This window comes from Streptomyces sp. NPDC021020, from assembly GCF_044333285.1.
In the GTDB taxonomy this organism is placed as follows: domain Bacteria; phylum Actinomycetota; class Actinomycetes; order Streptomycetales; family Streptomycetaceae; genus Actinacidiphila.
Window position 1 is genome coordinate 70,205 of record NZ_JBIRQQ010000012.1, and the last position, 230,686, is coordinate 300,890.

The 230,686-nt window shown below is 73.7% G+C and carries 182 protein-coding genes, 1 tRNA gene, 4 pseudogenes and 4 CRISPR repeat arrays (1 of these 191 only partly in view); of the genes and pseudogenes, 110 read left to right on the top strand and 77 right to left on the bottom strand.

Going from position 1 to position 230,686, the window contains the following annotated elements; translation table 11 throughout:
• The first annotated feature begins 247 nt into the window (after positions 1-247).
• The 13 genes from ACH4SL_RS30795 (at position 248) to ACH4SL_RS30855 (ending at position 18,340) form a co-directional block, all read left to right on the top strand.
• Entirely contained in the window at positions 248-7,972 is a 7,725-nt protein-coding gene (locus ACH4SL_RS30795) for an SDR family NAD(P)-dependent oxidoreductase (protein ID WP_398451550.1), read from the top strand.
• A complete protein-coding gene (locus tag ACH4SL_RS30800; RefSeq protein WP_398451553.1) occupies positions 7,969-8,274 on the top strand; it encodes a hypothetical protein in 306 nt (101 codons plus the stop codon). The genes ACH4SL_RS30795 and ACH4SL_RS30800 overlap by 4 nt, the downstream gene beginning before the upstream one ends.
• Complete coding sequence (locus ACH4SL_RS30805; protein WP_398451555.1) at positions 8,256-10,337, top strand: beta-ketoacyl synthase N-terminal-like domain-containing protein; 2,082 nt, start codon at positions 8,256-8,258, stop codon at positions 10,335-10,337. The genes ACH4SL_RS30800 and ACH4SL_RS30805 overlap by 19 nt, the downstream gene beginning before the upstream one ends.
• Positions 10,338-10,358: 21 nt before the next feature.
• A complete protein-coding gene (locus ACH4SL_RS30810) occupies positions 10,359-11,291 on the top strand; it encodes an AfsA-related hotdog domain-containing protein (RefSeq protein ID WP_398451558.1) in 933 nt (310 codons plus the stop codon).
• Positions 11,292-11,447: 156 nt separating this feature from the next.
• Positions 11,448-12,446 carry an acyltransferase domain-containing protein gene (locus ACH4SL_RS30815; protein WP_398451562.1) on the top strand — a complete coding sequence of 333 codons (999 nt, stop codon included), beginning with the start codon at positions 11,448-11,450 and terminating at the stop codon, positions 12,444-12,446.
• A 682-nt stretch (positions 12,447-13,128) separates the two neighbouring features.
• Positions 13,129-13,485, top strand: coding sequence for a sortase-dependent protein (locus ACH4SL_RS30820; RefSeq protein WP_398451564.1), 357 nt, complete (start codon positions 13,129-13,131; stop codon positions 13,483-13,485).
• On the top strand, positions 13,482-14,099 hold the full coding sequence (locus ACH4SL_RS30825) for a class F sortase (protein ID WP_398452014.1): 618 nt from the start codon (positions 13,482-13,484) through the stop codon (positions 14,097-14,099). Before ACH4SL_RS30820 ends, ACH4SL_RS30825 begins: the two co-directional genes overlap by 4 nt.
• 31 nt (positions 14,100-14,130) lie before the next feature.
• A complete protein-coding gene (locus ACH4SL_RS30830) occupies positions 14,131-14,637 on the top strand; it encodes an RNA polymerase sigma factor (RefSeq protein ID WP_398451567.1) in 507 nt (168 codons plus the stop codon).
• On the top strand, positions 14,621-15,076 hold the full coding sequence (locus ACH4SL_RS30835) for a hypothetical protein (protein ID WP_398451570.1): 456 nt from the start codon (positions 14,621-14,623) through the stop codon (positions 15,074-15,076). The genes ACH4SL_RS30830 and ACH4SL_RS30835 overlap by 17 nt, the downstream gene beginning before the upstream one ends.
• 152 nt (positions 15,077-15,228) lie before the next feature.
• Complete coding sequence (gene crcB, locus ACH4SL_RS30840) at positions 15,229-15,720, top strand: fluoride efflux transporter CrcB (RefSeq protein WP_398451573.1); 492 nt, start codon at positions 15,229-15,231, stop codon at positions 15,718-15,720.
• Positions 15,717-16,091: a fluoride efflux transporter CrcB gene (gene crcB / locus ACH4SL_RS30845; RefSeq protein ID WP_398451575.1), complete on the top strand. Its 375-nt coding sequence runs from the start codon at positions 15,717-15,719 to the stop codon at positions 16,089-16,091. Before crcB (ACH4SL_RS30840) ends, crcB (ACH4SL_RS30845) begins: the two co-directional genes overlap by 4 nt.
• 144 nt (positions 16,092-16,235) lie before the next feature.
• Positions 16,236-17,675: an FAD-dependent oxidoreductase gene (locus ACH4SL_RS30850; RefSeq protein WP_398451578.1), complete on the top strand. Its 1,440-nt coding sequence runs from the start codon at positions 16,236-16,238 to the stop codon at positions 17,673-17,675.
• A 38-nt stretch (positions 17,676-17,713) separates the two neighbouring features.
• Entirely contained in the window at positions 17,714-18,340 is a 627-nt protein-coding gene (locus ACH4SL_RS30855) for a sugar O-acetyltransferase (RefSeq protein ID WP_398451581.1), read from the top strand.
• Here the strand turns inward: ACH4SL_RS30855 and ACH4SL_RS30860 are convergent.
• Genes ACH4SL_RS30860 through ACH4SL_RS30870 form a run of 3 tightly spaced genes read right to left on the bottom strand, consistent with a single transcriptional unit; the run spans position 18,315 to position 22,380 of the window.
• Positions 18,315-18,977, bottom strand: a complete 663-nt coding sequence (locus tag ACH4SL_RS30860; protein ID WP_398451583.1) for a response regulator — start codon at positions 18,975-18,977, stop codon at positions 18,315-18,317. The two genes, ACH4SL_RS30855 and ACH4SL_RS30860, sit on opposite strands and share 26 nt — an antisense overlap.
• Complete coding sequence (locus ACH4SL_RS30865) at positions 18,974-20,164, bottom strand: sensor histidine kinase (RefSeq protein WP_398451586.1); 1,191 nt, start codon at positions 20,162-20,164, stop codon at positions 18,974-18,976. The genes ACH4SL_RS30860 and ACH4SL_RS30865 overlap by 4 nt, the downstream gene beginning before the upstream one ends.
• Positions 20,165-20,169: 5 nt before the next feature.
• On the bottom strand, positions 20,170-22,380 hold the full coding sequence (locus ACH4SL_RS30870; RefSeq protein ID WP_398451589.1) for an MMPL family transporter: 2,211 nt from the start codon (positions 22,378-22,380) through the stop codon (positions 20,170-20,172).
• A 97-nt stretch (positions 22,381-22,477) separates the two neighbouring features.
• Between ACH4SL_RS30870 and ACH4SL_RS30875 the strand changes: the two genes are divergently transcribed.
• Together ACH4SL_RS30875 and ACH4SL_RS30880 are read left to right on the top strand one after the other, a co-directional pair.
• Positions 22,478-23,131 (top strand): class I SAM-dependent methyltransferase, encoded by a 654-nt coding sequence (locus ACH4SL_RS30875; protein WP_398451593.1) that lies wholly within the window; start codon positions 22,478-22,480, stop codon positions 23,129-23,131.
• A gap of 57 nt (positions 23,132-23,188) precedes the next feature.
• Positions 23,189-24,001: a hypothetical protein gene (locus ACH4SL_RS30880; protein WP_398451596.1), complete on the top strand. Its 813-nt coding sequence runs from the start codon at positions 23,189-23,191 to the stop codon at positions 23,999-24,001.
• Here the strand turns inward: ACH4SL_RS30880 and ACH4SL_RS30885 are convergent.
• From ACH4SL_RS30885 to ACH4SL_RS30910, 6 genes are all read right to left on the bottom strand, one after another.
• Complete coding sequence (locus ACH4SL_RS30885; protein ID WP_398451599.1) at positions 23,992-24,384, bottom strand: hypothetical protein; 393 nt, start codon at positions 24,382-24,384, stop codon at positions 23,992-23,994. The two genes, ACH4SL_RS30880 and ACH4SL_RS30885, sit on opposite strands and share 10 nt — an antisense overlap.
• Before the next feature lie 168 nt (positions 24,385-24,552).
• Positions 24,553-25,602 (bottom strand): ParA family protein, encoded by a 1,050-nt coding sequence (locus tag ACH4SL_RS30890; RefSeq protein WP_398451602.1) that lies wholly within the window; start codon positions 25,600-25,602, stop codon positions 24,553-24,555.
• Positions 25,599-26,804: an ATP-binding protein gene (locus ACH4SL_RS30895; RefSeq protein WP_398451605.1), complete on the bottom strand. Its 1,206-nt coding sequence runs from the start codon at positions 26,802-26,804 to the stop codon at positions 25,599-25,601. Before ACH4SL_RS30895 ends, ACH4SL_RS30890 begins: the two co-directional genes overlap by 4 nt.
• A gap of 106 nt (positions 26,805-26,910) precedes the next feature.
• A complete protein-coding gene (locus ACH4SL_RS30900) occupies positions 26,911-27,822 on the bottom strand; it encodes a hypothetical protein (protein ID WP_398451607.1) in 912 nt (303 codons plus the stop codon).
• Positions 27,823-27,984: 162 nt separating this feature from the next.
• Positions 27,985-28,608 carry a hypothetical protein gene (locus ACH4SL_RS30905; RefSeq protein ID WP_398451609.1) on the bottom strand — a complete coding sequence of 208 codons (624 nt, stop codon included), beginning with the start codon at positions 28,606-28,608 and terminating at the stop codon, positions 27,985-27,987.
• Positions 28,605-28,910 (bottom strand): hypothetical protein, encoded by a 306-nt coding sequence (locus tag ACH4SL_RS30910; RefSeq protein ID WP_398451611.1) that lies wholly within the window; start codon positions 28,908-28,910, stop codon positions 28,605-28,607. Before ACH4SL_RS30910 ends, ACH4SL_RS30905 begins: the two co-directional genes overlap by 4 nt.
• Before the next feature lie 104 nt (positions 28,911-29,014).
• Between ACH4SL_RS30910 and ACH4SL_RS30915 the strand changes: the two genes are divergently transcribed.
• The 3 genes from ACH4SL_RS30915 to ACH4SL_RS30925 all read left to right on the top strand — a co-directional run bounded on the left by ACH4SL_RS30915 (position 29,015) and on the right by ACH4SL_RS30925 (position 30,365).
• Positions 29,015-29,854: a helix-turn-helix domain-containing protein gene (locus tag ACH4SL_RS30915; RefSeq protein WP_398451613.1), complete on the top strand. Its 840-nt coding sequence runs from the start codon at positions 29,015-29,017 to the stop codon at positions 29,852-29,854.
• Positions 29,851-30,048, top strand: a complete 198-nt coding sequence (locus tag ACH4SL_RS30920; protein ID WP_398451616.1) for a DUF397 domain-containing protein — start codon at positions 29,851-29,853, stop codon at positions 30,046-30,048. The genes ACH4SL_RS30915 and ACH4SL_RS30920 overlap by 4 nt, the downstream gene beginning before the upstream one ends.
• Positions 30,049-30,155: 107 nt before the next feature.
• Positions 30,156-30,365, top strand: a complete 210-nt coding sequence (locus ACH4SL_RS30925) for a DUF397 domain-containing protein (protein WP_398451619.1) — start codon at positions 30,156-30,158, stop codon at positions 30,363-30,365.
• Positions 30,366-30,441: 76 nt separating this feature from the next.
• Here the strand turns inward: ACH4SL_RS30925 and ACH4SL_RS30930 are convergent, their stop codons facing one another.
• Both ACH4SL_RS30930 and ACH4SL_RS30935 read right to left on the bottom strand, forming a co-directional pair.
• Positions 30,442-31,317: a hypothetical protein gene (locus tag ACH4SL_RS30930; RefSeq protein ID WP_398451622.1), complete on the bottom strand. Its 876-nt coding sequence runs from the start codon at positions 31,315-31,317 to the stop codon at positions 30,442-30,444.
• Between the two features lie 123 nt (positions 31,318-31,440).
• Complete coding sequence (locus ACH4SL_RS30935) at positions 31,441-32,379, bottom strand: MerR family transcriptional regulator (RefSeq protein WP_398451624.1); 939 nt, start codon at positions 32,377-32,379, stop codon at positions 31,441-31,443.
• A gap of 103 nt (positions 32,380-32,482) precedes the next feature.
• On the opposite strand from ACH4SL_RS30935, the gene ACH4SL_RS30940 reads away from it, so the two are divergent.
• Positions 32,483-33,142, top strand: coding sequence for a hypothetical protein (locus ACH4SL_RS30940; RefSeq protein WP_398451626.1), 660 nt, complete (start codon positions 32,483-32,485; stop codon positions 33,140-33,142).
• Between the two features lie 6 nt (positions 33,143-33,148).
• Here the strand turns inward: ACH4SL_RS30940 and ACH4SL_RS30945 are convergent, their stop codons facing one another.
• The 6 genes from ACH4SL_RS30945 to ACH4SL_RS30970 all read right to left on the bottom strand — a co-directional run bounded on the left by ACH4SL_RS30945 (position 33,149) and on the right by ACH4SL_RS30970 (position 48,996).
• Positions 33,149-34,228 (bottom strand): Rieske 2Fe-2S domain-containing protein, encoded by a 1,080-nt coding sequence (locus ACH4SL_RS30945; protein ID WP_398451629.1) that lies wholly within the window; start codon positions 34,226-34,228, stop codon positions 33,149-33,151.
• Positions 34,225-35,217: a zinc-binding dehydrogenase gene (locus ACH4SL_RS30950; protein ID WP_398452017.1), complete on the bottom strand. Its 993-nt coding sequence runs from the start codon at positions 35,215-35,217 to the stop codon at positions 34,225-34,227. Before ACH4SL_RS30950 ends, ACH4SL_RS30945 begins: the two co-directional genes overlap by 4 nt.
• A gap of 101 nt (positions 35,218-35,318) precedes the next feature.
• Positions 35,319-36,956: a phytoene desaturase family protein gene (locus ACH4SL_RS30955; protein ID WP_398452020.1), complete on the bottom strand. Its 1,638-nt coding sequence runs from the start codon at positions 36,954-36,956 to the stop codon at positions 35,319-35,321.
• An 8-nt stretch (positions 36,957-36,964) separates the two neighbouring features.
• On the bottom strand, positions 36,965-38,608 hold the full coding sequence (locus tag ACH4SL_RS30960; protein WP_398451631.1) for a phytoene desaturase family protein: 1,644 nt from the start codon (positions 38,606-38,608) through the stop codon (positions 36,965-36,967).
• A complete protein-coding gene (locus ACH4SL_RS30965; RefSeq protein ID WP_398451634.1) occupies positions 38,601-48,062 on the bottom strand; it encodes an amino acid adenylation domain-containing protein in 9,462 nt (3,153 codons plus the stop codon). The genes ACH4SL_RS30960 and ACH4SL_RS30965 overlap by 8 nt, the downstream gene beginning before the upstream one ends.
• 73 nt (positions 48,063-48,135) lie before the next feature.
• Entirely contained in the window at positions 48,136-48,996 is an 861-nt protein-coding gene (locus ACH4SL_RS30970; RefSeq protein WP_398451636.1) for a sterol desaturase family protein, read from the bottom strand.
• Between the two features lie 348 nt (positions 48,997-49,344).
• On the opposite strand from ACH4SL_RS30970, the gene ACH4SL_RS30975 reads away from it, so the two are divergent.
• The 4 genes from ACH4SL_RS30975 (at position 49,345) to ACH4SL_RS30990 (ending at position 56,008) form a co-directional block, all read left to right on the top strand.
• Positions 49,345-49,830: a hypothetical protein gene (locus ACH4SL_RS30975; protein WP_398451639.1), complete on the top strand. Its 486-nt coding sequence runs from the start codon at positions 49,345-49,347 to the stop codon at positions 49,828-49,830.
• Between the two features lie 135 nt (positions 49,831-49,965).
• Entirely contained in the window at positions 49,966-51,540 is a 1,575-nt protein-coding gene (locus ACH4SL_RS30980) for a hypothetical protein (RefSeq protein WP_398451642.1), read from the top strand.
• Complete coding sequence (locus ACH4SL_RS30985; protein ID WP_398451644.1) at positions 51,444-51,755, top strand: zinc-binding dehydrogenase; 312 nt, start codon at positions 51,444-51,446, stop codon at positions 51,753-51,755. Before ACH4SL_RS30980 ends, ACH4SL_RS30985 begins: the two co-directional genes overlap by 97 nt.
• A gap of 245 nt (positions 51,756-52,000) precedes the next feature.
• Complete coding sequence (locus tag ACH4SL_RS30990; RefSeq protein WP_398451646.1) at positions 52,001-56,008, top strand: glycoside hydrolase family 3 C-terminal domain-containing protein; 4,008 nt, start codon at positions 52,001-52,003, stop codon at positions 56,006-56,008.
• Between the two features lie 68 nt (positions 56,009-56,076).
• Here ACH4SL_RS30990 and ACH4SL_RS30995 read toward each other — a convergent pair whose 3' ends face one another.
• Complete coding sequence (locus ACH4SL_RS30995) at positions 56,077-56,733, bottom strand: TetR/AcrR family transcriptional regulator (protein ID WP_398451649.1); 657 nt, start codon at positions 56,731-56,733, stop codon at positions 56,077-56,079.
• A 140-nt stretch (positions 56,734-56,873) separates the two neighbouring features.
• Between ACH4SL_RS30995 and ACH4SL_RS31000 the strand changes: the two genes are divergently transcribed.
• On the top strand, positions 56,874-57,839 hold the full coding sequence (locus tag ACH4SL_RS31000; RefSeq protein ID WP_398451652.1) for an alpha/beta hydrolase: 966 nt from the start codon (positions 56,874-56,876) through the stop codon (positions 57,837-57,839).
• Positions 57,840-57,848: 9 nt separating this feature from the next.
• Here the strand turns inward: ACH4SL_RS31000 and ACH4SL_RS31005 are convergent, their stop codons facing one another.
• Both ACH4SL_RS31005 and ACH4SL_RS31010 read right to left on the bottom strand, forming a co-directional pair.
• Positions 57,849-58,313: an NUDIX domain-containing protein gene (locus ACH4SL_RS31005; RefSeq protein ID WP_398451655.1), complete on the bottom strand. Its 465-nt coding sequence runs from the start codon at positions 58,311-58,313 to the stop codon at positions 57,849-57,851.
• 39 nt (positions 58,314-58,352) lie between these two features.
• Positions 58,353-59,297, bottom strand: a complete 945-nt coding sequence (locus ACH4SL_RS31010; RefSeq protein ID WP_398451657.1) for a LysR family transcriptional regulator — start codon at positions 59,295-59,297, stop codon at positions 58,353-58,355.
• 70 nt (positions 59,298-59,367) lie between these two features.
• On the opposite strand from ACH4SL_RS31010, the gene ACH4SL_RS31015 reads away from it, so the two are divergent.
• Entirely contained in the window at positions 59,368-60,267 is a 900-nt protein-coding gene (locus tag ACH4SL_RS31015; protein WP_398451660.1) for an SDR family NAD(P)-dependent oxidoreductase, read from the top strand.
• Between the two features lie 13 nt (positions 60,268-60,280).
• Here ACH4SL_RS31015 and ACH4SL_RS31020 read toward each other — a convergent pair whose 3' ends face one another.
• On the bottom strand, positions 60,281-60,700 hold the full coding sequence (locus ACH4SL_RS31020) for a winged helix-turn-helix transcriptional regulator (protein ID WP_398451663.1): 420 nt from the start codon (positions 60,698-60,700) through the stop codon (positions 60,281-60,283).
• A gap of 98 nt (positions 60,701-60,798) precedes the next feature.
• Here ACH4SL_RS31020 and ACH4SL_RS31025 point away from each other — a divergent pair, with 98 nt between their 5' ends.
• The 3 genes from ACH4SL_RS31025 (at position 60,799) to ACH4SL_RS31035 (ending at position 63,130) form a co-directional block, all read left to right on the top strand.
• Positions 60,799-61,554, top strand: coding sequence for an SDR family NAD(P)-dependent oxidoreductase (locus ACH4SL_RS31025; RefSeq protein WP_398451666.1), 756 nt, complete (start codon positions 60,799-60,801; stop codon positions 61,552-61,554).
• A 127-nt stretch (positions 61,555-61,681) separates the two neighbouring features.
• A complete protein-coding gene (locus tag ACH4SL_RS31030) occupies positions 61,682-62,515 on the top strand; it encodes an SDR family NAD(P)-dependent oxidoreductase (RefSeq protein ID WP_398451669.1) in 834 nt (277 codons plus the stop codon).
• Positions 62,516-62,554: 39 nt separating this feature from the next.
• On the top strand, positions 62,555-63,130 hold the full coding sequence (locus ACH4SL_RS31035) for an AAA family ATPase (protein ID WP_398451672.1): 576 nt from the start codon (positions 62,555-62,557) through the stop codon (positions 63,128-63,130).
• A gap of 27 nt (positions 63,131-63,157) precedes the next feature.
• On the opposite strand, the gene ACH4SL_RS31040 is transcribed toward ACH4SL_RS31035, so the two are convergent.
• Both ACH4SL_RS31040 and ACH4SL_RS31045 read right to left on the bottom strand, forming a co-directional pair.
• Positions 63,158-63,436, bottom strand: a complete 279-nt coding sequence (locus ACH4SL_RS31040) for a hypothetical protein (RefSeq protein WP_398451674.1) — start codon at positions 63,434-63,436, stop codon at positions 63,158-63,160.
• The gene (locus tag ACH4SL_RS31045; RefSeq protein ID WP_398451676.1) at positions 63,426-63,695 is read right to left on the bottom strand and encodes a type II toxin-antitoxin system Phd/YefM family antitoxin; all 270 of its coding nucleotides are present in this window, start codon (positions 63,693-63,695) and stop codon (positions 63,426-63,428) included. The genes ACH4SL_RS31040 and ACH4SL_RS31045 overlap by 11 nt, the downstream gene beginning before the upstream one ends.
• A 258-nt stretch (positions 63,696-63,953) precedes the next feature.
• Between ACH4SL_RS31045 and ACH4SL_RS31050 the strand changes: the two genes are divergently transcribed.
• Genes ACH4SL_RS31050 through ACH4SL_RS31060 form a run of 3 tightly spaced genes read left to right on the top strand, consistent with a single transcriptional unit; the run spans position 63,954 to position 66,789 of the window.
• Positions 63,954-65,129, top strand: a complete 1,176-nt coding sequence (locus tag ACH4SL_RS31050) for a mandelate racemase/muconate lactonizing enzyme family protein (protein WP_398451679.1) — start codon at positions 63,954-63,956, stop codon at positions 65,127-65,129.
• Positions 65,130-65,131: 2 nt separating this feature from the next.
• Entirely contained in the window at positions 65,132-66,046 is a 915-nt protein-coding gene (locus tag ACH4SL_RS31055) for a dihydrodipicolinate synthase family protein (protein ID WP_398451682.1), read from the top strand.
• Positions 66,043-66,789, top strand: a complete 747-nt coding sequence (locus tag ACH4SL_RS31060) for an SDR family NAD(P)-dependent oxidoreductase (protein WP_398451684.1) — start codon at positions 66,043-66,045, stop codon at positions 66,787-66,789. Before ACH4SL_RS31055 ends, ACH4SL_RS31060 begins: the two co-directional genes overlap by 4 nt.
• Here ACH4SL_RS31060 and ACH4SL_RS31065 read toward each other — a convergent pair.
• From ACH4SL_RS31065 to ACH4SL_RS31080, 4 genes are all read right to left on the bottom strand, one after another.
• Positions 66,750-68,282 (bottom strand): ATP-binding protein, encoded by a 1,533-nt coding sequence (locus ACH4SL_RS31065; protein ID WP_398451686.1) that lies wholly within the window; start codon positions 68,280-68,282, stop codon positions 66,750-66,752. The two genes, ACH4SL_RS31060 and ACH4SL_RS31065, sit on opposite strands and share 40 nt — an antisense overlap.
• 97 nt (positions 68,283-68,379) lie before the next feature.
• Positions 68,380-69,198, bottom strand: a complete 819-nt coding sequence (locus tag ACH4SL_RS31070) for an IclR family transcriptional regulator (protein ID WP_398451688.1) — start codon at positions 69,196-69,198, stop codon at positions 68,380-68,382.
• A gap of 92 nt (positions 69,199-69,290) precedes the next feature.
• On the bottom strand, positions 69,291-70,241 hold the full coding sequence (locus ACH4SL_RS31075; RefSeq protein ID WP_398451690.1) for an aldo/keto reductase: 951 nt from the start codon (positions 70,239-70,241) through the stop codon (positions 69,291-69,293).
• Positions 70,238-72,103: a hypothetical protein gene (locus tag ACH4SL_RS31080; protein ID WP_398451693.1), complete on the bottom strand. Its 1,866-nt coding sequence runs from the start codon at positions 72,101-72,103 to the stop codon at positions 70,238-70,240. Before ACH4SL_RS31080 ends, ACH4SL_RS31075 begins: the two co-directional genes overlap by 4 nt.
• 238 nt (positions 72,104-72,341) lie before the next feature.
• On the opposite strand from ACH4SL_RS31080, the gene ACH4SL_RS31085 reads away from it, so the two are divergent.
• Both ACH4SL_RS31085 and ACH4SL_RS31090 read left to right on the top strand, forming a co-directional pair.
• Positions 72,342-73,208 carry an amidohydrolase family protein gene (locus ACH4SL_RS31085; protein ID WP_398451697.1) on the top strand — a complete coding sequence of 289 codons (867 nt, stop codon included), beginning with the start codon at positions 72,342-72,344 and terminating at the stop codon, positions 73,206-73,208.
• Between the two features lie 98 nt (positions 73,209-73,306).
• Positions 73,307-74,020, top strand: coding sequence for a GntR family transcriptional regulator (locus ACH4SL_RS31090; protein WP_398451699.1), 714 nt, complete (start codon positions 73,307-73,309; stop codon positions 74,018-74,020).
• A gap of 81 nt (positions 74,021-74,101) precedes the next feature.
• Here ACH4SL_RS31090 and ACH4SL_RS31095 read toward each other — a convergent pair whose 3' ends face one another.
• The 6 genes from ACH4SL_RS31095 to ACH4SL_RS31120 form a co-directional block, all read right to left on the bottom strand.
• Positions 74,102-76,108: a right-handed parallel beta-helix repeat-containing protein gene (locus ACH4SL_RS31095; protein WP_398451702.1), complete on the bottom strand. Its 2,007-nt coding sequence runs from the start codon at positions 76,106-76,108 to the stop codon at positions 74,102-74,104.
• 61 nt (positions 76,109-76,169) lie between these two features.
• On the bottom strand, positions 76,170-77,081 hold the full coding sequence (locus tag ACH4SL_RS31100) for a carbohydrate ABC transporter permease (RefSeq protein ID WP_398451705.1): 912 nt from the start codon (positions 77,079-77,081) through the stop codon (positions 76,170-76,172).
• Positions 77,082-77,099: 18 nt separating this feature from the next.
• Positions 77,100-78,062 (bottom strand): carbohydrate ABC transporter permease, encoded by a 963-nt coding sequence (locus ACH4SL_RS31105; RefSeq protein WP_398451708.1) that lies wholly within the window; start codon positions 78,060-78,062, stop codon positions 77,100-77,102.
• Positions 78,041-79,294 carry an ABC transporter substrate-binding protein gene (locus tag ACH4SL_RS31110; protein ID WP_398452022.1) on the bottom strand — a complete coding sequence of 418 codons (1,254 nt, stop codon included), beginning with the start codon at positions 79,292-79,294 and terminating at the stop codon, positions 78,041-78,043. The genes ACH4SL_RS31105 and ACH4SL_RS31110 overlap by 22 nt, the downstream gene beginning before the upstream one ends.
• A 362-nt stretch (positions 79,295-79,656) precedes the next feature.
• Positions 79,657-81,597 (bottom strand): heparinase II/III family protein, encoded by a 1,941-nt coding sequence (locus ACH4SL_RS31115; protein WP_398451710.1) that lies wholly within the window; start codon positions 81,595-81,597, stop codon positions 79,657-79,659.
• A gap of 5 nt (positions 81,598-81,602) precedes the next feature.
• Positions 81,603-82,898, bottom strand: coding sequence for an alpha-L-fucosidase (locus ACH4SL_RS31120; protein ID WP_398451712.1), 1,296 nt, complete (start codon positions 82,896-82,898; stop codon positions 81,603-81,605).
• 155 nt (positions 82,899-83,053) lie between these two features.
• Between ACH4SL_RS31120 and ACH4SL_RS31125 the strand changes: the two genes are divergently transcribed.
• A complete protein-coding gene (locus ACH4SL_RS31125) occupies positions 83,054-83,827 on the top strand; it encodes a ribonuclease activity regulator RraA (protein ID WP_398451715.1) in 774 nt (257 codons plus the stop codon).
• Between the two features lie 224 nt (positions 83,828-84,051).
• Here ACH4SL_RS31125 and ACH4SL_RS31130 read toward each other — a convergent pair whose 3' ends face one another.
• Both ACH4SL_RS31130 and ACH4SL_RS31135 read right to left on the bottom strand, forming a co-directional pair.
• Positions 84,052-84,696, bottom strand: coding sequence for an SGNH/GDSL hydrolase family protein (locus ACH4SL_RS31130; protein ID WP_398451718.1), 645 nt, complete (start codon positions 84,694-84,696; stop codon positions 84,052-84,054).
• Between the two features lie 273 nt (positions 84,697-84,969).
• Complete coding sequence (locus ACH4SL_RS31135; RefSeq protein ID WP_398451720.1) at positions 84,970-85,899, bottom strand: MerR family transcriptional regulator; 930 nt, start codon at positions 85,897-85,899, stop codon at positions 84,970-84,972.
• A 108-nt stretch (positions 85,900-86,007) separates the two neighbouring features.
• Between ACH4SL_RS31135 and ACH4SL_RS31140 the strand changes: the two genes are divergently transcribed.
• A complete protein-coding gene (locus tag ACH4SL_RS31140; RefSeq protein WP_398451723.1) occupies positions 86,008-87,609 on the top strand; it encodes an alpha/beta fold hydrolase in 1,602 nt (533 codons plus the stop codon).
• Between the two features lie 89 nt (positions 87,610-87,698).
• Entirely contained in the window at positions 87,699-88,544 is an 846-nt protein-coding gene (locus ACH4SL_RS31145) for a hypothetical protein (protein WP_398451725.1), read from the top strand.
• A gap of 21 nt (positions 88,545-88,565) precedes the next feature.
• On the opposite strand, the gene ACH4SL_RS31150 is transcribed toward ACH4SL_RS31145, so the two are convergent.
• The 8 genes from ACH4SL_RS31150 to ACH4SL_RS31185 all read right to left on the bottom strand — a co-directional run bounded on the left by ACH4SL_RS31150 (position 88,566) and on the right by ACH4SL_RS31185 (position 97,541).
• A complete protein-coding gene (locus ACH4SL_RS31150) occupies positions 88,566-89,213 on the bottom strand; it encodes a dihydrofolate reductase family protein (RefSeq protein ID WP_398451728.1) in 648 nt (215 codons plus the stop codon).
• A 94-nt stretch (positions 89,214-89,307) separates the two neighbouring features.
• Positions 89,308-90,828 carry an NADH-quinone oxidoreductase subunit C gene (locus ACH4SL_RS31155; RefSeq protein ID WP_398451731.1) on the bottom strand — a complete coding sequence of 507 codons (1,521 nt, stop codon included), beginning with the start codon at positions 90,826-90,828 and terminating at the stop codon, positions 89,308-89,310.
• A gap of 223 nt (positions 90,829-91,051) precedes the next feature.
• Entirely contained in the window at positions 91,052-92,584 is a 1,533-nt protein-coding gene (locus ACH4SL_RS31160; protein ID WP_398451734.1) for a proton-conducting transporter membrane subunit, read from the bottom strand.
• The gene (locus ACH4SL_RS31165) at positions 92,581-93,327 is read right to left on the bottom strand and encodes a hypothetical protein (RefSeq protein ID WP_398451736.1); all 747 of its coding nucleotides are present in this window, start codon (positions 93,325-93,327) and stop codon (positions 92,581-92,583) included. The genes ACH4SL_RS31160 and ACH4SL_RS31165 overlap by 4 nt, the downstream gene beginning before the upstream one ends.
• Positions 93,324-94,286, bottom strand: a complete 963-nt coding sequence (locus ACH4SL_RS31170; protein ID WP_398451739.1) for a respiratory chain complex I subunit 1 family protein — start codon at positions 94,284-94,286, stop codon at positions 93,324-93,326. Before ACH4SL_RS31170 ends, ACH4SL_RS31165 begins: the two co-directional genes overlap by 4 nt.
• A gap of 184 nt (positions 94,287-94,470) precedes the next feature.
• Positions 94,471-96,675 carry a proton-conducting transporter membrane subunit gene (locus tag ACH4SL_RS31175; protein ID WP_398451742.1) on the bottom strand — a complete coding sequence of 735 codons (2,205 nt, stop codon included), beginning with the start codon at positions 96,673-96,675 and terminating at the stop codon, positions 94,471-94,473.
• The gene (locus ACH4SL_RS31180) at positions 96,672-97,157 is read right to left on the bottom strand and encodes an NADH-quinone oxidoreductase subunit B family protein (RefSeq protein WP_398451745.1); all 486 of its coding nucleotides are present in this window, start codon (positions 97,155-97,157) and stop codon (positions 96,672-96,674) included. The genes ACH4SL_RS31175 and ACH4SL_RS31180 overlap by 4 nt, the downstream gene beginning before the upstream one ends.
• Before the next feature lie 27 nt (positions 97,158-97,184).
• Entirely contained in the window at positions 97,185-97,541 is a 357-nt protein-coding gene (locus ACH4SL_RS31185; protein ID WP_398451749.1) for an ArsR/SmtB family transcription factor, read from the bottom strand.
• A gap of 327 nt (positions 97,542-97,868) precedes the next feature.
• Here ACH4SL_RS31185 and ACH4SL_RS31190 point away from each other — a divergent pair, with 327 nt between their 5' ends.
• Positions 97,869-98,063, top strand: coding sequence for a DUF6126 family protein (locus tag ACH4SL_RS31190; protein WP_398451753.1), 195 nt, complete (start codon positions 97,869-97,871; stop codon positions 98,061-98,063).
• A gap of 93 nt (positions 98,064-98,156) precedes the next feature.
• Here ACH4SL_RS31190 and ACH4SL_RS31195 read toward each other — a convergent pair whose 3' ends face one another.
• On the bottom strand, positions 98,157-99,062 hold the full coding sequence (locus tag ACH4SL_RS31195) for an LAETG motif-containing sortase-dependent surface protein (protein WP_398451756.1): 906 nt from the start codon (positions 99,060-99,062) through the stop codon (positions 98,157-98,159).
• A gap of 271 nt (positions 99,063-99,333) precedes the next feature.
• Positions 99,334-100,857, bottom strand: a complete 1,524-nt coding sequence (locus ACH4SL_RS31200) for a hypothetical protein (RefSeq protein ID WP_398451758.1) — start codon at positions 100,855-100,857, stop codon at positions 99,334-99,336.
• Between the two features lie 264 nt (positions 100,858-101,121).
• Here ACH4SL_RS31200 and ACH4SL_RS31205 point away from each other — a divergent pair, with 264 nt between their 5' ends.
• The gene (locus ACH4SL_RS31205) at positions 101,122-102,513 is read left to right on the top strand and encodes a GDSL-type esterase/lipase family protein (RefSeq protein WP_398451760.1); all 1,392 of its coding nucleotides are present in this window, start codon (positions 101,122-101,124) and stop codon (positions 102,511-102,513) included.
• Positions 102,514-102,517: 4 nt separating this feature from the next.
• Here ACH4SL_RS31205 and ACH4SL_RS31210 read toward each other — a convergent pair whose 3' ends face one another.
• Together ACH4SL_RS31210 and ACH4SL_RS31215 are read right to left on the bottom strand one after the other, a co-directional pair.
• A complete protein-coding gene (locus ACH4SL_RS31210; protein WP_398451763.1) occupies positions 102,518-104,038 on the bottom strand; it encodes an FMN-binding glutamate synthase family protein in 1,521 nt (506 codons plus the stop codon).
• 352 nt (positions 104,039-104,390) lie between these two features.
• Positions 104,391-106,205 (bottom strand): ABC transporter ATP-binding protein, encoded by a 1,815-nt coding sequence (locus ACH4SL_RS31215; RefSeq protein ID WP_398451766.1) that lies wholly within the window; start codon positions 106,203-106,205, stop codon positions 104,391-104,393.
• 222 nt (positions 106,206-106,427) lie between these two features.
• Between ACH4SL_RS31215 and ACH4SL_RS31220 the strand changes: the two genes are divergently transcribed.
• The 5 genes from ACH4SL_RS31220 to ACH4SL_RS31240 all read left to right on the top strand — a co-directional run bounded on the left by ACH4SL_RS31220 (position 106,428) and on the right by ACH4SL_RS31240 (position 109,675).
• On the top strand, positions 106,428-107,270 hold the full coding sequence (locus ACH4SL_RS31220) for a Gfo/Idh/MocA family oxidoreductase (RefSeq protein ID WP_398451769.1): 843 nt from the start codon (positions 106,428-106,430) through the stop codon (positions 107,268-107,270).
• Positions 107,271-107,631: 361 nt separating this feature from the next.
• Positions 107,632-108,099 (top strand): hypothetical protein, encoded by a 468-nt coding sequence (locus ACH4SL_RS31225; protein ID WP_398451772.1) that lies wholly within the window; start codon positions 107,632-107,634, stop codon positions 108,097-108,099.
• Positions 108,100-108,399: 300 nt separating this feature from the next.
• Positions 108,400-108,675 carry a hypothetical protein gene (locus ACH4SL_RS31230; RefSeq protein WP_398451774.1) on the top strand — a complete coding sequence of 92 codons (276 nt, stop codon included), beginning with the start codon at positions 108,400-108,402 and terminating at the stop codon, positions 108,673-108,675.
• A 224-nt stretch (positions 108,676-108,899) separates the two neighbouring features.
• Entirely contained in the window at positions 108,900-109,178 is a 279-nt protein-coding gene (locus ACH4SL_RS31235; protein ID WP_398451776.1) for a hypothetical protein, read from the top strand.
• A 149-nt stretch (positions 109,179-109,327) separates the two neighbouring features.
• Positions 109,328-109,675, top strand: coding sequence for a hypothetical protein (locus ACH4SL_RS31240; protein ID WP_398451780.1), 348 nt, complete (start codon positions 109,328-109,330; stop codon positions 109,673-109,675).
• Positions 109,676-109,783: 108 nt separating this feature from the next.
• Here ACH4SL_RS31240 and ACH4SL_RS31245 read toward each other — a convergent pair whose 3' ends face one another.
• Complete coding sequence (locus ACH4SL_RS31245; RefSeq protein WP_398451782.1) at positions 109,784-110,641, bottom strand: alpha/beta fold hydrolase; 858 nt, start codon at positions 110,639-110,641, stop codon at positions 109,784-109,786.
• 232 nt (positions 110,642-110,873) lie between these two features.
• Positions 110,874-111,836, bottom strand: a complete 963-nt coding sequence (locus ACH4SL_RS31250; RefSeq protein WP_398451784.1) for a zinc-binding dehydrogenase — start codon at positions 111,834-111,836, stop codon at positions 110,874-110,876.
• A gap of 141 nt (positions 111,837-111,977) precedes the next feature.
• On the opposite strand from ACH4SL_RS31250, the gene ACH4SL_RS31255 reads away from it, so the two are divergent.
• The gene (locus ACH4SL_RS31255) at positions 111,978-112,601 is read left to right on the top strand and encodes a TetR/AcrR family transcriptional regulator (protein ID WP_398451787.1); all 624 of its coding nucleotides are present in this window, start codon (positions 111,978-111,980) and stop codon (positions 112,599-112,601) included.
• Positions 112,602-112,623: 22 nt separating this feature from the next.
• On the opposite strand, the gene ACH4SL_RS31260 is transcribed toward ACH4SL_RS31255, so the two are convergent.
• Complete coding sequence (locus tag ACH4SL_RS31260) at positions 112,624-112,830, bottom strand: hypothetical protein (RefSeq protein WP_398451789.1); 207 nt, start codon at positions 112,828-112,830, stop codon at positions 112,624-112,626.
• Positions 112,831-112,997: 167 nt separating this feature from the next.
• Here ACH4SL_RS31260 and ACH4SL_RS31265 point away from each other — a divergent pair, with 167 nt between their 5' ends.
• Positions 112,998-113,786: an SDR family NAD(P)-dependent oxidoreductase gene (locus ACH4SL_RS31265; protein WP_398451792.1), complete on the top strand. Its 789-nt coding sequence runs from the start codon at positions 112,998-113,000 to the stop codon at positions 113,784-113,786.
• A 22-nt stretch (positions 113,787-113,808) separates the two neighbouring features.
• Here ACH4SL_RS31265 and ACH4SL_RS31270 read toward each other — a convergent pair whose 3' ends face one another.
• Together ACH4SL_RS31270 and ACH4SL_RS31275 are read right to left on the bottom strand one after the other, a co-directional pair.
• A complete protein-coding gene (locus tag ACH4SL_RS31270; protein WP_398451795.1) occupies positions 113,809-114,804 on the bottom strand; it encodes an MBL fold metallo-hydrolase in 996 nt (331 codons plus the stop codon).
• Between the two features lie 83 nt (positions 114,805-114,887).
• On the bottom strand, positions 114,888-115,829 hold the full coding sequence (locus ACH4SL_RS31275; protein WP_398451797.1) for a serine hydrolase: 942 nt from the start codon (positions 115,827-115,829) through the stop codon (positions 114,888-114,890).
• Between the two features lie 58 nt (positions 115,830-115,887).
• On the opposite strand from ACH4SL_RS31275, the gene ACH4SL_RS31280 reads away from it, so the two are divergent.
• Together ACH4SL_RS31280 and ACH4SL_RS31285 are read left to right on the top strand one after the other, a co-directional pair.
• On the top strand, positions 115,888-116,892 hold the full coding sequence (locus tag ACH4SL_RS31280) for a LysR substrate-binding domain-containing protein (protein ID WP_398451800.1): 1,005 nt from the start codon (positions 115,888-115,890) through the stop codon (positions 116,890-116,892).
• Positions 116,889-118,100 (top strand): TerD family protein, encoded by a 1,212-nt coding sequence (locus ACH4SL_RS31285; RefSeq protein ID WP_398451802.1) that lies wholly within the window; start codon positions 116,889-116,891, stop codon positions 118,098-118,100. Before ACH4SL_RS31280 ends, ACH4SL_RS31285 begins: the two co-directional genes overlap by 4 nt.
• A gap of 13 nt (positions 118,101-118,113) precedes the next feature.
• Here the strand turns inward: ACH4SL_RS31285 and ACH4SL_RS31290 are convergent, their stop codons facing one another.
• From ACH4SL_RS31290 to ACH4SL_RS31300, 3 genes are all read right to left on the bottom strand, one after another.
• Entirely contained in the window at positions 118,114-118,629 is a 516-nt protein-coding gene (locus ACH4SL_RS31290; protein WP_398451804.1) for a hypothetical protein, read from the bottom strand.
• 143 nt (positions 118,630-118,772) lie between these two features.
• Entirely contained in the window at positions 118,773-119,663 is an 891-nt protein-coding gene (locus tag ACH4SL_RS31295) for a hypothetical protein (RefSeq protein WP_398451806.1), read from the bottom strand.
• Between the two features lie 146 nt (positions 119,664-119,809).
• Positions 119,810-120,427, bottom strand: coding sequence for a histidine phosphatase family protein (locus tag ACH4SL_RS31300; RefSeq protein ID WP_398451808.1), 618 nt, complete (start codon positions 120,425-120,427; stop codon positions 119,810-119,812).
• Between the two features lie 94 nt (positions 120,428-120,521).
• Between ACH4SL_RS31300 and ACH4SL_RS31305 the strand changes: the two genes are divergently transcribed.
• The 5 genes and pseudogenes from ACH4SL_RS31305 to ACH4SL_RS31325 form a co-directional block, all read left to right on the top strand.
• Entirely contained in the window at positions 120,522-122,102 is a 1,581-nt protein-coding gene (locus ACH4SL_RS31305; RefSeq protein WP_398452025.1) for an FMN-binding glutamate synthase family protein, read from the top strand.
• 30 nt (positions 122,103-122,132) lie between these two features.
• Positions 122,133-123,896, top strand: coding sequence for a thiamine pyrophosphate-dependent enzyme (locus tag ACH4SL_RS31310; RefSeq protein WP_398451810.1), 1,764 nt, complete (start codon positions 122,133-122,135; stop codon positions 123,894-123,896).
• Positions 123,897-124,070: 174 nt separating this feature from the next.
• Positions 124,071-124,241 (top strand): hydrophobic protein, encoded by a 171-nt coding sequence (locus tag ACH4SL_RS31315; protein ID WP_393672337.1) that lies wholly within the window; start codon positions 124,071-124,073, stop codon positions 124,239-124,241.
• A gap of 272 nt (positions 124,242-124,513) precedes the next feature.
• The gene (locus ACH4SL_RS31320; protein WP_398451814.1) at positions 124,514-124,705 is read left to right on the top strand and encodes a CsbD family protein; all 192 of its coding nucleotides are present in this window, start codon (positions 124,514-124,516) and stop codon (positions 124,703-124,705) included.
• A 338-nt stretch (positions 124,706-125,043) separates the two neighbouring features.
• Positions 125,044-125,163: pseudogene (locus ACH4SL_RS31325) on the top strand (flavoprotein); the annotation flags it as partial.
• Positions 125,164-125,445: 282 nt separating this feature from the next.
• Positions 125,446-125,900: a CRISPR direct-repeat array (repeat unit 29 nt; unit sequence CTGCTCCCCGCGCCCGCGGGGATGAACCC).
• A 161-nt stretch (positions 125,901-126,061) separates the two neighbouring features.
• Here the strand turns inward: ACH4SL_RS31325 and ACH4SL_RS31330 are convergent.
• Together ACH4SL_RS31330 and ACH4SL_RS31335 are read right to left on the bottom strand one after the other, a co-directional pair.
• Positions 126,062-127,174, bottom strand: coding sequence for a hypothetical protein (locus tag ACH4SL_RS31330; protein ID WP_398451817.1), 1,113 nt, complete (start codon positions 127,172-127,174; stop codon positions 126,062-126,064).
• Positions 127,175-127,214: 40 nt separating this feature from the next.
• On the bottom strand, positions 127,215-128,354 hold the full coding sequence (locus tag ACH4SL_RS31335) for a hypothetical protein (protein ID WP_398451820.1): 1,140 nt from the start codon (positions 128,352-128,354) through the stop codon (positions 127,215-127,217).
• A 662-nt stretch (positions 128,355-129,016) separates the two neighbouring features.
• Positions 129,017-129,711: a CRISPR direct-repeat array (repeat unit 24 nt; unit sequence CTGCTCCCCGCACCCGCGGGGATG).
• A gap of 70 nt (positions 129,712-129,781) precedes the next feature.
• On the opposite strand from ACH4SL_RS31335, the gene ACH4SL_RS31340 reads away from it, so the two are divergent.
• The 14 genes and pseudogenes from ACH4SL_RS31340 to ACH4SL_RS31405 all read left to right on the top strand — a co-directional run bounded on the left by ACH4SL_RS31340 (position 129,782) and on the right by ACH4SL_RS31405 (position 145,572).
• Complete coding sequence (locus ACH4SL_RS31340) at positions 129,782-130,063, top strand: hypothetical protein (RefSeq protein ID WP_398451822.1); 282 nt, start codon at positions 129,782-129,784, stop codon at positions 130,061-130,063.
• A 5-nt stretch (positions 130,064-130,068) separates the two neighbouring features.
• Positions 130,069-130,410, top strand: a complete 342-nt coding sequence (locus ACH4SL_RS31345) for a PIN domain-containing protein (protein ID WP_398452028.1) — start codon at positions 130,069-130,071, stop codon at positions 130,408-130,410.
• A gap of 579 nt (positions 130,411-130,989) precedes the next feature.
• Positions 130,990-132,118: a CRISPR direct-repeat array (repeat unit 28 nt; unit sequence CTGCTCCCCGCGCCCGCGGGGATGGACC).
• A 205-nt stretch (positions 132,119-132,323) separates the two neighbouring features.
• Entirely contained in the window at positions 132,324-136,943 is a 4,620-nt protein-coding gene (casA, locus tag ACH4SL_RS31350; protein ID WP_398451825.1) for a type I-E CRISPR-associated protein Cse1/CasA, read from the top strand.
• Positions 136,940-137,629, top strand: a complete 690-nt coding sequence (gene casB / locus ACH4SL_RS31355; protein ID WP_398451827.1) for a type I-E CRISPR-associated protein Cse2/CasB — start codon at positions 136,940-136,942, stop codon at positions 137,627-137,629. The genes casA and casB overlap by 4 nt, the downstream gene beginning before the upstream one ends.
• Positions 137,626-138,888: a type I-E CRISPR-associated protein Cas7/Cse4/CasC gene (gene cas7e / locus ACH4SL_RS31360; RefSeq protein WP_398451829.1), complete on the top strand. Its 1,263-nt coding sequence runs from the start codon at positions 137,626-137,628 to the stop codon at positions 138,886-138,888. The genes casB and cas7e overlap by 4 nt, the downstream gene beginning before the upstream one ends.
• A 17-nt stretch (positions 138,889-138,905) precedes the next feature.
• Positions 138,906-139,628 carry a type I-E CRISPR-associated protein Cas5/CasD gene (gene cas5e / locus ACH4SL_RS31365; RefSeq protein ID WP_398452031.1) on the top strand — a complete coding sequence of 241 codons (723 nt, stop codon included), beginning with the start codon at positions 138,906-138,908 and terminating at the stop codon, positions 139,626-139,628.
• Between the two features lie 2 nt (positions 139,629-139,630).
• Complete coding sequence (gene cas6e / locus ACH4SL_RS31370; protein WP_398451832.1) at positions 139,631-140,335, top strand: type I-E CRISPR-associated protein Cas6/Cse3/CasE; 705 nt, start codon at positions 139,631-139,633, stop codon at positions 140,333-140,335.
• A 3-nt stretch (positions 140,336-140,338) separates the two neighbouring features.
• Complete coding sequence (gene cas1e, locus ACH4SL_RS31375; RefSeq protein WP_398451835.1) at positions 140,339-141,316, top strand: type I-E CRISPR-associated endonuclease Cas1e; 978 nt, start codon at positions 140,339-140,341, stop codon at positions 141,314-141,316.
• A pseudogene (gene cas2e, locus ACH4SL_RS31380) lies at positions 141,313-141,703 on the top strand (type I-E CRISPR-associated endoribonuclease Cas2e). The gene cas1e and the pseudogene cas2e overlap by 4 nt, the downstream one beginning before the upstream one ends.
• Before the next feature lie 1,037 nt (positions 141,704-142,740).
• Positions 142,741-143,259: a hypothetical protein gene (locus ACH4SL_RS31385; RefSeq protein WP_398451838.1), complete on the top strand. Its 519-nt coding sequence runs from the start codon at positions 142,741-142,743 to the stop codon at positions 143,257-143,259.
• Between the two features lie 165 nt (positions 143,260-143,424).
• Entirely contained in the window at positions 143,425-143,913 is a 489-nt protein-coding gene (locus ACH4SL_RS31390; RefSeq protein WP_398451841.1) for a hypothetical protein, read from the top strand.
• Positions 143,914-144,119: 206 nt separating this feature from the next.
• Positions 144,120-144,422: pseudogene (locus ACH4SL_RS31395) on the top strand (transcriptional regulator); the annotation flags it as partial.
• The gene (locus ACH4SL_RS31400; protein WP_398451844.1) at positions 144,419-144,952 is read left to right on the top strand and encodes a flavoprotein; all 534 of its coding nucleotides are present in this window, start codon (positions 144,419-144,421) and stop codon (positions 144,950-144,952) included. The pseudogene ACH4SL_RS31395 and the gene ACH4SL_RS31400, both read left to right, overlap by 4 nt.
• Before the next feature lie 29 nt (positions 144,953-144,981).
• The gene (locus ACH4SL_RS31405) at positions 144,982-145,572 is read left to right on the top strand and encodes an ATP-binding protein (protein ID WP_398451846.1); all 591 of its coding nucleotides are present in this window, start codon (positions 144,982-144,984) and stop codon (positions 145,570-145,572) included.
• Positions 145,573-145,904: 332 nt separating this feature from the next.
• Positions 145,905-146,726: a CRISPR direct-repeat array (repeat unit 29 nt; unit sequence CTGCTCCCCGCGCCCGCGGGGATGGACCC).
• 541 nt (positions 146,727-147,267) lie between these two features.
• Here ACH4SL_RS31405 and ACH4SL_RS31410 read toward each other — a convergent pair.
• On the bottom strand, positions 147,268-148,941 hold the full coding sequence (locus ACH4SL_RS31410; RefSeq protein WP_398451849.1) for a DUF4157 domain-containing protein: 1,674 nt from the start codon (positions 148,939-148,941) through the stop codon (positions 147,268-147,270).
• 408 nt (positions 148,942-149,349) lie between these two features.
• A tRNA-Gly gene (locus ACH4SL_RS31415) sits at positions 149,350-149,423 on the bottom strand.
• Positions 149,424-149,790: 367 nt separating this feature from the next.
• Between ACH4SL_RS31415 and dcd the strand changes: the two genes are divergently transcribed.
• A complete protein-coding gene (gene dcd, locus ACH4SL_RS31420; RefSeq protein WP_398451851.1) occupies positions 149,791-150,366 on the top strand; it encodes a dCTP deaminase in 576 nt (191 codons plus the stop codon).
• A gap of 4 nt (positions 150,367-150,370) precedes the next feature.
• Here dcd and ACH4SL_RS31425 read toward each other — a convergent pair whose 3' ends face one another.
• The gene (locus ACH4SL_RS31425; RefSeq protein WP_398451854.1) at positions 150,371-151,294 is read right to left on the bottom strand and encodes a Yip1 family protein; all 924 of its coding nucleotides are present in this window, start codon (positions 151,292-151,294) and stop codon (positions 150,371-150,373) included.
• Positions 151,295-151,391: 97 nt separating this feature from the next.
• Entirely contained in the window at positions 151,392-153,662 is a 2,271-nt protein-coding gene (locus tag ACH4SL_RS31430; RefSeq protein WP_398451857.1) for a (Fe-S)-binding protein, read from the bottom strand.
• Positions 153,663-153,942: 280 nt separating this feature from the next.
• Here ACH4SL_RS31430 and dnaK point away from each other — a divergent pair, with 280 nt between their 5' ends.
• The 6 genes from dnaK (at position 153,943) to ACH4SL_RS31460 (ending at position 161,905) form a co-directional block, all read left to right on the top strand.
• The gene (gene dnaK / locus ACH4SL_RS31435) at positions 153,943-155,811 is read left to right on the top strand and encodes a molecular chaperone DnaK (RefSeq protein ID WP_398451860.1); all 1,869 of its coding nucleotides are present in this window, start codon (positions 153,943-153,945) and stop codon (positions 155,809-155,811) included.
• On the top strand, positions 155,808-156,500 hold the full coding sequence (gene grpE, locus ACH4SL_RS31440) for a nucleotide exchange factor GrpE (protein ID WP_398451863.1): 693 nt from the start codon (positions 155,808-155,810) through the stop codon (positions 156,498-156,500). The genes dnaK and grpE overlap by 4 nt, the downstream gene beginning before the upstream one ends.
• A gap of 44 nt (positions 156,501-156,544) precedes the next feature.
• Entirely contained in the window at positions 156,545-157,735 is a 1,191-nt protein-coding gene (dnaJ, locus tag ACH4SL_RS31445; RefSeq protein ID WP_398451865.1) for a molecular chaperone DnaJ, read from the top strand.
• 4 nt (positions 157,736-157,739) lie between these two features.
• Entirely contained in the window at positions 157,740-158,267 is a 528-nt protein-coding gene (locus tag ACH4SL_RS31450) for a heat shock protein transcriptional repressor HspR (protein ID WP_398451868.1), read from the top strand.
• 368 nt (positions 158,268-158,635) lie between these two features.
• Positions 158,636-161,251: an ATP-dependent chaperone ClpB gene (gene clpB / locus ACH4SL_RS31455; protein ID WP_398451871.1), complete on the top strand. Its 2,616-nt coding sequence runs from the start codon at positions 158,636-158,638 to the stop codon at positions 161,249-161,251.
• 108 nt (positions 161,252-161,359) lie between these two features.
• The gene (locus ACH4SL_RS31460; RefSeq protein ID WP_398451873.1) at positions 161,360-161,905 is read left to right on the top strand and encodes a YbjN domain-containing protein; all 546 of its coding nucleotides are present in this window, start codon (positions 161,360-161,362) and stop codon (positions 161,903-161,905) included.
• 114 nt (positions 161,906-162,019) lie between these two features.
• On the opposite strand, the gene ACH4SL_RS31465 is transcribed toward ACH4SL_RS31460, so the two are convergent.
• The gene (locus ACH4SL_RS31465) at positions 162,020-162,394 is read right to left on the bottom strand and encodes a VOC family protein (RefSeq protein WP_398451876.1); all 375 of its coding nucleotides are present in this window, start codon (positions 162,392-162,394) and stop codon (positions 162,020-162,022) included.
• A gap of 148 nt (positions 162,395-162,542) precedes the next feature.
• Here ACH4SL_RS31465 and ACH4SL_RS31470 point away from each other — a divergent pair, with 148 nt between their 5' ends.
• The 3 genes from ACH4SL_RS31470 (at position 162,543) to ACH4SL_RS31480 (ending at position 165,478) form a co-directional block, all read left to right on the top strand.
• Positions 162,543-163,334, top strand: coding sequence for a vWA domain-containing protein (locus ACH4SL_RS31470; RefSeq protein ID WP_398451878.1), 792 nt, complete (start codon positions 162,543-162,545; stop codon positions 163,332-163,334).
• A gap of 68 nt (positions 163,335-163,402) precedes the next feature.
• Positions 163,403-164,857 carry an argininosuccinate synthase gene (gene argG, locus ACH4SL_RS31475; RefSeq protein ID WP_398451881.1) on the top strand — a complete coding sequence of 485 codons (1,455 nt, stop codon included), beginning with the start codon at positions 163,403-163,405 and terminating at the stop codon, positions 164,855-164,857.
• Positions 164,858-165,040: 183 nt separating this feature from the next.
• Positions 165,041-165,478: a DUF4259 domain-containing protein gene (locus tag ACH4SL_RS31480; RefSeq protein ID WP_398451884.1), complete on the top strand. Its 438-nt coding sequence runs from the start codon at positions 165,041-165,043 to the stop codon at positions 165,476-165,478.
• A 49-nt stretch (positions 165,479-165,527) separates the two neighbouring features.
• Here the strand turns inward: ACH4SL_RS31480 and ACH4SL_RS31485 are convergent, their stop codons facing one another.
• Positions 165,528-166,697, bottom strand: a complete 1,170-nt coding sequence (locus ACH4SL_RS31485) for a pyridoxal phosphate-dependent aminotransferase (RefSeq protein WP_398451886.1) — start codon at positions 166,695-166,697, stop codon at positions 165,528-165,530.
• A 469-nt stretch (positions 166,698-167,166) separates the two neighbouring features.
• On the opposite strand from ACH4SL_RS31485, the gene ACH4SL_RS31490 reads away from it, so the two are divergent.
• From ACH4SL_RS31490 to ACH4SL_RS31540, 11 genes are all read left to right on the top strand, one after another.
• Complete coding sequence (locus ACH4SL_RS31490; RefSeq protein ID WP_031520102.1) at positions 167,167-167,688, top strand: DUF2617 family protein; 522 nt, start codon at positions 167,167-167,169, stop codon at positions 167,686-167,688.
• A 91-nt stretch (positions 167,689-167,779) separates the two neighbouring features.
• Positions 167,780-169,375 carry a polyamine aminopropyltransferase gene (locus ACH4SL_RS31495; protein WP_398451890.1) on the top strand — a complete coding sequence of 532 codons (1,596 nt, stop codon included), beginning with the start codon at positions 167,780-167,782 and terminating at the stop codon, positions 169,373-169,375.
• A 190-nt stretch (positions 169,376-169,565) separates the two neighbouring features.
• Positions 169,566-170,429: an SRPBCC domain-containing protein gene (locus tag ACH4SL_RS31500; protein WP_398451893.1), complete on the top strand. Its 864-nt coding sequence runs from the start codon at positions 169,566-169,568 to the stop codon at positions 170,427-170,429.
• Between the two features lie 103 nt (positions 170,430-170,532).
• Positions 170,533-171,336 carry an aldose 1-epimerase gene (locus ACH4SL_RS31505; RefSeq protein WP_398451895.1) on the top strand — a complete coding sequence of 268 codons (804 nt, stop codon included), beginning with the start codon at positions 170,533-170,535 and terminating at the stop codon, positions 171,334-171,336.
• Positions 171,337-171,402: 66 nt separating this feature from the next.
• Positions 171,403-171,945, top strand: a complete 543-nt coding sequence (pyrE, locus tag ACH4SL_RS31510) for an orotate phosphoribosyltransferase (RefSeq protein WP_398451898.1) — start codon at positions 171,403-171,405, stop codon at positions 171,943-171,945.
• A 246-nt stretch (positions 171,946-172,191) separates the two neighbouring features.
• Positions 172,192-173,214, top strand: a complete 1,023-nt coding sequence (gene fbaA, locus ACH4SL_RS31515; protein WP_398451901.1) for a class II fructose-bisphosphate aldolase — start codon at positions 172,192-172,194, stop codon at positions 173,212-173,214.
• A gap of 97 nt (positions 173,215-173,311) precedes the next feature.
• Positions 173,312-173,725, top strand: coding sequence for a DUF3151 domain-containing protein (locus tag ACH4SL_RS31520; protein ID WP_398451904.1), 414 nt, complete (start codon positions 173,312-173,314; stop codon positions 173,723-173,725).
• A gap of 313 nt (positions 173,726-174,038) precedes the next feature.
• Entirely contained in the window at positions 174,039-174,923 is an 885-nt protein-coding gene (locus tag ACH4SL_RS31525) for a DUF3152 domain-containing protein (protein WP_398451906.1), read from the top strand.
• A gap of 140 nt (positions 174,924-175,063) precedes the next feature.
• Positions 175,064-175,900, top strand: a complete 837-nt coding sequence (locus ACH4SL_RS31530) for a tryptophan 2,3-dioxygenase family protein (RefSeq protein WP_398451909.1) — start codon at positions 175,064-175,066, stop codon at positions 175,898-175,900.
• Positions 175,893-177,137 carry a kynureninase gene (gene kynU / locus ACH4SL_RS31535; protein ID WP_398451912.1) on the top strand — a complete coding sequence of 415 codons (1,245 nt, stop codon included), beginning with the start codon at positions 175,893-175,895 and terminating at the stop codon, positions 177,135-177,137. Before ACH4SL_RS31530 ends, kynU begins: the two co-directional genes overlap by 8 nt.
• Positions 177,138-177,140: 3 nt before the next feature.
• Positions 177,141-178,067 carry an alpha/beta hydrolase family protein gene (locus ACH4SL_RS31540; protein ID WP_398451915.1) on the top strand — a complete coding sequence of 309 codons (927 nt, stop codon included), beginning with the start codon at positions 177,141-177,143 and terminating at the stop codon, positions 178,065-178,067.
• 419 nt (positions 178,068-178,486) lie between these two features.
• On the opposite strand, the gene ACH4SL_RS31545 is transcribed toward ACH4SL_RS31540, so the two are convergent.
• The gene (locus ACH4SL_RS31545) at positions 178,487-179,161 is read right to left on the bottom strand and encodes a Crp/Fnr family transcriptional regulator (RefSeq protein WP_031520125.1); all 675 of its coding nucleotides are present in this window, start codon (positions 179,159-179,161) and stop codon (positions 178,487-178,489) included.
• 261 nt (positions 179,162-179,422) lie between these two features.
• Between ACH4SL_RS31545 and nth the strand changes: the two genes are divergently transcribed.
• From nth to ACH4SL_RS31560, 3 genes are all read left to right on the top strand, one after another.
• A complete protein-coding gene (nth, locus tag ACH4SL_RS31550) occupies positions 179,423-180,259 on the top strand; it encodes an endonuclease III (protein ID WP_398451918.1) in 837 nt (278 codons plus the stop codon).
• Positions 180,256-180,945 (top strand): NUDIX hydrolase, encoded by a 690-nt coding sequence (locus ACH4SL_RS31555; RefSeq protein WP_398451921.1) that lies wholly within the window; start codon positions 180,256-180,258, stop codon positions 180,943-180,945. Before nth ends, ACH4SL_RS31555 begins: the two co-directional genes overlap by 4 nt.
• Before the next feature lie 114 nt (positions 180,946-181,059).
• The gene (locus ACH4SL_RS31560; protein WP_398452034.1) at positions 181,060-182,259 is read left to right on the top strand and encodes a MarP family serine protease; all 1,200 of its coding nucleotides are present in this window, start codon (positions 181,060-181,062) and stop codon (positions 182,257-182,259) included.
• A gap of 60 nt (positions 182,260-182,319) precedes the next feature.
• Here ACH4SL_RS31560 and ACH4SL_RS31565 read toward each other — a convergent pair whose 3' ends face one another.
• The 6 genes from ACH4SL_RS31565 to ACH4SL_RS31590 all read right to left on the bottom strand — a co-directional run bounded on the left by ACH4SL_RS31565 (position 182,320) and on the right by ACH4SL_RS31590 (position 190,554).
• On the bottom strand, positions 182,320-182,499 hold the full coding sequence (locus ACH4SL_RS31565; protein WP_078862470.1) for a hypothetical protein: 180 nt from the start codon (positions 182,497-182,499) through the stop codon (positions 182,320-182,322).
• Between the two features lie 215 nt (positions 182,500-182,714).
• Entirely contained in the window at positions 182,715-183,671 is a 957-nt protein-coding gene (locus ACH4SL_RS31570; RefSeq protein WP_398451926.1) for an alpha/beta fold hydrolase, read from the bottom strand.
• 13 nt (positions 183,672-183,684) lie between these two features.
• The gene (locus ACH4SL_RS31575; RefSeq protein ID WP_398451929.1) at positions 183,685-184,194 is read right to left on the bottom strand and encodes a phage holin family protein; all 510 of its coding nucleotides are present in this window, start codon (positions 184,192-184,194) and stop codon (positions 183,685-183,687) included.
• A gap of 84 nt (positions 184,195-184,278) precedes the next feature.
• A complete protein-coding gene (gene nhaA / locus ACH4SL_RS31580; protein WP_398451931.1) occupies positions 184,279-185,766 on the bottom strand; it encodes a Na+/H+ antiporter NhaA in 1,488 nt (495 codons plus the stop codon).
• A gap of 239 nt (positions 185,767-186,005) precedes the next feature.
• A complete protein-coding gene (acs, locus tag ACH4SL_RS31585) occupies positions 186,006-187,964 on the bottom strand; it encodes an acetate--CoA ligase (protein ID WP_398451934.1) in 1,959 nt (652 codons plus the stop codon).
• 88 nt (positions 187,965-188,052) lie between these two features.
• Entirely contained in the window at positions 188,053-190,554 is a 2,502-nt protein-coding gene (locus tag ACH4SL_RS31590) for a bifunctional SulP family inorganic anion transporter/carbonic anhydrase (protein ID WP_398451937.1), read from the bottom strand.
• Between the two features lie 216 nt (positions 190,555-190,770).
• Between ACH4SL_RS31590 and ACH4SL_RS31595 the strand changes: the two genes are divergently transcribed.
• Positions 190,771-192,351: a hypothetical protein gene (locus ACH4SL_RS31595; protein ID WP_398451940.1), complete on the top strand. Its 1,581-nt coding sequence runs from the start codon at positions 190,771-190,773 to the stop codon at positions 192,349-192,351.
• Here the strand turns inward: ACH4SL_RS31595 and ACH4SL_RS31600 are convergent.
• The gene (locus ACH4SL_RS31600) at positions 192,332-193,360 is read right to left on the bottom strand and encodes an ATP-binding protein (RefSeq protein ID WP_398451943.1); all 1,029 of its coding nucleotides are present in this window, start codon (positions 193,358-193,360) and stop codon (positions 192,332-192,334) included. The genes ACH4SL_RS31595 and ACH4SL_RS31600 overlap by 20 nt on opposite strands.
• Before the next feature lie 112 nt (positions 193,361-193,472).
• Here ACH4SL_RS31600 and ACH4SL_RS31605 point away from each other — a divergent pair, with 112 nt between their 5' ends.
• Positions 193,473-194,330 carry an oxidoreductase gene (locus ACH4SL_RS31605; RefSeq protein WP_398452037.1) on the top strand — a complete coding sequence of 286 codons (858 nt, stop codon included), beginning with the start codon at positions 193,473-193,475 and terminating at the stop codon, positions 194,328-194,330.
• Between the two features lie 414 nt (positions 194,331-194,744).
• Here ACH4SL_RS31605 and ACH4SL_RS31610 read toward each other — a convergent pair whose 3' ends face one another.
• On the bottom strand, positions 194,745-195,590 hold the full coding sequence (locus tag ACH4SL_RS31610) for an HAD family hydrolase (RefSeq protein WP_398451946.1): 846 nt from the start codon (positions 195,588-195,590) through the stop codon (positions 194,745-194,747).
• Positions 195,591-196,027: 437 nt separating this feature from the next.
• Here ACH4SL_RS31610 and ssd point away from each other — a divergent pair, with 437 nt between their 5' ends.
• The 6 genes and pseudogenes from ssd to ACH4SL_RS31640 form a co-directional block, all read left to right on the top strand.
• Complete coding sequence (gene ssd, locus ACH4SL_RS31615; RefSeq protein WP_398451949.1) at positions 196,028-197,134, top strand: septum site-determining protein Ssd; 1,107 nt, start codon at positions 196,028-196,030, stop codon at positions 197,132-197,134.
• Positions 197,131-198,282, top strand: a complete 1,152-nt coding sequence (locus ACH4SL_RS31620; protein ID WP_398451951.1) for a TadA family conjugal transfer-associated ATPase — start codon at positions 197,131-197,133, stop codon at positions 198,280-198,282. Before ssd ends, ACH4SL_RS31620 begins: the two co-directional genes overlap by 4 nt.
• Positions 198,279-200,132, top strand: a complete 1,854-nt coding sequence (locus tag ACH4SL_RS31625; protein WP_398451953.1) for a type II secretion system F family protein — start codon at positions 198,279-198,281, stop codon at positions 200,130-200,132. The genes ACH4SL_RS31620 and ACH4SL_RS31625 overlap by 4 nt, the downstream gene beginning before the upstream one ends.
• Positions 200,133-200,267: 135 nt before the next feature.
• The gene (locus tag ACH4SL_RS31630; protein WP_398451956.1) at positions 200,268-200,528 is read left to right on the top strand and encodes a DUF4244 domain-containing protein; all 261 of its coding nucleotides are present in this window, start codon (positions 200,268-200,270) and stop codon (positions 200,526-200,528) included.
• Positions 200,529-201,141: 613 nt separating this feature from the next.
• Positions 201,142-201,450, top strand: a complete 309-nt coding sequence (locus ACH4SL_RS31635) for a TadE family type IV pilus minor pilin (RefSeq protein WP_398451958.1) — start codon at positions 201,142-201,144, stop codon at positions 201,448-201,450.
• 62 nt (positions 201,451-201,512) lie between these two features.
• Positions 201,513-201,698 (top strand): annotated as a pseudogene (locus ACH4SL_RS31640) (Rv3654c family TadE-like protein); the annotation flags it as partial.
• A 567-nt stretch (positions 201,699-202,265) separates the two neighbouring features.
• On the opposite strand, the gene ACH4SL_RS31645 reads toward ACH4SL_RS31640, so the two are convergent.
• Complete coding sequence (locus tag ACH4SL_RS31645; RefSeq protein WP_398451961.1) at positions 202,266-204,827, bottom strand: DEAD/DEAH box helicase; 2,562 nt, start codon at positions 204,825-204,827, stop codon at positions 202,266-202,268.
• Between the two features lie 184 nt (positions 204,828-205,011).
• Here ACH4SL_RS31645 and bldG point away from each other — a divergent pair, with 184 nt between their 5' ends.
• From bldG to ACH4SL_RS31670, 5 genes are all read left to right on the top strand, one after another.
• Positions 205,012-205,353, top strand: a complete 342-nt coding sequence (gene bldG / locus ACH4SL_RS31650; protein WP_031520166.1) for an anti-sigma factor antagonist BldG — start codon at positions 205,012-205,014, stop codon at positions 205,351-205,353.
• A 94-nt stretch (positions 205,354-205,447) separates the two neighbouring features.
• Complete coding sequence (locus ACH4SL_RS31655) at positions 205,448-205,861, top strand: ATP-binding protein (RefSeq protein ID WP_398173750.1); 414 nt, start codon at positions 205,448-205,450, stop codon at positions 205,859-205,861.
• A 222-nt stretch (positions 205,862-206,083) separates the two neighbouring features.
• Positions 206,084-208,468, top strand: a complete 2,385-nt coding sequence (locus tag ACH4SL_RS31660) for a sodium-translocating pyrophosphatase (protein WP_398451965.1) — start codon at positions 206,084-206,086, stop codon at positions 208,466-208,468.
• Positions 208,469-208,733: 265 nt separating this feature from the next.
• Entirely contained in the window at positions 208,734-209,327 is a 594-nt protein-coding gene (locus tag ACH4SL_RS31665; protein ID WP_398451968.1) for a small secreted protein, read from the top strand.
• Between the two features lie 87 nt (positions 209,328-209,414).
• A complete protein-coding gene (locus ACH4SL_RS31670; RefSeq protein ID WP_398451971.1) occupies positions 209,415-210,947 on the top strand; it encodes a methyltransferase in 1,533 nt (510 codons plus the stop codon).
• Positions 210,948-211,001: 54 nt separating this feature from the next.
• Here ACH4SL_RS31670 and ACH4SL_RS31675 read toward each other — a convergent pair whose 3' ends face one another.
• The gene (locus ACH4SL_RS31675; RefSeq protein ID WP_398451974.1) at positions 211,002-211,430 is read right to left on the bottom strand and encodes a DUF2752 domain-containing protein; all 429 of its coding nucleotides are present in this window, start codon (positions 211,428-211,430) and stop codon (positions 211,002-211,004) included.
• Positions 211,431-211,691: 261 nt separating this feature from the next.
• Here ACH4SL_RS31675 and topA point away from each other — a divergent pair, with 261 nt between their 5' ends.
• The 4 genes from topA to ACH4SL_RS31695 all read left to right on the top strand — a co-directional run bounded on the left by topA (position 211,692) and on the right by ACH4SL_RS31695 (position 222,124).
• Complete coding sequence (gene topA, locus ACH4SL_RS31680) at positions 211,692-214,499, top strand: type I DNA topoisomerase (RefSeq protein ID WP_398451977.1); 2,808 nt, start codon at positions 211,692-211,694, stop codon at positions 214,497-214,499.
• Between the two features lie 140 nt (positions 214,500-214,639).
• Positions 214,640-217,705: a dTMP kinase gene (tmk, locus tag ACH4SL_RS31685; protein ID WP_398451980.1), complete on the top strand. Its 3,066-nt coding sequence runs from the start codon at positions 214,640-214,642 to the stop codon at positions 217,703-217,705.
• Positions 217,706-217,961: 256 nt separating this feature from the next.
• On the top strand, positions 217,962-221,330 hold the full coding sequence (locus ACH4SL_RS31690; protein ID WP_398451983.1) for a BTAD domain-containing putative transcriptional regulator: 3,369 nt from the start codon (positions 217,962-217,964) through the stop codon (positions 221,328-221,330).
• An 86-nt stretch (positions 221,331-221,416) separates the two neighbouring features.
• On the top strand, positions 221,417-222,124 hold the full coding sequence (locus tag ACH4SL_RS31695) for a DsbA family oxidoreductase (RefSeq protein ID WP_398451987.1): 708 nt from the start codon (positions 221,417-221,419) through the stop codon (positions 222,122-222,124).
• 172 nt (positions 222,125-222,296) lie between these two features.
• On the opposite strand, the gene ACH4SL_RS31700 is transcribed toward ACH4SL_RS31695, so the two are convergent.
• Both ACH4SL_RS31700 and ACH4SL_RS31705 read right to left on the bottom strand, forming a co-directional pair.
• Positions 222,297-224,228 carry a sigma-70 family RNA polymerase sigma factor gene (locus ACH4SL_RS31700; protein ID WP_398451990.1) on the bottom strand — a complete coding sequence of 644 codons (1,932 nt, stop codon included), beginning with the start codon at positions 224,226-224,228 and terminating at the stop codon, positions 222,297-222,299.
• Between the two features lie 336 nt (positions 224,229-224,564).
• Positions 224,565-225,332: a TetR/AcrR family transcriptional regulator gene (locus tag ACH4SL_RS31705; RefSeq protein WP_398451993.1), complete on the bottom strand. Its 768-nt coding sequence runs from the start codon at positions 225,330-225,332 to the stop codon at positions 224,565-224,567.
• A gap of 309 nt (positions 225,333-225,641) precedes the next feature.
• Between ACH4SL_RS31705 and ACH4SL_RS31710 the strand changes: the two genes are divergently transcribed.
• Positions 225,642-227,093 carry an NAD(P)/FAD-dependent oxidoreductase gene (locus tag ACH4SL_RS31710; protein ID WP_398451996.1) on the top strand — a complete coding sequence of 484 codons (1,452 nt, stop codon included), beginning with the start codon at positions 225,642-225,644 and terminating at the stop codon, positions 227,091-227,093.
• Positions 227,094-227,220: 127 nt separating this feature from the next.
• Positions 227,221-228,945: a SpoIIE family protein phosphatase gene (locus ACH4SL_RS31715; RefSeq protein WP_398451999.1), complete on the top strand. Its 1,725-nt coding sequence runs from the start codon at positions 227,221-227,223 to the stop codon at positions 228,943-228,945.
• A gap of 30 nt (positions 228,946-228,975) precedes the next feature.
• On the opposite strand, the gene ACH4SL_RS31720 is transcribed toward ACH4SL_RS31715, so the two are convergent.
• Entirely contained in the window at positions 228,976-230,265 is a 1,290-nt protein-coding gene (locus tag ACH4SL_RS31720; RefSeq protein WP_398452002.1) for an MFS transporter, read from the bottom strand.
• 126 nt (positions 230,266-230,391) lie between these two features.
• Between ACH4SL_RS31720 and ACH4SL_RS31725 the strand changes: the two genes are divergently transcribed.
• Positions 230,392-230,686: the 5' portion of a MarR family winged helix-turn-helix transcriptional regulator gene (locus ACH4SL_RS31725; protein ID WP_398452005.1), read on the top strand. The gene runs 266 nt beyond the window's last position; 295 of the gene's 561 nt are visible here — the first part of the coding sequence; it begins with the start codon at positions 230,392-230,394; its stop codon lies beyond the right edge, outside the window.

Genomic DNA, 230,686 nt, shown 5'->3' on the forward strand with positions numbered 1-230,686 from the left:
CGCGGAAGCCTCCGGCGGAGCCGCACGCGCGCTGCCGCCGGGTGCCACGGGCGTGGCTGCCGCCGACGTGTTCGGCTCCGGCGCGCCTGTCGGCCCCCACCGCCCCCTCGGCGGAGCCGAGCCCGCGTCGCCGCCGGGTGCTGCCGTCGCGCCCGCCGGCGATCTGCCTGCCGTTCGGCCGGCAGGTGCCGCAGCCGCGGAAGCCTCCGGCGGAGCCGCACGCGCGCTGCCGCCGGGTGCCACGGGCGTGGCTGCCGCCGACGTGTTCGGCTCCGGCGCGCCTGTCGGCCCCAGCAGTGCTCCCGGCGGAGCCGAGCCCGCGCTGCCGCCCAGCGCCACCGGCGCCCCCGCCGCCGCCCACCGGCCCCTCGGCGGAGCCGCGCCCGCGCTGCCGCCGGGTGCCCCCGACGCGCCCGCAGGCGATCTGCCTGCCGCCCGGCCGGCAGGTGCCGCAGCCGCGGAAGCCTCCGGCGGAGCCGCACGCGCGCGGCCGCCGGGTGCCACGGGCGTGGCTGCCGCCGACGTGTTCGGCTCCGGCGCGCCTGTCGGCCCCAGCAGTGCTCCCGGCGGAGCCGAGCCCGCGCTGCCGCCCAGCGCCACCAGCGCGCCCGCCACCGGCGCCGCCGCCCACCGGACCCTCGGCGGAGCCGAGCCCGCGCCGCCGCCGGATGCCCCCGACGCGCCCGCCCCCGACGCGTCCACCGCCAGAGCGCTCGGCGCCACCGCCGCCGCCCCCGCCAGCGGCCTGTCCGGCTCCGCCGCCCCCGTCAGCGGCCTGTCCGGCCCCGGCGCGCCCGCCGGCCCCGGCGCCACCGCCGCCCCCCGCCGCACCCCCGGCGGAGCCGTCCTCCTCACGGGTGGGACCGGCGGCCTCGGGGCTGCGCTCGCGCGGCATCTGGTCGGGCGGCACGGGGTGCGGCGGCTCGTGCTCGTCTCCCGGCGGGGGGCCGACGCGCCCGGCGCGGGGGAACTCAGCGCCGAACTCGCCGAGCTGGGCGCAGCCGTACGCATCGTGGCCTGCGACGTCACCGACGCCGCAGCGGTCCGCGCCATCGTGACGCCGGACGTGGCGATGGTCGTGCACACCGCGGGTGTGCTGGACGACGGCGTGCTGGACGCCATGACGCCCGCGCGGCTGGACGCCGTGCTGCGGCCCAAGGCGGATGCCGCCTGGTATCTGCACGAGGCCACCGCCGCGACCGGGGCGGGCCTCGTCCTCTTCTCCTCCGTGCTCGGCGTCACCGGCGGGCCGGGGCAGGCCAACTACTCGGCTGCCAACGCCTTTCTGGACGCCCTCGCCGCCCTGCGCGAGAGCCGGGGGCTGCCGACGCTCGCGATCGGGTGGGGGCCGTGGGACCGCGCCGCCGGGATGACGGAGCGGCTGCGGGACGCGGACCTCGCCCGGCTGCGGCGGCGCGGCCTCGCCGAACTCCCCGTTGAGGCGGGCCTGTCGCTCTTCGACGCCGCGCTCGCGCAGCCGCGCCCGTACGTCGCCGCGCTCGTCGCGGACCGCACCGCGCTCCAGGCGTCGGCCGACAGCGGCGAACTCCCTGCCGTCCTGCGGGACATCGCGCCCGCCCGCCCCCAACCCCCGGCCGCGGCGGCCGCCGCCCCCGCCGACCTGCTCGCCCTCACCCGCACCGAGGCCGCCCGGCTGCTTGGGCGGGACGGCGGCGCCGGGCAGGTCGACCCGGAGCGCAACTTCCGCGACCTCGGCTTCGATTCGCTGCTCTCGGTCGAGCTGCGCAACCGTCTCAAGGCCGCGACCGGCATCCCGCTGCCCGCGGGCGTGGTCTTCGACTACCCCACGCCGGCCGCGCTGGCGGAATACCTGCGCGACCGCACCGCCGGGCGGCCCGGCAAGGACACCACCGACCCGAGGCAAGGCCCCAGCGCGGCCACGGACGCCGACCCGATCGTGATCGTCGGCATGGGCTGCCGCTTCCCCGGCGGCATCGACTCGCCGGAGCAGCTGTGGGAGGCCGTCGCCGGCGGCCGTGACGTCATCGGCGCGCTGCCCGCCGACCGCGGCTGGGACACCGCGCAACTCCCCGCCTCCGAGGGCGGCTTCCTCGCCGACGCAGGCGCCTTCGACGCCGACTTCTTCGGCATCAACCCGCACGAGGCGGCCGCGATGGACCCGCAGCAGCGGCTGCTGCTGGAGGTGAGCTGGGAGGCGGTCGAGCGCGCGGGCATCGCCCCGGACACCCTCGCGGGCAGCCGCACCGGCGTCTTCGCCGGGATCATGGCGCAGGAGTACGGCGCGGGCGCGGACGACGCGGCCGCGGGCGTCGAGGGCTACCGGCTCATCGGCAGCCAGGGCAGCGTCGCCTCCGGCCGGGTCGCGTACGCGCTCGGCCTGGAGGGGCCCGCCGTCACCGTCGACACCGCGTGCTCGTCCTCGCTGGTCGCGCTGCACCTCGCGGCGCGGTCGCTCGCGTCGGGGGAGTGCGACCTCGCGCTCGCCGGGGCCGCGACCGTGATGGCCACCCCGCGGGTCTTCCTGGACTTCGCCAAGCAGGGCGGCCTCGGCGCGGACGGCCGCTGCAAGTCCTTCGGCGCGGGCGCGGACGGCACGGGCTGGAGCGAGGGCGCGGGCGTCCTGGTGCTCGAACGGGCCTCGCGGGCCCGCGAGTCGGGCCACCGGGTGCTCGCGGTGCTGCGCGGTTCGGCCGTCAACCAGGACGGCGCGTCCAACGGCCTGACCGCCCCCAACGGCCCCTCCCAGCAACGCGTCATCCGCGCCGCCCTGGCCGACGCCGGCCTCGCGGCGGCCGACGTGGACGCCGTCGAGGCGCACGGCACCGGCACGGTGCTCGGCGACCCGATCGAGGCGGAGGCGCTCCTCGCGACGTACGGTCAGGACCGCCCCGTCCAACGCCCGCTGCTCCTCGGCTCGGTGAAGTCCAACCTCGGCCACACGCAGGCCGCGGCGGGCATGGCGGGCGTCATCAAGACGGTCGCGGCCCTGACCCACGGCGTGGTGCCTCCGACCCTGCACGCCGACCCGCCGACCTCCGCCGTCGACTGGTCGACGGGCGCGGTGACCCTGGCGACGTCCCCCACCCCGTGGCCCGTGACCGACCGCCCCCGCCGGGCCGGCGTCTCGGCCTTCGGCATCTCCGGCACGAACGCCCACGTGATCCTGGAGCAGGCCCCTGCCGGGGTGGACGCGGGGCAGGGCGTGCCCGCGCCCGTGGCGCCCGCGCGAGGTGAACCGGTCCTCGCGGAGGCGGTGTTGGCCGGGCCGTCGTCGGTGCCGTCCGGGCCTGGCGGACCCGCGCCCGAAGCCCCCGCGTCGAGCGGACCCGCTCCGCTCCCGCACGGCACGGAGGCCGCCGCGAGCGTCCGCTCCGGGCCGGAAGGCGTAACCGGCGAGGCAGCCGGTGCCGCCGGGCGCGGGCCCGCCGCCGTACCGTCCGAGGCCGCCCCGGCGGCAGCCGCCGCTACCGGGCGGCCCGGCTGGCCCGTCGTCCCCTGGGTGCTGTCCGCCCGCAGCGAGCGCGCCCTGCGCGGGCAGGCCGCCCGCCTGCTCGGGTACGTACGCGAGCGCGACGGGCTCGAACCCGCGGCCGTCGCCGCCTCCCTCGTCGCGACCCGCGCGCAACTCCCGTACCGGGCCGTCCTCACCGGCGCCGACCGCGACGAACTCCTCATCAAGCTCGCCGCGTTCAGCGGGGGCGAGGCACCCGGGAGCCCCCGCGCCGGCGGCCCGCTCGTCTTCCTCTTCCCGGGGCACGGCAGCCAGTACGCCGGGATGGGCGCGAGCCTGCACGCCGCCTTCCCCGTCTTCGCCGCCGCTCTCGACGAGGTCGTCGCCGCCCTGGACGCGACCCTCGAACGCCCGCTTGCGGAGCTGCTGTTCGCCGCGAAGGGCACACCCGAGGCGGGCATCCTCCAGGACCGGACGGAATTCACGCAGCCCGCGCTCTTCGCCGTCGAGGTCGCGCTCTTCCGGCTCGTCGAATCCTTCGGGCTGCGGCCCGACTTCCTCCTCGGCCACTCCTTCGGCGAGCTGGCCGCCGCCCATGTCGCGGGCATCCTCACACTGCCGGACGCCGCACGGCTGATCACCGCGCGCGGGCGGTCGATGGCGGCGCTGCCGCCCGGCGTGATGGTGCAGATCCAGGCGGGCGCGGACGAGATCGCACCCACCCTGGAGCCCGGCGTGTCGATCGCGGCGCTCAACGCCCCGACCGCCACGGTCGTTTCGGGCACGCAGGAGGCCGTGGACCGGGTCGTCGCCGTCTGGCGGGAACGCGGCAGGCGCTCCATCAAGCTGCGCAACCGGCACGCCTTCCACTCCGCCGAACTCGACGGCAGGCTCGGCGAATACGCCGCCGTCGCCGCGGACATCACGTACCACCCGCCGACGATCCCGCTCATGTCGAACGTCACGGGCGCGCCCGCCGGGCCGGACGACCTGCGGTCCGCGGACTACTGGATGCGGCACGCGCGCGGCGCCGTACGCTTCCTGCCGTGCGTCACCGCCCTCGCGGAGGCGGGCGCGCGCACCTTCGTCGAGATCGGGCCCGGCCGGGCGCTCACCACGCTCACCGCCCAGAGCGTCCCGACCCCCGTGACCGGCATCTCCCTGCTGCGCCGCGACCTGCCCGAGGTCGCCACGCTGCTCCCCGCGCTCGCCGAACTCAGCGCGCACGGCCTGCCGGTGGACTGGCGCGCGGTGCTCGGCGAACCCCCCGCCGGGCCGCTGCCCGAGCTGCCCACCTACGCCTTCGACCGGCAGCGCTACTGGCTGCGCGCCGAACCGCCCGCCACCGCCGGGCCGGGCTTCACCGCGGCCGGCCACCCCGTGCTGACCGCCCGCATGGACCTGCCCGCGGACGGCACCGCCGTCCTGACCGGCACGATCTCCCGCACGGCGCCCGGCTGGCTCGGCGACCACGCGGTGGGCGGCGAAGTCCTCGTCCCCGCCGCGCTGTTCGCCGAACTCGCCCTGCACGCGGCCACCGCTGTGGGCGCCCCGGCCGCGCTGCGCGAACTGCTCGTCCAGGCGCCGCTGCCGCTCCCGGCGGAGGGGCGGGTGACGCTCCAGGCGGTCGCCCGCCCGTCCGGCGAGGTGGTGCTGTCCGCCCGTCCGGAGACGCCGGGCGCGCCCTGGACCGTCCACGCACGGGCCGCGCTGGGCGCTCCGGAGGCCGCGGGGGAGCACCTTGCCGCGTGGCCGCCCGCGGGCGCCGTGGCCATCGACGCGGCGGGCGCGTACGAGCGGCTCGCCGAGCAGGGCTACGGCTACGGCCCGGCCTTCCGCGGCGTGCGGGCGCTGTGGCGGGACGGCGACGACGTCCTCGCGGAGGTCGGCGCCGGGATCGCGGCAGGCACCGGCGCCACCACCCGGACCGGGACCGCGACCGGCACGGGGGCGGAGAGCGGCACTGGGGCCGCGACCCGCACCGGGTCCGGGTCCGGCACCGCGACCCGAACCGGGACCGCGACCGGCACTGGCGCCGCGTCCCGCACGGGGGCGGAGAGCGGCACCGGAACCTCGTCCCGCACGGGCGCGGAGAGCGGCACCGGAGCCCCGACCCACACCGGGTCCGGGTCCGCGACCGGCACCGCGAGCCGAACCCGAACCGCTGCCAGCATCGGCACCGACAGCGCAGCGGGCCTCGACACCGCGGGCTACGGCCTCCACCCCGCGCTGCTGGACGCCGCGCTGCACGCGTGGCTCGCCGGTACGGCGCGGGGTGGCACGGACGTCCCCTTCGCGTGGGAACGGGTGACCCTCCACCGTCCGGGGGCCGCCGCGCTCCGGGTCCGCCTGACCCCGTCCGGGCCCGACGCCCTGGCCCTCACGGCGTACGACTCCGAGGGCCGCCCCGTCCTGACGGCCGCCGCGGTCCGGCTGCGCCCTGCCTCAGCCGCCGCCCCCCTGCTGCGCGAACTCACCTGGGAGCCCCTGCCGTTGGAGCCGACCCTGCTCACCGGCCCCACCCCGGCCCCCGCCCTGGCGTCGGGCTTCGGCGCCGCGCTGATCCGTACGGTCCCCGCGGTACGCCCGGCCCCCGGCCGCGTCCGGACGGCGCCCCGACCCGCGGTGACCCCGGCCCCGGCGACGCTGTCCGGCTTCGGCGCCGCGCTGGTGGCCGCGGAGCCCGCCTCCGGTCGGGTGGACGTGTCGGAGCGCGCCGCCACGCGGCCGTCCGTTCCCGGTCCGGCGCCGGTGCGCCCGGCCGCCGCGCGGGCCGAACCCACCCCCGTACGCGTCAGGCCGTCCGCCCCGGAGCCGGCTCCCGCGCGGGCCTCCGGACTCGGCGCGGGGCCGGTCCGGCCGCCCGAGGCGGGGCCCGGCGCCGTACGTGTCCGGAGCGCCGCTCCGGAACCCGCACCCGCGCGAGTTTCCGGCTTCGGTGCCGCGCTCGTCGGCGTATCGGCGCGGGACGCGGGTGCCGCCCCGGCCCCCGAGCCCGTCACCCTCATCCCCCTCGGGCCCGATCTCGCCGTCCTGCGGGCGGTCTCCGTGCCCGGCGCGGACGCCGTCGCGTCGCTGCACGCCCTCACCCGCGGTGTGCTGGCCGCGCTCGCCGCCGCTGAGGCGCGGCGGATCGTGGTCGTCACGCGGGGGGCCGTCGCGGTGGACGGGGGCGGGGTCGCCGATCCCGCCGGGGCCGCGGTGTGGGGGTTGGTGCGGGCCGCGCAGGCGGAGCAGCCGGGACGGTTCGTGCTCGTCGATGCCGACGGGGACGGGGGCGGGAACGTGGACCCGCGGGCCGTACTCGGCCTCGGTGAGGCGGAGTTGGCAGTACGCGCGGGCACCGCCTTCGTACCCCGCCTCACCCCGCTCACCCCGCTCACGGCGGAAGCGGCGGAAGGCGCGGCGGCGCCCCCCTTCGGGCCCGACTCCCGCGTCCTCGTCACCGGCGGCACCGGCCGCCTCGGCTCGCTCTTCGCGCGGCACCTGGTCACCGCGTACGGCGTCCGGCGGCTGGTGCTGGCCGGGCGGCGCGGACTCGCGGCGCCGGGTGCGGCCGAACTCCGAACGCAGCTGCGCGACTTGGGCGCCGACGTCGAGATCGTGGCCTGCGACCTGGCCGACCCGGCGGCGGTGGCCGCGCTGGTCACGCCCGGCCTCACCGGCGTCGTGCACGCGGCCGGCGTGGTGGACGACGGCGTGCTCGGGTCGCTCACCCCGCGGCGGCTGGCCGCGGTGCTCGCGGCCAAGGCGGACGCCGCCTGGCATCTGCACGAGGCCACCCGTGAACTCCCCGGCCTCACCGCCTTCGTGCTCTTCTCCTCCGTCGCGGGAACGCTCGGCTCGCCTGGACAGGCCAACTACGCCGCCGCGAACGCCTTCCTGGACGCCCTCGCCGCGCGGCGCCGGGCCACCGGGCTGCCCGCCGTGTCGGTGGCGTGGGGGCTGTGGGCAGGCGAACACGGCGGCATGGCGGCCGGGTTGGGCGCCGCCGACCTCGCACGGCTGCGCGCCCGCGGCCTCGCCCCGATTCCCGAGGCCGCCGGGCTCGCGATGTTCGACGCCGCCCTGACCGCACCGCGCGCCCAGGTCACCGCGGTCGCCCTCACCGCGTCCGCCGCCCCCCGGGCGCAGGACGGGGACGACGAAGCGGCCCGGCTCCGCGTCGAGCTGGCCGCCCTCGACCGCGACGCCGGACGGCAGCGGCTGCTGGATCTGGTGGGCCGCAGGCTCGCCGCCGTGCTCGGCCACCCCGAAGGCCGGCCGCTGGACCTCGCCCGCAACTTCCGTGACCTGGGCGTCGATTCGCTCCGGGCGGTGGAACTCCGCAATGCCCTCGCCCCGCTGACCGGCACCCCGCTCGCCGCGACCGCGGTGTTCGACCACCCGACGCCCGCGGCCCTCTCCGACCACATCCACCGAATCCTCGTCCCCCTGGAAGGGGAGCCGGACGCGGAGCCGAACCGTAGGGAGTTGATCGAGAACATGGACGTCGAGGCCCTCATCGCGGACGCGCTGGGCGAGGACGGTGCGCGATGACCGGCCGCCGCGCACCGGAGCCGGACCCCCGGCCGCGGGACCCCCGCACCGCCGGGCGGGAGGCGGCCCGTAAACCGTCCGCCCCCAAATCGCCCGCCCGCCCCCGCGTCGACCCCGCCCTCTACCGCCGGGACTGGGCCTTCGCCCTGTGGCACATCCTGGTCTCGATGGGCGCCGCCTTCGTGCCGCAACTTCCCGTGCAGGACGAGTCGTTCGAGCCGCTGGACTGGCCGGAGGACTGGTTCGACGAGTGGTTCGACCCCTACCTGCCCTACGACTCCGGGTGGGGAGACCCGCGATGAGCTCCGCCACCGAGGCCCGGCTCGTCAAGGCCCTGCGCGCGTCGCTCACGGAGATCGAGCGGCTGCGCGGCCAGGTCCGCGGCGCCCATGACGACCAGGTCGCGATCGTCGGCATCGGCTGCCGCTTCCCCGGCGGCGCGGATTCGGCGGCCGGGCTGTGGGACGTCGTCGCGAACGGCCGCGACACGATCTCCGGCTTCCCCGACGACCGCGGCTGGGACCTCGACGCCCTCTACCACCCCGACCCCGACCGCCCCGGCACGACGTACGTCCGCCAGGGCGGATTCCTGCCCGGCGCCGCCGACTTCGACGCGGGCTTCTTCGGCATCAGCCGCGGCGAGGCCGTCGCGATGGACCCGCAGCAGCGGCTGCTGCTCGAAGTCGCGTGGGAGGCGCTGGAGGACGCCGGGATCGACCCGCACACGCTCGCGGGCAGCCCCACCGGCGTCGTCGTCGGCCACATGGCCCAGGAGTACGGCCAGGACCTGGTCGAAGTCGGCACCGAGGGCTACCGGTTGACGGGTACGGCGGGCAGCCTCGCGTCCGGCCGGGTCGCGTACGCGCTCGGCCTCGAAGGCCCGGCCCTCACCCTCGACACGGCCTGCTCGTCCTCGCTCGTCGCCGTCCACCTGGCGTGCCGGTCGCTGCGCGCGGGCGAGACCGACCTCGTCCTCGCGGGCGGCGCCACGGTCATGGCCACCCCGCGCGGCTTCGTCGACATGGCCCGCCAGCACGGCCTCGCCCCGGACGGCCGCTGCAAGTCCTTCGCGGCCGCGGCGGACGGCACGGCGTGGGCCGAGGGCGTCGGCGTCCTCGTCCTGGAACGGCTCGCGGACGCCCGCCGCCACGGCCACGACGTCCTCGCCCTCGTCCGCGGCAGCGCCGTCAACCAGGACGGCGCCTCCAACGGCCTGACGGCCCCCAACGGCCCCGCCCAGCAACGCGTCATCCGCGCTGCCCTTGCCGACGCGGCGCTCACCCCGGCGGACGTCGACGTCGTCGAGGCCCACGGCACCGGCACCGCCCTCGGCGACCCGATCGAGGCGCAGGCGCTGCTCGCGACGTACGGGCAGGGGCGGCCCGCCGACCGGCCGCTCGTGCTGGGCTCGCTCAAGTCCAACATCGGCCACACGCAGGCCGCCGCGGGCGTCGCGGGCGTCATCAAGATGGTCGCGGCGATGCGGTACGGCGTCGTGCCCGCCACCTTGCACGTGGACGCGCCGAGCCCGCACGTCGACTGGGCCGCCGGGGCCGTACGGCTCGCGACCGGCGCGCAGGGCTGGCCGGTCACCGGCCGACCGCGGCGCTCCGCGGTGTCGGCGTTCGGCATCTCCGGCACCAACGCGCACGTCGTCCTCGAACAGGCTCCGGTGGTGGACGAGTTGGCGCGCGCGGCGCCGCCCGCCGTGCCGTGGATACTCTCGGCGAAGACTCCGCGGGCGCTCGCCGCCCACGCCCGGCGGCTGCTCGCCGCGCTCGACGGCGCGGACGCCGACCCCGTGGACGTCGGCTTCACCCTCCTGCACCGCGCCCGGTTCGCCTGCCGGGCCGTCGTCCTCGGCTCCGACGCCGCCGAACTCCTGGCGGGCCTGCGCGCGTTGGCCGCCGCGCCGGAACCCGGCACCGTCGTGGGCGGCACGGGCCTGCGCCCCCAGGCCGAGCGCTTCGCCGCGGGCGGCACGGTCGACTGGGCCCCCGTCTTCGCCGGTACGGGCGCCCGCCGGACCACCCTGCCCCCGTACCCCTTCGACCGGCAGCGCCACTGGCCGGCTCACGGTGGCCGAACGCCGCTGCCGGAGGCGGTGGTTGCGGCGCCTTCCGCCCCCGCGGGCGACAGCGTCGAGACGGTACGCGCCGCGCTCGGCGACGTCCTCGGCGACGTCCTGGGCGGGCACGGCACCGTCGGCCTCGACGACGACATCACCGCGCACGGGCTCAACTCCCTCTCCGCGGTGGAGCTGCGCGGCCGCCTCCAGGCACTGACCGACGTGCGCATCAGCCTGGCGGACATCTTCGACCACCCCACCATCCGCTCGCTGGCGCGCTTCCTCGACGAGCGCTGACGCCCTGCCCCGGAGGTACCGATGTCCCACGACCCCGCCGCTTCCCTGAGCTTCGACACGTTCGTGCCGCCCGCGACCGTCAACCGCCGCTCCGCGGTTGAGGTGTTCGTCACCGACCACACCCGGATCGGTCCCGACGAGTACGCGATCGCCGTACGCGTCGAGCCCGGCCACCCGCTGTGGTCGGACCAGGTCGCGCCCTGGCACGACCCCGTCGCGATCATCGAGGCCTTCCGGCAGGCCTTCGTCGTCGTCCGGCACGGCTACCTCGACGTCCGGCGCGGCACCCCCTCCGCCGTCCAGCACCTCACCCTCGACGTACCGGAGTTGGCCGCTTTCCGGGTGGACGGCACCGCGCCGCTGCAAGGCGTCGTGACCGTACGCGTCACCCCGCGCGACGCCGCCTACGACATCGCGGGCACCTTCGCCGTGGCCGGAGCCCCCGCCATGACCCTCTCCTTCGACAGCGTCCTCTTCCCCCGCGAGTCCTACCGCGAGATCCGCGCCTACCAGCGCGCCCGCCGCTTCGCCGAGCCGCTCGCCCCCGCGGCGGAGGCCAAGCCCTTCCTGCCCGAGGCGGTCGGCCGCCGCGACCCGGCCAACGTCGTCATCGCCCCCGCCGCCCCCGGCCGCCCCGGCCGCTTCCCCCTCCTCGTCGACCGCACCCACCCCTCCTTCTTCGACCGCGACTACGACCACATCCCCGCGTCCCTCCTCATCGAGGGCATGCGGCAGGCGGCCCTGCACACCGCCACGGAAGCCGGCCTGCGCGGCGGCGAGGCCGTCCTCACCGGCGCGGAGCTGGACTTCGGCATCTTCGTCGAGATCGACGTCCCCGCGGAGTGCGTGGTGTCCGTGACGGGGGAGCGCGGTGCGATCACCGCGACGGTGGGCATCGACCAGGGCGGCGTCCGCGTGTCGAGCGGGACGCTCGCGCTGACGGAGGTGCGATGAGGTGGCCTGGCGGGTGGCTGCGGGCTCCGGTACGCGCCGGGTGCCGGTGGGCCGCTGCCGCGAATGGCGTGCTTGAACGCACCGGGGCGCGGTGGCCCGTGCGGGCTCCTCAAGCTCTCGTACCCGTACTGATCCCTGCCAAGGAGGCGGCTCACCGTGGAACCCATCGACACCCCGTGCGAGGCCGTCCTGGTCTTCCCTGGCCAGGGCGCGCAACAGCCGCGCATGGGGGCTGATTTGTACGGCGTCGAGCCCGTCTTCACCGCGGCCATGGACGAGTTCTTCGGGGCCTCCGGCGAGGACGGGCCGGCGCTGCGCGCCGACTGGCTCGCCGAGCGGCCCGGGCCCGACTTCGACGACTGCCGTCGCGCGCAGCCGCTGCTCTTCGCCGTCGGGGCGGCGCTGGGCACGGCCGTCCTCGCGCGGGGGCTGCGGCCGAGCGTGTTCGTCGGGCACAGCGTCGGCGAGCTGGCCGCCGCCGCGGTCGCCGGGGTCTTCAGCATCGCGGACGGCGGTCGCGTCATGGCCGCGCGCACCGCCGCGATGGCGGCGACGCCGCCGGGTGGCATGCTCGCCGTCGCCGCGGGCGTCGACCGTATCCGGGAGGTCCTCGGCGCGGACCTCGCCGCGGAGGGGGTCGCGGTCGCGGCGGTCAACAGCCCGTACCAGACGGTGCTTTCCGGTGCGACCGCGGAACTTCGCGTCGCGGAGAAGGCGTTGACCGCGGCGGTCGTCGCATGCGTTGCCGTGCGGGCCCGGCAGCCCTTTCACAGCCCGCTGTGCGAAGGTGCTGCGCGGCGGTTCGGGGTTCTGCTCGGGGCTGTGCGACTGGCTGCGCCGGGCATTCCGATCCGGTCGACGTCCACGGGGCGGTTCGTCACTCCCGGGGAGGCCGTGATCCCTTCCTTTTGGGCCGCCCAGATGGCCCGCCCGGTCCTCTTCTGGCCCGCGGTCGCTCCTCTGCTCGCTCCGGCGCCCCCGCGCGTCTTTCTTGAGGCGGGCCCTCGGGGCAGCTGTGCCGCTGCGCTCCGCCTCGACCCGTCCGTCCGGTCCGGCCCCCACGCGGTCCTCTCCCTCCTGCCCCCGACTCCGCGTCGTCCGGCGGGGCCGGTCTTCGAGGAAGCGGTGGAGGCGGCGCGGGCGCTTTGCGCGTGAGCGCTGCGGGGCGGTGGGTTGCGGTTTGTTGCGCGACCGTCCGCCGGTGGTGGGTTGCTCGCGCCGTTCCTCGCGCCCCCGGTGTACCCGGCGGGGCATCGCGCCCTTTCCCGGGTGGGTGGGGTCGGGTGCCGGCACGGGGCACCTCCTCGGAATGCGCGTCTGGCCTCATGCCGTAGGTGGCGGGTCTTGCGTGCGCATTCCTGCGGGGGCACCCCGCACCGTCCCCCTCCCGGCGTCTCGTGGGCGGCTGCCTGCCGGTGGGGGCGGGTGTGTGAGGGACTGCGGTTCGCCCCCGACTGTGGTGCACCCCCACAGGGGAACCGCGAGCCGATGCTCCACCCGCACTCCCTCCTCGGCCCACCCCATGGGTTCGCCCCCGACGGCGAATGCGCCCCACAGGAAGACCGCAACTTTGCCTACTTCCCGCACGGGTGGCTGGGGGTGGGAAACACCCCGCGCCGCCAGGCGCGGGCACCCCCGCGGCGGGTCAGCCGCGCGCCCCACCGCAAGTGGCACCCCCCGCCGGGGAAGGCCCCGCCCTGCCCAAGGGCGAAGGACTTTGCCAGCTCTTTACAGCAGAAGCCAGCGCCGCGCCGTCTCTCCGTTCGCTTCCGGCCAGGAAGCAGCAGGACCGGCCCCCCGCCCAGGGGTGACCGGCCGAACCGACAGGAGACACCTCATGCGTGCACGGTCCGTCCTCGCCGCCCTCGGTTGCGCCGCGGCGCTCGCCCTCGCCGGGATGGGAACGGCCTCCGCCGACAGCGGGGCGAAGCCCACCCCGACCCCGACGGCCGCCACGGCCACCGCCGCGCCCCGCGACGCGGCCCCCACCGCGCGGCCGAGCGCGGCACCGGCGCGGCCGGGGGACAGCGGCCAGGTGCACGCCGTGCCGCGGGGCGCCGCGGACACCGGCGTGCCGCCCGTCGCCGAAGGGTCGAACGCCACGCGGACGGGCGTGGAGGCGGCCGCGGGCGCGCTGGTCCTGGGCGGCGCGGCCGCGTTCGTCGTCCGGCGCCGCCAGCAGGTCCGGGGCTGACCTTGCGTACCCTCCGGCCGGCGGCCGCCCTGTGCCTCGCGGGCCTGCTGCTCGCGGGCTGCGCGTCCGGCGCGACCCCCGACGCGGCGGCCCGCCCGCCCGGGACCACCGCCCCCGCCGGAGCCACCGCCCCCGCGAAGGTCGCGGAGCTGAAGCCCTCCGTCCCCACCCGCCTCACGATCGCGTCCATCGGCGTGGACACGCCCCTCACCGGGCTCGGCCTCCAGGCCGACGGCAGTGTCGAGGTCCCGCCCGTCGCCGCGCACGCGCCCGCCGGGTGGTACCGGGAGTCGCCGACGCCCGGGCAGCTCGGGCCCGCGGTGATCCTCGGGCACGTGACGGTGGGCAAGTACGGCGACGGCGTGTTCGTGCGGCTCGCCGAGCTGAAGCCGGGGGCGCGCGTCACCGTACGGCGGGCGGACGGCACCGACGCCGCCTTCACCGTGTACGCCGTGCGCACCGTCGCCAAGGACCGCTTCCCCACCGGGGACGTCTACGGCGACACCACCCGCCCCGAACTGCGGCTGATAACGTGCGGCGGCCCGCGGACCGGGAGCGGATACCGCGACAACGTGGTTGTTTTCGCCTCGTTCGACGGTGCGGGAGCAGCGTGACCGCGCCGGCCGCCCCTGACCCTGGAGCACGTTGAGCCCGTCCAAGGACCGGGCAGCCGCCGAGCTGTTCGCCGATCTCTATCCCGGTCTCGCCGGGTGGTGCCGCCGTCTCGTCGACGACGACGGCACCGCCCACGAGATCGCGTCCGAGGCGTTCACCCGCCTGTGGGCGCACTGGTCGTCGGTGACGGAGCCGCGCGGCTTCGTCTACGTGACCGCGGCCAATCTCGTCCGCGACCACTGGCGCAGACTGGACCGCGAGCGCAAGGCCGTACGGCGGGCCGGGACGGAGGCCGCGCTGGACGGGCAGCGGCGGGCGCAGGCGGGGGCGGAGTCGGCCGTACCGGTGCGGATGCTCGTGCAGTCGCTGCCGGAGCGGCTGCGCACCGCCGTCCTGCTGTATTACTACGCCGACCTTCCGGTCCGGGAGATCGCCCTGCTGACGAAGCGCAAGGAAGGCACGATCCGGGCGGATCTGCACGCTGCCCGGGAGTATCTGCGCGCCGGACTGGGAGAACGCGTTGATCACACCCGTTGAGCCGTGGGACGAGCCCTACGACGACGAGCTGGCCGCGCTGCTGCGCGAGGGCCCGGCCGAACTCGCGCCGCCGCCCGGCGCCTTCCGCCGCATCCGGCGCCGTGCCGCGCGCCGCCGCTGGGCGCGGGCCGCGGCGGCGGGCGGGCTGACGGCGGCGGTCGTCGGGGCCGCCACCGTGCTCTGGCCCGCCCCGGGCCCGGCCGCCCCCACGCTGCCGCTCGCCCCGCCCGCGGCCACCTCCACCCCGGCGCCGGCCCCGACCCCGACGCGGCCGCCCGCGACCCGGACGCCCACGCCGCGGCCGGACCGTACGAGCACGAGCCCGACCGCGTCCCCGTACGACCGCGGCGGCGTCCGCGGCGCCGGTGACAGCCCCCGCGCGGAGGGGGTCCGGCCGCAGGCCCGGCAGGGATTTTCGGCGCGGGCGGCGGCCCGGTAAACTGAGCCCAGCGGCGGGCCGTCACGGCTGCCGCGCGGCGGTGGGGCTCGCCGTACCCGAACCGCGGCAACGTACGCCGCCAACAGTCCCTACTTGTGACGACGCGCGCCCGCACACCCCGGGCGCCGCACGAGTAGGAGACGCGCGCGACGATGACCACCCCCCGCGAACAGACCGTGCCTGTGCCGGCCGAGGAGCCGCGCAGCCCGGACTCCCCTGTCCCACCGCGCCCACGGGGGCACGGGGAGGGGCAGGCGCCGGTGGTCGCCGTCGTCGCGGTGGGCGGCGCGATCGGCGCCTCGGCCCGTTACGGGGCCGGGCTGCTGTGGCCCACGGCCAGTGGGGCGTTCCCGTGGACGACCCTGGTGATCAACGTCGTCGGCTGCGCCGTCATCGGCGTCTTCATGGTGCTGATCACCGAGACGTGGACGGTCCACCGCCTCGTACGCCCCTTCTTCGGCACCGGCATCCTCGGCGGCTTCACGACCTTCTCCACCTACGCCGTCGACGTCCAGCAGCTCGTCCAGCACGGCCACGCCCGCACCGCGCTGGCCTACCTGGCATCCACCCTGCTCGCCGCGCTGTTCGCGGTGTGGCTGGCGGCCGCGGCGACCCGCGTGCTCATGTCGAGGAGGACGCGGTGAACTGGCTGCTCGTGGTGGCGGGCGCGGTGGTGGGAGCCCCGCTGCGCTACCTGACCGACCGTGCCGTCCAGGCCCGGCACGACACCGTCTTCCCCTGGGGCACCTTCGCCGTGAACGTCGTCGGCTGCCTGATCCTCGGCGTGCTGACCGGCGCGGTGAGCTACGGCGCCGCCTCGCACTCCGTGCAGCTGCTCGTCGGTACGGGCCTGTGCGGGGCGCTCACCACGTATTCGACGTTCTCCTACGAGACGCTGCGGCTCACCGGCGACGGCGCGCGCTTCCTGGCCGCGGCCAACGTGGTGACGAGCGTGGCGGCGGGCCTCGGCGCGGCCTTCATGGGCGCCGCCCTGGCCCAGGCGATCTGGGCGTAGCCCCCCCGTCACGCCCCGGTCGGCCCCCCGCGTCCGCCGGAAGAGCGCCCCGCCGCGCCCCCGTGCGCCCTCCCGCTCACGCTCGGTGCGCGGGACGATACGGCGAGGCGCCGGAGCGCGCGCCGTACGAGAGGGGGCCCGCGGGTGGCGGCAGAGGGTACGGCGGACGGTACGGCGTCGGGCGGCGCGGCTGAGGGCGGTACGGCGGTGGAGGCGGCGCCTGCGCACAGCGCGCTCGCGGCATCCGACGGCGACCACGCCGTGGTCGTCGGGGCCGGGCTCTCCGGCCTGCTCACCGCCCACGCCCTCGCGCGCGGCTTCGCGCGGGTCACGCTCGTCGAGCGGGACGCGCTGGCCACCGGCGCGCCCGCCTTCCGGGCCGGTGTCCCGCAGTCGCGGCACGTCCACATCCTGTGGAATCGCGGGCTGACCGAGCTGGACGCGCTGCTCCCCGGTGTCGTCGCCGAACTGGAGGCGGCGGGCGGGGAGATGGTCCACGCGCCCGAGGAGACCCGGTGGCTGTCGTCCGCGGGCTGGTTCGCCGGTGTGCGCGGCGCCCGCTACCTGTCCGTCTCCCGCGAGGTGCTGGAGGCGGTGCTGCGGCGCCGCGTCCTGGCCTGCGGCGCGGTCACGGTCCTGGACCGGCACGAGGCGACCGGCCTCGTCGCCGGGCCGGACCTGCGGACGGCCGCGGGCGTGACGGTCCGCGAACGCGGCAGTGGCGGGCGGCAGTTCGCGCTGCGCGCCGGACTCGTCGTCGTCGCCACCGGGCGCGGCGCGCGCGTCGCGGAGTGGCTGGGGCAGCTCGGTTGCCCGCCGCCCCCGGCCGAGCGGATCGACGCGCACCTCGGCTACTCCTCCCGCTACTACCGGCGCCCGGCGTCCCCCGGAACGGCCTGGAAGTCCATGTACGTGCAGGGCAACCGGGAGGTGCCCCGCAGCGGCGTCATCGTGCCCATCGACGGCGACCGCTGGCTCGTCACCCTCATCGGCCAGGGCGCCCACCAGCCGCCCGTCGAGGAGCGCGCCTGGCTCGACTTCGCCGCCTCGCTGCGCTCCCCCGAGCTGGCGGAGGCCCTCACGCACGCCGAGCCGCTCTCGGACCCGGTGGCCTTCCGCGCGACGGCCAACGAGTGGACGCACTACGAGAGTTCGGCCGACCTCCCGGCCGGCCTCCTCGTCGTCGGCGACGCGCTGTGCCGCTTCAACCCCGTCTACGGCCACGGCATGTCGGTCGCCGCGCTCCAGGCCCGGGTGGTCGCCGAGTACGCGGCCGGCACGACCGGCGCCGCGCTCGCCGCCCGTACGCGCGAGGTGCAGCGGTCGCTGGCCCGCTGTGCGCGCGGGGCGTGGGCGATCGCGACGGGCGAGGACTGCCGCTACCCGGAGACGGACGGCCCGGCCCCGGGCCCGCTCGCGCGCTTCCAACAGGGCTACATGGCAAGGGTGCTGGCCGCCGCCAACACCGACCCGCTGGTCGCGTCCGCGTTCTTCGGGGTGCTGTCGCTGGACCGCCGCCCCGAGTCGCTGCTCGCCCCGCGCGTGGCCCTCCGCGCCCGCCGCCGCCCGGCGCCCGCCCCGTAGGCTTCCCCGGAGGGACTCGACGGAGGGAGCGGTACGCCGTGACGCGAGCGCACGAGGAGGAAGTCCTCGCCAAGATCGCCAAGGGGCTCGTCTACACCGAGTCGGAGGCGTCCTTCCAGGCCCGGCTCCGGCGCGCGGACGAGATCTTCGCCTACAACCACACCCCGCCGTCCGACGAGCCGCGCCGCCGCGAACTGCTCACCGCGATCCTCGGCTCGGTCGGCGAACGCACCGTGCTGCTCCCGCCCTTCCACGCGGCCTTCGGCAGCAACGTCCACATCGGCGACGACTTCTTCGGGAACGTGAACCTCACGTGCGTCGACGACGTCGAGATACGCATCGGCGACGACGTCATGATCGCCCCGAGCGTGACCCTGACGACGACCGGCCACCCCGCCCACCCCGCCCGCCGGGCGGACTTCGGGCGCTTCTCCGAGCCGATCGTGATCGAGGACAAGGTGTGGATCGGCAGCAACGCCGTCGTCCTGCCGGGCGTGCGGATCGGTTACGGCTCGGTGATCGGCGCAGGCAGCGTCGTCAGCCGCGACATCCCGCCCATGACCGTCGCGGTCGGCACCCCCTGCCGGGTGCTGCGTGAGATCACCGACGCCGATCTCGGCACCCGCAATGCGGAGTTCCTCAACGGTGGTCCGGCCGCCGGGTGATGAGCCCGCGCTCCATCGCGGTCACCACCGCGTGCGTGCGGTCGCTGACGTCCAGCTTCGCGAAGACGCGCAGCAGATGCGTCTTCACGGTCGCCTCCGCGATGACCAGGCGGCGGCCGATCTCCACGTTCGACAGCCCGTCCGCGACCGCGTCCAGCACCTGCTGCTCGCGCGCGGTCAGCACGACGGGCGCGGGGCGGCGCATGCGCGAGACCAGCTTCTGCGCGACGCGCGGCGCGAGGACGGTCTCGCCGCGCGCGGCGGCGTGGATCGCCTCGACGAGCTGCTCGCGCGTGGCGTCCTTGAGCAGATAGCCGATCGCGCCCGCCTCCACCGCCCGCTCGATCTCCTCGTCGGTGTCGTAGGTGGTCAGGATCAGCACCCGGGTGCCGGGGTGGCGGCGCACGATCTCGGCGGTCGCGGCGACCCCGTCCAGCACCGGCATCCGCAGGTCGAGCAGCGCCAGGTCGGGCGCCAACTCCGCGACGAGCGCGACCGCTTCGCGCCCGTCGCCTGCCTCCCCGACGACCTCGATCGTCGCGTCGCCCGACACCAGCGCGGCCACCCCGGCGCGCATCACCACATGGTCGTCGGCGAGGACGACCCGCAACGGACCCTTCTGAGGCTGCTCGTTCACTGCTCGCCCTTCCTGGCGGTGGGGATCACGGCGAGGACGCGTGTGCCGTCGCCGACCGAGCTGGTCACCTTCAACTCGCCGCCCAGCTCGGCCATCCGGCGGCGCATCCCGTCCAGGCCGAAGCCCTGCGAGGTGCCGACGGCGAAGCCCCGCCCGTCGTCGGTGATCTCCAGCTCGACCCGGTCCCCGTACGCGGTGAGGACCAGGCCGACCGCCGAAGCGGCCGCGTGCTTGCGGACGTTGGCCAGCGACTCCTGCGTGCAGCGCAGCAGCGCGATACGGGTCTGCTGGTCGCATTCCACCTCGGCCAGTTCGGCGTCCGTGGCGAGACCGGTGTCCTCCGCGAAGCGCTCCAGGACCCGGAGCAGCGTCGCCGTCACCGGCCCCTGCCCGTCCCCGCCGGTCGGCGCCGCGCGCACCAGGGCCCGCGCCTCGGCGAGGTTCTCCCGCGCGGTGCGCTCGATCGACCGCAACTGCTGCGCGGAGCGGGCGGGTTCGTCCGCGATGCCGGAACGGGCCGCCTCGGCCAGCGCGACGATCGAGGCGAAGCCCTGCGCGAGCGTGTCGTGGATCTCCCGGGCGAGCCGCTCGCGCTCCTCGGTGGCGCCCTGCTGCTGGTAGGCCTCGACCAACCGCAGCCGGGCGCCCTCCAGTTCGGCGTTGAGCTGGCGGACCCGCTCGTCGTTCTGCTCGATCAGCCGCACCGCCGCGAGCCCGGCCGCGACGCTCACCGCGAAGGCCGCGAGCGTCGCGACCGCGTTGCCGGTGAAGACGTGCGGGCTCAGCCCCTGTGGGGCGTCGCCGCCCAGCACGGTGACGGCGGCCGCGATGCCGCTGGCGGAGACGGCCGGGCCCGGCGCCCCGGCCAGGTACCAGAAGTGCGGCAGCGTCGCCACGTACACCGACGCCCCGCCCTCCCGCAGGTAGGCCATGCCGCCGAGCCCCGCGATCAGCACCCAGACCACCGTGCGCGGCCGCGACACCGCACGCCCCGGGAGCGCGAGGGTCAGCAGGTAGTACGCCCCCACCGCGACCGGCAGCCCCATCGCGGCCCAGCGGGCCGGGGCGGGGTCGTCCCGGCCGGCCAGCACCAGGGGCAGCAGCCCGAGGAGCAGCCAGCCGAGGACGTACCAGCGGTGCAGGGACCACACACGTAGCTGCCCTGCGGGCCTGAGCCAGGGAGTCATGCAGCTCAGCCTACGTTTGCGGTGCTCGCGGCGGGCTGCCGGTCCTCGGCCGCCGCGGCCGCGGCCCGTGCCCGGCGGACCGCCCGCGAGGGGTACCAGGCGCGCTCGCCGAGCAGCAGCAGCGCCGCGGGCAGCACCATGACGCGGATGACGAACGCGTCCAGCAGCACCGCGACCGCGAGGCTGAAGCCGATCTGCTTCATCTCGATCAGGTGCAGCCCGACGAAGCTCGCGAAGACCGTCACCATGACGAAGGCCGCGCTCGTCACCACGCTGGCCGAGCTGCCGATGCCGTCCAGCACCGCCTTGCGCGTGGACTCCCCGCGCAGCACCGCCTCCCGGATCCGGCTGACCACGAACACCTGGTAGTCCATCGACAGCCCGAAGAGGATCACGAAGAGGAAGAGCGGCACGCGCGAGCCGATCGACCCGGTCGAGGTGAAGCCCAACGCCCCTTCGGCCCAGCTGCCTTGGAAGACCAGGGTCAGCACACCGAGCGCCGCGCCCGCCGACAGCAGGTTGAGCAGCACCCCCAGCAGGCCGACGACCAGCGAGCCGAAGGCCCACACGGTCAGGGCGAAGGTGACCAGCAGCAGCGCCCCGATGATGAGCGGCATCTTCGTCTTCTGGTGCGCGGGGTAGTCCGCGAAGCGTGCGATGTCACCGGTGACCGCGACCTCCGGGTCCGGCAACTCCCGGAAGGCGGAAGGCAGATAGTCCTGACGCAGATGCGCGAGCGAGGTGTGCGCCCGGTCGGAGCTGACGTACGCGGGCACTCCCAGCTCCAGCATGGTGACCCGGTGGTCGGCGGAGGTGCGCAGGGTGGACGTACCGGCGAAGACGGGGTCGGCCTTCGCGCGGGCCGCGACGTCCCGCAGCGCGGCGGCGACCGCGCCCGCCTGCCCCGGATCGGCCTTCACCAGCACCTGGTTCATGGACGTCTGCTCGGGGAAGGCCTGGTTGGTGCGGTCCCACGCCTGCATCGCGGGCAGGCCGCGGCTGTACGTCTCGCGCCCGATGTCGGTCAGCTTCAGCCCGCCGAGCGGCGCGGCCAGCGCGAGGAGCGCGAGCACGCCGACCGCGAGCGTGGCCGCGGGGCGCCTGGCGGTGCCGCGCAGGACGGCGCCGACGAGCCGCCCGCCGCCCTGCCGTTGCTCCCGGGGGGTGCGCACCTTGCCCTTGCGCGCCCGGCGTTCGGCCCGACGCTCCGCCCGTACACCCAGCTTGACCAGCACGGCCGGCAGCACCGTCATCGAGCTGACGACGGCGGCGAGGGCGACGACGATCGCGCCGGTCGCCAGCGACGAGAAGATCACGTCGTCCGCGAGGTAGAGCGTCGCGCTGGACGCGGCCACCGCGAGCCCGGAGACGACCACGGCCCGCCCGGATGTGGCCGCCGCCAGCTCCACCAGCTCCTGCGACCCCAACCGGCCCCCGGCCCTGGCCCGTTCTTCGCGTTCGCGCTTCAGATAGAACAGCGTGTAGTCGACGCCGACCGCGAGCCCGATGAGCAGGATGACGTTGGTGCCGACCCCGGCGTCCGGGAAGGCGTGCGAGGCGATCATCGACAGCCCGATCGCCGCCGCGATCGAGGTCAGCGCGACCAGCAGTGGCACGGTCGCCATCGCCGCCGACCGGAAGACCAGCAGCAGCGTCAGCAACGTGACCGGCAGCGCGATGAGTTCGGTACGCGACAGGTCGTCGCCGCGCTGCCCCTGCACGTCCTTGCTGATGGACCCCCCGCCGCTCTCCTCCACCCGCAGCGCCGGGTAGGCCTTCGCGACCTGCGCGGTCTGCGCGAGCACCGGATCGACGTGGTTCTTCGCGTCCAGCTCCGCGCCCTTGAGGGTGACGTCGACCCGGACGGCCGTACGCCCGGCGTTGTACAACGGGTCCGCCACGTCGGCGACTTCGGCCAGCCCCCGCATCCTCGTGACGACGTCCCGCGCGGCGGCGTCGGCGGCCCGGCCGTCCAACTCCCCGCTCCGCGCGGTGATCAGCACCTTCTCGACGCCCTTCTGCTCCAGGCCGCCCGAGGCCGCGATCGCCTCCGCGCGCCCCGCCTCGCCCACCCGGAAGTCGTCGGCGGTGGCGGCGTGCCCGCCGAGCGCGGCACCCGCGCCCAGGCACAGGACGACGAAGACGAACCAGCCGACGATGGCCCGCCACGGGTGGCGGGCGCTCCAACGAGCCATGTGTACCGGAAGATTTCCCATGCCTCGATGCTGGCCGCGGGGCCCTCCCGGCCATCAGCATCGCCCGGTGGAACTTCCCGTCCACCGACCGGTGGACCCCGCGCCCACAATGGACGCCATGAGTACGCGATACGACGACGTGATCGGCCCGCTGCGGGAGGCGTACGACGCGCGCGCGGCCTGGCGCGACGGCCGCACCAAGGAGCCCTGGAAGACCGAGGAGCGCCAGGCCTTCCGCGCCCGGCTGGCCCCGGGCGCGCGGCTGCTGGAGATCGGTGCGGGCACGGGCCACGACAGCGCCTGCTTCGCGCACGAGGGCCTGGCCGTCACCGCGGCCGACCTCTCGCCCGCGATGGTCGAGCGCTGCCGAGCCAAGGGCGTCGACGCCCGCGTCATGGACGCCCTGCACCTGGACGTCCCGCCGGGCTCGTTCGACGCGGTGTACACGATGAACTGCCTGCTGCACGTCCCCAACCACGACCTGTCCGCAGCCCTTTCGGGAATCCGGGATGCCCTGCGCCCCGGCGGCCTGTTCTTCCTCGGCGTCTACGGCGGCACCGAGAGCGCGGAGGGCCCTCTCGACGGTGACGAGTACGTCCCGCCGCGGTTCTTCTCCTGGCGCACGGACGGCCAGCTGCTCGGCTTCGCCACCGCGTCCTTCGAGGTCGTGGACTTCCACACCCGCGAGGTCGGCACCCGCCGCTTCCAGTCGCTGACGCTGCGCCGCCCGGAGACGGACGAGCCGGACGGCGGCTCGGACGCCGACTTCTGATCCGGCGGATACCGTTCCGCTTTCCGTACGGGGCCCGAGGAGTGGTGTGATGGCGCCATGGCCGGAACGAGCATCACCGTATGTCTGCCCGCAGGGGCTGCCGACGACGTGGAGGCGGCGGTCGCGGAGGCGATGGCGCCGTTCGAGATCGACCACACGGCCGGCGACGACCGGGACATCTGGGATGCCTGGTACGTCAGCGGCGGCACCGCCCACGGGGGAGGTTTCACCGTCCTGCCCGGCCGCGAACACGACTCCCGGCTGCTCCACGAGATCCCGGGGCGATGGTGGCGGCCCGGCAGCCAGGCGACCCCCAACGAATTCGGCTGGTGCGCGGGCGGACCCCGCGGCCTCCTCGACTTCTCCGCATCCCGCGAGGAGGCGGCGGAACTGGCCGAGGCGGCGTGGCAGCGGTGGCACGAGCTGGCACGTGAGCTGCCCGAGCCCCGGGCGCGCGACGTCTTCCGGGCCCGCCGCCGTACCGATCCCGGCTACTCACGGGAGCAGGCCGCAGCCGACTACCGCGCCCAGCCCCTCCTGCGGGCTTTCGAGGACTACCTGGAGACGCTCCCCACCGAGCGCTACTGGTGGGGCTTCCTCCGCTCCATGGACCCGGTCACCGACATCGGACCCGCGTCCCTGGAGGAATTCCTCGTCCGGACGCTCCCCTCGGCACTGAACACCCGCAACGTCCTCACCCTCGACGGCTGGTGGCACGAGGACGGCGCCCCCGGCATCCACGGCGCCTGCCCCAGCCCCGCCGCCTGCCCCCACACCCCCGGCGTCCCCGCGGGCCAGGACCACGTCGACGCCTACCTGCTGGACCTGCCCGCCGACACCCTGCTGGTGAACGTGCACTGTCACGTCTGAGCGGGGCCTGCGAGCGGCAGCTCGTTGCCGCGCTCCACGGCGTCCACGGCCGCACGGACGAGGCACGCCTCCCGCGGCGAGGCGTAGTAGTCGAGGACGTCCAGCGGTACGAGCACGGACCCGCGGCCCGGTACGGCGAGAGCCCGCGTCTCCTCCGCGCTGAGCGCCGCGGCGACGCACACGACGTGGCACTCCCCGTCGGCGATCTCGCCCAGGGCGACGGTGTGCGTGAGCGTACGGGCCAGGCCCGTCGCCCGCAGCAGCTCGCGATCCGCGGTGTCGGCGATCCGCCCGCCCGGCGGACGAATGCCTGACGCTGCCCGCGGCGCGCCAGGCCGCAGCCGAAGGACGCCGCCGCCACCCCACGCCACCACCGAGCTCACCAGTTGGCAGGCGTCACCCGAGAAGATCGCCCGCCTCGTGAGGTCACCATGGTGATCGAGAACCGGCAGCGCTGGGCGCGCCGACGCCTGAGGAGACCAGGTTTTGTGCCGACCACCAGTAGCTGGCCGGTGGCCGGCAATTCGGCGGCGAGCTGGGGCAGCAGGTCGTCATCGGGGTGGGCGAATCTCGCGGTCGTCGACGCGTGCGAGGACGGCTCGGGCAAGGAAGCGGAATTCCCGGAAGCAGGTCTGGACGTACTTCTGTGTACTTCCCAAAGCTCCATCGGCCGGCCTGAGGTCGAACATGGGCTTGCGGGCGTCGTGGGCCAGTGGCATGAGGCTCCGGTAGTTCCGCAACGTCGCGATCTCGTACGTGCGGTCGCTGGACGAGGCCGTCTCCTGGCCCAGTACAGCTGTGCCGAAGACCCAGGGGATGCGTTCCAACCAGCGGGCGTAGGCCTTGACGGGGCGGTCGAGGCGCATCTCGGGCTGCATGATCACGTAACCGAGGGGCCGCATCACGGCGTTGGGCGCAGAGATGGTGTCCGGGACGCGAGGCAGGATGAGCTGCTGCCAGTCCCGGCGCCAGTTCCGGAGGGTCGGGCCGAGGTTGCGCAGACCCTTGAGCGAGAAGAGGTCGGCGGCCAGCGGCATGAGCACCGCGTCCGCGGCGAGCAGCGACGCGCGGTTGATCGCCCCGAGGTTGGGTCCGATGTCGATGAGGACGATGTCCGCGTCCACCTCCCCCGCAGCGCTCTGGATGATGCGGTGGAAGGCGGTCGTCGTACGGATGGCTGCGAGGTCGCCGGCGTAGGTCTTGAACCACTCGTTGGAGAGCTTGTCCTCGAACCGGCTGAGGTCGAGACTGCCCGGGAGCAGCCAGAGACCCGGCGCCACGGCGGCGGGGTGGACGGGCCGGATGTCTCCGGTGCCCTCCAGGATCGGGCGGACGGCGTCGGCGATGGTCTGGCCCGGGCCTACCCGTCCGGTGGCGGGCAGCGCACGGTGCTTGACCCCTTGCTCGATGAGTTCGGAGGAGTCCTCCCACAGTTCCTCGAGTTCGGTTTCGTCGAGGCACATGGCCGTGAGATTCGATTGGGGGTCGAGGTCCACCGCAAGCACGCGAAGGCCGAGCCGCTGGAACATGTGGGCGAGGTGGTATGCCAGGGTGGTCTTGCCGACGCCGCCCTTGTTGTTGAAGAGCGCGATGGATGTCATGTCGACACCCGCAAGGTGACGGACCACGAGGATGCGTCGACCTGGAATTCAGGTGGGGGGTTTCCGTTGCGTTCCAGCGCGGCCCGGACCCGGCCGATGCCCCGGCCGAACCGGTTGACGTAGCCGAGTGACTTCATTGCGGCGGCCAGGGACGGGTTCCGGTAGTCGTTGACCCGGTCGAAATTGTCGCTTCGCACCTGCCCGTACGGCCCGCCCGGGTTGGTGACCTCGATCCTGTCGTCGAACCACGCGATGCGGGCCGGCGCATAGGAGGTTTCGTAGTTGCGGTGCATGAGCGCGTTCATGCAGACCTCCCGCAGGGCCTCGAACGGATACTCGGGATGTGGTTCCTCGCGGAACCCCTTCTCCACCAGCCGGGTCCGGAGGTGTCCGCGCAGGACGGGCTCCAGACGCGCGGCGGTGTCGATGATGTTCTGCCGCAGTTCCTGGTCGTCGGCGATCGGTGCGTCCAGGTCGACGCCCTGGTAGCGAACAAACTGCACGTACGCTCCTGGGACGAAAACGCTGGGGTCGAAACCCGCGACCAGGAGCCCGAGAACGGTCGGAACCGGACGATCCACGGAACGGGTCAGGTGGAGCGAGGCCAACTGCTGTGGCAGCGGCCGCCCGTTCTCCTCGATGACGTCCCGGTCGACCACGGACGGCAGGTAGGTGCTCCGGAAGACCTCCAGATCGAGGTCGTCGAGGGTGCTCGCAGGCACCAGCCGGGTGTCGTAGGGGCCGTCTGCCGCTCGTCTGCGTTCGGTCAGCACCCGTTCGTCGTCACGCGTCGCCCGTCGCGTCGTGGGGCCGGGGCGTACCCAGACCACGCCCTCGAATCGGACAGGCGGCGTTCCCGACGCCTCCACGCGGATGTGCACCACGGGCTTGCCCTGGTAGACGGCCGCCTGGACGGTGAACGAGGGGCGGTCGAGGATCCGGCCGTCGTCCCGGAGGTCGGTCAGTGCGAGGAGCGCCTGGTCACTGACATCGACACCCTCGACAGGCTCGCCCTTGTCGTCGACCCCGACGAGGATGTCGCCGCCCCCATGCCCCGCGAGGTCGTTGGCCATGGCGCACACCGCGTTGCCGATCGCGTCACCGCGTTTGCCGGCGCGTTTCGCCGTGCTCTTGAACTCAAGCCGGGGTGTCTCGCGGGTACCCAGGGACTGGGCCAGATCGTGGGTGCTCACGGTGCTCATTCTTCATCATGGCTCGTCGTCGGTACCGGATCCGTTGTTGCGGCACCCGAGAAGTTGTTTGTGCGAGCCTCCTCGCCGGCATTGAGGCTACGTGCGGAGGGGGAGGTCAGGCTTTCGCGCCGGTCAGCGTGCCGGGGCGGATGGTGAGGGCGGCGCGGACGAGGGCTCGGCCGCGGGCGGCGGTGCGGGCGCGTTCGGTGTCGGCGTCGGGCGGTGGGGCGTCTGCTTCGGCGCAGGTGCGGCAGGTGCCCTCGTACGGGATCGGGCGCGCGCAGCCGACGCACTCGTGCGAGCGGGGCTTCGGTGGTGCGGCGAGCGGTGCCGGGGGCAGCTTGCGGGTGAGGCGGTCGCGCAGGAAGGCCGACGCGTTGTGGACCCGTTCGGGCAGGCCGCTGAGCAGGGCGGGGGAGAGGTCGCGCGGGCCGAGGCCGCGCTCCAGCCAGGGCGTCACCAGGGGTGCGAGCGTCATAGCCTCCGCCGCGCCGAGTCGCAGGCGCGGCTCCGCTGCGGTCATGCGGTGGAGCAGGGCAGCCGCCTCGGGGCTCGCCGCATTCGGAGGTGTGGACGGGGTTTCCCGCCGCCCTCCCCGACCCGTGCCGGGTGCGGCGCCGGTCGGTGTCCGCTGTGCGGGGAGGGTGGGTTCTTTCCCGCGGTCCTTTACAGGGTGGGCGCCATGGTCGGCGGTGGCCGGTCGACCGGAGCCCGGACGTACGGCACCCGGTCCCGCCTGCGGGGAGTCGTAGACGTGGGTCTCGCTGACGAAGGTGCCGTCCGGGCGGCGTACCCGCTCGACGCGGTAGTAGCCGAACTTCGTCAGCTCGCGCAGGGCTTTCGCGACGGCCAAGCGGCCCTGGGGGCTCGTGTCGGCCATGTGGCGGCCGTCCTCGCGCCAGCCATCGGGGCGGGAGAGGAGGTCGGCGAGCAGGCCGCGGGCGGTGTAGGACAGCCGCCGGTCCTGCAGCAGCGTGTTGGGCAGGACCGTGAAGCCGCGCGCATGGCGGCTACGATGGATCTGCATGGGGAGGTGCTTCTCCTTGTGCCGGGCCCCGGAGCGTTGGCGCGCTGCCGGGGTCACCCTATTGAGTTCACTGGTGACAGAACGTACCACGTGCTTTACCCATGATCGACCGCTCCTGGGCGCCTTGCCGCCCGGCGGAACGTTTCTGGTCAACGTGCACTGTCACGTCTGAGCCGGGCCTGCGAGCGGCAGCTCGTTGCCGCGCTCCACGGCGTCCACGGCCGCACGGACGAGGCACGCCTCCCGCGGCGAGGCGTAGTAGTCGAGGACGTCCAGCGGTACGAGCACGGACCCGCGGCCCGGTACGGCGAGAGCCCGCGTCTCCTCCGCGCTGAGCGCCTCGGCGACGCAGACGACGTGGCATTCCCCGTCGGCGATCTCGCCCAGCGCGACGGTGTGCGTGAGCGTACGGGTCAGGCCCGTGGCCCGCAGCAGCTCGCGATCCGCGGTGTCCCCGATCCGCCCGCCCGGCGGCACGTACCCGCCCGGCAGCCGCCACCCCTGCGCGCCGCTCACCGCCCCGGCCACGGGCACGAGGACCACGCCGGGCCCGTCGTCCCCCAGCACCAGCACCCGCGCGATGAGCCGCATCCCGCTGCCCCGCTGCGGCCGCAGCGGCTCCCCCCACTCCCCGAACTGCTCGGCGAGCCACCGCGGGCTGACCTCCCAGTCGTCCGCGAGACGGCTCATCGACCGCCCCTCGCGGTAGGCCATGAGCACCATCGCCTTCTTCCGGACCACCTCGTCCCGCCGCTCCCTGATCTCCGCGGCCGTCAGTCGTGTCATCGCGGTTCTCCTCCCGCCGTCTGGCGTACGTCCCTGCTCCTCGCGTTGGCGCGCAGCACCGCGATCCGCAGTGCCTGCCGCGCCCGGATCCCCTCGGCATCCCGCCGCTGCTCCTCACTCGCGGGGCTGACGCCCCCGGGCCGCACGCTCCACTCCCTGCCACCCAGCAGGGGCCGCAGGTACCAGAACCCGTACGTCTCGCCGCGGAATTCGCAGAGCCTGCCGTCACCGTCGACCATCAGCGTGCCGACCTGCGGAATCTCCGGCTTCTCCGCCTTGCCGGCGGGGGTGCACTCGGGCATGGCCGCTCCTCTCCGTAGTGCTGCCACTACCAAGCGGCTTCAGGCTGACGTACAGTCAGTTGTGCCCACAACGTGGGGGAAGCGACGGGAGAGTTGGTGTCGCCGTGGTCAACATCAAGGAATTGCAACCGGAGAGCAGTCCGGAGGCGGCCTTCGGGGCACGTCTGCGCACGTTGCGGGAGGCCCGCGGCTGGACGCAGGACGACCTGGCCGACAAGACGGGCTATTCCGCCAAGCACATATCGGCGGTGGAAACTGCCCGCAGGTCCTCAACTCTGCGCTTTGCGCGGTCGCTTGACATAGGGCTGGGCATCGTCGGCACGTCGAACACGTTCGAGCGGGAGTGGCGCGAGATCCGCCACGGCACGCTGCTCGAAGGCTTCCCCGAGTACGTGGGCCACGAGGCTCGGGCCGCCGAGTTGCGGCTCTACGAGGTCGGCGTCATCCCCGGCCTGCTCCAGACGCCCGAGTACGCCGCGACTCTGGCCGCCGCGGCTGTCAGGCGAGGCGCCATCACGCCCGAGCAGGCAAAGGAACGAGTTGCCCTGGTCGCCGACCGGCAGGACGCCCTCGTCCGCAAGCCGCCGCCCCTGGTCTTCGTAGTGCTGGACGAAGGCTGCATCCTGCGACCGATCGGCGGCCCGGACGTCATGGGCCCCCAGTTCGACAACCTCCTCCGGTTCGCGGAGCTGCCGAACACCGTCCTCCAGGTCGCCCCCTTCGCCATGGGCGTACGGCGACCCTTCCACCTGCCGATCACCGTCCTGACACTTCCCGACCGCTCGCTCATGTCGTACGCGGAGTCCACGCAACAGGGCCATCTGGAGCGGGAAAGCGCCTTTGTGCTGCCAATACTGACGGCCTATCATCAGTTCCAGGCCGAAGCGCTCTCGCAGGCGGAGTCCGTGGCCTTGATCGGCAAGCTGCGAAGGGGCACCCCGTGACGACCGAATCTCCCTGCTGGATCAAGTCCTCCTACAGCGACAACGGCGGCCAGTGCGTAGAGGTCGCGGCCTCCAGTGACGTCGTCGCCGTCCGCGATTCGAAGAACCCGACGGGCCCCGCCCTGAGCGTCCCGGCGGACGCGTTCACCGCTTTCGTCGAGGGTGTCAAGCGCGGTGAGTTCGGCACCGTCTGAAGCCATCCCGATCGCTGGGGCCTACGCGTACAGTCGCCCCAGGCCGAAGCGGCACCGCAGGCCCCGCCTGCGGCTGCCGCTCCCGCGAGCTGCGAAGGGGCACCCCCGTGACGACCGACACCCTCCGCTGGTTCACGTCCTCCTACAGCAGCAACGGCGGCCAGTGCGTCGAGGTCGCCACAAACACCGCAGCGTCCACCGGCACGGTCGCCGTCCGCGATTCGAAGAACCCGACGGGCCCCGCCCTGAGCGTCCCGGCGGACGCGTTCGCCGCCTTCGTCGAGGGCGTCAAGCGCGGCGAGTTCCACACCGCATAGGGGTGTGGTGACGGGGCCGGGCTCGGGGCCACCAGCACCGGAGACACGGCAGCCTCCCTGGGCTGCGCGGGGGTGGTTACGGCCCAACCGGCGTCCACACCTGAAGCTCGTCCACAAGGCGCTCCGCCGCCGCCCGGGCCGGGGCAAGGCGCGGGTCCTGCGGGTGGGCGTACGGGCCTGCGATCTTGGCGCACGCGAACAGCATCATCACCTTGCCGTCCCGGCTGCTCAGATCGCCGGCGCGCTCACGCCGGACCCGGTCCGCGAGTGCCGGGACGCCGAGGGACTGCGCCCACAAGGACGCCGAGTCCAGGCCCCGTGGTGCCATGCCCCAGTCCTCCCAGTCGAACAGGCAGAACTGCGGGGCCGTGACGTTGTGCCAGTTCAGGTCCGCGTGCGCGGGAGCCCACCGTTCGAGCGTCGTGTTCGGCGAACCGGGGAAGGCGGTCCTGATGACCTCTGCGATGTGGTCCGCCGTGATCGTCACCGTGTCAGGCGTGGCGATCCGGCTGGTGCGGTGGGCAGCGAGGGCGTCCAACGTGCCGTTCATCCCTGCCCACCACTCGTCCGGCAGCACCGGTTCCTCGGTCTGGACGCCGCCGGGCTTGACCGGGGCGGAGGGGAGCAGATCGTGCTCGTCCGCCCGCCACATCGCGGCGTCGTCCTTGCCGCGCCATGACACCGCCGACCGCCATGCCGGTTGGACGACGCCGTCGAGGAGCGCGGCGCTCTCGGCGCCGTTCCACCCCTGCTCGCGGATCCGGCTGACGGAGCGTCGCTCGATGCGTACCCACGTGGCGCGGTCCGTCCGGGCGCCGATGGTGCGGCGCTTGCGCACCACGGTCCCCCGGTCCAGGCGGACCTGAAGAGCCCGCTCGACATGGTCGAGAACGTCGTCGGCCGGTTCCCGCCGCAGGTCGACCGCGGCGGCCGAGGACACCGAAAGCGCCATGAAAACGACCGTAGCACCCCGCTTGCCGGCCGACCGCGCACTGGAAAAGGTCCGCATCTCGGCTGGATGGCCTACGACAGCGGCGGGCCCGGCCCCGTCCAGCGCCGCCCCGCAACCGCCCCGTCATCCCCCCGCGCGGACGCGCAGCGCCTGGACGGACCAGTCGAACACCGGGGCCAGGCTCTGCGGGGCGGGCCAGCCGTTGACCACCGCGAGTAGGCGCAGGTACCGCTCCCTGCGGGGGTCGTTCACGGTCTCCAGGCGGGTGGCCAGGCGGGCGCGGAGGGCGGCGTCGTCGGGGTGGTCGAGGAGGTGGGCGTGGTGCGCCGTGAAGGCCGCGACGATCGGGTCGGCCTGGGGTGAGGCCGGGTCGATGTTGGCGGCCAGGGCGGGGGCGGCCTGGTCGCGGACGGTTGCGGCGATGTCGCGGCGCGGGGGCGTCGTGCCGCTGCGGGACCGTTCGGCTGCGTCGTCCTCGACCATCCGGCGCATGGCGGCGCGGAAGTCCGGGTCCAGGGACATCTCGGCCAGCTCGACCCACGCCTGGACCTGTTCGGCATTCGGGTTGCCGGGCAACTCGGGGGTCATCGAGCGCATGGGCCCCGCGAATACGGGGGCGGCGTCGGGGCCGCCGAAGACGGCGTCGAGGAAATCGCCGATCAGACGTCGGCGTTCGTCCTCGGAGAGCTGGGCCAGCCGGTGCATGAGTTCCGCCTCCTCGGGTGTGGAGCCGCGCTCGGCCACCGCCGTCAGCACCGCGCGCCGCAGGCGCAGGACGCGGATCTGCACGGCCAGCGCTTCGGCGTGCGCCGCGGCGACCTCGGGGAGCGAGAGCTCGCGGTCCACGACCCTGCGGATCGTGGGGAGGTCCAGACCCAGCTCACGCAGGGTCCGCACGAGGTCCAGGCGTGCGACGGCGCCGATGCCGTAGCGGCGGTAGCCCGCCGGGCTCCGGTTCGTCGGCGTCACGATTCCGCGATCGGAGTAGTACCGGATGGTCTTGACCGTGAGACCGGTCCGCCGGGCGAGTTCGCCGATCGAGTAGAGCGTGTCACCGTCCATGCCCCCACCTTCGCGCCTCCCCCTACGGGAGACTCAAGCCCCTGTGCCCGCGGGCGGCCCCGTAGGGTGGCCGGACGAGCAACCGTGCTGGGGGGAGACCGACGTGGCGACCGAACAAGCGGTCAAGGGTGGCGGGACGAGCACGTCGCGGGGGGTGCCCGCCGGACTCAGCTCCGTGCTGTGGGCCGTCGCCGTGCCCGTCGTGACCGTGGTGTTCGCCGTCGGCGGGCTGTACCTCACGCTGTGGTTCGCCGTGGTCGGACTGCTGCTCACCGCGACGGTCGCGGGGGTCTGGGCGGGGATGGGGTGGAACCGCGCGGGGGCCGGGACGCTCGTGGCCGTCGCCGTCATGGCGCTGGGGCTGTTCGCGGGGCCCGTCGCGCACGACACGTACCTCAAGCAGTACGGGACGAAGGCCGACGCGCTGGTGGTCGACACCGCGCAGGAGAAGGACGGGCACGGGCGGGACGTGTGCCGGGTGGTCGAGACGTCCGGGAAGGTCCGGGACCTGGGCAACACGGAGAACTGCTACGCGCAGTTCAAGCGCGGCCAGCACGTCGTGCTGTACAAGGACCCGATCGGCAACCTCAAGCCGTGGATCGAGGCCACGGACACCCGCGACCTCGACACCACGGGCCTGGTGACGACCGGCAGCCTCTTCGTCGTCACCGGTGGTCTGATGCTCTACGCGGGGCTGCGGCGCCGCACCGACCAGCAGGTGGCCCAGAAGAAGCAGCGCCGCCGGGCCCCCGCCGCCGCCTGAGGCGGCCTACGCCGTCACCTCGCTCTCGGCGGGAACGGGCGTGGGCGCCGGGGCGGGGACGGCCGGCGCGTCCGGGGGGTAGAACTGGCGGGTCCAGCGGCGGAAGGGGCCGATCGGGCCGTCGCCCTGGGCCAGGCGCGGCGGGGAGACGTAGCGCTTGGTGTCCCAGATCGGGAAGTCCTCCGCCACGAAGGCCGCGTTCGCGCGGATCGCCGGGCCGCGCAGCAGCCGGGCTCCGGTGCGGCTGACCCAGCGGGCGAGGGGCGCGGGGAGGCGGGCGGGTTCGGCGGCGGCGATGCGGATGGTCTGGCGGAGCTGGAAGCGGCTGGGCGCGATCATCGTGGGGGCGATCATGGCGCAGGTGCGCAGGCCCATCCGGGGCATCCGGGTGCACACGTGCAGACGGCTGAGGCCGCACGCCTCGACGTCCACCTCCAGGTCGACCTCGCCGAGGAGCGGGACGCGCTCGCGGGTGCGCATGGACAGCCGGAAGGCGCCGCCGTCGAAGTCGACCGGCACTCCCTGCTGGGAGTCGTTCCAGCGGTGCAGCGCGGTGAAGTGGCCGAAGTCCACCGCGTTCTCGACGGCGTCCTGCGCGTGGCCGGGCATCTCCCAGGTGTCGCAGTGCGAGGGCAGCTCGCCGAGCATGTGCCACTCGGGCAGCTCCCAGAGGGGCGGGCGGCCGGCGTGGTGCCGCCACACGAAGACGGTGTCGTTGACCTCGCGGACGGCGTGCTGCGTGACGGTCGCCGCGGGCGGCGGGGTGCCGTACGACGTGCGGGTGCACGTACCGTCCGGGCCGAAGGCGAAGCGGTGGAAGGGGCAGACCAGGTCGTCGCCCTCGACCGTGCCGCGGCCGAGGTGCGCGCCCAGGTGCGGGCAGTGCGGGCGGACGGCCCGGATCCGGCCGTCGCGCAGCCGGTAGAGGACGACGTCCTCGCCCTGGAGGGGGCGGGTCAGGACGGTGCCGACCGGCAGCTCGGCGGTGAAGGCGACGGCGAACCAGCCGTCGGGGTAGGGCAGTTGCGGCGGCAGCGAGGACGCGGGGGAGGGGCCCTGCGTGAAGTGCCCGGAGACGCGTGTCACAGCTCCACCAAAACCTTTCCGCGGGAAGCGGCCCGGTCGGCGAAGAGACTGCGGTACGCGGCCGGGATCGCGTCGAAGCCGCGGTGCACGGTCTGCCGGTAGCTGACGTCGCCGCGGCGGATGGCCCCGCCCAACTCGGCATGCAGCGCGGCCCAGTTGTCGGCAGTGAACCACTCGGGCGCGAAGATGCCGCGGACGGTGGCGCGCGGGAACATGATCTGGTTGAGCAGCCGGGGGCCCGTCCACTCCTGGCCGACCTGGCTGGACCACTGCCAGCTCACCGCCACCTGGGCGCCGACGTTGAGCATCCCGAAGACGGTGTCGGTGAAATCCCCGCCGAGGTTGTCGAAATACTTGTCGACGCCGTCGGGGGCGGCTTGCGCGAGGGCGGCGGCGAGGGCTTCCGGGTCGTCGCCGTGCCGGTAGACGATGACCTTGTCGAAGCCGAGTTCGGTGAGATACGCGGCCTTCTCCGGGGTGCCGGTCGTGCCGACGACCCGGGCCCCGCGGCGCTTGGCCAACTGGCCGACGAGCGAGCCGACCTGGCCGGTGGCGCCGCTGACGACGACGGTGTCGCCGGGCTCGACGGTGAAGAACTTCGTCATCGTGCCCCACGCGGTCATGCCGGAGCCGCCGAGCACGCCGAGCGCGGTGGACAGCGGCAGCGTGTCGTCGTGGTCGGCCGGGTCGAGGCGGCGGTAGTCGGGGAAGACCATCGGGAAGGTCCCGCCCCACTGCCAGGCCGCGCCGTCGCTCACGACATGGCTGCGCCAGCCGCCGAAGCCCTGGACGAGCTCGCCGGGCGCGAAACGGGCGCGCGGGCCCGCCGCGACGACCTCCATGATCGAGTCGGCGCCCATGTGGTCGCCGATCGGGGTGTCCAGCGCGATGCCGTGCAGGTAGGGGTCGACGGAGACGTAGCGGGTGCGCAGCAGCATCTCGTCGGCGGCGAGGCGGACGTCCACCTCCTCCGTCATCTTGCGGTACATCCGTGACACGTCCGGCACGCCCTCGACGTGCTCGGCCACGATCCACTTGTCGACCGTCACGGTCCGGACGGCCTGCCCGGGGTCCACGGCGGGGGCGGTGCTCACAGGGTGACTCCTTCGAGGATGTGGGTCGGCCGCGGCGCGCTGCCGTCGACCTCGGCGCGGAAGGGCCTGCCGTCGTCGCGGCAGACGTACTGCATGACGTGCCGCCCGGCGGCGGCCGCGCGGATGAGGCCGCCGGTGGTGGCCCACACGCCGGAGAGGTAGAAGTCCGACAGGCCCGGCAGGCCGGGCCCGTGGGTGCGGACCAGCGCCTCCACGGCGTCGCCGCTGGGCAGGAACGGCTGCCAGCCGAGCACCGTGCCGTCGTAGTTGCCGGTGTAGCGGACCTGGGTGAGCGGCGTGGAGACGTCCTTGACGGCGACGGCCTCCCGCAGGCCGGGGTAGTGCGCCTCCAGCACCTCCAGGACCGTGTCCCGCACCCGCCGCTTGGCCTGCTGGTACGCGCGTCCGCGGCCGACCGCGAGGGTGTGCGTCTCCACCCCGCGGCGCACGCGGCTGGACTGCTCGGGGCCGGTGCTCAACTCCCGCCAGGGGGCGATGTCGCAGAAGTAGCTGGCGTAGACGACCGCGGTGCCGGGCGGCGACAGCTCGGGGTAATGGCGGCTGCGGAACTGGACGTTGATGCTCGGATGGCGGATGCCGGTCAGCCGCGCGGCCTGCTCCTCGCCGAGCAGGTACGTGGAGCAGGGGTCGCCCTCGGGGAAGGGGCGGCGCAGGCCGAGGAAGACGGTGACGTAGCCGGGGAAGATCATGCCGGGCTCGTCGATCGTGCGGGTGTACAGGCGGCGGTAACCGTCGTCCATGTAGCGGCCCTTGAGCAGGTCCAGCACAGCGGTGCGGCCGTCGCACGCGGCGACGACGATGTCCGCGTGGCGCTCGCTGCCGTCGCTGAGCCGTACGCCCACGGCCCGGTCGTCCTCCACCAGGATCTCGGTGACCTTGGCGTTGTACGCGATCTCGCCGCCGAGGCCGAGGTAGCGCCGCTCGATCGAGCGGGCCAGGCCCAGCGAGCCGCCCTCCGGGACCCCCGCGGAGCCGTTGGCGTGGCTGGCGAGCTGGAACCAGAAGGGCAGCAGCGGGAAGCTCGGGTGCTTCTCGTAGAGGATGTGCTGGAAGGCGTCGCGCAGCAGCGGCGAGTGCAGGCGCGCGGCGAAGTCCGCCATGGACGTGCCCATCGCGCGCCGCATCACGTTCACGTACGGCAGGAAGCCCGCGAGCATCCGCAGGCGTTCGGCGCGGCCCATGAGCGGGACGGGCGTGAGGAAAGGGTATTTGACCAGGGCGGTGCGGAAGGCGCGGATCCCGTCGCAGAAGCGCCTGATCGCGCGGGCGTCCTGCGGGGAGATCTCCAGCAGGTGGGCCTGGAGGCGGTCGGGGTCGGAGTAGAAGCGCACCGCGCGCCCGTCGCGCGCCCGCACGGTGTTGAAGGTCTCGAAGGTGCGCATCGACTTGCCCTGGAGCGCGCCCAGTTCGAGCCAGATGCGGTGCATCTCGTTGCCGGGCCCGGAGCCGAGCAGCCAGCTCGCGGTGGGGTCGAAGGTGAAGGCGCCGCGGTCCCAGGCGGTGCAGCAGCCGCCGGGGATCTCGTGCATCTCCAGGACGGTGCTGCGGTAGCCGTTCATCTGCGCGTAGCAGCCGGTGGACAGGCCGCCGAGGCCGCCGCCGACGACGATCATGGTCTGCCTCATGCGCGGGCCGCCCCCGAGTAGGTGGCGTCCGAGTCGAGTTGGGGCAGCTCGCCCCACTGCGCGGGGTGCCAGGGTGTGGTGTCGTCGCTGGGCCAGGCGTGGAAGGGCAGCTTCAGCTCGTCGCACAGGTAGCGGATCGCGAAGCGGCCCGCGGAGGCGGCGCGGATGAGGCCGCCGCCCGCGACCCACTGGCCGGTCATGGAGAAGCCCGCCAGACCCGGCAGCCGCATCCGGTCCCGGCCGACGAGCTTGTTCGTGAGCTTCTCGGTGTCGGTGAAGGACTTCCAGGCCAGGATGCTGCCCTCGTGGTTGCCGGTGAAGCGGCGCAGGGTGACGGGCGTGGCCACGTCGATGACCTCCGTGCGCTCGGCGGTGCCGGGGTGCTGCCGCTCCAGGAAGTCCCGCAGGAAGTCCGCCACTTCGCGCTTGCGCGCCCGGTAGAGCTTGCGGTCGGCGGCGCGCAGCTCCTGCCAGTAGCCGAAGTCGCTGAAGTAGGTGCAGTGCACGACCGAGCGGCCCGGCGGCGCGAAACCGTCGGCGTACTGCGAACGGACCTGCACCACGAGGCTGTTCTGCCGGACGGCCGGGAGCCGCGCGCTGTCCTCAGGGGACAGCAGGTAGGTGGTGCTGTGCGGGGTGCCGGGCGGGAGGTCGCCGGTGAGGCCCGTGAAGGCGGAGACGACGCCCGGGTAGAGGGTGTCGGGGCGGTGCAGGGCCTCGTCGAAGAGGGCCCGGGTGACGGGGCTGGACCAGCGGCCCTCCAGGAGCTTGCCCAGCACGGTGGGGCCGTCGCACGCCGCGATGACGTGGTCGGCGAACTCCCGCCGCCCGTTCTTGAGTTCCACACCCACCGCGCGGTCGCCCTCGACCAGCACGCGGGCCACGGCCGCGCGGTAGTCCACCCGGCCGCCCAGCCCCAGGTAGCGCTGCTCCACCGACCGGGCCAGGCCCAGCGAACCCCCTTGCGGGAAGCCGCAGTTGCCGCGGTGCGCGGCGGCCATGTTGAACAGGTACGGCAGCAGCGGGAAGACCTCGTGGTCCTGGAAGAAGACGAAGGGGAAGGCCCGCCGCAGCAGCGGGTCCTGGAAACGGGCGCAGAAGGCGTCCATCTGCGTCGCGCCCGTGCGCCAGAACAGCCGGAAGGCGGGCAGCACCTTCCGCAGCAGCTCCGCCTTCTCGCGCACGCTGCGCAGCGGCGGCGGGGTCAGGAAGGGGTAGAGGTCGATCGCGGTGAAGCGCCGCAGGTCGGCGCAGAAGCGCCGGATGTGCCGGGCGTCGGCCGGGGACAGCTCCAGCAGGTGGGCCTCAAGGCGCTCCGGGTCGTTGTAGAAGCGGACCTCGCGGCCGCTCTCGTCGACGACCCGGTTGAAGATCTCGAAGTCCGTGACCGACTTGCCGTCCAGGGCGCCCAGTTCGCGCCACACCTGGTGGGCGTCGTTGCCCGGCGCGGTGCCGATGAGCCAGTCGATGCAGTAGTCGAAGAGGTAGCCCTGCCGCGCCCAGGAGGTGCAGCAGCCGCCGGGCAGCACGTGCTTCTCGAAGATGCGGCTGTCCATGCCGCTCATCTGCGCGTAGCAGCCCGCCGCGAGCCCGGCGAGCCCCGCGCCGACGACGATGACCTTCGGGGGGCGCTCAGCCACGGCCGTCACCGCCCTGCCCGAGCGCGGCCCGCACCAGGTCGGCGTTGCGCCGCAGGTGGTCGCCGTCCAGCATCTCGGCGTGCCGCCCGGAGCCCTGGACGACGTCGGTGCGGGCGGTGGAGGCGCCGTGCCAGGAGCGGGGCATGCCGGGGGCGTGGCCGGGCAGCGCGTCCTGGCTGCCGATGACGGTCAGCGGGGCCGCGACCGTACCGGGGTTGGCGGTGCGGGCGCAGAACTCCAGGTAGTCCCGGGCCTGTTCCATCGTCTCGCGGGCCACGATCGCCGAGCCGGTGTGCCGGTGCAGGTGCTCGGCGAGTTCGGTCGCGAAGGAGGCGAGGTGCTCGGGGCCGACGGTGTAGGGCTCGGGGATGCGGTGGGAGTCGAGGATGACGACGCCGCCGACCGTCAGACCGCGCCGCTCCAGCTCCTTGGCGGTCTCGAAGGCGAGGTTGCCGCCGAGGGAGTAGCCGAGGAGGACGAGCGGGCCGCCGTCCGACTGCTGCTGGACGAGGTCGGCGTAGCGGGCGGGCTTGTCGTCGCCGGGGATGTGGTTGAAGGCGACGATCCGCCGGTCGGCCAGCTGCCCGGCGAAGTGCCGGTAGACCAGGCCGTGTCCGCCCGCGGGCGGGAGGCAGAAGAGCGTGTCGCCCGCACCGTCGTTGAAGGTCAGGTACGGCAGCGACCCGGCGATCCGGCCGGTGGCGACGTCCTCGACCGTACGCGCCATGCCGTGCAGCGTGCTGCCGCGGAAGAGCAGCCCGACCGGCACGCTCACCGCGAAGTCGGCCCGCAGGTGGTGGATCAGCTCGATGAGCTTGATCGAGCTGCCGCCCAGCTCGAAGAAGTCGTCCTCCAGGCCCACCCGTTCGACGCCCAGCACGGTCTTCCAGTGCTCGGCCGTCCGCACCTCGTACGGCGTCGCGGGCGGCTCGTGCCGGTCGGCTTCCGCGTGCGGCGCGGGCGCGGGGAGGGCGGCGGTGTCGACCTTGCCGTTCGCGGTGAGGGGCAGCGCGGGCAGCACGGTGACGTGCGCGGGCACCAGGTAGGTCGGCAGCCGCTCGGCGAGGCGGCGGCGCAGCGCCCGCGGGTCCGGCTCCGCGCCCTGGGCCGGGACGCAGTACGCGCACAGCACGTCCTCGCCCGCCGGGCCCGGCCGCACGGCCGCGCAGGCCTGGGCGACCTCGGGCACGGCCAGCAGGTGCGCCTCGATCTCGCCGGGCTCGATGCGGTGGCCGCGCAGCTTGACCTGCCCGTCGGCGCGCCCGAGCAGATGGAGGTTGCCGGCCGCGTCCCAGTGGCCGAGGTCGCCGGTGCGGTAGAGGCGCCTGGCGGTGCCGCCGACCGTGCGGGTCGTGAAGCGCTCGGCGGTACGCGCCGGGTCGCCCACGTAGCCGTCCGCGACGCCCGTGCCGCCGATCCACAGCTCGCCGGGGACACCGCAGGGGACGGGCTCGCCGTGCCGGTCCAGGACGTAGACCTCGCTGCCGGGGAAGGGCCGCCCGATCGGGAGGGTGCGGCCCGGCTCCAGGCCGTCGTCGGGGCCGTCGAAATAGGTGGTGTCGATCGTGGTCTCGGTGAGGCCGTAGGAGTTGACCAGCCGGGTGTCCGGGCCGCACAGGGCCCGCAGCCGCCGGTGCTCGCCGACCTTCCAGGTGTCCGAGCCGACGACGAGCAGCCGCATGAAGTCCAGTCGCAGGCCCTCGTGTTCGCAGTACGCGACCAGGCCGCGGGCCACCGCGGGCACGAACTCGCCGCAGTCCACGCCCTCGTCGCGCATCGTGCGGTGCAGGCGCGCGGTGTCGAGGATCAGCTCCCGCCCGGCCAGCACGAGCGTGCCGCCCGAGCACAGCGCCCGCACCAGGTCGCCGGTGAAGACGTCGAAGGGCACCCCGGCCATCTGGAGGTGGACCTCCCCGCCCCCGAGCCGGTAGGCGTCCCGCCAACCCGCGTACGCGGCGGCCAGGTTGCGGTGGCTGACCCGCACGGCCTTGGGGCGGCCGGTGGAGCCGGAGGTGTGGATGACGTATGCGGGCAGCGCCGGATCCACCGCCGCCTCCGCCCCCCGCGCCGTGCCCGCCGCGAGGTCGTCGGGCGTCACGACGCGGGCGGCGAACCGCCCCGGCTTGTCGGCGACGACCAGCGCCGCGCCGACGTCGGCGGCCAGGGCGGCGAGCCGCTCGTCCGGGTGGTCCGGGTCGAGCGGCAGATACGCGGCGCCCGCCCGCAGCACCGCCAGCAGGCTCGCGACCAGCTCGGGCGACTTCTCCAGGCACACCGCCACCACCGAGCCGGGTCCCGCGCCCAGTTCGGCCAGCCGCCCGGCCATCCGGGCGGAGAGCCGGTCCACTTCGCGGTAGGTCAGCCGCCGCGGCGGACCGTACCCGGTGGGCGCGGACACGGCGACGGCCCGCGGGTGCGCGGCGGCGGCCTTCGCGAACAGCTCGGTGACCGGCGGCGCGTCGACTGCCGGGGACCCGGCCCCGCTCCAGCGGCCGAGGATGCGGGCGCTCTCGTGGCCGCCCAGCATGGGGATGCGGCTCACCGGCCGGTCGGCCGCGGAGGCGGTGAGTCCGGCGAGCAGCGCCCGGTAGTGGCCCGCGAGGCGGCGCACCGTGCCCGCGTCGAAGAGGTCGGTGTTGTACTTGAACACGCAGTGGAAGCAGCCGTCCGTACGGTCCTCGTACGCCGACAGCGTGACGTCGAACTGCCCCTCTTCCTCCGGGAGTTCGATGTACTCCAGGCGGTAGCCGTAGCGCTCGGCGGCGACCTTGTGGGTGAGCAGGATGAACATCGCCTGGAAGACGGCGGATCTGCTCGGGTCGTGCTGGAGGCCCAGCTCCTCCACGAGCAGCACGAACGGGTATTCCTGGTTGTCCAGGCCGCCCAGCACCGTCTCGCGCACCCGGCCGAGCAGGTCGGCCACCGTCGGGTCGCCCTCCAGACTCACGTGCAGCGGCAGCGGGTTGACGAAGTAGCCGTAGACCGAGGCGTCCTCCTCGCGGGTCCGCCCCGACACCGGGCTGCCCACGATCAGGTCGTCCTGGCCCGACCAGCGGTGCAGCAGCAGGTAGTAGGCGCTCAGCAGCACCATGAAGGGCGTCGCGTTGTGCGCGCGGGCCAGCGCGTGCACCCCCGCGGTGAGGTCGGCGTCCAGCCGGAAGAACTCCGAGGCGCCGTTGTGCGTCATGACCGGCGGCCGGGGCCGGTCGGTGGGCAGCGCGAGCACCGGGATCGCGGACGGTAGGGCGGCACGCCAGTAGTCCAGCATCCCGCGGGCCGCGGGCCCGGCCAGGAAGCGGTTCTGGTGGTTGACGAAATCCAGGTACTGCCCGGTGGGGGCCGGGAGTTGGACCGGGCGCCCGTGCCGCAGCGCCTCGTAGGCGGTGAACAGCTCCTCGATGAAGGTGAAGGTGGAGATCGCGTCGGAGACGATGTGGTGCACCGCCTTCATGATCACCCAGCGGTCGGGGCCCCGGCGGAAGAGCCGGAAGCGCACCAGCGGGTCGCGCTCCAGGTCGTACGGCTTGCGGTATTCGGCGACGATCAGCTGCCGGACGTCCTCCCACTCCCGGCCCTCGACGTCGAACAGCGCGGTGTCGGCGCGCACGTCGGGCGCGATGACCTGCACCGGTGTGCCGCCGTCCAGCGTGACGTTGGCGCGCAGGCACGGATGCCGCTCCAGCAGCACCCGGAAGGCCGCGAACATCAGGTCGGGATCCAGCGCGGTGGCGACCTCGACCGCGCCGCCGATGTTGTAGGCGAAGGCGTCCGGGTTGAGGTGCTTGAGGAACCACAGCGCCTTCTGGTTGTACGTGAGCGGGTAGCGCGCGGGGTCGGTGTGCACCTCCACCGCCGCACCGGCGCCACTGCCGCCCTCCGCGGCCAGCTCCAGCAGGCCCGCGTGCAGCCGGTCGGCCAGCTCGCCCGCGGGGTCGCCGCTGAGCAGCGCCACCACCGGGAGCGCCACGCCCAACTCGGCCTGGAAGCGGGCGCGCAGCTCCATCGCGAGCAGCGAGTCCAGCCCGAGGGCGTTCAACCCCGCCGCCGGGTCGATCCGTTCGGGCTTCACCCGCAGCACACCGGCGACGATCTCGGTGAAGCGCGCGGCCACCAGGGCCCGCCGCTCGTCCGCTCCGGCCGCCCGGAAGGCCGCGGGGAAGCCGCCCTCGGGGGCGGCGGGCGCCTCCTCGGCAGCGGCGGCGGCCAGGTCCGCCACCAGCGCGGGCGGGACGTCGTACCAGGACTGGAAGACCTGCCAGTCGACGACCGTGGCCACCAGCAGCTGCGGCCGGTCCTGCCCGATGACGCGCTCCAGCACGGCCATGCCCGCGGCGGGCGGCAGTGAACTCATGCCGCGCGCGTGCCGGTAGTGGTCGACGAGGCCCAGCTCCTCGATCATGCCCGTCGCCCACGGCCCCCAGTCGATGCTGAGCGCGGGCAGCCCGCGGGCGTGCCGGTGGTGCGCCAGCGCGTCCAGGAAGGCGTTGCCCGCCGCGTAGTTGGCCTGCCCCGCGGTGGTGAGCAGCGAGGCGATGGAGGCGAAGAGGACGAAGTGGTCGAGCGGTTCGTCCCGCAGCAGCCGGTGCAGCAGATACGCGCCCGCGACCTTCGGCTCGTACGCCGCGTCGAAGACCTCCCGGTCCAGCTCGCCGACGAGCGCGTCCCGCACCTGCCCGGCGAGGTGGAAGACGCCGTGCACGGGCGGGAGTTGGCGGCGGCGGTGGTCGGCCAGCCACTGCGTGAGGGCGGCCTCGTCGGTGACGTCCAGCGGGGCGGTCGCGGCGTGCGCGCCCAGCGCCTCCAGCTCGCGCACGAAGGCCACCCGGCGCCCCGCGGAGCTGTGCGGGTCGAGCCCGGCCCACTCCTCGCGGGCGGGCAGCGGGGTGCGGCCCGCGAGGACGAGATGGCGGGCGCCGCGCCGTACCAGGGTCCGGCACAGCAGCATGCCGAGGGCGCCGAACGCGCCCGTGACCAGGTAGCTTCCGTCCGCGCGCAGCCGCAGCGGCAGCGGCCGGGTGAGCCCGGCGGGCCGGGCCAGCACGGACGTCAGACGGCGGCCGCCGCGCAGCGCGATCTCCTCGGCCTCGCCCGCCGCGATCTCGCGCAGCAGCGCGTCGGCTTCGGCGGGGTGGTCCACCGTGTGGTCGAGGTCGATCAACAGGCCGCGCTGGGCGACGAGTTCCTGCTGCCACAGCACCCGGCCGACACCCCACGCGGGGGCTCCCAGCGGCTCCACCTCCTCGCCGGGCAGGACCGCCTGGGCGCCGCGGGTCACGATGTGCAGCCGCGCCTCGGGCCGCGCCTCGGGCAGCACCTGCGCGAGGGCGACCAGCGAGTAGCCGCCGAGCGTCGCGCAGACCCCCAACTCTGCCCGGCGGAAGGTGTCGAGGGCGGGCCGGTCCAGATTCCACAGGTGCAGGACGGTGCGGTAGGAGTCGTCGAGGTCGGCGAAGAGCTGCCGCAGGTCGTCGGCGGAGTCCGGCCGCACGGTGGAGCCGCCGGTGCCGTGCCGGTAGCGCTCGCCGGGGTGGACGAGATGGCAGCGCCCGCCGTTCTCCCGTACGCGGTCGGCGACTTCGACGCCGAGTCCGGTGGCGTCGGCGAAGACGACGAGGCGGTCGGCCTCGTCCGCGGGGCTCGTCCGGGGCGCCTGGCCGGTGTGCGGGCCGGTGCTGGCGCCGGCCCCCTCCCCGGCGCTCGGCCCGTGCGCCTCGCCGGTGCGCGGCAGCGGTACGTGGGCGGTGTCCGCCGGGGCGGGCCCGTCGGCGGACGGCAGCTCGCGCCAGACGGGCTCGGCGAGCCAGCCGTCGACGGAGGCCAGGCCCACGGACGTCGCGGCCTGCTCCACGCCCGCGGCGCGGAAGCCGGTGACGTGGCCGAGCGGGGTGCCGTCGTCGGCGAAGAGGGCCAGGTCGCCGGTGAGTTCGCCGCCGTCCTCGCCGGTGACGGTCGCGTGCGCCCAGAAGGGGGCGGCGCCGAGCGCTTCGAGGCTGACCTCCCGCAGGGACAGCGGCAGCCGGATGCCGCCACCCGCGGAGCTGTCCGCCGGGGAGCCGTCGAGGAGCTGCGGGGCCAGCAGCGCGTGGAAGCAGGCGTCCAGCAGTGTCGGGTGCGCGTGGCTCGCCGCCGCGTCCGCCGGGGGCCGCTCGTCCGGGCGGATCCGGGCCAGCGCCTCGCCGGGGCCGATCCAGACCTCCTCGACCCGCTGGAAGGCGGGCCCGTAGCCGTACCCGAGGGCCGCCAGCTCCCGGTAGCACTCCTCCCGGCCGAGCCGCCGCCCGGCCCGCGCGCGGACCGCTTCCAGGTCGGCCGCGCCGGTCGTACGCGGCCGGGCCGCGCGGACGGTGCCGGTCGCGTGGACGGTACGGTCACCGGCCCCCGCGGCGGCGGCCGACGCGATCGTGAAGGCCGCCGTCTCCGGGTCGAAGTGCAGCTGCACGGCCGAGGGCCGGTCCTCGGACAGGAAGAGCGCCCGGGGAAGCTCGACGTCGGCCAGCACCGCGCGCGCCGAGCCGGTCAGCGCCCGTACCGCCTGCGCGGCCATCTCCAGATACCCGGCGGCCGGGAAGACCGCGGCCTCCTGGATACGGTGGTCGGCCAGGTAGGGAAGCTGCTCCACGTCGAGCCGCACCTCCCACGCGGGCTGCGCGCTCGCGGTGCGGCGCCCCAGCAGCGGGTGGTCCACCCGCCCGAGCCGCACCTGCTCCACCGGCGCGGGCTCCGTCCAATACCGCTCCCGCTTCCACGGGTAGCCCGGCAGCGTGACCGGCCGCCCGCCCGGGTGCAGGGCGGCCCACTCCAACGCGACGCCCACCGCGTGCAGTTCGCCCAACGACCGGGCGAGGACCTGCGGCTCGTCCTCACGCCGCCGGATCGACGGCAGCACCCGCCCCGCGCTGCCGCGGTCGCCCAGGCACTCGCGGATCGCATGGCCCAGCACGGGATGCGGGCCGACCTCCAGGAAGAGCTGGTGCCCGTCGTCCGCGAGCAGATCCACCGCGGCGCGGAAGCGCACCGGCTCGCGGACGTTCCGCCACCAGTAGTCCGCGTCCAGCTCCCGCCCCTCCGCGCGCCCCTCGGCCGCGGTCAGGTAGAGCGGCACCTGCGCCGTACGCGGCTTCAACCCGGCCAGCGCCGCCAGCAGTTCCTCGCGGATGGGGTCCATCTGCGCGCTGTGGTAGGGGACTTCGACGGGCAGGAATTTCGCGAAGACCTGTTCGCGCTCCAGTTCCGCCGCGAGCCGCCCGAGCGCGTCGCGCTCACCCGAGAAGGTCACGTCACCGGGCCCGTTGACCGCGGCCAGCGACACCAGGCCGCCGCACCGTCCCGCCCGGCGCGCCGCCTCCGCCTCCGTCAGGCCCGCCGCGAGCATCGTGCCCGTGCCCGCCAGCCGCTGCTGGAGCCGCCCGCGGTGCAGCACCACCGTCACGGCGTCCGCCAGGTCGTACACCCCGGCCTCGTGGAAGGCGGCGATCTCCCCCGTCGAATGCCCGACGATCGCGTCCGGGCGCACCCCGTAACTGCGCCAGAGCGCCGAAAGCCCCACCTGCACGGCGAAGTTGGCGGCCTGCGCCAGCCACGTCTGAGCCATCCGCGACGTGTCCTCGTCGCGCGCCATCTCCGTCAGCAGCGACCACCCCGCCTGGCGGCGGATCTCGGCGTCGCACTCCTCGACGGCCGCGCGGTAGACGGGCTCCGCGGCCAGCAGCCCGCGCCCCATGCCCCACCACTGCGGGCCCATCCCGGTGAAGACCCACGCGAGCCGCCGCTCACCGCGCCGCAGCCGCCGCCCGGCCACCACCCGCGGGTGCGGCTCGCCGTGCTCGTACGCTGCCAGCGCCTCGTCCAGCGACGCGCGCGAGGCCGGGTCGTAGACGACGGACAGCCGGTGCTCGTGGTGCTCTCGGCGCAGCGCCAGGGTGTGCCCGAGGTCCGCGAGCGCGACGGGCGCGGACCCGCCCGGCCCCGCGGCCCCGCCCAGCCCGTTGAGCTCCGCCCGGATGCCCGCGGCCAGCTCCGGCAGCACCTCCGGGGAGCGCGCGCTCAGCGGCAGCACGGTGTACGCGGGCAGGCGCGCGGGCTCGGCGGCGGGGACGGCCGCCGGGGCCTCCTCCAGCAGCACGTGCGCGTTCGTCCCGCCGAAGCCGAAGGAGTTGACGCCCGCCCGCGCCGGGCCCTCGTGCGCGGGCCAGTCCACGGCCTCGGTCGGCACCTCGAAGGGCAGGCCCGCCCAGTCGATCGCGGGCGTCGGCCGCTCCAGGTTGATGTGCGGCGGGATGCGGCGGTGCTTGAGCGCCAGCACCGTCTTGACGAGCCCGGCGACGCCCGCGGCTGCCTCCGTGTGCCCGATGTTGGTCTTGACCGAGCCGACGTACGCCCGCGTCCCCGGCGCCCGCCCGATCCCGAGGACGCTGCCGAGCGCGGCCGCCTCGATCGGGTCGCCCACCGGCGTGGACGTGCCGTGCGCCTCCACGTACTGCAGGTCGCCCGGCGCGATGCCCGCCTCCGCGCACACCCGGCGGATCAGCGCGGTCTGGGCGTCCGGGTTGGGCACGGTGATGCCGTCCGTGCGGCCGTCCTGGTTCACGCCGCTGCCGAGCACCACCGCGTGGATCGGGTCGCCGTCGCGCTGCGCGTCCGCCAGCCGCTTGAGCGCGACGACGCCGACGCCCTCGGCCCGTACGTAGCCGTCCGCCGCCGCGTCGAAGGCGCGCGAGCGGCCGCCGGGGGAGAGGAAGCCGCCCTTGGTCTCGGCGATCGTGTACTGCGGCGCCAGGTGCAGCAGCGTGCCGCCCGCGAGCGCGAGGTCGGTCTCGCCGCGCAGCAGGCTCTGCCGGGCCAGGTGCAGGGCGACCAGCGAGGAGCTGCACGCGGTGTCGATCGAGACGCTGGGGCCGCGGAAGTCGAAGCAGTGCGACACCCGGTTCGACACCATCGTCATCATCGTGCCGGTCGCAGTGTGCGCGGACAGGCTCTCGAAGCCGAGGTCCGCGAACTGCAGGATCTTGTAGTCCAGCGTGAACGCCCCGACGTACACGCCCACTTCGCGCCCCGCCAGCAGATCCGGGCGCTGCCCGCCGTCCTCCAGCGCCTCCCACGCCACCTCCAGCAGCTTGCGCTGCTGCGGGTCCATGTGCGCGGCCTCGCGCGGGCTGATGCCGAAGAACTCCGGGTCGAACTCGGCCACTCCGTCGATGTAGCCGCCGCGCCCGCCGGTCAGCCGCCCGGGCTTGGCCGGGTCGCGGCTGCCCAGGGTCGCGGTGTCGTAGCGGTCGGCGGGCGTCGGCGTGATGCAGTCCCGGCCCTCGACGAGGGCCCGCCAGAAGCCGCGGTGGTCGCGGACGCCGCCGGGGAAGCGGCAGCCGATGCCGATGATCGCGATGCGGTCGCGGTCCTTGTCGCGGTCCCGGTCGCGATCCTGCGGGAGGCTGCTGGAGTGGGGCGAGTCCGTCATTGTCCTGTCCGTGCGGTCATGGCGGCTCGGCGCGGTGCGCGGGCGGCCGGGTCGGGCGGTCGGTCGCGGTCGGTCAGGCGGTGGGCCCGGTGCCGGGGCCGGTCCTGGCGGCGGCCGGGCGCCAGGGGTGCAGCAGGCTGGCCAGTACGTCGCCGGGGGGCGGGAAGGAGGCCGGGTCGTGGAGCCCGACGCTGGTGGGGACACGGCCCGGCCGCCAGGTGAAGCTGCCGAAGGCGTGGTCCCAGATGGCGAGGTCCGCGCCGAAGTGCCCGGCCTCGTCCAGCGCGGTGCTGTGGTGCAGCCGGTGCTGCTCGGGGCTCGCGAACAGGTGGTTCAGCCGGCCGATGCGGACGTCGATGTTCGCGTGCACGAAATACCCCTGGGCGAGCACGAACAGCGTCGCGCACAGCACCGACTGCCGGGAGAACCCGACCGCGGTGAGCGCCAGTTGCACGGCGACCTGCCCGAGCAGCACGTCCAGCAGATGGTTGACGCCGTTGTTCGTGACGTTCACCTTGTCCAGCGCGTGGTGCACGCCGTGCAGCCGCCACAGCCACGGGTTGCGGTGCGACCACCGGTGGAAAAGGTATTTGGCCAGTGAACCGGTCAGCAGTGCGAGCGGGATTTCCACGCCCAGCGGAAGCACCGGGTGCGGTGTCGCCAGCCGCGCCACCAGCGCGGCGGCGAGCAGCTGGCCGAGCGCGCCGCCGGTCATCGTCAGGACGAAATAGAGCCCGTAGTATCGGATTTCCCGCCCGCCGGGCTGCCAGTCGGCGCGGTAGGGGATGAGCCGCTCCAGCGCCCACAGGTAGCCGATGGCGGCGACCTGCGCGAACGCGAGGACGTCACCGTCGTCCCAGTGCTCGGCGAGGGCCGCGGCGGCGGCCGTGACCACCGCGAGCAGGAGCAGCGGATAGGCGGCCCACCGCAGCACGGCAGACGCCGGGGGAAAGGCGGAAAATCTGCCGATCCGACCGCCGAATCCTTCGGGACGCAATGGACGCGAGGGACTCAATGCCGATCCTCCAGGTGGAACGCGGTCGAACCGAAGATAAACCGAGCATAAGCATGTGCCAGCGGAACATGCGAATTCGCCGTGGCACGTTCGGCGTAATCGGATGACTGCGGCTGAGCCGCGAATTCGACTGATCGGCGCCGGGTTTGCCAGCCGATCCGGGGAATTTGCCCCGTGGCGCGGTCGATCGCGAGTCGGCTTCTCCGCGGTGTGTTCAGCTATGGCCGCACCGGGCGAATCCGTCCGGAACATCCCAAGGAGGAACACATGCTTCGTAGTGTCCTGCTCAAGCGGGTCGTCACCGGCTCCGCGGCAGCCCTCGCCCTCGCCGCCGCCCCCTGCCTGGCGACCGCCGCTTCTGCGGTGACCCCGTCGGAGGCCGCGCAGACGGTCACCCTCGACTTCAGCCAGGACCAGCCCGCGGGCGACACGGCCGACGGGTCCTTCGCCGAGCACGGCGCCGTCCTCGACGCCAACGGCACCACCATCGGCGGCGCGGTGATGAGCTGCAACGACACGTCCGGCCAGTCCGGCGACGTCGTCTACTGCACCGGCATGGTCAGCATCACCGGCAGCGGCGCGATCGGCTTCCAGGTCGGCAGCCTGGTCGCCAACGACCAGGGCCCGGCCTCGACCGAGGGCATCGTCACCGGCGGCACCGGCGAGTACGACGGCCTCACCGGCGCGGTGCACTTCACGACCGTCCGCGACGGCGTCTACACCGCCCAGTTCGTCCCGGCCACCGCCGGCTGACGCGTCCCGCCGCGCGAAGCCGCCGCCGCCCGAGGGGCCGCGGCGGCTTCCGCATGCCCCGGAGCGGGCCGACCCGGGGACGCGGAAACCCCGCGTGTGGTGGACTTTCCCCGTACTCGGCGGCGGGGGGCGTCCATGCGGGGAGTGCGGTACGACCAGCGGGTCGCGGCGCTGGTCGAGGTCAGGGGCGGCGAGCGCGACTGGGCCGAGGCCGAACGGCGCTTCGCGGCGCGCGACTGGCCCGTCCGCGGCCACCACCCGACCGGCACCGGGCCCACGGCCGGCGTCCTGCCGCCCGATCCGCGCTCGCGGCTCTACGAGCTGGAGGTGCGGCTGCCGGGCGCGGCCCGCGGCTGCGAGCGCGGCGCCTCCTACCGCGTCGCCAAACTGCTGCGCGCCGCCGGTCTGGAGGGGTACGTCCGGCGCAGCGAGCGCATCGTCCGGGACGGCGAGACGGTGACCAACTGGCGGGTCCAGTCCACCGCGCACCGCATCCCGCCTCCCCCCACCCGCCGCGGCCGCCGGGTGCAGCGGTGGCTGGAGCTGATGCGCCGCTACGACACGGGAGCGCGCGTCGCGGGCGGGCCCGCGCAGGCGCTGCGGCTGGCCCGTACGACGATCGGGGGCGGTTACGACCCGGCGGCCCGGCTCACCGCCCGCCCGCGGGACCGGCGCTGGCGCGAACTGTCGCGCAACTGGCCGGAGGAGGAGGCCGAGCGCCGGATGGTCGCCGTGCTCGGCGCGGCCCTGGTGTTCGTCCTGGCGCTGTCGTGCGCGCAGGGCGGCAGCCTGCTCACGCGGGTGTGGTGGTACGCGGTGGCGTCCGGCGCCCTGGCCGCGACCCTGTGGTGCGGCACCCGCCTCTACCGCCCCGCGCCGCCCGCGCCCGCCGGTGCGGGCCTGCGGGCCCGGATCACCGACCGGGTACGCGGCGCGGGCATCGCGGCGCTGACCGCGGCGCTGATGGGGGTTCCCGCCGTGCGCGCGACACTGCAGGAGGGCGCGCAGTTCCGCAGGCAGGCCGCCGGCCTGCTGGTCGTGCTGGTCGTGGGGGCGGGCCTGTGGCTGCTGGTGCGGCAGTGGACGTGGGGCGAGTGGGCGGCCTGGGTGATCCCGCTGCTCATCACCCTCGCCACGTCGTCGTTTCTCACCGCGGGCTCGGTCCTGCACGCGCTGTACGCCGACGGCTTCGGCCTGTCGTCCGACGAACTCGGCGTCCCCGCGATCTGGCAGCTCGCGGCGACGGCCAAGCTGGTCGCGCTCTTCAGCGTCGTCCTGCTCGTCCCCGCCGGCTGGGGGTACGCCCGGCACTTCCACTACGGCCGCGCCACCCCCGGCGACGGCTTCAACGGGGTCGCCTACCTCTTCCTGCTGCTCCTGCTGCTGCTGGGCGGTACGAGCCTCGTCCTCGGCTCGGCCACCGCGGCCGTCGACCGCACGACGTCCGCCGCCCGTGCCCGCAGCGACGCGCTGCCCCCGTACTTCGGCGTCCAGCCCGCGTGGACGTGCGTCCGGCCCGTCGTGCCGGCCGCCGAACTGGCGGGGCAGGGGCCGCCGTTGGACACCCGCCTGCCCTACGTCCTGTTCTCCGCCGACAGCGACACCGCCGTCCTGTGGGATCCGGCCTCCGCCACCCCCCTGCGCCTGCCCGCCGCCCAGGTCCGGCTGACCCCCGCGAAGTCCGCCTCCGCCCGCTGCCCGGCACCCTGAGGCGCGGCCGGGCGCCGGGTCACCCCGCGAGCGGTGCGACGTCCTCGGCGGCGCGTGCGTCGTACGCGGCGGGGCTGGAGGAGCTGGCCGCGCTGGTGGCGGCGGGACGGCTCGCGGTGCATGTGCAGCAGGCCTTCCCGCTGGAAAGGCTCTCCGAGGCGCATGCCCTGCTGGCGGCGGGCGGGGTGCCCGGCAAGCTCGCGATCAGCGTCTGAGCGACGGGCGACTTTCGACGGAATTAGGCAAAAGGGTCCGTGATCGACGGCGCCATGCAGCACTCCGGCGGCGCCTCGCTGAGCGCTAATACCCTTGTCAGGGCACTTATCTGACACTTCAACGGATCTTCGCGGACGGTGAACGAAGCCTTGACTTCCGTTCATTGCAAGCCGAATGTGTGGGGGCGTGAGCTGCGCCCCCTGGGGCGCGTGACGTGAAGGAGACAACAGTGCGCTCCCGAAAATTGAGACGATCGGCAGGCCGGGCGGCGGCCGCCGCGCTGGCGGTGGCCGTGGTGGCCGGGCTGCCGGCCGTGGCGCAGGCGAGCCCCCAGGGGGCGGCGCGGGCGGCCGCGGCGACGCCGGTCTATCTGGACACCCACTACAGCTTCGCCCAGCGCGCGGCCGACCTGGTCTCGCGTATGACGCTGCCCGAGAAGGTCAAGCAGCTCCAGACCAACAACGCGCCCGCCATCCCGCGGCTGGGCGTCCAGCAGTACACCTACTGGAGCGAGGGCCAGCACGGCATCAACCGGCTCGGCGCCGACACCGAGGCGGGCAGCCAGGGCGAGCTGGACGTCACGGCGACCAGCTTCCCGGTGAACTTCGCGGCCACCATGTCCTGGGACCCGGAGCTGACCTACCAGGAGACGACGGCGATCTCGGACGAGGTGCGCGGCACCCTCGACAAGTCGCTGTTCGGCAAGGGCCAGAACAACATCGGGCCGGACATCGACGACTACGGCGACCTCACCTTCTGGGCGCCGACGGTCAACATGGACCGCGACCCGCGCTGGGGGCGCACCAACGAGTCCTTCGGCGAGGACACCTACCTCGCCTCCACCATGGCGGGCGCGTTCGTCAACGGCTACCAGGGCCAGACGATCGACGGCAAGAAGATGACGCCGTACCTGAAGGTCGCGGCCACCGCCAAGCACTACGCGCTCAACAACGACGAGAACAACCGGCACACCCAGAGCGCGAACACCACCGACGCCAACATCCGCGACTACTACACCAAGCAGTTCGCGAGCCTGGTGCAGGACGCACACGTCTCCGGCGTCATGACGTCGTACAACGCGATCAACGGCACGCCCGCGCCCGCGAGTACGTACACCGTCAACGAACTGCTCCAGGCCACCTACGGCTTCGGCGGCTACACCACCTCCGACTGCGGCGCGGTCGGCGACGTCTACTCCTCCGGCGCGCACAACTGGGCGCCCCCGGGGTGGACCACCAACGGCACGACGTGGACCAACACCGCGACGGGCAAGGAGATATCGGCGGCCGCGGGCGGCCAGGCGTTCGCACTGCGCGCGGGCACCCAGCTCAACTGCGCGGGCGGCGAGCTGACCACCGCCAACATCGACGCGGCCGTCGACCTGGGCCTGCTGTCGACCGGCGTGATCGACGGGGCCCTGACCCAGCTCTTCACCGTCCGTATGGAGACCGGTGAGTTCGACCCGGCGAACAAGGTCGCGTACACGAAGATCACCAAGGACCAGGTCGAATCGCCCGCCCACCACGCGCTCGCCGCGAAGGTCGCCGCGCAGGACCTGGTGCTGCTGCAGAACGACAAGGTCAAGGGCACCGCGAAGCCGCTGCTGCCGGCCGACCCGAAGAAGCTGAAGAGCGTCGTGGTCCTCGGCGGCCTCGCCGGCACGACCACGCTGGGCGGCTACTCGGGCCGCCCGTCGCACACCGTCAGCCCCGCGCAGGGCATCACGGACGCGGTCAAGGCCGCCAACCCCGGCGCGACCGTGACCTTCGACGCGTGCGGCGTCTCCACCGGCGCCACCACGCCCGCCGCGTGCTCGGCCGCCACGCAGGCCGCGGCCAAGACCGCGGACCTGGTCGTCGTGATGGTCGGCTCCGACATGGGCGTCGCCGACGAGGGCACCGACCGCGCCGCCCTCGCCCTCCCGGGCAACCAGGACAGCCTGATCGACCAGGTCGCCGCGCTCGGCAACCCGCGCACCGCGGCGGTCGTGCAGTCCGACGGCCCGTACGACATCAGCGCCGCCCAGCGGGACTTCCCGGCGATCCTCTTCAGCGGCTACAACGGCGAGAGCCAGGGCACCGCGCTCGCCCAGGTCCTCTTCGGCGCCCAGAACCCCTCGGGGCACCTGGACTTCACCTGGTTCTCCGGCGACGACCAGCTCCCGTCGATGGACACCTACGGCCTCACCCCGTCCGAGACCGGCGGACTCGGCCGTACGTACATGTACTTCACCGGCAAGCCGGCCTACCCCTTCGGATACGGCCTGTCCTACGCCGACTTCGGCTACTCCCACGTGAAGGTCGGCCCCTCCTCCGCCACCGCCGACGGCACGGTGAAGGTGAGCTTCGACGTCACCAACACCGGTACGTCCGCGGGCGCCACGGTCGCGCAGCTCTACGCGTCGCGCCAGTTCACCGTCCCCGGCGTGGAGTTGCCCGCGCAGCAGCTCGCGGGCTTCAAGAAGACCAAGGTCCTCGCGCCCGGGAAGACCGAGCACGTGACGCTCTCGGTCAAGGTCGCCGACCTCAGCCGGTGGGACCAGAGCGCCCTCAAGCAGGTGGTGGACAACGGCACTTACGCCTTCCGCGTCGGCCCCGACTCCGCCACCGTGGCGGGCTCCGGCACCGTCCGGGTGCACGGCGCCGTCACGCCGCGGGTGCAGTCGGTCACCGTCCAGCCCGGCCAGGTGGTCTTCGCGGCCGGTGACACGCTGGACCTCACCAAGGCCAACCCGTGGATCGCGCCCGACACCGACCCTGCGCTGGAGCAGGAGCACGCCCCCGCGGACCACATCGTCGAGGCGGCGAACAACGACCAGTCCTTCGCGGACCTCGGCCGCGCCCGGGTCAGCTACCGCACCACCGACCCGAAGGTCGCCACGGTCAGCCGGGACGGCGTGGTCACCATGCGCGCGCCCGGCGCCGCGTCGGTCGAGGTGACGGTGAACGGCGTGACGGGCACCGCCCCGATCGTGGTGCAGAATCCGTTCACCCTCCAGGCGGCGGACATCGTCAAGCCCGACACCGCCGTCACCGCCACCGCGTCCTACACCAACACCAGCGCGAAGGCCGTGCGCAACCTGGCCCTGAGCCTGACCTCGCCCGACGGCTGGACGGCCAAGGCGACCTCGCCGGTCACCGTCCGCGAGGTCGCCCCCGGCCAGAAGGTCACGGCCACCTGGAGCGTGACCGTCCCGGCGTCCGCGAGTCCGGGCACCAAGGCCGAACTGGCGGCGAGCGCGGCCTTCACCGGCGGCGCGGGCGCGTACAGCCAGGCCGCGGTCAGCCCGCTGACGGTGACCTCGGGCGCCACCCCGGAGCAGGTCACCCCGTTCGTGACGGGCACGGACCCGGCGGCGGGCAAGCTCCAGGTCGTGCTGCACAACCCGTCCGACACCGCCACCTCCGTGACCGGCGTGCGGTGGAAGCTCGGCAGCACGTCGGGCACCCAGGCCGTCGGCGCGACCATCGCGCCCGGGGAGTCGGCGACCGTGGAAGTGCCCGTCACGGGCATCGACTTCGGGACGACCTACCCCTTCACCGTGACCGGCGTGATCTCCGGTGACCTGTCCTCGGAATCCTTCTCCGGCCATGTCTCCTTCCTGCCGGCCGTCAACAAGAGCCTCGGCAAGTCGTGGACGCTCGCCGACGTCCAGGACGGCCCCGCCGTGGACCTCGCGAAGACCGCCGCCTGGTCCGGCCTGGACGGCTCGCAGCCGTACGGGGGCGACGCGGACCTGTCCGGCAAGGTGTGGCTGAACTGGGACGACGCCAACCTGTACGTCACGGCGAACCTCACCGACGACGTCCAGTCGCAGCCCGCCACCGGACCCGACATCTGGCAGGGCGACAGCCTCCAGCTGGCGGCCACCTCCGGCGCCCCGGGCGGCGCGGCCGTCCCGAGTACCGCGTCCGTCAACGGCCACTACGAATACGGCGCCGCCCTCACCTCGGCGGGCGAGCAGCTCTACCGCTGGATCGCCCCGACCGAGGGCAGCGGCCAGGTCACGGACGCGACCGTCCATGTGACGCGGGACGACACCGCGCACACCACCCTCTACCAGCTCGCGATCCCGTGGAGCGACCTCGCGTCCGTCACCCCGGCCGCGGACACCGTCTTCTCCTTCGTCCTGGACGTCAACGACAAGGACAACGGCGTCCGCAAGGGCTACATGCAGTGGGGCGACGGCATCGGATCGAGCAAGGACGTCGCCGGCTTCAACATGGCGCAGCTGATGCCCGCGAGCGCGTGACGGGCGGCTGAGCCGCGTACGACCCGAGGCCACCCGGTCCCGTACCGGGTGGCCTCGGCCTTGCCGCTCTACGGGATCGCGGCGGCGACGCTCGCCAGATGGGCGGCGAGGATGTCCTCGAAGGCGGCCTGCCGGTCCGCCCCCAGCGGGCTGAGATCGCGGGCGTGGCGGGCCAGCGCGGGGAAGCGCCCGGGGTCGGCGCCCAGCACCGCGACCCGGAAGAGCTCCACGCCCTGGTCGTACTCGGCCGGGGTGAGGCCGCCGATCCCGGCCTCGGACGAGACGAGGGCGGCGACGAGCACCACGAGCCGGTGGTAGTGGACCGGCACGGCCGCGTCGGGCAGGCCCGCCTCGTCCAGCGCCGACAGGACCTCCTCCATGACCAGCCGGGCGCCCTCGCCGCTCGACGCGTAGCGTCCCCAGACCGCGGCGAGCTGCACCTGGCCGCCGAACGCGGCCCGCAGCCGCAGCGCCACCGCGGTGAGGCGCGCGCGCCAGTCGCCCTCGGGCCGGTAGCCGTCCATGGCGGCCAGCAGGACCCGGTCGGCGACCGCCCGCAGCAGCTCGGTCTTGCTGCGGAAATGCCGGTAGAGGCTGGAGGAGTCCGTGCCGAGCACCGCCGCGAGCTTGCGGACGCTGAACGACTCGGCGTCGCCGGTACGGAGCAGGTCGGCTGCCGCGTCCAGGATCTCGTCGGTGGACCAGCGCCGTCTGCCTGTCGTCATGGCCGCCAGCCTAATGCATGCGTACTGGCATGCGCGCGGTGCTGCACTTGGCGTTGCACGCGGTGCGTGCATAATGAGGGCAATGCTGTTGCGCCCACCGCCGACGACGGGGCCGGGCGCTCCGGACGAGGGGAATGACCATGAGTGAGCCCGCCACCACCACCGCTGCTTCCGTGACTCCGGCGCGGCCGACCGCGCCGGACTGGACGGCGGTGACCGACGCCGAGCTGCGCGCCTACAGCGAGGCCGAGAACCGCTTCCGCGCCGCGCCCGCCGCCCGCGCCATGACCGGCGAGCCGGACCCCGGCGCGGTGATCGGCTGGCAGGACGTCGACCTGCCCGGCCGCCGCCTGCCCGTACGCGTCTACCGCCCGGCCGCCGCGCCCGACGGCCCGCTGCCGCTGGTCGTCCATGTGCACGGCGGCGGGTTCGTCGGCACAGCCGTGCAGTGCGACTGGACCAGCAGCCATCTGGCGGCCCGGCTGCCCGCGCTCGTCGTCTCCGTCGAGCACCGCCTGCTGGCCGCCGGCACCCCGCTCGCGCATGCCGTCGACGACGCCTGGGACGTGCTGCGGCACGTGACCGGCCAGGCGGCGGAATGGGGCGCCGACCCCGCGCGTACCGCCCTCTTCGGCGAGAGCTACGGCGGACTCGTCAGCGCCCTGGTCGCGCTGCGCGCCCGCGAGGCCGGGCTGCCGCTCGCCGCGCAGGTGCTGGTCAACCCGGCCCTGGACGTCAGTGCGTCGATGCTCGACCACCCCTCCGCCGCCGAGCACGCCCGCACCCCGACGCTGGACGTCGACGTCCTGCACCTCGTCCGGCGCCTGGCCACCCCGCCGGGCGCCGACCCGCGCGCCCTCTCCCCGCTGCACACCCCGGATCTCGGCGGCCTGCCCCCGGCGCTCGTGGTGATACCCACCCAGGACCCGCTCGCCGACCACGGCCGCGCCTACGCCACCCGGCTGCGCGCCGCGGGCACCCCCACCCGCCTCAACGAACACCCCGGCGCCTTCCACGCCTTCCTGACGATGCCCGGCGCCTCCCCCCAGGCCTTCGCCGCCCGCGCCGAGATCACCGGCTATCTGCGGACGGCCCTGGCCGCCTGACCGGCGCCGTCAGACCCGCTCCGCCAGCCGGTCCAGGAAGGCCGCCTGGGCCGTGACGACGAGGTCCCGGGCGGCGTCCAGCGGGAACCACGCGACCCGGTCCAGCTCGGGGAATTCGGCGGTACGGCCCGAGCCGCGCGGCCACTCCGTCGTGAAGGTGCCGAACACCGCGTCCGCCGGGTCGAGGTCGCCCTCCACCGCCCACACCGTCACGTGCTTGCCGCCCGACTGCACGACCTCGCCGAGCGGCAGCGGCTCCCCGTCCGGGGCGGGCAGCCCCAACTCCTCCCGGAATTCCCGCCGGGCGGCGTCCCAGGGCTGCTCGTCCCCGGCGTACTCGCCCTTGGGTACCGTCCACGCCCCGGCGTCCTTACGGGCCCAGAACGGCCCGCCCATGTGCCCGAGCAGCACCTCCACCCCGCCGGGGGCGCGGCGGAAGAGGAGCAGACCCGCGCTGCGTCTGATGTCGGCCATGGGGCCAGTGTGGCGGGTACGGGCGCGGGGCGCGTACCGTCACAGCGCCCCCGGCCCCGCCCCGGCCGCCTCCTCCACGGCCGCCGCCCGCAGCGCCGCCCCCACTCGGGCGGCCGCGTCGCTCGGCGCCGGGTGCGGCAGCCGGGCCAGCAGCACCCGGCGCTGCTCCTGCGGGCCGCCGCGGACGGGCAGGATGCGGACGCCCGGCGGCGCGGCGGCGGCGAGCGCGGCCGGCGCCGTGGTCAGGCCGCAGCCCGCGGCCACGAGCTGGAGCTTGGCGAGCCAGTCGCGGGCGACCAGCGCGATGTCGGGGCGCTCGTCCAGGCCCGGCCACACGCCCATCAGATGGTCCTCGCCCGCCGGGGACCCGGCGATCCAGCGCTGCCCGCGCAGGTCGGCGACATCGACGAAGTCGCCGCGGGCCAGCGGGTGCGCGGCGGGCACGGCCAGGCACAGTGCCCGCTCGGCGAGCGTCCGCAGCACCAGCGGCGGCGACTCGGCGTCCGGCGGCCGGAAGGGCGGCGCCGACGCGAGCACCGCGAGGTCCAGGCTGCCCGCCCGCAGCGCGCGCACCAGCGCCGGGGTGCTGGCGCCCTCCCGGCCGACCACCCGCAGCCCGGGGTCGGTGCGCCGCAGCGCGGCGAGCGCGCGCGGCACCAGCACGGCCCCCGCGCTCGGATACCACCCCAGCCGTACCGTCCCGGCCTGCTCGTCCAGCCCCGACAGCTCGCGGGCGGCCGCGTCGATCTCGTCCAGGACGGTCGTGGCGCGGCGCATGACGACCCGTCCGGCCGCCGTGAGCCGTACGCCGTCCCGCCGCCGTTCCAGCAGCTCGGCGCCCGCGGCCCGTTCGATCGCGGCGATCTGCCGGGAGACGGCCGACTGGGTGTAGCCGAGCGAGGCGGCGGCCGCGGTGAAGGTCCCCTGCTCGGCGACGGCCCGCAGGACGCGCAGCGCGGTGAGTGAGACATCCCTGAAGTCCATGACGATTGCGCATACTAGCCGTGCCGAAGTCTCGTTGGACGCATGGAGCGCGCGTTCCTAGCGTGGAGGCATGAGCACTCCTCGGAACACTTCGCGCATCGCCCTCGTCACGGGCGCCAACCAGGGACTCGGCCGCGCCCTCGCCGAAGGGCTCGCGGCCCGCATGCAGCCGGGCGACCTCGTCCTCCTCACCGGCCGCAACCACGACCGGGTCACGGCCGCCGCGGCCGAGGTCCGCGCGCTGCCCGGCAGCCGCGCTCGCGTCGAGGGCCGGGTCCTGGACGTCAGCGACACCGACGCCGTCGCCCGCCTCGCCGAGGAACTGCGGGCCGAGCACGGCGGCGTGGACGTCGTCCTCTCCAACGCGGTGACCCGCATGCTGCCCGAGGATTCGCAGGCCGAGCGCGCGGACGAGGTCATCGACGTCTCCAACACCGCCACGCACGCGATCCTGCGCTCCTTCGGCGCCGTGCTGCGCCCGGGCGGGCGGCTGCTCGTGGTCGCCAGCAGCCTCGGCACCCTCGGCCACCTCGACCCGTGGCTGCACCACCTCTTCGACGGCGCGAGCCTGGAGCAGGTCGAATACGCGGTGGAGTCCTGGCGCGCCGCCGTCCACAACGGCACGGCGCGGGAGGCCGGTTGGCCCGTGTGGCTGAACGTCCCCTCCAAGGTCGCCCAGGTCGCGGCCGTCCGCGCGGTCGCCGCCGAGCGCCGCGAGCGCGACCTCGCCACCGGCACCCTGGTCGCCTCGGTGTGCCCCGGCATGGTCGACACCGCCACCTCCCGCCCCTGGTTCAGCGACTACAGCCACGCCCAGACGCCCGCTGCCGCGGCCGAGGCCGTCCTCGACCTGGTCTCCGCCGAGGGCGTCGACCCCGGGCTGTACGGCGAGCTGGTGCGCTTCGGCAAGCCGCTGGACTGGCACGACGGCACCCCGCTGGTGGCGCAGGACGCGATCGTCAAGCCCTGAACGGGCGCGCTGCTCAGGAGACTTCGGACTGCCCGCGGTCGTAGTCGGCCTGGGCGGCGAGGAGTTCGTCGCCGTGCCGCCCGTACCACCCGATCAGCTCGGTGAGCGGCCCGGCCAGGCTCGCGCCCAACTCCGTGAGGCTGTACGTGACCTGGGGCGGGGTGGTCGGCGCGACCTCGCGGTGGACGAGGCCGGTGCGGGCCAGCGCCTTCAGGTTCTGGGCGAGCATCTTCTGGCTGATGCCGCCGACCCGGGCGTGCAGCTGCGCGAAGCGGTGCGGGCCCGTGATGAGGGCGGAGATGATCAGCGTCGCCCAGCGGCTGGTGGTCTGATCCATGATCGGCCGGAGCACGCACTTCGCGTCGAAGGTGTCATGGGCCAGCAGCCGGGCGGCCGTTGCCGCCGCCGCGTCGTCCTGGAGCGTTTCCGTCATGGGAGCAGCTTACAAAAAGGTACGTACTTCCTTCAGGTGAGTGGGTTTCCTACGGTGAGTCGTGCGGATCACGCACCTCGTCATTCCAGGGAGCCACGGTGAGCAGCAGCAACAACGGACGTACGGCGATCGTCACGGGCGCGTCGAAGGGCCTGGGCGCGGGGATCGCACGGGCGCTGGCCGCGAGCGGCGCGGCGGTCGTCGTCAACTACCGGGAGGACGCGAAGGGTGCCGAACGGGTCGTCGCGGACATCGCCGCCGAGGGCGGGCAGGCTCTCGCCGTCCGGGCGGACGTGGCCGCGTCCGCGGACGTACGGCGCCTGTTCGCGTCGGCGCGCGAGGCGTACGGGCGGCCGGTCGACGTCCTGGTCAACAACGCGGGGGTGGCGGCCTTCGGCCCGCTCGCGGCCGTCACGGAGGAGGAATTCCACCGCGAGCTGAACACCAACCTGCTGGGCACCGTCCTCACCACGCAGGCGCTCGCGGCCCAGGACGACCTGGACGGCGCGGCGGTCGTCAACGTCTCGACCGCCGGGACGTTCACCCTCCCTCCGTACGGCGCCCTCTACATCGCGTCCAAGGCCGCCGTGAACGCCTTCACCGTCACCACCGCCAAGGAGTTGGGCCCGCGCGGCATCCGCGTCAACGCGATAGCCCCCGGCCCGACCGACACCGAGGGCGCCCGCGCCCTCGGGTTCACCGGCTCCGACCAGGAGACTGCGGCGATCGCCGCCACCCCGCTGGGCCGCACCGGCCTCCCCGGCGACTACGGCCCGCTCGTCGCCTTCCTGGCGTCCGACGACGCCCGCTGGATCACCGGCGACGTCATCCTCGTGTCGGGCGGCATGCGCTGAGCGCCGCTCACGGTCGCCCGCCTCCTCGTCCTCCTGCTCGCCGTCGTCCGGGACCGCCCGTCCGGGCGGCAGTATCGGCAGAGCAGTAAAAGACCGGATGGTTTGTTTCGCACCGAAGGGCCGCCCCGTGAGCACTCCTGCCACCACCCCCTCCCTCGCCCCGATCCCGATCCGCACCCCGCTGCCGAGCGCGCTCGCGGGCACGACCGCGGTCCTCGTCGGCGGCACGTCGGGCATCGGGCTCGCCGCGGGCGTCCTGCTGCGGACGGTCGGCGCGCGGGTCGTCCTGGTCGGCCGCGACCCCGGGCGGCTGCGGGGCGCCGCCGCCCGGGTCCGGGAGACCGCGGTCGCCGCGCGGGGGATCCCGGGGCCGGGCCGGGAGGAGGGCGCGGTGCTGGAGGTCGCGGGGGACGGGGGCGACGAGCGGATCCTGGCCGAGGCGTTCGACCGGGCGGGCGAGGTGGACCACGTCCTCGTCACCGCGGGCGGCATCGCGGGCGCGGGCCCGCTCGCCGCGCTCACCGCCGAGGGCATCCGCACCGCCCTCGACTCCCGCCTCCAGGCCGCCTTCACCACGGCCCGCGTCGCCGCGGACCGCCTGCCCGCGGGCGGCTCCCTCACCTTCAGCTCCGGCATCCTCGTGGCCCGCCCCGCCGCCGGCATGACCGCTCCCCTCTCCGCGGCCGGCGCCGTCGAGACCCTCACGAAGGCCCTCGCCGTCGAACTCGCCCCCACCCGCCGCCGCGTCAACGCCGTCCGCTTCGGCCGCATCGACACCCCCCTGTGGCGCACCCGCCCCGGCATGTCCACCGACGAGGCGATCGCCGCCGCGGGCGCGACCCACCCCCTCGGCCGCTTCGGCACCCCCGAGGAAGCCGCGTCCGCGGTGCTCTTCCTGATGGCCAACCCCTACATGACCGGCCAGATCCTCACCCTCGACGGCGGCGAGACCCTCGCCTGACCCCGGCGTCCCTGACGCGTGGGGGCCGCTGCCCGTAGCGTGCCCGGCGTGGACACCGGGAGCGCGGGAACGCGGCTGATCGTCGTACGGGGCAATTCGGCGTCGGGCAAGTCGTCCGTGGCCGCGGGGATCCGTGAGCGGTGCGGGCGGGGAGTCGCGGTGGTGGCGCAGGACAATCTGCGCCGGGTCGTGCTGCGCGAGCGCGATCGCGCCGGAGGGGCGAACGTCGGGCTGATCGGCGTCGTGGCGCGCTACGCGCTGGACGCCGGCTACGACGTGGTCGTGGAGGGGATCCTCTACGCCGCCCACTACGGCGCGATGCTCCAGGAGCTGATCGACGACCACCGCGGGCTGACCCGCTGCTACTACCTCGACGTGCCCTTCGAGGAGACGCTCGTCCGGCACGCCTCGAAGGGCGACCCGGAGTACCTGGCCCAGGTCACCGAGGCGCATCTGCGCGAGTGGTACGTCGAGCGTGACCTGCTGCCGTCCGCCGCCGAGACCGTCATCGGCGCCGCCAGCCCCCTGACGGCGACGGTCGACCGGATCCTGCGCGAGGCCGGTCTGACGGGGGCGCCGCGCGACACCGACCCGCCGGTGCGGGATCCGGCGTGACCGCCCGTGGCGCTACCGGTCGTGGCGCTACCGGTCGTGCAGGACGGTGGGCCGGGCGACGGGCACCACGGTCAGGAGGCCGTCGAGTCCCTTGTAGTCGTCGGGATTGGTGGTGAAGAGTGGCAGCCCCTCCGCGATCGCGATGGCGGCGATCATGAGGTCGGCCACCCGACGTCGCGGCTTGCGGCCCGCTCCGATCACGGCGGCGCAGACCCTGCCGTAGATGCGGGCTGCTTCGGCGTCGATCCACCGGCGCAGGATCACGATGGTGGTGTCGAGGAGCCCCTGTGCGTACTCAGCGGGCATAGGGATCGTCCATGTCCTGGTCGGCCGTGGCGTCCTGGTCGGACCGGAAGGCCTCCAGCGAGATGCCGGATGCCGTACGGGACATGGCGGCGAATTCCGAGCGCGGGACGAATCGCCTGCGGCGGCGGAGTGGGATTAGTTCTCCGATCCGGTGCCCGTCGCGGGTGACGGTGAAGGACTGCCCGTCCTGGACCGCGTCCATGATCTCTCGTGAACGGTTGCGCAGATCGCGCTGGGTGATCTCCGGCTGCGCTGACATACGCACACGGTAGCGCTGGGTAGCGCTGGGTGCTGCGGGCCCTTCACTTCGGCCTGCGCTGCCGCCGGCACGTTCACGGGGCCTCCGCGTGCGGGGCGGCGGGATCGGGTGAAGGGGGATCCGCTATCGTGGATGAGGCTTGCAGAATACGCAAGCAGCATCCCAGGATGGGGTGGGGCTGCACGGCACCCGGGCCCGAGCCCCACCCGAGCCACCCAGCCTCCCGAGCCCCCGAGCCCCCGAGAAGAGAGAGCGCGCGTGCGGATCACCCAGGTGACGACCTACGTCGTCAAGCAGCCGGCCGAGTCGGCCTACCTCGGCAAGCTCGACGACGGCACCGCCCCCCGCCCCGAGGACGGCTACTTCGTCCGGCCGCCCTGGCGCAGCCTCTACTCCGCCCGGATGGAGACCCTGCTCGTCCGCGTCACCACCGACGACGGGGCGGAGGGCTGGGGCGAGGCCCTGGCGCCGGTCGGGCCCGAGGTGGTCGCGGCCATCGTCGACCGCATGCTCGGCCCCTGGCTGCTGGGCCGCGACCCGCGCGCCGTACGCCCGCTGTGGGACGGCATGCGCGACCTCATGCGCGAGCGCGGCCACCTGGTGGGCCACCAGGCCGACGCGCTCGCCGCCCTCGACACCGCGCTGTGGGACCTGGCCGGGCGGATCGCGGGCCTCCCCGTCGCCCAGCTCCTCGGCGGCGCCTACCGCACGCACATCCCGGCCTACGTCTCCGGCCTGCCCGAGCCCACCGACGAGGGCCGCGCGCGGCTCGCCGCCGGGTGGGCGGCGAAGGGCGCGCGGACGGTCAAGCTCGCGGCGGGCAAGGGCGTCGAGGCCGACCTCGCGACGTACGACGCGGTCGCCGCGGCCGCGCCCGGCGTGCGGATCGCGGTGGACGCGCACTGGGCGTACGGCCTGGCCGAGGCCCTGGAGCTGGGGCGCGAACTCGACCGCCGCCGGGCGCTGTTCTTCGAGGCGCCGCTCGCCCCGGAGGACACCGAGGGGCACCGCGACCTGGCCTCGCGCATCACCACACCGGTCGCGGCGGGCGAGGCCATGCGCAACCGCTACGAATTCCGCGACTGGCTCGCCCGCCGGGCCCTGGGCCTGGCGCAGCCGGACGTCGCCCGTACCGGCATCACCGAGGCCATGACGATCGCGGCGCTCGCCGAGGCCCACCATGTGCCCGTGGCCTGCCACCACTCGGTGGGGCTCGGCGTGGCGATGGCGGCGGGCCTGCACGTGTCGGCGGCGGTCCGGGACAGCCCCTTCTTCGAATTCCAGCCCACGACCGTGCCCTTCGCGCAGCGCGTGCTGCGTACGCCCCTGGACGCCGGGCCGACCGGCTTCACGCTGCCCGAGGGCCCGGGCCTGGGCATCGAGATCGACACCGAGGCCGTCGAGGCCTTCGCCGCACTCGCCAAGGAGAGCTGACCGTGCCCCGCAACGCCACGCCCACCGGCCTGATCCCCATCCTCGCCACGCCCTTCACCGACGACGGCCGCCTCGACCTCCCCTCCCTGCGCTCCCTCGTCGCCTTCCAGCTCGGCTGCGGCGTCGACGGCCTCGCCGTCTTCGGCATGGCCAGCGAGGGCTTCGCGCTCACGGCCGACGAGCGGGCGGCGATCCTGTGCGAGGTGCGGGATGTCGCGGGCCCGGAGCTGCCCGTCGTCGCGGGCGTCAACGGGACGAGCACCGTGCTTGCGGTCGAGCAGGCCCGGCAGGCGGCGGCGGGCGGCGCCGACCAGCTCATGGTGCTGCCGCCGTTCCTGGCCAAGCCCAACCGGCAGCAGACGATCGACTTCTACGCCGAGGTGGCGGCGTGCAGCGAGGCGAGCGTCATGATCCAGGACGCGCCCGGCGCCACCGGCGTGGCGATCGACCCGGCGGCGGTCGCGACGCTCGCGGCGCAGGCGCCGGGCATCACGTCGGTCAAGGTCGAGGCGCCCCCGACGCCGCTGAAGGTCGCGGCGGTCACCGCCGCCGTCCCCGACTCCTTCGCCGTGCTCGGCGGGCAGAACGCCGTGGCCCTGATCGAGGAGTACGACAACGGGGCCGTCGGCACGATGCCCGCGTGCGAATTCGCCGACCTGCTGCGGGGCGTGCTGGACGACCTCGCGGCGGGGCGCCGGGCGCAGGCCCGCGAGGCCTTCGCCCGGCTGCTGCCGCTCATCCAGATCGGCATGCGGCCGGGGCAGGCGTGGGCGGTGCACAAGGAGGTGCTGCGCAGGCGCGGTGTCATCGCGTCCGGCGCCGTACGGCTGCCCGCGCAGGAGCTGGACCCGCTGACGGCGAAGGCGCTCGACGAGATCCTCACCGAGCTGCCGCTCGGCGCGAAGGTCCCGGCGTGAGCCGCGCCGTCCTGCTGATCGGCAGCACCTCGCCGATCGGCCACGCGATCACCGAGGCCTTCACCCGGGCGGGCGACCGCGTCATGGGCGTCTCCGTCGGCGGCGCCCCCCACCCCGCCCTGACCGCCGACCTCGCCCTCGACGTCAGTACGGCGCAGGGCGCGGACGAGGCCGTGGCCCGTACGGTGGAGCGGCTCGGCGGCATCGACGTCCTGGTGCTCGCCGCCGCCGTCATGGCCCCCGCCCCGGCCCACCGGGCGAGCCCCGACGACTGGCACCGCGCCATCGGCAACACCCTGCACACCGCGTACTTCCCGGCCCGCGCCGCACTCCCGGTCCTGCCCCGCGGCGGCAGCATCGTCGCCGTCAGCTCCGTCAACGCCACCCTCGCCGCCCCCTGGCTGCCCGGCTACTCCGCGGCCAAGTCCGGCGTGGAGGGCCTGATCCGCCAGCTCGCCCTGGACTACGGCCCGCGCGGCATCCGGGCCAACGCCGTCGCCCCCGCCATGATCGGCGGCGACCACCTCCCCCACGTCACCGACGGCTACCCCCTCGGCCGCACCGGCACCCCCGCCGACGTCGCCGGAGCCGTCCTCTTCCTCTCCTCCGCCCCCTTCGTCACCGGCACCGTCCTCCCCGTCGACGGCGGCCTGTCCATCGCCTCCCCCGCCGCCTTCCTCCGCCCCGACCTCCGCGCAAAGCTCTACGACGACGAGCCGGACCCGGGGGGTCGGACCCCGTAGAGAGCGGGCAGGTCGACGAGCAGGACGTCGTCGCGGCGAGCGGCCAGCTCCCCCAGATCCGGGTGGAAGCCGTGCAGCGAGTACAGGGCCAGGGTGGTGCCCGCCGTGTCGTGGCCCTGCTCGGCGAGCAGCCCGCGGATGCGCTCCAGGCGTTCCAGGTCGCCGGTGCCCCGGCGGGCCGCGGTCGCCTTGGCCTCACCGAGCAGCGCGATCCTCGCGCGGGGGGACTGCGGCCGCTCCCCGGCCGCCAGCGCGATGACGTCGACCTCGTGCCGCGTCCGGGCCCCCGGGTCGGCCACCTCGGTGGTACCCACCGGACCGGGCAGTCCGCCGGGGAGCAGCGTGTGCGCGTAGCGGCGGGTGAAGTCCCGGGCCAGGTCCTCGAAGTGCGGGCCGAGGATCTTGGAGGCGAAGGTCGGGGCGGCCTGCTGCCACACCTGCTCGGCGAAGCCCTGTTCGACGGCTGCGACCTGCGGCAGGGTGATCAGCTGGTTGAAGCGGATCACCGGGTCGGCGAGTGTGATGACGGGGTGCCGCGAGCGCAGGATGTCCTGCTCGCGCTGGACGTAGCCGGTCGATTCCAGCACGTCCAACGGGTGGGCGACGGCGTTGCGCGGACGCTCCAGCGCCGCACCGATCTTGCTGGGCGTGGTGGCGCCGCGGGCGATCGCGGTGAGGATGTCGTAGTAGAGGGTGTGCTGGGTGATCCGCGGGTCCTCCCGCAGCAGGTACTCGGTCTCCGTGCGTGAGTAGACGGCCCGCCCCGGGTCGAGCAGGGTGCGGGCGAGCCAGGACTCGAAGCCGTCGTCCGGGTGCGGGCGCCCGGCCACCGACCGGTAACCGGGGGCCCCGCCGAGCACGGCGTGCACCTTGAGTGCGGTCAGCGGATCGTCGATCCGCCAGAAGGCCCGGCTGTTCCGGTAGTCGAACGGGCCCAGGCGCAGATCGACCACAGCTCGACCGCGCAACGGCTTGGTGCCCGACAGCAACTCGTGCATGACGCTCATCGCGGAACCGCACAGGATCAGCCGGGGTCCCGGCCCGGCGTCCGACGGCGTGGCGCGCTGCCGCTCGTCGTAGAGCTGCTGGAGCAGCCCGGGGATCTCCGGCGAGTGCTGGAGCAGGTAGGGCAGCTCGTCGATCACCAGGAGCGGGTGCGGTGAGCGCGCGGTGACGTCGAGGGCGTTGGACAGGACGTCGCGCCAGTCGGTGAGCCGCAGGCTCCCCGGGCGCAGCCCGGCGTGCGCGGCGACGGCGTCGCTGAACCGCCGGATCGCCGGAAGCCGCCCCTCCTCCCGCACCGCCGTGACGTACAGCCCGCCGACCTGCTCGGACAGCGCCTGCAGCAGATACGACTTTCCGTGCCGCCGACGCCCGGAGACGATGCCGAGCCGCATCGCGGGCTCCGGATCCGCGAGGAACTCCGCGAGCAGATTCCACTCCCGATCCCGGTCGACCACGTCCGCCGGTTTGCCGGGCAGGTATTCGTCCATCCCGTACCCCACATGTCGATCTGGTCGGATTCCGTCTAAGTCTACTTCGACAGAAGTGGGCTAGGTCCGCAAGGCGTGATCGCGCGCCGCCGCTCCGCTACCCCCGCGGTGTCAGCGGGCCGTGCGGTGGGGTTGCCAGGGGGATTGTGTAGCCGAGGGTGACGGAGAGTTCGTCGGCGGCCTCGATCACGGTCAGGGCGAGGTCCTGTTGGCGGGTGGGGAGGTCGAGGTCGGAGAGGGGGCCGCTCAGGGAGAGGGCGGCGGTCACCGCGCCGCCGCGGGTGCGGATGGGGGCCGCCACGCAGGCGCGGCCGAAGGCGAGTTCCTCGACCTCGGTGGCGTAGCCGCGGGTGCGGATCTCGGCGAGGGCGGGCTCCATGGCGGCGGGGGTGGTGAGGGTGCGCGGGGTGTAGGCGTGGGCGAGGCCCGCGGCGAAGTAGGCGTAGAGGTATTCGGCGGGCTGGGCGGCGAGGATCGCCTTGCCCATGCCGGTGGCGTGCAGCGGGGCGGCGCGGCCGGCCATGGTGAAGGACTTGGGGGAGCGGGGGCCCTCGAAATTGCAGAGGTAGAAGAGCCGGTCGTCGCGGAATTCGGCGAGGTTGACGCCGAGGCCGGTCGCGTGGGCGAGGCTCTGGGCGACGGGGCGGGCGGCGCGGAAGAGGGGGGAGCTGTTGAGGGCCACCGAGCCGAGGGTCACGGCCGCGGGGCCCAGCCGGTAGAGGCCGGTGCGGGCGTCCGGGACGACGAAGCCGAGGCGGTCGAGCGTCGACATCATCCGCGAGACGGTGGACTGCCCGAGGCCCGTCCGCGCGCACAGCTCGCTGACGCGCAGCTCGCTGTGCTCGTCGGTGAAGCACGTCAGCAGCGACATGGCCCGCTCGACCGCCTGCGTACCCGCGCCGGATTCGGCTGCCATGCTTCTCCCGTCCGGCCGCGGGGCCGCGTCCGTTCCCTATCCGTCATCCAGGATGTGCACGCCTCTTGCACATCCTGGTAGACGTTAGCGCATCAGATCAGCTCCTCCGGTACGAAGCCCTCCGCCGCGAGCCGCGCCCACAGCTCGGCGGGCACCGGGCGCCGCAGCGCCTCCGCGTTCGCCGTCACCTCGTCCGCCGACCGGCAGCCGAGCACCACGGACGTGACGGCCGGGTGCAGGAACGGGAACTGCGCCGCCGCCGCCGCGAGCGGCACCTCGTACTGCGCGCACAGCTCCTGGCAGCGCCGGGCCCGCGCCAGCTCCCCCGCCGGGACGGGGCGGTAGTTGAACATCGCGCCGTCCGACGGGTCGGCCAGCAGCCCGGTGTTGAAGACGCCGCCGACCACCACGGCGGTGCCGCGCTCCGCGCACAGCGGCAGCAGCGTCGCCATCGCGTCGTGGTCCAGCAGCGAGAAGCGGCCCGCGATCAGCACGACGTCCACCTCGTACGCCGCGACGTACGCGGCGAGCGGCGCGCTGTGGTTCATGCCGAAGCCGATCGCCTTGACCAGGCCCTCGTCGCGCAGCCGCCGCACCGCGTCGTACGCCGTGGCCCGCACCTCGGCGGCGTAGTCGTCGGCGTCGTGCAGGTAGAGGATGTCGACGGACGAACGGCCCATCCGCTCCAGGCTGGACTCCAGCGACTCACGGATGCCGCGTTCGGTCCAGTCGGTGACGACGTCGGTGCCGGAGCCGTCCGCGCGCGGGCGCAGCAGCCAGCCGGTCTTCGTCGAGATCACCGGCTCGGTGATCCCGGCGGGCCCCAGCAGCCGGCCGAGCCGCTCCTCGGCCTGGCCGTGGCCGTAGCGCGGGGCGGTGTCGAAGTAGCGGATGCCCGCGGCGGCCGCGGCCGCGAGCGTGGCGGCCGCGTCCTGCTCGCTGACCTGCTCGAAGAGCCCGCCGAGCGGCGCGGTGCCGATGCCCACCGGGGGCAGCGCGAAGGGCAGCCGGGCCGGGGTCCGGTCGTGCGTGGTGAGCGTCATCGGGCGGCCTCCCAGGGAGTGGTGCGGGCGGGTTCCGCGCCGCGCAGCGTCATCGTCAGGGTCAGCCGCACGGTCGTCCCGCCGGGCAGCGCGACCGTGCAGTAGCGGCCCTCGACCGGCAGCGGGTCGCCGTCGTCGGCGCGCACGGTGTGCAGGACGTGCTCGGCGAACGAGCCCGCCTGGACGACGACCGTGCGCGGCGCGGCGCCGAGGTTCACCAGCTCCACCACCGTGTGCTCGGGGCGGATGTCGGAGACGAGCGCCGCGACGTCCGCGGGCAGCCCGGGGCGCCGCTCGTCGGCGTCGTGGTAGCGGACGTGCAGCTGCGCGAGGCCGCCGTTGTAGAGGACCTGCGGGGAGCCGGTGGTGAGCTGGAGCAGCGCCTCGGTGACGACCGGGTTGAGGTTCTGCCAGTGGTGGATGCCGAGCGCGTCGGGGCCGGTGGCCGGGTCGGTGGTGTCGGCCTCGATCGCCGCGAGGCGTTCGGCGGACACGTCGAGCGCGCTGGTCAGCATGCGCTCGGGGAAGCCGTCGTTGCGGCCGTGCAGGAATTCGTGCCAGGGCTCCTCGTGGCCGCACTCGTCCTTGGTGCGCTGGGTGTGCACGTCCGTCCAGTCCCAGCGGGAGCCCGCGCGCAGCCGCTCGACGCGCTCGGCGTCGGCCTGCTCGCGGCTGAAGTGCCACAGGCTGAGCGGCAGTTGTGTCGGCATGACGGTGAAGTCGAACCAGCCGGAGTCGTTGTGCCGCTGCGGCACCATGAGCGTGGGCTCGCCGGGGACGGTCGCCAGGTGCGGGCGCCAGCGCCTGCCGAGGGTGCCCATCTGGTCGGCGGTGCGCTGCTCGGCGTGCGCGAGCACCGCGTCCAGCGGGTTGCGGGCCAGCTCCAGGAAGCCCTGGTCGCCGGTCACCAGGCTCGCGTTGACCGCGCCGACGATCGCGGCCGACGCGACCGACGACAGCCCGTGCGGCCAGGACCAGCCGTAGTGGCCGCCGTACCAGCGCCCGTCCAGGTATTCGCCGACCTCGCCGCCGAGCCCGGCGTTGTCGGGCAGCACCTCCCGCCCGGCGAGCCGCTCGCGCCAGGCGCCGGTGTATTCGGCGACCCAGTCGGCGTACCGCTGCTCGCCGCCCAGCAGCCACGCGTTGGTGGCCAGCGTGGTGGAGGCGAGGTTGACGAGGGTGTCGCCGCGGCCCATCCGCTGCCACATGACCTGCCCGTACGCCCGCGCCTTCGCCGGGTCGGCGGCCAGCTCGTCGAAGGAGCCGACGCCGGTGCCCCAGTCGAGCGGGAGGCCGTAGGGGCGCAGGGCCAGGCTCCACGGGAAGTACGTGTCGTGGTCGCTGAAGCCGGGGCGGGGGCCGCCCGCGCCGTTGTGGGGGGCGGTGAGGACGCGGTGGGCGGGGTCGTAGTTGGGGCCGCCGGGCAGGTAGACGTCGGCGAAGCGGGAGGCCAGCGCGCGCAGTTCGGGGTCGCCGGGGTCGGCCAGGCACAGGCCGTAGAAGAGCAGCATGCCCTCGCCCTGGTGGAACCAGTCGTAGCCGCGCTCCAGGCCGTCCACGACGAGGCCCATCTCGGTGAGCTGGGCCGTCACCCCGCGCCAGTGGCGGCGGGCGGCGGCGAGCAGGTCGGTGCTGCCGCCGAGCAGGTAGAGGGTCGGCCAGTTGAAGAACGGCTCGTAGAAGTCGTCCACGCCGTCCCGGTCGTCCAGGCCCTGGCCGAGCGAGTCGCGGAAGACGAGGCGGCCGTCGCCCTCGGTGTAGCGGTCGGCGAAGATCCGCCAGGCCGCGTCCTGGCGGGCGAACAGCTCGCGCTCCAGCGCGGCCCACCGCGGCGCCTCGCCGAAGCGGCGCCCTGCGGTCACCTCCGGCCCGCGCACGGCAGATCCGGCGGCCCCGGCAACCCCGGCGGCCGTCATCGGGCCGCCCCGCTCACCGCGGGCCTGTCGTCGATTCGTTCCACCCCGAGCATCGGGAGCCACCCGACCCTTCTTCATCGCCCATTGATAATCGATTGCTAGCCTTCAGTGCGCCGACAGCCGTGTCAAGAGCCGTCCACGCCCCGCAACCAGCGCGGGGCGGCCCGGAGAAGGGGAGTCCGCCGTGATCGACTGCCACGCCCACCTGTGGGACCCGCGCGAGGGTTTCCCCTGGATACGGCCGGACTCCCCGCACCACCGCGCCTTCACCGCCGACGACCTCGCGGCGGCGGGCGAGGGGACGGACGTGACCGGCACGGTCCTGGTCGAGGCCTCCCGCGGCGACGCGGGGGAGACCGCGGCCCTGCGCGAACTGCGCTGCCAAAGACCCGATGTCGTCGCCGGATACGTCGGCAATCTCCACGTCCACGGCGACGCCGGACCCGCCCGCTTCGCCGCCCTCCTGGACGAGTGGGGCGGCACCCGCCCGAACGGCATGCGCCTGGGCGGCGCCACCTGGGACGGCACCCCGGCCGCGGCCCGCGCCCTGATCCCGGTACTCGCGGACACCGGCACCGCGCTCGAACTCAACCTGTACGGCGGCGCCCTGCGGGCCGCGGCCGAGGCCGCCGCCCGCCACCCGGCGCTCACCGTCGTCGTCGACCACCTCGGCAACCCGCCGAACCTTCGGGAAAACCTCCGAAGTTGGCACAGGGACATGGAATCTGCCGCCAGACTGCCGAACGTGAACGTGAAAATCTCCGGTCTGCTCACCCAGCAGCACGGCGTCCCGGACGACCGGGTCGCCGCGCTGGTGCGGGAGGTGGTGGACACCTTCGGCCCGGACCGCTGCCTGATCGGCTCCGACTGGCCGATCTGCCTGCCGCGCGGCAGCCGCTCGCGCTCGCTGGCCCTCGCGGAGCGGGGGATCGCCCATCTGCCGGAGCGGCAGCGGCGCGACGTCCTGCACACGACGGCCGTCCGGGTGTACGGGCTGGGCGGCCCCGGAGGGTTGGGCGCGCCCGAAGGGTCGGGCGGCGCGGACCGCTGACCAGGCCCGGGACGTCCGGATCACCCCATCAGCTATCGATAGACGATAAAAGTGCGTACCATAGAGGGAACCCACCCCACAGAGCAGGATCGGGAGTCATGGCAACGAACCCGTCGGCCGATTTCGTCTCCACGCTGGCCACCAACAAGGACCGGTTCCGTAAGACCCTGATCTCCGACCAGGTCTACGGACTCCTCCGCCAATCGATCGTCGACGGCGAACTCGGCCCCAACGACCGGGTGGTCGAGTCGGAGATCGCCCGCCGCCTGGGGGTCAGCCAGGCGCCGGTGCGCGAGGCCGTCAAGCAGCTCGCCCGTGAGGGCCTGCTCATGCACATCCCGCGCCGCGGCCACTTCGTCGTCGAGATCTCCACCCAGGACGCGGAGTACGCCCGCCAGGTCCGCGAGCCCCTGGAGCGGCTCGCCGCCCGGCTCGCGACCGAGCACATCACCGAGCAGCAGCTGGAGATGCTGGACCACCTGGTCGAGCACATGCACGACGCCGTCGCCACCAACGACGTCAGCCGCTTCCGCGACGCCGACATCGAATTCCACACGCTCATCAGCCAGAGCGCGGGCAACCCGTTCCTGGAGCGCATGTGGGAGGTCATCGAGCCCTCCCTGCGCACCCTGCGGGCCATCTCCGACCCGCTGTTCCAGGGCGACTGGCACGCCATGGCCGACGAGCACGGCCGCCTGGTGAGCCTGCTGCGCTCCGGCGACGCCGACCAGGCCGCCGACGCCTTCGCCGACCACGCCGCCGGCCGCGGCCCGGTTCCCGACGCGCGGGCCGCGAAGAAGAAGCGCGGCTGACGCACCCACCGCACCCACCGCACGCACCGTGTGCCCGGACCGGAGTTCCGGTCCGGGCACACGCGGTTCAGCCCCCATGGATCACCGGCGGGCGCCGGCCGTCCACTTCGGCGCCCCGTACTGGTAGGCGCCCAGGCTCGGCACCGCGTCCGTCGAGCCGTCGTTGACGCCCGGCAGCGGGATCGCCGCGTTGCGGGCCGGGGAGGCGTCGGTCAGCCGGTAGTCGTGGGCGGCCGCGTTCACGAACAGCGGGTCCACGGCCGGGTCCAGGTTGTTCGACATCACCAGGCCGCCGTCGGTGGCCCCGTCGGAGCCCACGATCTGGCCGATGTTGTTGTAGATCTTCGTGCCCGTCGACTGGTCGGCGCCCTTGACGTAGAAGAGCGTCAGCCCGCCGGTGTTGTTGTACACACCGTTGTTGTGCGAGCCCGTCCCCAGGCCGTTGAGCATGACCGTGCCCTGGAGGTTGTTCCAGCCGACGTTGTTCGCGATGACCAGGTTGCTCTGCCCGTTGTCCGCGTAGACGCCCGCCACCGCGAAGGGCGTGACCCCCGGTGTCGGCGTGCCGTCGTGCAGCAGGTTGTGGTCGACGGAGGAGCCCATCATGTCCGCGCTGCAGCAGGTGTAGATGCCCGCGGTGTCCAGGCTCAGCCGCGCGTACTGCGAGATGTCGTTGTACGCGATCTTGTCCGGGCCCGCCGTCAGGCCCGCGGTGGTGCCCCACTGGAGGTTGATGCCGCTGCGGCCCACGCGGTAGATCGTGTTGTTCACGACCGTCTGGGAGTTGCCCATGACGGCGATGCCCGCCGCGTACGTGCCCAGGTAATCCACATCGTGGATGATGTTGTCGGTGGCCGTGTTGTTCTGCCCGGCCAGCGCGATGCCGTTGCCCGCGCTCAGCGACAGGTCGCTGTTCACGACGGTGTTGTACGTGCCGTTGACCACGATGCCGGTGTCGGAGACCCCGCGCGTCACGCTGGAGCCGCAGTCGGTGGCGCCCCGCGTGATGTCGCTGTAGTGCGACAGGTAGGTGCCGGTGAGCGTGTCCAGGGTGTTGTGGGTGCTGGTGGAGCCCATCGTGATCGTCGAGGCGAAGAGGTCGAGCCCGACGACCGAGGTGTACGAGGCGTTCGTCAGGTCGAACGCGAGCTGCCGCTGCTTGGCCTCGACCGTGTGCTGCGCCGGGCTGTCGGTGCTGTAGACGTACAGCTTGTGCGCGGCCGGGTCGTAGAACCACTCACCGGGGTTGGCCAGCTCGCCGATCTTGCCGGACAGCGAGTAGCGGGTGTCGGTGGGCACGACCTTGTGGACGCAAGGAGGGGCGACCGACAGCGTCACCGAGCCGGGCGCGGAGGAGGCGACGGTCGTCGTGGCCGAGACGTACCAGTAGCCGGTCAGGGCGCGGGCGCCGTCCCAGTAGCCCGCGGGCCGGGTCTGGGCCGCGTCCGCGATCACCGCGTCGGCGCTGCCCGCACCGGCGTGTTCGATCGCCGGGTTCAGCAGATCCAGGCCCGGGTAGGGCCACTGCGCCTCGATGTCCATGGACTTGTCGGTGAAGACCTGCACCGTGCCCGGGTCGCTGCCCAGGTCCACGTTCGTGCTCCACACGTGGCCCGCGGCCACCGCGTCGCTGAACAGCGAGTCCACCGCGTACGGGTCGCTCGCGCCGATCGCCGTGACGTCGGCGCCCGTCACCTGCGACCAGCCGGTGACGGGCGAGGCGCCGCTGATCGTCACCTTCGCGCCCGGGGCGGCCCGGTAGGTGATGGGCAGGCCCGAGCTGCCGGAGTGCGCCGGGACGACCGTCTCCGGATAGGTGCCCGACATGATCTCGCAGGTGTCTCCCGCGACCATCACGTCCGCGCACTTCTGGATGTGCTGGAAGGGCTTGCCGGTGCTGAGCCCGTCGAAGGTGTCGTTGCCGGTCGGCGAGACGTGGTACGTCGTCGCGCCCTCGGCCTTGTGCCCGTGCTTCTTGCCGCACGCCGCGCTCGCGGGCGCGGCGGCGACGAGCGACAGGACCGCGACCGCCGCGGTGGCCGCGGTCACCAGCCCTCGTCGTCCGCGGACCTGTGGTCTGTTCGACATGCGTGGCATTTTCACGTTCCCTCTTTCCTGACCAGGGGAAATGAGAACCGCCGGGGCGGGGTCATCCCTTGACCGCCCCGACGGTGAGACCGCTGATGATGTGGCGCTGCATGTAGATGAAGAAGATGACGACGGGCGCCACGGCCAGCAGCAGGTTCGGGAAGACCTTCGTGAGGTCGGTGCTGTACTGGCTGATGCCGGCGTAGATCGCCGTCGTCACGGTGTAGTGCCCGGAGGACGGGCTGAGCAGGATCTGCGGGCTGATGAAGTCGTTCCAGATGCCGATGGAGTTGAGGATCAGCACGGTCACGACCGCCGGGCGCATCAGCGGGAAGATGATCGTCCAGAACGTCCGGTAGCGGCCCGCGCCGTCGATGGTCGCCGCGTGGTCGATGTCGACCGGGATCGTGCGGATGAAGCCGACGAACAGGAAGATGCTCACCGGCAGGGTGGACGCCACGTCGTGCGCGACCAGGCCCGTCACGGTGTTCGCCAGCCCGAGGTCGCGCAGCACGTAGATCACCGGGATGATGACCGCCGCGCCCGGGATGAACGTCCCCGCGAGGAAGTACAGCATCACCAGCTGGTTGCGCCGCTTCATGCCGCGCGCGATCACGTACGCCGCCGGGCCCGCGAACGCGATGCACAGCACGTCCACGGCCACGACCAGGAAGAACGTGAAGCCGTAGCCGCCGATGACGTTGTACTGCGGGCTGTGGACCGCCGCCGACAGGTGCGCGAGGGTCAGCTTGCCCGGCACCAGCGAGAACGGGTTGTTCGCGATGTCCTCCTGCGACTTGAAGCTGTTGACCAGCAGCAGGTACATCGGCACGACCATGACCACGAACAGCACGCCGAGCAGCAGCCAGCGCACCGGCCCGCCCGACTCGCGCTGCTTCCCGGGCGCGGGGCCGCCGCTCCTGGCGGCCGGGGTCTTGGTCTTCTTCTGGGGCTCCGCCGCCAGTACGGCCATCACCGCCTCCTCACTCGTCTAGCTCGTCGCTGCTTGGTCTTGGCGGTTGCGCAGAGCCGTCACCCCGAGCGCCAGAACGGCGGACACGACCATCAGGAACACCGCCTGCGCGGTGGCGTAGCCGACCTTGGTGCCCTCGAAGGAGCGGGCCAGGATGAGGTACGAGAAGGTCTGCGTGGAGCCGGCGGGACCGCCGCCGGTGAGGCTCACGATGATGTCGTAGGCGCGGATCAGCCCGACGAGGTTCAGCACCGTCGCGATGGTCACCACCGGCGCGATCATCGGGATGACGACCTTGAGGTTGGTCTGCCGCCGGTTGGCGCCGTCGATCGCGGCGGCCTCCAGCAGCTCGGCGGGCACGGTCTGGAGCGCGGCCACGAACAGCACCACGTTGAAGCCGAAGCCGGCCCACACGATGACGGCGATCAGCGAGTAGAGCGCCATGTTCTCGTCGAAGAGGAAGCCGACCGGTTCGACGCCGAATTTCGCCAGCGTGTTGTTGATGGCGCCGTTGGTGCCGAGGATCGCCGCCCACAGGTAGCCGAGCACCAGCGCGCTGATGACGTGCGGGAAGTACGCCACGGCCCGGAAGAAGGAGTTGCCGCGCGAGCGCCCCTTGAGGATCAGCGCGTACACCAGGCCGAGCCCGACCTCGAAGACCGTGCCGAGGACGGCGATGAGCGCCGTTACGTACCACGAGTCGGTGGAGCTGGGGTCGTCGAAGAGGTGCCGGTAGTTGTCCAGGCCGATGAAGTTGACGGAGGAGAAGCCGTTCCAGTCCGTCAGGCTCAGGTAGATGGCGACGCCGACGGGGACGACGGTCAGCACCGTGTACAGCACCACCGCCGGGCCCATCATGGCCAGCGAGACCGCGGCCTCGCGGATCCGGATCGCCCGCCTGCTCGGCGCGGGCCGGGCGGCGGGGCCGGGGGCCGCGCCGGAGCGCGGCCCCTGCCGTGTCAGCTCTGCGAGTTCCACCACTTGTCCAATCCGGACGCCGCGCTCTTCGCGGACGTGCCCGAGAACAGCGACTGCACCGTCGTGTTGAGCTGGTCGCTGTAGCCGGCGATCGGCTGGCGCGGACCGGCCTTGACGATGACCGAGGGCGCCTTGTCGAGGATCTGCTGGACCTGGGTGCCCAGGCTCGACATCGGGTAGCTGAAGCCCTGCCGCAGGTTGCCGTCCGCCGCGAGCTGGCTCTTGACCGCCTCGGGGTCGGTGACCAGCCACTTCACGAAGTCGATCGCCGCGGCCTTGTGCTTGGAGCGGTTGACGACGACGTACGGGTCGGCGATGTTGCCGAACTGGCCGGACGGGTAGGCGCCGTCGGTCGGCATCGAGAAGACGCCGATGCCGTCGCTCTTCTTGGCCTGGTCGGCGGCGGGCACGAAGAACGAACCCATCATGTACATCGCCGACTTGCCGTTCAGGAAGTCCGTCTGGCCGTCCGCGTACGTCAGGCCCAGCGCGCTCTTCTTGAGGTAGCCCTTGTCGATCCAGTCCTTGTAGTTCTGCAGGTAGGAGGCGTAGCCGGAGTCGGCGAAGCTGACCTTGCCGTCCTTGCGCTTGACCGTCCAGTCGGGGTCGGCGGTCATGACGCCGGCGTCGGCCATCATCGAGAACTGGCCGCCGGTCACCCACTGGCCGGCCGTCTGGAGCGGGGTGTAGCCCGCGTCCTTGAGCTTGCCCATGGCGTCGGTGAACTGCGCCATCGTCTTGATGTTCGCGGCGTCCAGACCGGCCTTGGTGAAGGCGGCCTTGTCGTAGAAGACGAGCGACTGGATCTGCTCGCCGACACCGACCAGATAGCGCTTGCCGTCGATCGCGTACTGGTCGGCCAGCGGCGTCTTCGCCGTCCAGGCCTGGTCGGTGAGGTCGGCGAAGAGGTCCACCGTGTCCTCGGTCGGGGTGATCTGCTGGGCGATGTCCGGCGGGTCGCCCGCGGCCAGGTCCTGGGTGAGCTTGGCGTTCGCGGAGATGGTGCCGGTCAGCTCCAGCTTGACCGTGGTGCCGGGGTGCGCCTTCTCGTACCGGTCGAAGAGGGTGTTCCAGTACTGCTCGGTCAGGTTCGGCGTGATGTTGACGATGACGCGCAGGGTCGTGCTGCCGCCCCCGGCGGAACTCCCGGAGTCGTCGCCGCCGCATGCCGCGGCCGATGCCATTACCAGGGGGGCCGCGGCGAGAGCGCAGGTGCGGCGCCAGATCTTTCTCATTCGGGACACGCTCCGTTGCGTAGTCGTGAACACAGACGGCCGAGGTTCGACCCGACTGCGGGGGTTCGGTGGTGCGTCGAAGGCTGAGCCACTTTCAGAAACCGCTTACTGCACGGCCCCGGTGCGGCCACCGCCCCGCTCTCGTGCGGGGCGGTGGCGGTCGGTGCCGGTGGCGGCGGTGCGGTCACCGCGGCGGGGGGAGGACCGCCTGCCGTAACCGGGCCGCGGTGGGCCGCGGGGTGACGGTCCGCTGTCCCAGGGGTGTCACGTACCGTTCACCTCCAAGAATTATCGTCTATCGATTAATGATGCTAGGTGTGCTGCCGCGCATGTTCAAGAGCCGTGCGCGAAGCCCTTGGCGTTCAGTGCGCGCGGCTCCAACGCACGGCGATCCGCCCGGAGTCGGCGGGCTCCGCGACCGCCAGCGTCAGCCGGGTCAGCCGGGCGCCCCAGCTCTGCCGCAGCAGCGCGTCGTCCAGCGCACGCACCTCGACCACCGCCGCCGCGGCCCGCGGGTCCCACTCGGCCCGCAGCCCCGCGCCGTCCGGCGCCGTCACGGTCGCCCACCCCTCGCCCGCCTCGACGCGCCCGTCCAGCACGTGCCGCAGCAGCACCGGCCCGCCCCGCCGCCCCGCCCAGCGGTCCTCGACGACCACCGCGGGGCCGCCCCGCTCCAGCCGCACCTCCCGCTCCCAGCGGGCCACCAGCCCCGCCGGGTAGGCGCCGCCCAACTCGGCCCGCAGCGCGCTGACCTGGGCGTCCAGCGAGACGTCCACCTCGCGGGCGCCGTACGCGGCCCCCGGCTCCTGCTCGCCGCCGGGCTCGGGCACGTTGTGCCAGGCGCTGCGGAAGGGCCAGGCGTCGTAGCGGTCGGGGCCGAAGGTCCGGGCGGTGTACGCGGGCCGCCCGGCGTCCACGACGAGCGGCCGGCCGTCCACCGCGACCCAGTACGAGCCGACGTCCAGGTGGTTGTGGTGCTCGCCGTTGTGCCCGGCCTTCACCGCGAGCGTGAGCCCGGCCGTACTGCCCGCCGACTCCCGCGCCACCAGGATCTGCAGCCGCGGCAGCCAGCTCTCGCGGGCCAGCCACGGCGCTTCCACCGGAAACGCCGGAGACGCCGCTGGCGCGGTGACGGCCCGGCACCACGCCCGGTCCGCGAGTGCGGCCAGCGAACGGCCCAGGCCCCCGGTGTCCGCGATCCCGCCCGCCTCGCGGGCCGCGGCCACCGCGTGCGCGGCGGTCTCCGGCTGCCCGAGCAGGGCGCCCCACCGGAAGACCACCTGCCAGGGCCGCCCGCCGCCCAGCCGGGCGGGCGCGTCGCCGACGTTGACGTAGTGGTCGCCGCCCAGGTGCATACGCTGCGGGTAGCGCAGCAGCTCGGCCAGGACGGGCAGGTCGCGGGCGTCGAGCGCGGGCCCGCCCGCGTCGGCGAGCTGGTCCAGCAGCTCCAGCACCCGGCCCGCGCCCGCGAACCAGTAGGCGATGCCCTCGTCGATGCCGCCGTCGTCGGGCAGCACCGCGAGATAGTGGTCCAGGTCGTGCACCGCCCGGACCACCAGCCGGGCGCGCCGCTCGCCCTCGTCGCCGCCCCTGCTGCCGTCGCACAGCAGCAGTGCGGCGGCGACGACGGAACTGGCGATCCACGGGTTCCAGTTGTTGGCGGTGCCGTCCGCGCCGATCCAGTGCCAGTCGCGTACGCGCTCGTAGGGGCCGAGCACCCGCAGTTCCACCTCGCGCCGCAGCCGGCGGCGCAGGCCCGGCAGCCGTACGTCCAGGTGCGGGCCGAGCGCGCGGTCGGCCCACGCGAAGAGCGCGGCGACCTCGGCGGCGCCCAGGTCGAGGAAGGGGTCGTCCGGGTCGGGCAGCAGCTCGCCGCGCCCGGCGGTGTGCTCGTCGTGCGGGGCCCAGCACCAGGTGCTGGCCTCGGCGAAGGCGACCAGCCCGTCCGCGGCGGCGTCCAGGTGCGGGCACCCGGCGGGCTCGTCCGCGGCGGCCACCTCGCCGGTGAGCACCGCGGCCAGCACCAGCAGCGTCACCCGCTCGCGCAGGGCGCGCGCCCGCCCCTCGTAGGCGCCGCGCTCGCCGTCGCGGAAGGTCCTGGCCCAGTCGGAGGCGAGCAGCGGCGGCGCGGGGCGGGCCAGTTCGGCGGCGGCGCGGTCGAGCACGTCGGTGCGTATCGGCTCGGGCACCGCGTCCCACACGTCCCGCGCGGTCACGTCCGGGACGCCGCACCGCCCGCCCGGCGGCAGGGTCGTGAGCGCGTCCAGCGCGGGGGCCAGCCGTGCGGCAAGGGGTCCGGCCACGGCGGTCAGGCCTCCCCGCCGGATTCGCCGGGCTCGTTCGGCTCCTCCGGCTCGTCGAGGAAGAGCTCGATCACCGGGAGCAGCACGTCGGGGCGGCCGACCGGCACGGTGAGGGTGAGGGTGTCGGCGCTGCGGCCGGGGGGCGCGAGGTTGTTGTGCTCGTGCTGCGTGCCGTCGAGCTGCCGGAAGCGGATCTCGGAGCCGTCGTGCAGGAATTGCGCGTAGCGCACCCTGCCCGCGAGCCCGGGCAGGTGGATGTGCTTGAGCGGCCATGCGAGCAGGTGCAGGTAGAGGCGGTTTCCGGCCTGCGTGTAGAGGGAGTTGGCCGGGGCGCGGTTGGCGCTCGGCCCGGCGCCGCGCACCGAGCGGGCGTGCGGCTCCATCCACTCCCCGATCGCGGCCAGCGTGTCGCGGGCCCGCGGGTCGAGCGCGCCGCGGCCGGTCGGACCGACGTTGAGCAGCATGTTGCCGCCGCAGGCCACCGACTGGACCAGCATCCGCACCAGCAGGGCGGGGTCCTTGTAGTCGTGGTTGTCGCGGTCGTAGCCCCACGAGCCGTTGAGCGTGTGGCAGGCCTCCCACATGACCGGCACACCGTCGCGCTCCAGCGGCTCGTCGGGCTGGTACTGCTCGGGCGTCACGTAGTCGCCGGGGATGCCGAGCCGGTCGTTGACGACGATGCCCGGTTGCAGGTCGCGCACCATGCGCAGCAGTTCCTCGGCGCCCCACTCGGCCGGGCCCATGCCCGGGTAGGTGAAGTCGAAGAAGAGGTCGTCGATCCGCCCGTAGCCGGTCAGCAGCTCCCGCACCTGCGCGTGCAGGTAGTCGCGGTAGCCGGCCAGGTCGCGGGGCTCGCGCTCGGCGTCGGTGCCGCGCAGCGGGTGGTGGCGGTCGACGGGGAAGCCGGGGTGGTGCCAGTCGAGCAGCGAGTAGTAGAGCCCGACCCGCAGCCCCTCCGCGCGCATCGCCTCGGCGAATTCGGCGACCAGGTCGCGGCCCGCGGCCTTGGTGGAGGTGTAGTCGGTGAGCGCGGAGTCGAAGAGGCAGAAGCCGTCGTGGTGCTTGGCGGTCAGGACGGCGTAGCGCATCCCGGCCTCGCGCGCGGCCCGCGCGAGCTTGCCCGCGTCGAAGAGGTCCGGGTCGAACCGCTCCAGATAGCGGTCGTAGGCCTGCTGCGACATGGCCTCCCGGCTGCGCACCCACTCGTGCCGCGCCGCGAGGCTGTAGAGCCCGAAATGGACGAAGAGTCCAAAGCGCGCGGCCTTGAACCACTCGATGGGTGCTGTGGGTGCCGTGGGCACTGAAGTCTCCTGCCGTGGTTGACAGCTGTTGCCGGTCGGCTGTTATCTACCATCGATAGGCGATAATGTCACTGATGGTTGCGTGCCGAGGTGTGCGCGGAAAGGCGTGGCGGATGAGCCCGACAGGGGATCAGGGAGCGCCAGCGGCGGGGGACATGCACACGTACGAGTCGATGCGGGCGCCGGTCCACACCGCTTCCTACGTCCGGCCGACCGAGCGCATGCTGACGGCACTCCAGGGGGTGAGCGCCGCGACCGCCTGTGCCAAGCTGCACCAGTCCGGCATCACCAGGACCTTCATCGACGGCCCCGTGCCGCTGCACCGCGAGCCGGACGTCTCGGTCGTCGGCGGCGCGGTGACGCTGCAGTTCCTGCCGCAGCGCGAGGACGTCTTCTCCGGCGCCGCGCAGGAGGACGCCGAGCGCAAGACCGCGCTGTGGGGCGTGCTGGAGTCGATCCGGCCCGGTGACGTGCTGGTCGTGTCCGCGTTCGGCAGCCACTTCACCGGCTGCCTCGGCGACATGCTGGTGCGCTACTTCAAGCTGCGCGGCGGCGCGGGCATCGTCGTCGACGGCCGGGTGCGAGACGCGGCGCGCATCCGCGCGCTCGGCGTGCCCGTCTGGTGCACGGGCGTGACCCCGCACTACGCCTCGCAGACGGAGCTGTTCCCGTCGGCGTTCAACGTGCCGGTGGGCGTCGGCGGCGTCCTGGTGACGCCCGGGGATCTGATCGTCGCCGACGAGGACGGGGCGGTGGCCGTCCCCCAGGACCAGGCCGTGCCGCTGAGCGAGGACTCGCTGGAGCACCAGGACCGCGAGGCCTTCGCGCGCCGCCGGCTCGACGAGGGCGGGCGGCTGTCCGACTACTACCCGCTCACCGCGGCCGGGATGGCGGAGTACCTGGCGGCGCAGGAGCAGGCGGCGGGATGAGCCGCGCGGGACGGTTCGCGGAGGTCCGCGAGCCGCCCCCTTCAGGACGGGGTGCCTGCCGGTGGGTGCCCTCGGACGGGCCGGGGCGTCGGCTCCCCGGCCCGTCCGGACGCGTCCCGCCCCGGCGCCGCAGCACGGCGCCGGGGCGGGGTCGCGTACGGGGCGCGGGGGTGCGGGCCGCGCGGGGGTTGCGCGTCACGCGCGGCCCGCGGGGCCCGGCGGGCTCAGACCGTGGCGGTGGCGGACCGCGCGCCGACGAGCTGCAGCCAGGCCGCGGCCAGGCACGCGTGGCCCGCGGGCGTCAGGTGCACACCGTCCCGCGCGATCGCCTCCGCGCTTCCGGCCTCCCGCGCCGCCTGGTTGAGCAGCCCGTCCGCCGCGAGCAGCGCCGCGTCGAACTCGGTGGCGAGGCGGCGTACGGCGTGGATCCGCGGGTCCAGGTCCTCGCGCCACCCCCACTGCGTGTCGTCGACCGGCACGAGGAAGGGCTCGACGAGCACCAGCCGGGCGCCCGCGTCGCGGGCCTGGCCGAGGATGGCGCGGAAGTCCTGCGCGTAGTCCCCGACCGTCGTGACCGCGCCCTCGTCGTAGCGCCGCCAGGTGTCGTTGATGCCGACCATGACCGTCAGCAGGTCGGGCGCGAGGTCGAGGGTGTCCTGCTGCCAGCGGGCCCGCAGGTCGGCGACCCGGTTTCCGGCGATCCCCCGGTTGAGGACCCGGCGGGCGGGATTCGCGGCCGCCAGGCTTTCGGCGATCAGGCTGACATAGCCGTTGCCCAGGCTGGAATCGTCGTCGCGGTCCCGGCCCGCGTCCGTGATGCTGTCGCCCTGGAACAGCACGCGGACGGAATTGCCAAGCGTTACGGACATCGTCTCTCCTCGGGAGGTCTCTCGCACCGAACGGGCACGCCCGCGCCAGCATCCGAGCAGGTCAGGGGTGTGGCGGAACCTGTTCCTGCCGCGCGTCGACCGTAATTCCGCCGATCGGCGGAAAATGCGTGGGCGGCCGGAATGGATGCTACACCGGGTGCGGCCGTGCGAACAGTAATTCCCCGCTCGGGAAAGCGAGTTGGAGGCCCCTCGGAATGTGGTCCGGTATTTCCCGAGGGGTGAATTCGGCGTGCCGGCAGTCGGGCCGCCCGCTCAGGCGAGCGCCGTGGTGAGCCACGCGTGGGCGGCGCCCGGGGTGGTCGGATCGGGGCCGGTGATGCGGGCGACGAGCTCCCAGTAGCGGTCGATCCGCGGGTCCGCGGCGAGGACGGCGCCGAGCCCGCGCCGGAAGGCGGGCGTGTCCCGCACCTGCTGCGAGGTCGCGTAGGCGGCGACGAAGCAGTCCAGCGCCTCGCCCGGGTGCGGCGCGCGCCCGGCGCGCACCTGAGGGCCCGCCAGCGCGTAGGCCTCGTCGAGGCCCTGGTAGAGGAGGGCGGGCCGGTGCCCCGCGTCCGCGCGGTGCGCGGCGGGCTGGCCGCTGCCGGTGCGGCCCGTGCAGTCGGCGGACACGAAGGCGTGCAGCCGCGCGAAGGCGAGCGCCTGCTCGGGCGTCGGGTCGTCCGGCGGCTGCGGTACGGACAGGTCGAGGATGCGCGCGACCGTACGGGCCGGCATCCGCGGCGGCAGCCAGCGCCGCCAGAAGCGGGCCATCGCGGCGGTACTGGGCGGCGCCGCGCTCGCGCACACCGCGCCGAGCAGCCGCAGCCGTTCGGCCCGCTCCTCGGGCCCGCAGTCGTGCAGCAGCCGCAGCGCCGTCTCCTGCCAGCGCAGCGCGGCCAGCCGCGGGCCGAGGTCGCGCAGCCGCGCCGCGACCGCGCCCTCCAGCGCGTCCCCGGCCTCCACCGCGCCGTCGCCCTCCTCGCGCAGGACCCGGGCGACCTCGGGCACGCCCATCCCCAGCGCCCGCAGCGAGCGGATCGTGCGCAGCCGCTCCAGCGCGTCCGGCCCGTACCGCCGGTGCCCGCCCGCGCTGCGCGCCGCCTCGGGCAGCAGCCCGCCGTCCGAGTAGAACCGCACCGCCTTGACGGTCACGCCGGCCTGCCCGGCCAGCTCCCCGATGCTCCACAACCGGTCGGACGCCATGTGTACTTGAACCTCCCTCAGGGGGAGTTCCTACGGTACCGGCGGGCCCGGCGGCCGACCGCGGCCCCGGGCGTACGCGACGCGTACCCGAGGTGGGAGGAGAAGGCGATGGCGGTGGGGACGGCGTTCGTCCTGGTGCCGGGGCTGCACACGGGGGCCTGGATCTGGCAGGACGTGGCGGAGCGGCTGCGGGAGGCGGGCGCGCAGGCGCTGCCACTGACGCTGACGGGCATGGGCGGGTCGGGCGCGCAGGCGCAGGCGCCGACCGGCATGGACGGGTCGGGCGCGGGGGCCGACCTGGAGACGCATGTCGCGGACGTGCTGCGCGCGGTGGAGGGGACGGACGCGGAGCAGGTCGTGCTGGTCGGCCACTGCTACGGCGTCCACCCGGTGCTGGGCGCGGCCGACCGCCTCCCGGAGCGCGTCGCCCGCGTCGTCCTGCTCGACACCCCGATGCCCCAGGACGGCGACCCGGCGGCGGCGCTCGTCCCCGACCAGGCCCTGCGCGAGCGGCTGCTGAGCCGTATTGCAGCGGAAGACGCCGCGGCGCCCGGCGGGGCCGGACCCGGGCCGTCCGGCGCCGGCGAGCCGGGCGCGCCCCTTCCCCCGCCCCCCTCCGCGCAGGCGTGGGAGTCGCTCGGCAGCCTCGCCGGGGTTGGGCCCGAGCAGCGCGAGCAGCTCGTACGCCGGGCGGTGCCGCAGCCGTGGGGGACGCTCGCCCGGCCGCTGCGGCTGGGCGGCGGCGGGGCGACCGGCTCCGTGCCGGTGAGCGGGGTGCTGTGTGCGAGGAACGGGTCGAGCCTGGCGATGATCGAGGGGGCGCTCGCGCTCGGCGACCCCCGCTACGCCTACCTCGCCGCGCCGCACCTGAGCTACCTCGACATGACCACCGGGCACTGGCCGATGCTCGCGGACCCGGACGCGACGGCCGGTGTGCTGCTGCGCGCGGCCGCGGGCGAGGGCGCCGTCCCGAAGCCGCCGGAGCGGAACGGACCGCCGCCCCACCTGCGCCCGTTCCTGCTCGACGTGCCCGAGCGCCCGCGCGAGCGGCTGGGCCGGGTGGACTTCCACCTGCCGGACGGCGACGGGCCGCACCCCGCGGTGCTCCTCGTGCACGGCGGCCCCGTCCGGGAGGGCGCCGACCCGACCCCGCGCGACTGGCCGGGCTTCCTCGGCTACGCCCGGCTCCTCGCGGGCCGGGGCGCGGTCGCCGCCGTCGTGGACCACCGGCTGCACGGGCTCGGCGACTTCGGCACCGCCGCCGGGGACGTCGCGGACGCGGTCGAAGCCGTGCGGGCCCACCCCCGGGTGGACGCCGACCGGGTGGCGCTGTGGTTCTTCTCCGTCGGCGGCCTGCTGTCCGCGCAGTGGCTCGCCGCCCCGCCGCCGTGGCTGCGCTGCCTCGCGCTGACCTACCCGCTGCTCACCCCGCTCCCCTCGTGGGGCGTGCAGGGGCCGCGCTTCCACCCCGCCGAGGCCGTACGCACCGCAGGCCGGCTGCCCGTCGTGCTCACCCGCGTGGGCCGTGAGCGTCCCGAATTCGCCGTGACGGTCGAGGACTTCCGCGAGGCGGCCCGCGCCGCCGGGGTGGACGTGCAACTCGTCGACGTCCCCTCGGCCGAGCACGGCTTCGAGACCCCCGACCACTCCGACGAGGCCCGCGCCGCCGTCACCACCGCGACCGGCGCCGTCCTGGCCCGCCTCGCCTGACGGCCCGTCCCGGCCCGTCCCCCGGGTGTGCAACTGCCGCGCCGCCCCCGTACGTCTTCCCGCGAAAGGGGAGGCGGCGGGGGTGTGCCATGGGGGAGCAGGATCCGGGCCCGCTGGAGCGGTGGCTGCGCGGGGAGGACCGGCGGCGGCGCGGGATCAGCCCGGACGGGCCGAAGCCGTGGCTCCGGACGGGGCCGCCGGACACGTGCCCGGTGCCGGAGCGGCAGCGGGCCTGGACGGAGCGGTGGCTGGGCTGGTGCGTGCAGGAGTTCGGGCCCGCCGTGCCGCGCCGCGAGGTCGCCGTGCCGGGGTTCACGCCCGCGGGCTTCACCGGCACGCAGGAGCAGGCCGAGGAGCTGGTGCGGCTGGTCGGCGCGGTGATGGACGCGGACGTCTCCGGCATCGGCGTGGTCCTGGTCGAGTCGCCGGAGCGCGAGCAGCACCGCAGCCACCAGGTCGGGCAGTACCGCAAGGTGCTGGGCCGGGCGGTGATCGAGCTGGACACCCGGGTCGCGGAACGCCCCGACGCCTTCGCGGGGCTCGTCGCCCACGAGCTGGCGCACGCCCGGCTGACCGGCGAGGGGCGTGTCGCCGGGCTGGGGCTGACCTCCGGCGAGGGGGAGCGGCTCACCGACCTGGCGACCGTCTACCTCGGCATGGGCGTGCTGACGGCCCGCGCCGCCGAGGACTACGACCGCTCCGCGGAATTCTCCGTGACGGCGGTCGGCGACCTCACCGACCGCCTGCTGACCGCCCGCCGCTTCGAGATGCACCAGATGGGCTACCTGGGCCCCGCCGAATTCGGCTACGCCCTCGCCTGCTGGGCGCTGCTGCGCGGCGAGGGCGGTGTGCCGCCCTGGGCCCGCCACCTGCCGGGCGGCGTACGGGACGCCCTCCGGCAAGGGTTGATGTACCGGGCGGTCCGGGGCGGCTGACGAGCGGGGAGGGCGGCGGCCTCAGGCGTCCTCGCCGAGCCCGCGGTCGGGCCGGGACATGTCCCCGGTCCGCGGGGTCCCCTCGGCGAGCCCGTACTGCAGGAAGACCGTGCCCTTGGGGCTCGTGGCGGGCGCTTCCAGGAGCGTGAGGTTCGTGGGCACCGCGCCGCCCTCGAAGACCTTCTTGCCGACGCCGAGCACGATCGGGTGCACCCACAGGTCGAGGCGGTCGAAGAGCTTCTCCCGCAGCAGCGTCTGCACCAGGTCCACGCTGCCGACGACCGCGACGTGCTCGTGCCGCTCGCGGATCTCCCGCACCGCGGCGGGCAGGTCGGGGCCGAGCAGCGTGGACCCGGCCCACGGCAGGTCGGGCGTGCCGCGCGAGGCCACGTATTTCGGGATGCTGTTGAAGAGGGTGGCGAAGCCGCCGTCCGGGCCGTCCTCCTGGTGCGGCCAGTAGCCGGCGAAGATGTCGTACGTGCGCCGCCCGAGCAGCAGCGCGTCCGTCCCCTCGTACGCGGCGCCGATCTGCGCGCCCACCGCCTCGTCGATCAGCGGCGCCTGCCAGCCGCCGAACGGGAAACCGGCCGAGGGATCCTCCTCCGGCCCGCCGGGCGCCTGCGCGACGAGGTCGAGGGTGGTGAACAGTTCGATCTGGATGCGGCCCATGGCGTGCTCCCGTGCGGTCGTCCTCTGCCGGCTTTCCGGTTCATAGGGTGGACCGGCGGGCGCCGCGGAACTCATCGCCCGGCGGGCGGCCGGCTCACAGGTCGTTGCCCGCGTAGGAGAGGTTGAAGCTCTTGTTGGCCAGCGGGAAGTCCGGGACGATCGTCGACCGCAGGGCGACCGGCAGCGCGGGCCAGTTGAAGAAGGACGGGTCCACCGGCTTGACCCGGGTCAGGGTGCCGTCGGCGGCGAGCTCGACGCGGGTCGTGATCGTGCCGCGCCAGCCCTCGGTGACGCCCACTCCGGAGGCGGGGCGCGGGCGGCGGGCGAGCGGCGCGGTGTGCGTGCCGGGGGAGCCGAGGGCCGCGGCGAGGTGGTCGACCAGGGAGAGGGAGACCTCGATCTCCTCGGCGCGGACCAGGAAGCGGGCCAGGACGTCGCCGGTGGTGTGCACGGGCACGGTGAGCGGGGCCGCGGGGTCGTCCAGCAGCGGGTGGGCGACGCGGGCGTCGGCGGCCAGGCCGCTCGCCCGGGCCACGTAGCCCAGGCACCCCAGGGCGCGGGCGGCCTGCGCGGACAGCTGGGCGGTGCCGGTGAAGCGGTCGCGCACGGTGCTGTGGCCGAGCGCGAGTGCGGCGATCTCCCGGATGTCGGTGCGCAGGGCGGCCGTTTGCGCCGGGTCCGGGAGCTCCCGCAGGGCGGCGCCGCCGGGGTGGACGCCGCCGCGCAGCAGCCGGTGGCCGGTGGTCCGGGCGTTGAGCCGCAGCAGCTGCTCGCGGACGCGCTGGGCGTGGGCGTTGAGGACGGAGTGGCCCACGTCGTTGCACAGGGCGCCGAGGTCGGCGACGTGGTTGTGGACCCGCTCCAGCTCCAGCAGCAGGGCCCGCGCCCGGCGGGCGGCCTCGGGCACGGCGGTGCCGGTGGCGTCCTCGACGGCCAGGCAGTACGCCAGGGCGTGGCCCACCGCGCTGTCGCCGCTGACGCGCTCGGCGAGCCGCAGCCCGGCGGGCACGTCGCGGCCCTGGAAGAGCCCCTCCACACCCTTGTGGACGAACCACAGCCGCGCCTTGAGCTTGATGATCGTCTCGCCGACGACGGAGAAGCGGAAGTGGCCGGGCTCGATGAGCCCGGCGTGCACGGGCCCCACCGGGATCTCGTACACCCCGTCGCCCTCCACCCGCAGGAAGGGGTACGGCCCCTCCGGTTCGCCGAACGGCGGCGGCGGACCGGCGTCGGGGCGCAGCGGATACCAGCCGCGGGGCCAGTGGAAGTGGCGTACGAGGCGGCGCGGCAGCGGGTGGTCCAGCGGGCGCACGCCGTGCAGGTCGTGCATCTCGCGCTCGAACCGCCCGGCGGGGAAGGACAGCCCGGCGAGCGAGGGCACCCGCGGCCGGTCGGCGTCGAGACGTACGTGCAGCTCAGTACGGGTGTCGGGCGGTCCGGCGAGGAAGAGGTACACCACCCGCACCGCCCGCCCGCCGGGCGCGTCCGCCCCGTCGTGGTGGGCGGCGACCAGCGCGAGCCGCTGCCCGGCGCCGAGCAGTGCGCGGGCCCGGGCGGTCAGCCCGGCGGCGGAGACGTTCTCGACCCTGCGGTCGACGGCGATCGACGGCGTCATCAAAGCCCTCCGGTACGTACGCGGGCGCCCACCCGGCCCTGCCCCGGCCCACGGACCGGCGTCCGCCGGAGGGAGGCGGGGATGGGTGTCCGTGGGTGGGTGGCGGTGGGCGGTGTCTGCCGGGCGCCGACTACGGCGGCGGGCCGCGTGCGCCGGGCGGGGGCAGGAGATGGCATCTTCCGGCGGGCGGGGTGTCGCGTCGAGGCGGCAGCAGGGGGCATCGTCAGCGGCCCCCGACCACCGCGGCCGCCGCGGACAGCAGGTCCGACAGCGGGCCCAGCGCCGTACCGAGCGCGGCGCACGCCAGCAGCCCGGCGACCAGCGGTACCACCGACACCGCCGCCTCCGCCTCCGCCTGCGGCGCCTCCGCCTCCGGCGGCCCGGCGGGGGAGGGCCCGAGCACCATCCGCCCCGTGCGGTAGCCGAGCGCGGCGAAGGCGAGCAGCGCCGGCGCCAGCGCGAGCGACACCGCCCAGCCCAGCCCGTCCGCGAAGCCGCCCCGCACGATGCCGACCTCCGACGCGAACAGCGAGAACGGCGGCAGCCCCAGCAGCGCCACGACCGCCAGGCCGAAGACGGCGCCGAGCGCGGGCGACTGCGCGAGCAGCCCGCGCACCCGGCCGATCCGCGTCGTCTCGCGCAGCCGCAGGATGTGGCCGGAGGAGCAGAAGGCCACGGTCTTGGCCAGGCCGTGCCCGGCGATGTGCAGCAGGGCCGCGGGCATCGCCACCGGCCCGCCGATCGCCGCGCCCAGGGCGATCACGCTCATGTGCTCCATGCTGGAGTAGGCCAGCATGCGCTTGTAGTCGCGCTGGGCGAGCAGCAGCGCCGCCGACAGCGCCAGCGTGACCAGCGCGACGGTGGCCAGCAGCGCGCGGGTGTAGCCGGGGCCGAGGGCGGCGTCGGCGACCGCCTTGCAGCGCAGCAGCGCGGTGAAGGACACGGCCAGCAGCACCCCGGACATCAGCGCGGACACGGGTGCGGGCGCCTGGCTGTGCGCGTCGGGCAGCCACGCGTGCAGCGGCACGAGCCCGGCCTTGGCGCCGAAGCCGAGGACGACGAGCGCGGTCCCGAGCCGGGTGACGGCGGGGTCGAGGCGGCCGGCGTGGGCGGCGAGCGTGGGCCAGTCCAGCGCGGACGCCTCGGAGATCCCGGCCTGCCGCGCCGCGTAGTAGAGGAGCACCGTGCCGAGGAAGGCCAGCGCGATGCCCACCGAGCAGATCACCACGTACTTCCAGGCGGCCTCGACCGATCTGCGGGTGTCGCGGTGGCCGACGAGGAAGGCCGTGACGATGGTCGTCGCCTCGATCGCCGCCCACACCAGGCCGAGGTTCGCGGCCAGCAGGGCCAGGCACATGGTGCCGAGGAAGGCGTGGACGAGCGTGTAGTAGCGGTGCGTGCCCGCGTCGTCGGTGTGCCCGGCGGCGCGCTCGCCCGCGAGGTGGCCGGGGCTCGCGGCCAGCGCGAGGAGCGCGACGGAGCCCGTCACCAGCAGCATCCACACGCTCAGCCCGTCCGCGCGCAGCAGCCGCCCGTAGGCGTGGGCCGGTCCGTGCGCGGGTACGTGCGCGGCCAGCACGGCGCCGCACGCCACGATCGCGGCGGGCACGAGCAGCCCGGCCCACTGCGGCAGCCCGTGCCGGGCGGGCGCGGCGCCCCGGGCGGCGCGGCGCCAGGCCACGGCGTGGGCCGCGGCGGCGGCGAGCGGCACGCCCGGCGGGAGGGTGAGCAGGACGGCGGACTCGGCGGGGGTCATCGGTCGCTCAGCTCCCGCAGGTCGTCGAGGTCGGTGCCGCCGAAGGCGGTCCGCATCCGGGCGGTCAGCACGTACAGCACCAGCACGGCGAGCAGCACGTCGAAGGACACCCCCAGCTCCACGATCGGCGGCACCCCGGAAGCGGCGAGGAACGCGGTGGCGGTGATGCCGTTGTCGAGCGTCAGGAACCCGACGACCTGCGCGAGCGCGCGGCGCCTGGCCACCAGCACGAGGAAACCGACGAGCACGACCGCCAGCCCCACCGGCAGCGCCCTGGTGGCCGGAGTGGGGTGCAGCGCGACCAGCGGGCGCGCGACCGCGTAGGCGAGCAGGACGAGCACCGCGGCGGCCACGAGCGAGGCGGCGACGTTCACCACCGGCCGCGTCTCCCGGCCTTCGCCGCCGTCGAGGCGGTAGTACGAGGACGGGTTCGCGTACGGGTCCCGGCCCGCGTCACCGGGGCCCGTACCGTCGCCGGGCCCGGCGCCCGCGTCCAGTGCGCGCCGCAGCAGGTACGGCAGGACGCCCGCCCGCAGCACCCCGACCCCCGCGGCGACCGCGAGCAGCCCCCAGCGCCGTTCGTGCCAGCCCAGCACCGCGGCGATCGCGGCGAGCGCGGCCCCCTGCACTGCCAGGACCCGCACCAGCACGGCCAGTTCGCGGCGCCACAGCACGACCACCGCGCACAGCAGGAACGCCCCGCACGCCAGGTCCAGCAGCTGGACGTACACCCCGTGGCTCACCGGCCCGCCTCCCCGTTCAGGACGTACGAGGCGACCACCGCGAGCAGCGCCAGCAGGAAGGAGCCGGCGAGGAGTTCGGGCACCCGGAAGAGCCGGACCTTCGCCCAGAACACCTCGGCCGCGGCGATCGCGGTGCCCAGCACCGCGACCTTGGCCACCAGCAGCACCAGCGCGAGCGCCAGCGCCGCCGCCGAACCGCCGGTCGCGACACCCCACGGCGCGGCCAGCGAGGCGAGCAGCCCCAGCAGCACCGCGAGCCGCATCTGCGAGCCGAGCTCGACCAGGGCGAGGTCGGGCCCGGCGTATTCGAGGACCATCGCCTCGTGGACCATCGTCAGTTCCAGGTGGGTGGACGGGTTGTCCACCGGGATCCGCCCCGTCTCGGCCAGCACCGCGACCGCCAGCGCGGCGATCGCCAGCAGCCAGCCGGGAGAGGCCGGCCGGGCCGGGTGGTGGACGGCGCCCTCCACGATGGCCGACAGGTTGGTGGAGCCCGCCGGGATCGACAGGGCGAACACCGCGAGCAGCAGGGTCGGTTCGACCAGCGCGGCGATCGTCATTTCGCGCGAGGCGCCCATGCCGCCGAAGGCCGTCCCGGTGTCCAGGCCCGCGAGCGCCAGCGCCACCGTGCCGAGCGCCAGCAGCGCGACCACCAGGATCAGGTCCCCGCCGCCGCTGGCCGGCGTCCGGGTCGCGGCGAGCGGTACGAGCGCGGCGACCACCGCCGTCCCGGCGACGAGCAGCAGCGGCGCGAGCCGGAAGGGCGGCCCCGTCCCGGTGGGCGTGACCGCCTCCTTCCGCAGCAGCTTCCGCACATCCCGCCACGGCTGCCCCACCCCGGCCCCCGCCCGCCCTTCGAGCCGCGCCCGCACCTGCCGCATCCACCCGGCAAGCACCGGCGCCCCACCGCCCACCACCCCGACCTGCGCGGCCACGGCCACATACCCGACGCCACTCACCCGCCCACCCCCGGGCGCCGCCCCGCTGGCCGGGACGCGTCGCCGCCCGGCGCGGTGGGCGCTTGCGCGCCCGCGGGTCGTGCGGCTGTGGGCACATCGGCGTTCGCGTGGCGCGGGGCCGCGGGTCCCCATGGGGCGGCGCCCGGCGCGCTCGCCGGGGGTGCAGCCTCGTGTGCCAGCGCGTTCACCACCCCACCACCAGGACCGTCAGTACCGTGACCAGTCCGAACAGGCCGTAGCCCAGGTACAGGTGGACGCTGCCGCCGGCGAGGCGGCGGGCGCGCAGGCCCAGGGTGGAGAGGGCGGCCAGGACCGGGTGGTAGAGGCGGTGCTCGATACGGTCGGGGACGCGGCGCTGGAAGCGGATGCGCTCGACGAGGTAGCCGGACTCGCGCAGCGGTGTGACGTCCACGTCCTGCTCGGGCGCGAGGACGTCGTCGAAGACGCGCTGCAACGGCTCGGCGAAGGACGTCGCCGTGTACGCCATGCGCGGCGTCGGCGCGCCCCCGCCGCAGTCCCACAGCCGCGCGTCCCTGCGCCGCCGGTGACGGGCGGGCAACCGCGCCAGCCCCGCGACCGCGGCGACCCCCGCGACCAGGGCGAGCGCCACCCACAGCGGGTGGAGGGCGGCCGAGGCGCGGCCGAGCCGCACGTCCAGCCCCGACCCCGTCGCGGGCGAGGCGCCGCCGAGGCCCGCCGCCGCGGCGGCGCGGGCCAGCGCGCCGCCGAGCGTGCCGGGGACGAGCGCGAGGGCCGCGCAGCACGCCGCCGCCAGGCCCATCCCGGCGAGCATCGAGGGCGGGCTCTCCACCGCCCGGGCCGCGCTCTCGCCGCGCGGGCGCGCGAAGAAGCCCACGCCCAGCGCCTTCACGAACACCGCGGCGGCCAGCCCCGCGGACAGCGCGATCACCGCGACGGCCACCGGCAGCGCGACGGCCGCCGCCGTCCCCGGCACCGCGAGGCCCTGCACGAGCGCCTGGAGCAGCAGCCACTCGCTGATGAAGCCGTTGCCGGGCGGCAGCGCCACCGCGCCCAGCGCCGCGACCGCGAACAGCCCCGCGGTGACGGGCATGCGGGCCCGCAGCCCGCCGAGCCGGTCCAGGTCGCGCAGCCCCGTGGCCCGCAGCACCGAACCGGCCGCGCAGAACAGCAGCGCCTTGAACGCCGCGTGGTTGACCACGTGCAGCAGCGCCGCCGCCAGCGCGAGCGCGGCCAGCGGTTCGTCGCCCGCCGCGCGGAAGAGCCCGGCGGCGCCGACGCCGATCGCGACCAGGCCCATGTTCTCCGACGTCGAGTACGCCAGCTGCCGCTTGAGGTCGGAGGCCATCGCGGCCTGGAGGATCCCGTACAGCGCCGACAGCGCGCCTGTCGCCCCCAGCAGCAGCCACCACCACGCGGGGCCGCCGCCGAGCAGGTCGAAGCCGACCCGCAGCAGGCCGTAGACGCCGAGGTTGACCATCGCCGCGCTCATCAGCGCGGAGACGTGGCTGGGCGCCTCCGGGTGCGCCCGCGGCAGCCACGCGTGCAGCGGAGCGAGGCCCGCCTTGGACGTGAAGGCCGCCGCCGTCGTGACGAACACCGTGCCCCGTACGGCCGCCGGCACCCCGCCCGCGCCCGCCCGCAGCGCCGCGAACGACTCGCCCCCCGCCCGCGCGGCGAACAGCGCGAGCCCGGCCAGCAGCAGCACCAGCCCGAGATGCGTCATCACCGCGTACCAGAGCCCCGCGGACCGTACGGAGGGCCGCTCGCGGTGCTCGGCGAGCACCAGCAGCAGCGACGCGAGCGCCATCAGCTCCCACAGGAGCAGGAAGGTGGAGACGGACGCGGCGGCGGGCACGAGCAGCATCGCGCCCGCGAACAGCGGAAGCACCGCCTGGAATCCGCGCGACCGCACCCCGTGCGCGGTGCCGCCGTCGTGCGCGGTGCCGCCGCCGTGCGTGCCGTGCCGCCCGGCGTCCCCGTGCGAGGCGTCGTCGTGCGCGGCGCCGCTCCGGGGTGTGGCACCGTCCTCACGCTCGTTGCCAGCGTGCGCGCTGCCTCCGGCCGTGCCGCGCCGCCCGGCGTCCCCGTGCGCCCCGCCCGGCGACGCGTACCCCACCCCGTACACCGCGACCGCCACCGTCACCGCGCCGGTCACCGCCATGAACAGGCCCGACAGCGGGTCCACCGCGAGGCGTACGCCCGCGAGCGGCAGCAGGCCCGGCAGCCAGAGGGCGTACCGCCCGCCGCTGAGGGCGGACGCGCCCGCGACCACGCCCGCGGCGCCGAGGCCCGCCGTGCACAGGCCCACGGCGAGGGGGCGGGTCCGGGCGGAGGTGAGCGCGCCGGCCAGGGCGCCCGCGGCGGCGAGGCCGCAGGCGACCGCGAGCGCGGGACCGATCGCGTTCACCGGCCGGTCAGGCCGCGCAGGGCGGCCACGATCGCGGCCGGTTCCGGCGGGCAGCCGGGTACGCGGACGTCCACCGGTACGACGTCGGCGACCGCGCCCCGCACCCCGTACCCGCCGGCGAACTCGCCGCAGTCCAGGGCGCAGTCGCCCACGGCGACCACGAGGGCGGGCTGCGGCATCGCCGCGACCGTGCGGCGCAGCGGCTCGGCCATGTTGCGCGTCACCGGGCCGGTGACGAGTGCGGCGTCCGCGTGCCGGGGCGAGGCCACCAGCCGCGCGCCGTACCGCTCCGCGTCGTACACCGGCCCGAACGCGTTGCCGATCTCGATCTCGCAGCCGTTGCACGAGCCCGCGTCGACGCACCGCACCTGCACCGAGCCGCCCAGGTCGCGGACGGCCGGCCGCGGGTCCGGCTCAGGCCGCGGTGGCGCGTCCTCGGCCACCCGCCCCGTCCCGCGGATCTTGCGCAACAGGCCGCCCATCCCCACTCCTCACGCTCGCACCGCGGGCTACGTCACCCCGGGCCCGCCGCCCTCGGCCGAGGCCGCCCGCAGGTCCGCGAGCAGCTCGGCCTGGCCGGCCAGGACGCCGGACAGGATCGTGCGGGCGACGCGCAGCAGCTCCGCGACGTGCGGGCTGGTGAGCGAGTAGTGGACGTTCGAGCCCTCCTTGCGGGTCACGACGAGGTTGGCCCGCCGCAGCACCGCGAGCTGCTGGGAGAGGTGGGACGGCTCGATGCCGACCTCGGCCAGCATCTCCGCGACCGAGTGCTCCCGCTCGCTCAGCAGCTCCAGCACCCGGATACGCACCGGGTGCCCGAGCGTTTTGAAGAACTCCGCCTTCAGCTGGTAAAGGGGCGCGCTCATCGCCTCGCCCTCCCGCCGGCCTCGGCCGTCCGCACCGGCGGCCGGCCGCGCCGGCCCGCCCGTCGTTGTCCCGTGCACGCAGATCCAGTCACCATGACGCCATCCTCGCGCCCCATGGCGGGAGTGATGACATCACGAATTGCCATTTTCTGCAATTCCTCATGACGGCAACTCGCTGCCTCCCGGTTCACCCGCCGGGGTGACCCCGGCCGTGCCTCACTCCGCCACCGAGGCGCCCATCTGCACAGTTGCGCATTTCGTCAATTGATCAGATGATGCAAGAGCCTGCGTGCGTCCGTACGCAGTGCCCCCGGACGGAAGCCCGCCATGCCCGACGCCCCTTCCCCCGAGCCCCACGAGGCCCCCGGGGAGAGCCCGCTGCCACGGGACCCCGGCGCGGGCAGCGAGACGTACAAGGCCCGCGGTGTCGCTCTGCGCGTCTTCGTGTACGTCGTCGCCGGGCACGCCTTCGCCGCCTTCCTGTGGCTGCTCTTCTACGTGGGCGCGCACTCGCACAAGTAGCCCCGGCCCCGCCGGTCGGCGGGGACGGGCACGGCCGCCCGGTCCGGGTTTTCCGGGTCGGGCGGCCGTGTGTGGTGCGGTGTTCTGCAGTGCTTAGCTGTGGTTGCCGGTGCGGCGGCGGCGGGTGAAGTAGACGGCTGCGCCGCCGGCGACGAGGAGTGCTGCGGCTCCTGCGATCAGGGCGGTGTTCTGGTTGCTGTTGCTGCCGGTCTCGGCGAGGTTGCCGGTGCCGGTGGCGGGGCTGGTGGCCGGCGGCACGGACGGGGTGCCGGTGGGGGCGGCGGTGTCACTCACGCTGGGCGCGGGGGCGCCGGTGCTCTGCGTGGGCGAGGGGCTGTCGGTCGTCGGTGTCGCGGAGGGGCTCTCGGTCGTCGGTGTCGGGGACGGGCTGTCCTCGGACGGGGTCGGCGACGGGCTGTCCTGCGAAGGGGTCGGCGAGGGGGAGGTCTGGCACTCGTGGCCGCCGTTCCACGCGGTGATCAGGTTGGTGGGGGTGGGGGAGTCGTTGTAGTGCGGGAGGGGGCCGTGGCCGGGGCCGGTGCCGCCGTCGTACTGGGTGCCGTTGCCGTAGAGGTCGACCTGTCCGAAGCAGTCCGGGGCGTGCGCGCTGACGTCGAGCGTCGCGGACTTGTGCTTGCGGTCGAGGGTGACGCTGTCCCAGCCGAGGAAGTCCTGGTGGCCGGAGTTCTCCCACGCGGGGCCTTCGGCGCTGTAGGAGGCCAGCGACACGGTGTAGGAGCAGTTCGTGTCCGGCGTCGAGGTCAGCTTCACGGTGATCTTCGACGGCGGGGTGTCCCCGTTGATCCGCCCCTCGGTCGTCCAGCGTCCGCCGTCGACCTTGTAGGTGATGCCGAGCGGCCCGCAGTCGCTGTGACCACCACCGTTGTTGCCGCCGTTGTGGCCGCCGCCGTTGGCGGAGGCGGTGCCGATCCCGCCGACGGTCAGGGCGATCGTCGCTCCGGCGACAGCGGCAACGGCTCGTCTGGATATCGCGTGCACTGTGAGGATGCTCCCTGAATGCTGGTCGGGCAGCCAGGTGCAGGCAGACAGGGGCCCCTACTCGACACACGAGGGCGAGAGACGTACCCGATGGCCTGCGAGGCGTCTCGCCGCCGAAAGTCTTGTGATCTGTGGCCAGTTGGCCCAGGCGGCCGATTATGCCCCGCAAACCCGCTTTCTGTACAGTCGTAAAAGTCTGCTTTGCGCACCATAAGCATTAATGCGGCGGATGACCGGGGCGCCGCCTCAATCGCCCGTAATATACGGCCCGTCAACAAGCCGCGAGCAGCGCGGCCATGGCGTCCGGCGGCAGGGCCGGATTGGCCGCCGCTGTCCGGGCCACGTACGGGTCCGGGTCCGCGACCAGCTCTGCGACGACCTCCGGCGGAAGGGCGGGGTGCTCGGCAGCGAAGGGCCGGGCACGGTCGTCCGCCAGGCAGACGAGCAGCGCGCGTTCGCGCGCGGCGGGGTGCCGGGCGACCTCGCGGAGCGCCCGGCGGGCGGCGGGGACGGCCCGGCGGGCGATCTCGTCGAGCACCGCCGCGGTCGCGTCCGGGTTGGTCGCCGCCTTGGCGAGGACGCGGACGTGGTGACGGCCGATCATGTCGAGCAGCCGCGCCTCGGAGAGCCCGGGGTGCGGGGCGACGGCCTTGGCCACGCGCGCGTCGCGGTCGCCGGCCAGCCGGTCGCGCAGTTCGGGCGGCAGGTCGCGCCGGTGTGCCACGAGCATGCGGGCGGCCGGGTCCGCGGAGGTGGCCAGCGCCTCCGTCTCGGCCGCGGTGCACGCGGCGATCCGGGGCAGCAGGGTGGTGCCGACCCGGAAGCGCCCGGCCAGCCCCACGAGGACGTCGAGCGGTATCCGGGGGTTGCGCGCGGCGCTCTGCCGCACCGCCGGATCCGGGGCGCCCGCCGACGTACGGATCAGGTCCGCGCCGAGCGCGGGGTTCGCGGCGAGGTCGGAGCGGACGCCCGGCAGCGGGTCGCGGGCCAGCCGGGCGCAGGCGTCCGGCGGCAGGTCGGGGCGGCCGGCGAGGGCCTGGCGCAGCAGTCCGGAGGGGTGGCCGGCGAAGCGGGCGGCGGCTTCGGCGGGGGTGGCGGGGTTGCGCAGGGCCGCCTCGTAGGTGCGGTGGAGGGTGTACTGGTGGGAGCCGTCGCAGGCGGCGCCGCCCGGCAGGTCGCAGTCGGCGTCCTGGCAGTCCGGGTCGTGGACGAAGGGGATCTCCTCGCGGTCGCAGACCGGGCACTGCCGGGCCGCGGGCAGGCCCTCCCCGGTCAGCAGCGCGGCGAGCGCGGCCGGCGGCGTCGCCTCGTTGTACGCCGCCGCGTGGCGCACCTCGGCGTGCGGGTGCGCGGCGAGCCCACCGGCCACCTCGGGGAGGTCGGTCCACAGGGCCAGCTCGGAGACGACCTCCACGTCCGGATCCGCCGCGAGCACCGCCACCGCGTCGGAGGGCAGGCCGGGGCATGCCGCGAGCTTCTCCCGCCGCCCGCGGTCCGGGTCCCGGGCCAGTACCCGCGCCCACGCCGGATCCCCCGCGCCCTCGTCGAGCAGCGCGATCGCGGCGTCCGGCCACCGGGCGGGGTCGACGTCGGCGGCCGTGAGCCGCCCCTGGTGGGCGAGCGTCACCGCGCTCTCCTCGACCCGCCCGGCCAGCGCGACCGCCTGCGCGCGGCTGAGGTCCGCGCGGTGGGCCAGCTCCGTGGCGATGTCGTCGTCCGCGACGCGGACCAGCCGGTCGACGAACTCGCCCGGCAGCACGGGATTCCCGGCGAGTCCGGCCCAGAGGTGCTGCATCCCTCCATCCTCCCCGCGCGCCGGCCGGGAGGCCCGCGGTTTTCCACCGCCGCCGCGCGGAGCAGTGACAGGAGCATGACCGAAAAGGGGGGAGTACGCTCATGGAAGCTGCTTCGTGCGCCTTCGTCCCGTTTGCGGCCGCAGGTCCGGGCGGTGGCACGCGGCGTCCGGCGCTGGTTGGGCGGCCCGGACCCGGGCAGGAGCGCGGGAACGCAAGAGAACGGAAGTCACCCGCGTCGGTGGCGCGACGGAGGTGACTGGGGCGTGCGAGTCAGCGGCAGCGCCGGGAAGTGGCTGCGCCGGGCCCGCCGGGTGCTGGTGGCCGCCGTGGCGCTCGCGGTCCTCAGCGGGGTGTCGATCTGGCTCGCCGTCCAGCTCACCCCGATGCAGTCGGTGTCGGCGGCCGGGCAGACGGTGTCGGTCGGCGCGGTGCAGCCGGGCCGGAGCATGTCGGGGCCGGGGGAGCTGGAGCTGTTCGGCGAGGCCATCACCACCCGGCCGCATTTCGAGGGGCCCATCCGGCCGCTGCTCAAGCTCACCCACATCAGCCTCGGCTCGCAGGTCGGCGACACCGGCGCGCTGCTGCCCGACCTCAGCCGGCAGCTGACCTCGGGGTGGGTGCGGTACTGCCTGTGGGAGTCCCTGATCGCGGCCGGGTGCGCCGCCGTCATCGCGGTCGCCGTCGCGGGGGTCCGCCGGGCGACGCGGCGGGCCATGCTGGCGATGGTCGCGGCCGCGGTGGTGTCCGTGTGCGCGGTCAACGCCGTGGGCATCTACCTGCTGGCGTCCGGCACCCCCCGCGTGCTGCGGCAGATCCACTCGCTGGACGACCTCGTGGGCCGTACGCCCGCGCAGCCGGTGCCCCCCGCCAAGGGGCCCGCGCTGAAGGACGTCAACGCCGTCGTGCTCGGCGACTCCACCGCCGCGGGCATCGGCAACCCGCTGGTCGAGCACCCGACGGACGCGGACCGCACGTGCGGCCGCAGCGCCGACTCCTTCGCCGCCGACCTCGCCTCCGCCAACGGCTGGAACGTCCTCAACCTGGCCTGCCAGGGCGCCACCGTCACCGACGGCGTCCTCGGTGTGCAGACCCGCGGCGACGACGTCGTCCCGCCCCAGCTGGCCGTCGCCCAGCGGGCCACCAGCGCCTCCACCGTCATCGTCAGCATCGGCGCCAACGACATGAACTGGTCCGCGCTGACCGCGCTGTGCGCGAAGTCACCGGTCTGCGACGACAAGGCGTCCACCGCGTACTTCACCGAGCGCCTCGCCGCCTTCACCCAGAACTACCTCGACCTGCTCCAGCAGCTCGCGGCCCTCCCGCACCACCCGCAGGTCCTGATCAACGAGTACTACGACCCCTTCGGGCCCGACACGAAGTGCCTGGAGAAGGAGGGCCTCACGCCGGAGAAGGTCCAGGTCCTGGACTCCCGCCTCGCCGACATCAACGACGTCCTGGAGAGCGGCGCCCGCACCCTGCACTTCACCAGCGTGCGCCCCGACTTCTCCGGCCACACCCTGTGCACCGAGCAGCCCTTCGTCCAGGACTCGACCGGCAAGGCCCCGCTGCACCCCACGGCGGGCGGTGAGCTGGCGATCGCGCTCGCCGACCAGCAGGCCCTGACCACCCTCCAGCGCGCGACCCCGACGCCCTGAGCCGTCAGGCCTGCTCGCGCATCACCGCGGCGATCCCGGCGGCGAGGTCCGGGCCCAGCTCGCCCCAGCCGTCCTTGTAGCCGTAGACGCCCGCCAGGGTGCGGGCGTCGTAGTCGCCGTTCATGATCTCGATGTCGGTGGGGGAGATCAGGCCCGGGTGCGCGACCCCGAGGGCTCCCGAGATCTTCGTCAGCTCCTTGCGCAGGGTGCGCAGGTACGCGGCCGCGCGGTCCGCCTTCGAGACGGGGTCGACGCCGCGCGACAGCCACGGGTTCTGGGTGGCGATGCCGGTGGGGCAGCGGTCCGTGTGGCACTTCTGCGACTGGATGCAGCCGATCGACAGCATCGCCTCGCGCGCCACGTTGACCATGTCGGCGCCGAGCGCGAAGGCCACCGCGGCGTTCTCCGGCAGGCCGAGCTTGCCGGAGCCGATGAAGGTCAGCCGGTCGGTCAGGCCCTGCTCGGCGAAGGTGCCGTAGACCCGGGAGAAGCCCATCCGGAAGGGCAGCGACACCGAGTCGGTGAAGGTCAGCGGCGCCGCGCCGGTGCCGCCCTCGCCGCCGTCGACCGTCACGAAGTCGACCCCGCGGTCGCCGCGCGCCATGAGCGCGGCCAGCTCCTGCCAGAAGTCCCGCTCGCCCACCGCGCTCTTGATCCCGACCGGCAGGCCCGTCTCGGCGGCGACCAGCTCGACGAAGTCGAGCATCGAGTCGACGTCGCCGAAGGCGGTGTGCCGCGAGGGCGAGGCGCAGTCCTTGCCGACCGGGATGCCGCGGATCTCCGCGATCTCCGGCGTCACCTTGGCGCCCGGCAGCATCCCGCCGAGCCCCGGCTTGGCGCCCTGCGAGAGCTTGATCTCGATCGCCCTGACCGGGCCGGAGGCGACCACGTCCTTGAGCCGGGCGAGGTCGAAGCGGCCGTCCGCGTCACGGCAGCCGAAGTAGGCCGTACCGATCTGGAGCACCAGGTCGCCGCCGCCGCGGTGGTGCGGCGAGAGGCCGCCCTCGCCGGTGTTGTGCATCGCGCCCGCGAGCGCCGCGCCCTTGTTGAGCGCCGTGACCGCGGCGCCGGACAGCGACCCGAAGCTCATCGCCGATATGTTCACCACGCTCGCCGGGCGGAAGGCCCGCGCCCGCCCGCGCGGCCCGCCCAGCACCTTGGCCGAGGGCAGCGGCGCCTGCGGGTCCTGCGTGCCGGGCAGCCCCTCGGCGAACGTGCGCTGCTTGAGGTAGGCGTGCCCCTGCATGTGCTCGACGTCGGCGTCGGTGCCGAACCCGAAGTAGTTGTTCTCGCCCTTCGCCGACGCGTAGACCCAGGTGCGCTGGTCGCGGGTGAAGGGCCGCTCCTCCTCGTTGGAGGTCACGATGTACTGCCGCAGCTCCGGCCCGACCCGCTCCAGCAGATACCGGGCGTGCCCGACCACCGGGTAGTTCCGCAGCAGCGCGTGCTTCTTCTGCATGAGGTCGCGGGCGGCCACCACAGCCAGTGCTGCTGCGGCCGCCGCGCCGGCTGTCCGGACGCGCATGAACGTTCCTCTCCTCGCCGGCCGGCTCCGTCGCCGACCGGGTCCCTGCTCCGACCCTAGGGGACGGCCGTTCGGCCGCTCCGGCGGGCCGGTCTTTTCCCTCCCGGCCGGGAGGGGAATCGAGGAATGGGAGGGAGCGGAGGACAAGGAATTCCCCGTCGACCTGCCCCGCGTCGAAACCGGCAATTCCCTGGTGAACGGCGGGAAGGCCGTCCCGTATCCGGGAATTGGAGCCGTCGACCGGAAATTCCGGAGCGCCGGCGCCGGAAATCCGCGGGAGGTCTGTCGCGGATTATGTCCGGCGCCGGGATCACCGGTGAATCACGGCGCCGGACACGGGGAGAAGCAGACTTCAGGGCAGCGCCCCGGCGCCGTCGAGGAAGCCGCCCGACTGGTGCCGCCACAGCTTCGCGTAGGCGCCGTCGCGGTCCAGCAGCTGCTGGTGGGTGCCCTGCTCGACGATCCGGCCGCGGTCGAGGACGACGAGGCGGTCCATGCCGGCCACCGTGCTCAGCCGGTGCGCCACCACGAGCGCCGTCCGCCCCTCCATGAGCCGCCACAGCGCCTCCTGGACGAGGACCTCGCTCTCCGAGTCCAGCGCGCTGGTCGCCTCGTCCAGCAGCAGGATCGGGGCGTCCCGCAGGATCGCGCGGGCGAGGGCCACCCGCTGGCGCTGCCCGCCGGACAGCTTCACCCCGCGCTCGCCGACCATGGTGCCGAAGCCGTCCGGCAGCGCGTCGGCGAATTCCGTGACGTGCGCGGCCTCGGCGGCGCGGCGGATCTCGGCGTCGGTCGCGTCCGGCCGCGCGAAGGCGATGTTGTCGTGCAGCGTGCGGTGGAACATCGCCGGGTCCTGCGGCACGTACGAGATCAGGCCGCGCAGATCCCGCTGCCCGATCCGACTGATGTCCTGGCCGCCGACGGTGATCCGCCCGCCGTCTATGTCCGTCATCCGCAGCAGCAGCCGGGCCAGCGTCGTCTTCCCGCCGCCCGACCGCCCGACGAGCCCGACCCGTGAGCCGCCGGGCACAGCGAGGTCGAGCTCCTCGAACAGCGGCGCCGCGTTCTCGCGGGGGCCGCCGTGCGTGAAGGTCACCCGCTCGAAGCGGACCTCGGCGCCCCGGTTCGCCGGCGGCTCCGGCTCCGCCGGGTCGAGCACGGTGGGCTTGGTCAGCAGCAGCTCGGTGAACTGCGCGGCCTCCGTCATCGAGCTTTCCAGCCGCCGGTAGATCTGGTTGAACTCGAACATGATCCGGGTGGCGTTGCTGTAGTACGTGAACGCCACCACGACCGCCTCCACCCCGTGCCGCCCGCCGCCGAGCGTGACCGCGAGCAGCAGGCCGAGCGCGTTGGTGAGCACCGACAGCGGCGCGACCACCGTGTCGATGCGCAGGTTGCCGTAATCCCACGACCGCAGCGACAGCCGCCGCGAGTACGCCACGCGCGAGCGGTGCTCGGCTGCCTCGCGCTCCTCGGCGCCGAACGCCCGGACGGTGTCCATGTTCGTCAGGACGTCGGAGACGTGCCCCGACACCCGCGCGATCGCCGCCTCCCGCCGGTCGACGAGCGCCTGCCGGCGGCGGATGAGCGGCGCCACGCACACGGCGGTCAGCACGATGAGCGAGAGCAGGACGACGACGAGCAGCGGCTGGTAGCGCCACAGCACGACGGAGCCGAACAGCAGCGGCACCAGGCTGCCCACCACCGAGAAGGCCACCGTGTCCGCGAACTCCTCGAAGCGGGCGGCGAAACTCAGGACGCGCTTGGTCAGCGCACCGGCGAAGTTGTCGTGGAAGAAGACCGCGTCCTTGGCGAACAGTTCGTCCATGCCCGTGACGTACAGGTGCTCGATGCCGTGCGCGTCAAGGCGGTTGAGGCAGTGCACCCCGATGCGCCAGCACCCCTCGGAGGCCAGCAGCACCCCGGCGAACGCCAGTACGTACGGCACCGCGGGGCCGACGGCGCCGCCCGCGTCCGCGGAGATGTTCCCGACGAGCATCGCCACGACCAGCGGGGCCCCGTAGTTGATCCCGATGTTGCCCACCGCGGGCAGCAGCATCCCCGGCAGCGCCAGCCACCGCAGCCGCACCATCTCCCGTCCGTAGTACCGCAGCGCCAGCCGCACCGATCCGCGCCCCGGCCCGTCACCCGCGTCCGCCGGTTCCATCCCACCCCCGCACGTCGCCGTCCGCCCCGGCCGCGTCCACCGGCCGCCGGAGCCCGGACCGGCAGTCTGCCGACCCCCCTCCGCCGCGGTCCAAGCCTTTTCCCCCCGTCGCGCCCCCACCGAAGGAATCCGGACACGCCGCGAGCGCCGGGCACCCGGTCTGCGACGATGACGGCGGATCCCGCCCGCGCGGCGGAACGCGCTCCGGGAGGACGGAAGGCCATGCGTATCGGCATCGTCGGCACGGAGAGCAGCCATGTCGACCAGTTCGTCGACCATCTCAACGTGCGGGCCGCGGGCGGCGGCGCCCGGGTGGTGGCGTTGAGCGGCGGGGCGTCGGAGCGCAACGAACTGCTGCGCGCCAGGGGCGGGGTGGAGCGGGTCGTCGACGCGCCGGCCGAACTGCTCGGCCTGGTCGACGCGGTGATCGTCGCCGACCGGGACGGCGGCCTGCACCGCGCCCACGCCCTGCCGTTCCTCGAAGCGGGCCTGCCCGTCCTGGTGGACAAGCCGCTCGCCCGCACCGTCGCGGACGCGGAGGCGATCGTCGCGGCGGCCCGCGCGTACGACGCCCCGCTCACCTCGTACTCCGCCCTGCGCCTGCTGCCCGCCACCGACGCCCTCGCGGCCGAGGCGGCGGCCCACGGGGCGGCGCAGGTCGTCGTCGCCTCGGGCCCGGCCGATCCGGACGGCCCGTACGGCGGGGTGTTCTTCTACGGCATCCACCCGGTGGACGTGGCCCTGCGCCTGGCTCCCGGCCCGCTCGGTGACGTCCGCGTGGAGCGCTCCGCCGCGACCGTGACGGCGACGGCCCTCGCGGGCGGCACCCGGGTCGTGGTCAACCTGGTGCTCCCCACCGGGGCGGCGCAGATCCCCTTCCACGCGCTGGTCGTCGCCCGCGAGGGCATCGCCCAGCGCACCCTGACCCTCGACGCGCACTACCTCCTCCCCGCCCTCACCGCCTTCCTCGGCATGGCCCGCACGGGCCGCCCGCCCGTCCCGTACGACGACCTGCTCCGCCCGGTGCGCTTCCTCCAGGAGGTCGCCGCGGCATTGCGCGGCTGAGGGCGTTCACGTCGGCCTCCCGCGCCCCGCGCCGGAAAGGGCTCCCAACTCGCCTCGGACAGCGGGCATTTCCCTATCGGCGGCCGCGCGGGGAAATGCCCGCGGCGGCCGATGCGCGCATCGGCGCCGGGTTCTTTTCCGTCAACTCGGCGCCCCGGTGGATGCCCCAACGAGCGTGCCGCCGAGGGGAAGCGCCGGATCACCTAAACGTGTTGCGCGGCTCATCCGGCTATCCGGCGCGGTTGCACCAGGGCGCGGCTCCGGGTGTTCTGCCTGGCCAATCGCTCTGCCGACTACTGCTAGCATCTGCCCAATCACGGTTGGTAATCAAGCCCCGTGTGTCAATTGAAGGACCAGGCATATGCGTAAGCTCCAGCAGTTGGCAGTCCTCACCATGGCGGTCGGCAGCCTTGCCGCTTTCGGTGCGGGCGTCAGTTTCGCCGACACCACGGGCCAGCAGGTCCCGCAGGGGACGCAGGGGATGCCGGACCAGCAGGCCCCGCAGGACCAGCCGGCCGCGCAGACCCAGGTGAACCAGCAGGCCCCGCAAGGGACGCAGGCTCCGCAGGCCCAGCAGACCCCGCAGGGGACGCAGGTCGCTCCCCAGGTCTCCCCCCAGCTGTCGCCGAACGTCACGATCCCGGAGAACCTCCCCATCCTGCAGGCTCCCCAGGCGCAGCCGCAGGAACAGAACAACCTGTTCCGCCCGTACCAGGAATGCAGCCCGCAGACGGTGCTCCAGGCGAACATCCCGGTCGCTCTTCTGGGTGAATCCACGACCAAGGGTGACACCTGCACCCAGGTCAACAACGCGTTCAACCAGCAGTAGGGCGCAGATGCGGGGCGGGCGCGCGCCGGCCTCGGCGAGATCACCCCTCCGGGGGTTTTCCCGCCCGCGAAATGGGCCGATCAGGTTCTCTTTGAGCGGCTCTTCGCGGGGGGAATACGAGTGGCAAATCCCCTTGTCCCAGGCGGTGTTGGGCGCTCTGCGTCGGCCGAATGGTCCTTTGGGCGCCCTCCGATCGCCCTGCGCGCCACGAGATAGCTCACGCGATCTCCGCCCCTAATCTTCATCGTGCCGCGAGTTGATCATCGCGGTGAGTTCGAACACATCAGACGGAGGAAAGAAATGCGCAAGATCCAGAAGGCTGCCGTCGTGGTCGCCATGCTCGGCACCGTCGGCCTGGTCGGCTCCGGCACCGCCTTCGCCGGGGACCGTGGCGGCGACGCGTTCCAGGTGTCGCAGAGCACGTCCTGCAAGTCGCACGACCTGAACCTCGACGTCCTCGGTGAGGTCGGCGTCCTCAACGGCCTGCTGGGCAACGCCCTGAACGGCGAGGGCAACCCGGGCTCGCAGGCCACGAGCCTCGGCTCGTCCATGGGCTGCAACAACAGCGCTTTCTGAGCCCTGCCGGTCAGTAGCTGAACCAGGGGTGCGGCGGGTTCGTCATCGCGGCCCGCCGCTCTCCTGCGCCTGCCCGATCTGCCGGTGCCTTGCGGTTCAGGACATGGCCGAGCGCACCGCGCACGCGGTACCTGCGTCAGTGTGCCGCTCCGAAGGACCGACGCCCGCGCCGGGCGCCGGGACCGTCGTCAACCGTGTGTAAACGCAATCCCCTGGAGGATGACATGCGCAACATCTACAAGGCGGCCACCGTGGTCGCCATGCTGGGCAGCCTGGGCCTCGTCGGCATCGGCACCGCCTCCGCGTCCGGCATCCCGGGCGGCAGCAGCTTCGGCGTCCGCCAGAGCACCGAGTGTAAGTCGCACGACCTGAACGTCGACGTCCTCGGCGAGGTCGGCCTGCTCAACGGCGCCCTGGGCAACGCGCTCGGCGGCGAGGGCAACCCCGGCGCCCAGGCCAGCAGCCTCGGCTCGGAGATGGGCTGCAGCAACAGCGCCTTCTGAGGGAATCCAGCCAGCTAGGCACCGGACGGGTCCCGGCACCAAGGCCATACCTGGCGGCCTGGGCACCGGGGCCCGTCCTCATGCAGACCGGCCGGAACCGGACGTCGGTCCTGTCCGGATCCGGCAACGACCACGAAGGAACACCGCACATGTTCGATCACAAGAAGAGCGCCGCCCTCGTCTGGCTCGTCGGCGGCTTCTCGCTGGCCTGCGCGGGGGTCGGCCACGCCGTCGCCGCGGCGGCCCCCACCAGCTGCACGTACGACGCCGACGGGAACCAGATCTGCGTCACCAAGTCCGACAGCTCGTACACCAGCGGCGACGGCACGTACCACCTGCAGCAGCACCAGGACTGCACCACCGTGTCGCGTCCGATCATGCGGACCCCGCAGCTCTCGCTGGGGCAGCCGGGGACGACGCAGGTCGGGGCCGTCGTGGGCTGCTCCAACAACGCCCCCGCGCCGCAGGGATTCACCGCACCGGACATCTCACATTAGGCGGGGCGGGCCGAGCCCGGAACGCACGCGAGGACGCGAGGACGCAAGCGCGGATGGCCGGACCCGGATCGTGCTCGGGCCCGGCCATCCGTCGTCCGCCCGGCAGGCTCAGCCCGCGCCCAGCCGCTCGATGTCGTTGAGGTAGGAAAGGCCGGTGAGCGGCCGGCCGGTACAGAATCTGGTGATCAGGTCGCAGAACTCGGGAATCCGCTCGACCGGCGCCAGGTGGTCGGCGTGCTTGACGGTGGTGAAAACAGCCCCCGGAAGCGCGGCGGCGACACCGCGGCCCATGGCGGGTGTGCAGAGGGTGTCGTACTCGCCGGTGCACACCAGGATCGGCACCGCGGGCACCGGCTCGTCCCGATACCAGTCGTGGCGCATCAGCCGGGAATTGTGCTCCACCGACTTGCCGATGTCGTCGTCGGACTGCGCCATGAACTGGCCGTAGAGCAGACGCGAGACCGCCTGGTGCTTGTGGACCAGGCCCGTCCCGGGGGGTGACATGAAGCGCTCGACGAGTTCGGTGGCGATCCCCGCGCGGTCACCGCGCGCGAGCATGTCCTCCCACCGCGGCACCGCGGCGGAGTAGTCCTCGGGGATGACCAGTGTCATCCCGACCAGACCCAGCTTCGTCACGCGGTCCGGATACTGCTGCACGTGGCGCAGGGCGATGGCGCCGCCGAAGCAGCTGCCGATGACATTGGCCTGCTGTACGGACAACTCCTGCATCAGGTGGTGCACGCAGGCGGACAGGAAGTCCAGACCGTAGCTGGCGGGCAGCGGATCGGCGTCACCGTAACCGGGCAAATCCACCGTGATGATCGTACTGGACTCGGCCAGCAGCCGCTCGTGCCGCAGCCACGCGTAGCGGTTCTGCGACGAGCCGCCCAGCAGCACCAGCGGATCCGTCGAAGAGCCGCCCTGGCGCACGATCCGGCAGTGGTACGCAAACCCCTCGAAGACCAATGTCCTTTCCTCCACCTGCCCTTGGGCGGGAGACCTCGGATCGGGTCGGGGGACCGGCACGACCGTGGCCGGTGCTGGGCTGATGTCAGAGCGCATGAAGTCTCCGAGCGCGCGAAGAAGGGGGGAACCAAACGCCATGATCCACCCTTTACAGCGAATGGACCCCAAGACCCCTCAAGATGGGCGTGTCGGGCCCGCGTTCCTCCACGGCCGGGGTCCCGGGGCCACGCGGTCACGGCGTCAGGACGAGCCTGCCGAACACCGTGCCCGCGTCCATCGCGCGGTGCGCCGCCGCTGCCCGGTCCAGCGGGAGCACGCCGTGGACGACGGGGAGCAGCGCCCCGCGTACGGCGTCGGCGAAGTGGGCGGAGCGTACGGCCCGCCGGTCGGCGGCCGGGACGCTGTCGGAGCTGAAGGTCGCGAAGGACAGCGACTTGCGGAAGGCGCCCATCAGCCGGGTGCCGAAGTCCGCGGGCGGCGGGCCGCCGACCACGCCGACACAGACGAACCGCCCGCCCGGGTCCAGCCGGTCCAGGAAGAGGGGCAGCCCGGAACCGCCCACGACGTCGATCACCACGTCGTAGCCCGCCGGTGCGTCCGGACCGCCCTCGCCCGAGCGGTCCAGGACATGGGTGGCGCCCAACTCCCGCAGCCGGGCGCCGCGCTCCGCCGACGAGGCGGTGACCGCCACCGCCGCGGCGCCGCCCCGGGCCGCGAGCTGGACGGCCAGGACGCCGATCCCGCCCGCCGCTCCGCGTACGAGCACCCGCTCGCCGGGCGCGAAAGGCGCACGGCACAGGGCGAAGTGGGCGACCACGCCGCAACTGCCCAGCGTGACTGCGTCGGCAGCGGTCAGCCCGGCGGGCAGCGGGAGGATGTCCTCGACGGAGGCGACGGCGTGCTCGGCGTACCCGCCCGACAGGCCGGTGAACGCCCACACCCGCCGTCCCGTCCACGAGGCGTCGACGCCCTCTCCCACCGCGGTGACGCTCCCCGCGACCTCGCTGCCCAGGAGGTGGCCCGCCCGGAAGCCGTAGCCGGCGAGCGTGCCCCGGCGGATGACGGCGTCCACACCTCCCACCCCGATCGCCTCCGTGGCGATCCGCACCTGCCCCGGACCGGGCACGGGCACGGGGAGGTCGACCACCTCCATGCCCGCGGGGTCCCCGAACGTACCGACGACGACGGCTCTCACTGGTGCCTGCGCTCCTTGCTCGGACGGATGAGCTGCGGTGCCGGCCCCGAAGCGCGCGCTGACGTACCGCTGTCGTGCCGCTGCCGGACCGCTGTCGGAACGTAACGGGCGGGTGCGTCCGGCTGGCTAAAGTGAGAGGGCATGACAGCCCATGTGTCCCACATGCCGCGCTCGGACGCCCGGGACAACCGCGCCCGCATCCTGGCCGCCGCACGTACGGTGTTCGCCGAAGCGGGGCTGGGCGCGCCCGTGCGGGAGGTCGCCCGGCACGCGGAGGTCGGCCCCGCCACGCTCTACCGGCACTTCCCGACCAAGCGGGAGCTGATCCTGGAGGCCTTCGCCGACCAGCGGCGGGTCTGCCAGGCCGTCGTCCACGACGCCCTCGCCGATCCGGACCCGTGGCGCGGATTCCGCAGCGTGATCGTGCGGATCTGCGAACTCCACGCCCGCAACCGCGGATTCGCCGACGCCTTCATGGCGGCCTACCCCGAGGCCATGGACTTCGCCGCGGACCGGGAGCGAACCCTGCGCGCCGTCGGCGAGTTGACCCGCCGCGCACAGCAAACGGGCTCGCTCCGGCCCGACTTCGTCCTCGACGACCTGATCCTGATGCTCATGGCGCACCGCGGCGCCCAGGACGCACCGGCCGCCGTCCGCCTCGCGGCCTCCCGCCGCTTCGCCGCCTACGTGATCGAGGCCTTCCGCGCCCCACCCCCCGAGGCTGCGCCCGCGGCGCTCCCGCGGGCCCCGCGGCTCGGGGGGTGACGCTCCCGCCGTGGGGGGGGGGTCAGCAGCCGGAGCCGGTGCCGGGGTACGAGCCCCACATCCAGTTGCAGCTCGTGGGGTTGCAGCTGTCGGCGTTGCACTCGAAGGCCACGGTCTTCGCGTTCGCCTCGGCGTGTGACGCCCCGACGTAGGTGAAGGCGCCGAGACCGAGGGCTCCTGCCAGGGCCAGTGCGCCGAACCGGGAGGTGATGAATGTCCTTAATGTCATGAACGGCATTTTATCCAGGCGCTGTTGGGGATGAACAGGGTCGCGTCCGCCGAATCGCGCCGGGTGCGACGCGCTGCCGCCCGCGCCCGCGGGGGCGGGCGCGACCGCCGGCCGGCGCGGCGGCGTCCTGTTGCGGGGCCTCGGCGGCGCGGGAAAGCTGTCGGACTATGGACGCACCGCGTGGGACGCTGCACGGCAGGACCGCCCTCGTGACCGGGGCGAGCAAGGGCATCGGGCTGGCCGTCGCCACCGCCCTGGCGGGGGCCGGCGCACGGGTGGTCGCCGGGTCGCGCACCCGTACGCCCGAACTGGACGCGCTGGTCGACGCGGGCGGGGTGACCTGGGTGGAGGCCGACCTCGGCAGGCCGCAGGACGCCGTACGGCTCGTCGAGGCGGCGGGCGACGAGGTGTACGCGCTGGTCAACAACGTGGGGGTGGCGCCGGTCCGCACCGGGGGCTTCCTGTCCGTGACGGACGAGGAGTGGCAGCACTCGCTCGACCTCAACCTGCTGAGCGCCGTACGCGTCACCCGCGCGGTGCTGCCCGCGATGCTGCGGGCCGGGGACGGCGCCGTCGTCACCGTGGCGTCCGTCAACGCGCGGCTCCCCGACCCGCTGGTCATCGACTACAGCGCGGGCAAGGCCGCGCTCGCCGCCTTCTGCAAGGCGCTCTCCAAGGAGGTCGGCCCGCGCGGCGTCCGGGTCAACACGGTGAGCCCGGGACCGGTGGAGACCGACCTGTGGCTGGGGAAGAGCGGTGTCGCGGCCACCGTCTCGCAGGGCTCCGGCCACTCGCCCGACGACATCGTCGCCGAGGCCGCCGCGGGCATCCCCACCGGCCGCTTCACCCACCCGGCGGAGGTCGCGGCCCTCGTCCTTTATCTCCTCGGCGACCAGGCGCGCAACGTCAACGGAAGCGACCTCACGATCGACGGCGGCTTCGTCCCCACCTGGTGACCTCCGGCCGCCGCGGTAGCCGTCAGCCGAAGCTGTACGGCGTCAGGTACTCGGGCACCACCACGCCGGAGCGGGGGGCGGTCGCGTGCACCTGGCCGAGGAAGGCGCTCCAGTCGACCGCCGGATCGCGCCGCGGGGGCTCGGACAGGGGAGTCTCGAAGTTGTCCCAGTGGACGGGGACGACGACGCGCGGGCTCCCCAGCGCCGTGAGCAGCCGCGGGACGTAGTCGCGGGTCGAGGTGCTGGTCGGCGGGGCGATCATCGCCACGTCGGGGCGCAGCCCGGCCGTGTCGCGCTCGCTGAAGTCGCTGGCGCCCATGAGGAACGCGGAGGGGCCGCCGTCGAAGCCCACGTGGAAGGCGAGGGTGTCACCCTCCGGGAGGTCCGCGATCGTCGCGGGGCGCGGCGGGACCGCGGCGCCGTGCAGGGTGCCGGGGGCGAAGTAGCCGTGGGCGGCGTTCCTGCTGTGGCGGGCGGAGACGACCCGCACCGCGTAGCCGCCGAAGTCGAGCACCTCGCCGCCCTTGACGACGACGATCCGGGCCGGGTCGACGCCGTACGCCCTGAGCAGGTGGTACGTCGTCTCCGTGCCGACGATCTGCGCGGCCGTCGTGGCCGCGACGAAGGGGACGTCGTTGAAGTGGTCCCAGTGGCTGTGGGTGACCAGGACCAGCTCCGGACGCCCGATGTGCTCGGTGACCAGCGCCTCGTTCGTGGTCAGCGGTGTGGCCGCGTCGAACGGCTTGGTGAACAGCCCCGTGGGGAAGCGGGTCAGGTACGGGTCGACCAGCAGGGTGCGTGCGCCGGCGTCGATACGCCAGCCGCTCGTGCCGAACCAGCGGAAGGTGACACCGTCCGCGGTGGCGTCCGCGGTGGTGTTCGCGGTGGCTTTTCCGGGCCCGGCGGCCGACGCGGGGGCGCCCGCCGCGACCGTCCCCGCACCCGCCGCCACCGCTCCCGCGGCGGCTCCCTTGAGCAGCCGCCGCCGGGGGAATCCTGGAATTCTCGTCGCGCTCATGGGAGGAGCACAGCACCGGGCGCCGCGCCGTGTCCAAGACCGATCACCTTCCGCGGTGATATCCGGGACGGTATCGTGCCTGGTCAGGCGGCTGCCGCGGCCCTGAGACCCTCCACCGCGACCCGCGCCGCGACGCCGATCGCGCGGTCGACCGCCCCCAGGACGGGGTCGAGCCCCGCCGTCTCGGCGAAGACCGCGACGGCGTAGCGCCCGCCGTCCGGGTAGTGCACGACGCCGGCCTCGATGTGGTGCCCCGGCAGCGTCCCGGTCTTCGCCGCGACCCGTACGCCGTCCGGGAAACCGGACGCGAGGCGGTGCCGGAAGGCCTGGCGGGACATCAGCTCCCGCACCCACGCGCACGCGGCCGCGGGTCCCGCCCGGTCCTGCCAGATCAGCCGCAGCAAGGTGGTGACGTCGCGGGCCGTGCCGGAGGTCGTACGCGCCGGGTCCAGCGCCGCGAAGCCGCGGACCCGGCGCGGCTCCAGGCCCGGGTACAGCTCGGCGAACTCCGCCGCGTCCCCGGCGCCCGCGTCCTCGAACATCGACTCCAGGTGCTCGCGCGGGCCGCCCAGCACGCGGGTGCGGTCCAGGCCGAGTTCGGCGGCGAGCAGCCGTACGGTGTCCAGGCCGACGCGGCGCAGCAGCGCGTCGGCCGCGGTGTTGTCGCTCACCGACATCGCGAAGTACGCGAGGTCCCGCAGCGACATCGTGACGTCGTCCGCGCACCCGGCGACGCCCCAGCCGCCGAGCCGGTCGGCCGCGGTGAGCACGATGCGCTCCCGCGGGTCGATCTGCCCGGCGCAGGCCTGCCGGGCGAATTCGAGCACCAGCAGGATCTTGGCCACCGAGGCCAGGACGACCTGCTCGTCGGCGGCCACCGCGATCTCCCGGCCGCCGCGCACGTCGACGGCGTGCAGCCGGACGCTCGCCCCGGCCCCGGCGAGCACGCGGACGACGCGCTCCTGGACCGTCTCCCGTGCCCCGCCTGTCCCCCGGGCGTCGGCGCCCTCCCCGCCCGTGTCCATTCCCCGCACCCCCGGATCCGTTCACCATTCCCCTCGGATGATCACATAAGCTCGCAGGGTGGACCTCCTCCGCCACCTGCGCCTTTTCGTCGTCGTCGCCGAGGAACTGCACTTCAGCCGCGCCGCCGACCTCATCGGCATGGCCCAGCCGCCGCTCAGCCAGTCCATCCGCCGGCTGGAGGCGCACCTGGGCGCGGAGCTCTTCGACCGCTCACGCCGCCACGTACGCCTCACGCCCGCGGGCGAACTGCTGCTGGCGGAGTCCCGCACGCTGCTCGCGGCCGAGCAGCACCTGCGGACGGCGATGGCCGGCGCGAAGGAGCCGGACACCCTGCGCGTGGGCGTACCGCCGCAGACGTCGGCGGCCGCGCTGCACGCCCTCCTCACCGCCTGCGCCCGGGAGCTGCCCGGCGTGCTCGTCGAGCCCCAGGAGCAGGCGGGGGCGGAGCAGTTGCGGCTGCTGCGGTCCGGCGAGCTGGACGTGGGCCTGCTCCACCACCCGCTGACGGCCGCGGACGACCTGGTCGCGGGCCCGGCGGCCGAGACCGACTGGGGGGTCGTCCTGCACCGCGCCTCGGCGCCCGCCCGGCGCCCGGAGGTCGGCCTCGCCGAGCTGTCCGGCCACGACCTCGTCATCTTCCCGCGCGCGGCGGCCCCCGGCTGGTACGACGAGATCCTCGCCGCCTGCCGCGCCGCCGGATTCACCCCGGCGGCGGTCCGGCACGCGGGGACCCCCGAGTTCGTCCTCGGGATGGTCGCCTCGGGGCACGGGGTCGCCTTCGACGACGGCCGCACCGCGGCCAAGGAGCCCCGCACCGCGTGGCGGCCGCTGACCGGCCGCCCGCTGCGGCTGCGGACGTCCGCGGTCTGGCCGCGCCGCTCGGGGCACCCCGCCGCGCCCGCCTTCGCCCGCACCGCCGCGCGCGCCCTCACCGGCAGCGGGGCGGCCGGCCCGCCCCGCCGGGCGGCACCGGACGGGGCCGGGGGGCCGCGGCCCTGGTCGGTGGTCTTCGACGGCGACCGCCACACAGCCACGGACACAACGCAGGAGAAGCGCTCATGATCACCAACCTTCCCAAAGGCGGCAACACGGCCCTGCCCGCGGCGGCCTGCCGGGTCACCCTCACCTCACCCACCACGGGCATCGACGTCTCCGCCGTGCTGCTCGGCCAGGACGGCAAGGTGCGAAGCGACGACGACCTCGTCTTCTACAACCACCCCGCGCAGGACGGTGTCGTGCTCGACAAGCAGACCGTCGCCGTCGACCTGGCCGCCGTCCCCGCGTCCGTCCACACCGTCGCGATCGTCGCCAGCATCGATCCCGAGCTGCCGACGACCGGCTTCGACGCGCACAGCACCCCGCGCGCACTGGTCGAGTGCGGTCCGGCGCGGGTGGGCTTCACCCCGCCGCCGCTCGTCCGCCGGGAGACCGTCGCGGTCCTGATCGAGCTGTACCGGCGCTCGGGCGACTGGAAGGCGAGGGCGGTGGGGCAGGGCTGGGACACCGGACTTGCCGGTCTGGCCGCGGACTTCGGCATCGTCGTGGACGACCCGGGCCCGTCCACCGCCCCGGAGCCACCTCCGGCGGCCGGTGGGCGGCCGTCCGTGCCGGAGCCACCTCCGGCGGCCGGTGGGCGGCCGTCCGTGCCGCTCGGCAAGATCTCCCTCGCGAAGTCCGGCCACGCGACGATCGACCTGCGCAAGGACGACACCGACCTCGTGGTGACGGCCGCTCTGGAGTGGGACGGCGGCAGCGCGGCCCGTAGGAAGGACGGCGCCGACCTCGACCTGTACGCCCTGTACGTCCCGGCAAGCCATGTCACACCGCAGGGCAAGCGCCCGAGCAAGTCGAAGGAGGCCGTCTACTACCGCCGGCTCGGCTCGCTCACCGCCGCTCCGTACATCGCCCTGGACGGCGACTCGAAGGTTCCCGGCCGCGAGACCGTCACCATCAGCCGCCCCGACCTCCAGGGCTACGTCCTGCTGTGCGCCTACAGCGCGGTGGAGAACGGCCCCGGCTCGTTCAAGTCCTACGGAGCGCGCGCGGTCGTCACCGACGGGCGCGGCTCCACCGTGACCGTACCGCTGTTCAGCAACCGCCACCTCTCCTACTGGGTCGCCATCGCCCTGATCGACTTCACCGTCCCCGGCGGTGCCACGATCCGCCACGTCGAGAAGTACAGCGGCAACCACGTCGAGGCCCGTCCCACCCTGTATTCCGACGGGACCTTCCGCATGGGCAACGGGAAGGTCGAGTTCAAGTCCCGGTAGCCGCCGCGCCGGCTCAGTCGTCGGCGGCGACGAGGAGGGTGACGCGGGCGGCCGCGCGGTCGACGAGGACGAATTCGTGGAATTCGCCGTGGACGCCGCCCCAGTCGTGGAAGTGCTCGTTGCCGAGTGCGCGCAGGTGGTGGACGGAGTCGGCCGCGGTGAGCGGGGCGAAGACGTCGCGGTGCAGGTCGGCGCTGAGTTCGGCGGGGATTCCCGGGCCGAGCCAGGCGCGGAGGATCTGTGCGCCGCGTTCCCCGGTGAGGGGTTCGTAGGCGTCGGGGGTGACCGAGGCGAGCCGGTAGGGGCCGTGGCGGGTGCCCTCGGGGTCGACGCCGCCTCCCGCGTAGTCGTCGCGGTACTGCTCGTGGGCGACGACGGCGGCGAGCAGCTCCCGGTCCGACGCGGGGCCGGCGGGCGGGCGGAGGTACTTGGCGTCGACCCAGCGGAATCCGTGGCCCATCGGGGCCGGGAAGGCGTAGTGGCGGAAATTGAGGAAGATGCTGCCTTCGTGGGTGAGTTCCGTGCCCATGGCGGGGGAGTGTAGTAGGGGATGAGAAAGGCCACCGGCGCAATACCCGGGGCCTTTCCGAGGAGCGGACGGCGACACCGGATCCGTCGACGGGGTACGAGCCGGGCCGCGCACGGGACCTTCGGCCGCGCGGGCGCGGTGGTCTACCGGCCGCTCCCGGGCCCGGCACCAGCACCCGCGGGCCGCTCCCGCGCCGCCGGCAGCGTGCCTTCCGAGACCTGCCAGCCCGCGGGGACCGCGGCCCGCGCGGCGTCCAGGAAGGCGGCCGCCCGCTCCGCCTTGCCCGCGCCCTCGAAGAAGAAGCTCGTGAAGTCCGGCTCCCGCAGGGCCGTGTCCGCACCGCCGTGCGCCGCGGCGAGCTCCGGCAGCGTACGGTCCAGCAGCGGCCGCTGCTCCGCCGGTACGTCCGCCCCGTGGCGTACGGCGACCGCCCGCGCCCCGCGTACGTCCATGGCGACGGCGGCGGTCAGCGCCCGCGCGCTGAACAGCGGGGTACGGAACTCCCACGGACGCGGCTCGGGAGCGGGGAAGCCGTGCGCCGCCAGCTCCTGGAGGACCTGCCGGCGCCGGTGGTCGCTCCTGCGCCCGCCGTCGTCGCCCAGGGACGGCAGCGCCATCAGCAGCGGGCCACGGGCGAGATCCTGCCGCTGCACCTTCGTCAGGAACCGCCCCAGCGGCGGCTCCTGCCCGCGCAGCACCAGCCGCAGCTGGTAGACGGGGCCGGAGTTCGGCATGCCGGAGCCGCGCTCGGTGTAGACCAGGCCGGCGACCTGGGACCACGCCACCCGCCTGCGCCACGGCACCCGCAGCACGGTGATCCCCTCGCCGTCGAACCGCAGCCGCACCAGGAAGCGCATCTGGAGCCAGTGGAAGACCACCACCACCGCGATGACCCCGAACGCACCCAGCCCGCGCGGCTGCGCGCGTATGCCGAAGACCACCGCCCCGTACAGGACGACGAAAAAGGCCAGGTCCACCCCGAGCGCGCGGGAGTGCTCCTCGATCAGCGGGCTGAGCCGCACGGTTGTGGCCATACCCCCACGCTACGGACGCCCCCGCGCCGCGGCCCCGGCTGTGACGGAGCGGTGCCGCGGCCGTGACGAACCTGCCGCGCTCGCGTCCCGCCCCGGACCGTCCGATTCCCGCCTGCGGCACGCGGCTCGGCAGGGCTGATGACCGGCTACGAGGACCCGCCCGCCAGGTCGGAGGGCGTCAGCCGGTCGATCCGCCCGGACGCCCCCACCCGGTAGACCACATCGGAAGGATGGTCGAGCTTCAGCGCCTCGTCGCAGCCCAACCCGGCCAGGTTCTTCAGCAGCATCCGGCCGACCATCTCGTGCGAAACCAGCAGCGGCCTGCGGACCCCCTCCCGGGCGATCCCGGCCAGCACCCGGCCTGCTCGCGCGTCCGCGTCGGCATAGCTCTCCCCGCCAGGAAAGCGGTAGGAGTACGTGTCGCCTGCCCGGGCCGAAATCTCCCCCGGCCACCTGGCCTCGACCTCAGCGGCGGTGAGGCCGGACCATGCGCCGTGATCGACCTCGCTGAGATCGTCAAGCACCCGCACCGGCAGGCCCAGCGCAGTCGCGAACACCCGCGCCGACGCGCCGGCCCGCCCCAGCGGGCTGGCGAAAAGCGCGTCGACCGGCTCATGCCGCAGCAACTCCGCGTTGCGGCGCACCTGGCGCACCCCCTGCGCGGTCAGCGGCGAATCCAGCCGCCCCTGCCGCCGCCCCTGCAGGTTCCACTCGGTCTGTCCATGCCGAGCCAGATGGACGACCTCGAATCCGAAAGCTGTCACAGAGCCAAGGTTCTATCCGACCTCGCGGGTCCGGACCACCCGATTTCCCGCCGTGCGGATTGGAGGCGCGTTCTCCGGCTATGCGCCTGAGGTGATGAGATTCGGTGCGGTGGTCGCGACCCTTCTGCTGGCTGCCGCGGCAGTCCTCGCAGCCCTCGGCACCTCGCCCTGGTGGTGGGCGGCCGCGGTGCCTGTCGCCCTCCTCGGGCTGCTGGGCGCGTACGACCTGCTGCAGCGGCGCCACTCGGTGCTGCGCAACTACCCGGTGATCGGCCACGCCCGCTTCCTGCTGGAGAGCATCCGCCCGGAGTTGCAGCAGTACTTCGTCGAGCGCAACTTCGACGGCCGGCCGTTCGACCGCGACACCCGGAGCATCGTCTACGAGCGTGCCAAGGGCACCGACGCCGAGGAGCCCTACGGCACCGAGCGCGACGTCTACCGCCCGGGCCACGAGTTCCTCGTACCGTCGATGGCCCCGCGGCCGGTGCCGGAGGAGGCGCCACGCGTGCGGATCGGCGGCGCGGACTGCACCAAGCCGTACGAGATGGCGCTGCTCAACGTGTCCGCCATGAGCTTCGGCTCGCTGTCCGCGCAGGCGATCCTGGCCCTGAACAAGGGCGCTGCCGGTGGCGGCTTCGCGCACGACACCGGAGAGGGCGGTCTGTCGGAGTACCACCTGCGGCACGGCGGCGACCTCGTCTGGGAGATCGGTACCGGCTACTTCGGCTGCCGCACCGGCGACGGGGACTTCGACCCCGCGGAGTTCGCGGACAAGGCCGCGCACGACAGCGTCAAATGCGTCTCGCTGAAGCTGTCGCAGGGCGCCAAGCCCGGTATCGGCGGGGTCCTGCCGGGTGCGAAGGTGAACGCGGAGATCGCCCGCGTGCGGGACGTCCCGCAGGGGAGGACCGTCGTCTCGCCGCCGTACCACCGGGTGTTCGGCACGCCCCGCGAGCTGATCCGGTTCGTCGCCCGGATGCGGGAGCTGTCAGGCGGGAAGCCCGCCGGCTTCAAGCTGTGCGTCGGCTCGCGCAGCCAGTTCCTGGCGGTCTGCAAGGCGATGGTCGAGGAGGGCACCACGCCGGACTTCATCATCGTCGACGGCGCCGAGGGAGGCACCGGCGCGGCGCCGCTGGAGTTCGCCGACCACGTCGGCACCCCGCTCACCGAGGGCCTGGTCACCGTGCACAACGCCCTGGTCGGCGTGGGCCTGCGCGATCGGGTCCGGATCGGCGCGAGCGGCAAGATCGCCACCGGCAGCGACCTCGTCAAGCGCATGGTCCAGGGCGCGGACTACGGAAACGCCGCGCGCGCCATGATGTTCGCCGTCGGCTGCATCCAGGCGCAGCGTTGCCACACCAACACCTGCCCGACGGGCGTCACCACCCAGGATCCCCGGCGCGCCAGGGCGCTCGACGTCGGCGACAAGTCCGCCCGGGTGCGGCGGCTGCAGGAGGCGACCGTCGCCGGCGCGCTCCAGATCATGGCGTCCATGGGCGTCACCGACCCGGCCCAGTTGCGCCCGCACATGCTGCGGCGGCGGATCGACCCGTACACGGTCCGCTCCTACGACGAACTGTACGAGTGGCTGTCGCCCGGGCAGTTGCGGGCCGAGCCGCCCGCTTCGTGGGCGGCCGACTGGGCCGCCGCAGATCCCGACCGCTTCACCGTCTGAGATCGCTGAAACCGCTGAACTGGAGGAACCGTGGCCCGTACCGTTGCCCGCGTCATCGTGGACGCCCTGGCCGAACTCGGCGTGGGCCAGGTCTTCGGGGTGGTCGGCGATGCCCTGAACCCGTTGACCGACGCCATCCGCACCTCCGACGGCGTGGAGTGGGTGGGCTGCCGGCACGAGGAGGTGGCGGCGTTCGCCGCGAGCGCGCAGTCCCAGCTCACCGGGGGACTCGGGGTCTGCATGGGGACGGTCGGGCCGGGCTCGGTGCATCTGCTCAACGGCCTCTACGACGCGGCCAAGAGCCGCACTCCGGTGCTGGCGATAGCGGGCCAGGTGCCGCTGCCGGAGCTGGGCAGCGACTACTTCCAGGAGGTCGACAACGACGCCTTGTTCAGCGACGTCGCGGTCTTCCGCGCCACGGTGACCTCCCCGGAGCAGATGCCGCTGCTGCTGGAGACCGCGGTCCGCACCGCGATCGGGCGCAGGGGGGTCGCCGTGCTCTCCGTCCCCGGCGACATCGGGGAGAAGGAGCTCGACGCGGACCGGCAGCCCCGGTTCTCGCTCACCATGCCCACGACCCGGCCGGACGGCGACGCGGTCCGCGCCGCGGCCGCCCTGCTCGACCGGTCCGAGCGTGTCACCCTGCTCGTCGGCCGAGGCGCCCGGGAGGCCCGCGACCAGGTGCTGGCCCTCGCCGAGCGGCTGGCGGCGCCCATGGTCCTCACGCTGAAGGCCAAGGAGGGCTTCGAGGGCGACAACCCCTTCCAGGTCGGCCAGACCGGCCTGATCGGCAACCCCGCCGCCGCCTCCAGTCTCCAGGAGGCCGACACCCTGCTGCTGCTCGGCACGGACTTCCCCTACCGCGACTGGTACCCCGAGGGCGCGACCGTGGTCCAGGTCGACACGGAAGCGACCCACATCGGCCGCCGGGTTCCGGTCGAGATCGGTCTGGTCGGCGATGTCGGCGTGACCGTCAGGGACCTGCTGGCCGAGCTGTCCGGGACGTCGCCCGGCGGCGGCGACGCCCGCGACCGCGGGCACCTGGAGAAGGCGGTGGAGCACTACGAGTCCTGGCGCGCGGGGCAGGCCCGGCTGACCGCCCCCGACCACGACAAGGGCCTGATCGGCCGGGTCCGCTCGGCGCTGGACAACCGCGAGCACGCCATCCGCCCCGAGGCCCTGGCCGCCGCGGTCGACCGGCACGCCGCCGACGACGCGGTCTTCACCTCCGACACGGGCATGGCGACCGTCTGGCTCTCCCGCTTCGTCGAGATGCGCGGCACCCGCCGGCTGCTCGGCTCCTACAACCTCGGCTCCATGGCCAACGCCATGCCGCACGCGCTGGGCGCACAGCTGCTGGACCGCGACCGCCAGGTCGTGGCGTTCTGCGGCGACGGTGGCCTGAGCATGCTGCTGGGCGACCTGATGACTCTCAAGACGTACGACCTGCCGGTCACGCTGGTCGTCTTCGACAACCGCCGGCTGGGCATGGTCAAGCTGGAGCAGGAGCAGTCGGGCCTTCCGGAGTTCGGCACCGTGCTGGACAACCCCGACTTCGCCGCCGTCGCGACGTCCCTCGGCCTCACCGGTATCCGCGTCACCGACCCCGCCGACCTCGACGAAGCCGTCCGCACCGCCCTGGCCACCCCGGGCCCCGTCCTCCTCGACGTCCTCACCAACCCCGACGAGATCGCCGTCCCCGCCAAGCCCACCGTCCAGCAGGGCTGGGGGTTCGCCGTCGCCAAGCTGAAGGAGACCGTCCGCAGCCACGGCGACGACTCCTCCGCGGACTGAGCGCCGACCGGCTGCCTGGCGCGGATGCGGCGCGGCGGCCAGGGCCTGTCGGCCGCGGAGGACGGCGGGCCGGGCGGCAGGGACCGAACAGCAACCCTTTCCGCAGCCGAATTGTGCGGGGTAATGCATGGCATGTTCAAAGCGGGGAAGCCGGATTCTTGGAGGTAGATAATCATGGGACCGTTGCTCATTGTCCTTCTGCTGGCGCTTCTCCTCTTCGGTGGGGGTTTCGCTTTGCATCTTCTGTGGTGGGTCGCGGTGATCGTCCTCATCGTGTGGGCGCTCGGCTTCGTCATGCGAGGCACGCACTCCGGCGGAGGCAGGAATCGCTGGTACCGCTGGTAGGCGAAGCAGCGAATCGCACTGCGGGCTGGGCGCCGTCCGATCACGGGTGGTTCCCGCCGGGGTGTCGTTCCGAAGCTCGTCCGGCCGAGGAGGGATGACGGGGAAATTTCGGGACAGGAGTCTCCTGCCGGGAGTTTTCCGGTAAGCGAGCGGTGTCCCCGCCTCCGCCGGAAAACCTCTGGCGCAGGGATCACCAGTTCTTTCCGCGGAATCCGGTTGTCTTTCCGCACAGTCGGCCGTCGGGGAATACACAGAAACTCGAGGAGTCTTCCATGGACGCCAGCGATAAATTCGAAGCCAAGACCGACCAGGCCAAGGGCGAGGTCAAGGAGACGGTCGGCAGGGCGGTCGGCAACGAGAGCCTGGAAGCCGAGGGCCGCGGTGACCAGGCCAAGGGCGATGTACGTGAGGGCGTGGAAAAGATCAAGGACGCCGTGAAGGACGTCTTCCACCGCGAGCACTGACCGCAGGACAGCGGTGCCACGCATCGGCAAGGGCCAGGCACCACACTTTCCGCCGAGGAAACCGCGGCCGGGGCCGGCTCCCCCAGAGGGAGCCGGCCCCGGCCGCGGTGCGACGAGCGCCGCCGCCCGGCCGACTCGCACCCGCTCAGCTGCGCTGGAGTTGGTGGCCGACATGGCGGCGCGTGTCCGCCGTCGTACGCTGCCGGAACTGCATCACTTCGCCCGTCGGTTGGAGCGCCCGCGTAAGCGTCTCGCCGCAGAGCCCGTTCCTGTACGTCGTGGTGTGCGCGGCGGGCGTGGCCCCGGACGTGGGCACGCTCATCCCTGCCGCGCCGCGGTTGCGGGCGACGGACGTACGGATCAGCACTTACGAGCCGCATCCGCCGAAGTCGGCCGGCGGCGCGGACCGCCTCCGCTGGGAGGAGGCGCTCGACCTGCTGCCGCCGTTGGGTACCTGAGTTTCGTTCGCCGCTCGGCATGCATGACGTGTGGCCCGTAATACCGCCCGCCGTCTCCCTGGCTGCAGTGGAGCCGCGTACGAGGCGGCGTCAGCGGGCTCCGACGCCACCGGCCGACTTCGAGCGGTCGACATCCCCGCGCGGGCTGATTCGGCATACCTCGGGGGTGGCTACTCTGTTCGTCGGGGAGGTAACGCGCGAGGTGCTTTGTGTCTTTTGTCGCAACCTCGGAAGTTGGTTTGAAATGGGCTGCCCAAGTGGAAACCCCGCAGGCCAGTCAGACTGCTCCCCGCGCCCGCGGGGATGAACCCGCCACGTCCAGCGCGCGCTGTGTCCATCCCCCCTGCTCCCCGCGCCCGCGGGGATGAACCCGTCTTGTCGGCGGCGTCCCGGATGAGGACGAGCTGCTCCCCGCGCCCGCGGGGATGAACCCGCTCGCCCCGCTCTCAAGAGCCGGGTTTCGAACTGCTCCCCGCGCCCGCGGGGATGAACCCCAGCGCGGGGCCGGGTGGCACTGCATGAGAAGCTGCTCCCCGCGCCCGCGGGGATGAACCCTCGGCGGTGACGTGGTCGCTGATGGTCTGTGCCTGCTCCCCGCGCCCGCGGGGATGAACCCGGGTACGTCGCCCGCGGCCCGTCGAGGCCGGCTGCTCCCCGCGCCCGCGGGGATGAACCCGTGGCGGCATGAGCGCCCGGGTCCGGCGGCTGCCGCTCCCCGCGCCCGCGGGGATGACCCTTGCCGCCCTCGCCGTACGGCCTGACCTGGTGCATCCGCGCAGTGCGGCCACTCAGTCCTCGTCGTCAAGGCGCGGGCCCAGCACCGTCATGTGGTCCGCGGCCCGTACGACTCCCCTCTCCACCACCGGTGTCGTACGGCCAGGAGGCCGGCGACCCGTGATCAGCTCCCGCCCACGGCGATCTTCACGGCGTATTCACGCTCGCCCGCCAGGGTGAGGGTGCCGTTGCGGTAGCCGATCGCCGCAGGCAGCGGGCAGGGGAAACGGGTGGCGTCCACCGGGTCGGTGGCTTTGCACCCCGTCGTGCTGGAGTCCTCCTCGGTCGTGCCGGAGGCGACCAGTTCGGCCTTCCCGCCGCTCAGGTGCAGGACGTAGTCGCCGACGGGCGAGCCGGGGTCCACCCGCAGCGCGTGCACGTAGACCCCTCCCGCGCCGTCGGAAGCCATCCACGAAGGGGCCAGCGTGGCCAGCGGCCCGTCCACGCCCGGAAGCGTCGGCGGAAGGCCCAGCGCCGACGCCTTCCCCGACGGGGACACCACCTCGACGTGCGCCAGGTCGAACGCCTTGTCTCCGCGGGCCGGCAGCAGATACGCCGACCCGTCCGGCGCCACCGCCGCCCCCTCGGCCGAGATCGCCGCCCGCCCACCGTGGGCGCCGGCCGGACGCTGGAAGAGGCGGGTGAGCCGGCCCGAGGACAGCGACCACAGCGCGCGTCCGTCCGCGATCACCACCGCGCCCGAGCGCGTCACCCCGACCGGCCCCGCCTCCTGGGTCAGTCGTGCCGTCGCGGCGGTCTCGACGGCGTCGGCGGCCGCGTCGTCGGCGCGCTCGGTGCTGCTGCGTCCCGCCACGACCACTGTTCCGCGCCGGTCGTCGTAGCGTTTGATCTCGCCGTCGTGCCCCCAGTACACCGATCCGTCCGGACCCACGGTGAGGCCGGTCGGCTCGGCTCCCCCGAAATCGGTCGCGGCGGAGGCGATCTCCGAGACCTTCCCCGCCGGGGTCAGCCGCGCCAGCGTGGGGTGTTCCAGCAGATAGCCGGAACCGTCGGGTCCGGTCGCGAAGCCCGCGGGCCCGCCGACGCCCTCGCGCAGCGCCCGCTGTGCCGGGGCACCGCCGGTGAAGTCGCCGAATGCCGCTGCTTGCCCGGCCTTCGGGGGGCTCGGCGGTCCCGAGTGGCTGCCGCACGCGGCCACCGCGAGCAGCAGGCAGCAGGCGGCCCACCGGACGGACCCTCGCCCGCGTCCGTGACCCCGTCCGTGTCCTGCGGTCATGTCCGACCAGTCCCTTCGCCGGTGCGAGTGCCCCTCGACGTCATGCGGCCCGGTGTCGTTCGACGGCAACGGTGCCGGGCGGCGTTCGCCACATGGTGCCGTCGTCGTAGCCGGCACTCGCGTCGGATGTCAGGTTCCGGAGAAGCGACCGCTGCTGGTCGGTGAGGGCGCCGCTCCTGGTCCACCTGTCGAACTGCGTCCAGTCCTCGCTAGTCCTCAGCGTCACCTTGCCGCCGCGGCACCAGGTCTGCCCGGTCGGCTTTCCCTGCAGGACGGGGGCGCAGTACGAGCCGTACGGGCGCTGCGCGGGGCGGTTGCCCGCGCCCGCGTCGAGGGTGGACTGGAAGGCGGCGGTCAGCTCCGGGTCGTCCTGGTCGCGGGCGTAGTCGGCGAGGGCCTTGAGGTTGCCGTTCAGGTCGGTGTTGCCGCCGTCCTGGCCCATGGTGGCGAAGGCCTGCTGCGTGGCGGCCTCGTCCGTCGACAGCGCCTGGAGGTCGAGCGTGGTGGTGTTCTGGGGCAGCCCGAGCGTCTTGGCGACGAACGGGTCGCCTTGCAGGTGCATGCTGTGGTCGTCGGCGAACAGGTCCAGGCCGTTGGCGCGGGTGGACTTCGCCAGGAAGTCGCTGGGGAAGGTGCCGGCACCCTTGGGTACGGGCGTGGTGAAACCGGTGACGACCTTGTCGAAGCCCGGCGCGAGGTACTGCGCCCGGGGCGCGGTGCCGAGCGCGTGGCTGAAGACCGTCAGGTCGGTGTCCGCGGTCTTGCTGCGGGTCGAGGCGAGCAGCGTGGTGGCCTCGGAGGGCGTGAGGTTGGCGTCCGGGTCGTCCTGGTGGGTGAGCAACTCCTGGGCGAGGGCCTGGTATTCGTCGCCCGCCTTGCTGTCGCCGCCGTCGTTCCCGTTGAACTGCTGGGCGAGCTTCTTGCCGTCCGCCTGCGCGTACGTCTCGGTGACCGGCTCGGGGATCTGCACCATGCGCGCCCCCGGACCGGCGCCCGCGTCCACGGCGGCGGCCAGGTTCTCCCGCCGCTTCAGGTCCGGCGACTCGTCGTCCAGCCACCGGCAGATGCCCAGCATCCCGCCGAACGCCCCGGTGTCCAGCCCGTGCTGCGCGAACTGCCCCCGGCAATACGACCCCCGGCCCCGCAGATGCGTCCGGTCACCGTCGAACGCCCCGATCATCTTCTTCAGCGCAGCCGGATCAATACCCGAAAAATCCCCCACGACGTCCCCCCGGACCTCATGGACACCAGTCGGCACCCGGAGACATCCTTCCGCCCATGCCCCTTGCGCACCTGTTTCGTGGCGGAAGCTTGACGTCTTCTGTACGCAATCCCACCCCTGCGTCCAGTGCCCGCCACGACTGGACGCGGCCGTGGTCGGAGTGCCGCCACCTGACCGCCCGATCCGGTGCGCGAGTGGCGCGCGGCCACGGAATCGGACCGAACAACAATTAAGCCCCAGGCTCATGACCTGGGGCTTATCGATGGAGCGGATGACGGGGTCGAACCCGCGCTCTGAGCCTGGGAATCGCAAGGACTCTGTCGGCGTACCGGCTGGTCAGGCGCCTCGCGCGCCGTCCGGCAGCCCACGCCCACGTGCCCATGTCGGGCCGCGGCTGTCCACGGCGTACCGCTGGAGCTGGTGCGGCAATGGTGCGGGTAACGCCTGCGCGGGCGCTGCGGCCATCTGGGCGGTCGTCACCCGGCGTTCGATGTGGTCGCCGTACTGTGTTCGTTGGGGGCGTGGGTGATGATGCCACGGACAGGCTGTCCTTTTTGTCGCTTTCTTCGAAGCTGGTTCCACGCGGGTCCACCCGGTAGCAAACCCGCAGATCAGCCAGCCTGCTCCCCGCACCCGCGGGGATGAACCCCTCCTCGTCACTCTGCGCCCCGGCGGTGAGCGCTGCTCCCCGCACCCGCGGGGATGAACCCGGCAACTAGGGGCTGGGCTGGGAGGGTTTGCGCTGCTCCCCGCACCCGCGGGGATGAACCGCAATGGGTCGGCCTTGACGTTCCTGTCGTCGACTGCTCCCCGCACCCGCGGGGATGAACCCGCGGCTGTGCCGTCCATGCGTGCGCCGGGCTCCTGCTCCCCGCACCCGCGGGGATGAACCCGACGTCGAGGCCGACCACACGCTGCTCGGCTCCTGCTCCCCGCACCCGCGGGGATGAACCTCTGCCCTCGCTACCGCGGGCCTGGATCACAGCCTGCTCCCCGCACCCGCGGGGATGAACCCGCCAACGCCCGCAACACCCCCCGCCGCACCCTCTGCTCCCCGCACCCGCGGGGATGAACCCAGTCCCTCCTCGACAGCGTCGACCGGGCCATGCTGCTCCCCGCACCCGCGGGGATGAACCCACCCGGATCGAGCCCGGCGGCAGCAAGATCGTCTGCTCCCCGCACCTGCGGGGATGGACCCGGTGGTGACGCCGGCGACGACGACGATCAGCGCTGCTCCCCGCGCCCGCGGGGATGGACCCGCCGGAGTCTTCGCCGAGGGCTGGGCCTGCCTCTGCTCCCCGCGCCCGCGGGGATGGGCTCTAGAGGTGGCTGGTGCCCTTAACCTGGTAAGGGATGACAGCCCGCATGCGGCGAAGGGGAGGAACGTGACCACTGCACCTGGCGGCGTACCGCGCTCGTCCGGTTCTGCGAGCACGGCGCATCCGCTGAGGACCATCCGTGATATCCGGGAGTCCCTGCCGGAGGACCAGGCCCGGCACTTCGACGCGGAACTGGCGGACACGGAGCTTGAGGCACTGCCGGAGATGCTGAGCCGGTGGGTCCGGCTGGCCACCAACGGCTTCGAGGAGTTCTTGCTGTCCCAGCCCTTCGAGGGGTTGGACTTCGGCGCGCGCTCCTACGAGGACGAGCAGGCGGGCGATCGGTGATCTAACTGCTCGACACGAACGTCGTCGCAGAACTCACCACGCGCCTTCGGCCCGATCCCCGTGTCGTGGCCTGGCTGCGTTCGACCGCGCGGCCCAACCGCTTTCTGAGCGTCATCACTGTCGCCGAAATCGAAGCCGGCGTAGCGGCCACCCCGGACCCCGTTCGCAAAGCCCGGTACGCCGAGGTCCTCGCCGCGGCCCGGCTGGAGTACCGGGACCGTATCGCGCCGATCGGCGAGCAAGAGGCGGCGGCTTACCTCGCCGTCCACAAAGCGCTGAAGGTCGCAGGCACGAGCATCGACCCGCCGGACGCGCTCATCGCAGCCACTGCACTTGCCAACGGCTGAACCGTAGCGAGTCGCAACATCAAGCACCTGGAGCGGACCGGCGCCGTGGTGATCAACCCCTGGGACTTCAACCCGTAGCAGCCCCGTTGAAGCAGGTTCAATATCCAGAGGCGGAACAAGAGTACGCGAATTGACCGCCAAATGCGGCGCGGAAGAAGTAAGGGTTGTTGAATTGCTCCGGACAACAAGAAAAGGCCCAGGTTGAAGACCTGGGCCTTTTCTCTGGAGCGGATGACGGGAATCGAAACCGCGCTCTGAGCTTGGAAATCACGGGGTTCTGCCGAGATACCTGCCGTTCAGCGACTCGCGGCCTGTCCGGGGCCTCGCGTCCGCGTGCCCGTGTCGGGCCGTGGCTGTCCACGGCGTACCGCTGGCGCTGGTGCGGCAGTGGTGCGGGTAACGCCTGCGCGGGCGCTGCGGCCATCTGGGCGGTCGTCACCCGGCGTTCCACGTGGCCGCCGTACTGTGTTCGTTGGGGGCGTGGGTGATGATGCCACGGACAGACTGTGCTTTTTGTCGCTTTCTTTGAAGCTGGTTCCATGCGGGTCCACCCGGTAGCAAACCCGCAGGTCAGTCAGTCTGCTCCCCGCGCCCGCGGGGATGGACCCGCCCGGCGGCCTGCGGTGCCGACCGTGGTCAGCTGCTCCCCGCGCCCGCGGGGATGGACCCCCGAGAACCGGCGTGCTCTGTCCAAAGGCGACCTGCTCCCCGCGCCCGCGGGGATGGACCCAGCCGCGAAGGGCACTCGGAACTCCTGGGTTGCTGCTCCCCGCGCCCGCGGGGATGGACCCCGTCCGCCCGACTCCCAGTGGTAGACGGGCGACTGCTCCCCGCGCCCGCGGGGATGGACCCATGTAGGCGATCGCGCCGGGGGTGTCGGCGCTCCTGCTCCCCGCGCCCGCGGGGATGGACCACCGCGCCCGGCGCCGTCCAGCTCCAGCTCTACCTGCTCCCCGCGCCCGCGGGGATGGACCCTCGGACCAGCCGCCAGCCTCGCTCGGCTCCTGCTGCTCCCCGCGCCCGCGGGGATGGACCCTCGGGGTCGTGTACGAAGACCTCGGCAAGGAACTGCTCCCCGCGCCCGCGGGGATGGACCCACCTGTGGGCCACGCCGCAGGCCCTGATGTGGCTGCTCCCCGCGCCCGCGGGGATGGACCCAGCACCGCGTCCTTGCCCGGCGGCCCCTTGTGCTGCTCCCCGCGCCCGCGGGGATGGACCGTGCTGCGGGCTACCGGGGGTGTGCACACTGTGCTGCTCCCCGCGCCCGCAGGGATGGACCCGGCCCTGACTCGGACTCTCACCTCCGGATCAGGCTGCTCCCCGCGCCCGCGGGGATGGACCCGGCTTCTCGGACTCGGCGATGGCGTACCGCAACTGCTCCCCGCGCCCGCGGGGATGGACCCGAGACCGTGCGCCTCGACGGGAGCGACGGATCCTGCTCCCCGCGCCCGCGGGGATGGACCCTCCCGCCTGCCGGGGGAGTGGGTGCCCCGCGTCTGCTCCCCGCGCCCGCGGGGATGGACCCCAGTAAGCCGCATACGCCCGCCTCACCGACTACTGCTCCCCGCGCCCGCGGGGATGGACCCGGCGAGCCGCCGTGCCCGGCGACGACGTACGACTGCTCCCCGCGCCCGCGGGGATGGACCCGCGTCGCCGATGGCGCGGATCACGGACGCGGACTGCTCCCCGCGCCCGCGGGGATGGACCCGTGTCCTGCCGACCGTGCTCGGGGCGCGGCGGACCTGCTTACCACATCCGCCGGGCCTCAGGCAGGGCGATGAGAAGCTCGCCGTGCAGCAGTGTGCCCCTGCAGAGGGCATTTGATCCGACAGGATTTGTCCTCCTTGGAAAGATTTTGATCACTTCGCGCTACCGTGCCATGACAACGCCTGTATCCGGGTTAAATGGCGGCCGTGCGTGGCGATGAGGGCGGGGCGGTGCCCCTGGGGGATCGGCTGGCCGGTGCCGCCAGGACCGTGTGGGCGAAGCACGAGAGGGACACCGGCAAGTGGCTGCCGCTGTGGCGGCACATGGCGGACAGTGCCGCGGTCGCTGCGCTGCTGTGGGATCACTGGTTGCCGCGCAACATCAGGGAACTGATCGCCGAGCCGCTGCCGGCCGGCCAGGACGACGGGCGACGGCTCGCCGTCTGGCTGGCCGGCACGCACGACATCGGGAAGGCGACGCCCGCGTTCGCGTGCCAGGTCGACGAGTTGGCTGACGCGATGCGCGCCGCCGGGCTCGGGATGCGCACGCGCAAGCAGTTCGGGGACGACCGGCGGATGGCGCCGCACGGGCTGGCCGGGCAGGTGCTGCTGCAGGAGTGGCTGGAGGAGCGGCGCGGGTGGACGCGCAGGGCGTCGGCGCAGTTCGCTGTCATGGCGGGTGGGCATCACGGTGTGCCGCCGGATCACACGCAGATCCACAACCTCGACGCGCGCCCTGAGCTGCTGCGGACCCCGGGGCCGTCCGAGGCGGTGTGGCGACGGGTGCAGACGGAGTTCCTCGACGCCTGCGCCGACGCGTTCCAGGCCGAGGACCGGCTCGCCGACTGGCAGCGGGTCAAGTTGCCGCAACCCGTCCAAGTGCTGCTCACGGCCGTCGTCATCGTGTCCGACTGGATCGCCAGCAACCCCGACCTCTTCCCGTACTTCCCCGAGGAGCATCCCCGGGGTGAGGCCGAGCGGATCGCCGCGGCGTGGCGGGGGCTCCGGCTGCCGGCACCGTGGGCGCCGACCGAGCCCCGGGAGCCTGCCGCGGAGCTGTTCGCGACCCGCTTCGACCTGCCACCCGGGGCCCGGGTCCGGCCCGTCCAGGAGCAGGCTGTCGCAATGGCACGAGCGATGCCGCGACCCGGCATGCTGGTCGTCGAGGCCCCGATGGGGGAGGGGAAGACCGAAGCCGCACTCGCAGTCGCCGAGGTCTTCGCGGCGCGTTCGGGCGCGGGCGGGTGCTACGTCGCACTGCCCACGATGGCGACCAGCAACGCGATGTTCCCTCGGACGCTGGCCTGGCTCGACCGGCTTTCCGCCGCAGCCGCGGCCCCAGCAGCACGTACTTCCGACCAGCACTCCGTACTGCTCGCCCACGCGAAAGCGGCCCTCCAGAAGGACTACGCAGTCCTGCTGCGTGACAGCCACCGCACGATCGCCGCGGTCGACGCGTACGACAGCGCACACACGGGGCCCACCAACCGGAAAGCGCACGCGTCCGCCGACCTCGTCGCCCACCAGTGGCTGAGGGGACGGAAAAAGGGGCTGCTCGCTTCGTTCGCCGTCGGCACGATCGACCAGCTGCTGATGACCGGTCTCAAGAGCCGCCACCTTGCCCTGCGGCACCTCGCGATGGCCGGCAAGGTCGTCGTCATCGACGAAGTGCACGCCTACGACGCCTACATGAACACCTACCTCGATCGCGTGCTGTCGTGGCTGGGGGCCTACCGCGTACCGGTCGTGGTGTTGTCCGCGACGCTTCCCGCCGGCAGAAGGCGCGAGCTGGCGGAGGCGTACACCGGCACGGCGGCGGAGGGAGTCGCGGACGTCAGCGGATACCCCCTGCTGACCGCCGTCGCACCCGGTTCGGAGCCGGTGACGGCGACACCCGCTGCTTCCGGCCGCCGCACCGACGTGACGCTGGAGCCGCTGGACGACGACACCGCCGTACTGGCCGATCGGCTGGCCGGGGAACTGGCGGACGGCGGCTGCGCGCTGGTCGTACGCAACACGGTCGATCGCGTGATGACGACGGCGGCGGCGCTCCGGGAGAGGTTCGGCGCGGAGAACGTCACCGTCGCGCACGCGCGCTTCGTCGACAACGACAGGGCCCGTAAGGACTCCTCGCTCCTGGACCGCTTCGGACCGCCGGACCGCGACGGCAAATCCCCGCACCGGCCGCGGCAGGCGCACATCGTGGTCGCCAGCCAGGTGGCCGAGCAGTCTCTCGACGTGGACTTCGACCTCCTGGTGACCGACCTCTGCCCCGTGGACCTGCTCCTCCAGCGGATGGGCCGGCTGCACCGGCACCCGCGCGGCGAGCGGCCCGCGCGCCTGAGGCAGCCACGCTGTCTGGTGACCGGCGTCGACTGGCAGGCGCAGCCCGCTCCCGAACCCGTCCGCGGCTCGCGCACCGTCTATGGTGCGTACCCGCTGCTGCGCTCACTCGCCGTTCTCGGCCCGCACATGGGTACGGCGGGCGGCTCCGGCCGTCCGGTGCGCCTGCCCGAGGACATCAGCGCGCTCGTACAACGTGCCTACGGGGAGCACGAGCCCTGCCCCTCGCAGTGGGCGGAAGTGGTCGAACCGGCCCGCACCGCCCACGAGCACGCTCGCGCCGAGCAACAGCGCAAGGCCGAGGTCTTCCGGCTGGACGAGGTACGCCGGGCAGGCCGGCCGCTCATCGGGTGGATCGACGCGGGCGTCGGTGACGCCGACGACACCCCGGCCGGGCGAGCCCAGGTGCGCGACAGCCGGGAGAGCCTGGAGGTCCTGGTGGTGATGCGCCGGTCCGACGGCACCCTGTGCACGCTGCCGTGGCTGGACGAGGGCCGCGGCGGCCTCGACCTTCCCACCAGCGCCGTGCCGTCCGCGCGCGCCGCGAGGGCAGCCGCTGCCAGCGGCCTGCGGTTGCCGTACCACTTCTCGTTCCCTGCGACATTCGACCGGGCGCTCGCCGAGCTGGAGGAACTGTACGTCCCCGCCTGGCAGGAGAAGGAGAGCCACTGGCTCGCCGGCGAGCTGGTCCTCGCTCTCGACGAGGACTGTCAGACCCGGCTGGCAGGGTGGCAGTTGGCGTACGACCCCGAAGAGGGCCTGCTGGTGAGCCGTGAGGAACCGAGCAAGAGGAAGGAGGCGGTACGGATGACTCCTGCGGAGCCGTCCTTCGACCTGACCCACCGCCCCTGGTTACCCGTGCAGTTCACCGACGGCTCCGAACGTGGACTCTCGCTGGTGGAGGTGTTCGACCAGGCACGCGACATTGTCCGGTTGGTCGGCGACCTCCCGACGCAGGAATTCGCGCTGCTGCGCTTGCTGCTGGCCGTCCTGCACGATGCGCTGGGCGACGAGTCGGCACACGTATCGGCACCGGCCGACATCGAGGCGTGGGAGGATCTGTGGCTGGCTGAAAGGCCTTTCGAGCCGGTCGCAGGCTATCTCGACCGCCACCGCGCACGTTTCGACCTGCTGCACCCTCAGCACCCCTTCTTCCAGGTCGCAGGGTTGCGTACGGCCAAAGACGAGGTCTTCTCGCTCAACCGGCTCGTCGCCGACGTGCCCAACGGCGACCCCTTCTTCAGCATGAGAAGGCCCGGAGTCGAGCGGCTCGGCTTTGCGGAGGCAGCCCGGTGGCTCGTGCACGCCCAGGCGTTCGACCCGTCCGGCATCAAGTCCGGCGCGGTGGGTGACCCCCGCGTCAAAGCAGGCAAGGGCTATCCGCTAGGCGTCGCGTGGGCGGGCAACCTGGGTGGGGTCATGGTCGAAGGGGACACCCTCCACGAGACGCTGCTGCTGAACCTGATGGCGGCCGACACCGCCCACCAGCACTTCGGCAGCTCCGACCGACCCGCGTGGCGGGCCGATCAGTGCGGGCCTGCCGCGTCGGAGGATCTCGCGCAACGCCCGTACGGCCTGCGGGACCTCTACACCTGGCAGTCGCGGCGCGTCCGGCTCCACCACGACGCCGACGGCGTCCACGGCGTCGTCCTCGCCTACGGCGACCCGCTCGAACCCCACAACAAGCAGGGGTACGAGCCGATGACGGCCTGGCGCCGCAGTCCCGCACAGGAGAAGAAACGCGGGGAGTCCCTCGTCTACCTGCCCAAGGAGCACGACCCGGCGCAGATGGCCTGGCGCGGTCTGAAGGGCCTGCTCACCAGCCGCGACGAGGGCGCCGGGCAGCGGCAGGACGGCGCCGACCGCCTGCGGCCGCGGATCGTGGAGTGGGTCGCCCGGCTGGCCACCGAAGGCTTCCTCGAGCGCGGAACCCTGATCCGTACCCGCGTCCTCGGCGCGCGGTACGGCACGCAGCAGTCGGTGATCGACGAGGTCGTGGACGACGGTGTGCTGATGCCCGTCGTGCTCCTGCACCGGGAGGACGAGCGCTACGGGCAGGCAGCCCTGAACGCCCTGGCCGACGCGGAGGACGCGGTGCGGACCCTCGGTGACCTGGCCGCCGATCTCGCCGCCGCTTCCGGCGCCGACACCGAGCCCCGCAAGAACGCCGCCCTCGACCTCGGTTTCGGCACGCTCGACACTCCCTACCGCCGCTGGCTGCGGGGGCTGGGCGAGGCCCGCGACCCGTACGAGGAACGGGACCGCTGGAAACGGCAGTTGCACCGGACCGTGCTCGACCTCGGCGCCGGGCTGCTGGACGAAGCGGGGCTTGCCGCCTGGGAAGGACGCGTTGTGGACGGCCGGAACGGCCCGCGCTGGCTGAACGACACCGCGGCGGAGCTCCGCTTCCGCACACGACTCAGCCGCCTCCTCACCGCCGGGCCCGCCGACCCTTCGATCACCGCCGTGGAGTCGCCGGTATGACCACCACCCTTCCCGAACTCGCCGTCCGGCAGCAGCCCCTCGGGGCAGTCGGCACGGCCGTGCACCAGCACATCACCACGTTGCAGCGGGGCTACCTCGACGACCGCAGCGAGGCGGTCGGCGCACTGGCGAGGCTGCGCCGCGGCATCGGCCGCCCGGCCGGCGAGACCCCCGACCTGTGGGGCCTGATCGGCACCGAGCCGCTCTACGAGCGCTACGAGCGCGCCGACATCACCGAGGAGGCGATGCGGTGGGCCGAGGAGGCGGCGCACGCCGCCGTGACGCTGTGGTCGCTGCACCAGCAGTCCCACCACACCACGCGCATGCACCGCAGACCCGGGCCGGAATTCGGCACCGCCGTACGCCGGTTGCACCCCGGGGCCGAGATCGACGAACCGACCCGCAAGCGCTTCGTGCGCGCCGGTACGGCCGCCACGCCCGCGGTACTCGCCGGCCGGCTCCGCGACCTGGTCCTGCTGCTGCGGCGTGACGCCGTCCCACTCGACTACGGGCTGCTCGCCGACCAGCTCTACGACTTCCAGCAGACCGGTGGGCCCCAGCGCGTACGCCGTTCCTGGGGGAGGTCCTATCTCGCCGTCCGGGTGACGGCGCAGAAGGGCGGCGCGGGCGGGAACGGCGAAGCCGGCGCATCCGACACCACCATCCCGGAGGACGACACCCCGTGAGCCGCACCATCATCGACGTCCACGTGCTCCAGACCGTGCCGCCGAGCAATCTCAACCGCGACGACACCGGGACCCCGAAGACGGCGGTGTACGGCGGAGTGCGCCGCGCCCGGGTCTCCAGCCAGGCGTGGAAGCGGGCCACCCGCCGGGCGTTCCAGGACCTGCTGGACCCGTCCGAACTCGGCGTCCGTACCCGGCGGGTGGCGGAGCTGCTCGCCGAACGGATCACGGCGGAGGAACCGTCGCTGGAGGGCGCCGCCGCTCTCGCACTGGCCGCCGAAACGCTGTACACAGCCACCGGTTCGAAGATCGAGGTGCCGCGCAGGAAGGCGGAGAGCGCGAAGAAGAAGGGCGAGCCGGAGCCGCCCCCGGAGTCCTCGTACCTGATGTTCCTCAGCTCCCGCCAGCTCGACGGCCTGGCGCGGCTCGCGGTCGAGGGCGCCGACGACATCAAGGCGTACCTGAAGGTCAAGGAGAACAAGGACCGGGCCCGGACGATCGCCGACACCCGGCATTCGGTGGACATCGCACTGTTCGGCCGCATGGTCGCCGACTCCACCGACATCAACGTGGACGCGGCCGCCCAGGTCGCGCACGCGATCAGCGTCCACCAGGTAGAGAACGAATCCGACTACTACACGGCCGTGGACGACCAGAACGAGAGGGACGAGGAGTCCGGCGCCGGCATGATCGGCACGGTCGACTTCAACTCCGCCACCCTCTACCGCTACGCCGCGCTCGACGTGGACCGGCTGCGGGACAACCTCGGCGTCGGCCTGCGCGAGGACGAGCCGCTGACCGAGCCCGTACGCAGGGCGGTGCGCGCCTTCCTCCAGGGCTTCGTGGCGTCCATGCCGACCGGGAAGATCAACACGTTCGGCAACCACACGCTCCCCGAGGCCGTCCTCGTCACCCTCCGGTCCGCCCGGCCCATCAGCTTCGTCGCCGCCTTCGAGGAGCCCGTTCTCGCCCCCCAGGCTGTCGGCGGCCACCTGCGCGGGGCCTGTACGCAGCTGCTCGCGCACGTCTCCGACATCGAGAAGGCCTACGACGTCTCCGGCGACCCGAGCTGGGTGCTGCGCGTGGGCGCGGCCACCGAGCCGCTCGCGGCCCTCGGCACCGACGTCACCCTCGACGGTCTGCTGGACGCGGTGGGCAAGGCGGTGGCCGACCGGCTGGAGAAGAGCGCGTCTTCCGGCGGTGCGCGAGTCGTACCGGCACAGGCGGCGGCCCCGCAAGGAGAGGAACAGCCTGCGTGAGCGCAGCGACCTGTGTCATGACGCTGCGCCTCGCGGGCCCACTCCAGTCATGGGGCTCGTCGTCCCGCTTCGCGCGGCGTACGACGGAACGCGCACCCACCAAGAGCGGGGTGGTCGGGCTGCTCGCCGCGGCCCAGGGCCGCGACCGCAGCGCGGACGTCGCCGACCTGGCCGCGCTCCGTTTCGCCGTCCGGCTCGACCAGCCAGGAACCCGGGTCCGCGACTACCAGACCGCCCACCACGCCGACACGGACAAGTCCATGCCGGTCTCGGAGCGCTTCTACCTCTCCGACGCGGTGTTCGTCGCCGCGGTGGAAGGCGACGCGGACCTGATCGACGCGCTCCACACGGCGATCCGGTCCCCGGTGTACCTCCCTTTCCTCGGACGCCGGTCCTGCCCGCCCTCCCGCCCGCTCGATCTCCGCGTGCACCGGACCGGAGGTCTGTGGCGGGCGCTGGAGACCGAGCCCTGGCAGGCGTCCACCTGGGTTCAGCGCCGCCGCGCACGCGAGCACCGCGTCGAACTCGAAGTGATCGCGGACCTGCCCGCGGGGGAGGGTCCCGGGGACAGCGTGCGGGACAGACCCATCAGCTTCGATCCACGCCACCGCCGGTACGGCCTGCGCACCGTCCACTCGCGGGCCGTCACCGTCCCCAATCCCCTGAGCAAGTCGCCGGGCACATCCCGCCGGGCCTTCGTGCCACCGACACACGATCCGATGGGACCACTGGAAGACTGACCATGTTCCTGACCCGTTTCCGTATCAACACCGCCCGTATGGGCGCCCGTCGTCTGCTCACTTCGCCCCAGAGCCTGCACGCCGCGGTGATGGCGTCCTTCGCCGAGCGACCGGACCACCACAGCGGTGGTCCGCGCGTCCTGTGGCGCCTGGACCAGCAGTCCCGCAGCGAGGTGCACCTCTACGTCGTCAGTCCCGACCGGCCCGACCTCACCCACCTCGTGGAGCAGGCCGGGTGGCCGACGACCGGAGGCTGGCAGACGAAGCCGTATGCTCCCTTCCTCAGCCGCCTCGCGGTCGACGACACCTGGAACTTCCGGCTCACCGCCAACCCCGTGCACAGCATCAGGCGGCATGCGGCCGAGCCGACCAAACGCACCGCGCACGTCACCCCGCGGCACCAACTGGACTGGCTGCTCAAGCGGCAGACCGACGCGGGCTTCGCTGTCGTGGCCCGTCCTGAGCCCCGGCCGGACGGACTCGACGAGCCCTGGCACGAGATCGTCGTCCACAACCGCGGCGACCTCGCCTTCGGCAAGAAGAGCGAATCCGACGATCGAACGCACAAGGTGAAGCTGACGCGGGTGACCTACGACGGCCGCCTGCGCGTGCTCGACCCCGACGCGCTGCGGCGCACCCTCACCTGCGGTCTCGGCAAGGCCAAGGCGTACGGCTGCGGGCTCATGACCCTCGCTCCGGCGGAGTGACCGATGAGCACCGTCAGCAAACGCCCGGCGACCGGCCCTCGCCAGCTCACCCGGGTCGGTGACCGGCTGTCCTTCGTCTACCTCGAACGCTGCCATGTGCACCGCGACGCCAACGCCATCACCGCGGAGGACGCGGACGGGATCCGCCACATCCCCTCGGCGACGATCGGCGCCCTGCTCCTGGGGCCCGGCACCCGGGTCACCCACCAGGCCATGGCCGTTCTCGGCGAGAGCGGCGCCGTCGTGGTGTGGGTCGGCGAGCAGGGCGTACGTTTCTACGCCGGTGGGCGGGCGCTGAGCCGTTCCTCCGCCCTCGTCGAGGCCCAAGCCGTGGCCTGGGCGAACCAGCGCACCCGGCTGGACGTCGCCAGGGCCATGTACCGGCTGCGCTTCCCGGACGAGGACCCCGCCGGTTGCACGCGACGCCAACTGCTCGGCCGCGAAGGCGATCGCGTCAAGCGGTGCTACGCGCAGGAGTCGGCCCGCACCGGCGTCCCATGGCGCGGGCGGCGCTTCACCCCCGGTGACTTCAGCAGCGGCGACGCCCCCAACCAGGCCGTCACCGCCGCCGCCCAGTGCATGTACGGCATCGCCCAGACCGTGGTGGCCGCGCTGGGATGCAGTCCCGGGCTCGGCTTCGTGCACTCGGGCCACGAACTGTCCTTCGTGCTCGACGTCGCCGACTTCTACAAGACGGACATCGGTATCCCCGTCGCCTTCGAGGTCGCCGCGGAGGGCCCCGAGGACATCGGCTCCCGTACCCGGCGGGCGTTGCGCGACCGCATCAACGACATCAACCTGCTCGGTCGTTGCGTCCGCGACATCCAAGCCCTCTTCGCGCCGTACGGCCCCGCGCTGCCGGACACCGAAGACCGGGTGTCGCTGCTGTCCGACCGGGGCTCCGAGGTGGCCGCCGGCCGCAACTACGGTGACGACGCGATCAGCCAGGACGTCCTTGTGCGCGAAGGTGTCATCTGGTGACGGTCGTCGTCCTCACTCACTGCCCCGTCGGCCTCCGCGGATTCCTCACCCGCTGGCTCCTGGAGATCTCGCCCGGCGTCTTCCTCGACCCGCTGGCTCCTGGAGATCTCGCCCGGCGTCTTCCTCGGCAACCCCTCCGCCCGGATCCGGGACGCCCTTTGGGACGAAGTCCGCCAGTACGCGGGCAACGGTCGCGCTCTCCTCGCCTACTCCACCGACACCGAACAGGGCTACACCTTCCGCACCCACGACCACAAATGGCACCCCGTCGACCACGAGGGCCTCACCCTCATCCTCCGCCCGACGGACCGGCCGGCCCCGCAATCCCCCTCCGCAGGTTGGAGCAAGGCGTCCAAGCGCCGCCGCTTCGGGAACCGGGCGCCGTAGCGTCTCCGGCGAGGCCGGCTGGTGACGCGGTATGGGCCACTGCTTCCGCCGTCCGGCGGACTCGCGCCAGCACGGCCCGAAGCCGCGCAGCTGCCCCAGGGGCGTTGTTACCTCGACGGCTCACCAGCCCAGGTGCCCCCAATCGCGGATGTCGCGACGTGGGACATGCGCTGACGACCTTCGTCCGCCAGACCCCTTGCCGCCCGTAGGGCTTCTCGTGGCGCCGTCAACGCGGAACAGACGAGCCGCGTCGGCCCGGCCGGTCAGCCTGAGCGAGAGACCCTGACGGGTTCTCCGAGGAACCTTGCCGCCTCCACGTAAGCTCTTTTCCTGGGTAACTGGACTCGCTGGCGGGTCTTTTGTCGCGTATGCACTTTTCCCTCATCCTTGCTGAAACAAGCGCCGCCCCTTGATAAAACAGCAGCTCACGAAGCCCGCTCCCCGCGCCCGCGGGGATGGACCGGAGTTCCAGGGCGTCCTGGACGCCCTCAACCCCCGCTCCCCGCGCCCGCGGGGATGGACCCGTCGGCCTGTCCGCGCTGCACCACGACCGCGTCCGCTCCCCGCGCCCGCGGGGATGGACCCCCCGACCCATCCAAGGCGTACAGCGAAGCGATCCGCTCCCCGCGCCCGCGGGGATGGACCCGCCTGGCAGCCCACCGGGCCGTCGGCGTCGTCCCGCTCCCCGCGCTTGCGGGGATGGACCCCCGCTTCAGGTGTGGCTCGACCAGGCTCCGGACCGCTCCCCGCGCCTGCGGGGATGGACCCGCCGCCGAGCACGAGATCGCGATGGCCGCCGCCCGCTCCCCGCGCCTGCGGGGATGGACCCAACCGGCTCCAGGTGTCGACGTACAAGCAACTGTTTTCCATCTCGTACAAGTGAATGTGCACCGTTTCTGGTGGCGGAGCGAGGCGGGCTGCGAGTCGGCTGTCACACCTCGGCGAACAGTCCTGCTGAATCCACCTCACCGTGTGGGGAAGGATGAGCGGATCGGACCCGGTGGACGTCGAGCGGGCCGGATGGCACGCTCCGCTGCGTGATCGTGCTTCGAACCCTGGCCGAGTTCGGCTCCACCGCAGCCATCGGCCCACTGCGCTGCGGCGCGAAACTCAACGACGTCGTGGCGACGCTCGGGCCGCCGTGGGACATCGGTCGAGTGAGCAAGAGGCGGCGCTGGCCCCACCTGTTCTCCTATGGGGACGCCGAGCTTTGTGTGTGCTGCTGCCGCCGCGTGACGATGATCAGCGTGCAGACCTGGCGGGAGACCATCGAGCTCCCCGTCCCAGGGAGGAGGTCACTCGCCACGTCTGCAGGACCCCTCACCCACGCGCGGGTCACAGCCGAACTCAGCTCCATCGGCTGCCGCTTCAGCCCAGTGACACTTCACCAGCCGCCCGGACAGTTCGCCCTACAGGCGGAGTCGACGGGGACCACCTTCACCTTCCGGACCAACGACGACTCCGAGTCACTTCTGGACAGCGTCGGCCACTGGATCACCGCCCACGAGTGCACGCCCCCGGAATCCGACGCCCCAGACGACGGCTTCGGTGCGTGATCGCAATCCAGCGGCCGGCCGCAACCGACACGCAACCGACTGCTCGCTGGAGCACACGCGGCGAACGTGCTTAGCCGCGTGACTCTCGTCAGGAATCGAACATACTGGGCAGTGAGGGTAGAGACCCCCTTGTCGTCTGTGCCGGACAGACCGGATGATCCGCTCATGTACGTAGGCATGGGAACCGCCGACGAGATCCCGATGAGTGCACTCTTCCCCCAACTGTCCGCCGCGGGGGTTGAATCAGTACGGCGCGTGGCTCGCAACGTTGGCGGGACTCAGCGGGTGGCTGCGGCCAAGGGGTGGGACTGGTGGCCGGCGCACGGGGTCTTCGCTGGTTCGCAGTCCGAGACATGGGTGATCCTCATCCTGTGCGTTGTTCAGTCGTCCGGCGCAGGTGACTGGTTGGAGTACCAGCTTCAGGTGGGATGGACAGATCTGGGTCAGTATGAGGTAACCGCATCGGTCAACGTGGGCTGCTGGTGCGAGACCGACCATGGCACCCACGACGTTGACGCCCTCAGGTTCGTCGCCGGTGACGAAATCTCGCTGCCCCAGGCATTCGAAGCATGTGCCGAACGCAAGACAGGGTGGGTGACCGAATCCCGTGACGCAGACTTCTGGCGCGCCCGAGAGGATCTGCCGACGCGCTGATGTAGGCCCTTACTCGGACCGTCTCGGTTGCTCTGCTCGGCGGGGGCCCAGTGGACTCCCGATCGCTGGCTGAGCACATTCGCTTGTACTTCGTGGGGCACCTTCGTGTGTACGCCGACATATGCGGATGCTCGACTGCTCCCCGCGCCCGCGGGGATGAACCCGGCACCAGGCACGGCAGAAATGCCCGGGGACTGCTCCTCGCGAACGCGTCCGTCGTCCTCGGCGACGCAGGGCTGGCGCTTCAGGCCGCGCGACCGCTCATGCGCCGCCACATCCCGATACCGGAACGCCGGGCCGCCCTGTGGACGGACGCCGCCCGCGCGTACAGCCAGCAGGGCCGCCTTGCCGACGGTTACCAGGCGCTGCGGATCGCCGAGAGCTGCGCCGCCCAGGACGTACGACGTCCGGCTGTGTTGAAGTTGGTGGCCGACATGGCGGCGCGTGACCGTCGTCGTACGCTGCCGGAACTGCATCACTTCGCCCGTCGGTTGGGAGTGCCCGCGTGAGTGAGTCGTCGGAGAGGCCGTTCCTGTACGTCGTGGTGTGCGCGGCGGGTGTGGCCCCGGATGTGGGGACGCTCATCTCTGCGGCTCAGGAACGGGGTTGGGGTGTGGGTGTGGTGGCCACGCCGCTGGCGCTGGGCTTCATCGACGAGGCGGCGGTGGAGGCACTGACGGGGTATCCGGTGCGTTCGGCGTGGCGGCGCCCTGGTGACGTGCGGCCGCTGCCGCCCGCAGACGCGATCGCGGTGGCGCCGGCGACGTTCAACACGATCAACAAGTGGGCAGCGGGGATCTCGGACACGTTGGCGCTGGGCATCCTGTGCGAGGCGTACGGTCTCGGCATCCCGACTGCCGTGCTGCCGTACGTGAACAGCGCGATGGCCGCCCATCTGGCGTACGGCGAGAGCCTGTCGAGGTTGCGGGCGATGGGCGTGCGCATCAGCAGCTACGAGCCGCATCCGCCGAAGTCGGGAGGCGGCGCGGACCGCTTCCGCTGGGAGGAGGCGCTGGAACTGCTGGCGCCGGACACCTGAGGTCCGCTCGCCGACTATGCACGCTGCTTATGCGGAACGTGCATGAATGGACGCTCTGTGTGCATGACGCATCGCCCGCAGCAGGGCCCGAACGGTTTGGTCTTCCGGAGACACGTCGACGGAAACCAAGTAGGGAGCGGCCTGATGGTGCATGCGGAAACGACGACGAAATCCCGGTCGTGGTGAGGCGGTGGCCTCACAGCGCCCGGTGTGTGGGAGTTGCCCGGCGGGAACTCCGCCAGGAACTGGCGGCCTGGGGACTGAACCGGCTCGCGGAAACTGCCGAGTTGGTCCTCTCGGAACTCTTCAGCAACGCGGTCCGGCACGCCCGCTCTCCTCGCGGGCGCCAGATCGAGACGCGTTACGAGCGGACGCCCGGTGGTGTGCGCATCGAGGTCCACGACGCCAACGGCAACTGGCCGGAACTCTGGAAGGCGACCGCGGACGAGGAGCGCGGACGGGGCCTTCTGCTGGTGGACGCCCTCACCGGCTCGCGGTGGGGTGTGAGCGAGCGCGAGGGCGTGGGCAAGCGGGTATGGGCTGTCGTCACCCACAACGTTTCCACCGCCCCGTCGGTGTCCGAGCTGCTCGGCGGTGAGCGTTCTGGTGGTGGGTGCTGAGGATGACGCCCGAGGACAGTGGCCCTCTCTCTGACTTGGAAGATTGATAAGCCCCGGATCATCGATCCGGGGCTTATCAATTGACCGGAAGCTCGACCTTCTGATGGGCGCGGCGGAGGAGCAGCAAGAGGCGGTGGCAACGGGCTTCGACGCCGTCGGCTGATTTCGGGCGGTCGACATTCCCGCGGGCCGACCTGGCATGCCCCGGGGGTGGCTACTCTGTTCGTTGGAGAGGTGGCGGGCGGCGCACGGACGCTTTGCGTCTTTTGTCGCAGTTCTGGAAGTTGGTTGGAAGCGGGCTGCCCAGGTGCGAAACCCGCAGGTCAGTCAGACTGCTCCCCGCGCCCGCGGGGATGGACCCAACACCACCGGCACCGCGTTGGAGTACAGCCGCTGCTCCCCGCGCCCGCGGGGATGGACCCAGGAGTTCCGGGCCGCCCTGCGCCACGGCCTGCTGCTCCCCGCGCCCGCGGGGATGGACCCGGCACCGAAGGGCCGTCGGTCCTCGCGAAGAACTGCTCCCCGCGCCCGCGGGGATGGACCCCCTGCCCGCACGGGCGGCGGATCGGATGCGGGCTGCTCCCCGCGCCCGCGGGGATGGACCCGAAGCCGTGGTCGTGGCAGTGGTCCCAGACCGCTGCTCCCCGCGCCCGCGGGGATGGACCCGGGATCCTGGACATCGAGGAGGGCAGCTGGGACTGCTCCCCGCGCCCGCGGGGATGGACCCAGCGGGGCATCGTCGCCGTCGACCGACTCCGGCTGCTCCCCGCGCCCGCGGGGATGGACCCCCGCAGAACGGGCCAGCAGTCCAGCTCATCGGCTGCTCCCCGCGCCCGCGGGGATGGACCCAAAGACGGCACCGTGGAATTCAACGACGGGACCTGCTCCCCGCGCCCGCGGGGATGGACCCGTGACCTTGAAGAACGGCATGGCGACGAACCACTGCTCCCCGCGCCCGCGGGGATGGACCCAGCACCAGCAGCGGCGCCGTGTCGCTCGTCAACTGCTCCCCGCGCCCGCGGGGATGGACCCGTCACGGACGACGTGTACCTGCGGGACGGCCTCTGCTCCCCGCGCCCGCGGGGATGGACCCGCCTCCGGCGGCTCCGGCACAATCAGCGTCCTCTGCTCCCCGCGCCCGCGGGGATGGACCTGGGCCACCGCCATGCGACAGGGAGCTGTGGGGGGTCAGCCCGCTCGGGCCCGAGGCTTCGGTGTCGCTGCGGTGGGATCGGGATATGGGGGAATGAACGAGATCGTGCGTCTCGCCATTCGAGGGCATCTCGGTCTCTGGTGGCCAGCCACAGCCATTCGGCGCATTTGTGCGCCGCGATTCGCTGCCCAACAGCGCGGATATGGCAGGCGGCTTGCGAATTGGTTCGGTCAACAACAAAGCCCGAGGTCGCCGACCTGGGGCTTGTCGATGGAGCGGATGACGGGAATCGAACCCGCGCTCTGAGCTTGGGAATCACCGGGGCCTTCAAAGGTTCGCCGCAGGTCAGTGCCTGTATGCCGGCCTCGGCGCCCCGAGAGCGCCGTCCGGGAGTGTCCGTGGGTTCCTGGGGCGTACCGTCTGAACTGGTGCGGCAGTGGCGCGCGGCGGGCGCGGTCCCGGTCGGGAGCCGGCCCTGAACTGGCGGAGCGTTTCGTGACACTCCGCTTATGCAGCCGGGCGACAGGGGGTCCAGCCCCGTGTCAGGGGGTCCAGAGGAAGTCGATGGCGGCTGTGGCCTGGGCGAGGGTGACCTGGTCGGTGGTGCTCAGGAACAGCAGGTCGAACGTCTCGTTCGCCACGTCGAGTGCCTGAGGTGTCGTCGTGCGCTGGTTCGCCGCATCGGGCGCGTCGACCTCCAGGTACCTGATCACGTGCTTGGTGACATTGTCCTTCAGCTGTTCCGCGATGATCTTCCGGTCCGCCGGAGTGTCCGTCATGAGCTGCAACGCCGTGCCGATCGCCCTGACTACCGCGGCCACAGCGCTCTTGGCCTTGGGGGTCGATGCCGCGGAGTTGCCGAGCCGGTTCCACCAGGCGGTCAGCACCTCTGGTGTGGGCGTCGACACGATCTCCCGGCAGCCGTTCTGGAGGGCGATGCTCACCGTGTTGATCTCGGAGTTCTCTGCTCCGCCGCCCGCCCACAGGTTTTCGGCGGAACTGTTCATCAGGTACGCCGCTTTCATGAGCACCTGTGCGTGGTCACGAGGAATGCGGTTGTCGTTCCCCAACTGTGCGGGGGGCATCCTCTTGAGGAAACCGTCTGCCTCGTCACTCATCCCCTCGTGCACCCCGGCGCCGAGTTTTCCGGTCAGGTAGGTGATCAGGGCGTCACCTTCCGTGGCGTACGCGCGGTTGAGAAGGCCGCGGATGTTGTGCCAGGCGGTGATCTGCCGCCGGTGTTGCGTCGGCTTCAGCGGCAGGGCCTTCTGCAGGTCCCTGGCGAAGCTCGGTCTGCCTTCCAGTTCTGCGTCGTTGACGCGCAGGGTGCCGAAACCGCCGAGTCCAGGTGCTGCGGTGCCACCCTCCAGGAGGTAGTCGATGATGGCCTGGACGGGGTTCTTCCGGTCGGACACACCAGTGGTTGCCATGGTGTATGCCGTGGACAGTTCGAGGTAAGCGGTGCGTTCTTCGTCGGACGCGGCCTGGAAACCCGGCAGGACCCGCCTGATCTCGTCGAAGCTGTCGTCGTAGTCATCGATCCAGCGGCCGTACGCATCACCGTGGTTCTTCAGCTCCATGAGCAGTTCGTCCAGCATCTTGCCCTGCGGGGCGGCGGGGGCCGGTCGGTGACCGAGTTGCCTGAGACCCTCGCGCGGAGCCCGCTGGACCACGGTGTCCGCCCGGTGCTCACCGGGACGTTCCGGGTGGTTTGTGTGCCCGGAAGGCGGTGGTGTCGCCAGCGCCCGCGCCGCGTTGGCCTCCGCCGCGCGCTCGAAGCGGTCCGAGGGGTCGGACACCCGCAGCCCGGTTCCGTTGTCGGTGCCCGCGACGGGGCCCTGGCTCTGCTGGATCACGTGGGTGAGTTCGTGGGCGAGGGTGTGTGGGTCGGTGCCGCCGGTGCCGAGGACGACATGGCTGCCGGAGGTGTAGGCGCGGGCTCCGAGGTCTGCTGCGGAGGCCCGGGCTGCGGTGTCGTCGTGGATGCGGACGTCGGAGAAGTCGGCGCTGAGACGAGCTTCCATGTCGGTGCGGGTGGCGTCGTCGAGCGGGCGTCCACGGCTGCGTAGCACGTCGTGGACGGCGGAGCTCTGGGCGCGGGCGGCACTGTCCCCACCGCCCTCGTGCTGAGCAGGGCGTCCGGTCGCCTGCCGCTGGAGCATCCGTACGACGGCGGTGTTCCCCGTGGTGGTCTGCAGGGCAAGCAGGTGCTGCACGGGTGCCGGAGCAGTGGGCGGGGCCGGGCGAGCCGTGTGCCGGGCGGCGTTGCTGTCGGTTCTGCTGTCCGTCCTGCCGCTGGTTTCGCGGGACCGCATCGGCGCCTCCGGAGTGGGTTGGGCCTTGCTTCTGGTTAGCCCGGCCCGGCGAGCCCACGCCAGAGGAAAAGGGGCAGCGGTGACGGTAACGAAGGTGCCCCTTCGGGCAGTTCATGAGTGACGCACCTCACATGAAGTCCGCCTCGGGATTCGAGAAAACCCTCAAATGAATTTTCGGTCTGCCTTTTGGGGGTGGTGGTTGCTTCATGGTCCCAATTGACCGCCACGTGTGGTGCACAAGTGGTGCACGGTCCTTCAATTGGTCCAGGCAACAAATAAGCCCCAGGCGGCCGACCTGGAGCTCTTCTTTGGAGCGGATGACGGGAATCGAACCCGCGCTCTGAGCTTGGGAAGCTCATGTTCTACCATTAAACTACATCCGCTGGAAAGCGTCCTTGGAGGGAAGCTTCGCGGATACTCTACCGCATCGGGGTGGGGTGCGGGGGGAGGTGGGGGGAGGGGTAGGTTGGGGTGGGCGGTGTGGCTCTGGGGTGGGGGGCGGGGGATCCCCTAATGTGTGGGTTTGTCTGCCACGCAGAGTTGGGGAAGGGGCTACATGGAGCGCACTGTTCGTTGTGCGGAAGGGCATGTGTTCACCACCGGGTCGTTTCCGTTGCAGCAGTTGGGGGCTGAGCGGTTGGGGCCGGGGCGGTTGGTGAGGTGTCCGCGGTGTGCGCGGCTGCGGCATGCGGTGCCCGTGGGTGAGGGTGTGCGCGGGGACAAGTGAGGCGGACGGGTTAGGGTCGGTCTGTGCTTCTCTCAGACAGCGACATCCGGAAAGAGATCGACAACGGGCGCGTACGCGTCGACCCGTTCGAACCGTCGATGGTGCAGCCGTCGAGTATCGACGTGCGGCTGGACCGTTTCTTCCGGGTGTTCGAGAACCACCGGTATCCGCACATCGATCCGGCTGTCGAGCAGCCGGATCTGACGCGGCTGGTGGAGCCGGAGGGGGACGACGCCTTCATCCTGCATCCCGGGGAGTTCGTGCTGGCCTCGACGTACGAGGTCATCACGCTGCCGGACGATGTCGCCTCGCGGCTGGAGGGGAAGTCGAGCCTCGGGCGGCTGGGGCTGCTCACGCACTCCACCGCCGGGTTCATCGACCCGGGCTTCTCCGGGCACGTGACCCTGGAGCTGTCGAACGTCGCGACGCTGCCGATCAAGCTGTGGCCGGGGATGAAGATCGGGCAGCTGTGTCTGTTCCGGTTGACCTCCCCGGCCGAATTCCCCTACGGCTCGCAGCAGTACGGCTCGCGCTACCAGGGGCAGCGCGGGCCGACCGCCTCGCGCTCGTACGTGAACTTCCACCGCACGCAGGTGTGACCCGCTAGATCAGCGGGAGCTTGAACAGCATCAGCAGCGCGATCAGCTGGATCGCCGACGCGCCCAGCGCCTTCGGCCACGGCAGGTCGTGGGATTTGGCGACCATCGACGTCATGAGCGCCGCGCACGCGAGCCAGGTGAGCCAGCCCAGCAGCTGGACGAAGCCGTTGGCGCCGCCCAGGAAGAGGGCGAAGAACAGGCGCGGGGCGTCGGTCAGGCACGTGACGAGGAGGGCCAGGCCCACCGTCGGGGCCCAGGCGCCGTCGCCGCCGAGCTGGCGGGCCGTCGTCGTGGTGACCGCGCTGAGCACCAGGCCGCACAGGGTGACGGCCACGGCCGTCATCAGCACCAGCGGGATGCTCGCGGACAGCGTCGCGCCCAGTACGTCATGGCGGGCGCTGTCGAAGCCGAAGACGGCGAGCAGGCCGTAGCAGAAGGTCACGGTGAGGGCGGGGGCCCACATCGTGTGGTCGCGCATCTGCCAGAACGTCCGGCCGGGGCGCAGCACGATGCCGCGGAGCAGCTGCTTCCAGTGCAGGCGCGGGCCCACGGGCGGGGCCGCGCTCTGGCCGGCGCGGTAGGTGGCCACGTTGTCGTCGCCGTAGCCGTTCGCGAAGCCGCCATCCGCGAAGCCGCCGCCGTTCGGGTGAGACCCGTACCCATCGGCGCCGGAGCCGGACCCCGCCCCGTACGGCTCCGCGAGCTGCGCCGGCTCGCCCATCGTGAAGGCCCGCGTATGGCCGGGTGCGTCGTCGTACGCCGGTGCCTGCTCGAAATACTCCGGCTCGCCCGGCGCCGGGTACGGCCCCTGGGGCCCGCCGTACGGCGCCCCGTAGCCGCCCTGCGCAGCGCGCCCGGGGGGAGGCGGCGGGTAACCCGCCGCGTGCGGGTCCTGCCCTCGTCGGTCGCGGTTCTCGTATCCAGCCACGTTTCGAACGTACCCGCTGCCGCGAAAGGCCGGGCCCGGCGGGAAGCCGGGCCCGGCCTTTGCTGCCAACCTGTGACACGCCCCGCCGGGCGGCGGCTCAGCCCGCCGCGGAGTCCGCTCCCGCGGCCGCCGCCGAGGCGGCCGGTACGGTCCTGACGGAGTCGAGCAGCAGCTGCGCGACGTCCACCACCTGCACGGACTCCTTCGCCTGGCCGTCGTTCTTCTTGCCGTTGACGGAGTCGGTCAGCATCACCAGGCAGAACGGGCAGGCCGTCGAGATGATGTCCGGGTCGAGGGACAGCGCCTCGTCGACGCGCTCGTTGTTGATGCGCTTGCCGATCCGCTCCTCCATCCACATCCGGGCGCCGCCCGCGCCGCAGCAGAAGCCGCGGTCCTTGTGGCGGTGCATCTCCTCGCTGCGCAGGCCCGGGACCTTCGCGACGATCTCGCGCGGCGGCGTGTAGACCTTGTTGTGCCGGCCCAGGTAGCAGGGGTCGTGGTAGGTGATGAGGCCCTCGACCGGGGTGACGGGGACCAGCCGGCCCTCGTCGACCAGCGTCTGGAGCAGCTGCGTGTGGTGGATGACCTCGTACTCGCCGCCGAGCTGCGGGTATTCGTTGGCGATGGTGTTGAAGCAGTGCGGGCAGGTCGCGACGATCTTCTTCGACGAGCGCGGCTTGCGGCTCGCGGCGACGGTCTTCCCGTCGTCGTCCAGCTCCTCGCCGAAGGCCATGTTGAGCATCGCGACGTTCTCGGCGCCGAGCTGCTGGAAGAGGAACTCGTTGCCGAGGCGGCGCGGGGAGTCGCCGGTGCAGTTCTCCTCGCCGCCCATGATCGCGAAGTTGACGCCCGCCATGTGCAGCAGCTCGGCGAAGGCCTTGGTGGTCTTCTTGGCGCGGTCCTCCAGGGAGCCCGCGCAGCCGACCCAGTACAGGTAGTCGACGGACGTCAGGTCCTCGACGTCCTCGCCCACGACCGGCACGGGGAAGTCGACCTCCTTGACCCACGCGAGGCGCTGCTTCTTCGGCAGGCCCCAGGGGTTGCCCTTCTTCTCCAGGTTCTTGAGCATCGTGCCCGCCTCGGACGGGAAGGACGACTCGATCATCACCTGGTAGCGGCGCATGTCGATGATGTGGTCGATGTGCTCGATGTCGACCGGGCACTGCTCGACGCACGCGCCGCACGTGGTGCAGGACCACAGCACGTCGGGGTCGATGACGCCGTTCTCCTCGGCGGTGCCGATGAGCGGCCGCTCGGCCTCGGCGAGCGCGGCGGCGGGGACGCCGGCCAGCTGCTCGGGTGTGGCGCGCTCCTCGCCCTCCGCGTTCTTGCCGCCGCCGGCCAGCAGGTAGGGGGCCTTGGCGTTGGCGTGGTCGCGCAGCGACATGATCAGCAGCTTGGGCGACAGCGGCTTGCCGGTGTTCCAGGCCGGGCACTGCGACTGGCAGCGGCCGCACTCGGTGCAGGTGGAGAAGTCGAGGATGCCCTTCCAGGAGAATTCCTCGACCTTGGAGACGCCGAAGACGTCGTCCTCGCCCGGGTCCTCGAAGTCGATCGGCTTGCCCTCGCTGGTCATGGGCTGGAGCGCGCCCAGTGAGACCTCGCCGCGCGCGTTGCGCTTGAACCAGATGTTGAAGAAGGCCAGGAAGCGGTGCCAGGCCACCGACATGTCGGTGTTGAGGCCGACCACGATCGCCCACGTCATGGTGACGGCGAGCTTGACCATGGCCACGGCGTACACGAGGTTCTGCAGCGTGTCCGTGCCCAGGCCCCGGAAGCCCGCGACGAGGGGGTACGACGCGAAGTACCCGGCCTCGTAGCCGTCCACGCCGTGCAGCGCGCCCTCCAGGCCGCGCAGCGTGAGGATCGCCAGGCCGATGACGAGGATGACGTACTCGACGAAGTACGCCTGCCAGGCCGTGGATCCGGCGAAGCGGGATTTGCGGCCCGCCCGGGAGGGCAGGCTCAGCAGTCGGATGGCGATGAGGGTGATGATGCCGAGCGTGGTGAACAGGGCGATGAACTCGGTGTACAGCTCGTACGGCAGCCAGTCGCCGATCACCGGCAGCATCCAGTCGGCCTTGAAGAGCTGGCCGTAGGCGTTGACGATCGTCAGGCCCAGGGTCAGGAAGCCGACCGCGACGAACCAGTGGGCGACGCCGACGACGCCCCACTTGTTCATCCGGGTGTGGCCGACGAACTCCCGCAGCATCGTCGTCGTACGGGCCGCGGGGTCGTTCGTGCGGCTGCCGGCCGGTACGGGCTTGCCCAGCCGGACGAACCGGTAGATCTGCGCGACGGCGAGGCTGAAGAGCGCGACGCCGACCGCGGTGAGGACCAGCGACACGATGATCGCGGCGAGTTGCATGAGGGCTCCTCGGGCCTGCGCACGGTACGAAATTCTACTAAGCGGTAACTTACTGCGGTCCTGGCTGAGGGTACCCGGGATCGGGGGGCCCATAAAGCCGCACCACTGGTGATCTGTGTCGCGCGTCGCACGGGCGCAGGGGGGCCCGTCCGGAGCGCCCGGCTGCGCGGGGCGCGCGCCGCAAAGTTGAGTCGCCACGACTCACGTCTGTTGACACGATCGCGGCGCTCGTGCACTCTTGAGTCAGTTCCACTCAAGTAGTCAGCAGGAGGAATCCACCATGGCACGTGCGGTCGGCATCGACCTGGGCACGACAAACTCCGTCGTCAGCGTTCTCGAAGGCGGCGAGCCCACCGTCATCACCAACGCAGAGGGTGCCAGGACCACGCCGTCCGTCGTCGCCTTCGCCAAGAACGGCGAGGTGCTGGTCGGTGAGGTGGCCAAGCGCCAGGCGGTCACCAACGTCGACAGGACCGTCCGGTCGGTCAAGCGCCACATGGGCACCGACTGGAAGATCAACCTGGACGGCAAGGACTTCAACCCGCAGCAGATGAGCGCCTTCATCCTGCAGAAGCTCAAGCGGGACGCGGAGTCCTACCTCGGCGAGAAGGTCACCGACGCGGTCATCACCGTGCCGGCGTACTTCAACGACTCCGAGCGGCAGGCCACCAAGGAGGCCGGCGAGATCGCGGGCCTGAACGTGCTGCGGATCGTCAACGAGCCGACCGCGGCCGCGCTCGCGTACGGCCTGGACAAGGACGACCAGACGATCCTGGTCTTCGACCTCGGCGGCGGCACCTTCGACGTCTCGCTGCTGGAGATCGGCGACGGCGTCGTGGAGGTCAAGGCCACCAACGGCGACAACCACCTCGGTGGTGACGACTGGGACCAGCGCGTCGTCGACTACCTGGTCAAGCAATTCCAGTCCGGCCACGGCGTGGACCTGGGCAAGGACAAGATGGCCCTCCAGCGCCTGCGCGAGGCCGCGGAGAAGGCGAAGATCGAGCTGTCCAGCTCGACCGAGACGTCCATCAACCTGCCCTACATCACGGCGTCCGCCGAGGGCCCGCTGCACCTGGACGAGAAGCTCACCCGGGCGCAGTTCCAGCAGCTGACCAGCGATCTGCTGGAGCGCTGCAAGACGCCCTTCCACAACGTGATCAAGGACGCCGGCATCCAGCTGTCCGAGATCGACCACGTCGTCCTCGTCGGCGGCTCCACCCGTATGCCCGCCGTCGCCGAGCTGGTGCGCGAGCTGACCGGCGGCAAGGAGGCCAACAAGGGCGTCAACCCGGACGAGGTCGTCGCCATCGGCGCGTCCCTCCAGGCCGGTGTGCTCAAGGGCGAGGTCAAGGACGTCCTGCTGCTCGACGTCACCCCGCTGTCCCTCGGTATCGAGACCAAGGGCGGCATCATGACCAAGCTCATCGAGCGCAACACCACGATCCCGACCAAGCGCTCGGAGATCTTCACGACGGCCGAGGACAACCAGCCGTCCGTGCAGATCCAGGTCTACCAGGGCGAGCGCGAGATCGCCGCGTACAACAAGAAGCTCGGGATGTTCGAGCTGACCGGTCTGCCGCCGGCCCCGCGCGGCATGCCCCAGATCGAGGTCACCTTCGACATCGACGCCAACGGGATCATGCACGTCGGCGCGAAGGACCTGGGCACGGGCAAGGAGCAGCGGATGACCGTCACCGGCGGCTCCTCGCTGCCGAAGGACGAGGTCGACCGCATGCGGTCCGAGGCCGAGCAGTACGCGGAGGAGGACCACCGCCGCCGCGAGGCCGCCGAGACCCGCAACCAGGGCGAGCAGCTGGCCTACCAGACCGAGAAGTTCATCGCGGACAACAAGGACAAGCTCCCCGAGGACGTGAAGTCCGAGGTCGAGGCCGCCATCGCGGACCTCAAGGAGAAGCTGAAGAACGAGTCGACCGACGCCGACAACACCGCGTCGATCCGCGAGGCCACCGAGAAGGTCGCCGCCGTCAGCCAGAAGCTGGGCCAGGCGCTGTACGCCAACGCCCCCGGTGAAGGCTCCGCCCACGCGAGTGCCGGCTCGCCCGCGGGCGAGCAGGCCGGCGCCGCGGACGACGACGTCGTGGACGCCGAGATCGTCGACGACGACAAGAGGGACGGTGCCGCGTGACGGAGGAGCCGAAGGGCTTCGAGCAGGAGCCCGACGTCCCTTCCGAGGCCGGTGACGCCAAGCCCGCCAAGGGCTCGGCGGCCGGCAAGGACTCCGGGACCGCCGACGAGGCGGCCCCGGGGGCCGGCGGCGGGGACGCGCAGGAGCTGACCGCGCTGCGGGCGCAGCTGGACCAGGTACGCACCGCGCTCGGCGAGCGCACCGCGGACCTCCAGCGCCTGCAGGCCGAATACCAGAACTACCGCCGCAGGGTGGAGCGCGACCGGGTCGCCGTCAAGGAGATCGCGGTGGCCAACCTGCTCACCGAGCTGCTCCCGGTGCTCGACGACATCGGCCGGGCGCGCGAGCACGGCGAGCTGGTCGGCGGCTTCAAGTCGGTGGCGGAGTCGCTGGAGACGGTCGCGGCGAAGCTGGGGCTGCAGCAGTTCGGCAAGGAGGGTGAAGCCTTCGACCCGCTGGTGCACGAGGCCCTGATGCACAGCTATTCGCCGGATGTCACGCAGACGACATGCGTGCAGATCCTCCAGCCCGGGTACCGCCTCGGTGAGCGCAATCTGCGGCCCGCCCGGGTCGCGGTCGCCGAACCGCAGCCGGGCTCCGGAAAGGCCGCCGACGAGACGGCGGACGACCGGGACGCGGCGGCGGACACGGCGGACGGCGAGGAGAACGGTGGCCCGGAGCAGGGCTGACGGTGTAAAGAGAGCCTTCACGGCCGGAAGGAGGGACGCCGGGGATGAGCATCAGTAGGGACCTGCTGGAAAAGGACCTGTACAAGGTCCTCGGCGTCCCCAAGGACGCCACGGATGCCGAGATCAAGAAGGCGTACCGGAAGCTCGCCCGCGAGTTCCACCCGGACGCCAACAAGGGCGACACGAAGGCCGAGGAGCGCTTCAAGGAGATCTCCGAGGCCAACGACGTCCTCTCGGACGCCAAGCGGCGCAAGGAGTACGACGAGGGCCGCGCGCTGTTCGGGAACGGCGGCTTCCGCCCGGGCCCGGGCGCGGGCGGCACCGGCGGCTTCAACTTCGACCTGGGCGACCTCTTCGGCGGCGGCGCCGGCGGCCAGGCCCCCGGCGGGGGCCAGGGCGGCGGCTTCGGCGGCGGGCTCGGGGACGTCTTCGGCGGGCTCTTCAACCGCGGCGGCGGCACACGGGTGCAGCCGCGGCGCGGCCAGGACGTCGAGTCCGAGGTCACGCTGAGCTTCACCGAGGCCGTCGACGGGGCCACCGTCCCGCTGCGGATGTCCTCGCAGGCCCCCTGCAAGGCCTGCTCCGGCACCGGCGACAAGAACGGCACGCCCCGGGTGTGCCCGACCTGCGTCGGTACGGGCCAGGTCTCGCGCGGCGGCGGGGGCGGCTTCTCGCTCACCGACCCCTGCGTGGACTGCAAGGGCCGCGGCCTGATCGCGGAGAATCCCTGCGAGGTCTGCCACGGCAGCGGGCGCGCCAAGAGCTCGCGCACCATGCAGGTCCGCATCCCGGCGGGCGTCACCGACGGGCAGCGGATCCGGCTGCGCGGCAAGGGCGCCCCCGGCGAGCGCGGCGGCCCGGCGGGCGACCTCTACGTGGTCGTGCACGTCGGGCAGCACCCGGTCTTCGGCCGCAAGGACGCCAACCTGACGGTGACCGTACCGGTCAGCTTCACGGAGGCGGCCCTCGGCGGCGAGGTCAAGGTGCCCACGCTCGGCGGCCCGCCGGTCACCCTCAAGCTCCCGCCGGGCACCCCCAACGGCCGCACCCTGCGCGCCCGCGGCAAGGGCGCCGTCCGCAAGGACGGCACGCGCGGCGACCTGCTCGTCACCGTCGAGGTGGCGGTGCCGGACAAGAGCGAGGGCAAGGCGCTCGACGCGCTGGAGGCCTACCGGGAGGCGACCGCGGACTTCGACCCGCGGGCCGAGCTGTTCAAGGCGGCAAAGGGAGCGTGAACGGATGAGCATCGACGGCCGGACGGACGGTACGGCGCCGGGCCCGCGCGGCAGCGGCGGCCCCCGCGTCCCGCGGGGTACGGGCGGTGCCCCGCGCGGGCGCAACCCGTACCAGCTCACCGAGGAGACCCCGGTCTACGTCATCTCCGTGGCGGCCGAGCTGTCCGGGCTGCATCCGCAGACCCTGCGGCAGTACGACCGCCTCGGCCTGGTCTCGCCCGACCGCACGGCCGGGCGGGGCCGCCGCTACTCCGCACGGGACATCGACCAGCTGCGCGAGGTGCAGCGGCTCTCCCAGGACGACGGCATCAACCTGGCCGGCATCAAGCGCATCATCGAGCTGGAGAACCAGGTCGCCGCCCTCCAGGCGCGCGTCGCCGAGCTGACCGCGACGGTGGAGGGCGCGGCGGCCCTCATCCAGCAGCGCGAGGCCGCGGTCCACGCGTCCTACCGCCGCGATCTCGTCCCCTACCAGGACGTCCAGCACACCAGCGCGCTGGTCGTCTGGCGCCCCAAGCGCGACGGCGCGTAGGCGCCTGACGGCGCCGTTTGACGGAGGGGCTCGCCCCCCTTTCCCCGCCCGCCGGGCGCGGGCTGCGGGCTGCCCTCTGCGGAGGGCGGTGCTTTTCAGGGGCGCGTGGGGGTGCCTCCCGGGCGGAGCCTGGGGGAGAACTGCGCGAGCAACCCACCACCGGCCGGTGGTCCGGAAACGACAGCAACTGCCCCCTCGGGCCGGTGACAACCCGCGCCACCGTCGTGGCTGAGCGCGCAGTTCTCCCCCAGGCTCCGCCCGGGAGGTACCCCCACGCGCCCCTGAAAACGCCCACCCCACGGCGCCGCCGCGCCCTCACCGCGGGGGCGGGCCAGAATGAAACCAATACCCCGAGGAGGATCCGCTCCGTGGACGCCGAGCTGACGAACAAGAGCCGGGAAGCGCTCAACGCCGCCGACACCCGGGCCGTCTCCGAGGGCAACCCGGACCTCACGCCCGCCCACCTGCTGCTCGCGCTGCTGAGCGGCGCGGACAACGAGAACGTGCTGGACCTGCTCGCCGCCGTCGGGGCCGATCCGGCGGGGCTGCGCGCGGAGGCGGAGCAGCTGGTCGAGCGGCTGCCGAAGGTGCAGGGGTCGACCGTGGCCCCGCCGCAGGCCAACCGCGAGCTGCTCGCCGTCGTCGCGGACGCGGCGGAGCGGGCCAAGGAGCTCGGGGACGCGTACCTTTCGACCGAGCACCTGCTCATCGGCATCGCCGTCAAGGGCGGCGCGGCCGGCGAGCTGCTCACCCGCCAGGGGGCCGGCGGCAAGCAGCTGCTGGCCGCCTTCGAGACCGCCCGTGGGGGGCAGCGCGTGACCAGCCAGGATCCCGAAGGCACGTACAAGGCGCTGGAGAAGTACGGCACCGACTTCACCGCGGCCGCCCGCGAGGGCCGGCTGGATCCGGTGATCGGCCGCGACCAGGAGATCCGCCGGGTCGTGCAGGTGCTCTCCCGGCGCACGAAGAACAACCCGGTGCTGATCGGCGAGCCCGGCGTCGGCAAGACCGCCGTCGTCGAGGGCCTGGCGCAGCGCATCGTCAAGGGCGACGTGCCCGAGTCGCTGCGCAACAAGCGGCTGGTCTCGCTCGACCTCGGCGCGATGGTCGCGGGCGCGAAGTACCGCGGGGAGTTCGAGGAGCGGCTGAAGGCCGTGCTCGCCGAGATCAAGGACAGCGACGGGCGGATCGTCACCTTCATCGACGAGCTGCACACGGTCGTCGGCACGGGCGCCGGCGGCGACTCGGCGATGGACGCGGGCAACATGCTCAAGCCGATGCTGGCGCGCGGCGAACTGCGCATGGTCGGCGCGACGACGCTGGACGAATACCGCGAGCGGATCGAGAAGGACCCGGCGCTGGAGCGCCGCTTCCAGCAGGTGCTGGTCGCCGAGCCGACCGTGGAGGACACGGTCGCGATCCTGCGCGGCCTCAAGGGCCGCTACGAGGCGCACCACAAGGTCCAGATCGCCGACTCCGCGCTGGTCGCCGCGGCCACCCTGTCCGACCGCTACATCACCTCGCGCTTCCTGCCCGACAAGGCCATCGACCTGGTCGACGAGTCCGCGTCCCGGCTGCGGATGGAGATCGACTCCTCGCCCGTCGAGATCGACGAGCTGCAGCGCTCCGTCGACCGGCTGCGCATGGAGGAGATGGCGCTGCGCAGCGAGACCGACCCGGCGTCCGTCCAGCGGCTGGACAAGCTGCGCAAGGACCTCGCCGACCGGGAGGAGGAGCTGCGCGGGCTGACCGCCCGCTGGGAGAAGGAGAAGCAGGGCCTCAACCGGGTCGGCGAGCTCAAGGAGCGCCTCGACGACATCGACACCCGTATCGACCGCGCCCAGCGCGACGGCGACTTCGAGACCGCCTCCAAGCTGCTCTACGCCGAGAAGCCCAGGCTGGAGGCCGAGCTGGAGGCGGCGACACGGGAGGAGCAGGAGGCCGCCGCGCAGGAGACGATGGTCAAGGAGGAGGTCGGCCCGGACGACATCGCCGACGTGATCGCCGCCTGGACCGGCATCCCGGCGGGTCGGCTGCTGGAGGGCGAGACGCAGAAGCTGCTGCGGATGGAGGACGAGCTGGGCCGCCGGCTCATCGGCCAGGCCGAGGCGGTGCGCGCGGTGTCCGACGCGGTACGCCGCTCCCGCTCCGGCATCGCCGACCCCGACCGCCCGACCGGCTCCTTCCTCTTCCTCGGCCCGACCGGCGTCGGCAAGACCGAGCTGGCCAAGGCGCTCGCCGACTTCCTCTTCGACGACGAGCGGGCCATGGTCCGCATCGACATGAGCGAGTACGGCGAGAAGCACTCGGTCGCGCGGCTGGTCGGCGCCCCGCCCGGATACGTGGGCTACGAGGAGGGCGGCCAGCTCACCGAGGCGGTGCGCCGCCGCCCGTACAGCGTGGTGCTGCTCGACGAGGTCGAGAAGGCGCACCCGGAGGTCTTCGACGTCCTGCTCCAGGTGCTCGACGACGGGCGGCTCACCGACGGCCAGGGCCGTACGGTCGACTTCCGGAACGTGATCCTCATCCTGACCTCCAACCTCGGCAGCCAGTACCTGGTGGACCCGGCGCTCACCGAGGACCAGAAGCGGGAGAACGTGCTGAGCACGGTGCGGGCGTCCTTCAAGCCGGAATTCCTCAACCGGCTCGACGACACCGTGGTCTTCTCCGCGCTCGGCAAGGAGGAGCTGCGCAGGATCGCCCGGCTCCAGACCGACCGGCTCGCCGCCCGGCTGAAGGACCGCAGGCTCGGCCTGGAGGTCACCGACGCGGCGCTGGACTGGCTGGCCGAGGAGGGCAACGACCCGGCGTACGGCGCCCGGCCGCTGCGCCGCCTGGTGCAGACCGCGATCGGCGACCCGCTGGCCCGCGAGCTGCTCGCCGGGGAGATCCGGGACGGGCAGACCGTACGGGTCGACCGTGCCGCGGGCGGGCTGATCGTCGGCGCGGCCACCGGTCCGGCGGGGCCCGACCTCAGCAAGTGACGGCCGCTGCCGCCCGGTGACCAGCGCCGGGCCCGCGCGCCCCGGGGTTTCCCCCTGGGGGTGCGGATGAGGGAGGATGGCAGTCAGACGTCACGAAGGGACTTCACGGTGAGCATCGACCCGTCCTCGATTCCTAATTTCGGGGGACAGCCGGACCCCTCGTCCGCTGGCAACAGCGGTGTGGTCATCCCCGACCAGGACCTGGTCAAGCAGCTGCTCGACCAGATGGAGCTGAAGCACCTGGTCGACGAGGAGGGTGACCTCGTCGCGCCCTGGGAGGACTTCCGCACGTACTTCATGTTCCGCGGCGAGGACGAGCAGGCGGTCTTCGCCGTCCGGACCTTCTACGACCGTCCGTTCGAGGTCGACGACAAGGCGCAGCTGCACGAGGTCATCGACGACTGGAACCGCCGCACGCTGTGGCCGAAGGTCTACACCCACACCAACGACGACGGCGGCGTCCGCCTCGTCGGCGAGGCCCAGCTGATGATCGGGCTGGGCGTCGGTCTGGAGCACTTCGTGTCCAGCACGGTGAGCTGGGTGCGCGCGTCGATCGAGTTCGACAAGTGGGTCGTGGACACGCTGGGCCTGGCGAAGGACACCGACGAGGCCGCCGAGGGCGGCGAAGGCGGCGAGGACTCCGCGGAGGACTGACCCCGCGCGGAGGCCCGACCACGGCCTCCCGCCGCGTACCGACGGAGAAGCCCGGCCCCCCGTGCGGCCGGGCTTCTCCGCGCTCCCGCGGTGGCTCCGCGGTCGCACCGCGGCTCAGGCGGACTCCTCCAGCACGGAGAGCACGTTGCCCGCGGGGTCGGTGAACCAGGCGATGAGCGGGCCGCCGCCGCGGAAGATCCCCCGCTCGTCCGCCGGCAGCTGCTCGTAGCGCGCGAAGCGCACCCCGCGCCGCCCCAGCTCGTCGACCGCCGCCTCGATGTCGGGGACGGGGAAGTTGAGGACGGTGAACGTCGCGGGCCGGTGGTCCGGCTTCGGGTAGACCAGGACGTCCCGGTCGCCCGCGAGGTGCAGTGTCAGCAGCCCGTTCTGCCGCGACACCTTCAGCCCCAGCGTGTCGCCGTAGAACGCCGCCGCGGCCTCGATGTCGTCGACCGAGAAACCGCTGAACGCCTTCGTCGACTCGAACATGATCGCCTCCTGTAGGTCGTGGGTCGTGAGGTCGTGGGTCGTGAGGTCGTGCCTACGAGTGCAGACCGCCGCGGCGCCGGGAAGTCATCGGTCGGTGCGGGCGCGACCGCGTGCGCCCCGGCGCCGGGCAGGAGGAGAATCCCGGCCCATGGCCATCGATTACCGCAAGGCGCCCCGGATCGACTACCGCAAGCCGCCCCGCGCGGAACGGAGCGGTACCGGTCCCGCCGTCAGCCTGGAGAAGGTCGCCGCCAGCGCCCCCGGGCTGGTCAGCCTCTTCAAGACCGCGACCGTCTCGCTGGAGAAGCACGCGGTCGCCGGCGAGCGGGCGGCCGTCTACCTCGTCCTCGACCGCTCCGGCAGCATGCGGCCCTACTACCGGGACGGCTCCGTGCAGCACCTGGCCGAGCAGACCCTCGCGCTCGCCGCCAACCTCGACGACGACGGGGTGGTGCCGGTCGTCTTCTTCTCCACCGAGGTCGACGGCACCGCCGAGATGGGCCTGGACGACTACCGGGACCGCATCGGCCCGCTGCACGCATCCATGGGCCACATGGGGCGCACCAACTACCACCTGGCCATGCAGGCCGTGATCGACCACTACCAGGCCTGCGGTGCGACCGACCCCGCCTTCGTCGTCTTCCAGACCGACGGCTCGCCGACCTCGAAGGCCGCGGCCGAGCACGTGCTGTGCGTGTCCGCGCGGCTACCGATCTTCTGGCAGTTCGTGGGCTTCGGCGCCGACGAATTCCGCTTCCTCCGCAAGCTCGACGACCTGCCGGTGCCGGGCCGCCGGCTCGTCGACAACGCCGGTTTCTTCGCCGCGGGCGCCACCCCGAAGGCGCTCTCCGACGCGGAGCTGTACGACAGCCTGCTCGGCGAATTCCCCGACTGGCTCACCGCGGCCCGCGCCGCGGGCATCCTGCCGGAGCGGGGGTGACAGGGCGGCGGCCGGGTGCTCCGGAAAGGGGCTTTGCATGAGCATGCGTTGGTGTGCATAATATTTCCATGTCCAAGGTCCTCACCTCCCTTCCTGTCGGCGAGCGCGTCGGCATCGCCTTCTCCGGTGGCCTCGACACCTCGGTCGCGGTCGCGTGGATGCGCGACAAGGGCGCTGTCCCCTGCACCTACACCGCCGACATAGGCCAGTACGACGAGCCCGACATCGCGTCGGTGCCCGGGCGTGCCAAGGCCTACGGCGCCGAGGTCGCGCGGCTGGTCGACTGCCGTGCGGCGCTGGTCGAGGAGGGCCTGGCCGCGCTCACCTGCGGGGCCTTCCACATCCGCTCCGGCGGGCGGGCGTACTTCAACACCACGCCGCTCGGCCGCGCCGTCACCGGCACCATGCTGGTGCGGGCGATGCTGGAGGACGACGTCCAGATCTGGGGCGACGGCTCGACCTTCAAGGGCAACGACATCGAGCGGTTCTACCGCTACGGCCTGCTCGCCAACCCGCACCTGCGGATCTACAAGCCCTGGCTGGACGCGGACTTCGTGACCGAGCTGGGCGGCCGCAAGGAGATGTCGGAGTGGCTGCTCGCCCACGAGCTGCCCTACCGCGACAGCACGGAGAAGGCGTATTCCACCGACGCCAACATCTGGGGCGCCACGCACGAGGCGAAGACCCTGGAGCACCTGAACACCGGCGTCGAGACCGTCGACCCGATCATGGGCGTGCGCTTCTGGGACCCGTCGGTCGAGATCGCCACCGAGGACGTGACGATCGGCTTCGACCAGGGCCGCCCGGTCAGCGTCAACGGCAAGGACTTCGCGACCCCCGTCGACCTGGTGTCCGAGGTCAACGCGATCGGCGGGCGGCACGGCCTGGGCATGTCCGACCAGATCGAGAACCGGATCATCGAGGCCAAGAGCCGCGGCATCTACGAGGCCCCGGGCATGGCGCTGCTGCACACGGCGTACGAGCGCCTCGTCAACGCGATCCACAACGAGGACACCCTCGCGCAGTACCACACCGAGGGACGCCGCCTCGGCCGGCTGATGTACGAGGGCCGCTGGCTGGACCCGCAGGCGCTGATGATCCGCGAGTCCCTGCAGCGCTGGGTCGGCGCCGCCGTCACCGGCGAGGTGACCCTGCGGCTGCGGCGCGGCGAGGACTACTCCGTCCTCGACACGACCGGCCCGGCCTTCAGCTACCACCCGGACAAGCTGTCCATGGAGCGCACCGTGGACTCCGCGTTCGGCCCGGTGGACCGGATCGGCCAGCTCACCATGCGCAACCTGGACATCGCCGACTCCCGCGCCAAGCTGGAGCAGTACGCCCAGCTCGGCCTCGTCGGCTCCGGCAGCCTCGCCATCGGCCCGGTGCAGGAGCCCGCACCCGGCCTGATCGAGACCATGCCGGAACTCCCCGAGGGCGGCGCCGAGGTCATCGCCTCCCGCGGCGAGCCCGAGCCCGACGACGCGCTGCTCGACCGCGCGGCGATGGAGTTCGGCACCGACTGACCGACCCCGTCGGCCTCTTGCCCGCCCCGGCCCCGCCCGCACCCAGCCGCGCGCGGGGCCGGGCCCTCCCGGTGGGGACACGCCCTGGTGCCCGACCGGGACCGCGGTGCCCGCTGTGGCCGCCGTCAGGTGCGCGTGAAGAGCGGTTCGTCCCAGCCGCGGTTCGTCATCCGAGGAGATCACGTGGGCACCTGGGACATCGGCCCCTTCGACAACGACACGGCGGCCGACTTCGCCGGCGACCTGGACGAGGCCGCGGTGGAAGAGCGCGAGCCCATGATCCGCAGCGTCTTGGAACGCGCCGTCGCTGCCAAGGAGTTTCTGGAGACCCCTGACGCCGAGCGAGCCGTCGCCGCCGTGGCCCTGGTCGTCGCGCAGCTCCCCGACGGTGCGCCCGCGCATGCGAACTACGGCCCGTCGGAACCCCTGCCCGTTCTCCCCGCAGACCTCCGGACGCTCGCGGTCGAAGCCCTGGACCGGGTGGTCGCCGAGTCATCCGAAATCGCCGAATTGTGGGACGACGTTCCGGACGGGCGGAAGTGGCGCCAGGACGTCACCCGCCTCCGCGACGTCCTCGAACCCCCGATCCCTCCGCAGGAAGAAGCCCTCTTCGTGCGCTGACCGTTGGTGTCCGAGCCACGTGGCTGGAGGGCAAGCGCGCGCAGCGCGCTCAGCCGCCGAAGGCCTTGCGGAGCCTCGACGCGGCCTCGGTGAGGACGGCGTGCTGTTTGCAGAAGGCGAAGCGGACCTGGGTGCGGCCCGCCGTGGGGTGGTCGTAGAAGACGGAGTTGGGGACGGCGACGACGCCGGCGCGGGTGGGGAGGGTGCGGCAGAAGGTGAGGGCGTCGGTTTCGCCGAAGGGGGTGATGTCGGTGGTGATGAAGTACGTGCCCTGGGGTTCGTAGACCTGGAAGCCCGCGTCGCGCAGGCCGGCGTCGAGGAGGTCGCGTTTGGTCCGGAGGTCGTCGCGGAAGGCTGCGTAGTACGGGTCGGGCAGCGCCAGAGCCTCCGCGATCGCGTACTGGAAGGGGCCCGAGGCGACGTAGGTGAGGAACTGCTTCGTGGTGCGGACGGCCGCGACCAGCTCGGGGGAGCCCGTCACCCAGCCGACCTTCCAGCCCGTGAACGAGAAGGTCTTGCCCGCCGAGGAGATGGAGACCGTCCGGTCGCGCATGCCGGGCAGCGAGATCAGCGGGGTGTGCTCCCCGTCGAAGACCAGGTGCTCGTAGACCTCGTCGGTGACCACCAGCAGGTCGCGTTCGACGGCGAGTTGGGCGATGGCTGTCAACTCGTCGCGGGTGAGGACCATGCCGGTGGGGTTGTGGGGGGAGTTGAGGAGCAGCAGGCGGGTGCGCGGGGTCACGGCCGCACGCAGCGCGTCCAGGTCGGGGCGGAAGTCGGGGGCGCGCAGAGTCAGCGGGACGCGGACGCCGCCGGCCATTGCGATGCTCGCCGCGTAGGAGTCGTAGAAGGGCTCGAACGCGATGACCTCGTCGCCCGGTTCGAGCAGCGCGAGCATCGCCGCCGCGATGGCCTCGGTCGCGCCCGCGGTGACCAGGACCTCGGTGTCGGGGTCGAACTCCAGTCCGTAGAAGCGGCGTTGGTGCTCGGCGATGGCGGCGCGCAGCTCGGGCACGCCCGCGCCGGGCGGGTACTGGTTGCCGCGGCCGTCGCGCAGCGCCCGTACCGCGGCCTCGCGTACCGACTCCGGGCCGTCCGTGTCGGGGAAACCCTGTCCGAGGTTGATCGCGCCGGTCTCCACCGCCAGTGCCGACATCTCGGCGAAGATCGTCGTCCCGAGGCCCTCCAGCCTGCGGTTCAGCAGCGGCCTGCCGTTCATCTGTGCACCGTCCTCGGAAGTGATGCCCTGCGCGTGGCGCCCTTCGCCAGACGATACGGGGCCGCTCCCGCGCCGCGCTGCGCCGCCGTCCCGCGGGCCGCACCGCGTTACCCCAAGTTCCTTGATCCTGTGGCCGGTTGGACGTTCTCGTAGGGACCGGCAACCGGGGGCGTCAAGGTGGAAGCGGGTGAACACGTGACCCCGTGGGCGCTCCAAGGGATGGAAAGTGCGCACAGATCGGTAAAAACGCTGAAGGTGGCCAGTGATTCATGATTCCGTAGTTCTCGGACCCATTTCGAGGGCTTCGGCGGGGACCATCCGGAGGCTGCGCAGACTCCTTCCCTGGCTTCGCCGGCTCCTCGCGCCGCCGGGTCCAGGACCCCACGTGGGCACGAGCCGACGCGCGCCCGCCCCGTTGCCGGGCGCGACCGGCCCATGACATTCCACTGCGTGCTTGCGGAGCCGACCCATGCTCACCACCTTGCAAACCTCCTACACCGACACCCGCGCGGGCGACCTCGCCTGGTGTCTGGGCAAAGACCCGCTACCCGCGCTCGCCGTGCTGAACGTCGAGGTCGGGGACGGCCGCCGGCTGCGTGCCAAGGTCGAATTACGTCTGCTGGGCGCCTCCCACCAGGTCCTGGTGGACGCGGGCGGCGGCGACTGCTCGGAGACCGTGGCCTGCATGCCCGGCAGCCAGGCGCCGCTGCCCTTCGGGGTCGCCCGCCGGGTGGGGGCCTGGGACTACGAGTTCGCGGCGCGTATCGAGACGCTGTCGCAGGGCTCGTTCGCCGGCCGCGCCCAGGAACTGCTCGCGCTGGTCGCCGACCACCCGCACGGTCTGGCCGGGACCTTCCCGGGCGATCCGCACGCGTTCACCGCGATGCTCGTGCAGTACGCCGACGGGGGAGTGCGCTGGCGCACCTGGCACGCGTACCCGCAGGAGGGGCGGCTGGTCACCACCAGGACCCGGGTGAACGCGCTGGCCTGACCCGAACGATGCCCCCGCCGCACCGCCGGCAGCCGGTTTTGCACTCCTGTGGGTGACCGGCGACGGCTCCACACTGACATAGCGTGCACTCATGATCGACCAGCGCCACCGCAGCGAACTCCCGCGCCTCGCCTCCCGGTTACCGGTGACGGCACGGGTGGCGAGGGCGCTGGTGCTCGCCGCCGTCTTCGTGTGCGCCGCCTGCGGGCTGGTCTACGAGCTGGAGCTGGTGGCGCTCGCCTCCTCCCTGCTGGGCGACTCGGTCACGCAGGCGTCGGTGATCCTGTCGGTGATGGTCTTCGCGATGGGCTGCGGCTCGCTGCTGGCAAAACGGTTACGCGCCCGGGCCGCCGCCGCGTTCGCCGCCGTCGAGACCGGACTCGCCCTGATCGGCGGGCTGTCGGTGATGGTGCTCTACGCGCTCTTCGCGTGGTTCGGGCATGCGACCCTGCCGATAGTCGGCTGCGCCTTCGCCATCGGCGTGCTCACCGGGGCCGAGGTGCCGCTGCTGATGACGCTGGTGCAGCGGGTACGGCGGCAGGACGCGGGCGGCGCGGTCGCCGACCTCTTCGCCGCCGACTACGTGGGCGCGCTCGTCGGCGGGCTCGCCTTCCCCTTCCTGCTGCTGCCGCACGCCGGGCAGCTCACCGGCGCGCTCGCCACCGGCGCGGTCAACGCGGTGGCGGGCGGCGCGACCGTGCTGTGGCTCTTCCGCGGCGACCTGACCCGGCGCGCCCGCGGCTGGCTGCTGCTCGCGAACGTCCTGGTCCTCGCCCTGCTCGCGGGCGCCGCGGCGGTGGCCGGGCCCTTCGAGCGGGCCGCCCGCCGGGAGGTCTACGGCGGGGACGTCCGGGTCGCCGAGCAGACCGGCGTCGAGGAGATCGTCCTCACCGGCGGCGACACCCCCGGCCACCCGCTGCGCCTCTACCTGGACGGCCGGCTGCGGGTCTCCGGCGCCACCACCGCCCGCTACGCCCAGGCCCTGGTCCACCCGGCGATGGACGGCACCCGCACCCGGGTGCTGCTGCTCGGCGGCGGCGACGGCCAGGCCCTGCGCGAGGTGCTGCGCTACCCGGACGTCGGCGGCGTCACCGTCGTCCAGCCCGACGCCGAGCTGCTCCGGCTCGCCCGCACCGACCCCGGCCTCAGCCGCGCCAACGGCCACGCCTTCGCCGACCCGCGGGTGCGCACCGTCACCGCCGACCCCTTCGACTGGCTGCGCCGCGGCCGTACCGCGCCATACGACGTGATCGTCGCCGACCTCCCGGACCCGGGGACGACGGCCAGCGCCAAGCTCTACTCGCAGGAGTTCTTCGGGCTCGCCGCCCGCGCGCTGGCCCCCGGCGGACGGCTCGCCGTGCGCGCCGGGACGGCGGCGGGCACGGCGCACACGTTCTGGACGATCGAGGCGACCGTCACCGCGGTGGGGCTGCGCGCCTCGCCGTACTGGCTGCCCGCCGCCGCCCCGGGCACCGCCCTCACCCCCGCCGCCACCGCTGCCGCCGCCGACCAGGCCTACCTGCTCGCCGCCCGCACCGCGCCGCCCGCGCTGCGGCTGCCGCCCCGCACCCCGTCCACCCTCACCTCGCGCGCCCTGCGGCAGGCCGCCCGCGCCCCCCTCCCCACCCGCCCCAGCCGCGCCCTGCCCCCGTCGACCCTGCTGCGCCCGCGCGTCCCGACGGGCTGACGCGGGGCGCCAACGCCAGGGACGGCGACGTCGTCGCGGCTTTCCGCGGCCGCGGAGAAGGCGCAGGAGAAGGCGGACTGAGGACGGGTGACGGTGGCGGCCCGCGCGCCGGACCGGGGGGCGGCCCGCCGGGCGAAAGTGCCGGGCGCGGGAGCGTCATCGCCGGGGCTGGGTGGGTAGGCTCCGCCGCATGGAGCATGAGTCGTTCGTTCCGGGGATGACCACGGCGCGCATGGTGCAGGCCCTGCGCACGCCGGAGGTGGTGTCGGCCTGCCTGCCCGGCTGGCAGCCGGACGCCGCCGCGGGCGAGGGCGACGCTCGGGCCGCGGGCGCCGCCGCGGGGCGGCTGCGGCTGCGGGTGGGCGGGTCCACGATCACCTACCGCGGCACGGTCGCGGTGGACGGTACGGGGCCGGGCTTCACCCTGACGGCCGCGGGTACGGAGGTGCGCGGCGGGGGCGGCGTGACGGTGGCCGCCGAGCTGGGCGTCGTCGCCGCGGTGCAGCCCGAGCCCGGGGTGACGGTCGTCTGGCGGGGCGAGGCGGCGGGGCAGGGGCGGATCACGACGTACGAGCCGGCGCTCGTGGAGGCGGCCGTACGGCGGTTGCTGGACCGTTTCTGTACGGACCTGGCCGCGCACGCGCCGGACGCGGAGCCGGAGCCGGGGCCCGAGGCGGCGGCCGGGCCCGGGGCCGCACCCGGGGCCGAGGTGGACGCGGACCCGAAGGCCGATGTCGTCGACGACGACGGCGAGCCCGTGCCGGGCGCCGAGCTGGAGGACTTCGACCTCGTCGAGGTCGAGGTGGAGGTCCCGGAGAGCGCCGCCGCGCTCGACGACCTCGTCCCGCCCGCCGAGGCCGCGCACGCCCGCCGGACGATGATCGGGCGCAGCGCGGAGGAGGTCGACCACGCCCCGCCGCGGGGCCGGTACGCGCCCGTGCCCGCGCCGGACAGCCCCTCGGCCGCGGCGACCCTGCGCTGGGCGGCCCCGGTCGCGGCGGCGCTGGTCGCGTCCGCGGTGGTGGTGAGCCGGGCGCTGCGCCGCCGCGGGTGAGCGAGGGCGCGGAAGGCGTGCGTACGGGGCGTCAGCTGCGCCGCGCCACCCGGCTGCGGGACCATAAGTGAACGTCAGAGGGCCCGCCCGCTAGGCTCGTGACGTGGAGAATGAGACGAAGCTGACGGCGGGCGACGCCGAACTGACCTTGGAGCCCGGGAACGGCTGCCGGATCGCCTCCCTCAAGGTCGCCGGGACGGAACTCCTGCGCCAGGGCGAGCGATTCGGCGCCTTTCTTATGGTGCCGTGGGCCGGCCGGACCGAGAACGGGATCTTCCGCAACGGCGGCGTCACCCACCAGCTTCCGGTGGACGCCCCGCCGCACGCCATTCACGGCACCGTGCGCCACCGCGCGTGGGAAGAGGCGGCCCCGGCCACCGCGACCACCGCCTCGTACCACGTCGAGCTGACCGACCCGTGGCCCTACCCGGGCCGGGTCACGCACACCGTGGAGCTGGCCCCGCACTCGGCGAAGCTCACGCTGAGCGTGGAGGTCGCCCCGGGCGGCGACTCCTTCCCGGCGCAGGCCGGCTGGCACCCCTGGTGGAACCGCAACCTCGGCAAGGGCGGCCAGGACGTCGAGCTGGCCTTCCGCGCCGACTGGCAGGAGGAGCGCGGCGACAACCACCTGCCCAACGGCAACCGCATCACCCCCAGGCCCGGCCCCTGGGACGACTGCTTCGGCATGCCCGACGGCGTCGACGTGACGCTGAACTGGCCCGGCGAGCTGCGCCTGGAGGTGCAGAGCCCGGCGCAGTGGGTCGTGATCTACGACGAGCAGCCCGAGGCGGTCTGCGTCGAGCCGCAGTCCGGCCCGCCGAACGGCCTCAACACCACCCCGCACCTGGTCACCCCCATCGAACCGCTGGAGATCACCACCACCTGGAGCTGGCACCGCATCGGCTGACCCGCGCGGTGGCGCCCGGGGGGCGGTGTGCGGCGGCCCAGGTCCGGGGGCCGGATACTGGTCGGCATGAGTGACGACGTACGCAGTGCACTGCTGCAGCAGATCCAGGACAAGGCCGTGGTGCACGGCAAGGTGACCCTCTCCTCCGGGCTGGAGGCCGACTTCTACATCGACCTGCGCCGCATCACGCTGGACGGCCAGGCCGCGCCGCTGGTCGGCCGGGCGATGCTGGACCTGACCGCCGAGCTGGACTACGACGCGGTCGGCGGGCTCACCCTCGGCGCGGACCCGGTGGCCGGGGCGATGCTGCACGCCGCCGCGGCGCGCGGGAAGCGGCTGGACGCCTTCGTGGTGCGCAAGGCCACCAAGGCGCACGGGATGCAGCGCCGGATCGAGGGCCCGGACATCGCGGGCCGCCGGGTGCTGGTGGTCGAGGACACCTCGACCACCGGCGGTTCCCCGCTGACCGCCGTCGAGGCGGCGCGCGAGGCGGGCGCCGAGGTCGTCGCCGTCGCGGTCATCGTGGACCGCGGCGCCGAGCCGAAGGTTACGGAGGCGGGTCTGCCGTATCTCGCGGTCTATTCGCTGGCCGACCTCGGACTGGACTGAGCGGCGGCCGCCGCCGACCCGTAAAGGGCCCGGCGGCGGCCCGGCCCCGCTTGCGTACATCTCTCGAAAGCGCTGTGACCTGCGGTTTCGCCATGCTTGGGGTGTTTCACGTGAAACACCCGGCCGCTCGCGGCGGATGCCCCCTGCACCGAGGTGGTGTATCCGTTCGAGAATGGGAAGATAGGGCCGACGATGACGTCGCCACGCCTAGCACCACCACCCCGCGGAATCTGAGGAGCGGAAACGATGCCCATCGCTACCCCCGAGGTCTACAACGACATGCTCGACCGGGCGAAGGCGGGGAAGTTCGCCTACCCGGCCATCAACGTCACGTCGTCGCAGACGCTGCACGCCGCGCTGCGCGGCCTGGCCGAGGCGGAGAGCGACGGCATCATCCAGATCTCCACGGGCGGTGCGGAGTTCCTCGGCGGCCAGTACAAGAAGGACATGGTGACGGGCGCGGTCGCGCTCGCCGAGTTCGCGCACGTCGTCGCCGAGAAGTACCCGGTCACCGTCGCCCTGCACACCGACCACTGCCCCAAGGACAAGCTGGACGGCTACGTCCGCCCGCTGCTGGCCATCTCGCAGGAGCGCGTGGCCGCCGGCCGCAACCCGCTCTTCCAGTCGCACATGTGGGACGGCTCAGCCGAGACCCTGGACGACAACCTCGCCCTGGCCAAGGAGCTGCTGGCCGAGGCGGTCAAGGCCAAGATCATCCTGGAGATGGAGATCACCCCGACCGGTGGTGAGGAGGACGGCGTCTCGCACGAGATCAACGAGAGCCTCTACACCACCGTCGACGACGCCTACCGCACCGTCGAGGCCGTGGGCCTGGGCGAGCAGGGCCGCTACCTGCTGGCCGCCTCCTTCGGCAACGTGCACGGCGTCTACAAGCCGGGCAACGTCGTGCTGCGTCCCGGCATCCTCAAGGAGCTGCAGGACGCGGTCGCGCAGAAGTACGGCAAGGCCAACGCCTTCGACTTCGTCTTCCACGGCGGCTCCGGCTCCACGCAGGAGGAGATCGACGAGGCGCTGGAGTACGGCGTCGTGAAGATGAACATCGACACCGACCTGCAGTACGCCTTCACCCGTCCCGTCGCCGGGCACATGTTCGCGAACTACGACGGTGTGCTGAAGGTCGACGGCGAGGTCGGCAACAAGAAGGCCTACGACCCGCGCGTGTGGGGCAAGTCCGCCGAGGCGGGCATGGCCGCGCGCGTCGTCGTCGCCGCCGAGAACCTGCGGTCGGCGGGCAACAAGCGCAAGTGACCTTCGGCGGTACGCGCCCCGCGTACACCTGAGGGAGAGGGACCTCCGGCAAGTGCCGGGGGTCCCCTCGCATGCCGGCTCGGGCAGACTGGAACCCATGGCAATCCACGAGAACCTGCTCGGGGGCCCCGCCCCCACGCACCTGCCCGACGACCCCGAGCCGCGCGAACTGCTCGCCTCCGGCACCGCCCCCGCCGACGTAGCGGCGAAATACCCGGCCTCCTCGCTGGCCTGGGCGCAGCTCGCGGACGAGGCGTTCGAGGGCGGCCGGGTCGTCGAGTCCTACGCCTACGCCCGTACCGGCTACCACCGCGGTCTTGACGCGCTGCGCCGGGCCGGCTGGCGCGGACAGGGCCCGGTGCCCTTCGAGCACGAGCCCAACCGCGGCTTCCTGCGCGCGCTGCACGCCCTCGCCCGGGCCGCCCAGGCGATCGGCGAGCAGGAGGAGTACGCGCGCTGCTCGGCCTTCCTGCGGGACAGCTCGCCGACCGCCGCCGACATCCTGGGCTGACCGCCCCGGCCCCGGCCCGGCCCCCGGCCCCCGCTCCCACCCGGCTCCCCGCGCTGTACGCGCGGCCCCCTGCGCTGTACGCGATCCGTACCGTCTGCCCGGCCCTCCCGGTCCTGCCGTGGGCCAATGTGACGGTACTGCCACAGATGGGGGGCACTCGGCCCGTACGCGTATCGGTGTGCGATTGTTGGCGCGATTGGTTGTCGTTCGCACGCACATTTGAGCGCGTGTCCGCAGGCAGCACGGTGGCGCCACAGGGAGCCGGGTCGGGGCCCGGCGGTGGCCCCGGTGCCGCCCGTTCGCAGGGGGAGTCGTGGCAGCACGGGACAGGCGGCGTCGGCACGGGCGCCGGCGCGCGAAGCGGCGCGCCTCCATAGCCGGGCCGCTCGCGCTCGCCGTCGTACTCGTGCTCGGCGCCACCGCCGGATACGCCGCGTGGCACAAATCCCGCGCGACCGAGGGCAGTGCGGCGCTCGACACCGGCGTCACCGGCACGACCACGCCGCCCGTGTCCGGCACCCTGGCCGACGGCGACAGCAGCCCCTCGCCGAAGGGGACGACGAGCCCCAAGGCATCCAAGAAGGCCACCAAGCCCAGCGCGTCGGCGACCACGAGCGCGCCCCCGACGTCGGTGCCCAAGCACGGCACCGGGAGCTTCAGCGTCGCCCACGCCAGCGGCAGCGCCTCGGGGCACGGCACGATCCGCCGCTACAAGGTCGAGGTGGAGGGCGGGATCTCGCTGTCCGCGACCGACGCGGCGCACGAGATCGCCGTCATCCTCGCCGATCCGCGCGGCTGGACCGCCGACGGCCACGACGGCTTCCAGTTGGTCTCCTCCGGCCCCGCCGACTTCGTCATCAAGATCGCCACGCCCGACACCGTGGACCGCATCTGCGGCGCCGCCGGGCTGCTCACCCACGGTGAGGTCAACTGCGACGTCGGCGCCACCGTCGTGGTGAACCTCAAGCGCTGGATGCTCGGCTCGCCCGAGTTCGACGGCCCGATAGCCGGCTACCGCGCGCTGATCATCAACCACGAGGTCGGCCACCGCATCGGCCACCACCACGAGGGCTGCCCCGGCCCCGGCAAGCCCGCCCCGGTCATGATGCAGCAGATCAAGGGCCTGCACGGCTGCGTGGCGAACCAGTGGCCGTACGACTCCCAGGGCCACTACCTCTCCGGGCCCCCGGTCGCCTGACGGCCGGCCCCGGACGCCCGGCTCCCGGGCCCCGGTACCGCGGCGCGCCGGGAAGGGCCAGCCCTTGCCGGATCAGCGCACACCGCCGATGATCGCGGCGTGACCCGGTGACCCCGGGTCCCCGCACCCGGAGGTACACCATGTCCGACCATCCGACCGACGAGGCGGCGACCCCGAACCTCTCGTTCGAGGGCAGCACACCGTACGAGGACTACGTCCAGGCGTCCGTCCTCACCCATCTGCAGCACCCCCTGTCCGACGAGCCCGGCGAGCTGGCCTTCCTGGTCACCACCCAGGTCATGGAGCTGTGGTTCACCCTGCTGGTGCACGAGTGGACGACCGCGGCCCGCGCGCTGCGCCAGGACGACCTGCCCACCGCGATGGCGGCGCTGCACCGCAGCCTGCCCGAGCTGGAGTCGCTCAACGCCTCCTGGAAGCCCATCGCGCACCTCACCCCCGGGCAGTTCAACGCCTACCGCTCCGCGCTCGGCGAGGGCTCCGGCTTCCAGTCCGCGATGTACCGCCGGGTGGAGTTCCTGCTCGGCGAGAAATCCGCCTCCATGCTCGTCCCGCACCGCGGCACCCCGCGCGCCTACCGCGAGCTGGAGAAGGCGCTCACCGAGCCGAGCCTCTACGACGAGGCGCTGCGGCTGCTCGACCGGCGCGGCTACGGCATCCCCGCCGCCGTGCTCGACCGCGACCCCACCGTGGCCTACGAGCGGCACCCCGAGGTCGAGGCCGCCTGGCAGCGTGTCTACGCCGCCTCCGACCAGGACTCCGACCTCATCCGGCTCGGCGAGACCCTCACCGACATCGCCGAATACGTGTGGCGGTGGCGCAACGACCACTTGGTGGCGACCCGGCGCGCGATGGGCGCCAAGACCGGCACCGGCGGCTCCGCGGGGGTGGCCTGGCTGGAGAAACGCGCCACCAAGAACGTCTTCCCCGAGCTGTGGACGGCCCGAAGCCATGTCTGAGCCCACCGCACCGCCCGCCGCCGACGACCCGACCGTCGACGACCTGACCGCGCGCGCCGCCGAGCTGGACGCGGCGGACCCGCTGGCCGCCGTCCGCGACCGCTTCGCCCTCGACGACTCCACCGTCTACCTCGACGGCAACTCGCTGGGCGCGCTGCCCCACGGGGTGCTCCCGCGGCTCGGCGACGTCGTCACCCGCGAATGGGGCGAGCTGCGCATCCGCTCGTGGGAGGAGAGCGGCTGGTGGACCGCCCCCGAGCGGGTCGGCGACCGTATCGCGCCCCTCGTCGGCGCCGCGGCGGGCCAGATCGTCGTCGGCGACTCGACCAGCGTCAACGTCTTCAAGGCGCTGGTCGCCGCGATCCGCATGGCGCGGCCCGGCAGGACCGAGATCCTCGTCGACGCCACGACCTTCCCCACCGACGGCTACATCGCCGCCTCCGCCGCCCGGCTCACCGGCCGCACCGTACGGGCCGTGCCGCCCGCGGAGATCGCCGCCGCGGCCGACGAGCGGACGGCGGCGGCGCTGGTCAACCACGTCGACTACCGCACCGGGCGGCTCTACGACCTGCCCGGCATCACCGCCGCGCTGCACGAGGCGGGCGCCCTGGCCGTCTGGGACCTGTGCCACAGCGCGGGGGCGCTGCCCGTCGGCCTCGACGCCGCGGAGGTCGACCTCGCGGTCGGCTGCACGTACAAATACCTCAACGGCGGGCCCGGCGCGCCCGCGTACCTCTACGTCCGGCGCGCCCTCCAGCCGCTCTTCGACTCGCCGCTGCCCGGCTGGAACTCGCACGCCGACCCCTTCGGCATGGATCCTGGCTACCAGCCCGCGGACGGCGCCCCGCGCGGCCGCGTCGGCACCCCCGAGATCCTCTCGCTGCTCGCCCTGGACGCCGCCCTCGACGCCTGGGACGGCGTGGACATCGCCGCGGTGCGCGCGAAGAGCCTCACGCTCACCGACTTCTTCCTGGGCTGCGTGACCGCGCTCCTGCCGCCCCGGCTGGTCGAGCCCGTCACGCCCGCGGGCCACGCCGACCGCGGCAGCCAGGTGTCGCTGCGCTGCGAGGGGGCGGGCACGGTGATGCGCGACCTGATCGCGCGCGGCGTCGTCGGCGACTTCCGCCGCCCCGACATCCTGCGCTTCGGCTTCACCCCGCTCTACACCCGCCACGCCGACGCCCTGCGTGCCGCCCGCACCCTGGCGGACGTGATCCCCGGAACCGGGGCGGCCTGAGCGATGCCCCACGACCCCGCACCCGCACCCGCGAAGCCCGCCGCCCCGCAGGACGCCGCTGCTGCTGCCGCTGCGGCCGAAGAGGCGGCGGCCTTCGCGTATCCCGCCGTGCCGCCGGACGCCACCGCGGCGTACGGGGAGCACCCCGAGCAGGTCGTCGACTTCTACCGGCCCCTCCCGGGGCGCGGGGACGGGCGGGGGGCGCCGCTGGTCGCCCTGCTGCACGGCGGGGCGTGGCGGGCCCGCTACGACCGCGCCCACATCTCGCCGCTGGCGGCCCACCTGGCCGGACGGGGCTTCGCGGTGGCCTCGGTGGAATACCGCCGCGGCGCACCCCCGCAGGGCGCCCAGGACAGCCCCCAGCCGCCCGTCGCGGGGCGCTGGCCCGAGACCTTCGACGACATCGCCGCCGCCGTCGACGCGCTGCCCGCACTCGCCGTCCGCACGCTGGGCGCGGAGGCGGTGGACCCGCGGCGCTTCCTGCTCAGCGGGCACAGCGCGGGCGGCCACCTCGCGCTGTGGGCCGCGGCGCGGCACGTCCTGCCGCCCGACTCGCGCTGGCACACCAGCTCACCTCCCCCGCTGCGGGGCGTCGTCGCCCTTGCCCCGATCGCCGACCTCACCTCCGCGATCCGGCTGGGCGTGTGCTCCGACGCCGTGACCGAGCTGCTCGGCGGCCCCGACCACCTCGCCGCCCGGCTCCCGCACGCCGATCCCGCCGCGCTGCTCCCCACCGGTATCGCCGTCACCATCGTGCACGGCACCACTGACAACGAGGTCCCCCCGGCCGTCAGCCGCGCCTACGCGGACGCGGCGGCGGCCGCGGGCGAGGAGGTCACCACGCTGTGGCTGCCCGGCCGCGGCCACTTCGCCCTCATCGACCCCGCGCTGTCGGCTGCCGCCGACGAACTCGACCAACTCGCCTGGTAGGCCCTCCTCGGGCCTTCCCGGCCCGGGCCCCGTTCACGCACGGGGCTGCCACCTGCGGTGGCGTTCGCGACCGTCCGCCGGTGGTGGGCTTGTCGCGCAGTTCCCCGCGCCCCTGAAAACGCTCACCCCGCGCGGTAAGAGCCCGCCTCTGCGGCGCAGGCCAGCACCCCAGGGGCGCGGGGAACTGCGCGCTCAGCCCCCACCGGGGGAAAGGCACCATGCCACGCCAGGTGGCAACCACCCAGGGGCGCGGGGAACTGCGCGACCAGCCACAACGGCGGGAAGGTCGCGACGCCTACCGCAAGTGGCACCCCGAAGCGAAAGGGGCGCGAGGAACTGCGCGCGCAACCACCCACCGGCAGAAGGTCGCGCGCCCCAGCGCAAGGGGCCCCCGGCGCGGACGCCCTCAACCCCCGCGGTCAGCGGCTGCGCTTCGCGAGGCGCTCCACGTCGAGGAGAATGACCGCGCGGGCCTCCAGGCGGAGCCACCCGCGGCCGGCGAAGTCGGCGAGCGCCTTGTTCACCGTCTCGCGGGACGCGCCCACGAGCTGGGCCAGCTCTTCCTGCGTCAGGTCGTGCACGACGTGGATGCCCTCTTCCGACTGGACGCCGAAGCGGCGGGAGAGGTCGAGCAGGGCCTTCGCGACACGCCCGGGGACGTCGGAGAAGACCAGGTCGGACATGACGTCGTTGGTCCGCCGCAGCCGGCGCGCGACCGCGCGCAGCAGCGCGGTGGAGACCTCGGGCCGGACGTTCAGCCAGGGCTGGAGGTCGCCGTGGCCGAGGCCCAGCAGCTTGACCTCGGTGAGCGCCGTGGCGGTCGCCGTCCGCGGGCCGGGGTCGAAGAGCGACAGCTCACCGATCAGCTCACCGGGCCCGACGACGGCCAGCATGTTCTCGCGGCCGTCGGGGGAGGTGCGGTGCAGCTTCACCTTGCCCTCGGTGACGACGTACAGCCGGTCCCCGGGGTCGCCCTCGTGGAACAGCGAATCGCCACGCGCGAGCGTGACCTCGGTCATGGAGGCGCGCAGTTCAGCGGCCTGCTCGTCGTCGAGCGCCGCAAAAAGCGGGGCACGGCGCAGAACGTCGTCCACGAGCAATCTCCTTGTCGGCATCGCTGGGTTGTCCCCATGATGCATGACGTATCAAACAGTGCGATCAATCACAAGGATGTCTTATCAGGGGCCGGATGAGTGCCCCGGGGGGCCGATTGGGGGCCGCCCGCCCCGCACTCGGCGGCCGAACGAGTGGGCCCGCACCCCGTTTTCCGCTCTGAGCGAACACCCCCGGCGGCGGGTCGGCCGCCCGCGCGCGTACCGCCGCCGGGTGTCGGTGGTGGCCCGTAGTCTGGCCGCATGGCGACGAGGAGTGGCGCGACGAGCCCGGCCGCGGCCGGTGCGGGCGCGGTCAAGAAGAAGGCGAAGGTCGCGCAGACGCACACCGGGCTCGTGCGGCAGGCCCGGCGGATCAACCGCGAACTGGCCGAGGTCTATCCGTATGCCCATCCGGAGCTGGATTTCGAGAATCCCTTCCAGCTGCTGATCGCGACCGTGCTGTCGGCGCAGACCACCGACCTGCGGGTGAACCAGACGACGCCCGCGCTGTTCGAGGCGTATCCGACGCCCGAGGTGATGGCCGCGGCGGATCCGGTGGAGATGGAGGAGATCCTCCGCCCGACCGGCTTCTTCCGCGCCAAGACGCGCTCGGTGATAGGCCTGTCCGCGGCCCTGCGGGACGACTTCGGCGGGCAGGTGCCCGGCCGTATAGAGGATCTGGTGAAGCTGCCCGGCGTGGGCCGCAAGACCGCCAACGTCGTCCTGGGCAATGCCTTCGGAGTGCCCGGCATCACCGTGGACACGCACTTCGGACGGCTCTCGCGGCGCTTCGGGTGGACGACGTCGGAGGATCCGGAGCAGGTCGAGAAGGACGTCGCGGCCCTCTTCCCGAAGTCGGAGTGGACGATGCTGTCGCACCGCGTCGTCTTCCACGGCCGCCGCATCTGCCACGCCCGCAAGCCCGCGTGCGGCGCCTGCCCCATCGCGCCGCTGTGCCCGTCGTACGGGGAGGGTGAGATGGATCCCGAGAAGGCGCGCAAGCTGCTCAAGTACGAGAAGGGCGGCGCGCCCGGCCAGCGCCTGAAGCCCCCGGCGGACTACCCCGGGCAGCCCGCGCCCCCGCTGGCCGCCTCATGACCCAGGCGCGGGGCGCGGGGGCGGACGTGGCGGTCACCCGGGAGGGCCTGCCCGGCTGGCTCGCCCCGGTCGCGGACGCGGCGGAGCGGATACGCCCCGAGCAGCTCAGCCGCTTCCTGCCCCCGGCGTCGGGCGGGCGGCAGTCCGCGGTGCTCATCCTCTTCGGTGAGAGCCCCGAGGCCCCGCACGGTCCCGACCTGCTGCTCATCGAGCGCTCCGCCGCCCTGCGCTCGCACGCCGGCCAGCCGTCCTTCCCCGGCGGCGCGCTCGACCCCGAGGACGGCGACCCGGAGGGCGAGGGCCCGCTGCGCGCCGCCCTGCGCGAGGCGCGCGAGGAGACCGGCCTGGATCCGTCCGGCGTCCAGCTCTTCGGCGTCCTGCCGCGCCTCTACATCCCCGTCAGCAGCTTCGTCGTCACCCCGGTGCTGGGCTGGTGGCGCGAGCCCAGCCCGGTCGGCGTCGTCGACCCGGCGGAGACGGCCAGGGTCTTCCGCACCACCGTCGCCGATCTCACCGACCCGGCCAACCGTGCGACGCTCACCCATCCGAGCGGCTTCCGCGGCCCGGCCTTCCTGGTCGAGGACGCCCTCGTCTGGGGATTCACCGCGGGCCTGATCGACAAGATCCTGCACTACGCGGGCTGGGAGGTCCCCTGGGACCGCGAGCGGACCGTCCCGCTCGGCTGACGGTCCGCCCGGGCCGGGGCCGGGGCCGGAGCCACCGCGGATCCGGCCGAATCCGGCTGCCCCGCTGCTCCGTACGCTCCCGCGCGCTCAGGTCGCCATGAGACCGTGTCCCTCGTGAACGCGCTGGACTTCCTGCTCATCCTCGCCGCTGTCTGGTTCGCCGTGGTCGGCTACCGGCAGGGCTTCGTCGTCGGCGTCATGTCGGTGGTCGGCTTCATCGGCGGCGGCCTCGTCGCGATCTACCTGCTGCCGCTGCTGTGGGACAAGGCGACCGGTGACGCCGACCCGGGCTCGGTCGCGGTCGTCACGGCGGTGGCGATCGTCATCGTGTGCGCGTCGGTGGGTCAGGCGTTCACCACGCACCTCGGCAACAAGCTCCGTACGAAGATCACCTGGTCGCCCGCGCGCGCGGTCGACGCGAGCGGCGGCGCGCTGGTCAACGTACTGGCGATGCTGCTGGTGGCCTGGCTCATAGGCAGTGCGCTGGCCACCACGGCGCTGCCGACGATAGGGCGCGAGGTGCGCTCGTCGAAGGTGCTGCTCGGGGTGTCGCGGGTGATGCCGTCGCAGGCCGACACCTGGTTCGACAACTTCAGCACGACGCTGGCGCAGAACGGCCTGCCGCAGGTCTTCGGCACCTTCGGCGCCGAGCCGATCACCTCGGTGCCCGCGCCCGACCCCGCGCTGGTCAACAACCCGGTGGTGGCGACCGCGCGGCGCAGCATCGTCAAGGTCGTCGGCACCGCGCCGGGCTGCGGCAAGGTGCTGGAGGGCTCCGGCTTTGTCTTCGCGCCGGGCAAGGTCATGACGAACGCGCATGTCGTCGGCGGCGTCTCCGAACCGACCGTGCAGGTCGGCGGCAAGGGCAGGCTGCACGACGCGAAGGTGGTCCTCTACGACTGGCAGCGTGACATCGCGGTGCTGGACGTGCCGGGGCTGGACGCGCCCGCGCTGCACTTCGCCACCACCGACGAGCACACGCGCGACGACGCGATCGTGGCCGGCTTCCCGGAGAACGGCGGCTTCGACGTGCGGGCGGCGCGCGTCCGCGACCGGATCACGGCCAACGGCCCGGACATCTACCACCGCGGCACCGTCCACCGCGACGTCTACTCGCTGTACGCGACCGTCCGGCAGGGCAATTCCGGCGGCCCGCTGCTCACCCCGGACGGCAAGGTCGCGGGCGTCGTCTTCGCCAAGTCGCTGGACGACTCGAACACCGGCTACGCGCTGACCGCCGACGAGATCGCCCCCGACGCCAAGGCCGGGCTCACCGCGGACCGGCGGGTGGACAGCGAGAGCTGCGCGCTGTGACGAGGGGCCGGGGGGCGGCGGACGGTGCGTACGTCCGCCGCCACCCGGCCCGGACGGCTGTCAGCCCCGCGGATGGCGGAGCCGGGCGCCGACCCAGCGGGCGCGGCGCCTGAGGATACGCGGAATCCCCAGCGGGGCCTCGCCCGGCGGGAAGAGGTCCATGGGCGCCGTACTGCTGACGGCGGCGGGGGTGCTTCGGCGAGTACGTGACCCATCACGGTAGTCGTGCGTCCAACCCATACCGACCTACGTGCCCGCCTCCGTTGGTCCGTAATCGCCGTTTGATGGTCCTGTTGGCCTATGCGTCCGGCAATTCAAATGACCATGAAATTGTCGTATCGGCGTGTCCCGGCGTGTCGCGCGCCGTCCCTGTCATGCTCACAGACGGATGCGGACGGTCGCGGACGGTCACGGGCCGATGCGGGCGGGATACGACCGGACGTGCCCGCCGCCGCTCAGCGGTCCGGCTCGGGGTCCCGCAGCCAGTTGATCAGCTCGGCGGAGAAGGCCGCCGGGTCCTCCTCGTGCGGGAAGTGCCCGAGCCCGTCGAAGAGCCGCCAGCGGTAGGGCGCCTCGACGTACTCGCCGCTGCCCGCCGCGCTGCCGGTGCGCAGCGCCGGGTCCAGCGAGCCGTGCAGATGCAGCGTCGGCACCCTGACCGGCCGCTTCATCCGGCGGTTGAACTGGATGCCGTCCGGCCGGGCCATCGACCGCACCATCCACCGGTAGGGCTCGATCGCGCAGTGCGCGGTGGAGGGGATCTGCATCGCCTGCCGGTAGATCCCGACGGCCTCCTCGTCCGGCAGCGAGGGCCCGGACCAGCCGGTGATCAGCTCGCCGACCAGCGCCGCGTCGTCCGCGACGAGCTGCCGCTCGGGGATCCACGGCCGCTGGAAGCCCCAGATGTACGCCCCGGCGCGGCTCTGCCGCAGGTCGGTGAGCATCGCGGTGCGCCAGCGGCGCGGGTGCGGCATCGAGACGACCGCGAGCCGGCGGACGAGCTTGGGCCGCATCGCCGCGGCCGTCCAGGCGAGGTAGCCGCCCAGGTCGTGGCCGACGACGGCGGCGTCCGGCTCGCCGAGCGAGCGGATCACCCCGGTGACGTCGAGGGCGAGGTTGCCCGGGTCGTAGCCGCGCGGGGTGCGGTCGCTGCCGCCGACGCCGCGCAGATCCATCGCGACCGCGCGGAAGCCGGCGTCGGCGAGCGCGGTGAGCTGGTGCCGCCAGGTCCACCAGAACTGCGGAAAGCCGTGCAGGAGCAGGACGAGCGGTCCGTCACCGGCCTCCGCGATGTGGAAGCGGGCGCCGTTGGCCGCGACGTCGCGGTGGGTCCACGGGCCGTCCGGCCGGATCACCGACGCGCTCGACCCGCCCTTGGTCCGCGGGCTCGCGGGCCGGTCGGCGGAGTTCATGCACCAGAGCGTGTCACATCTTCGCGTCCACCGGGGCGTCGGCGGGGGGCAGGACGCGTCCGGAACGCGACGATTCGGTGGCGCCGGCGCGCAGCGCCGCCGAGCCGTCCGGCAGCGGGCGCGGGTGGGGCTTGGCCTTCTGCAGGACCGCGGCCGTCTGCTTCGCCGAGTTGATCGACCGCTCGGGCTTCTTGACCGCCTTGAACCGCAGGAAGCCGATCGCGCCGATGATCAGCGCGAGCAGCACGTAGGCGCCGAACACGATCAGGAACGCCCAGCCCGTGGTGATGCCGAGCGCCTTCAGACCCCATGCGGCGGCCAGGCTCAGCATCGGCACGGAGAAGAGCGCGAGGGCCAGCGCGGCGACCGTCGCGGCGCTGCCGAAGGCCACCCGCTTGGCGTCCGCCCGCAATTCCGCCTTGGCCAGCGCGATCTCGTCGTGCACCAGGGCGCTCATCTCGGCCGTGGCGGCGGCGAACAGCTGCCCGACGCTGCGGCTGTCACCGTTGTGGGCTGCGCTCATCGTGTCGTCCTCCGTCTTTGCGTCGTCCACTGTTCGAGCGGCCCGTTCCGTGGCGGTTCGACCGTCCGCTGTCCCGATCATGCCTCAGATCGTGTCAGGTCCGCTGTCGCGGCGGGCCAGTTGGGCGAGCCTGCGGTGCTCGGCGGCTCTCGCCTCCAGGATCCCGGCCATCCTGAGGTGGTAGGCGGGGTCGTCCGCCTCGTAGACGTCGGGGACGCCGTCGCCGTCCTCGTCGCGCTCCTCGTCCTCCGACAGCCGCCGGTAGGTCGTGTCGCGCAGCTTGAGCAGGACCGCGGCCAGCAGCGCGGAGACCGCCGAGCCGACCAGGACCGCCGCCTTGGTCTCGGCGGTGAGCGCGGGGTCGGAGGTGAAGGCCAGCTCGCCGATCAGCAGCGCGACGGTGAAGCCGATGCCGCCGAGCGCGGCGAGCGCGAAGACGTCCGGCCAGGTCAGGTCTGGGTTGAGGGTCGCGCGGGTGAAGCGCGCCGCGGCCCAGGTGCCGCCGAAGATGCCCGCGGCCTTGCCGACCACCAGGCCGAGTACGACGCCCAGCGTCTCCGGCCGGGTGAAGACGCCGGAAAGGGCCGTCCCCGACACCGCGACGCCTGCGTTGAACAGCGCGAAGAGCGGCACCGCGAGCCCCGCAGACAGCGGCCGCAGCAGGTGCTCGACGTGCTCGGCCTGCGAGGGGCCGGCCGATTCCGCGGTCGTGGCGGGTTTGCCGGTGGTGCCGGGTTCCGCGGTGGTGCCGCGTTCCGCGGTCGTGGCGGTTTCCGCGGTCGGGACGGTGCTCTCCGGGCGCGGGGTGCAGCGCAGCATGAGCCCCATGGCCACGCCCGCGACGGTCGCGTGGATACCGCTGTTGAGCGTCAGCGCCCAGGTGACCAGGGCGAGCGGCACGTACACGTACCAGCCGCGCACCCCGGCGTGCAGCAGGAGCCAGAAGAGCACCAGGCAGGCGGCGGCGCCCACCAGGGCGGCGACGTGGACGGTCGAGGTGAAGAAGATCGCGATGACCAGGATCGCGCACAGGTCGTCCACGACGGCGAGGGTGAGCAGGAAGGCGCGCAGGGCGGCGGGCAGCGCGGTGCCGATGACGGCGAGCACACCGAGCGCGAACGCGATGTCGGTGGCCGTCGGCACCGCCCAGCCGCGCAGCGAGCCGCCGCCCGCCGCGGCCGTCACCGCGTAGACCCCCGCCGGGACGGCCATGCCGCACAGCGCCGCGACGACGGGGAGGGCGGCGGCGGAGGGGGTGCGCAGCTCGCCCGTGACCAGTTCGCGCTTGAGCTCGATGCCGGCGACGAAGAAGAAGACGGCGAGCAGGCCGTCGGACGCCCAGTGCGCGAAGGACAGGTGCAGGCCGAGCGCGGCGGGGCCGATGTGCTGGTGGACGGCGGCCCCGTAGCTGTGCCGGCCGGTGTTCGCCCAGATGAGGGCGGCGGCCGCGGCCGCGAGGAGCAGCACGCCGCCGACGGTCTCCGCGCGCAGGGCGTCGAGGAGGGCCTTGCGCTCGGGAAGCGGGAGGCGGCCGAGCAGGACGGCGGGGCGGCGGCGCCGCGGCTCGGGCACGGGCGACCTCCAGGGCGCTCAGCGGCGACGGTCCTTGCATCGGGAGCATTCTTGCCCCGCTCCTGGTCCGGTGTCGCCCTCCCAGCGTGCCCCGGCCCTGCGCGCGGCGGGCCCCTGTACTGGCCCGAACGGGCGAGGGGCGCGCGGCCGGGGTCGTGCGGGGCGCGCGTGCGGGGCGCGGGAAGGCGTGAGGGCGCCCTGCCGGTGGCCGGCGGGGCGCCCTCACGGCATCGGCCGGGTCAGTCCTCGCTGGACGCGCTCGGCAGCTTGGTCTGGATCAGGTCCATCACCGAGGAGTCGGTGAGGGTGGTGACGTCACCGAGCTCGCGGTTCTCCGCGACGTCCCGCAGCAGGCGGCGCATGATCTTGCCGGAGCGGGTCTTGGGCAGCTCGGAGACGACCAGGACGCGCTTGGGCTTGGCGATCGGGCCGAGGGTCCTGCCGACGTGGTCGCGCAGCGACGCGACCAGCTCGGCGCTGTCCTCGGCGGAGCCGCGCAGGATCACGAACGCGACGATGGCCTGCCCGGTCGTCTCGTCGGCGGCGCCGACGACCGCGGACTCGGCGACCTTCGGGTGCGACACGAGCGCCGACTCGACCTCGGTCGTCGAGATGTTGTGGCCGGACACCAGCATGACGTCGTCGACCCGGCCGAGCAGCCAGATGTCGCCGTCGTCGTCCTTCTTGGCGCCGTCGCCCGCGAAGTAGCGGCCCGGGAAGCGGGACCAGTACGTGTCGAGGTAGCGCTGGTCGTCGCCCCAGATGGTGCGCAGCATCGACGGCCACGGCTCGGTCAGCACCAGGTAGCCGCCGGCGCCGTCGGGCACCTCGTGGCCCTCGTCGTCCACGACGGTGGCCGCGATGCCGGGCAGCGGGGTCTGCGCCGAGCCGGGCTTGGCGGCGGTGACGCCGGGCAGCGGGCTGATCATCATCGCGCCCGTCTCCGTCTGCCACCACGTGTCGACGACCGGGGTCTTGCCCGCGCCGATGTTCTCGCGGTACCAGATCCACGCCTCGGGGTTGATCGGCTCGCCGACGCTGCCCAGCACCCGCAGGCTGCTCAGGTCGAACTTCGCCGGGATCGCGTCGCCCCACTTCATGAACGTGCGGATCGCGGTGGGCGCGGTGTAGAGGATCGTCACACCGTACTTCTGCACGATCTCCCAGAAGCGGCCCTGGTGCGGGGTGTCCGGGGTGCCCTCGTAGATCACCTGCGTGGCGCCGTTGGAGAGCGGGCCGTAGACGATGTAGGAGTGCCCGGTGACCCAGCCGATGTCGGCGGTGCACCAGTAGACGTCCCGATCCGGCTTGAGGTCGAAGACGGCGTGGTGGGTGTAGCTGGCCTGCGTCAGGTAGCCGCCGGAGGTGTGCAGGATGCCCTTCGGCTTCCCCGTGGTGCCCGAGGTGTAGAGGATGAACAGCGGGTGCTCGGCCTCGAAGGCCTCCGGGGTGTGCTCGGTCGACTGGCGGCCGGTCACCTCGTGCCACCACAGGTCGCGACCCTCGGTCCAGGCCACCTCCTGCCCGGTGCGGCGGACCACCAGCACGTGCTCGACCTGCGGGGTGCGCGACACCGCGTCGTCTATGGCGGGCTTCAGCGCGGAGGGCTTGCCGCGCCGGTAGCCGCCGTCGGCGGTGATGACCAGCTTGGCGTCGGCGTCGTCGATACGGGACGCGACGGCGTCGGCCGAGAAGCCGCCGAAGACCACGGAGTGGGCCGCGCCGATCCGCGCGCACGCCAGCATCGCCACGACGGCCTCGGGGATCATCGGCAGGTAGACCGCGACCCGGTCGCCCTTGCCCACGCCCAGCTCGGCCAGCGCGTTGGCGGCGCGGCAGACCTCGTCCTTCAGCTCGGCGTAGCTGATCGCCCGGCTGTCGCCCGGCTCTCCCTCGAAATGCAGGGCGATACGGTCGCCGTGGCCGGCCTCGACGTGCCGGTCGACGCAGTTGTACGCCACGTTCAGCTCGCCGTCCGCGAACCACTTCGCGAAGGGCGGGTTCGACCAGTCCAGCGTCTGGGTCGGCTCGGTCGCCCAGGTCAGCCGCCGGGCCTGCTCGGCCCAGAAGCCCAGCCGGTCGGCCGCGGCCTGCTCGTACGCCGCCGCGGTGACATTCGCGGCGGCTGCCAGCTCTGCCGGCGGCTCGAACCGCCGCTCCTCCTTCAGCAGGTTGGCCAGGCTCTCATTGCTGCTCACGCCAGCTCCTTGTCAGGGTCTCCCAGATGTCCCGCCACTACCTCACCAGTCCGCGGGGCACCCTGACAAGGGTTCGCCCGGAAGTGGTTTAGACCTTTGTGGTCAGCCCGTATGCCGCCGGTCCGTCGCCGCCCGGTGGTGTCGGGGGTGCTGCCGGGGCCGCGGCCTCCGCGGGGGGTGCGGGGTCCGGTCGTACCGCGGCGAATATGCCGGAGGCATGATCCAGCAGATAAGCCTGCGCCTCGCCGACGTGGAAGTACATCCCGTGCAGCTGGAGCTTTCCGCCGGCGATGCGGCGGGCCACGCTCGGGTGGGCGGCGAGGTGGTCGAGCTGCTGCACCACGTTGGCCAGGCTCAGGGCCTCGTGGTCGTCGGCGACGGGCCGGTCGGCCAGCACCGCCCCGCCGTCCGGGCCGCCGGGGCCCCGCGCCATACGGGCCAGGCTCGGGCGCCCGTGCCGCAGCCAGCGCGCCAGCGGGGTCTGCGCGCCCGGCTCGGGGGCCGAGGCGAGCAGCGCGGCCATCGCCCCGCAGCCCGAATGCCCGCACACCGTGATGCTGCCGACCTCCAGCACCTCCACCGCGTACTCGACGGCGGCGGCCACCGAGTCGCAGGAGGCGTCCGCGCCGGGCGGCGGCAGCAGATTGCCGACATTGCGCACCGTGAAGAGGTCTCCCGGCCCGCTGGACGTGATCATGCTCGTGACCAGCCGGGAGTCGGCGCAGGTGAGGAAGAGCTGGGTCGGCCGCTGCCCCTCGCGGGCCAGCCGCGCCAGCTCCTCGCGCACCAGCGGCGCGGTGTGCCGCTGGAAGGCGCTGACCCCGCCGAGCAACTGCCCGCCGCCGGTGGCCGGCTGCCGCTCCGGGCGCGTGCAGTGGTGGTTGAGCCAGGGCGTCCAGGGGCGGCAGGCGTGGGTGTGGGCCGGCTCGCGGAGGGCGTGGCCCGCCCCGTCGCCGAGCGCGACCCGGCCGCCGCGGCCGCGGTGCCGCGCGCACCAGCTGTGCAGCGCCTCGGAAGCCGCGTGGTCCATGAACGACCCGTCCAGCTCCACCACCGCCTCCGCCCCGTCCGGCACCTGCGCGAGCGCCCGCGTCAGCCGCGGGACCGCGAGGAAGGTCAACTGCCCTGTCACGCGTACCGATACCCGCGCACACGCGTCCTGCACCTTTCCCGGGCTTTCTTCTTTTTCTTCTGATTTATCGCTTTTTAGGCTTTCTTTTATTTCCCCGGCATATTCCTTCGTGACGGTGATCCGGGTGTGCGTCAGCCGGCGCAGGGCCAGCACCGCCGCCACCGCGACGCCCGCCGCCACCCCCTGGAGCACCCCGAGGACCACGACCGTGCCCAGCGTGGCCGCGTAGACCGGGAATTCGCGGTGCCGCTGCACATGGCGGATGTGCGCGAAGCTCACCATGCGCACCCCGACCAGCATCACCAGCGCGGCGAGCGCGGCCAGCGGGATCGCCTCCAGCGCACCGGCGGCCAGCCCCGCGCACGCCAGCACCCACACGCCGTGCAGCACGGTGGCCCGGCGCGTCCGCGCGCCTGCCGCGACATTGGCCGAGCCGCGCATCGCGCCGCCCGCGATCGGCAGCCCGCCCAGCAGGCCCGACACCACGTTGGCCGCGCCCTGACCCAGCAGCTCGCGGTCCAGCCGGACCGGCGGGGACTGCGCCGCCGGGCGCCGGGCGGCCTGCAGGGCGTCCACCGCGAGCGCCGACAGCAGCGACTCCATGCTCGCCACCAGCGTCACCGTCAGGACCACCGCGACGACGCCGAGCACCGGCCCGTCCGGTACCTCCGGCAGCCCGGGAGCGTGCCACGCGGGCAGGTCCACGCGCGGCACGGACAGCCCCGCGGCCGCCGCCGTCGCCACCGCGACCGCCGCGAGCGGCGCCGGGACCGTACGCAGCACGCCGCCCACCCGGCCCCCCGCCCGTTCGCCCAGCCGGTCGCGCAGCCGCGGCCAGCCGAGCAGGACGGCCACGGTGACGGCGCCGACGAGCGGGGTGACGGGATGGCTGTCGGTCAGCTGGCCCGGCAGCGCCTCGATGTTGGCGACGGCGGAATTCTGCGGGCTGCCGCCGAGCACCACGTGCAGCTGGCCGACGGCGATGACCACGCCGATGCCGGCGAGCATGCCGTGCACGATGGCCGGGCTCACCGCGAGCGCCGCCCTGGCGACCCGCAGCACCCCCAGCAGCAGTTGCGCGAGCCCCGCGAGCACGGTGACGGCGCAGGTGGCGCGCCAGCCGTAGCGGTCGACGAGCCCGGCGGTGACGACGACCAGGCTGGTGGCGGCCCCGCTGACCTGGAGCGGCGCGCCGCCGAGCGCGCCCGCGACGATGCCGCCGACGACCGCGGCGACCAGACCGGCCTGCAGCGGCGCGCCGGTGGCCAGCGCGATGCCGAGGGAGAGCGGGACGGCGATCAGGAAGACGGTGATCGAGGCGGGCAGGTCGCCCGGGGGGCGGGTCGGGGCGTGCTCCGGAGAGGGGGCCGGGGCGCGGGCCGGGATGCGGATCGGGGTGCGGATTCTCAACTTCCCGTCTCCTTCGGTGGGCGGCGGGACGCGGTGGCACGGCGTCATCACTCACTACTGCTACTGCCAAGAGGCAGTAAAAAGACAGTAATGGTTCATGTGCGGAGAGTGAAGTGTGGAGGTTTGATCGGGAGCTTTTTTACGTCTATCGAGTGATTTGAATGATGAAACGGCCCGGCGGGTCGGACGCGGAGGGTGAGCGTGCCAGCGTGGGTCGGCGTGTGGCCGCCTGACGCCGACGCCCTGCCGCGATGCGAGGTACGAATGCACTCCGTACGCAAGCCGCTCCCCGCCTCCCGTGCTCGCCGCGCCCGCGCGGGCCGCGCCGTCCGGGCCGGTCGGCCCGGCCCTCCCGCGCGGCTGCCTGCCCGGCCGCGCGCCGGTTTCGCCGTCGTCACCGCCGTCGTGCTGGCCCTCGGCGCCGCCGCGTGCTCGTCGCCCGGCAGCGGGGCCGGGGCCGACGGGCCTGGCGCCCGCGGGGTCGAGGGCGCGCCGCAGGTCCCGCCGGTGCTGCGGCTCATCGGCGACGGCTCCACCGCCGACACCAGCGCCCAGCCGCGTCAACCCGGCGCCCGCAAGCTGCGGCCGGGGGAGCGGCCGCCGCAGTTCGTCGTCTTCTCGTGGGACGGCGCCGTCCAGGACGACCGGCGGCTGCTGTCGTACGTCCGCGAGTTCGGCGAGCGCGACGGCGCCGCGATGACGTACTTCGTGAGCGGGGTCAGCCTGCTGCCCGCCGGGCACGCGGACCTCTACGCGCCGCCCCGGCATCCGCGCGGCACCTCCGACACCGGCCTGCCGCGCGACCCGGCGACCGTCGCCGCGACGGTCCAGCAGATGCGGCTCGCCTGGGCGGACGGCAGCGAGATCGGTACGTACTTCAACGGGCATTTCTGCGGGCAGGACGCGGGCGCGTCCCCCGACGCGGGGGAGGGACCGGGCGGCGCCGGTGGTACGGCCGGTGCCGCGGGTGAGGCCGCCGGCGCGGGGAGTCCCGGTGGTACGGGCCCCGCCGACGCCGCGGACGGCCCCGATTCCGCGTCCGGCGGGTGGACCGCGGCCGAGTGGGGGGCGGAGATCCGGCAGGCCGGGGACCTCACGCGGCAGTGGAAGACCACCACCGGGCTGGCCGCGGCCGACCCGCTCCCCTTCGACTACGCCAAGGCCGTCGTCGGCGGCCGCCCGCCGTGCCTGTCGGACCCGGCGGGCCTGCCCGCGGCGGCCGCGGCGGCCGGCTTCCGCTACCTCGCCGACCCGACCCCGCAGCCGCAGGTGTGGCCCGCGAGATCCGGCGGCCTGTGGCGCTTCCCGCTCCAGGAGGTGCCCGTCCCCGGGCGGGACACCGAGACACCCGCCTCCGACCAGGGCTTCCTGTCGGTCCAGTCCGGTACCCCGGTCGCCGGCGCCCAGGATCCGCAGCAGAACGCCGCGTGGCAGGAGCAGATGCACGACGGCCTGATGGCCGGTTTCGCGCGCGCGTACCAGGGCAATCGCGCGCCGCTGGTCGTCGCGAGCCACCTGGAGTCGTGGAACGGCGGGGCCTATCTCAAGGCCGTCGAGGACACCGTTCGGGACGTGTGCGGCAAGCCGGACGTGCGGTGCGTGTCCTTCGCGCAGCTCGCCGACTGGCTGGACGCGCAGGATCCGAAGGTGCTGGACCGGCTGCGCGCGCTGGACGTCGGGCAGGCCCCGCAGGGCGGCTGGACCGCGCTGATGCGCCCGACGCCGACGCCGAGCGCGGTCGACGAGGGGGCGGCGGGCGCAGGAGCCGTCCCGGCCTCCCCGACGCCGGGCGCGCCCGGCTCCGCCGCCGCCCCGGCCGAGCCCGTCAGGCCGGACGGGCGCTGAGCGACTCCGCGCGGGCGGCCGCGGGGACCGTCCCCAGCAGGCTCTCGTCCAGGACGAAACCGGGGTCGATCTGCGCGGCCAGGTCGGCCCCCGTCTTCGAGTTTCCCCAGCTTTCCGCGTTCTTCCTGTGGAAAAGTGCCATCTGCTGCGTGTAGCGCTGCCAGTCGCGCCGCTCGTACGCCGCGTCGGCCCGCTCGTGCATGGTGCGCAGGGCCCGCCGGTTGACGTCCTCCAGCTGCTCGAACCGCGGCGGCCGCCCCTTCTCCATCGCCCGCACCCAGTCCGAGTGCCCGACCGTGACCAGGAGGTCGTCGCCGACCTCGGCGCGGAGGAAGGCCAGGTCGTCCGCGCCCTGCACCTTGTTGCCGATCACGGCGAGCGCGACCCCGTAGTCGCGCGCGTAGTCGCGGTACTGCCGGTAGACGGCGACGCCCTTGCGGGTGGGTTCGGCGACCAGGAAGGTCAGGTCGAAGCGGGTGAACATGCCGGAGGCGAACGAGTCGCTGCCCGCCGTCATGTCGACGACCAGGTATTCGTCCCGGCCGTCGACGAGGTGGTTCAGGCACAGCTCCACGGCGCCGACCTTGGAGTGGTAACAGGCCACGCCGAGGTCCGCCTCGTTGAAGGGGCCCGTCACCATCAGCCGCGCCGTGCCGCCGTCCAGCGCCACGGGGTGGGCGCAGGCCGCGTAGACGGGATTGTCGTCGTCGCCGGTGAGCCGCAGCAGGCGGGAGCCGGGGCCGGGCGGAGTCGTCTTGATCATCGTCTCGGCGGACGCGATCCGCGGATTGGCGCCGCGCAGATACTCCTTGATCTGCGGCAGGTGCGCGCCCAGCGCGGGAAGGGCGGCGGCCTCGTCCTCGCCGAGGCCGAGCGCCGGGCCGAGGTGCTGGTTGATGTCGGCGTCGACGGCGACGACCGGCACCTGCGAGGCGGCGAGATGGCGGATGAAGAGCGAGGACAGCGTGGTCTTGCCGCTGCCGCCCTTTCCGACGAAAGCGATCTTCATGTTCGCCAAGAGTAGTCGGATGGCTACGTATGTTGTCCAAACGGAGTGGGCAAGGCCACTCGTTCGTGGTCGTTTGCCCTGTCGCGGGGTGCGTAGGGTCTTGGGCATGGCTATGAACGCTGCCCAGCCAGCCGCCCAGGAACTCTCGGCGACCGACCCGCTGGCCGCCCTCGGCATCTTGCCGGGCGTCCCCGAGGCGGTCGACGCCGTACGCCGGGCAGTGGACGCGGTGTACGGGCACCGGGTGATGCGCCGCAGGTCGGACGAGGTCACCGCGGAGGTCGCACTGCGCGGCGCGCGCGGCTCCGCGGCGCTGGCCGGCGCCGACTGGCCGCTGGAGGAGCTGCGCCGCCGCAGCGACTTCTCCGCGGACGAGCAGGCCCGTACGGTCGGCGCGGCGCTGCGGCTGACCGCCGAGGCCGGCCAGCTGCTGGGCGTCTGGCGCCGCTCACCCCTGCAGGCGCTGGCCCGGCTGCACCTGGTGGCGGCCGGCGGCGCGGCGGCGAACGCCGCTGTCGGACGGCCGCGGCTGGCCGGGGAGCCGGTGGACGAGCCGCTCGTCGGCGCCGCGGAGCTGGACCTGCCGAAGCCGCCCGAGGTCACCGCGCGGCTGGACGGCCTCACCGCGCTGCTGCTGGCGGGTACGTCCGCTCCCGCGCTGGTCGTCGCGGCGGTCGTCCACGGCGAACTGCTGAGCCTGCGCCCCTTCGGCTCCTTCAACGGGCCCGTCGCGCGGGCGGCGGAACGGATCGTCCTGGTCGGCACGGGGCTGGACCCGAAGTCCATCTGTCCGGCGGAGGTCGGCTACGCGGAACTGGGCGCCGCCGCCTACCTCACCGCCCTGGAGGGCTACGCCTCGGGCACCGCCGAGGGTATGGCGGAATGGATCGGCCACTGCGGGCGGGCGCTGGAGCTGGGCGTACGCGAGAGCGTCGCCGTCTGCGAGGCGCTGCAGCGCGGCGCCGCCTGAGGGCGGGGCGCCGCCTTCCGTACGCGCCCTGGTCCGGGCCCGGGTCGCGGTTCGGGTTCGGGTCTTGGTCGCGGTTCGGCTCCGTGGCCGGGCGACCTTCCGGACATGGCAATGCGGCGGCACCTTGCGATGCCGCCGCTGGCACGTCGGCCCGGTGACCAGTGCGTGCGCGATGTCTGCCGTGATCAGGGCGAGGTCTTTGCCCGCTGCCTGGTACGGCTGGCCCGGTTGGCGGGTCGGCTGCGCGTGGGTGCCCGGCTTCCGTGCTCGGTCCGTGGGGCCTACCTGCTGTGAACTGCGGTCTTCCTCTCGGAAGTCCGTGGTCTCGCGGGCCGCTACGTCCTTTCTACCCCCGACCGCGCCCCGGTGGAACCTCTGGCTCCACTTCTTTACTTTTCGTGCCGCACCCGACAATCAGGACATGGCGGCGGGACGGCGGCGCCGCGCGGCGAGCCAGACCAGCCCTGCCGTGGCGGCGGCCGCGCCCACCGCGGCGGCGGCGAGCACCGGGGCGGACGGCATGGGCAGGGTGGGGATCCGCTGGTTGAGCCGGACCGGGCGGTTGAAGGTGAGCGCGGGCCACCCGCGGGCCACCGCCTCCTTGCGCAGCGCCCGGTCGGGGTTGACCGCGTAGGGGTGGCCGACCGTCTCCAGCATCGGGATGTCGGTCACCGAATCGCTGTAGGCGAAGGAGCGCTCCAGGTCGTAGCCCTGCGAGCGGGCCAGCTCCTCGATCGCCTCCGCCTTTGCCGGGCCGTAGACGTAGTGCTCGATCTCGCCGTTGTACGCCCCGTCCTCGACCACCATCCGGGTGGCCACGACGTGGTCGGCGCCGAGCATCTCGCCGATCGGCTCGACCACCTCCGAGCCGGACGCGCTGACGATCACGACGTCACGCCCGGCGGCGTGGTGCTCCTCGATGAGCGAGGCCGCCTCGTCGTAGATGATCGGATCGATGAGGTCGTGCAGGGTCTCGGCGACGATCTCCCGCACCTGCTGGACATTCCATCCCTTGCACAGATCGGACAGGTATTTGCGCATGCCTTCCATCTGGTCGTGATCCGCGCCCCCGACGAGGTACACGAACTGGGCATATGCGGTACGCAAAACCGCCCGCCTGTTGATGAGACCGCCCTGGTAGAAGGACCGTCCGAAGGCGAGTGTGCTGGACTTGGCGATCACGGTCTTGTCGAGATCGAAGAAGGCCGCGGTGCGCGGTGGCAGGTGGTTTTCCACGGGATGAGCATAGGCAACCACCATTCGGCGTAAGGTCAGGCGCGTGGGTTTGCTCTCGAAGGCCATCGGGTACACCATGGAAGTCACGGATCGTTCGCGACCGTGCTAACCCGGTCTGGCTCCTCCCCCCCCGAGTCGGACCGTGGGGACGACCCCCGCTCTCCCCCCCGGCGGGGGTCGTCGCATGTCCGGACCCGTTCTGCCGCTCTCGGCCGGGTCCCGCGCCGTCCTCGATCACACCAGCCTCCCTTGTCCACAGGTGATCTCCTGTGAGTACGACGTGTGACGGTCCGTAATCGTTGCGAGGTCGGCGTGAAGTCACCTGTGTGAGTGACGAGTTATCCACAATCGTCGAGTTGTCCACAGTTTCCGACCAAGATCATCTCAATTCCCGCTTCTCGCCCCAAGCTGATGCCGGCGACGCCGACCGTGCGCCGCAAGGCAAGCGAAGGGGAAGAGAAATGTTTGGTTCCACTACGCCCGGAGCGCGTCCCGACGCCCTCGAAGGACCCGGCGGACCGCTGATTGTCACGGAGGATGAAAGTCTCCTCGACGATCTGCTACGGCTGTGTGCGGCCGCCGGCTCGGAACCGGAAGTCGTCTTCGGGGCGCCACCGCGCGCGCCGGGCTGGGAGGGCGCGCCGCTCGTCCTGGTCGGCGTGGAGTCGGCCGCCCGGATCCGCAGGATCCCGCGCAGGAAAGGGGTCCTCCTCGTCGGACGGGATCCGGACGACGCGGAGGTCTGGCGCACCGCCCACGACATCGGGGCCGACCACGTTCTGCTGCTGCCCGACGCCGAACCCTGGCTCGTCGACCGGCTCGCGGACATCGCCGAGGGCGTCGGGCGGCCCGCCCTGACGGTCGGGGTGGTCGGCGGCCGCGGCGGCGCCGGCGCCAGCACCCTGGCCTGCGCCCTCGCCGTCACCTCCGCGCGGGCCGGGCGGCGCACCATGCTCGTCGACGGCGATCCGCTCGGCGGCGGCCTCGACATCCTCGTCGGGGCCGAGCGCTCCGGCGGGCTGCGCTGGCCCGCGCTCGCCGATTCCCGCGGCCGCGTCAACAGCGGCGCCCTTGAGGAGTCCCTGCCGCGGCTGGACGCGCTGAGCGTCCTCAGCTGGGACCGCGGCGACTCCGTCGTCATCCCGGCCCCCGCCATGCGGTCCGTGCTGAGCGCCGCCCGGCGGCGCGGCGGCCTCGTGGTCGTCGACCTGCCGCGCCGGGTGGACGACGCGGTGGCCGAGACCCTGGCGCAGATCGACATCGGCCTGCTGGTCGTGCCCGCCGAGCTGCGCGCGGTGGCCGCGGCCACCCGGGTCGCCGCGGCCTTCACGATGGTGCTCAAGGACCTGCGGGTGGTGGTCCGCGGCCCCTTCGCCGAAGGGCTCGACGGCCGCGAGACCGCCCGGCTCGTCGGACTGCCGGCCGCGGGCGAACTGCCCCCGGAGCGCGGGCCCGACGCCCTCGGCAGCAGCGGGCCCCCGGGCTCCTCCGGCCGCGGCCCGCTGGCCCGCTTCTGCACCGCCTTCCTCGCCGCGGCCCTCACGGACGACGGGAGCGTGGCGGCATGACCACGCCCCTGCTGGACGCCGTACGCCTCCGCCTGGCCGAGCACGGCGGCGAGGCCACACCCGCCGGGGTCGCCGCCGCGCTGCGTGCGCAGGGCCGGCTGCTCGGCGACACCGAGGTCCTCGGCGTGGTCGGCGCCCTCCGCTCCGAACTGGTCGGGGCCGGCCCGCTGGAAGCCCTGCTGGCCGACCCGGAGGTCACCGACATCCTGGTCAACGGCCCCGGCGAGGTCTGGACCGACCGCGGCCGGGGCCTGGAGCGCACCGCCGTCCGCTTCCCCGACACCGCCGCCGTCCGCAGGCTCGCGCAGCGGCTCGCGACCACCGCGGGCCGCCGGCTCGACGACGCCCGCCCCTGGGTCGACGCCCGGCTGCCGGACGGCACCCGGCTGCACGCCGTGCTGCCGCCCGTCGTTGTCGGATCCCCGTGCCTGTCGCTGCGCGTGGTGCGCTCGCGTGCCTTCACCCTCGCCGAACTGGTCGCCGCCGGCACGGTGGACGCCGGGACGGCCGCGGTGCTGCGGGCGGTGGTCGACGCGCGGCTGTCCTTCATGATCAGCGGCGGCACGGGCTCGGGGAAGACGACACTGCTCAGCTGCCTGCTGGGCCTGGTCGATCCGGGGGCGCGCATCGTCCTGGCCGAGGATTCCGCCGAACTGCGCCCCGACCACCCGCACGTCGTCCGGCTGGAGGCCCGCCCCGCCAACCAGGAGGGCGCGGGCGAGGTCACCCTGCGGGAGCTGGTGCGGCAGGCGCTGCGCATGCGCCCTGACCGGCTCGTGGTCGGCGAGGTGCGCGGAGCCGAGGTGACGGATCTGCTCAGCGCCCTGAACACGGGCCACGAAGGCGGCTGCGGCACGGTCCACGCCAACGCCGCCTCCGACGTCCCGGCCCGGCTGGAGGCGCTGGGCTCCACCGCGGGCCTGGACCGGGCCGCCCTGCACAGCCAGTTGGCGGCGGCCCTGTCCCTGGTCATCCACCTGGCCCGCGACGCGACGGGGCTGCGCCGCGTCGCCGAGATCCACGTCCTCACCCGCGGCGCCGACGGCCTGGTCACCACCCTGCCGGCCCTCCACGGTCCCGCGGGGCCCCTGACCCGCGGCCCCGGCTGGCCCCGGCTCGCGACCCTGTGCGCAGGGGGTGCGGCATGACGGCCGAGGGGCAGGCGGTGTGGGCCGCGGCGCTGTGCGCTGCCGCGCTGCTGGCCGCGGGGCGCGAAGGAGGCGGGGCTCGGCGGCGGGCGCGCCGGGTGCTGGGCGGGATCCGCGCGGAGCGGGCTGCCGGGCGCGCGGGGCCGGGGGAGCGGCTGCGGGTGGCGCTCGCGGGGCTGCGCGGCCGCGTCGAGGGGTACGCCCGCGGCGGGCCGGGGCGGTACGCGTGGGCCGCGAGGGTGGCGCGGTGGGCGGGACCGGAGGCGTGGTGCGTGCCGGTCGGCGTGGCGCTGGCGGTGCTGACGCGGTCGGTGCTGCCGCTGCTCGCCGCTCCCGCCGCCGTGCCCCTCGTGGGGCGGGCGCTGCGCCGGCGGGCGCGCCGGGCCGCCGCCGAGCGCGGGGCGGTGGCTGTCGCGGCGCTCTGCGGGGCACTGGCCGGTGAGCTGCGGGCCGGGCGCCCGCCGCACACCGCGCTGGGCGAGACGATCGGGGCCGCCGGGTGGCAGGAGGCGCCCGGACTGTCCGGTGCGGCCCGCCTGCTGCTCTCCGCCGCCCGCTTCGGCGGCGATGTGCCGCAGGCGCTGCGGGACGCCGCGCGGCTGTCCGCGGGCACGGAGGGCCTGACGGCGGTGGCGGCCTGCTGGCAGGTCGCGGTGGACGGCGGTGCGGGGCTGGCTGCCGCGCTCGACCGGGTGGCGGCAGCGCTGCGGGCCGAGGCCGATCAGCGCGAGGACCTGCGGGCCCAGCTCGCCGGACCGCGCTCCACGGCGGCGCTGCTGGCGCTGCTCCCGCTCTTCGGCGTCCTCCTCGGCGCGGGCCTGGGCGCCGATCCCGCCCGGGTGCTGCTCCACACGCCCGCGGGCCTGCTGTGCCTCCTGGCCGGGGGCGTCCTGGAGTGGGCGGGCCTCGCCTGGACGGCGCGGATCATGCGCGCGGCCGGATCCCCCGCGACTGCCGGCCCGGAAGACCCGGGTGGTCCGCCGGCGGAGCCGCACCGGCGGGCAGAGGGGCGGTCCCGGATGCCGGGCGGTGCGGACGCGCTCGCGGTCGGGGTCGTCGGTGCCGGCGGGGTTGTCCACAGCCTGGGGACAGTGGCGGCGGCGCTCGCGGTGGGCGGCGCGGTGGCCGCCGGGCTCGGCAGCGGGAGGCGGAAGAGGGCACGGCGGATCGCGGCGGTGCTCGGCGGGCCGCCGGTGCGCCGGGCGGAGCCGGGCCGTCTGCGCCGGGCGGCCCTCGGGGCGGCGCGGCGGTGGGGAGCGGCGCCCGCGGCCGGGCTGGTGGCGGGAGCGGGCGTCGGCGGGGCGTCGGGCGTGCTTCTGGGGCTGTTCACGGCCCTGGCCGCCGGGTGGTGGCTGCGGAGGCGCCGCCGGGCGGCAGCGGGCCGTACGACCGCCGCTGAGCCCGGCCCGGGGCAACTCCCGCTGTGCGCCGACCTGATGGCCGCGTGCCTGGCCGCCGGGGCGACACCCGGGGAGGCGGCGGGCGCGGTGGGCGAGTGCTTGGGCGGGCCGCTCGGAGCCGCGCTGATACGAGCACGGGCCGAACTGCGGCTCGGCGGGGATCCGGTGGAGTGCTGGCTGCGCTTCGGCGGCGGATCCGCCGCCCGGGAGCTGGGCCGGTGCCTGGCCAGGGCGTCCACGACCGGCAGCGCGCCGGTGGCGGAGATGGCCCGGCTGGCCGCCGAGCTGCGCGCGGCGCAGGGCCGCACCGCGCAGGCCGCCGCCAGACGGGCGGCGGTGCTGGCCACGGCACCGCTGGGCCTGTGCTTCCTGCCCGCGTTCCTGCTGGTCGGCGTGGTGCCGGTGGTGATCGGCCTGGCGGGCACCGCCCTCGGCCCCGCCGCGCCCTGACCCCCGCCGCACGCGCGGCCGACGAACGACCCCGTACGACCCCACAGGCCCCGACGGGCCAGGGACGTGGTTCCGCACGCCCTCGTACACGTCCGGGATCACCCGGAGAAACCCAGAAAACGGGAGGAAAAGGAAATGAGCATCGACAGGACGTCACCCGCACGGACCGCGGTCCGGCAGCGGCCGGACGGGAAAACCCGGGCGGCGGCGTGGTGGAGGCGCCGGGCCCGGGCGTGCCGCGCGGCGGCCGAGGCGGGGATGAGCACGGCGGAATACGCCGTGGGGACGATCGCCGCGTGCGGTTTCGCAGCCGTGCTCTACAAGATCGTGACGAGCGGCCCGGTGCGGACCGCCCTCACCGGGGTGATCACGAAGGCCCTCCATGTGCCCTTCTGACACCCCCTCGAAGCCGGGTGCGGCCCCACGGCCGCACCCGCCTTCGGGCCTGCGCCCCGGCCCGCCGCCGCACGCGCCTCCGGGCGTGCGTCGCGTCCCGCTGCCGGGCGGCGCCGTGCAGCGGCGGGGCGTGGGCGGCGACACCGCGCCGGGTGCGGCCCTGCGGCCGCACTCGCCCTCGAGCCTGCGCCCTGGCCCGCCGCCGGGCGGCACCGCGCGGCTGCGCCTGTCCTCGGGCGGCATCGTTCCTCGGCGGGGCGCGGAGGGTGGCACTCCGCCGGGTGCGGCTTCGCCGCCGCACTCGCCTTCGGGCCTGCGTCGCGTCCCGCTGTCGGGCGGCGCCGTCCAGCGGCGGGGCGTGGGTGGCGACGCCACGTCGGGTGTGGGCCGAGCCGCCTTGTGGGCGGGTGCGTGCCGGTGGTACCGGCGCCGTCCGCGGGGCGGCGAGGGGTCGGCCGCCGCTGTGCGGGGGGTGGTGGCCTCCTGGCGGTCCGCCTGGGAGTGCCCGGGACGTGATGCGCGGTACCGGGCGGGGCGCCTGCGGTGGTCGGGTGCGGTGGCCGGGCTGCGGGGGCGGTGCGGGGAGCAGGGGTACGTCACCGCGGAGACCGCGATGTCGATTCCCGTGCTGGTCGCCGTCGGCGGGACGCTCATCTGGGGCGTCATGGCCGCGGCCGCGCAGGTCCGGTGCGTGGACGCGGCGCGGGCCGGGGCGCGGGCGGCGGCCAGGTCGGAGGAGCCGGCGGCGGTGCTCCGGGCGGCGCGGGAGGCCGCGCCGAAAGGAGCGCGGGTCAGCGTGGGGCGGGAGGGCGACATGGTGACCGTGCGGGTGGTCCTTCCGCCGCCGCGCTTCCCCGTCGCGCTGGGGGCGCGGGCCGCCGCGCTCGCCGAGGACTCCGTGGACGGGGGTGAGGGACCGTGACCGGACCCCGGCGGGAGGGCGACCGGGGCTCGGCCACGGTCTGGTCCCTCGGGATCGTGGCTGTGCTGCTCGCGCTCTTCGCGGCCGCGCTGCTGCTCGCCCAGGCGGTCGTGCAGCGCCACCGGGCGGGCGCCGCGGCAGATCTCGCCGCCCTCGCTGCGGCCGACCATGCCTTGGACGGCAGGGAAGAGGCCTGCGCGCTGGCCGCCCGGGTCGCCGAGGCCCAGGGCGCCCGCCTGACGACCTGCGCGGTGACCGGCGAGATCGCCGACGTGGTGGCCGAGGCGGGCGGAGCCCGGGTCCGTTCCCGCGCCGGCCCGCCCCCGGCCGACCCTGACCCGTCCCCGGCCTCCGGGACGTCCGTTGGGTTCGCTCTTGGCCCGGGTGGCCGCGCCGCCTTCACCGCCCGGGTCCGTTCCCTCGTCGGCCTGGCGCCCGCCTCCGGCTCCGACGCGGGCCTGTCCTCGGCCTCTGGGGCGTCCGTGGGGTCCGCTCTTGGCCCGGGTGGCCGCGCCGCCTTCACCGTCCGGGTCCGTTCCCTCGTCGGCCTGGCGCTCGCCTCCGGCCCCGACGCGGGCCTGTCCTCGGCCTCTGGGGCGTCGGTGGGGTTCGCTCTTGGCCCGGGTGGCCGCGCCGCCCTCACCGCCCGGGTCCATTCCCGCGCCGGCCCGCCTCCGGCCGACCCTGGTCCGTCCCCGGCCTCCGGCTCGTCCGCCGGGTTCGCTCTCGGCCCGGGTGGGCGCGCCACGCCCGCCGTCACCGCCGGGCTCCGCTCCGGCGACGTCCCGGCCCCGCCGCCCAGCGGCCGCGCCGCCCTAACCGCCGGATTCCCCCTCGGCGGCGCGGGGTCCTCCGGCGGCGTCCCCGCCCGGCGCGTCCCCGCCCGGCGCGGCCCCGCGCTCGGCCCCCGCCCCGCGCCTGGCTGGGGGCTCGGCCCCCGCCCCGCGCTCGTCCCCGGCCCCCCGACCGGCCGGGGGCTCGGCCCCAGCCGCGGCCGGGGAGCCCCCCGGGCTGGGGGCGGGGGCGGAGGACAGGAGGGAGGTGAGGAGGCGGAGGGAGGCGGGCTTGTCGAGAGGGTCGTTGCCGTTGCCGCACTTGGGGGACTGGACGCAGGACGGGCAGCCGGCGTCGCACTCGCAGGCGGCGATCGCCTCCCGGGTCGCGGTGAGCCAGCCGCGGGCGGTGTGGAAGGCGCGTTCGGCGAAGCCCGCGCCGCCGGGGTGGCCGTCGTAGACGAAGACGGTGGGCAGGCCGGTGTCGGTGTGCAGCGGGACGGAGACACCGCCGATGTCCCAGCGGTCGCAGGTCGCGAAGAGCGGGAGGAGGCCGATGGAGGCGTGCTCGGCGGCGTGCAGCGCGCCGGGCAGCTCCTCCGGGAGGATGCCCGCGGCGTCCAGCTGGGCGTCGGTGACGGTCCACCAGACGGCGCGGGTGCGCAGCGTGCGCGGCGGGAGGTCGAGCCGGGTCTCGCCGAGCACCTCGCCGGTCACCAGCCGGCGGCGCAGGTACGACACCACCTGGTGGGTGACCTCGACCGACCCGAAGTGGATGCGGGCCTCGCCCCACGGCTCGTCCACGTCGGTGGACAGCACCCGGATGGACGTGGTGTCGCGGGCCATCGTCGAGTAGGACGGCTCCGCGCGGGTCACGAGGGCGACGGAGTCCTCCAGGTCCAGGTGCTCCACCACGTAGGTGCGGCCCTGGTGGAGGTGGACGGCGCCGTCGTGCACCGCGGTGTGGGCCGAGGCGGCGTCCACCGTGCCCAGCAGCCGTCCGGTGGCCGACTCCACGACCTGGACGGGCTTGCCGCCCGCCCCGCGGATGTCGGTGAGGTCGGCGGCCCGCTCCCGGCGCGTCCAGTACCAGCCGGTGGAGCGGCGGCGCAGCAGCCCCCGCCGCTCCAGCTGCGCCAGGAGCGCGGGCGCCTCGGGGCCGAACAGCGGCAGGTCCTCCTCGGTGAGCGGCAGCTCGGCAGCCGCGGCGCACAGGTGCGGGGCGAGGACGTACGGGTTGTCCGGGTCCAGCACGGTGGATTCGACGGGCTGCTCGAAGACCGCCTCGGGGTGGTGGACGAGATACGTGTCGAGCGGGTCGTCGCGGCCGACCAAGACCGCGAGCGCGCCCTGCCCCGACCGCCCGGCGCGCCCGGCCTGCTGCCACAGCGAGGCGCGGGTGCCGGGATAGCCGGCCAGGACGATGGCGTCCAGACCGGAGATGTCGACGCCCAGTTCGAGCGCGGAGGTGGACGCCAGGCCGAGCAGCCGGCCGGAGTGCAGATCGCGCTCCAGGGCCCGGCGCTCCTCCGGGAGGTAGCCGCCGCGGTAGGCGGCGACCCGGCGCGGCAGCGCGGAGTCGATCTCGGCGAGCCGCTCCTGCGCGATCACCGCGACCAGCTCCGCCCCGCGCCGGGAGCGGACGAAGGCGACCGTACGCACCCCCTGGAGCACCAGGTCGGTGAGCAGCTCGGCGGATTCGGCGGTGGCGGTGCGCCGCACCGGCGCGCCGTGCTCCCCGGACAGCTGCGTCAGCGGCGGCTCCCACAGCGCGAAGGCGAGCTCCCCGCGCGGCGAGGCGTCGTCGGTGATCTCCGCGACCGGCAGCCCGGTCAGCCGGCCGGCGGCGCGCGCCGGGTCGGCGGCGGTCGCGGAGGCCAGCAGGAAGACGGGCGCGGCCCCGTAGCGGGCGCACACCCGCCGCAGCCGCCGCAGCACCTGGGCGACGTGCGAGCCGAAGACCCCGCGGTAGGTGTGGCACTCGTCGATCACGACGTAGCGCAGATGGCGCAGGAAGGAGGACCAGCGGGCGTGCCCGGGCAGGATGCCGCGGTGCAGCATGTCCGGGTTGGTGAGCACGTAGGTGGCGTACTGCCTGACCCATTCGCGTTCCTCGACGGGCGTGTCGCCGTCGTAGACCGCGGGCCGCACCGGCGTGCCGAGCGGCGCGGCGAGCTTGGCCACGGCCCGCCGCTGGTCGGCGGCCAGCGCCTTGGTGGGAGCCAGGTACAGCGCGGTCGCGCCCCGCCCCCCGGCGCCCGGCGCGTCGGCCCCGTCCAGCAGCGCGCTGAGCACCGGCACGAGATAGCCGAGCGACTTGCCCGAGGCCGTACCCGTGGCCACGACCACCGACTCGCCGCCCACCGCCAGCTCCGCCGCCCGCGCCTGGTGCTCCCACGGCATCCGGATCCCGGCCGCCTCGACCGCCGCCACGACCTCCGGCCGGATGCCGAGCGGCCATGAGGCATGACGCCCGACCCGCGGGGGCAGGTGCTCCGTATGGGTGATGCGCGCGGCCCGGTCCGCCCCCGTGGCGAGCCGCTCCAGAGCGGTGCGGGGGGACGGGCGCCCGTGCGCCGACTGCGGAAGATGATCCTGGGCCATCGGCACTCAGTGTGTCACCGGCGTGACGGACAAACGCATGAAGGCGTCGTGCTGGCCCGCTGCGAAGTGATTGAATGCCATCGCGGCTGAGGGCCCTTCCCCTACCTTCGGTGGGAGAAGGCTCCTACTCCTCGGTGGGGAGGCCCCTGGGGGAGTCGCGTCGATGCAAGGTGCTGGAGGATCCGTGGACCTGTCCCTGTCGACCCGAACCGTCGGCGATCGCACGATCGTCGAGGTCGGCGGCGAGATTGATGTGTACACCGCGCCCAAGCTGCGCGAGCAGCTGGTGGAGCTCGTGAACGACGGGAGTTACCACCTGGTCGTGGACATGGAAGGGGTCGACTTCCTCGACTCCACCGGACTGGGCGTCCTCGTCGGCGGGCTCAAGCGGGTGCGCGCGCATGAGGGATCGCTGCGTCTGGTGTGCAACCAGGAGCGCATCCTGAAGATTTTCCGTATCACCGGCCTGACCAAGGTGTTCCCGATCCACACCTCGGTCGACGAGGCTGTCGCGGCGACCGACTGATTCTTCGCCCGAGCGAAGGGGTCCCGGACGGGCACACCGTCCGGACCCCTGTGATGCCCGTGTGATGTCTGCCCATGGAACCGAGGGGGAGGCCATGCCCACCGTAGAACTGCTCTTCAGCGCCCAGCCGGAGCATGTGCGCACAGCACGGCTCGTGGCGGCTGCCGTGGCGCGCCGGGCGGGGGTGGGCGAGGCGGCTCTCGACGAGGTGCGGCTCGCGGTGGGCGAGGCGTGCAGCCGGGCGGTGGGCCTGCACCGCAGCAACGGTGTCGAGGCACCCGTACGGGTGATGCTCAACGAGGACGAGAAGACGTTCTCCATCGAGGTGGCCGACGAGGTGCCGGGCAACGCCCACGGCTCCTCGCCGGACTCCGGCGGCGACGAGGCCGCGGACGACGAGGGCGAGATGGGCCTGGCCGTGATCAGCGGTCTGGTCGACGACGTGGAGGTCATCGAGGGCGCCGCCGGCGGAGTCATCCGCATGAGCTGGCCGACCCCCTCCGCGTAAGGCCCCGGTCAGGGCCCGGCGCACTCGCGAAAACGCGTCCGATTGGCCGGATGCGTCATTTACGGCGGGAATTACCGACCGATCCCGACGCGCACCCTTTTTTGATCTTTCGCGGCTCCCTACAATCCGTCCATCGTGCTCAGCTCGCCTGAGCGTCGCGGCTTTGTCGACTGCCGAGCCGTAGGAGCCGCACGCCCATGCGCCAAACGTCAAGGAGGACGAATGGCGGGGCTATTCACCCCTCGGACGCTTGCCGCGGATCCGATACCGGTACTCACGGACGGAAACCGGCTGCTCGTCTGGATCATCGCGGTGGTCGCACTCGCGGCCCTGGCACTCGCCGCGGTGCTGGTGCGTCAAGTGCTCGCGTCGGACGAAGGCACCGACGCCATGAAGAAGATCGCCGCTGCCGTGCAGGAAGGCGCCAACGCCTACCTCGCACGGCAGTTCCGCACCCTGGCGGTCTTCGCCGTCGCCGCGTTCTTCCTGCTCATGCTGCTGCCCGCGGACGACACCTCGCAACGTATGGGCCGCTCGATCTTCTTTCTCGTCGGCGCTTTGTTCTCGGCGATCACCGGATACGTCGGAATGTGGCTCGCGGTACGTAGCAATGTGCGGGTGGCGGCGGCGGCGAGAGCGGCGACCCCGGAAGCCGGAGAACCGCCCGCCGATTTACGGGACGTCTCCCACCGGGCCATGAAGATCGCATTCCGCACGGGCGGCGTCGTCGGAATGTTCACCGTCGGACTCGGCCTTCTCGGCGCGTCCGCGGTCGTGCTGATCTACAAAGCCGACGCACCCAAGGTGCTGGAGGGATTCGGATTCGGCGCCGCACTGCTCGCGATGTTCATGCGGGTCGGCGGCGGCATCTTCACCAAGGCCGCCGACGTGGGCGCCGATCTGGTCGGCAAGGTCGAGCAGGGCATCCCGGAGGACGACCCGCGCAACGCCGCGACGATCGCGGACAACGTCGGCGACAACGTCGGGGACTGCGCCGGCATGGCCGCCGACCTGTTCGAGTCCTACGCCGTCACCCTGGTGGCGGCACTCATCCTCGGCAAAGTGGCCTTCGGTGACGCGGGCCTCGCCTTCCCCCTGCTCGTCCCGGCGATCGGCGTGCTCACCGCCATGGTCGGGATCTTCGCCGTCGCGCCCCGCCGCACCGACCGCAGCGGCATGACGGCCATCAACCGCGGCTTCTTCCTCTCCGCGGTCATCTCCCTGGCCGGTGTCGCCGTCGCCGTCCGGACGGCCCTGCCCTCCTCCTACGCCGGCCTGCACGGCGCCGGCCCCGACATCACCGGCCACGGCGGCGACCCCCGTGTGCTCGCGCTCGTCGCCGTCGCGATCGGCATCGTCCTCGCGGCGCTGATCCAGCAGCTCACCGGCTACTTCACCGAGACCGCCCGGCGCCCGGTCCGGGACGTCGGCCGGACCTCGCTCACCGGCCCGGCCACCGTCGTGCTCTCCGGCATCTCGCTCGGCCTGGAATCCGCGGTCTACTCGGCGCTGCTCATCGGGCTGTCCGTCTACGGCGCCTTCCTGCTCGGCGGCACCTCCGTGTGGCTCGCGCTCTTCGCGGTCGCGCTGGCGGGCACCGGGCTGCTCACGACCGTCGGCGTCATCGTCGCCATGGACACCTTCGGGCCCGTCTCCGACAACGCCCAGGGCATCGCCGAGATGTCCGGCGACGTCCACGGCGAGGGCGCGCGGGTGCTCACCGACCTCGACGCGGTCGGCAACACCACCAAGGCCATCACCAAGGGCATCGCGATCGCCACGGCGGTGCTCGCGGCGACCGCGCTGTTCGGCTCGTTCAAGGAGGCCGTCGACACCGCCGTGGCCAAGGCGCATCCGGGCGCGTCCGACGCGCGCTGGCTGTCGCTCGACATCTCGCAGCCGAACAACCTGGTCGGGCTGCTGTTCGGCGCGGCGGTCGTCTTCCTCTTCTCCGGCCTCGCCATCAGCGCCGTCTCGCGCTCCGCGGGCGCGGTGGTCTACGAGGTGCGCCGGCAGTTCCACGACCACCCCGGGATCATGGACGGCACGGAGACCCCCGAGTACGGCCGGGTCGTCGACATCTGCACCAAGGACGCGCTGCGCGAGCTGGCCACCCCGGGCCTGCTCGCCGTCCTGGCGCCGATCGCGGTCGGATTCGGCCTCGGCATCGGCTCGCTCGCGTCGTACCTGGCGGGAGCGATCGGCGCCGGCACCCTGATGGCGGTCTTCCTCGCCAATTCCGGCGGCGCCTGGGACAACGCGAAGAAGCTCGTCGAGGACGGCCACCACGGCGGCAAGGGCAGCCAGGCGCACGCGGCGACCGTCATCGGCGACACCGTGGGCGACCCGTTCAAGGACACCGCGGGCCCGGCCATCAACCCGCTGCTGAAGGTCATGAACCTGGTCGCGCTGCTGATCGCCCCGGCCGTGGTCAGGTTCAGCTACGGCGTCGACGCCAGCACCGCCGTGCGGGCCGTCGTCTCGGCGGTCGCGATCGTGGTCGTCGTCGGGGCCGTCTACGTCTCCAAGCGCCGCGGCGTGGCCGTGGGCGCGAGCCCCGGGAGCGGCGGCGCCGAACGGATGGAGGACGCCGCGAGCCCGGCCTGACGCCCCGGCACCGCGCGACGGCCCGCGACACGCCCGTACGGCATCGGACCCCGCGTGACATCTGCCACACCGTCAGCCCCGCGGCGGGCACCCGGCGTCCGGCCGGGCGCCCGCCGTACGGGCAGGTCGGCGGCACCGTACCGCGGCTTGCTACGAACGGCTTGAATAACGGACGAATGAGCGCGAAGTCCCCGCCGGATTCGTGGTCGCCGCCCCCTCCCCGTGTAAGTTCCGGGGCCGTGACGCCACGGAAGGGACCTGAACGGTGAAGCTGAACCACGGACGCCGCGCCGCGCTGTCGGGCGCGGCGGTGCTGCTGGCGCTGACGCCGCTGTCGGCCTGCTCCAGCGACGACACGGGCAAGAAGCTGGACACCTGGGCGCAGGGGGTGTGCGACCAGACCGCCGCGCAGACGAAGAAGATCAACGACGCCAACACCGCGCTGACCAAGGTCGACAGCGGCGGCAAGCCGCAGGACGTGCAGTCCGCCGACTCCGCCGCCTTCCAGCAGATCTCCGACGCCTACAAGTCGCTGGCCGGCATCTTCGACGCCGCGGGTCCCGCCCCCGGCGACCACGGCGACACCTTCCAGCAGAACGCGGTCACCTCCTTCACCGGCCTGTCCACGCAGTACGCGACCCTCAAGAAGCAGGTCGACGGTCTCGACACCACCGACCAGGCCAAGTTCGCCGCGGGTCTGCAAGGCGTGTCGGACTCCTTCTCGAAGGCCACGACCGACGGCGACAAGGCGCTCAGCGCGCTGCGCGAGGGCGACCAGGGCAAGGCGCTGGCCAAGCAGCCGGGCTGCCAGAGCGTCCCGCAGTCCCCGTCCACCGCGCCGACCCCGACCGTTTCGTAGCCCCTGCGCCGTGAAACGCCTGGTGGGCGCGCGGGTCCGCCCCGTACGCGGCGGGCGCATGGCCCGGACCCGCCCGTTGCCGCGACAATGGCCTTCGTGACGACCCCCCTCCTCCCCGCCCCCGACAGCGCGGCCGCGCTGCGCGACGACCTGCTCGCCGCCGACTTCACCGCCGACGGCTGCCTCGACCTGCTGGGGGCCGTCGGCTACGCGGCGCTCTCGCGCGCCGAGACCGTGCCCGCGCTGCGCGCCACCCGCGGCGGGAGCCCGCTGGAGACCCTGGTCCGGCTCTTCCTCCTGCAACGCCCCGTCCCGTACGGCCGCGCCCGCGTGGCGCTGCCGGGCCTGGACCGCTACGCCGCGGACGGCTGGCTCGTGCGCGACGGCGACGAGGTCCGGGCGGCCGCCGACGTGCGTCCCTACGCGGGCGACGGCGGCGCGGACTGGTGGATCGTCTCCGACCTGGGCTGCGCGGTCGGTGGCGCGGGCGGCATCGGCGGTACGCCCGGCGGCTCCGGCGTGGACCGCGCCGACCTGGTGCTGGGCGTCGGCGGCGCCTCCACCACGCTCGCCGGGCTGACGGTGCGTGAACCCGTGGGCAGCGCCCTCGACCTGGGCACCGGCTCCGGCGTCCAGGCCCTGCACGCCTCCCGGCACGCCACCCGCGTCACGGCCACCGACGTCAACCCGCGCGCCCTGCACTTCGCCCGCCTCACCCTCGCCCTGTCCGGCGCACAGCAGCCCGACCTGCGCCGCGGCAGCCTGTTCGAGCCGGTCGGCGACGAGCGCTACGACCTGGTCGTGTCCAACCCGCCCTTCGTGATCTCCCCGGCCGGCCGCTTCACCTACCGGGACGGCGGAATGGGCGGCGACGACCTGTGCCGCACCCTGGTGGAGCAGGCCGCCGACCACCTCACCGACGGCGGCTGGTGCCAGCTGCTGGCCAACTGGCAGCACATCGAGGGCCAGGACTGGCGCGAGCGGCTGGTCCAGTGGGTGCCGCGCGGCTGCGACGCCTGGATCGTGCAGCGCGAGGTGCAGGACGTCGCGCAGTACGCCGAGTTGTGGCTGCGCGACGGCGGCGACCACCGCGCCGACCCGGCGGCGTACGCGGCCCGCTACGACGCGTGGCTGGACGACTTCGAGCGCGCCAAGGTCGGCGCGGTCGGCTTCGGCTGGATCACCCTGCGCAGGACCGGCTCCGACCAGCCGGCCGTCACCGCCGAGGAATGGCCGCACCCCGTGGAGCAGCCGCTCGGCCCGCACATCGCGGGCTGGTTCGCCCGGCAGGACTTCCTGCGCCGCCACGACGACGCCGACCTGCTCGACGCCCGCTTCACCCTGGCCCCCGACGTGGTGCAGGAGCAGGTCGGGGCGCCGGGCGCGGAGGACCCCGAGCACGTCGTCCTGCGCGCGGGCCGCGGCATGCGCCGGGCCACCGAGGTCGACACGGTCGGCGCGGGCTTCGCCGGGGTGTGCGACGGGACGCTGCCGGCCGGGCGGATCGTGGACGCCATCGCCCAGCTGCTGGGCGAGGACCCGGTGGTGCTGCGGGACCGCACGCCGGCCGCGATCCGGATGCTGGTCGAGCAGGGCTTCCTGGAGCCGGTCACCCCGTAGCGCGCCGCCCGCCGTACGGGTCAGCCGGTGCGCGGGGGGCGTACGCCGGGGCGCTCAGCGCAGGTTGCGTACAACCCCCCACGCCACCAGCACCACCACCAGCGCCGCCGTCCCCCGCGGCCCCACCCGAACCCGCCACTGCCGCCCCCGCAGCCCCGCCCACGCCCAGCCCCCGAAAGCGGCCAGCAGCAGCGGGGCGCAGAGCACCAGCAGCGCGTTGTCGTGGAAGGCCCGCACGGGGTCGGCGTGCAGCAGGTCGTACGCCGTACGGGTGGCTCCGCACACCGGGCAGAGCAGGCCGGTGGCCCAGTTGAAAGGGCAGCGCGGCAGCCAGTGGCCCGGCTGGTGCGGATCCGTGCGGTAGAGATACGCCGCCGCGGCGATCCCGGCGGCCAGCGCACCCAGCGGCGCCGCGGCGTGATGCCGTACCGCGCGCCGCACCCCGTCACCGCCCACCCCGCCACCTCCGGTCCGCAGGGACACCCCCGGCTCCCCATCCTGGCACCCCGCCCGCGCCCCGCACCCGCCCCCTGCCGCGCAGGTACGCATCCGGCCACCCGGCTTCCGGCGCGCCGCGTCACCGCCGCCCCCTTCAGGTCTGACATGACCCGTCCATGCGGCAGACAGACCGCTTGTCGGGTTACCGTTCGGATGGCGTTGTTGACTTTTCCCGTTTGACACGGGACCGGGAGGTACGGTCACACTCCGCAGCGTCACCCCTTCGAACCGGAGAGAAGAGCGAAGTTGTCCCCGACCCGCGAGACCGCACCGGCCGGCCGCCGACTCGTCATTGTCGAGTCGCCCGCCAAGGCGAAGACGATCAAGGGCTATCTCGGCCCTGGATACGTCGTCGAGGCGAGCGTCGGGCACATCCGCGACCTGCCCAACGGGGCCGCCGAGGTGCCGGCGGAGTACAAGGGCCAGCCGTGGGCGCGGCTCGGCGTCAACGTGGACAGTGACTTCCAGCCGATCTACGTCGTCAACGCCGACAAGAAGGCCCAGGTCAAGAAGCTCAAGGAACTCCTGAAGGACTCCGACGAACTCTTCCTGGCCACTGACGAGGACCGCGAGGGCGAGGCCATCGCCTGGCACCTCCAGGAGATCCTCAAGCCCAAGGTGCCCGTGCACCGCATGGTCTTCCACGAGATCACCAAGGACGCCATCCAGGCCGCGGTCCGCAACCCGCGCGAGCTGAACAAGCGCCTCGTCGACGCCCAGGAGACCCGCCGCATCCTCGACCGGCTCTACGGCTACGAGGTCTCGCCGGTGCTGTGGAAGAAGGTCATGCCGCGGCTGTCGGCCGGCCGCGTGCAGTCCGTCGCCACCCGGCTCGTCGTCGAGCGCGAACGCGAGCGCATCGCCTTCCGCACCGCCGAGTACTGGGACCTCACCGGCGTCTTCGACACCGGCCGCGCGGGCGACGCCTCCGACCCGTCGACGCTCAACGCGCGGCTCGTCTCCGTCGACGGCCGCCGCGTCGCCCAGGGCCGCGACTTCGACGCCTCCACCGGCGCCCTCAAGCAGGGCGCGACCGTCCTCCAGCTGGACGAATCCGCCGCCCGCGCGCTGGCCGCCGCCCTCGCCGACGTGCCCTTCGCCGTCCGCAGCGTCGAGTCCAAGCCCTACCGCCGCTCGCCGTACGCGCCCTTCCGCACCACGACCCTCCAGCAGGAGGCGTCGCGCAAGCTGGGCTTCGGCGCCAAGGCGACCATGCAGGTCGCCCAGAAGCTGTACGAGAACGGCTTCATCACCTATATGCGTACGGACTCCACCACGCTGTCGGAGACCGCCGTCAAGGCCGCGCGCGCACAGGTCACCCAGCTCTACGGCGCCGACTACCTGCCCGACAAGCCGCGCACCTACGCCGGCAAGGTCAAGAACGCGCAGGAGGCGCACGAGGCGATCCGCCCCTCCGGCGACCGCTTCCGCACCCCCGCCGAGACCGGCCTGACCGGCGACCAGTTCCGGCTCTACGAGCTGATCTGGATGCGGACGGTCGCGTCGCAGATGAAGGACGCCGTCGGCCAGTCCGTCACCGTGCGCGTCGCCGGCACCTCCACCGACGGGCGCGACGCCGAGTTCAGCGCCTCCGGCAAGATCATCACCTTCCACGGCTTCCTCAAGGCCTACGTCGAAGGCGCCGACGACCCCAACGCCGAACTCGACGACCGCGAGCGCCGCCTCCCGCAGGTCACCGAGGGCGACGCGCTCACCGCCGAGAAGATCGACGCCGAGGGCCACTCGACCAAGCCGCCCGCCCGCTACACCGAGGCCTCGCTGGTCAAGGAGCTGGAAGAGCGCGAGATCGGCCGCCCCTCGACGTACGCGACGATCCTCGGCACGATCCTCGACCGCGGCTACGTCTTCAAGAAGGGCACCGCGCTCGTCCCGACCTTCCTCTCCTTCGCGGTCGTCAACCTGCTGGAGAAGCACTTCGGCTGGCTCGTCGACTACGACTTCACCGCCTCCATGGAGGACGACCTCGACCGCATCGCCCGCGGCGAGGCCGAGTCCGTGCCGTGGCTGCGGCGCTTCTACTTCGGCACGGAGGAGCCCGACGCGGCCCCGGCCGTCTCCGCGAACGGCGACGGCGACCACCTCGGCGGGCTCAAGGAACTCGTCGAGGACCTCGGCGCGATCGACGCCCGGGAGATCTCCTCCTTCCCGGTCGGCGACGGCATCGTGCTGCGCGTCGGCCGCTACGGCCCCTACATCGAGAAGGGCGAGCGCGGCGAGGACGACCACCGCCGCGCCGACGTCCCCGACGACCTGCCGCCCGACGAGCTCGGCGTCGAATACGCCCAGGAGCTCTTCGCCCGCCCCAGCGGCGACTTCGAACTCGGCAACGACCCGCAGACCGGCCGCCCCATCGTCGCCAAGGACGGCCGCTACGGCCCCTACGTCACCGAGGTGCTGCCCGAGGACACCCCGAAGACCGGCAAGAACGCGGTCAAGCCGCGCACCGCGTCGCTCTTCAAGTCGATGTCCCTCGACACCGTCACCCTGGAGGACGCCCTCCGGCTGATGTCCCTGCCGCGCGTTGTCGGCACCGACCCCGACGGCGTCGAGATCACCGCGCAGAACGGCCGCTACGGCCCGTACCTCAAGCGCGGTACGGACTCGCGCTCGCTGGAGACCGAGGACCAGCTCTTCACGATCACCCTCGACCAGGCCCTCGCGATCTACGCCCAGCCCAAGCAGCGCGGCCGCGCCGCCGCGAAGCCGCCGCTCAAGGAACTCGGCACCGACCCGGTGAGCGAGCGCCCCGTCGTCGTCAAGGACGGCCGCTTCGGCCCGTACGTGACGGACGGCGAGACCAACGCGACGCTGCGCCGTGACGACGACGTCGAGACGATCACCCCGGAGCGGGGCTACGAACTCCTCGCGGAGAAGCGGGCGAAGGCGCCCGCGAAGAAGAAGGCTCCCGCACGGAAGAAGGCCGCCGCCCCGGCGAAGAAGGCCGCGGCCAAGAAGGCCGCACCCGCCGCGAAGAAGACGGCCGCTTCCGCGAAGAAGGCCGCGGCGAAGAAGTCCGCCCCGCCTGCGGAGTAGCTCGCTGCTGCGCCGCGGGGTGCCCCTGAAAGCGCTCACCCGGCGGCGCAAGCGCCTCCTCCGCGTGGCACGCGGCGGGTTGTCCACAGGGGGTGACGGGGGGACCCCGGCGGTGAGGGGTGGGGCGATAGGCTAAGGGAATGACGCCACCCACCCCGCAGCCGCAGCCCGCTGAGGTCTCGCCCGCGTTCGCGGACGACCTCGCCGCGGATTCGCGCGACCGCGCGGTCCGCGCGCTCCTGAGGATCCCGCCGTTGCGCAAGCTCTGGAACGCCCAGATGACCGGCGCGGTCGCGGACCGCCTCGGCCTGCTGGTGCTGATCTGGCTGACGGTGCAGGCGGCAGCCGGAGTCGGTGCCTTCGGCGGAGGCTACCGCGGGGTCGCCTTCGCGACCGCCGCAGTCTTCGCCGCCCGGCTCGTGGCGACGCTGCTGTTCGGCGCGGTGCTGCTCGGCCCGCTGTCCGCGGCCACCGCGCAGGGCGGTCCGCTCGACCGCCGCTGGACGATGATCGGGGCCGACGGCGTACGCCTCGCGCTCTTCATCATCGCCCCGCTGTGGGTGACATGGACGCCGGGCAAGGCGTACGTCTGGCTGCTGGCCACGGTCTTCGTCACCGGCGCGGCCGAACGGCTGTGGGCCGTCGCGAAGGACGGCGCCGCGCCCGTGCTGCTGCCGCCGCCGGGGGACACCTCGGTGCGGCCCGCACCCGACCACCTGGCCACGCTGCACCGCCTCGACCTGCGCACCAGCTTCGTCGCGCTGCCCGCCGCGGCCGCGTCGATGGTCGTCATCACCCTCGTCAACACGCTGATCGCGACCGGCGTCACCTGGTTCGACCTGCACCAGGTCGCGCTGTCGTCGTACGTCGCCGCGGGCCTGTTCTCGTCGTCGATCGCCGTGCTGTCGGCGCTCGAACTGCCCTCGGGCACGGCGGCCCGGCCGCGTTCGCCGCTGGAGGGCCTGCGGCTGCCGAAGGGGCCCGCGGGCGCCGAGAACGGCAGGACCGGTGTGCTGCCGCTGCTGGTGCTGTCCACCGCGGCCGTCGCCGGTGCGATCGCCGCCGCCGTCTCCGTGGCGGTGCTGCACGCCGCGGCCATGGGCTTCGGGCCCACCGGATTCGCGCTGCTGGTCCTGGTGCTGACCGCCGGCACCGTCGTCGGCATCCGGCTCGCGCCGCGCGTCCTGCCGGGCCTGTCCCGGCGCCGGCTGCTGCCCCTCGCGATCGGCCTGACCGGCATCGCCCTGCTGCTGACCGGTCTCGTCCCCGACCCGACGACGATGCTGCTGCTCGCGCTGCTGGCCGGCGTCACCGCCGGGGTCAGTGCCAACATCGGGCACACCCTGGTCGAGCTGGAGGCGGAGGAGAGCCGCCGCGCCCGCACGACCGAGCACCTGCAGGCCGTCGCGCGCGCCGCGCTCGGCGCCGCCGCGGTCTGCGCGCCGCTGCTGGCCGCCGCGATCGGCCCGCACCGTATCGACAACGGCCGCTTCACCTTCGACCACGCGGGCGCCGCGTACACCCTGATGCTGGTCGGCGCGCTGCTGCTGCCGGTCGCCGCGCTCGTGCTCGGCAAGACCGACGACCGCGGCGGCGTTCCGCTGCGGCGCGACCTCCGCGAGGCGCTGCGCGGCGCCGACCCGGCGACCGCGCCCGCCGCGACCGGCTTCTTCATCGCCGTCGAGGGCGGCGACGGGGCCGGCAAGTCGACGCAGGTCGAAGCGCTCGCGAGCTGGATCCGGGCCAAGGGCCACGAGGTCGTCGTCACCCGCGAGCCGGGCGCCACGGCCGTCGGCAAGCGGTTGCGGTCGATCCTGCTCGACGTGTCCTCCGGCGGCATCTCGCACCGCACCGAGGCACTGCTGTACGCCGCCGACCGCGCCGAGCACATCGACACCGTCGTCCGGCCCGCCCTCGAACGCGGCGCCGTCGTCATCTCCGACCGCTACATCGACTCGGCGGTGGCCTACCAGGGCGCCGGGCGCGACCTCGCGCCCACCGAGATCGCCCGTATCAACCGCTGGGCCACCGAAGGGCTCGTCCCGCACCTCACGGTGCTGCTCGACGTCACGCCCGAGATCGCCCGCGAGCGCTTCACCGAGGCGCCCGACCGGCTCGAATCGGAGCCGCCGGAATTCCACCAGCGCGTGCGTGCCGGATTCCTGACGCTCGCCGCCGCCGACCCCGGCCGCTACCTCGTCCTCGACGCGGGCCAGGACCCGGAGGCCGTCACCACGCTCATACGGCACCGGCTCGACGAGGTGCTGCCGCTGTCCGAGCAGGAGATCGAGGCCCGCGCCGAGGCCGAGCGCAAGGCCGCGGAAGAGGCTGCGCGCCTCGCCGCCGAGGAGGCCGCGCGCAAGGCGGAGGAGGAGCGGCAGGAGCGCGAGCGCCGCGAGCAGCTGGAGAAGCTCCGCCGCGAGGAGGAGGAGCGCCGCCTCGCCGCCGAGGAGGCCGCCCGGCGGGAGATCGCCGAGCGCAAGGCCGCCGAGGAGGCGGAGCAGGCGCGCAAGCGCCAGGAGGAGGCGGACCGGCTCGCCGCCGCGGAGGCCGCGCGCGTCGCGGCCGAGGAAGCAGCGCGCGAGGCCGAGCAGGCCCGGCTGCGGCAGCTCGCCGACGAGCAGGCCCGGCTGCGCGCCGAGGCCGAGGCCCGGCGGGTGGAGAAGCAGCGCAAGGCGGAGGAGGCGCTCCTTCGCGCGGAGGCCGCGCGTGCGGCGGAGGCCGAGCGCAAGCCCGAGCCCCCGGCCGAGCCGGATGACGCGACCACGGTCGTCACGCCCGTCGTGCCCGAGGAGTCCGACGCTCCGTCGGACGAGACGACGACGGTGCTGCCCGCGGTGCAGGAGCCGTCCGAGCGCGGCTCGGACTCCGGTTCCGGCTCCGACGAGACCGCGGTGCTGCCCGCCGTGCAGGACGAGCCGAAGCGGGAGGGGTCGTCGGACGAGACGACCACGATGCTTCCGGCCGTCCAGCAGCCCGCCGGCCCGCCGCCCACGCCGGGTACGGCGCGCGACAGCGACCCGGCGGACCGCGTTCCGCCGTGGCTCTTCCGCCCCGAGACGCCCGAGACCGAACGCACCCGCGAACTCCCCGCGGTGCGCCGCCCCCGCCCCGACTGGGCCGAGGAAACGCCCCTCGACGACCTCCCCACCCTCGCGGACGAACTCCTCGGCCCCCACGAGGACGACGACCCCCGTCCCCGCTAGCCCCTGCGGGCGGCCGGGGCCCGTTGCGGCGGGGCTTGCGGCTTCCCGCCGCGGGGGTGCCCGCGCCTGGCGGCGCGGGGTTTGCCCGCCCGCACCACCCGTGCGGGTGAGACGTCGTCTGACGGTCCTCCTGTGGGGCGAAACCACCGTCGGCGGCGAGCCCGCCGTACAACCCGGAGTGGCACCCGACCCCACCCACCGTACGCAGTGCGCGACGCCCCGCCGGGTACGCCGGGGGACAAGGGAGAATGCCGGAGTGCGTTATTTCGTGCTGGGGGTCACCGAGGCGAGGGACCGCGACGGTGCCCCCGTCGCGCTGGGCGGCGGGCGTGTACGGGCGCTCACCGCCGCGCTGGCCCTGAGCCCCGGCCGCCCCGTCCCCACGGACACCCTCATCGAGTACGTATGGGCCGCCGACCCACCCGCGGACGCGCCGGGCGCGCTCCAGGCCCTGGTCGCCCGGCTGCGCAAAGCGCTCGGCCGCGACGCCGTGACGTCGGAGCCCGGCGGCTACCGCCTCGCGGCCGAGCCCGACGCGGTCGACCTCTTCGTCTTCGAGCGGCTCGTCCACGAGGCCGAGGGAGCCCTCGCGGCAGGCGACCCGCGGCTCGCCTCGGAGGTCCTGGCCCGCGGCCTGGCCCTGTGGCGCGGCCCCGCGCTCGCCGACCTCCCGGAGCGCGCCGTCCCCGCCGCCCGCCCCGAGGCCCTGCGCCGTACGGCCCAGCGGCTCCGCGTGGACGCGGAATTCGCGCTGGGCCGCGCCGCCGACGTCCTGCCCGAGCTGCGCGAGGCCGTCCTCGCGTACCCCCTCGACGAGGTCTTCCGCGTCCAGCTGATCAGCGCGCTGCGCGCCACCGGCCGGACCGCCGACGCCCTCGTGGCGTACGAGGAGACCCGCGAGACGCTCGCCGACGTCCTGGGCGCGGACCCCGGCCCGGAGCTGCGCGCCCTGCACGCCGACCTGCTGCGGCAGGGCGAGGAGCACCCCCCACCGACCAGCACCCCGCGCGCACCGCAAGCCCCCGACCGCCCGCGGCCCGCGGGCAACCTGCGGGCCCGCCTCACCAGCTTCGTCGGCCGCGAGGCCGATCTGCGCGACCTGGACGCGGACATCGCCCACGCCCGCCTGGTGACCCTCACCGGCCCCGGCGGCACGGGCAAGACCCGCCTCGCCCAGGAGGCCGCGGAAGCGGCGGCCGCCGGCTTCCCGGACGGCGTGTGGCTCGCGGAGCTGGCCCCGCTCGACGACCCCGGAGCGATCCCGTACGCCGTGCTGAACGCCCTGGGCCGCCGCGACGCCCATGTCCTGGGCGCCGGGCCGATGCGGCCGGAGCCGCACGGCGAGGACCCGGTGGCGCGGCTGCTGGAGCACTGCGCGTCCCGCCGCCTGCTGCTGGTGCTGGACAACTGCGAGCATCTGATCGAGGCGGCGGCGACGCTCACCGCCGAGCTGCTCGCCGCCTGCCCCGCCGTGACGGTGCTGGCCACCAGCCGCGAGCCGCTGGGCGTCCCCGGCGAGCTGGTCCGCCCGGTCGAGCCGCTGCCCCTCCCCACGGCCCACCGCCTGTTCGCCGAGCGCGCCGCCGCCGTACGGCCGGGCGCGGCCCCGTACGCCGACGGCGCCGCGGTGAGCGGGAGCGCCGCCGAGGACGAGGCCGTGACGGAGATCTGCCGGCGGCTGGACGGGCTGCCGCTGGCGATCGAGCTGGCCGCCGCCCGGCTGCGGGCGCTCACCCCGCAGCAGATCGCCCAGCGGCTCGACGACCGCTTCCGGCTGCTGACCAGCGGCAGCCGCACCGTGCTGCCGCGCCAGCAGACGCTGCGCGCGGTCGTCGACTGGAGCTGGGAGCTGCTCGCGGACGGCGAGCGCACCGCACTGTGCGCGCTGAGCGTCTTCGCGGGCGGCTGCACGCTGGACGCCGCCGAGGCGGTGTGCGGCGCGGACGCGCTGGAGACGGTCGCGCAGCTCGTCGACAAATCCCTCGTCGTGGCGGACCTGCGGCCGTCCGGCAGCGGCGGCGACCCGGCCGCGGACGGCCCGCACGTCCGCTACCGGCTGCTGGAGACCATCCACGAATACGCCGTCGAACGGGCCGCCGAGCGCCCCGCCGAGCTGGCGCGCGCCGCCCGCGCGCACACCGCGTACTACCGCGACCTCGCCCGTACCGCCGACGACCACCTGCGCGGCGCCGACCAGCTGCGCTGGCTGGAGGTGCTGGAGGCCGAGATGGACAACATCCGGGCCGCGCTGCACCGCGCGATCGAGGCGGGCGACGAGCCGGACGCGCTGGCGATCGTGCTGGCCATGGGCTGGTTCTGGTGGCTGCGCAATTACCGCGACGAGGCGGACGGCTGGCTCGGCCGGACACTCGCGCTCAGCGAGGACACACCCGAGGACACCGGCCACCCGCTGTACTGGCCGCGCACCGACGCGCTGATGACGCTCTTCTTCGTCAAGAGCGACCAGGGCTCCGAAGCGCAGTTCGCCACGCCGCAGTGGATCGCCCTCGCCGAGCGCCTGGAGCGCGCCTACCGCCACGGCGGCCCGCACGCGGCGCGCTTCCCCGGCATCGTCTGGCCCTTCACCGCCTACGTCGTGCACGGCGGCAAGGAGGTCCTGCTCGGCGGCACCCCCGAGATCCGCCGCAACACGGCGGCGGTCGTCGCCAACTGCCGCGCCTACGGCGACGACTGGGCGCTGGCGACGGCGCTGCTGCTGCACACCCACATGGCCGTCGACTCACCCGGCGGCCTGCCCGCCGCCGACGCCGGCCGCGCCGAACTCGCGGAGCTGACCGACCGGCTCGCCGACCGCTGGATCCTCGCGCAGGCCCGCGGCGCCTCCGGCGAGATCGCGATGGCCCGCGGCGACTACCGGGCCGCGCGCGCCGACCTGGAGGAGGCCCAGCGGCTCGGGACCGAGCTGGGCGCCTTCGCCGAGTCCGCGTTCCTGCTCGCCCGGATGGCCGAGATCGCCTACCGCGACGGCGACCACGAGGAGGCGCACCGGCTCCTGGACCGCGCCGACGACGCGGCCGAGCGCTACACCGTCTGGGACGCGCGCACCTACGTGCGCTATCTCGCGGGCACGATGCGGCTGCGGGAGGGGGACGTGACCGGGGCGCGCCGGATGTGCGAGCTCGCGGCCGGGCACGTCGGCGACGGCACCCCGCCGCCGGTCTTCCACGCGCTGCTCGCGAGCCTGTCCGCACGCATCACCACCGCCGAGGGACGGCCCCGCGCGGCCCTCGGCGAGCTGGACCAGGCGCTGCGGCTCGCCCTCGCGGCCGGCCCCACCGAGCTGGTCGTCGGGTCGATGCTGGACATCGCCGCCGAGGCGCTGGCCGCCGCCGGCGACGCGTACTCCGCGGCCCGCCTGCTGTCCGCCGCCGACGCCGTACGGGGCCCGCTCCCACGCAGCTCCCCCGAACGCGAGGCCGCCGACGCGGTCGCCGCCCGTACGGCCGAGGCCCTGCCCCCGGCGCGGCTCGCGGAGGCGCGGGAGCGGGGCGCGGCGCTCGACCCGCAGACGGCCGCGGATCTGATCGCCGCCCTCGCGGTGGCGCCCGCGGACCCCGTCGACCCCGCGGACCCCGCCGACCCCGCCGACCCCGCCGGGGAATAGCCGCGGCGGGCGGCGGCCTTATGCACTTGAAGCTTCAAGGAATACTGGAGCGCGGCCGCAGCCCCCACCGGAAGTGAGAAGAGCCCGTGAAGGTCGAGATCTACTCAGACATCGCCTGCCCCTGGTGCTACGTGGGCAAGGCCCGCTTCGAGCGCGCGCTCGCGGCCTTCCCGAAGGCCGCCGCCGTCGAGGTCGTCTACCGGCCCTTCCAGCTCGACCCGTCCGCCCCGCACGAGCCGCGCCCGCACCACGACGTGCTCGCGGCGAAGTACGGGCCGCAGGCCCGCGCCATGGACGCGCGCGTCACGGCGCTCGGCGCCGACGAGGGCATCACCTTCGACTTCGACACGGTGCTGGAGAACAACTCGCTGCTCGCCCACCGCCTGCTGCGCTTCGCCCTCGACACGTACGGCCCCGCCGTCCAGACCCGCCTCAAGGGCGCGCTCATGGCCGGCCACTTCGGCGAGGGCCTCGACATCGGCGACCGCGCGCAGCTCGCCGACACCGCGGTCGCCGCGGGCCTCGACCGCGACGCCGTCACCGCCTTCCTCGCGGGCGACGACCTCACGAAGGAGGTCCTCGCGGACATCGACGAGGCCCGCGCACTCGGCATCTCCGCGGTGCCGACCTTCGTCTTCGAGGGCACGTGGGCCGTCCAGGGCGGCCAGGAGACGTCCGTCTTCCTCCAGGCGCTGGAGCAGATCTCCCGCGAATCCGCGGCCCCGGCCGCGGAGGAAGCCGACTCCTGCGCGGACGGCGCCTGCGCGGTCCCCGCGCCGGGAGAGCGTTTTTAGGGGCGCGGGGAACTGCGCGCTCAGCTCCCACCGGGGCGCGGGTAGTCACCGTCCGAAAGGGGCAGTTGCTGTCGTTTCCGGACCACCGGCCGGTGGTGGGTCGCTCGCGCAGTTCCCCGCGCCCCTGGTGGTTGCCCCGCGCGGCAAGCGCAGCCTCCCCGCGCGGCAAGCGCTACGCGCAGGTGAGGACGGAGTCCGCCCAGTCCGCGAGGCCCGTGCGGTCGCGAGGCGAAGCCTCCGGGGTGACGGTGAGCGTGATCGTCGTACGGCCCGCGAGCGGGACGTGAACAGGTACCGCGGGGTCACCCGCGTGCAGGACCGGCGAGGTCCAGAGCCGCTTGCCGTCGCCGTCCACGGCGAACCGCACGCCCGTCCGCAGCCCGCGCCCCAGATCGTCGACGCCCGCCATCGCGTCGTACGCGAGGCACGACCGGTTGAGGTCGATGGTCACGCTCGACGGCGCGTGCACGCTGATGCCGTGCGCGAACGCCGTGCCGTCGATGCGGAGCCCCCAGCGGTCCCACCACCAGCTGCCCGCGGCGAGGCCGCCGAGGCGGATCGTGGGCTCGTCCCGACTGCCCGGCAGGCCGCTGACCCGCAGCGAGTTGACCTTGTACGTGACCGGCGCCGCCGTCGGCTCGACGGTGGGCGGCGGGGTGGGCGCCTCGGTGGTGGGCGTTGGCGTCGGCGTGAGCGTCGGCTCGTGCGTCGGCTTCGGGGCGGGCGGCGGGGGCGCCGGGTGCGTCACCGCGGGCTCGGGCGGCGGCGGGGTCGTACGGACGGGTGACGGCGGCGGCGGTGGCGGCTTGGGCGCGGGCTTGGGCTGCGGCTCGGGAGAGGGCGGCGGGCTCGTCGCCGCGGGCGCGGCGGGCGGCGCCGGAACGGGCGGCTTGGCCTCCGGCGTGTGCTTGCCGTCGCCGCCCGCGGTGAGGGCGAAGGCAGTCGCCGCGGCGGCCACCACCACCGCCGCCGCGATGCCGATCTTGGCGGGCAGCCCGAGCCCCTCGCTCGCGGCCCCGCCCGCAGCGGCGGACCCGCCGGAGCCCGAGCCAGCGGCGGCGGCCGCGGCTCCACCCGCGGCGCCCGCGGCGGCAGCACCGCCCGCGACGACCGCGACGCCCGCGGCCTTGGCGGCGTAGACGGCGGCGAACCAGCCGATGTACGCGACCGGCAGCAGGCCCTTGAGCGTCGAGTTGAGGTCGGCGAGTTCGAGGGAGGCGGCGGTGCAGCGCTCGCAGTCCTTCAGATGCCGGTTCAGCTCGCGGTCGGCGCGCATCCGCAGGCCGCCGCGCGCGTGCGCGCCGAGCCGGTCGGCGTACCGCGCGCAATCCCCGGCCCGGGTCAGGGCCGAGCTGACGTGCGCCTGCAGGTACGCCTGGCGCAGCCCCTCCCGGGCGCGGTGCGCGAGGACAGCGGTGGCGTTCGCCGTCAGCCCCAGCAGCGGCGCGATGTCGCTGGGCGACTCCTCCTCGACCGCCGTGTGCCACAGCACCGTCTGCCACCGCTCGGGCAGCGTCCGGAAGGCCGTGATGGCGAGCGACTGCTCGGCCTGCCGCATGGCGCGTACGTCGGCGGCCGGTTCGCTCGCGGCGGCCCCCGTCCCGGCGCCCTCCGCGGAGACGGCGAAGACGGCGAAGTCCTCGACGAGCTGCTCGCGGCGCGCGCTGCTGCCCCACGACGCGGCGACCCGGCGCACGGTGGTGAGCAGGTACGCGCGCACCGCGGACTGCGGCCCGCTGCCGCCCCGGATGGCCTGGAGCGTACGGGCGAACACCTCGCCGGTGAGGTCCTCCGCGGTGTGCGTGTCGCGGCAGCACGTACGGGCGTACCGGCGTACGGCCTGGGCGTGGCGCCGGTACAGCTCCTCGTAGGCGCTGTCCCGGCCGGCCCGGACCTGGTCGACGAGCTCGGTGTCGGAGCGCTCGGACTCCGCGTGCCCCCGCGCGTCGTCCGGCGTACTGCCGCGCGGCGCGGCGTACACCGGGTCCGGACGCGCTGCCGGGTCGCGCTGACCCGGGACCCTGCGGGGCGGCTCCTCGCCGGCGCCGCTTTCCACGCTTTCCGCGGCAGCGGAGGCGCTGGTCTCGCCGTTGGCCTCATCCACGCGCCAAGCGTGGCACAACCGGGCCCCCGCGGTCCCCGCGCCCGTACGGAACCACCCTTCCGTGGGCCATCGTTCACGCTTCCTCCACCACCCCGCGGGGGGCTGCGCCTGCGGCGCAGGGCGCCCTGAAGGGGCGCGGGGAACTGCGCGCTCAGCCCACCACCGGCCGGTGGTCCGGTACGGACCGTACTGCCCCTTCGGGCCGGTGACGACGTGACGGCACGTCGTGGCTGTTCGCGCAGTTCCCCGCGCCCCTAAAAACGCTCACCCAGCGCCGCAGCGCAAAACGCTCACCCCGCGCGGCAGGGCGAAACGCTCACCCCGCGCGGCAGCGCGTCAGCGGGAGCGGAGGCCCTCCAGGAGGATGTCGAGGAGCCGCGCCGACGCCGCCGCCTGCTGCGCAGCATCCGGCAGGGACGGAGCCGCCGTCGCGATGACGAGCAGCACGTCCGCGACGGACACGTCCGCCCGCAGCTCCCCGGCGGCGCGGGCCCGCTCCACGAGCTGGCCCACCACGTCGAGCAGCGTGCGTATCCCGTCCTGCTCCTCGATCGCGTCGTGCGCCCCCGCCCCGGCGGCGGAAGTCGGCACCGGAGCCGGGGCCGGAGCGGCCGGCGCGTGCTCGCGCAGGACCCCGGCGAGGACCGCGTCCTCGCCGGAGCGCACGCGCTGCTGCGGCACCCGCGCCGCGTCGTCCTCCGGGCCGTCGTGCGGCTGCACCCGCAGCACCTGCGGCGGCAGCAGCCGGCCCGCGCCGGACGCGACGGAGGTGCGCAGGAAGCGGGCCAGCGCGGACCACGCCTCCTCCTCCTGGCCGAGCGCGGCGCGCGCCTGTTCCGTCAGCCGCGCGGTCTCCTCCTCGGCGATCCGCCGGACCAGCACGTCCTTGCTCGGGAAGCGGCGGTAGACGGTGCCGACCCCGACGCGGGCGCGCCGCGCGACGTCCTCCATCGGCGCGCCGTAGCCGAGTTCCCCGAAGACCTCGCGGGCGGCGCGGAGCACGTGCTCCAGATTGCGCTGGGCGTCCACCCGCAGGGGTGCCGCCCGGCCCGTGCCGCTGTCCGCGGCCGTGGCAGATGTCAATTTTGCGAACTCGAGATGCATATGTGTCTCCCCCGGTAATCCGGTTGTCTCCCCCCGGAGACTCCCCACCCTTAAAGATCGTGCACGCGCGTCACCGCGCAGCACTACGAGAAACGAACATAGTTGAGGCTGCGTCAAGAATGAAGGGGGTGTGATCCGTGGGACAGGAGATCGTTCCGTGCGGGGGCGGGCGGCTTCCCGCGTCTGCGGCGTTTGCCCGATGATCACCCCATGCGCCTACGGGCTCCCGGCCTGCGAGAACGCCCGTTCCGGCGAATCGCGCCGTCCGCCCTGTGGACAAACGGTGTCCGCCCATTGCGTCATGGAGCAATGACGACGGAGTCGGCGGCCATGGCCAGGGCAAGCACACCGCGCATTCTTGTGGTCGGCGGTGGTTATGTCGGCATGTACACGGCGCTGCAGCTCCAGCGAAAGCTGCGGCTGCAGCGCGGCGAGGCCGAGATCATGGTCGTCGAGCCGCAGCCGTACATGACCTACCAGCCGTTTCTTCCCGAAGCGGCCGCCGGATCGATCTCCCCGCGGCATGTCGTCGTCCCCCTGCGCCGGGTCCTGGACCGCTGCCGGATCATCGTCGGCGAGGTCCGCTCGGTCGACCACGACAAGCGCGTCGCGACCGTCGTCACGCCCGCCACCGAGGAGGAGGGCGGCGGCGCCACCGAGATCGGCTACGACCACCTCGTCCTCGCCCCCGGCTCGATCGCCCGCATCCTTCCTGTCCCGGGCCTGGCCGAGTACGGGATCGGCTTCAAGACCGTCGAGGAGGCCATCGGGCTGCGCAACCACGTGCTCGAACAGCTCGACATCGCCTCCTCCACCCGCGACGCGGACGTCCGCGAGGCGGCCCTGACCTTCGTCTTCGTCGGCGGCGGCTACGCGGGCGTGGAAGCACTCGGCGAGCTGGAGAACATGGCCCGCTACGCCCTGCGCTACTACCACAACGTCCGCCCCGAGGACATGAAATGGGTGCTGGTCGAGGCCACCGACCGCATCCTCCCCGAGGTCGGCGAGCGGCTCGGCCGCTACGCCGTACGGGAGCTGCGCGGCCGCAACATCGACATCCGCCTGGAGACCCGGCTGGAGTCCTGCGAGAACCGCGTCGCCGTCCTCTCCGACGGCTCCCGGCTGCCGACCAGGACGGTGGTGTGGACCGCCGGCGTCAAACCCGCCCCGCTGCTCGCCGCCACCGGCCTGCCGCTCGACGACCGCGGCCGGCTGCGCGCCGACGCCACCCTCCGCGTCACCGGCCACCCCGGCGCCTGGGCGGCAGGCGACGCGGCCGCCGTCCCGGACCTCACCGCCGACCGCCCGGGCGTCCTGTGCGCGCCCAACGCCCAGCACGCCGTACGCCAGGCCAAGGTGCTGGCCCGCAACATCGTTGCCGAGCTGCACGGCGAACCGCTGACCGAATACCGCCACAAGTACGTCGGCTCGGTCGCCTCGCTCGGCCTGCACGAGGGCGTCGCCCTGCTCTACGGCCGCCGCCTCACCGGCTACCCGGCGTGGCTGATGCACCGCGTCTACCACCTCAGCCGGATGCCGACCGCGAACCGCAAGTCCAAGGTGCTCGCGGAGTGGATCCTGTCCGGCCTCTTCAAGCGCGAGATCGTCTCGCTCGGCTCCCTGGAGCACCCGCGCGCCGAGTTCGAGCACGCGGCGGGACGCGACGGCGACACCCCGGGCGGCCCCGCGGGTCCGGGCGGTGGCACCGGCGGCGGCCCGGACCGCCCGACCCGCGGCGACACCGACCCGCCAGGCGCATGAGCGCCCCCGGACGCGCCGGGCGCACCACGGCGCGATTCCCTCGCAGGCCCACATTCGGCCACACTGGACGGGTGACGACCCGTGCGGCAGCACCTGCAAAGAGTGACAAATACGAGGAATCGGACGTTTGAACCTCACGCGTTGGAGCGCCCGGCTCCCCGGAACACAGCGACGCGGAGCCGTCCCGGCGGCCCGCGGCAAGACCGCCGACCCCGCCGCCGCACCGGCGGGTGACACGACCGGCGGCACCGGCGCCGCCCCCGGCGGCTCCGCCGATCCCTCCGCCGCAGGTCACCCGGGCACCTCCCAGGAACGGCCGCCCACCCTCGACGGCGCCGGCGCGGCCGTCGCCGCGATGCTCAGCCAGCTGCCCGCGCTCATCGCCGTCACCCACGGGCCCGACCACACCCTCGGCTTCGTCAACGACGCCTACACCGACGTCTTCGGCCCCCGCCCCACCGGCGCCCCCGCCCGCGACGCCCTGCCCGAACTCTCCGAACTCGGCCTGCTCCCGCTCATGGACCAGGTCCTCCGCAGCGGCCGCCCGCGCACGGTCAAGGCCCGCAAGGTCACCCGGGCGGACCACGCCGCCGTCACCCGTCAGGGTTACTTCACCTTCACCTGCACCCCCGTCCACGCCGACGACCCCGACCCCGCCCGCCGCGGCGTCCTGGTCTTCGCCGCCGACGTCACCGACCAGGTCCAGTCCGCCGAGCGCCTCCGGGAGAGCGAGCGGCGCATCCACGAGACCGCCGTCACCCTCCAGCGCAGCCTGCTGCCCCAGCAGCTCGAACAGCCCGACGACCTGCGCCTGGCCGCCACCTACCAGCCCGGCGGCACCGACGCGGCCGTCGGGGGCGACTGGTACGACGTGATCACCCTCGGCGCCGGCCGCACCGCCCTCGTCATCGGCGACGTCATGGGCCGCGGGGTCCGCGCCGCCGCCGTCATGGGCCAGCTCCGCACCGCCGTACGCGCCTACGCCCGCCTCGACCTGCCCCCGCACGAGGTCATCCAGCTCCTCGACGGACTCGCCGCCGAGATCGACGCCACCCAGATCGCCACCTGCGTCTACGCCGTCCACGACCCCAGCGAGGGCCGCCTCGCCTACGCCAGCGCCGGCCACCTCCCGCTCCTCATCCGCCACCCGGACGGCACGGTCGAGCGCACCGACGAGCCCACCGGCCCCCCGCTCGGCACCGGCGGCTGGACGCACCACTCCGCGACCGTCCCCTTCGGCCCCGGCTGCACCGCCGTCCTCTACACCGACGGCCTCATCGAGCGCCGCGGCGAGGACATCGAGGACGGCGTCACCACCCTCATGCGCGCGCTCGCGGGAGCCACCGGCGCCCCCCAGGTCATCTGCGACCGCCTGCTGCGCGCCCTCGGCGTCACCGGCCAGCACGACGACGACGTCGCCGTCCTCGTCCTGCAGTACCCCGACCACACCGGCCACCCCGACGGCGAGGTCTTCCGCAACGCCTCCCTCGACCTGCTCGGCGGCATCGAGGCCGCCCCCCGCGCCCGCGCCTTCGCCACCGGCGTCCTCGCCTCCTGGCGCTTCCCCGTCGAACTCCGCGACCTCGGCGTCCTCGCGGTGAGCGAACTCGTCGCCAACTCCCTCAAGCACGGCACCCCGCCCATGAGGCTGCGCCTGCGCCGCACCGACCGCCGCCTGGTGATCGAGGTCACCGACGGCGACGAGCACCTGCCGCACCGCCGCCGCGCGGAGCCCGCAGACGAGGCGGGCCGCGGCATCTCGATCATCGCGACGATCGCCACGTCCTGGGGCTCCCGCCGTACGCCCGGCGGCGGCAAGGCCGTGTGGTGCGAATTCGCCCTCCCGGGCTGAGACGAACGGGTTCGCCGCGCCGGAGGGAGGTCAGGCCACCGGGGCCGGCGCGGGAGCCGGCTCGTTCGCGGGGTGGACGGCCACCACGCGGGAGCGGTGCGGCGCGTCCTGCCCGGCCGTGAGCGTACGGCCCAGCCGCACCGCCAGCACGGAGACACCGAGCGAGCAGCCCACGAGCAGCATCACGTACACGTCGTACGCCCCCGCGGCGGCGACAAGGCCGCCCACCGCGGGCCCGATCGCCAGCGCCAACTGCTTGACCAGCGCAAACGCCGCGTTGTAGCGCCCGACCATGCCCTCGGGGGCGAGATCGGCGACGAGCGGCGACACGGTCGGCGCGAGCATCGCCTCACCCAGCCCGAACAGCGCGTACGTGCTGATGATCGCCACGACGGCCACCGCGTGGTGCCCGTGCAGGAGCCCGGACGCCCCGGCGACCAGCCAGGCCACAGCCCAGACCACGCCGACAACCGAGATCACCGCGCTGCGCCGCCGCCGCTCGACGAGCCGCAGCACCACGAACTGCGCGAGCACGATCGCCGCCGTGTTCGCCGCCAGCGCCACACCGAGCATGGCGGGCGAGATCCGCGTGACGGTCACCGCGAAGGCGGAGAGCCCCGACTCGAACTGCCCGTAGCACGCGAAGAACAGCACGAAGCCGAGCACGCACAGCAGCACCATGGCGCGGTGCCGCAGCAGCACGCTCCAGCCCCCGCCGGACGCACCCGGGACCCGCTCGCCCGCGCCGGCGGCACGCGGCAGCCGCACGGTGGCGACGACCGCGCCGAGCACCAGGAACATCGCCGCCTCGATCGAGAAGAGCCGGATGAACGACGACGGGTGCGCGGTGTCCACGATCAGGCCGCCCATGAGCCCGCCGACGCCGAGCCCCAGGTTGGCCAGGAAGAACTGCGTCGCGAACGCGCGCGAGCGGGTCGCCGGCGTCGAGCACCACACGATCATCGTGGCCAGCGCGGGCTGCACCACCGAGACGCCCGCGCCCAGCGCGCCCGCGGCCGCGATCACCACGGCCTCGCTGCCGGACAGCCCGAGCCCGAGCGACCCCACGGCAGCGAGCACGGTCCCCGCGACCGCGACCGGTACGGGCCCGCGCCGGTCGATGGCGCGCCCGGTGAGGGGCAGCACGAAGAGCGCAGCGACGGCGAAGGCCGCCAGCACCAGACCCGCGACCCCGGCGCCGAGCCCCCGCACCTGCGCCACGTACACGAAGGTGAAGGGCACGGTGAAGCCGTTCCCGAAGGCGCTCAGGGCGTTCCCCAGCTGAATACGGCGCAGCGCGGCGCCCATGGCGTTGTTCACGGCTCTCCCTCCGGGTGGTCCCGATCGGTACGGCTTCGGTTCGAAGACTTGATGACTAAAGTTCGAAGCTAAAGACTACATGCCGAAGGGCTTTAGAGCAAAGCCTTCCGTGCCATACTCGGGAGCATGACCTCAGCCGCAGGCTCGGCCGGTGCGCCCCAGGAACTGGACCTCGACGCCCAGATCGCCGCCTACCAGCGCGAATTTCCCGAGGTCGACCCCCAGATCGAGAAGGTCGTCACCGCCCTGGGCCGGCTCAACCGCCGGATGAACGTCGCGTACGGCCGGCAGCTCGTCGACCTCGGCATCAGCAACGCCGAGTGGGAGGTCCTCAAGGCCCTCGTCGTCGTCGGCACCCCGTACCAGCTGGGCCCCGGCGACCTCGCGAAACGCCTCGGTCTCACCCCGGCCGCCATGACCC

Coding starts and splice junctions, on each gene's coding strand:
- ACH4SL_RS30800 (WP_398451553.1), top strand. CDS start 7,969: ATGACCGGCCGCCGCGCACCGGAGCCGGACCCCCGGCCGCGGGACCCC.
- ACH4SL_RS30810 (WP_398451558.1), top strand. CDS start 10,359: ATGTCCCACGACCCCGCCGCTTCCCTGAGCTTCGACACGTTCGTGCCG.
- ACH4SL_RS30820 (WP_398451564.1), top strand. CDS start 13,129: ATGCGTGCACGGTCCGTCCTCGCCGCCCTCGGTTGCGCCGCGGCGCTC.
- crcB (WP_398451573.1), top strand. CDS start 15,229: ATGACCACCCCCCGCGAACAGACCGTGCCTGTGCCGGCCGAGGAGCCG.
- ACH4SL_RS30865 (WP_398451586.1), bottom strand. CDS start 20,164: ATGACTCCCTGGCTCAGGCCCGCAGGGCAGCTACGTGTGTGGTCCCTG.
- ACH4SL_RS30870 (WP_398451589.1), bottom strand. CDS start 22,380: ATGGGAAATCTTCCGGTACACATGGCTCGTTGGAGCGCCCGCCACCCG.
- ACH4SL_RS30875 (WP_398451593.1), top strand. CDS start 22,478: ATGAGTACGCGATACGACGACGTGATCGGCCCGCTGCGGGAGGCGTAC.
- ACH4SL_RS30880 (WP_398451596.1), top strand. CDS start 23,189: ATGGCCGGAACGAGCATCACCGTATGTCTGCCCGCAGGGGCTGCCGAC.
- ACH4SL_RS30890 (WP_398451602.1), bottom strand. CDS start 25,602: ATGACATCCATCGCGCTCTTCAACAACAAGGGCGGCGTCGGCAAGACC.
- ACH4SL_RS30895 (WP_398451605.1), bottom strand. CDS start 26,804: ATGAGCACCGTGAGCACCCACGATCTGGCCCAGTCCCTGGGTACCCGC.
- ACH4SL_RS30900 (WP_398451607.1), bottom strand. CDS start 27,822: ATGCAGATCCATCGTAGCCGCCATGCGCGCGGCTTCACGGTCCTGCCC.
- ACH4SL_RS30905 (WP_398451609.1), bottom strand. CDS start 28,608: ATGACACGACTGACGGCCGCGGAGATCAGGGAGCGGCGGGACGAGGTG.
- ACH4SL_RS30910 (WP_398451611.1), bottom strand. CDS start 28,910: ATGCCCGAGTGCACCCCCGCCGGCAAGGCGGAGAAGCCGGAGATTCCG.
- ACH4SL_RS30930 (WP_398451622.1), bottom strand. CDS start 31,317: ATGGCGCTTTCGGTGTCCTCGGCCGCCGCGGTCGACCTGCGGCGGGAA.
- ACH4SL_RS30935 (WP_398451624.1), bottom strand. CDS start 32,379: ATGGACGGTGACACGCTCTACTCGATCGGCGAACTCGCCCGGCGGACC.
- ACH4SL_RS30950 (WP_398452017.1), bottom strand. CDS start 35,217: ATGTACCGCAAGATGACGGAGGAGGTGGACGTCCGCCTCGCCGCCGAC.
- ACH4SL_RS30955 (WP_398452020.1), bottom strand. CDS start 36,956: ATGATCGTCGTCGGCGGCGGCCTCGGCGGCCTGTCCACCGGCTGCTAC.
- ACH4SL_RS30965 (WP_398451634.1), bottom strand. CDS start 48,062: ATGACGGACTCGCCCCACTCCAGCAGCCTCCCGCAGGATCGCGACCGG.
- ACH4SL_RS30975 (WP_398451639.1), top strand. CDS start 49,345: ATGCTTCGTAGTGTCCTGCTCAAGCGGGTCGTCACCGGCTCCGCGGCA.
- ACH4SL_RS30980 (WP_398451642.1), top strand. CDS start 49,966: ATGCGGGGAGTGCGGTACGACCAGCGGGTCGCGGCGCTGGTCGAGGTC.
- ACH4SL_RS30995 (WP_398451649.1), bottom strand. CDS start 56,733: ATGACGACAGGCAGACGGCGCTGGTCCACCGACGAGATCCTGGACGCG.
- ACH4SL_RS31000 (WP_398451652.1), top strand. CDS start 56,874: ATGAGTGAGCCCGCCACCACCACCGCTGCTTCCGTGACTCCGGCGCGG.
- ACH4SL_RS31005 (WP_398451655.1), bottom strand. CDS start 58,313: ATGGCCGACATCAGACGCAGCGCGGGTCTGCTCCTCTTCCGCCGCGCC.
- ACH4SL_RS31010 (WP_398451657.1), bottom strand. CDS start 59,297: ATGGACTTCAGGGATGTCTCACTCACCGCGCTGCGCGTCCTGCGGGCC.
- ACH4SL_RS31015 (WP_398451660.1), top strand. CDS start 59,368: ATGAGCACTCCTCGGAACACTTCGCGCATCGCCCTCGTCACGGGCGCC.
- ACH4SL_RS31020 (WP_398451663.1), bottom strand. CDS start 60,700: ATGACGGAAACGCTCCAGGACGACGCGGCGGCGGCAACGGCCGCCCGG.
- ACH4SL_RS31040 (WP_398451674.1), bottom strand. CDS start 63,436: ATGCCCGCTGAGTACGCACAGGGGCTCCTCGACACCACCATCGTGATC.
- ACH4SL_RS31045 (WP_398451676.1), bottom strand. CDS start 63,695: ATGTCAGCGCAGCCGGAGATCACCCAGCGCGATCTGCGCAACCGTTCA.
- ACH4SL_RS31065 (WP_398451686.1), bottom strand. CDS start 68,282: ATGGACGAATACCTGCCCGGCAAACCGGCGGACGTGGTCGACCGGGAT.
- ACH4SL_RS31070 (WP_398451688.1), bottom strand. CDS start 69,198: ATGGCAGCCGAATCCGGCGCGGGTACGCAGGCGGTCGAGCGGGCCATG.
- ACH4SL_RS31075 (WP_398451690.1), bottom strand. CDS start 70,241: ATGACGCTCACCACGCACGACCGGACCCCGGCCCGGCTGCCCTTCGCG.
- ACH4SL_RS31090 (WP_398451699.1), top strand. CDS start 73,307: ATGGCAACGAACCCGTCGGCCGATTTCGTCTCCACGCTGGCCACCAAC.
- ACH4SL_RS31095 (WP_398451702.1), bottom strand. CDS start 76,108: ATGTCGAACAGACCACAGGTCCGCGGACGACGAGGGCTGGTGACCGCG.
- ACH4SL_RS31100 (WP_398451705.1), bottom strand. CDS start 77,081: ATGGCCGTACTGGCGGCGGAGCCCCAGAAGAAGACCAAGACCCCGGCC.
- ACH4SL_RS31110 (WP_398452022.1), bottom strand. CDS start 79,294: ATGAGAAAGATCTGGCGCCGCACCTGCGCTCTCGCCGCGGCCCCCCTG.
- ACH4SL_RS31125 (WP_398451715.1), top strand. CDS start 83,054: ATGCACACGTACGAGTCGATGCGGGCGCCGGTCCACACCGCTTCCTAC.
- ACH4SL_RS31130 (WP_398451718.1), bottom strand. CDS start 84,696: ATGTCCGTAACGCTTGGCAATTCCGTCCGCGTGCTGTTCCAGGGCGAC.
- ACH4SL_RS31135 (WP_398451720.1), bottom strand. CDS start 85,899: ATGGCGTCCGACCGGTTGTGGAGCATCGGGGAGCTGGCCGGGCAGGCC.
- ACH4SL_RS31140 (WP_398451723.1), top strand. CDS start 86,008: ATGGCGGTGGGGACGGCGTTCGTCCTGGTGCCGGGGCTGCACACGGGG.
- ACH4SL_RS31145 (WP_398451725.1), top strand. CDS start 87,699: ATGGGGGAGCAGGATCCGGGCCCGCTGGAGCGGTGGCTGCGCGGGGAG.
- ACH4SL_RS31150 (WP_398451728.1), bottom strand. CDS start 89,213: ATGGGCCGCATCCAGATCGAACTGTTCACCACCCTCGACCTCGTCGCG.
- ACH4SL_RS31155 (WP_398451731.1), bottom strand. CDS start 90,828: ATGACGCCGTCGATCGCCGTCGACCGCAGGGTCGAGAACGTCTCCGCC.
- ACH4SL_RS31160 (WP_398451734.1), bottom strand. CDS start 92,584: ATGACCCCCGCCGAGTCCGCCGTCCTGCTCACCCTCCCGCCGGGCGTG.
- ACH4SL_RS31180 (WP_398451745.1), bottom strand. CDS start 97,157: ATGGGCGGCCTGTTGCGCAAGATCCGCGGGACGGGGCGGGTGGCCGAG.
- ACH4SL_RS31185 (WP_398451749.1), bottom strand. CDS start 97,541: ATGAGCGCGCCCCTTTACCAGCTGAAGGCGGAGTTCTTCAAAACGCTC.
- ACH4SL_RS31190 (WP_398451753.1), top strand. CDS start 97,869: ATGCCCGACGCCCCTTCCCCCGAGCCCCACGAGGCCCCCGGGGAGAGC.
- ACH4SL_RS31200 (WP_398451758.1), bottom strand. CDS start 100,857: ATGCAGCACCTCTGGGCCGGACTCGCCGGGAATCCCGTGCTGCCGGGC.
- ACH4SL_RS31210 (WP_398451763.1), bottom strand. CDS start 104,038: ATGCGCGTCCGGACAGCCGGCGCGGCGGCCGCAGCAGCACTGGCTGTG.
- ACH4SL_RS31215 (WP_398451766.1), bottom strand. CDS start 106,205: ATGGAACCGGCGGACGCGGGTGACGGGCCGGGGCGCGGATCGGTGCGG.
- ACH4SL_RS31220 (WP_398451769.1), top strand. CDS start 106,428: ATGCGTATCGGCATCGTCGGCACGGAGAGCAGCCATGTCGACCAGTTC.
- ACH4SL_RS31225 (WP_398451772.1), top strand. CDS start 107,632: ATGCGTAAGCTCCAGCAGTTGGCAGTCCTCACCATGGCGGTCGGCAGC.
- ACH4SL_RS31230 (WP_398451774.1), top strand. CDS start 108,400: ATGCGCAAGATCCAGAAGGCTGCCGTCGTGGTCGCCATGCTCGGCACC.
- ACH4SL_RS31235 (WP_398451776.1), top strand. CDS start 108,900: ATGCGCAACATCTACAAGGCGGCCACCGTGGTCGCCATGCTGGGCAGC.
- ACH4SL_RS31240 (WP_398451780.1), top strand. CDS start 109,328: ATGTTCGATCACAAGAAGAGCGCCGCCCTCGTCTGGCTCGTCGGCGGC.
- ACH4SL_RS31255 (WP_398451787.1), top strand. CDS start 111,978: ATGACAGCCCATGTGTCCCACATGCCGCGCTCGGACGCCCGGGACAAC.
- ACH4SL_RS31260 (WP_398451789.1), bottom strand. CDS start 112,830: ATGACATTAAGGACATTCATCACCTCCCGGTTCGGCGCACTGGCCCTG.
- ACH4SL_RS31265 (WP_398451792.1), top strand. CDS start 112,998: ATGGACGCACCGCGTGGGACGCTGCACGGCAGGACCGCCCTCGTGACC.
- ACH4SL_RS31270 (WP_398451795.1), bottom strand. CDS start 114,804: ATGAGCGCGACGAGAATTCCAGGATTCCCCCGGCGGCGGCTGCTCAAG.
- ACH4SL_RS31275 (WP_398451797.1), bottom strand. CDS start 115,829: ATGGACACGGGCGGGGAGGGCGCCGACGCCCGGGGGACAGGCGGGGCA.
- ACH4SL_RS31285 (WP_398451802.1), top strand. CDS start 116,889: ATGATCACCAACCTTCCCAAAGGCGGCAACACGGCCCTGCCCGCGGCG.
- ACH4SL_RS31290 (WP_398451804.1), bottom strand. CDS start 118,629: ATGGGCACGGAACTCACCCACGAAGGCAGCATCTTCCTCAATTTCCGC.
- ACH4SL_RS31295 (WP_398451806.1), bottom strand. CDS start 119,663: ATGGCCACAACCGTGCGGCTCAGCCCGCTGATCGAGGAGCACTCCCGC.
- ACH4SL_RS31305 (WP_398452025.1), top strand. CDS start 120,522: ATGAGATTCGGTGCGGTGGTCGCGACCCTTCTGCTGGCTGCCGCGGCA.
- ACH4SL_RS31315 (WP_393672337.1), top strand. CDS start 124,071: ATGGGACCGTTGCTCATTGTCCTTCTGCTGGCGCTTCTCCTCTTCGGT.
- ACH4SL_RS31320 (WP_398451814.1), top strand. CDS start 124,514: ATGGACGCCAGCGATAAATTCGAAGCCAAGACCGACCAGGCCAAGGGC.
- ACH4SL_RS31330 (WP_398451817.1), bottom strand. CDS start 127,174: ATGACCGCAGGACACGGACGGGGTCACGGACGCGGGCGAGGGTCCGTC.
- ACH4SL_RS31335 (WP_398451820.1), bottom strand. CDS start 128,354: ATGATCGGGGCGTTCGACGGTGACCGGACGCATCTGCGGGGCCGGGGG.
- casB (WP_398451827.1), top strand. CDS start 136,940: ATGACCACCACCCTTCCCGAACTCGCCGTCCGGCAGCAGCCCCTCGGG.
- cas5e (WP_398452031.1), top strand. CDS start 138,906: ATGACGCTGCGCCTCGCGGGCCCACTCCAGTCATGGGGCTCGTCGTCC.
- cas6e (WP_398451832.1), top strand. CDS start 139,631: ATGTTCCTGACCCGTTTCCGTATCAACACCGCCCGTATGGGCGCCCGT.
- cas1e (WP_398451835.1), top strand. CDS start 140,339: ATGAGCACCGTCAGCAAACGCCCGGCGACCGGCCCTCGCCAGCTCACC.
- ACH4SL_RS31390 (WP_398451841.1), top strand. CDS start 143,425: ATGTACGTAGGCATGGGAACCGCCGACGAGATCCCGATGAGTGCACTC.
- ACH4SL_RS31405 (WP_398451846.1), top strand. CDS start 144,982: ATGCGGAACGTGCATGAATGGACGCTCTGTGTGCATGACGCATCGCCC.
- ACH4SL_RS31430 (WP_398451857.1), bottom strand. CDS start 153,662: ATGCAACTCGCCGCGATCATCGTGTCGCTGGTCCTCACCGCGGTCGGC.
- dnaK (WP_398451860.1), top strand. CDS start 153,943: ATGGCACGTGCGGTCGGCATCGACCTGGGCACGACAAACTCCGTCGTC.
- dnaJ (WP_398451865.1), top strand. CDS start 156,545: ATGAGCATCAGTAGGGACCTGCTGGAAAAGGACCTGTACAAGGTCCTC.
- ACH4SL_RS31450 (WP_398451868.1), top strand. CDS start 157,740: ATGAGCATCGACGGCCGGACGGACGGTACGGCGCCGGGCCCGCGCGGC.
- ACH4SL_RS31465 (WP_398451876.1), bottom strand. CDS start 162,394: ATGTTCGAGTCGACGAAGGCGTTCAGCGGTTTCTCGGTCGACGACATC.
- ACH4SL_RS31470 (WP_398451878.1), top strand. CDS start 162,543: ATGGCCATCGATTACCGCAAGGCGCCCCGGATCGACTACCGCAAGCCG.
- argG (WP_398451881.1), top strand. CDS start 163,403: ATGTCCAAGGTCCTCACCTCCCTTCCTGTCGGCGAGCGCGTCGGCATC.
- ACH4SL_RS31485 (WP_398451886.1), bottom strand. CDS start 166,697: ATGAACGGCAGGCCGCTGCTGAACCGCAGGCTGGAGGGCCTCGGGACG.
- ACH4SL_RS31490 (WP_031520102.1), top strand. CDS start 167,167: ATGCTCACCACCTTGCAAACCTCCTACACCGACACCCGCGCGGGCGAC.
- ACH4SL_RS31495 (WP_398451890.1), top strand. CDS start 167,780: ATGATCGACCAGCGCCACCGCAGCGAACTCCCGCGCCTCGCCTCCCGG.
- ACH4SL_RS31500 (WP_398451893.1), top strand. CDS start 169,566: ATGGAGCATGAGTCGTTCGTTCCGGGGATGACCACGGCGCGCATGGTG.
- pyrE (WP_398451898.1), top strand. CDS start 171,403: ATGAGTGACGACGTACGCAGTGCACTGCTGCAGCAGATCCAGGACAAG.
- fbaA (WP_398451901.1), top strand. CDS start 172,192: ATGCCCATCGCTACCCCCGAGGTCTACAACGACATGCTCGACCGGGCG.
- ACH4SL_RS31520 (WP_398451904.1), top strand. CDS start 173,312: ATGGCAATCCACGAGAACCTGCTCGGGGGCCCCGCCCCCACGCACCTG.
- ACH4SL_RS31530 (WP_398451909.1), top strand. CDS start 175,064: ATGTCCGACCATCCGACCGACGAGGCGGCGACCCCGAACCTCTCGTTC.
- kynU (WP_398451912.1), top strand. CDS start 175,893: ATGTCTGAGCCCACCGCACCGCCCGCCGCCGACGACCCGACCGTCGAC.
- ACH4SL_RS31540 (WP_398451915.1), top strand. CDS start 177,141: ATGCCCCACGACCCCGCACCCGCACCCGCGAAGCCCGCCGCCCCGCAG.
- nth (WP_398451918.1), top strand. CDS start 179,423: ATGGCGACGAGGAGTGGCGCGACGAGCCCGGCCGCGGCCGGTGCGGGC.
- ACH4SL_RS31555 (WP_398451921.1), top strand. CDS start 180,256: ATGACCCAGGCGCGGGGCGCGGGGGCGGACGTGGCGGTCACCCGGGAG.
- ACH4SL_RS31565 (WP_078862470.1), bottom strand. CDS start 182,499: ATGGGTTGGACGCACGACTACCGTGATGGGTCACGTACTCGCCGAAGC.
- ACH4SL_RS31570 (WP_398451926.1), bottom strand. CDS start 183,671: ATGAACTCCGCCGACCGGCCCGCGAGCCCGCGGACCAAGGGCGGGTCG.
- ACH4SL_RS31575 (WP_398451929.1), bottom strand. CDS start 184,194: ATGAGCGCAGCCCACAACGGTGACAGCCGCAGCGTCGGGCAGCTGTTC.
- ACH4SL_RS31590 (WP_398451937.1), bottom strand. CDS start 190,554: ATGACGCCGTGCCACCGCGTCCCGCCGCCCACCGAAGGAGACGGGAAG.
- ACH4SL_RS31595 (WP_398451940.1), top strand. CDS start 190,771: ATGCACTCCGTACGCAAGCCGCTCCCCGCCTCCCGTGCTCGCCGCGCC.
- ACH4SL_RS31600 (WP_398451943.1), bottom strand. CDS start 193,360: ATGAAGATCGCTTTCGTCGGAAAGGGCGGCAGCGGCAAGACCACGCTG.
- ACH4SL_RS31605 (WP_398452037.1), top strand. CDS start 193,473: ATGAACGCTGCCCAGCCAGCCGCCCAGGAACTCTCGGCGACCGACCCG.
- ACH4SL_RS31610 (WP_398451946.1), bottom strand. CDS start 195,590: ATGGTGGTTGCCTATGCTCATCCCGTGGAAAACCACCTGCCACCGCGC.
- ssd (WP_398451949.1), top strand. CDS start 196,028: ATGTTTGGTTCCACTACGCCCGGAGCGCGTCCCGACGCCCTCGAAGGA.
- ACH4SL_RS31620 (WP_398451951.1), top strand. CDS start 197,131: ATGACCACGCCCCTGCTGGACGCCGTACGCCTCCGCCTGGCCGAGCAC.
- ACH4SL_RS31625 (WP_398451953.1), top strand. CDS start 198,279: ATGACGGCCGAGGGGCAGGCGGTGTGGGCCGCGGCGCTGTGCGCTGCC.
- ACH4SL_RS31630 (WP_398451956.1), top strand. CDS start 200,268: ATGAGCATCGACAGGACGTCACCCGCACGGACCGCGGTCCGGCAGCGG.
- ACH4SL_RS31635 (WP_398451958.1), top strand. CDS start 201,142: ATGTCGATTCCCGTGCTGGTCGCCGTCGGCGGGACGCTCATCTGGGGC.
- ACH4SL_RS31645 (WP_398451961.1), bottom strand. CDS start 204,827: ATGGCCCAGGATCATCTTCCGCAGTCGGCGCACGGGCGCCCGTCCCCC.
- ACH4SL_RS31655 (WP_398173750.1), top strand. CDS start 205,448: ATGCCCACCGTAGAACTGCTCTTCAGCGCCCAGCCGGAGCATGTGCGC.
- ACH4SL_RS31660 (WP_398451965.1), top strand. CDS start 206,084: ATGGCGGGGCTATTCACCCCTCGGACGCTTGCCGCGGATCCGATACCG.
- ACH4SL_RS31670 (WP_398451971.1), top strand. CDS start 209,415: ATGGCCTTCGTGACGACCCCCCTCCTCCCCGCCCCCGACAGCGCGGCC.
- tmk (WP_398451980.1), top strand. CDS start 214,640: ATGACGCCACCCACCCCGCAGCCGCAGCCCGCTGAGGTCTCGCCCGCG.
- ACH4SL_RS31705 (WP_398451993.1), bottom strand. CDS start 225,332: ATGCATCTCGAGTTCGCAAAATTGACATCTGCCACGGCCGCGGACAGC.
- ACH4SL_RS31710 (WP_398451996.1), top strand. CDS start 225,642: ATGACGACGGAGTCGGCGGCCATGGCCAGGGCAAGCACACCGCGCATT.